Origin of the sequence: Blastopirellula marina (assembly GCF_002967715.1) — a bacterium.
Lineage (GTDB): Bacteria > Planctomycetota > Planctomycetia > Pirellulales > Pirellulaceae > Bremerella > Bremerella marina_B.
The window spans coordinates 1-230,686 of sequence record NZ_PUIA01000038.1; the positions used below are offsets into that span (position 1 = coordinate 1).

Annotated in this window: 182 protein-coding genes, 1 tRNA gene and 1 rRNA gene (1 of these 184 cut by a window edge); 86 read left to right on the forward strand and 98 right to left on the reverse strand. The window is 55.2% G+C overall.

The window, feature by feature from the left end:
- Positions 1–115, reverse strand: a 16S ribosomal RNA gene (locus C5Y96_RS13825); the annotation flags it as partial.
- A gap of 512 nt (positions 116–627) precedes the next feature.
- Here C5Y96_RS13825 and aroH point away from each other — a divergent pair.
- A complete protein-coding gene (aroH, locus tag C5Y96_RS13830; RefSeq protein ID WP_105354339.1) occupies positions 628–1,053 on the forward strand; it encodes a chorismate mutase in 426 nt (141 codons plus the stop codon).
- Positions 1,054–1,414: 361 nt separating this feature from the next.
- Positions 1,415–2,326 (forward strand): cysteine peptidase family C39 domain-containing protein, encoded by a 912-nt coding sequence (locus tag C5Y96_RS13835; protein WP_105354341.1) that lies wholly within the window; start codon positions 1,415–1,417, stop codon positions 2,324–2,326.
- Here C5Y96_RS13835 and C5Y96_RS13840 read toward each other — a convergent pair.
- Entirely contained in the window at positions 2,323–2,907 is a 585-nt protein-coding gene (locus tag C5Y96_RS13840) for a 5-formyltetrahydrofolate cyclo-ligase (RefSeq protein ID WP_105354343.1), read from the reverse strand. The genes C5Y96_RS13835 and C5Y96_RS13840 overlap by 4 nt on opposite strands.
- A gap of 830 nt (positions 2,908–3,737) precedes the next feature.
- On the opposite strand from C5Y96_RS13840, the gene C5Y96_RS13850 reads away from it, so the two are divergent.
- The gene (locus C5Y96_RS13850; protein ID WP_233198960.1) at positions 3,738–7,091 is read left to right on the forward strand and encodes a PVC-type heme-binding CxxCH protein; all 3,354 of its coding nucleotides are present in this window, start codon (positions 3,738–3,740) and stop codon (positions 7,089–7,091) included.
- Here C5Y96_RS13850 and C5Y96_RS13855 read toward each other — a convergent pair whose 3' ends face one another.
- The 4 genes from C5Y96_RS13855 to C5Y96_RS13870 all read right to left on the reverse strand — a co-directional run bounded on the left by C5Y96_RS13855 (position 7,092) and on the right by C5Y96_RS13870 (position 13,784).
- The gene (locus C5Y96_RS13855) at positions 7,092–8,066 is read right to left on the reverse strand and encodes an alpha/beta hydrolase family esterase (RefSeq protein ID WP_105354347.1); all 975 of its coding nucleotides are present in this window, start codon (positions 8,064–8,066) and stop codon (positions 7,092–7,094) included.
- A 74-nt stretch (positions 8,067–8,140) separates the two neighbouring features.
- Positions 8,141–8,917, reverse strand: coding sequence for an SDR family NAD(P)-dependent oxidoreductase (locus tag C5Y96_RS13860; RefSeq protein ID WP_105354850.1), 777 nt, complete (start codon positions 8,915–8,917; stop codon positions 8,141–8,143).
- Positions 8,918–9,147: 230 nt separating this feature from the next.
- Positions 9,148–12,429: an efflux RND transporter permease subunit gene (locus C5Y96_RS13865; RefSeq protein WP_105354349.1), complete on the reverse strand. Its 3,282-nt coding sequence runs from the start codon at positions 12,427–12,429 to the stop codon at positions 9,148–9,150.
- A 2-nt stretch (positions 12,430–12,431) separates the two neighbouring features.
- Positions 12,432–13,784 (reverse strand): efflux RND transporter periplasmic adaptor subunit, encoded by a 1,353-nt coding sequence (locus tag C5Y96_RS13870; RefSeq protein WP_105354352.1) that lies wholly within the window; start codon positions 13,782–13,784, stop codon positions 12,432–12,434.
- 125 nt (positions 13,785–13,909) lie between these two features.
- Between C5Y96_RS13870 and C5Y96_RS13875 the strand changes: the two genes are divergently transcribed.
- Positions 13,910–14,563, forward strand: coding sequence for a CerR family C-terminal domain-containing protein (locus tag C5Y96_RS13875; RefSeq protein WP_105354354.1), 654 nt, complete (start codon positions 13,910–13,912; stop codon positions 14,561–14,563).
- Positions 14,564–14,662: 99 nt separating this feature from the next.
- Positions 14,663–15,916 carry a PQQ-binding-like beta-propeller repeat protein gene (locus C5Y96_RS13880; RefSeq protein ID WP_233198961.1) on the forward strand — a complete coding sequence of 418 codons (1,254 nt, stop codon included), beginning with the start codon at positions 14,663–14,665 and terminating at the stop codon, positions 15,914–15,916.
- 6 nt (positions 15,917–15,922) lie between these two features.
- Here the strand turns inward: C5Y96_RS13880 and C5Y96_RS13885 are convergent, their stop codons facing one another.
- From C5Y96_RS13885 to C5Y96_RS13925, 9 genes are all read right to left on the reverse strand, one after another.
- Positions 15,923–16,351, reverse strand: coding sequence for a response regulator (locus C5Y96_RS13885; RefSeq protein WP_105354358.1), 429 nt, complete (start codon positions 16,349–16,351; stop codon positions 15,923–15,925).
- A 149-nt stretch (positions 16,352–16,500) separates the two neighbouring features.
- Entirely contained in the window at positions 16,501–17,418 is a 918-nt protein-coding gene (locus tag C5Y96_RS13890) for an NAD(P)-dependent oxidoreductase (protein ID WP_105354360.1), read from the reverse strand.
- Between the two features lie 148 nt (positions 17,419–17,566).
- Positions 17,567–18,412, reverse strand: a complete 846-nt coding sequence (locus C5Y96_RS13895; RefSeq protein WP_105354362.1) for a class I SAM-dependent methyltransferase — start codon at positions 18,410–18,412, stop codon at positions 17,567–17,569.
- Positions 18,413–18,543: 131 nt separating this feature from the next.
- Positions 18,544–19,113, reverse strand: coding sequence for a hypothetical protein (locus C5Y96_RS13900; protein WP_105354364.1), 570 nt, complete (start codon positions 19,111–19,113; stop codon positions 18,544–18,546).
- Between the two features lie 24 nt (positions 19,114–19,137).
- Positions 19,138–20,199 (reverse strand): flotillin-like protein FloA, encoded by a 1,062-nt coding sequence (gene floA / locus C5Y96_RS13905; protein WP_105354366.1) that lies wholly within the window; start codon positions 20,197–20,199, stop codon positions 19,138–19,140.
- A 70-nt stretch (positions 20,200–20,269) separates the two neighbouring features.
- Positions 20,270–20,851 (reverse strand): NfeD family protein, encoded by a 582-nt coding sequence (locus C5Y96_RS13910; protein WP_105354367.1) that lies wholly within the window; start codon positions 20,849–20,851, stop codon positions 20,270–20,272.
- A gap of 30 nt (positions 20,852–20,881) precedes the next feature.
- Positions 20,882–23,080 carry an NfeD family protein gene (locus C5Y96_RS13915; protein WP_105354369.1) on the reverse strand — a complete coding sequence of 733 codons (2,199 nt, stop codon included), beginning with the start codon at positions 23,078–23,080 and terminating at the stop codon, positions 20,882–20,884.
- 173 nt (positions 23,081–23,253) lie between these two features.
- Positions 23,254–24,300 carry a TIGR03009 domain-containing protein gene (locus tag C5Y96_RS13920; protein ID WP_105354372.1) on the reverse strand — a complete coding sequence of 349 codons (1,047 nt, stop codon included), beginning with the start codon at positions 24,298–24,300 and terminating at the stop codon, positions 23,254–23,256.
- Between the two features lie 96 nt (positions 24,301–24,396).
- The gene (locus C5Y96_RS13925) at positions 24,397–25,014 is read right to left on the reverse strand and encodes an HAD family hydrolase (protein WP_105354374.1); all 618 of its coding nucleotides are present in this window, start codon (positions 25,012–25,014) and stop codon (positions 24,397–24,399) included.
- 84 nt (positions 25,015–25,098) lie between these two features.
- Between C5Y96_RS13925 and C5Y96_RS13930 the strand changes: the two genes are divergently transcribed.
- On the forward strand, positions 25,099–26,115 hold the full coding sequence (locus tag C5Y96_RS13930; protein ID WP_233198962.1) for a 2-hydroxyacid dehydrogenase: 1,017 nt from the start codon (positions 25,099–25,101) through the stop codon (positions 26,113–26,115).
- A gap of 11 nt (positions 26,116–26,126) precedes the next feature.
- On the opposite strand, the gene C5Y96_RS13935 is transcribed toward C5Y96_RS13930, so the two are convergent.
- Positions 26,127–26,597 carry an EVE domain-containing protein gene (locus C5Y96_RS13935; RefSeq protein ID WP_105354376.1) on the reverse strand — a complete coding sequence of 157 codons (471 nt, stop codon included), beginning with the start codon at positions 26,595–26,597 and terminating at the stop codon, positions 26,127–26,129.
- A 232-nt stretch (positions 26,598–26,829) separates the two neighbouring features.
- Here C5Y96_RS13935 and C5Y96_RS13940 point away from each other — a divergent pair, with 232 nt between their 5' ends.
- Together C5Y96_RS13940 and C5Y96_RS13945 are read left to right on the forward strand one after the other, a co-directional pair.
- Positions 26,830–27,417: a hypothetical protein gene (locus tag C5Y96_RS13940; protein ID WP_105354378.1), complete on the forward strand. Its 588-nt coding sequence runs from the start codon at positions 26,830–26,832 to the stop codon at positions 27,415–27,417.
- A gap of 3 nt (positions 27,418–27,420) precedes the next feature.
- Positions 27,421–27,693 carry a hypothetical protein gene (locus tag C5Y96_RS13945; protein ID WP_158261231.1) on the forward strand — a complete coding sequence of 91 codons (273 nt, stop codon included), beginning with the start codon at positions 27,421–27,423 and terminating at the stop codon, positions 27,691–27,693.
- 48 nt (positions 27,694–27,741) lie between these two features.
- Here the strand turns inward: C5Y96_RS13945 and C5Y96_RS13950 are convergent, their stop codons facing one another.
- The 3 genes from C5Y96_RS13950 to C5Y96_RS13960 form a co-directional block, all read right to left on the reverse strand.
- Positions 27,742–28,437 carry a DUF1080 domain-containing protein gene (locus tag C5Y96_RS13950; protein ID WP_105354383.1) on the reverse strand — a complete coding sequence of 232 codons (696 nt, stop codon included), beginning with the start codon at positions 28,435–28,437 and terminating at the stop codon, positions 27,742–27,744.
- 80 nt (positions 28,438–28,517) lie between these two features.
- Positions 28,518–29,375 (reverse strand): branched-chain-amino-acid transaminase, encoded by an 858-nt coding sequence (gene ilvE / locus C5Y96_RS13955; protein ID WP_105354386.1) that lies wholly within the window; start codon positions 29,373–29,375, stop codon positions 28,518–28,520.
- A gap of 206 nt (positions 29,376–29,581) precedes the next feature.
- Complete coding sequence (locus C5Y96_RS13960; protein WP_105354388.1) at positions 29,582–30,217, reverse strand: adenylate kinase family protein; 636 nt, start codon at positions 30,215–30,217, stop codon at positions 29,582–29,584.
- A gap of 108 nt (positions 30,218–30,325) precedes the next feature.
- Here C5Y96_RS13960 and C5Y96_RS13965 point away from each other — a divergent pair, with 108 nt between their 5' ends.
- Complete coding sequence (locus C5Y96_RS13965) at positions 30,326–30,868, forward strand: hypothetical protein (protein WP_146115658.1); 543 nt, start codon at positions 30,326–30,328, stop codon at positions 30,866–30,868.
- Positions 30,869–31,010: 142 nt separating this feature from the next.
- Here the strand turns inward: C5Y96_RS13965 and C5Y96_RS13970 are convergent, their stop codons facing one another.
- Both C5Y96_RS13970 and C5Y96_RS13975 read right to left on the reverse strand, forming a co-directional pair.
- The gene (locus tag C5Y96_RS13970) at positions 31,011–31,874 is read right to left on the reverse strand and encodes a hypothetical protein (protein ID WP_105354393.1); all 864 of its coding nucleotides are present in this window, start codon (positions 31,872–31,874) and stop codon (positions 31,011–31,013) included.
- Between the two features lie 193 nt (positions 31,875–32,067).
- On the reverse strand, positions 32,068–33,168 hold the full coding sequence (locus C5Y96_RS13975; RefSeq protein ID WP_105354395.1) for an alpha/beta hydrolase family protein: 1,101 nt from the start codon (positions 33,166–33,168) through the stop codon (positions 32,068–32,070).
- A gap of 115 nt (positions 33,169–33,283) precedes the next feature.
- Between C5Y96_RS13975 and C5Y96_RS13980 the strand changes: the two genes are divergently transcribed.
- Positions 33,284–33,829 (forward strand): DUF3841 domain-containing protein, encoded by a 546-nt coding sequence (locus C5Y96_RS13980; protein ID WP_146115659.1) that lies wholly within the window; start codon positions 33,284–33,286, stop codon positions 33,827–33,829.
- 60 nt (positions 33,830–33,889) lie between these two features.
- On the opposite strand, the gene C5Y96_RS13985 is transcribed toward C5Y96_RS13980, so the two are convergent.
- The gene (locus tag C5Y96_RS13985; protein WP_105354399.1) at positions 33,890–35,233 is read right to left on the reverse strand and encodes a PhoH family protein; all 1,344 of its coding nucleotides are present in this window, start codon (positions 35,231–35,233) and stop codon (positions 33,890–33,892) included.
- Positions 35,234–35,728: 495 nt separating this feature from the next.
- On the opposite strand from C5Y96_RS13985, the gene C5Y96_RS13990 reads away from it, so the two are divergent.
- Positions 35,729–37,243 carry an FHIPEP family type III secretion protein gene (locus tag C5Y96_RS13990; RefSeq protein ID WP_105354401.1) on the forward strand — a complete coding sequence of 505 codons (1,515 nt, stop codon included), beginning with the start codon at positions 35,729–35,731 and terminating at the stop codon, positions 37,241–37,243.
- Between the two features lie 70 nt (positions 37,244–37,313).
- Here C5Y96_RS13990 and C5Y96_RS13995 read toward each other — a convergent pair whose 3' ends face one another.
- From C5Y96_RS13995 to C5Y96_RS14005, 3 genes are all read right to left on the reverse strand, one after another.
- Complete coding sequence (locus C5Y96_RS13995; RefSeq protein ID WP_105354403.1) at positions 37,314–37,859, reverse strand: FxsA family protein; 546 nt, start codon at positions 37,857–37,859, stop codon at positions 37,314–37,316.
- 24 nt (positions 37,860–37,883) lie between these two features.
- Positions 37,884–39,047, reverse strand: a complete 1,164-nt coding sequence (bioF, locus tag C5Y96_RS14000) for an 8-amino-7-oxononanoate synthase (protein WP_105354405.1) — start codon at positions 39,045–39,047, stop codon at positions 37,884–37,886.
- Positions 39,048–39,118: 71 nt separating this feature from the next.
- A complete protein-coding gene (locus C5Y96_RS14005) occupies positions 39,119–39,895 on the reverse strand; it encodes a hypothetical protein (protein ID WP_146115660.1) in 777 nt (258 codons plus the stop codon).
- Positions 39,896–40,066: 171 nt separating this feature from the next.
- On the opposite strand from C5Y96_RS14005, the gene C5Y96_RS14010 reads away from it, so the two are divergent.
- The 9 genes from C5Y96_RS14010 to C5Y96_RS14050 all read left to right on the forward strand — a co-directional run bounded on the left by C5Y96_RS14010 (position 40,067) and on the right by C5Y96_RS14050 (position 50,852).
- Positions 40,067–43,129, forward strand: coding sequence for a YCF48-related protein (locus C5Y96_RS14010; protein ID WP_105354409.1), 3,063 nt, complete (start codon positions 40,067–40,069; stop codon positions 43,127–43,129).
- 58 nt (positions 43,130–43,187) lie between these two features.
- Positions 43,188–44,156 carry a hypothetical protein gene (locus C5Y96_RS14015; RefSeq protein WP_105354412.1) on the forward strand — a complete coding sequence of 323 codons (969 nt, stop codon included), beginning with the start codon at positions 43,188–43,190 and terminating at the stop codon, positions 44,154–44,156.
- Positions 44,157–44,270: 114 nt separating this feature from the next.
- The gene (locus tag C5Y96_RS14020; protein ID WP_105354415.1) at positions 44,271–45,518 is read left to right on the forward strand and encodes an aminotransferase class V-fold PLP-dependent enzyme; all 1,248 of its coding nucleotides are present in this window, start codon (positions 44,271–44,273) and stop codon (positions 45,516–45,518) included.
- 101 nt (positions 45,519–45,619) lie between these two features.
- Positions 45,620–46,072 carry a twin-arginine translocation signal domain-containing protein gene (locus C5Y96_RS14025; protein ID WP_105354417.1) on the forward strand — a complete coding sequence of 151 codons (453 nt, stop codon included), beginning with the start codon at positions 45,620–45,622 and terminating at the stop codon, positions 46,070–46,072.
- 35 nt (positions 46,073–46,107) lie between these two features.
- On the forward strand, positions 46,108–47,019 hold the full coding sequence (locus tag C5Y96_RS14030; protein WP_105354420.1) for a DUF692 domain-containing protein: 912 nt from the start codon (positions 46,108–46,110) through the stop codon (positions 47,017–47,019).
- 4 nt (positions 47,020–47,023) lie between these two features.
- Positions 47,024–47,926 (forward strand): DNA-binding domain-containing protein, encoded by a 903-nt coding sequence (locus tag C5Y96_RS14035; RefSeq protein WP_105354423.1) that lies wholly within the window; start codon positions 47,024–47,026, stop codon positions 47,924–47,926.
- 255 nt (positions 47,927–48,181) lie between these two features.
- The gene (locus C5Y96_RS14040) at positions 48,182–49,381 is read left to right on the forward strand and encodes a DUF3419 family protein (protein WP_105354425.1); all 1,200 of its coding nucleotides are present in this window, start codon (positions 48,182–48,184) and stop codon (positions 49,379–49,381) included.
- Between the two features lie 33 nt (positions 49,382–49,414).
- The gene (locus C5Y96_RS14045; protein WP_105354428.1) at positions 49,415–50,149 is read left to right on the forward strand and encodes a class I SAM-dependent methyltransferase; all 735 of its coding nucleotides are present in this window, start codon (positions 49,415–49,417) and stop codon (positions 50,147–50,149) included.
- Positions 50,150–50,198: 49 nt separating this feature from the next.
- The gene (locus tag C5Y96_RS14050) at positions 50,199–50,852 is read left to right on the forward strand and encodes a hypothetical protein (protein ID WP_233198964.1); all 654 of its coding nucleotides are present in this window, start codon (positions 50,199–50,201) and stop codon (positions 50,850–50,852) included.
- On the opposite strand, the gene C5Y96_RS14055 is transcribed toward C5Y96_RS14050, so the two are convergent.
- The 6 genes from C5Y96_RS14055 to C5Y96_RS14080 form a co-directional block, all read right to left on the reverse strand.
- Entirely contained in the window at positions 50,849–52,474 is a 1,626-nt protein-coding gene (locus tag C5Y96_RS14055) for a phytoene desaturase family protein (RefSeq protein ID WP_105354431.1), read from the reverse strand. The two genes, C5Y96_RS14050 and C5Y96_RS14055, sit on opposite strands and share 4 nt — an antisense overlap.
- Before the next feature lie 141 nt (positions 52,475–52,615).
- Positions 52,616–54,721: a DUF1559 domain-containing protein gene (locus C5Y96_RS14060; protein WP_105354433.1), complete on the reverse strand. Its 2,106-nt coding sequence runs from the start codon at positions 54,719–54,721 to the stop codon at positions 52,616–52,618.
- Positions 54,722–54,938: 217 nt separating this feature from the next.
- Complete coding sequence (locus C5Y96_RS14065; protein WP_105354435.1) at positions 54,939–55,352, reverse strand: fluoride efflux transporter FluC; 414 nt, start codon at positions 55,350–55,352, stop codon at positions 54,939–54,941.
- A 39-nt stretch (positions 55,353–55,391) separates the two neighbouring features.
- Positions 55,392–55,943 carry a DinB family protein gene (locus tag C5Y96_RS14070; RefSeq protein ID WP_105354437.1) on the reverse strand — a complete coding sequence of 184 codons (552 nt, stop codon included), beginning with the start codon at positions 55,941–55,943 and terminating at the stop codon, positions 55,392–55,394.
- Between the two features lie 83 nt (positions 55,944–56,026).
- Positions 56,027–57,211 (reverse strand): phosphoglycerate kinase, encoded by a 1,185-nt coding sequence (locus C5Y96_RS14075; protein ID WP_105354439.1) that lies wholly within the window; start codon positions 57,209–57,211, stop codon positions 56,027–56,029.
- A gap of 104 nt (positions 57,212–57,315) precedes the next feature.
- Positions 57,316–59,517, reverse strand: a complete 2,202-nt coding sequence (locus C5Y96_RS14080; RefSeq protein WP_105354441.1) for a heavy metal translocating P-type ATPase — start codon at positions 59,515–59,517, stop codon at positions 57,316–57,318.
- A 184-nt stretch (positions 59,518–59,701) separates the two neighbouring features.
- On the opposite strand from C5Y96_RS14080, the gene C5Y96_RS14085 reads away from it, so the two are divergent.
- Entirely contained in the window at positions 59,702–60,637 is a 936-nt protein-coding gene (locus C5Y96_RS14085; RefSeq protein WP_105354443.1) for a ZIP family metal transporter, read from the forward strand.
- Between the two features lie 3 nt (positions 60,638–60,640).
- Here the strand turns inward: C5Y96_RS14085 and C5Y96_RS14090 are convergent, their stop codons facing one another.
- Positions 60,641–61,429: a hypothetical protein gene (locus tag C5Y96_RS14090; RefSeq protein ID WP_105354445.1), complete on the reverse strand. Its 789-nt coding sequence runs from the start codon at positions 61,427–61,429 to the stop codon at positions 60,641–60,643.
- 288 nt (positions 61,430–61,717) lie between these two features.
- Between C5Y96_RS14090 and C5Y96_RS14095 the strand changes: the two genes are divergently transcribed.
- Positions 61,718–62,347, forward strand: a complete 630-nt coding sequence (locus C5Y96_RS14095; protein WP_105354447.1) for a DUF1080 domain-containing protein — start codon at positions 61,718–61,720, stop codon at positions 62,345–62,347.
- A 148-nt stretch (positions 62,348–62,495) separates the two neighbouring features.
- Here the strand turns inward: C5Y96_RS14095 and C5Y96_RS14100 are convergent, their stop codons facing one another.
- The 6 genes from C5Y96_RS14100 to C5Y96_RS14125 all read right to left on the reverse strand — a co-directional run bounded on the left by C5Y96_RS14100 (position 62,496) and on the right by C5Y96_RS14125 (position 69,947).
- A complete protein-coding gene (locus C5Y96_RS14100; protein ID WP_105354449.1) occupies positions 62,496–63,065 on the reverse strand; it encodes a hypothetical protein in 570 nt (189 codons plus the stop codon).
- Between the two features lie 76 nt (positions 63,066–63,141).
- Complete coding sequence (locus C5Y96_RS14105; RefSeq protein WP_105354451.1) at positions 63,142–64,362, reverse strand: glycosyl transferase; 1,221 nt, start codon at positions 64,360–64,362, stop codon at positions 63,142–63,144.
- A gap of 67 nt (positions 64,363–64,429) precedes the next feature.
- Positions 64,430–66,160, reverse strand: coding sequence for an alpha-amylase family glycosyl hydrolase (locus C5Y96_RS14110; protein ID WP_105354453.1), 1,731 nt, complete (start codon positions 66,158–66,160; stop codon positions 64,430–64,432).
- A gap of 50 nt (positions 66,161–66,210) precedes the next feature.
- Positions 66,211–67,491, reverse strand: coding sequence for a glycosyltransferase family 4 protein (locus tag C5Y96_RS14115; protein ID WP_105354455.1), 1,281 nt, complete (start codon positions 67,489–67,491; stop codon positions 66,211–66,213).
- Positions 67,492–67,497: 6 nt separating this feature from the next.
- Entirely contained in the window at positions 67,498–68,274 is a 777-nt protein-coding gene (locus tag C5Y96_RS14120; protein ID WP_158261233.1) for an HAD family hydrolase, read from the reverse strand.
- Between the two features lie 101 nt (positions 68,275–68,375).
- On the reverse strand, positions 68,376–69,947 hold the full coding sequence (locus C5Y96_RS14125) for a hypothetical protein (RefSeq protein WP_105354460.1): 1,572 nt from the start codon (positions 69,945–69,947) through the stop codon (positions 68,376–68,378).
- Between the two features lie 141 nt (positions 69,948–70,088).
- On the opposite strand from C5Y96_RS14125, the gene C5Y96_RS14130 reads away from it, so the two are divergent.
- Complete coding sequence (locus C5Y96_RS14130) at positions 70,089–70,667, forward strand: sigma-70 family RNA polymerase sigma factor (protein ID WP_233198965.1); 579 nt, start codon at positions 70,089–70,091, stop codon at positions 70,665–70,667.
- 88 nt (positions 70,668–70,755) lie between these two features.
- A complete protein-coding gene (locus C5Y96_RS14135; protein WP_158261234.1) occupies positions 70,756–72,414 on the forward strand; it encodes a serine/threonine-protein kinase in 1,659 nt (552 codons plus the stop codon).
- 19 nt (positions 72,415–72,433) lie between these two features.
- Here the strand turns inward: C5Y96_RS14135 and C5Y96_RS14140 are convergent, their stop codons facing one another.
- On the reverse strand, positions 72,434–73,336 hold the full coding sequence (locus C5Y96_RS14140; RefSeq protein WP_146115661.1) for a hypothetical protein: 903 nt from the start codon (positions 73,334–73,336) through the stop codon (positions 72,434–72,436).
- 279 nt (positions 73,337–73,615) lie between these two features.
- Between C5Y96_RS14140 and C5Y96_RS14145 the strand changes: the two genes are divergently transcribed.
- Positions 73,616–74,047, forward strand: a complete 432-nt coding sequence (locus C5Y96_RS14145; protein ID WP_105354468.1) for a hypothetical protein — start codon at positions 73,616–73,618, stop codon at positions 74,045–74,047.
- Between the two features lie 215 nt (positions 74,048–74,262).
- On the opposite strand, the gene C5Y96_RS14150 is transcribed toward C5Y96_RS14145, so the two are convergent.
- From C5Y96_RS14150 to C5Y96_RS14165, 4 genes are all read right to left on the reverse strand, one after another.
- The gene (locus tag C5Y96_RS14150) at positions 74,263–76,032 is read right to left on the reverse strand and encodes a c-type cytochrome (protein ID WP_105354471.1); all 1,770 of its coding nucleotides are present in this window, start codon (positions 76,030–76,032) and stop codon (positions 74,263–74,265) included.
- 100 nt (positions 76,033–76,132) lie between these two features.
- Positions 76,133–78,730: a PVC-type heme-binding CxxCH protein gene (locus C5Y96_RS14155; RefSeq protein ID WP_199188705.1), complete on the reverse strand. Its 2,598-nt coding sequence runs from the start codon at positions 78,728–78,730 to the stop codon at positions 76,133–76,135.
- A 375-nt stretch (positions 78,731–79,105) separates the two neighbouring features.
- A complete protein-coding gene (locus C5Y96_RS14160; protein WP_158261235.1) occupies positions 79,106–81,343 on the reverse strand; it encodes an esterase/lipase family protein in 2,238 nt (745 codons plus the stop codon).
- 221 nt (positions 81,344–81,564) lie between these two features.
- Positions 81,565–81,999, reverse strand: a complete 435-nt coding sequence (locus C5Y96_RS14165; RefSeq protein WP_105354476.1) for a response regulator — start codon at positions 81,997–81,999, stop codon at positions 81,565–81,567.
- A gap of 148 nt (positions 82,000–82,147) precedes the next feature.
- Here C5Y96_RS14165 and C5Y96_RS14170 point away from each other — a divergent pair, with 148 nt between their 5' ends.
- Positions 82,148–82,360, forward strand: a complete 213-nt coding sequence (locus C5Y96_RS14170; protein WP_105354479.1) for a DUF2007 domain-containing protein — start codon at positions 82,148–82,150, stop codon at positions 82,358–82,360.
- A 5-nt stretch (positions 82,361–82,365) separates the two neighbouring features.
- Here the strand turns inward: C5Y96_RS14170 and folK are convergent, their stop codons facing one another.
- The gene (gene folK / locus C5Y96_RS14175; RefSeq protein ID WP_105354482.1) at positions 82,366–83,328 is read right to left on the reverse strand and encodes a 2-amino-4-hydroxy-6-hydroxymethyldihydropteridine diphosphokinase; all 963 of its coding nucleotides are present in this window, start codon (positions 83,326–83,328) and stop codon (positions 82,366–82,368) included.
- A gap of 692 nt (positions 83,329–84,020) precedes the next feature.
- The gene (locus C5Y96_RS14180) at positions 84,021–84,836 is read right to left on the reverse strand and encodes a carbon-nitrogen hydrolase family protein (RefSeq protein ID WP_105354484.1); all 816 of its coding nucleotides are present in this window, start codon (positions 84,834–84,836) and stop codon (positions 84,021–84,023) included.
- A 124-nt stretch (positions 84,837–84,960) separates the two neighbouring features.
- Here C5Y96_RS14180 and C5Y96_RS14185 point away from each other — a divergent pair, with 124 nt between their 5' ends.
- Together C5Y96_RS14185 and C5Y96_RS14190 are read left to right on the forward strand one after the other, a co-directional pair.
- Positions 84,961–85,800: a glycosyltransferase family 2 protein gene (locus C5Y96_RS14185; protein ID WP_105354487.1), complete on the forward strand. Its 840-nt coding sequence runs from the start codon at positions 84,961–84,963 to the stop codon at positions 85,798–85,800.
- A 31-nt stretch (positions 85,801–85,831) separates the two neighbouring features.
- Entirely contained in the window at positions 85,832–87,370 is a 1,539-nt protein-coding gene (locus tag C5Y96_RS14190; RefSeq protein ID WP_105354489.1) for a lipopolysaccharide biosynthesis protein, read from the forward strand.
- A gap of 246 nt (positions 87,371–87,616) precedes the next feature.
- Here C5Y96_RS14190 and C5Y96_RS14195 read toward each other — a convergent pair whose 3' ends face one another.
- The 7 genes from C5Y96_RS14195 to C5Y96_RS14225 all read right to left on the reverse strand — a co-directional run bounded on the left by C5Y96_RS14195 (position 87,617) and on the right by C5Y96_RS14225 (position 96,353).
- The gene (locus tag C5Y96_RS14195; protein ID WP_105354492.1) at positions 87,617–88,981 is read right to left on the reverse strand and encodes an SAM-dependent methyltransferase; all 1,365 of its coding nucleotides are present in this window, start codon (positions 88,979–88,981) and stop codon (positions 87,617–87,619) included.
- A complete protein-coding gene (locus C5Y96_RS14200) occupies positions 88,909–89,700 on the reverse strand; it encodes a DUF1365 domain-containing protein (RefSeq protein WP_105354494.1) in 792 nt (263 codons plus the stop codon). The genes C5Y96_RS14195 and C5Y96_RS14200 overlap by 73 nt, the downstream gene beginning before the upstream one ends.
- A complete protein-coding gene (locus C5Y96_RS14205; protein ID WP_105354496.1) occupies positions 89,622–90,962 on the reverse strand; it encodes an NAD(P)/FAD-dependent oxidoreductase in 1,341 nt (446 codons plus the stop codon). The genes C5Y96_RS14200 and C5Y96_RS14205 overlap by 79 nt, the downstream gene beginning before the upstream one ends.
- A gap of 10 nt (positions 90,963–90,972) precedes the next feature.
- Positions 90,973–91,800, reverse strand: coding sequence for a DUF1295 domain-containing protein (locus tag C5Y96_RS14210; RefSeq protein WP_105354498.1), 828 nt, complete (start codon positions 91,798–91,800; stop codon positions 90,973–90,975).
- Between the two features lie 64 nt (positions 91,801–91,864).
- Positions 91,865–93,643 (reverse strand): DUF885 domain-containing protein, encoded by a 1,779-nt coding sequence (locus C5Y96_RS14215; RefSeq protein ID WP_105354501.1) that lies wholly within the window; start codon positions 93,641–93,643, stop codon positions 91,865–91,867.
- A 100-nt stretch (positions 93,644–93,743) separates the two neighbouring features.
- Positions 93,744–95,048: a Glu/Leu/Phe/Val family dehydrogenase gene (locus C5Y96_RS14220; protein WP_105354504.1), complete on the reverse strand. Its 1,305-nt coding sequence runs from the start codon at positions 95,046–95,048 to the stop codon at positions 93,744–93,746.
- Positions 95,049–95,180: 132 nt separating this feature from the next.
- Complete coding sequence (locus C5Y96_RS14225; RefSeq protein ID WP_158261236.1) at positions 95,181–96,353, reverse strand: glycosyltransferase family 4 protein; 1,173 nt, start codon at positions 96,351–96,353, stop codon at positions 95,181–95,183.
- A gap of 225 nt (positions 96,354–96,578) precedes the next feature.
- On the opposite strand from C5Y96_RS14225, the gene C5Y96_RS14230 reads away from it, so the two are divergent.
- On the forward strand, positions 96,579–97,328 hold the full coding sequence (locus tag C5Y96_RS14230) for a hypothetical protein (protein ID WP_105354509.1): 750 nt from the start codon (positions 96,579–96,581) through the stop codon (positions 97,326–97,328).
- 5 nt (positions 97,329–97,333) lie between these two features.
- Positions 97,334–98,032, forward strand: coding sequence for a hypothetical protein (locus tag C5Y96_RS14235; RefSeq protein WP_105354511.1), 699 nt, complete (start codon positions 97,334–97,336; stop codon positions 98,030–98,032).
- A 12-nt stretch (positions 98,033–98,044) separates the two neighbouring features.
- Here the strand turns inward: C5Y96_RS14235 and rdgB are convergent, their stop codons facing one another.
- The 4 genes from rdgB to C5Y96_RS14255 form a co-directional block, all read right to left on the reverse strand.
- Positions 98,045–98,659 carry an RdgB/HAM1 family non-canonical purine NTP pyrophosphatase gene (gene rdgB, locus C5Y96_RS14240; RefSeq protein ID WP_105354513.1) on the reverse strand — a complete coding sequence of 205 codons (615 nt, stop codon included), beginning with the start codon at positions 98,657–98,659 and terminating at the stop codon, positions 98,045–98,047.
- 9 nt (positions 98,660–98,668) lie between these two features.
- Entirely contained in the window at positions 98,669–101,203 is a 2,535-nt protein-coding gene (locus C5Y96_RS14245; RefSeq protein WP_105354516.1) for a DUF3656 domain-containing protein, read from the reverse strand.
- Positions 101,204–101,313: 110 nt separating this feature from the next.
- Positions 101,314–101,832: a hypothetical protein gene (locus tag C5Y96_RS14250; RefSeq protein ID WP_146115662.1), complete on the reverse strand. Its 519-nt coding sequence runs from the start codon at positions 101,830–101,832 to the stop codon at positions 101,314–101,316.
- Positions 101,833–102,258: 426 nt separating this feature from the next.
- Positions 102,259–102,699, reverse strand: coding sequence for a hypothetical protein (locus C5Y96_RS14255; RefSeq protein WP_105354521.1), 441 nt, complete (start codon positions 102,697–102,699; stop codon positions 102,259–102,261).
- Positions 102,700–103,051: 352 nt separating this feature from the next.
- Here C5Y96_RS14255 and C5Y96_RS14260 point away from each other — a divergent pair, with 352 nt between their 5' ends.
- From C5Y96_RS14260 to C5Y96_RS14270, 3 genes are all read left to right on the forward strand, one after another.
- Positions 103,052–103,555: a DUF1579 family protein gene (locus tag C5Y96_RS14260; protein WP_105354524.1), complete on the forward strand. Its 504-nt coding sequence runs from the start codon at positions 103,052–103,054 to the stop codon at positions 103,553–103,555.
- Between the two features lie 176 nt (positions 103,556–103,731).
- Positions 103,732–104,628, forward strand: a complete 897-nt coding sequence (locus tag C5Y96_RS14265) for a DUF4261 domain-containing protein (RefSeq protein WP_105354527.1) — start codon at positions 103,732–103,734, stop codon at positions 104,626–104,628.
- Between the two features lie 122 nt (positions 104,629–104,750).
- On the forward strand, positions 104,751–105,299 hold the full coding sequence (locus tag C5Y96_RS14270) for a carboxymuconolactone decarboxylase family protein (protein ID WP_105354529.1): 549 nt from the start codon (positions 104,751–104,753) through the stop codon (positions 105,297–105,299).
- Positions 105,300–105,363: 64 nt separating this feature from the next.
- Here the strand turns inward: C5Y96_RS14270 and C5Y96_RS14275 are convergent, their stop codons facing one another.
- From C5Y96_RS14275 to C5Y96_RS14290, 4 genes are all read right to left on the reverse strand, one after another.
- Positions 105,364–107,406, reverse strand: coding sequence for a right-handed parallel beta-helix repeat-containing protein (locus tag C5Y96_RS14275; protein WP_105354532.1), 2,043 nt, complete (start codon positions 107,404–107,406; stop codon positions 105,364–105,366).
- A 133-nt stretch (positions 107,407–107,539) separates the two neighbouring features.
- On the reverse strand, positions 107,540–109,354 hold the full coding sequence (locus tag C5Y96_RS14280) for a serine/threonine-protein kinase (protein ID WP_105354535.1): 1,815 nt from the start codon (positions 109,352–109,354) through the stop codon (positions 107,540–107,542).
- A gap of 105 nt (positions 109,355–109,459) precedes the next feature.
- A complete protein-coding gene (locus C5Y96_RS14285; RefSeq protein WP_105354538.1) occupies positions 109,460–111,190 on the reverse strand; it encodes an FMN-binding protein in 1,731 nt (576 codons plus the stop codon).
- 9 nt (positions 111,191–111,199) lie between these two features.
- Positions 111,200–113,470, reverse strand: coding sequence for an FAD-dependent oxidoreductase (locus C5Y96_RS14290; protein ID WP_105354539.1), 2,271 nt, complete (start codon positions 113,468–113,470; stop codon positions 111,200–111,202).
- Positions 113,471–113,697: 227 nt separating this feature from the next.
- On the opposite strand from C5Y96_RS14290, the gene C5Y96_RS14295 reads away from it, so the two are divergent.
- The 8 genes from C5Y96_RS14295 to C5Y96_RS14330 all read left to right on the forward strand — a co-directional run bounded on the left by C5Y96_RS14295 (position 113,698) and on the right by C5Y96_RS14330 (position 127,683).
- Positions 113,698–114,180, forward strand: a complete 483-nt coding sequence (locus C5Y96_RS14295) for a MarR family winged helix-turn-helix transcriptional regulator (RefSeq protein WP_105354540.1) — start codon at positions 113,698–113,700, stop codon at positions 114,178–114,180.
- Positions 114,181–114,253: 73 nt separating this feature from the next.
- Positions 114,254–115,009 (forward strand): glucose 1-dehydrogenase, encoded by a 756-nt coding sequence (locus C5Y96_RS14300; RefSeq protein ID WP_105354542.1) that lies wholly within the window; start codon positions 114,254–114,256, stop codon positions 115,007–115,009.
- A 12-nt stretch (positions 115,010–115,021) separates the two neighbouring features.
- A complete protein-coding gene (locus C5Y96_RS14305) occupies positions 115,022–115,720 on the forward strand; it encodes a pirin family protein (protein WP_105354544.1) in 699 nt (232 codons plus the stop codon).
- Positions 115,721–115,769: 49 nt separating this feature from the next.
- The gene (locus C5Y96_RS14310) at positions 115,770–116,198 is read left to right on the forward strand and encodes a DoxX family protein (protein ID WP_105354546.1); all 429 of its coding nucleotides are present in this window, start codon (positions 115,770–115,772) and stop codon (positions 116,196–116,198) included.
- Between the two features lie 160 nt (positions 116,199–116,358).
- Positions 116,359–117,780, forward strand: a complete 1,422-nt coding sequence (locus tag C5Y96_RS14315; RefSeq protein ID WP_233198966.1) for a sulfatase-like hydrolase/transferase — start codon at positions 116,359–116,361, stop codon at positions 117,778–117,780.
- A 245-nt stretch (positions 117,781–118,025) separates the two neighbouring features.
- The gene (locus tag C5Y96_RS14320; RefSeq protein WP_233198967.1) at positions 118,026–119,903 is read left to right on the forward strand and encodes a redoxin domain-containing protein; all 1,878 of its coding nucleotides are present in this window, start codon (positions 118,026–118,028) and stop codon (positions 119,901–119,903) included.
- A gap of 240 nt (positions 119,904–120,143) precedes the next feature.
- Complete coding sequence (locus C5Y96_RS14325) at positions 120,144–123,995, forward strand: mechanosensitive ion channel domain-containing protein (protein ID WP_158261237.1); 3,852 nt, start codon at positions 120,144–120,146, stop codon at positions 123,993–123,995.
- Between the two features lie 184 nt (positions 123,996–124,179).
- The gene (locus C5Y96_RS14330; RefSeq protein ID WP_105354551.1) at positions 124,180–127,683 is read left to right on the forward strand and encodes a hypothetical protein; all 3,504 of its coding nucleotides are present in this window, start codon (positions 124,180–124,182) and stop codon (positions 127,681–127,683) included.
- A gap of 8 nt (positions 127,684–127,691) precedes the next feature.
- On the opposite strand, the gene C5Y96_RS14335 is transcribed toward C5Y96_RS14330, so the two are convergent.
- The 4 genes from C5Y96_RS14335 to C5Y96_RS14350 form a co-directional block, all read right to left on the reverse strand.
- Positions 127,692–128,012, reverse strand: a complete 321-nt coding sequence (locus C5Y96_RS14335) for a hypothetical protein (RefSeq protein ID WP_105354554.1) — start codon at positions 128,010–128,012, stop codon at positions 127,692–127,694.
- Between the two features lie 137 nt (positions 128,013–128,149).
- Positions 128,150–128,467, reverse strand: coding sequence for a divalent-cation tolerance protein CutA (gene cutA, locus C5Y96_RS27385; RefSeq protein ID WP_158261238.1), 318 nt, complete (start codon positions 128,465–128,467; stop codon positions 128,150–128,152).
- 121 nt (positions 128,468–128,588) lie between these two features.
- On the reverse strand, positions 128,589–130,136 hold the full coding sequence (locus C5Y96_RS14345; RefSeq protein ID WP_105354560.1) for a hypothetical protein: 1,548 nt from the start codon (positions 130,134–130,136) through the stop codon (positions 128,589–128,591).
- A 192-nt stretch (positions 130,137–130,328) separates the two neighbouring features.
- The gene (locus tag C5Y96_RS14350) at positions 130,329–131,255 is read right to left on the reverse strand and encodes a FliM/FliN family flagellar motor C-terminal domain-containing protein (protein WP_105354562.1); all 927 of its coding nucleotides are present in this window, start codon (positions 131,253–131,255) and stop codon (positions 130,329–130,331) included.
- 336 nt (positions 131,256–131,591) lie between these two features.
- On the opposite strand from C5Y96_RS14350, the gene C5Y96_RS14360 reads away from it, so the two are divergent.
- The 4 genes from C5Y96_RS14360 to C5Y96_RS14375 are packed head-to-tail and all read left to right on the forward strand — an operon-like array spanning position 131,592 to position 133,516.
- A complete protein-coding gene (locus C5Y96_RS14360) occupies positions 131,592–131,951 on the forward strand; it encodes an ArsR/SmtB family transcription factor (RefSeq protein ID WP_105354568.1) in 360 nt (119 codons plus the stop codon).
- Positions 131,952–131,959: 8 nt separating this feature from the next.
- Positions 131,960–132,643, forward strand: coding sequence for an MIP/aquaporin family protein (locus C5Y96_RS14365; RefSeq protein WP_233198968.1), 684 nt, complete (start codon positions 131,960–131,962; stop codon positions 132,641–132,643).
- Positions 132,640–133,050 carry an arsenate reductase ArsC gene (locus C5Y96_RS14370; protein ID WP_105354570.1) on the forward strand — a complete coding sequence of 137 codons (411 nt, stop codon included), beginning with the start codon at positions 132,640–132,642 and terminating at the stop codon, positions 133,048–133,050. The genes C5Y96_RS14365 and C5Y96_RS14370 overlap by 4 nt, the downstream gene beginning before the upstream one ends.
- Position 133,051: 1 nt before the next feature.
- Positions 133,052–133,516, forward strand: coding sequence for an ArsI/CadI family heavy metal resistance metalloenzyme (locus C5Y96_RS14375; RefSeq protein WP_105354572.1), 465 nt, complete (start codon positions 133,052–133,054; stop codon positions 133,514–133,516).
- A gap of 62 nt (positions 133,517–133,578) precedes the next feature.
- Here the strand turns inward: C5Y96_RS14375 and C5Y96_RS14380 are convergent, their stop codons facing one another.
- Positions 133,579–133,839, reverse strand: a complete 261-nt coding sequence (locus C5Y96_RS14380) for a GlsB/YeaQ/YmgE family stress response membrane protein (RefSeq protein ID WP_105354575.1) — start codon at positions 133,837–133,839, stop codon at positions 133,579–133,581.
- A gap of 74 nt (positions 133,840–133,913) precedes the next feature.
- The gene (locus C5Y96_RS14385) at positions 133,914–134,720 is read right to left on the reverse strand and encodes a glycosyltransferase (protein WP_199188707.1); all 807 of its coding nucleotides are present in this window, start codon (positions 134,718–134,720) and stop codon (positions 133,914–133,916) included.
- A gap of 498 nt (positions 134,721–135,218) precedes the next feature.
- Here C5Y96_RS14385 and C5Y96_RS14390 point away from each other — a divergent pair, with 498 nt between their 5' ends.
- The 10 genes from C5Y96_RS14390 to C5Y96_RS14435 all read left to right on the forward strand — a co-directional run bounded on the left by C5Y96_RS14390 (position 135,219) and on the right by C5Y96_RS14435 (position 144,014).
- Entirely contained in the window at positions 135,219–137,243 is a 2,025-nt protein-coding gene (locus tag C5Y96_RS14390; RefSeq protein ID WP_105354580.1) for an FAD-dependent oxidoreductase, read from the forward strand.
- Between the two features lie 14 nt (positions 137,244–137,257).
- Positions 137,258–138,058, forward strand: a complete 801-nt coding sequence (locus C5Y96_RS14395; protein WP_105354582.1) for an endonuclease/exonuclease/phosphatase family protein — start codon at positions 137,258–137,260, stop codon at positions 138,056–138,058.
- Between the two features lie 375 nt (positions 138,059–138,433).
- The gene (locus C5Y96_RS14400) at positions 138,434–139,414 is read left to right on the forward strand and encodes a DUF1559 domain-containing protein (protein WP_105354585.1); all 981 of its coding nucleotides are present in this window, start codon (positions 138,434–138,436) and stop codon (positions 139,412–139,414) included.
- Between the two features lie 103 nt (positions 139,415–139,517).
- Positions 139,518–139,985: a carboxypeptidase regulatory-like domain-containing protein gene (locus C5Y96_RS14405; protein ID WP_233198969.1), complete on the forward strand. Its 468-nt coding sequence runs from the start codon at positions 139,518–139,520 to the stop codon at positions 139,983–139,985.
- 247 nt (positions 139,986–140,232) lie between these two features.
- Positions 140,233–140,667: a secondary thiamine-phosphate synthase enzyme YjbQ gene (locus C5Y96_RS14410; protein WP_105354587.1), complete on the forward strand. Its 435-nt coding sequence runs from the start codon at positions 140,233–140,235 to the stop codon at positions 140,665–140,667.
- Between the two features lie 3 nt (positions 140,668–140,670).
- On the forward strand, positions 140,671–140,898 hold the full coding sequence (locus tag C5Y96_RS14415; RefSeq protein ID WP_105354590.1) for a hypothetical protein: 228 nt from the start codon (positions 140,671–140,673) through the stop codon (positions 140,896–140,898).
- Between the two features lie 139 nt (positions 140,899–141,037).
- Positions 141,038–141,274 (forward strand): YjbQ family protein, encoded by a 237-nt coding sequence (locus C5Y96_RS27815; protein ID WP_261341395.1) that lies wholly within the window; start codon positions 141,038–141,040, stop codon positions 141,272–141,274.
- Between the two features lie 4 nt (positions 141,275–141,278).
- Positions 141,279–141,698 carry a hypothetical protein gene (locus tag C5Y96_RS14425; protein WP_105354593.1) on the forward strand — a complete coding sequence of 140 codons (420 nt, stop codon included), beginning with the start codon at positions 141,279–141,281 and terminating at the stop codon, positions 141,696–141,698.
- 234 nt (positions 141,699–141,932) lie between these two features.
- Positions 141,933–143,150, forward strand: coding sequence for a hypothetical protein (locus C5Y96_RS14430; RefSeq protein WP_105354595.1), 1,218 nt, complete (start codon positions 141,933–141,935; stop codon positions 143,148–143,150).
- A 123-nt stretch (positions 143,151–143,273) separates the two neighbouring features.
- Positions 143,274–144,014: a hypothetical protein gene (locus tag C5Y96_RS14435; RefSeq protein WP_105354597.1), complete on the forward strand. Its 741-nt coding sequence runs from the start codon at positions 143,274–143,276 to the stop codon at positions 144,012–144,014.
- Here C5Y96_RS14435 and C5Y96_RS14440 read toward each other — a convergent pair.
- Positions 144,011–144,898, reverse strand: a complete 888-nt coding sequence (locus C5Y96_RS14440) for a hypothetical protein (RefSeq protein ID WP_105354599.1) — start codon at positions 144,896–144,898, stop codon at positions 144,011–144,013. The genes C5Y96_RS14435 and C5Y96_RS14440 overlap by 4 nt on opposite strands.
- Positions 144,899–145,046: 148 nt before the next feature.
- Between C5Y96_RS14440 and speA the strand changes: the two genes are divergently transcribed.
- Positions 145,047–146,951: a biosynthetic arginine decarboxylase gene (gene speA, locus C5Y96_RS14445; RefSeq protein ID WP_105354602.1), complete on the forward strand. Its 1,905-nt coding sequence runs from the start codon at positions 145,047–145,049 to the stop codon at positions 146,949–146,951.
- 10 nt (positions 146,952–146,961) lie between these two features.
- On the opposite strand, the gene C5Y96_RS14450 is transcribed toward speA, so the two are convergent.
- Positions 146,962–151,194: a c-type cytochrome gene (locus C5Y96_RS14450; RefSeq protein ID WP_146115664.1), complete on the reverse strand. Its 4,233-nt coding sequence runs from the start codon at positions 151,192–151,194 to the stop codon at positions 146,962–146,964.
- Between the two features lie 367 nt (positions 151,195–151,561).
- Between C5Y96_RS14450 and C5Y96_RS14455 the strand changes: the two genes are divergently transcribed.
- A complete protein-coding gene (locus C5Y96_RS14455) occupies positions 151,562–152,785 on the forward strand; it encodes an FAD-dependent oxidoreductase (RefSeq protein ID WP_105354607.1) in 1,224 nt (407 codons plus the stop codon).
- A gap of 6 nt (positions 152,786–152,791) precedes the next feature.
- Complete coding sequence (locus tag C5Y96_RS14460; RefSeq protein WP_105354609.1) at positions 152,792–153,568, forward strand: aldo/keto reductase; 777 nt, start codon at positions 152,792–152,794, stop codon at positions 153,566–153,568.
- On the opposite strand, the gene C5Y96_RS14465 is transcribed toward C5Y96_RS14460, so the two are convergent.
- From C5Y96_RS14465 to C5Y96_RS14475, 3 genes are all read right to left on the reverse strand, one after another.
- Positions 153,565–154,533 carry a formylglycine-generating enzyme family protein gene (locus C5Y96_RS14465; protein ID WP_105354611.1) on the reverse strand — a complete coding sequence of 323 codons (969 nt, stop codon included), beginning with the start codon at positions 154,531–154,533 and terminating at the stop codon, positions 153,565–153,567. The genes C5Y96_RS14460 and C5Y96_RS14465 overlap by 4 nt on opposite strands.
- Positions 154,534–154,566: 33 nt before the next feature.
- The gene (locus C5Y96_RS14470) at positions 154,567–155,400 is read right to left on the reverse strand and encodes a rhomboid family intramembrane serine protease (RefSeq protein WP_158261239.1); all 834 of its coding nucleotides are present in this window, start codon (positions 155,398–155,400) and stop codon (positions 154,567–154,569) included.
- A 280-nt stretch (positions 155,401–155,680) separates the two neighbouring features.
- Entirely contained in the window at positions 155,681–157,171 is a 1,491-nt protein-coding gene (locus C5Y96_RS14475; protein WP_105354616.1) for a hypothetical protein, read from the reverse strand.
- Between the two features lie 476 nt (positions 157,172–157,647).
- Between C5Y96_RS14475 and C5Y96_RS14480 the strand changes: the two genes are divergently transcribed.
- The 7 genes from C5Y96_RS14480 (at position 157,648) to C5Y96_RS14510 (ending at position 167,062) form a co-directional block, all read left to right on the forward strand.
- A complete protein-coding gene (locus tag C5Y96_RS14480; protein ID WP_105354618.1) occupies positions 157,648–158,157 on the forward strand; it encodes a MarR family transcriptional regulator in 510 nt (169 codons plus the stop codon).
- 14 nt (positions 158,158–158,171) lie between these two features.
- Entirely contained in the window at positions 158,172–160,955 is a 2,784-nt protein-coding gene (locus tag C5Y96_RS14485) for a TolC family protein (RefSeq protein ID WP_105354620.1), read from the forward strand.
- Between the two features lie 435 nt (positions 160,956–161,390).
- A complete protein-coding gene (locus C5Y96_RS14490; protein WP_105354623.1) occupies positions 161,391–163,202 on the forward strand; it encodes an efflux RND transporter periplasmic adaptor subunit in 1,812 nt (603 codons plus the stop codon).
- Entirely contained in the window at positions 163,199–163,942 is a 744-nt protein-coding gene (locus tag C5Y96_RS14495) for an ABC transporter ATP-binding protein (protein WP_105354627.1), read from the forward strand. Before C5Y96_RS14490 ends, C5Y96_RS14495 begins: the two co-directional genes overlap by 4 nt.
- A 19-nt stretch (positions 163,943–163,961) precedes the next feature.
- On the forward strand, positions 163,962–165,290 hold the full coding sequence (locus tag C5Y96_RS14500; RefSeq protein ID WP_105354629.1) for an ABC transporter permease: 1,329 nt from the start codon (positions 163,962–163,964) through the stop codon (positions 165,288–165,290).
- Between the two features lie 114 nt (positions 165,291–165,404).
- On the forward strand, positions 165,405–166,565 hold the full coding sequence (locus tag C5Y96_RS14505) for a DNA topoisomerase IV subunit A (RefSeq protein WP_105354632.1): 1,161 nt from the start codon (positions 165,405–165,407) through the stop codon (positions 166,563–166,565).
- 44 nt (positions 166,566–166,609) lie between these two features.
- Positions 166,610–167,062 (forward strand): acyl-CoA thioesterase, encoded by a 453-nt coding sequence (locus tag C5Y96_RS14510; RefSeq protein WP_105354634.1) that lies wholly within the window; start codon positions 166,610–166,612, stop codon positions 167,060–167,062.
- Here the strand turns inward: C5Y96_RS14510 and C5Y96_RS14515 are convergent.
- On the reverse strand, positions 167,059–170,037 hold the full coding sequence (locus C5Y96_RS14515; RefSeq protein ID WP_158261240.1) for a secretin N-terminal domain-containing protein: 2,979 nt from the start codon (positions 170,035–170,037) through the stop codon (positions 167,059–167,061). The two genes, C5Y96_RS14510 and C5Y96_RS14515, sit on opposite strands and share 4 nt — an antisense overlap.
- A 578-nt stretch (positions 170,038–170,615) precedes the next feature.
- Here C5Y96_RS14515 and C5Y96_RS14520 point away from each other — a divergent pair.
- Positions 170,616–172,052, forward strand: coding sequence for a zf-HC2 domain-containing protein (locus tag C5Y96_RS14520; RefSeq protein ID WP_105354639.1), 1,437 nt, complete (start codon positions 170,616–170,618; stop codon positions 172,050–172,052).
- Positions 172,053–172,413: 361 nt separating this feature from the next.
- Complete coding sequence (locus tag C5Y96_RS14525; protein ID WP_158261241.1) at positions 172,414–173,817, forward strand: RNA polymerase sigma factor RpoD/SigA; 1,404 nt, start codon at positions 172,414–172,416, stop codon at positions 173,815–173,817.
- Positions 173,818–173,823: 6 nt separating this feature from the next.
- Here C5Y96_RS14525 and C5Y96_RS14530 read toward each other — a convergent pair whose 3' ends face one another.
- Positions 173,824–174,885, reverse strand: a complete 1,062-nt coding sequence (locus tag C5Y96_RS14530) for an HD domain-containing protein (RefSeq protein ID WP_233198970.1) — start codon at positions 174,883–174,885, stop codon at positions 173,824–173,826.
- 704 nt (positions 174,886–175,589) lie between these two features.
- On the opposite strand from C5Y96_RS14530, the gene C5Y96_RS14535 reads away from it, so the two are divergent.
- The 4 genes from C5Y96_RS14535 to C5Y96_RS14550 all read left to right on the forward strand — a co-directional run bounded on the left by C5Y96_RS14535 (position 175,590) and on the right by C5Y96_RS14550 (position 179,803).
- A complete protein-coding gene (locus tag C5Y96_RS14535; RefSeq protein WP_105354646.1) occupies positions 175,590–176,456 on the forward strand; it encodes a fumarylacetoacetate hydrolase family protein in 867 nt (288 codons plus the stop codon).
- Between the two features lie 37 nt (positions 176,457–176,493).
- Positions 176,494–178,077, forward strand: coding sequence for an aldehyde dehydrogenase (NADP(+)) (locus C5Y96_RS14540; RefSeq protein ID WP_105354648.1), 1,584 nt, complete (start codon positions 176,494–176,496; stop codon positions 178,075–178,077).
- A 161-nt stretch (positions 178,078–178,238) separates the two neighbouring features.
- Entirely contained in the window at positions 178,239–179,252 is a 1,014-nt protein-coding gene (floA, locus tag C5Y96_RS14545) for a flotillin-like protein FloA (protein ID WP_105354651.1), read from the forward strand.
- 44 nt (positions 179,253–179,296) lie between these two features.
- A complete protein-coding gene (locus tag C5Y96_RS14550; protein WP_105354653.1) occupies positions 179,297–179,803 on the forward strand; it encodes a PH domain-containing protein in 507 nt (168 codons plus the stop codon).
- On the opposite strand, the gene C5Y96_RS14555 is transcribed toward C5Y96_RS14550, so the two are convergent.
- The 4 genes from C5Y96_RS14555 to csrA (C5Y96_RS14570) form a co-directional block, all read right to left on the reverse strand.
- Positions 179,785–180,393 (reverse strand): hypothetical protein, encoded by a 609-nt coding sequence (locus C5Y96_RS14555; RefSeq protein ID WP_105354655.1) that lies wholly within the window; start codon positions 180,391–180,393, stop codon positions 179,785–179,787. The two genes, C5Y96_RS14550 and C5Y96_RS14555, sit on opposite strands and share 19 nt — an antisense overlap.
- An 11-nt stretch (positions 180,394–180,404) precedes the next feature.
- Positions 180,405–181,451 carry a ferrochelatase gene (locus C5Y96_RS14560; RefSeq protein WP_105354657.1) on the reverse strand — a complete coding sequence of 349 codons (1,047 nt, stop codon included), beginning with the start codon at positions 181,449–181,451 and terminating at the stop codon, positions 180,405–180,407.
- Between the two features lie 164 nt (positions 181,452–181,615).
- Positions 181,616–181,688 (reverse strand) — tRNA-Glu (locus C5Y96_RS14565).
- 199 nt (positions 181,689–181,887) lie between these two features.
- Positions 181,888–182,100, reverse strand: a complete 213-nt coding sequence (gene csrA / locus C5Y96_RS14570) for a carbon storage regulator CsrA (protein ID WP_105354659.1) — start codon at positions 182,098–182,100, stop codon at positions 181,888–181,890.
- A gap of 513 nt (positions 182,101–182,613) precedes the next feature.
- On the opposite strand from csrA (C5Y96_RS14570), the gene C5Y96_RS14575 reads away from it, so the two are divergent.
- The 14 genes from C5Y96_RS14575 to C5Y96_RS14640 all read left to right on the forward strand — a co-directional run bounded on the left by C5Y96_RS14575 (position 182,614) and on the right by C5Y96_RS14640 (position 196,787).
- On the forward strand, positions 182,614–183,150 hold the full coding sequence (locus C5Y96_RS14575) for a NuoI/complex I 23 kDa subunit family protein (RefSeq protein ID WP_105354870.1): 537 nt from the start codon (positions 182,614–182,616) through the stop codon (positions 183,148–183,150).
- A gap of 89 nt (positions 183,151–183,239) precedes the next feature.
- Positions 183,240–183,869, forward strand: coding sequence for an NADH-quinone oxidoreductase subunit A (locus C5Y96_RS28145; RefSeq protein ID WP_105354661.1), 630 nt, complete (start codon positions 183,240–183,242; stop codon positions 183,867–183,869).
- A gap of 24 nt (positions 183,870–183,893) precedes the next feature.
- Positions 183,894–184,424 carry an NADH-quinone oxidoreductase subunit C gene (locus C5Y96_RS14585; protein WP_105354663.1) on the forward strand — a complete coding sequence of 177 codons (531 nt, stop codon included), beginning with the start codon at positions 183,894–183,896 and terminating at the stop codon, positions 184,422–184,424.
- An 18-nt stretch (positions 184,425–184,442) separates the two neighbouring features.
- Positions 184,443–185,648, forward strand: a complete 1,206-nt coding sequence (locus C5Y96_RS14590) for an NADH-quinone oxidoreductase subunit D (protein ID WP_105354665.1) — start codon at positions 184,443–184,445, stop codon at positions 185,646–185,648.
- Positions 185,649–185,805: 157 nt separating this feature from the next.
- Positions 185,806–186,399: a HupE/UreJ family protein gene (locus C5Y96_RS14595; protein ID WP_105354667.1), complete on the forward strand. Its 594-nt coding sequence runs from the start codon at positions 185,806–185,808 to the stop codon at positions 186,397–186,399.
- Between the two features lie 179 nt (positions 186,400–186,578).
- The gene (gene nuoH / locus C5Y96_RS14600) at positions 186,579–187,808 is read left to right on the forward strand and encodes an NADH-quinone oxidoreductase subunit NuoH (RefSeq protein WP_105354669.1); all 1,230 of its coding nucleotides are present in this window, start codon (positions 186,579–186,581) and stop codon (positions 187,806–187,808) included.
- Positions 187,805–188,527 carry an NADH-quinone oxidoreductase subunit J gene (locus C5Y96_RS14605; protein ID WP_199188709.1) on the forward strand — a complete coding sequence of 241 codons (723 nt, stop codon included), beginning with the start codon at positions 187,805–187,807 and terminating at the stop codon, positions 188,525–188,527. Before nuoH ends, C5Y96_RS14605 begins: the two co-directional genes overlap by 4 nt.
- The gene (gene nuoK / locus C5Y96_RS14610) at positions 188,524–188,859 is read left to right on the forward strand and encodes an NADH-quinone oxidoreductase subunit NuoK (protein WP_105354671.1); all 336 of its coding nucleotides are present in this window, start codon (positions 188,524–188,526) and stop codon (positions 188,857–188,859) included. Before C5Y96_RS14605 ends, nuoK begins: the two co-directional genes overlap by 4 nt.
- Positions 188,859–191,264, forward strand: coding sequence for an NADH-quinone oxidoreductase subunit L (gene nuoL, locus C5Y96_RS14615; protein ID WP_105354673.1), 2,406 nt, complete (start codon positions 188,859–188,861; stop codon positions 191,262–191,264). The genes nuoK and nuoL overlap by 1 nt, the downstream gene beginning before the upstream one ends.
- 32 nt (positions 191,265–191,296) lie before the next feature.
- Entirely contained in the window at positions 191,297–193,060 is a 1,764-nt protein-coding gene (locus tag C5Y96_RS14620) for a NuoM family protein (RefSeq protein WP_199188710.1), read from the forward strand.
- A 17-nt stretch (positions 193,061–193,077) separates the two neighbouring features.
- Positions 193,078–194,763, forward strand: coding sequence for an NADH-quinone oxidoreductase subunit N (locus C5Y96_RS14625; RefSeq protein ID WP_105354675.1), 1,686 nt, complete (start codon positions 193,078–193,080; stop codon positions 194,761–194,763).
- Positions 194,764–194,785: 22 nt separating this feature from the next.
- Entirely contained in the window at positions 194,786–195,226 is a 441-nt protein-coding gene (locus C5Y96_RS14630) for a hypothetical protein (protein ID WP_105354677.1), read from the forward strand.
- Positions 195,227–195,307: 81 nt separating this feature from the next.
- On the forward strand, positions 195,308–196,090 hold the full coding sequence (locus C5Y96_RS14635) for a TatD family hydrolase (protein WP_105354679.1): 783 nt from the start codon (positions 195,308–195,310) through the stop codon (positions 196,088–196,090).
- Between the two features lie 103 nt (positions 196,091–196,193).
- Positions 196,194–196,787, forward strand: a complete 594-nt coding sequence (locus C5Y96_RS14640) for a thioredoxin family protein (protein WP_105354681.1) — start codon at positions 196,194–196,196, stop codon at positions 196,785–196,787.
- A gap of 12 nt (positions 196,788–196,799) precedes the next feature.
- Here the strand turns inward: C5Y96_RS14640 and C5Y96_RS14645 are convergent, their stop codons facing one another.
- From C5Y96_RS14645 to C5Y96_RS14740, 20 genes are all read right to left on the reverse strand, one after another.
- Entirely contained in the window at positions 196,800–197,948 is a 1,149-nt protein-coding gene (locus C5Y96_RS14645) for a YbdK family carboxylate-amine ligase (protein ID WP_105354683.1), read from the reverse strand.
- Positions 197,949–197,958: 10 nt separating this feature from the next.
- The gene (locus C5Y96_RS14650) at positions 197,959–199,227 is read right to left on the reverse strand and encodes a M20 family metallopeptidase (protein ID WP_105354685.1); all 1,269 of its coding nucleotides are present in this window, start codon (positions 199,225–199,227) and stop codon (positions 197,959–197,961) included.
- A gap of 112 nt (positions 199,228–199,339) precedes the next feature.
- On the reverse strand, positions 199,340–200,203 hold the full coding sequence (locus C5Y96_RS14655) for an MqnA/MqnD/SBP family protein (RefSeq protein WP_233198971.1): 864 nt from the start codon (positions 200,201–200,203) through the stop codon (positions 199,340–199,342).
- A gap of 146 nt (positions 200,204–200,349) precedes the next feature.
- Positions 200,350–200,913, reverse strand: a complete 564-nt coding sequence (gene fliS, locus C5Y96_RS14660; RefSeq protein WP_105354689.1) for a flagellar export chaperone FliS — start codon at positions 200,911–200,913, stop codon at positions 200,350–200,352.
- 102 nt (positions 200,914–201,015) lie between these two features.
- Complete coding sequence (fliD, locus tag C5Y96_RS14665; RefSeq protein ID WP_105354691.1) at positions 201,016–204,783, reverse strand: flagellar filament capping protein FliD; 3,768 nt, start codon at positions 204,781–204,783, stop codon at positions 201,016–201,018.
- 202 nt (positions 204,784–204,985) lie between these two features.
- Positions 204,986–208,207, reverse strand: coding sequence for a flagellin (locus C5Y96_RS14670; protein ID WP_105354693.1), 3,222 nt, complete (start codon positions 208,205–208,207; stop codon positions 204,986–204,988).
- Between the two features lie 694 nt (positions 208,208–208,901).
- A complete protein-coding gene (csrA, locus tag C5Y96_RS14675; RefSeq protein ID WP_105354695.1) occupies positions 208,902–209,126 on the reverse strand; it encodes a carbon storage regulator CsrA in 225 nt (74 codons plus the stop codon).
- Positions 209,127–209,339: 213 nt separating this feature from the next.
- On the reverse strand, positions 209,340–209,780 hold the full coding sequence (gene fliW / locus C5Y96_RS14680; protein ID WP_158261242.1) for a flagellar assembly protein FliW: 441 nt from the start codon (positions 209,778–209,780) through the stop codon (positions 209,340–209,342).
- A 117-nt stretch (positions 209,781–209,897) separates the two neighbouring features.
- Positions 209,898–213,635, reverse strand: a complete 3,738-nt coding sequence (flgL, locus tag C5Y96_RS14685; protein WP_105354699.1) for a flagellar hook-associated protein FlgL — start codon at positions 213,633–213,635, stop codon at positions 209,898–209,900.
- A 69-nt stretch (positions 213,636–213,704) separates the two neighbouring features.
- Positions 213,705–215,405 (reverse strand): flagellar hook-associated protein FlgK, encoded by a 1,701-nt coding sequence (flgK, locus tag C5Y96_RS14690; protein WP_105354701.1) that lies wholly within the window; start codon positions 215,403–215,405, stop codon positions 213,705–213,707.
- A 38-nt stretch (positions 215,406–215,443) separates the two neighbouring features.
- Positions 215,444–215,956, reverse strand: coding sequence for a flagellar export chaperone FlgN (gene flgN, locus C5Y96_RS14695; protein WP_158261243.1), 513 nt, complete (start codon positions 215,954–215,956; stop codon positions 215,444–215,446).
- Positions 215,957–216,012: 56 nt separating this feature from the next.
- A complete protein-coding gene (locus tag C5Y96_RS14700; RefSeq protein WP_105354705.1) occupies positions 216,013–216,438 on the reverse strand; it encodes a rod-binding protein in 426 nt (141 codons plus the stop codon).
- Between the two features lie 20 nt (positions 216,439–216,458).
- Positions 216,459–217,583, reverse strand: coding sequence for a flagellar basal body P-ring protein FlgI (locus tag C5Y96_RS14705; protein ID WP_158261244.1), 1,125 nt, complete (start codon positions 217,581–217,583; stop codon positions 216,459–216,461).
- 46 nt (positions 217,584–217,629) lie between these two features.
- Complete coding sequence (locus tag C5Y96_RS14710) at positions 217,630–218,331, reverse strand: flagellar basal body L-ring protein FlgH (RefSeq protein WP_105354709.1); 702 nt, start codon at positions 218,329–218,331, stop codon at positions 217,630–217,632.
- Positions 218,328–219,221 (reverse strand): flagellar basal body P-ring formation chaperone FlgA, encoded by an 894-nt coding sequence (gene flgA / locus C5Y96_RS14715; protein ID WP_105354711.1) that lies wholly within the window; start codon positions 219,219–219,221, stop codon positions 218,328–218,330. Before flgA ends, C5Y96_RS14710 begins: the two co-directional genes overlap by 4 nt.
- Before the next feature lie 17 nt (positions 219,222–219,238).
- The gene (flgG, locus tag C5Y96_RS14720) at positions 219,239–220,039 is read right to left on the reverse strand and encodes a flagellar basal-body rod protein FlgG (RefSeq protein ID WP_105354713.1); all 801 of its coding nucleotides are present in this window, start codon (positions 220,037–220,039) and stop codon (positions 219,239–219,241) included.
- Between the two features lie 51 nt (positions 220,040–220,090).
- Entirely contained in the window at positions 220,091–220,858 is a 768-nt protein-coding gene (locus tag C5Y96_RS14725; protein WP_105354715.1) for a flagellar hook-basal body protein, read from the reverse strand.
- A gap of 238 nt (positions 220,859–221,096) precedes the next feature.
- Positions 221,097–222,035 carry a hydroxymethylbilane synthase gene (gene hemC / locus C5Y96_RS14730; RefSeq protein ID WP_105354717.1) on the reverse strand — a complete coding sequence of 313 codons (939 nt, stop codon included), beginning with the start codon at positions 222,033–222,035 and terminating at the stop codon, positions 221,097–221,099.
- A 273-nt stretch (positions 222,036–222,308) separates the two neighbouring features.
- Positions 222,309–223,268: a DUF502 domain-containing protein gene (locus C5Y96_RS14735; protein ID WP_105354719.1), complete on the reverse strand. Its 960-nt coding sequence runs from the start codon at positions 223,266–223,268 to the stop codon at positions 222,309–222,311.
- A gap of 204 nt (positions 223,269–223,472) precedes the next feature.
- A complete protein-coding gene (locus C5Y96_RS14740; protein WP_105354721.1) occupies positions 223,473–224,228 on the reverse strand; it encodes a ComF family protein in 756 nt (251 codons plus the stop codon).
- Between the two features lie 191 nt (positions 224,229–224,419).
- On the opposite strand from C5Y96_RS14740, the gene C5Y96_RS14745 reads away from it, so the two are divergent.
- Entirely contained in the window at positions 224,420–225,556 is a 1,137-nt protein-coding gene (locus tag C5Y96_RS14745) for an LptF/LptG family permease (protein WP_105354723.1), read from the forward strand.
- Positions 225,557–225,583: 27 nt separating this feature from the next.
- On the opposite strand, the gene C5Y96_RS14750 is transcribed toward C5Y96_RS14745, so the two are convergent.
- Positions 225,584–230,686, reverse strand: the 3' portion of a protein-coding gene (locus C5Y96_RS14750) for a tetratricopeptide repeat protein (RefSeq protein WP_105354725.1). The gene runs 3,135 nt beyond the window's last position; the window shows 5,103 of its 8,238 coding nt (coding positions 3,136–8,238); the start codon falls outside the window, past its right edge; the stop codon is at positions 225,584–225,586.

Consider the following 230,686-nt stretch of genomic DNA (forward strand, 5'->3'; position numbering starts at 1 on the left):
CTCTCCCTTTCGCCGCTGTCCCCTCGAAAGCAAGCTTTCTTGGTTCTCGCTCGACTTGCATGCCTAATCCATGCCGCCAACGTTCATTCTGAGCCAGGATCAAACCCTTCAATTAATATTTGCTTAAGCCCAGTGACCGAAGCCACCAAAGCATGTGAGCAAGTTAAAAATCTATGTGTTTGAACTAGCTACTAGTTTAAAAAGAAATTGAACTAGCTTGAGTCCAAATTTGTGATCGCCTCTTCAGGAATGCAAGCATTCTCAAAGAAGCACAACCACCATTGTTCTCAAACAGAGGTCACTACCAAATTGTCAAAGATCAAAAGCTTTCGCTTCTCCCTGTCGGCGTCAGTCGCTTCAGGTGAGACGGTATATCCTACTGCTTCTTGGTTTGGCGTCAAAGGGGCTGACGGGGTTTTTGTTTAGAAAAGATGAAATCAAGTTGTAAGATGCTGTGCTAAAACACATTACGGCGATGCAAATTCCTGTGGAACGTTCCCCTTTTCACTGCGGAAGGAGCTAGTGACCCTGTAAAGAGCGGCTCCGATCTAGTATTTTACGAGTGTCGGAGCACGTGTTTCGCTGAAGCGTAGAATTGATTGCCAGGTAAGTAAGGGCATAGGTGTCATGATGTGTCGTGGAGTTCGCGGGGCGACTACGGTTACTCACAACGATCGAGACGAGATCCTTGAAGCGACTCGACAGCTATTGGCCCTGATGATTCGACAGAATGGAATCGATCCGAAGGATGTAGCCAGCGCCATCTTTACGGTGACCAGCGATCTCGATGCTGAGTTTCCGGCTCTGGCGGCACGGCAGATTGGATGGATGGATGTTCCCCTGATCTGCACTCATGAAATTAGTGTTCCCGGCTCTTTACCATTATGTGTCCGGATTCTCTTGCACTGGAACACGGAAAAAGCTCAAGACGCAATCCATCATGTCTACGTGCGAGATGCCGTCCGACTGCGACCGGATTTGTGTCAGGTTCCCGAGATCGACTGGAAGGAACTTGAGCATTGGATTGAGAAGCAGATGGCAGGCATGAAGTAGGTTGTTGCTGTAACACCTTTTATGGAAAGGTGTTACAGCGATTCCGGGTCTCTGTTGCTAGTTTTGGATAGCTGCTGGATCCCGTGTTGCTTACGGCTCTCTCGATAACTCACACCCGCTCTGTTTGGGGTAAATGCTCGCTGTGCGGGCATTTTTTTTGGCTGACTCTCAATGCTTGGGGTGGAAAAAACCCTGTATTATCGCGGATAAACGCAGCAATTGTCTATGGTCTTCATGGGAAGTTAACGATACTATTGCTAACACCTCATCCTTAGTCGATTGACACGGCAGTTGCCCCACTGCCGGACATCCATATTTCACTCCAAAGTGGTGCAGGCAGGCACTAGGAAAGGAGGCTCGTATGCAGGATGTGATCGCGGGTTACTTCATTGTTGGTGTTATCAGCCTTGGCGGCTTCTTTGCCACAAGAGCCTGGACCAAGGGCTGGTCGGTATTCGCTCTGAATCAATTCGCGGTCGTTGTGGTTGCTGCCGTTGGGCTCTATACGGCATTCGTTTGGGAAAGTCTCTTCCTGACAGAGCTGTTGCCGTTCTCGAACTTGATCATTCTTAGTAACGCTTATCCATTGGCAGCGATGGTACTTGCAGCGATCGCATCCAACCGATTACGTGATCAGGGGTGGCGACGAGTCATTCCCATGAGCGGTCTGCTTGGAGCTGGTGTCTGGTCGTTGATCTATCCCTTAATGGGACAGGCACCAGAGTGTGATATGAACTGGGATTCCCAGGGTATTTGCTACCAGACGACGAACCAGACATGCACTGCAGCTTGTGCGGCCACGCTTCTGAACTACTACGACATTCCTACAACCGAAGAGGAGATGGCCGAGTTGTGTTTGACTCGGCAGGGAACGTCTTGGAAAGGGTTCTACCGAGGATTAAAGCTTAAAACGAAGGATACACACTACCGGGTGCGGATGGACTATCTCACCGCCGATGAACTGGCAGCCTCGCGCAGGCCGGTTGTACTGCGTGTTGGAAAGCAAGCCTGGTTTGGGGGTGGCAATGCCGCAGGTCTGCCAGACGGGTGGAAAGTGGGTGAGATTCACTCGGTTGTCTGTCTGGGGCAAATTCAAGGCTACTATGTCATTGCCGACCCTAACCCGGACATTGGCATCGAGTTCTGGAGCAAGGAAGAACTGCTAAAAGTCTGGGATGGCCATAGCGCTCGGCTTGAACGTGACTACGAAGGGCCACCGTTCAAAGACACGCGAAGTGGACTCGACAATATCCGAGTGCTTGCCAGGCGTTAAGTTTTCGCGGAGCAGCGAATCGATTGCGATTCGGTAATGAGATGGTCGACAGGCCGGTCGTGGGCATCGGCCGGGATCTCCGGGAAAATCTGGCAATCGAACGCCAGGCCAATCTTCAGGCAATCGCTTCGCAAGTTCGTCAGCAACCTATCGAAATAACCTTTGCCATAGCCGATCCGGTTGCCGTGCCGGTCGAACGCAACGCCAGGCACTACGATCGTATCTAGCATCTCGGGGGCAACGGTTTGCTCCGCTCGCAGCGTTGCGATTGGTTCCAGTATTCCAAATGCGCCCCGCTCAAGCTGCTGGGGATCGGTGAGTAGGAAGAGGCCCAGTTCCTGGTTTGTCAGGCAATAGGGAACCACGACCTGGTGGCCGTTGGCTAACACTTCTTCCAGGATGCGCGTCGTTTTGACTTCGTCGCGCACGCTCACATAGACTAGCCAGTAAGAGTCTTCTTGAATCGGGAATTCGGCAATAAGTCGGCTGCAAATGACTTCGCTTCGCCTTCCAGCATCACCTAGTTGCTGACGTCGTGCGATTGCCTGGCGGCGAATATCGTTCTTGTCTAGTGAGTTCATGTATGCCGTCAATTGTGTCAGCTAACCGAACAAGGCCATCGTCAGGGGTATGCCAGTGAACCAAGAATAGAGGCTTGCCACTGTTCGGGTAAGTGCGGACAGCAAGGACAAGATCGAAAGTCCAAACCCTATCCAACGAGCCTTGGAGCGTCGATGGGATAGCAGATAGACATTTGATATGACTGCGACAGCTGCGAGTAGCACACCAAGAATTGAGTAGTAGCAGGCAAGGTTCGCCAGCAAGGCGACGATAGAGCCGCCGATACTGGCGTAATCTACCGGAAGAGATTCGAAGAACCTTCTCATAGCCGGGACTGCCGCGAGTGGCGGAGTTGCAGTAGCCGCCGGTTCTGCTTCCACGCATTCTTCAGCAATGATTGCCGTAATGGGTTCGTCTTCTGCTTCATCCGGCGCGAGATAGATTGCAAGGACAGGAGCCCTGCGAATGGGCGGAACTTGCAGTAGAACCGTCTGACTGGAACTCGCCCCGTCAACTGCGGACGCTCTAACCGTTTCGCTGCGAATGAATGGCGTGCCACACTTCCAGCAGCGATTGACTGCCCCCATGAGCTCTTCACCGCAATTACTGCATATGACACTCATGGATGGGACCTAAGTTGAGGGGGGGTTCGAGTTAGGTGGTCGTGAACAGCATATAGATTCGCGCACAACGGCAATCTTGTGAAGTCACGTCAAACGGACTACTCTAAAAAGTTTACCGCGAATAGCCAAATATTCTCCTATTCATTGCCATCCTCCTGAAAAAAGCCGCAAATCGGCCTTTCCATCGTCAAGTGTTTTCAGGGGATCCCATTCGTATCGTGAGAAGCATGTTGAACTTGAAAAGCTTGAACATTCTGTCCTGTTCTTTGTTGGTCCTGGTATTGATTGGTATGGGCGGCTTGCCGCTGCTGGCCGAAGTACCGGAGCCAGAAGTTCCTCAACTCGCTCCGGCCTCAGATGAAGGTGAAAAGGCGATCTCTGGGTACAAAGTTCCTGAAGGGTTCACGATGAGCCTTTTTGCGGCCGAACCGATGACTGCGAATCCCGTGGCATTTTGTCTCGATGATTTCGGTCGCGTCTATGTGGCGGAAACCTATCGGCAGGGTCAGGGGGTCGAGGACAACCGGAATCACAACTATTGGCTGGTCGACGATCTCTCCGCGCAATCGGTGGCCGATCGTCGCGCCTACATTCTGAAGCATCATCCTGAAGCGGCTCAGAAATATACCCAGCACGACGATCGCATTCGCATGTTGGTGGATACTGACGGCGACGGCAAAGCAGACAATGACACGGTCTTTTCGGCCGGCTACAACGACGTGGTGGAAGGAACCGGGGCTGGTGTGTTGGCGCTCAACGGCAGTGTTTACTACACCAACATTCCGCATGTGTGGAAGCTGGAAGACGTTGATGGAGATGGTGTTGCAGACGAAAAGAAGTCCCTTAGTGAAGGGTACGGCGTTCGCTTTGCGTTTCGCGGTCACGACTTGCACGGCCTGACTTTGGGCCCCGACGGCAAGATCTATTTCAGTATTGGTGACCGTGGGTACAACATCGAAGTCAATGGAGCGAAGCTCAAAGATCCAGGCTCGGGTGCCGTGTTCCGCTGTAATCCTGATGGATCGAACCTGGAGGTCTTCTGCACGGGGCTACGCAATCCTCAGGAACTTGCATTCGATGATTTCGGCAACCTGTTTACTTGCGACAACAACTCGGACAGTGGTGACCAGGCCCGATGGATTTATCTGGTTAAGGATGGGCACACGGGCTGGAACATGGCTTACCAGTATCTCAGTGATCGCGGACCGTGGAACCGAGAGAAACTGTGGCATCCACACCACGAGGGACAAGCCGCTTATATCGTTCCGCCGATCGTCAACATTTCGGACGGACCGAGCGGGCTGGTCTATTACCCCGGTACCGGTTTTGGCAAGCAGTACGATGGCACGTTCTTTCTCTGTGACTTCCGTGGTGGTCCGGCGAATAGCGGTATCCGAACATTCCGCATGGAAGCCAAGGGTGCTGGTTATGGCCTGGTTGACTCCGCGGAGTTCCTCTGGAAATGTCTGGTGACCGACGTCGATTTCGGCCCTGATGGTGCCATGTATGTTAGCGACTGGGTCGATGGATGGACCGGGTTGAATAAGGGACGTATCTATCGCCTGACCAAAGACAATCCGGAAGACGCAAAGCTGATCGCCGAAGTGAAAGAGCTCTTGCCGAGTGACTTCACGGCCAAGTCGGATGACGAACTGAAGCAACTGCTGGGCCATGCCGATCGCCGCGTGCGGATGAAAGCACAGTTCGCACTAGCCGCTGGCGGCAAGCTTGATGTACTGAAGGCGGTCGCTGCTGATAGTGATCAATCGCAGTTTGCCCGTCTACATGCCATTTGGGGCATCGGACAAATTGCGGAAGGGGAAGCTAAGATCTCCGATCGCGTGAAATCGGTGGAACTGCTCTCGACGCAATTGGTGAAAGACAAAGACCCTGAAGTCCGGGCACAAGTTGGCCGAGTCCTGGGAGAGCTACGCGTGATCTATGGGCTTCCAGAATTACTGGAAGATGAGAACCCACGAGTTCAATACTTCGCCATGATCGGACTGGGCAATGCCGGACCGCATGGTGATCCGAATCAGGTAATCGATCGTGTCGCCGCGATTTTGGCTAAGAATGCGGATCAAGATCCAGTTTTGCGTCATGGCGGTATTATGGCGATGGCTGGCATGCGAAGTCTTCAGTCACTGGCTGATTTGGCCAATCATCCATCTCCCAGTGTTCGTATCGCAGCCGTGGTCGCTTTGCGGAGACTTGAGAGTCCGACCGTCGTGCGTTTCTTGACCGATGGGAATGAATTAGTCGTTCTGGAAGCGGTACGTGCGATTCACGATCTGCCGATGGAAGCCGCATTGCCACAGGCCGCTCGGTTGATTGATTCAGGCTGGAAGAACGATGCCCTGCTTCGCCGTGTGCTCAATGCGAACTTCCGCCTGGGTGACCAGGAGAACGCCGAAGCACTGGCTCGCTTCGCCGCTAGAAGTGACATGCCAGAGGCGATGCGATTGGAAGCGTTATCGATGCTGGAAGCCTGGGATAAGCCAGGTCAGCTAGATCGTGTGATCAACTTCTATCGCCCGCTGGAAGAACGGGACAATGCAGTTGCCAAAGAGGCTCTGGCCGGGGCTTTACCAAAACTATTGACCACTGACGAGGCGGTTCGCAACAAGGCGGCCAAGCTGGCTGCTTCATTCGGAATTAAAGAGGTTGCACCGGTGCTGATTGGTTTGGCCACCGATTCCAAGCAATCTGCCGAAACGAGAGCCGATGCGATCGCTGCGTTGGTCAGTGTCGATGCCGACAAGGCCATGCCGATTGTGCAAGAAGCCCTGAAGTCGGATCAGCCATTGGTCCGTGCCGTAGCACGCGATCAAGTGGCGAAGCTTACTCCGGATGCCGCGGCCAAGACGCTGGCGGAGGGAATTGCTTCGGATTCGACGATCGAACGTCAAAAGGCTTTGGCAACCTTGGGCAGCTTGAAGCCCGACGGTGCCGGGGAAATTGTTTCGGCCACGATGGATAGCCTGCTAGCCGGTAAGGTGCCTGAGGACACACGCCTGGATGTGATCGAAGCGGCAACTGCATTCAAAGACTCGGCAGAGGTTTCGTCGCTGCTCGAGAAGTACCGCTTGTCGCTGGATCCTGCTGATCCGCTGGCCGAATACCGTGTGGCACTTGCTGGTGGTGACTTCGAGCGAGGTCGCAAGATCTTCTTCGAGAAGACGGAAACGTCTTGCGTTCGCTGTCACCGTGCGATGGGAACCGGCGGCCGGGTTGGTCCGGAGTTGGATGCTTTGGGGCAGACGAAGACGCGTGAGTACCTCCTTGAAGCGGTCGTTCAGCCGAATGCCAAGATTGCCGAAGGTTTTGAGTCGATCCTGGTTCTGACGGTCGATGGTCAAACTTACTCAGGCGTTCTGAAAGAAGAAACGGACGAGGCCGTCAACCTGGTCGATGCCGACGGAAAGTTGATTACGATTCCTCAAGATGATATCGAGGGACGCAAGAGTGCCAAGAGTCCGATGCCTGAAGATATCTTCAAGCATCTGTCGAAGTCCGAACTGCGTGACCTGGTCGAGTTCCTGGCAAATCTCAAGAAGTCGGGGACAGCAGGTCACGAGTAATCATTTCGTACTGTTCTCGAAGAACTTCCACAGCTCGGCAGTGGCGTCGAGCTTGCTGGTGATGGGGCCAATCAAGCGAGGTGGTAGGTTGCGGCTGGCACCTGGCCATTGATGTCCGTGCCCTTTGAGATAAAGGACCGTTAGCTCAGGCCCTCGGTTTCGGGAAGGGTAGCGAACCTTTTTGATTTCTTCGTCATCCAAGATGGTCGTTGGATCCGTCTCGCAGTGAATCGCCTGGGCCCATTTCTTCATGAGATCGACAACTGGGGGTGTCGTACGCGTGCCCCAGGGAAGTGATGATTCTCCGCCATCCAGTGGTAGCACAGGATCTGCCGTTCCGAAGATGAAGAGTGTTGGTAGCGGTTTGGTTGGTTTCGGATCTTCCACGGCGACCATGCCGGCAACCGTACCGATGGCAGCGAGGCGATCGGCCATCTCGGCACCTAGGCGAAATGTCATGCCGCCCCCGTTGCTGTGCCCGGTGGCGAAGACGCGGCTCTTGTCGAAAGGAACCTTTTTCATAAGGTCGTCTAGCAGGGTGCTTATGAATGCCACGTCGTCGATCTTGGACCTCGGTGAGCCTTCGCGAAGTTGGCCGGAGTTCCATAGCTGTGGATTGGCTAGAAAGTTGCTCGGTAGCCGTGGCCTGGCCGGCAGGCCGTTGGGTGCGATGACGACAAAACCCTTTTCGTCGGCCAGTTTTGCCCAGTTGTCGTGATCTAAGATCGACTCGGCATCACCCCCTGCTCCATGCATGGCAATAACCAAAGGAGGAGGCATTTGGTCGTTGTACCCCTTGGGGATGTGAACCAACGCCGTCCGCGTGTATCCGTCGGACTCAAGAGCGATTTCGTACTGACCTGGTGTGGGTGGAGACGGAATCTCGGCTGCTTGGAAGTTATTGCCATTCCAGAGCAGCCAGCCAATCACTCCAACCAGGCAAAGCAGCACGAGCCAGCGGCGATTACGAAACATGGCAACCTCGCAGGGAAAACAGGTATTACGGTACCAAGTATTACCTGCGAAATGGTCTGTCGGTTTCGCGTGACTTATGTTTCCAGGATGACGCCACCATCGACTCGAATGGCGGCACCGTTGGTAGCACTGGAAAGGGGAGAGCAGTAATAGGCCGTCGTGTTAGCAACCTCTTCGACTTCGGCAAATCGTTGAATGAGCGAAGTCGGCCGGGCACTTTTGAAGAAGTCCTTCTCGAATTCTTCTTTCGATTGGTTCGCTTCCTGGGCCAGTTCTCCCACGAACTGAGAAACTCCTTCCGAGGCTGTCGGCCCCGGCAGGATCGCGTTCACGGTAACATGAGTGCCTTTGGTGAGTCGAGCGATCCCGTTGACCAGAGAGATGTTCGCCGCCTTGGTCATGCCGTAGTGAATCATCTCGGAGGGAATCTGGACACCACTTTCACTGGAGACAAACAGAACTCGTCCCCAATTTCGGGCGAGCATGCCAGGTAGAACGCCGCGTGTCAAGCGTACGCCTGACATCACGTTTACCTGGTAGAACCGCTCCCAATCCTCGTCGGGAATCTCAGTGAAGTCTTTGGGTTCAAAGATTCCAGCGTTGTTCACCAGAATGTCAATTTGCCCCGCCTTATCGAGCAGTTCGCTGCATCCCTGGGCCGTGGATACGTCAGCGGCAATGCCCCGTGCGCCGTGCCCGATTGACTGGGCCGCGGCCTGGGTGGATTCTTCGCTGCGTCCATTCACGATGACGTTCGCTCCTTCTTGGGCGAGTACTTGAGCAATTGCGTAGCCAATTCCTTTGGTTGAACCGGTAACCAGAGCATTCTTGTTCTTCAGTTGAAGATCCATGAGATCAGCTTTCTCGCAAGTGGTTTTCAGAATCATACAAAGTCAGAGCACGCTCTCGTTAAGCGGTTGGCTAAACCGTCTTAGATGCGTGGCTCGCATCACGGTTACAAGTCACTTGCCCGAAACTCAAAGCGTTTCCACGTAGTTTAACGCAACGATGTACTGCTCATCGAAGATAATACGATGGTGCAAGTTTCGGGCCGGACTGGCAATCTCCTGCAGGGCATCGGCTAGTGTGACGTACCGATCGAAGACTCTTCGAGTTTGCCAGGCGAAGTAAACGCATGAACTGGCTGAGGGGCAGCTTCGCTGTGATGGTTCTCTTCGCTGAGGATGGAACCAGGAGCGAAGAACTCGATAAAGCTGACCTTGATGGAGTAACCGACTGGAACCAGGAAGAGCACCAGGACGGTCGCGAAGATTTCCCCAAATGCAATACTCGTCGCCATTGGGATCAGAAGCTGTGCTTGAAGTGAAGTCTCCATCAACAGTGGTGAGAGCCCTCCCACAGTTGTGATCGTGGTTAGAAGCACAGGACGGAATCGTCGTGTGCCCGCTTCCAGCAGTGCCTGCTTTAGCGGCATGCCGGCGTGCACGCGTTGATTGATGAAGTCTACCAGCACGATCGAGTCGTTCACGACGATCCCGGTGAGAGCCACCAGGCCGAACATGCTGAAGAATGTAAGGGGTATGCCCATCATCGCATGCCCGGCAATCGCACCGATGGCTCCAAAAGGAATGATGGCCAAAATCAAAAGGGGCTGAAAGTACGATTTGAATTCAAAGGCTAGCAGCATAAACATGGCGACCAACGCGACAATAAAGCCATTGAACAGGCTGCCCATCGACTCCTGACGCTGTTCATTTTGTCCTTCCCAAGAGACACTGATGCCAGGATATTCTTTCAGAAGCTTCGGGATAAAATCTGCTTTGATGCCGGCAACGATCTCGACTTCGTTGCCGTGCTCGGGATCGACGTCTGCAGTGATTTTGATCGAACGCTTTTGCTTGACGCGATTAATCTCGGAGTAGCCACGGACGATGTCGACTTCCGCGAGTTCCGTGATGGGACGCTCGATGCCGTCGTTCAGGCGGATGCGAATGTCGTTGAACGACGCCAGGCGATGGCGATCTTCGTGCGGGTATCGCACCATGATTTTGACTTCATGGCGTCCTCGCTGCACGCGCATCACTTCCTGTCCGTAAAACGCGGCCCGGACGGTTTCGGCAAGGTCGGCGGTGCGTACGCCTAAAGCCTGAGCGTCTGGCTTGATACGGAAACGATATTCCCATTTGCCTGGGATCGAGTCATCGGCGATATCGATCAGGCCGGAGTAGGTTTCCATGTGGGCCTTGGTCTTTTCGATCGCTTCCTCCAGTTGATCCATATGATTGCCATCGGCCAGCAGGCGGAATTCAATCGGTGTCGCGCCAGGGCCCATCGCTTGCGAGGCAATCGTTAATGACTCGGCACCAGGTATTGGTCCCAATTCTTCTCGCCACGCCGCTACGATATCCATGCTGCTGATTTCACGCTGCTCGGTATCTTGCAGTTCGATCTCGACACTTCCGACATGGCTGCCGCTGGCCTCGCTGGCATTGGCCCCAGGAGGGCCACCATTGGAAACTTGCGAGCCGACCGTGCGAAATGATACCTGCCCCAGGCTCTCCCCTTCTGGAGAAAGCCGCTCGTTGATCGCCCAGAAGGCGTCTTCGATACGTTTAGTCCAATGCTGTGTGACACGCTCGGGCGTGCCGTCTGGGAACGTAACTTGCGCCTGGACCGTGTTGCCGTCGAGCTTCGGGAAAAACTCGATCGGTGTAATGCCGGAACGTACGATCGCAAAGGTAACCAGGATCGACGCCACGCCTGCCCCGCATACGATGATTCGGTTATGCAGAGCCCAGTACAGGCAGGGCTGATAAATGTTCTCGATGAACCATTCCAAAATCTTAGTGGTCGTATCGCTGGCCCAGTGAACGATCGGAAGCATCCACGCGAAGATAAAAAGCGCCCAGCCCAAGAACTTCATGAAGCCGTCGTTCTTGTGAGCCAGGTGGCATGGCAAGATCGTTAAGCACTCAAACAGCGAGGCAATCAAGATTGCGATAATCGCCATCGGCATCACGGCCATGAACTTGCCCATCACACCACTGACAAACAGCAACGGCATGAACGCCATGACCGTGGTGGCGGTCGAAGACGAAACAGAGCTCATCACTTCTGACGTGCCGTCAACAGCCGAATCCATAAGTGTCTTGCCCATGAGTCGATGGGAGTAAATGTTTTCTCCCACGACAATCGCGTCGTCCACGACAATACCCAAGGCCATCAGGAAGCCGAACATGGAGATCATGTTCATCGTTTCCCCTACGGCGAACAGATAGATGCCTGCGGCAAAGAGGGAGAACGGAATCCCCATGGAAACCCAGATAGCCAACTCGAGATCGAGGAACAGGATCAAAAGCACGAAGACGATAATCAAGCCATAGATCGCGTTCTCGATCAGCAAGTTCAATCGGCCGCGGACTTCGACCGACTGGTCGCTCCACGTCAGCATTTCGTAGCCGCTAGGCAGTTCTTTCTCGGCAACATACTTTTTGACTGCGTCGACCATCTTCAACAGGTCTTCGTCAGAGCTACGCGAGATGGTCAAGGCCATCGCTGGCTTGCCTTGGATATAAGCGCGAGAGGTCGTGTCGGCTAGTTCATCACGGACCGTTCCTAAATCGGAAATTTTCAGGACGGCACCATCCAGCTGGGTAATCACCGGAAGCTTGGCGATGGCGTCCCCAGTCGTGCGGCGATTGTTGCCCCGAAGTAAAACTTCCTGCGACTCGCCGCGAATGGTACCAGCTGGAAGTTCGCGGTTTTCTCGGCGGATGATCTCGGCCACGCTGTCCAGAGTCAGGCCATGCGATCGTAGAACCGATTCGTCGATCTCGACATCGATCTGGTATTCTCGGTTGTTGATGAAGTCGACTTGAGAGACACCGTCCAACTGAAGTAATTCATCGCGAACCCTTTCGGCGACCGCACGCAATTGCAGTTGGGCTTCTTCTGAGTCGAACTCAGGGCCAATCACACCTACACGAATGGCCGGACGCCGCGTGGTAACGCGGCGCACTTCGGCGTCTTCGGCTTCTTCCGGAAAGCTCGGAATACGATCGATCTCCGAGCGGACTTCGTCGAGGACGCGATCAGGGTTCAAGACCGAAGAATGCAATTCGATAACGACGCTGCCCACCCCTTCGGCGGCAACGGAAGTGACTTTCTTGATGCCATCAAGAGAACGCACCGCTTCTTCGATCTTCTGGCAAACCCCTTCTTCGACTTCCTGAGGCGCAGCTCCTGGGTAGGGGACCTGAACGAGGATGATGTCGAGGTCGAAATCGGGGAAGGTCTCGCGATGCATCCGAGAAAGGGACACGAAGCCAACCAGGATCGCGGCGACCATCAAGATATTCATGGCGGGCGTATTGGAAATCGCCCAGCGAACGAGTGATTTCATGGCTACTGAACCACCTCGACTTTCGCGCCATCGAACGGGGCCGACAGGGGCGAAACAACAACTTGTTCCCCAGGCTGTATCTTCCCTTCGCCGGCATACACCAACGCGTCGTCATCGCTGCTTACGGCAACCGAGATTTCTCGTCTTTGCAGCTTTCCGTCTTTGACCACCCACAGCCGATTGCCTGGGTAGACTGCTGGAACAGGAACCGAGACCAGCGGGCTTCGTGGATTAACGTGCACATCGACGTGAACGTACATCCCCACCATAAGTGTCGGGACCTCGGCTAACGTGTCGACATCGCCGTCGTCGGTCACTCGTTGAACGTGAAGTGGGTTCTCGACTTGAACGCGACACGGAATCATGCGGGTTTGTTGGTCGATCTGACCGCCATCGTAGCGGGTCAGCTTTCCGTCCCACAGATAGGTTTCATTGCCAATCCGATAACTCACGGTAACGGGCGTTTCCGGCAACTCGTAGGCCCCCCGCTTTTTTGCTTCGGTGGAGCCTGTCGATGACTCCCATAGCCACTTCATCTGATGGGCTTGCAGGCTGCATTTAATTTCGAGCTTCGAGGTGTCGCGGATCGAACAGATGACCGTCCCTTTTTGCAGATAGCTGTCTTGCTCGACATTGTCCTCGACAACTACTCCATCGATGGGCGAAGCGATTGTCGTACGACTGAGTTGCAATTGGGCCGCCGAGATTTCTGCTTTTGTGCGATCGCGTACGTTTTCCAGTCGCGTCTTGGTCGCTTTAAGCAGAGCGAATTGATCACGCTGAGATTGCAGGGTAGTTTTCGCCGTTAGCTCTGCTCGCAGGGCGTCATCCAGACTCGATTCGGTGGTGGCGTTGCGGCTAACGAGACTGCGGATTCGGTCGGTCGATCGTGTTTGAATTACGAGGTTCTCCGAAGCCAGTTCGATCTGTCCTTCGGCCGCGGCAATTTGAACATCCATCTCGGCGATGTTGTCTTCGGCCTGTTCCAGGTCCTCTTGCAGGCGTTCCAATTCCAAGTCATAGTCGCGACGGTCAATCAAAACGATCGGTTCCTTCGCAGAGACTGTCCGGCCGATGCGCAGCTTGTCCGATTTTTCGATGACCCGGCCAGCAACTTCCGCAGCCAGTTGAATTTCGCGATAGGGAACAACAACTCCGTCCACTTGGAAAGTAATTCCCGAGTCGTGTGGTTGAACCGTTTGAGTCTCGACGAGACGGATGTCCTCCGGCGGCGGCTGATCCGACTCTGTTTTCGCTTTCCCCAAGAAAATAACAGTCGCAATACCCCCTCCCACCAAACAGAGGGAGATGAGTGATTTCAGGACGAGTTTTAAAATGCCGGTAAACTTCGACATATTTCGTTCTCAAGTGCGAGGACGGAAGAGTTGCCAAATTGTTTAGCTACGTTAGTATTAAACACGTGTTTAATTCGATGGTATCGCCGCCTTCTTAAAAAAACAATCGTAACACCCGAAAATTCATGAGTTCGTCACCGCCGGATGCCAAACAGCGCCTGTTGGAAGCAGCCATTCAGGAATTTGCCCTGCATGGCTACGACCACGGTACGGTTCGCCGTATCTGCGGTAAGGCAGACGTGAACGTGAACGCCGTGAAGTATTACTTCGAGGATAAGAAGGGGTTGTACATCGAAGCGGTGAAGGAAGCGCACCGGGCCAGGCATCGATCGATGGCCCCCAGCGGCTTTATTCCCCCGGGGGATAGCCCCGAAATTGCCCCAGAAATCCGGCTGCAGGGGTTCATTCGCCAAATGGTCGCCATGGCCATGTCCGCCCAGGACCGCATTGATCACAAGCACTTGCTGATCTTTCGTGAAATGGCCGACCCTTCCGAGGCGACCCAGGACATCGTTCACGAATTTATTCGTCCTCACTTCGAGCGATTGAACGACATCTTGAAGCAACTTCTGCCTGAGGAAACGCCGGAAGGGGATCGCCATATGTTCGCTTTCAGCGTTGTGGGGCAGTGTATGCATTACAAAATGGCTGGACCGATCATCAATATGCTCGTCTCTCCGCAGGAACTTCAGGCCTTAACGGCCGATCGCGTGGCCGAGCACATCTATCAGGTTATTACCGCCGCGATCCAACAAAGAAAACAAGCAGATTCCGCTTGATTTTAAGCCGACGATGCTTCACGCTGCTGGCAGTTGCCTATCTCTTCTTCGCTCGGGAGTTCAAGCATGCGACGACTTGTCAGCGTTGGAATCCTCTTCATGATGTCCATTTCCGCCCTGGCCGATGATTGGCCGCAGTGGCGTGGCCCGAACCGCGACGGTGTTTGGCGTGAACGAGGTATCTTGCGGGAATTTCCCGAGGAAGGTCTACAGCCCGAGTGGACCGTGCCGATCGGGGCCGGCTATAGCGGACCTGTCGTTGCCGATGGTTATGTCTACGTAACCGATCGTATTGTCGAGCCAGAGCAGAAGGAACGTGTGCACTGTGTCGATCTGGCTAACGGTAAAAAGCTGTGGAGCTTCGAGTATCCGTGTCCCTATGCCAACATTGGGTATACGGCAGGACCGCGGGCCTGTCCCCTGGTCGACGACTCGAATCTTTACACCTTAGGCTCGATGGGACATCTGCACTGTCTGGATGCCATCACAGGGGACAAGATCTGGTCTCGCGATCTGCAAAAGGACTACAAGATTCGGATGCCAAACTGGGGTATCGCCGCGGCACCACTCATTTGGCGTGATCTGTTGATACTGCAAATTGGTGGGTCTGAAGGTGCCTGTGTTATTGCACTGGATAAAGAAAGCGGCGAAGAAGAGTGGCGGGCACTCAACGATCGTGCGTGCTATGCGTCCCCCATCATGATCGAGCAAGCAGGCCGCCCGACCGTGCTCGTTTGGACAGGCGATAGTGTCGCCGCGCTCGATCCGAAGGATGGGGACGTTCGTTGGCGATATCCTTGGGCCCCGAAGAACATGCCGATCGGTGTCGCGACGCCGGTTGTTCAGGGAGACCGCGTGTTTCTTACATCATTTTACGATGGGGCGTTAATGCTTCGGATTAAGCCTGACGAGTTTGGCTATGAAGTCCTTTGGCATCGCGTTGGCCGCTCGGAAAACGACACCGATGGGCTGCATTCCATCATCAGTACCCCTGTCTTTGAGGGAGACTACATCTACGGTGTGGATAGCTACGGCCAGTTTCGCTGCCTGGATGCTTCCAACGGCGATCGCGTGTGGGAAGATCAAACGGCCGTTCCAAAAGCACGCTGGAGCACGATCCACTTTGTGAAACATGGAGACCGATACTTCATGTTCAACGAGCGGGGGGAACTGATTATCGCTCGGCTGTCTCCCGACGGTTTCGAAGAAATCGATCGAACAAAGATCCTCAGTCCAACCCGCGATCAGCTCTCGCGCCGCGACGGTGTGTGCTGGTCGCATCCCGCCTTTGCCGAAAAGTGCGTGATTGCTCGCAGCGACGATCAGTTAGTTTGTATAAGTCTCGAGGACTAATTTCGGCTACCAGGATCGCGCGTCATTGACCGCTTGTTCCAGGATCGCAACGACCGTGTTCGGATCGTATGGCTTCCGGACATAGAAGCGAGCGCCACTGCGACGAATCTGGCGTACCGTATCTTCGCAGCCGTTGGCGCTGAGGATGATGATTGGAATCTGGCTGGTTTGCTCCGCATCGGTCAACTGAGAGCAAACCTCAAGGCCGTTGGAGTCAGGCAGATTTACATCCAGAAGAATCGCCATCGGGCGTTCTTTAAGGGCAAGCCGGACGCATTCGTTTCCTCGGTGTGTAATGATCGGGTCGAAGCCACGCTTCTTGACAAAGTGAGCTAGAGCATCACAGATATCTGGCTCGTCATCGCAAATGAGAACTTCACCACGGACTTCAAAGTCGGTGAGTTCTTCCATTTGGGGAATGGCATCCGCAATCATTATCTTGGCCCTTGTTTGCGTTTCGCCGGTGCGTACAGTCCATCGTGCACCTAAGCATTCCCTATAGCGAGACGTTGTCAAAACGCAACGGTTGCGAAAAGACAACGTTTTTCACAGGGGCCAGCCGCATAACCGTTAAAGTCGAAGGGTCAGCGGTTTTTCCAGTCGATGTCATTCAGCTGGCACAGTGCCAGTTCCAAAGCATGCGTGCCCAGTCGACCGTGTCCTTGAGCCTTGACGGCCAGGTAAAGCTGTTCGCCCAAGGCCAGGCCAGGAAGTGCGATTCCCATTTTGCGAGCTTCGGACAAAGCGATGCCCATGTCCTTGATGAAGTGTTCGACAAAGAAGCCAGGATCGAAGTTGTTGTCGATAATGCGCGGTCCCAGATTGGTAAGCGACCAACTGCCGGCCGCACCTGACCCGACACTTTTCAGAACGGTTTCCAAATCGAGACCTGCCTTGTAGCCGTAAAGCAGCGCTTCGCAGACACCGATCATGCCGGTTGCGATCAGCGTTTGATTTACCATCTTGGTGTGCTGCCCTGCCCCAGGCCCTCCTTGGCGGACGATTGTCTTGCCCATCGCTTCCCAGCAAGGATTCAAGGCCGTAACGACTTCCTCTTCTCCGCCGATCATGATCGAAAGCCGCGCCTCTTTCGCCCCAATGTCACCACCGGAGACGGGTGCATCAACGCTGTAAACGCCTTGGGCTTTGGTGGTCTCAGCGATCTCGACGGCCAGGGTCGGTTCGCTGGTCGTCATATCGACGATGATGTTGCCTGGCTTGCTGCCGGCGAGAACGCCTTCTTCGCCAAGAATCACACTCCGCACATCCGCCGGAAAGCCAACGATCGTGAAGACGACGTCACTCGCCTCGGCAACTTGCTTAGGGGTGTCGGCCCACTGGGCTCCCTTGTTGAGAAGACCAGCAGCTTTGTCCTTGGTGCGATTGTAAACCGTTGCCGAGAAGCCCTTGTCGATCAGATGCCCACACATACTGGTACCCATAACGCCGGTGCCGATCCAGCCGATCTTGGTTTTACCGGGAACAATCTCGATGCTTGGCATGATACAGGCCTTACCTAAGGAGGGATTGGGCGAACTCGTTCGCAGTGCGAGGTGATGCTGTGCAACGCGAATTGTAACACAGTATGCCCAATCACTTTAGACCCGGGGCTCGGCGTATCAAGAGACCGCCCGGACGCAATGCATGAGACTACTCAGGCTTCTGCAGAACAATAAACGCGTAACTGGTCAGCGCCGAGATGGGATACTTGCTCAGGAAACGTGCTTTGGTCTTTTCCAGCGAATCGATCCACGGAAGACGTTTCCGATAGTAGCTGTGACCGAAGAAACCATCGTATTTCAGGACCTGGTAACCAATCGATTCAAATCGTCGAACCATGCTCATCGATGGGCCGCGACTCCAGCTGTAGTACGCGCGGAACTTATCGTGTTGATGTTTGTCGCGAGGTTCCATGACTGCCAGGATCCGTTCGCTCACGAATTCCGGCATCAGCCAATTCACCAGAAACGGCAGAGCATACAATGTCGAGAAGCAGTGGGCGGTCACGCCACCTGGCTTGAGCATCGAGAAGATGTTCTCGTAGTACTGCTTGCCGTTCTGAACGTGTTCGTTCACCATTCGGCTGTAGATCAAATCGTACGCTCCGTGGACATTCTCAGGAATTCCTTCCTGGCAGGCGTCAAGCTGTAGCGTCTCGTAGGCCGGATCTGCTTTCGAGAGTTCTTCGGCACTGATATCGTTGGTTGTGTAGGTGAATGGTGCCTCGCGAACGTACTCGACCGGAAGGGTCGGATTGGCACCAGAGCCGATTTCCAAAATCGATGTCGGCCGATAAGTATCGATCAGCTCGCGAAGCCGATTTTCTGCACGTTTCCAGGCAGGGAATGCGTCGACGGTATGGAAAGCAATTGGACTGGATACCATGTCGGTGCCCGATCGATGACGTGAGATGGGATGGCCATTGGTGATCTTGCCGACAACAACTGCCGACAAAAGAGACTCGATCCAGATTAATTGGCCGATGATCAGGCTCAAGCGGCAAAATTTCTGATGCCGGTCAGCACTCGTCCGAAATCTAAAGAAGGCCGCATGATCGATACAGTCAGGACAACCGATCGCAGAAGATCGGTTCGGGCAGAGCAAATATGGGATCGTCTGACGCTACGTTACCGGCGTGGAATCTTCGGGCGGCTCATGATTTCGCCCAGAATGAAAGCGTTGCGTACCTGGCCGGGGTCGCGGAACATGGCAGCGATCGAAGCCCCGGCACCCGTCGGCGTATGAGAAGCATCGGAGTCGTAGTTGTAGTTCTCTGATTCTTCGTATTGATGTTCCTGGTGGACCATCACGTCGGTAGCATAAGGCTGACGCTCGGCCGGCTTATTGGCTTCTGGATGAGCGGCATCAATCTTCGATTCGAGATGATGATCTTTCAGCGTTTCGTGGGCCGATTCCGCTTGGACGAACTCTTCTTCATCGTGGTCCTCGACCGACTGAGCCGGCACCCGCGATGACGAGGTATTCCCGCCACTGCGACTTTGTTCCAGAAAGTCTTGGATTTCGCGTTCGAGGTCCGACTGAGGTTCTCGCCTGCGACGTTGTCCGCGATCGTCTTGCACGGCTTTCCCTCCTAACAATTGAAGCAAATAGGGACCGACCATAAAGACCACCACGATGCCGATACGGATCAGCAATTCAATGGCATCGACGTCGGCTAGTAGGTTCCAAAATCCCACGAATGATTTCCCAATTGGTGGGGCTTACTTATTCGATGTTGTACCGGTGCCGCTTGAAAGGGCAATCGACTTTCGCATGTCGGTATCGGCCTGAACGTTTCGTAGCGAGTAGTAATCCATGATGCTCAAGCGGCCATTACGAAACGCTTCCGAAATAGCTTTGGGAACTTCCGATTCTGCATCGACAACAGCCGATCGGGCATTCTCAATTTCAGCCAGGTTTTCCCGCTCTTCGGCCACGGCCATTGCCCGGCGACCTTCGGCACGTGCGCGGGCAACTTGCGTGTCGGCTTCGGCCTGGTCGGCTTGCAGTCGGGCACCAATGTTTTCACCCACGTCGATATCGGCGATATCGATCGAGACAATCTCGAACGCCGTATTGGCATCCAAGCGTCGTGACAGTACGGCCTTGGAGATCAGGTCGGGGTTTTCTAGCACGTCGGAGTGCAGTTCGGCGGAACCGATCGCACTGACGATGCCCTCCCCGACACGACCAATGATCGTTTCTTCGGTGGCACCACCAATCAGCCGCTGCAAGTTGGCTCGCACGGTTACTCGCGCTTTGACTTTCAACTGGATGCCGTTTTTGGCCATCGCATCCAGCGAAGTTCGTTTGGCATTGCGTGGCGGGCAGTCGATCACTTTCGGGTAAACACTCGTCTGGACGGCTTCCAGAACATCGCGTCCCGCCAGATCGATCGCCGTCGCTTCGCGAAAGGTCAATTGAATTGTCTTGGCTTTGTTGGCCGCAATCATTGCTTTGATGACCTGAGGCACATTGCCACCGGCCAGGTAGTGCGCTTCGAGCGCCTTGGTAGTGATCCCGGAAGAATCGCCTAGCCCTGCCTGAACGGCCATGATCTTGCTGCGAACGATCATCTTGGCGTTCACATTTCGGAACGACATGCCTAGCAGGTCGAAGATTGTGATGCCGGCCCCAGTCCAGATCGATTGAATCCAGAGGCGGAAGTAAAACGCGAAGATCCCGATAATGATCAACATCACCAGCCCGGCGGCCAGCATGCCGATGATCATCACGTTGGCCCACCAGTTGGCAAGCAGAGCTATTTCAACAATGTTTTGCATGGGATATTCTTCTACCGCGATGGCGTAGGTATTGATTCAGCCACCAGTTATGCCATTCTGACCGCGAAAGTCAAGCAAAGGGATCGTCTTCGAAGATTTCGTCGTTGCGAGTCGTCAGTGATTCTGTCGGCGATTCTTCGGCGGCCGGCTCGGGTGCGGCCTCGGTTTCATCGACTTTGGTTACCAGGACTCGATTCCCTTCGACTTCCACCACCTCGATCAAATCCCCTCGGTCGGCCGCTGGGCCCACGATAATCACATCCCAGCGATTACCGTCGATCTCGGCGACGCCACTGGGTAGCAGGTTGCTGCGAGCGATCCCGCGGCGACCGACCAGTTCGGTATGGCCGAAGCTTTCGTGCGAATCGACGTATTCGTCCGTGGCCGAATCGAGCAAGATCATACGCCCCATGGGGGTGTGGGGCCAGACGCGGATCGCGATGCCAATCATCACCGGAACGGTAACCACCGTCGCCGCAAGGAATGCCGTGCCCACCGCGATGTCACACTTCAGGTAAGCGTATACGACTGCCCCAATCAGCAGCACAGCGGCGATGAATCCCAAGACGCCTCCCGAAGGGATAAACATCTCAAGAACAATCAGCGCCAATCCTGAGAGAAGCAGAATTAAGGCGATGGTGATCGGTGACATAAACAATCCCTCGTAAGCCGAGCGAATGAACTACTGCGATGCCGAGCGAACGATGGCATAGTTGCCGCGCACTTGGACGACGACAACCTTGTCTCCTTTTTCAATCATATCACCATCGGAAGTGACACTCACGATCTCGTGTCCGATTTTCGCTTTGCCACTTGGCCTCAGTGGCGTGAGGGCCAGGCCCGTATTGCCAACCAGATGCGTCAGGTCGACGATCGTTTCTCGGCGGCGAATTTCTTCCATGGCTTCGTCATCGGGTGCATCGAGCATCGTTTGATTCAAGAACGGTGTCCTCGGCAGAACGTGCTTCGCAAAGAAAGCCGCGGCGATCATCCCGGAGAAGATGACCAGGATCGTTCCCAGCGAGTAAGGCACCTGGTCGAGTTCGTAGTCGGTCGATGGCCAGATGAACGTCTGCATGGCCAGAACGATCCCGGCAATGAACATCGCGCCACCACCCAGGCCGAAGATACCGAAGCCTGGCAGAACCAGAAGTTCCAGCAAGATAAAGAACAGCCCACCGATAATCAGCATCGCTTCCAGCCAACCGGCAGTGCCGTTGAGGAAGCGGCTCCAGAAGAAGAGCCCCAAGCACATCGCAGCCACGAAACCAGGAACACCGACGCCAGGTGCTTTGAACTCGCTGATCAACGCAATCACGCCAATAAACAGGCAGAACATGGCCAGACCAGGACTCGCCAGGATTTCGATGAACTGATGAGCCCAGTTCTGCTTGGGGATTTCAAGTTCGTCCGGCAAGCCATACCGCCGGGTCACATCCGATACGCTGGTTGCTTCGGAGTCGGCCACGCCCCAGTCGAGTGCTTTGGTGCCGGTTAATTGTAAAGGTATGCCTGCCTGGGTAACTTCCGGCCCTTGCTTCCACTGTTTTGCATCCTGGAGTTCGCGTGCTTCACGCTCGCTGAGGTACTTGGTGAGGGTTGTCCCAGGGCGTTCGTAGCGAAAGACCTTCAAGTCGGGGTCGTTCATCGCGCCCCAGATCGACCACGACCGGTTGGCCTCGATCGAAATCTTTGCCAGGTAGTTCTCCAGGTCCGCCCGGCCTTGCTCGGTGTACTGGTAAATACCCTCTCCGCCGAGACGGGCATTTGGGGAGACGGCAATTTCGTCGCAGGCCATCGCAATCAGCGAGGCATTAGAGGTTGCCTCTTCCGTGACCAAGGCCACCGTATGCACGGTATCAGGCAAGCCGAGCAGGAAGTTGACCATGTTCTCGCAAGCAACTGGATCACCCCCACGCGACTTGAGTTCGATTAGCATGAAGTTCACGCCACGCGTGACGGCATCTTGCATCGAAAGCGAAGTCCGCTGAACCATCCGGTTGGAGATCTCGCCGTCCATGACGAAGCGAGCCGCTTTCCAGTCGCGGTTGAGCCCCAAGTCTTGGGTGATCTGGTTTTCAGGGATCTCTAAGAGAGCTGCCAACTGGCGATAGTTTTCGCTCACGTGGCTGATCAACTGTAAGTCTTGCCGCAACTTGTTGGCGGTGAAAAGTGCCATCTGTCCGCGCGGCACGAGTTTCTCGGAAGTGGCGACCTGCCCATCGTTCTTGAGCTGGGCATACTCCTCGCCATTGACGAAGCGGCGATCGTTGACGCGATAGACTTCTAAGCTCGGGTCGAGCATGCCGAGTGCCAGTTGCGGCGGCAGCACGTTGCGGAAGCCGGCGATCTCTTCGTAAGCGTGACGCATTGTGTTGGAAATCGAGCCTTCGTCGATCCCGGCGTTGCCAAGCTCGGCGTCGGGGTGCATCACGATCTGTTCGCAGGCCAAGGGAATCAGGACCGCATGCCCTTCGATTGGGCCTTTCAGGTACGCGACCGTCTTCAGCCGGGTGGCCTCTTTGGAGGTGAGGAAGCGTGCAATCGCCAGGCTGCGTTCAAACTCGCTGCCGCGCGACTGGCCTTCGGGGCCCCCATCCAGTTCAAGGATCACGACCGGGCGTTCGTCCTTATCGGTCAATCGAGAGAGAAGCTTCTGAAGGCTTTGCTTGACATCCGTATCAACGGTACCGGTAATCGGCAACGCAACCTTCAGGCGAACACCAGCAAGCTTGGGGGCCGCTCCTGCGTTGGCCTGGTCCTCTTTCTCAGCGGCCAGTTCGTCCTGTTGAGACAGCACTGCCGAGGGGGAGACCATGACCAGAGCCAGGAGCAGAAAAGCTTCTGCCCACCAGATCCAGGTGCCGCGAGCTTTCAACATCCGGGGACCTATCTACGTAGGAAGTGGACACTAGAAATAGCGTTCCTATTTTTAAGACAACTGAATTATAGCGCGAGACGAAACAGGGCAAAAGAAAATCCACCTTTCCGATTCATGAAGGAATCGAGAAGGTGGATATTGTGCGAATTAAGGCGATTTGGGCGATATAGCTACTAGCGAGGCATCGCTTGATTGGGGCGAACGGCGTTGGCCGGCCCCTGCCCTGGTTGCTGAGCACCTGGCGTTTGCTGAACCACTCGCTGCCAGCCGGCAGGCAATTGCGGCTGATAGAACGAGCGTTTGAACATCGCTTGCAGGTTCGCCGTCAGACCACCGGCTTCGTACGTCTTGCGATCGGAAAACTGATAAACCGTTCGCGAGTAGTTGGGCATGTTCGGCGGCGTGGCATTGGGATTGTATTCCCGATCGAACACCGAGATGGCGAACGGCAGGAACTCTTCGCGGTCGATCAGGATATCGATGTAACGGTACTCAGAGGCATCCTGAGGTCGCTTTGGCCAGGCTTCCAGCCAATACTCGTTCGGGTTGTTCCCTTGGTAAGGAGAAACGCGAAGGTAGAAGCGATCCTTGATCTCGTCCTTTTTGGCACCAAACAAAAACGGCAGTGGGCCGTTGGTGATTGCCTGCCCTTGCTGTTCCGGCGGTAGCGGCCAGATCTTCAACTGCTTGGCAGCGACATCAAACTCGAAGATCGAAGCACCGTCGCACACCCAATGCTCAAGGACTTCGGCGGGGCGAAAGTCGTAAGTTGCCGGCTTGCCGGCTTCTTTGGGGGGCGTGTAATGCTGAATCGATTCGACTTTGAACAGCCCCTTGTCAGGCTGCTCGTACTTGATGATGCCTTTGCTGTAGGTCTTGTGGGTATCGGCAGGGCCGAAGACCGAATCGTATTCCCAACGCTCGAAGTTGGCTTCGTAGTGATTGACCTTCTTGCTGCGGAATTCCCAGAACTGCAGGATGTCGTCGATGTACTTCTGTTCCTGAGGAGTTACCTGGAACGGAGCTGGCATCTGACCCTGGCCTGCTTGGGCCTGACCGCCAACCATGCCGGGTTGAAGATTCTGCTGCGGATTGACCTGCTGCCCATTTTGAGCCAGTCCGAGAGGTTGGCCGGTGTTGCCTTGGGCCAGGACAAAGCTGTTGCTGCTGACGAGGCCAACCATGGCCATGCACGCCGCGAGGAAGATTCCATTCTTCATCGAGGATTTCCGCTTTTGAGGGGGACCAAACACGGCTGAGATGCCCCAGCCGATGGGGAAACGAGCCTGGATCGTATCACATTGCCTGCATGCGACCTAGATCGAATCTTCGCGCGGAGCTAGCAGATGATAAAGCTCGTCAAAATGGGTCGCAGAATGTGTGGCGTGCTCATTTCCCTCAACGGTTGCCGGATTCTTCCCTTCGGTGAAAAGGACGCTCGGGCAGCCGGCATTGAGGGCCGACTGAATGTCGAGCTCGTAGTCTCCCACCATCACGACCTCGTCGACGGTCATCTGCCAGCGGCGGCAAATCTCGAGAATCGCCCACGGATCAGGCTTGTGGGGCCCATCATCCCGGCAGATGACGATGTCGAAGTAGTGGCCGATGTTCAAAAATTTCAGCGTGCGCCGGGTGTTCTCGGTGCTGTTCCGCGTGACGATCGCCATTGGCCGGCCTTCCCTAGCCAACGCTTGTAGCAGCCGATCGGCACCGTCGATCAATGAGGCCCGCTTCGCCCCTTCGAGTTCGTGACGATGAAGAATCACTTCTTTGGCCGCGCGGTCGGCTTGGGAGAGTTCGGCTAACTGCTCTAAGATAGGAATGCCCGGCCGCAGCCCCATCTCGGCCCGCATCGCGGTAAAGTCGAGTCCCGAATCAACCAGGGTCCCGTCCATATCGAAGATGATGCCTTTGAGGTGGGAGAGTGCAGTCATGGTACGTTATTGTGCTCGGTATGGATGCTGGACTAAAAATCATGCCCCCTCACCCTAGCCCTCTCCCCGCAGGGGCGAGAGAACATGAATGAGAAAGGAACGCTTGTGGAAGTCGCCGTCTTTGGAACGAAATCATACGACCGTCAGTTTCTACTGGCCGCAGCCGACGGGACCGATATCGAGTGGACTTTCATCGAACCCCGGTTGACCGAGACCACGGCACCGCTGGCCTCCCCCTTCGAGGCCATTTGCTGCTTTGTCAACGACGAGATTTCCTCCGCCGTGCTGCAAAAGCTGTCCGAAGGGAGGACCAAGCTGATTGCCATGCGTTGTGCTGGGTACAACAACGTCGACCTGCCCGTAGCCCACGAACTGGGAATCCAGGTTGCCCGGGTGCCGGCTTACAGCCCCTATGCGGTGGCCGAGCATGCCGTCGGCTTAATCCTGACGCTCAACCGCAAATATCACAAGGCGTACAACCGCGTCCGTGAAGGGGATTTTTCGCTCTCTGGCCTCTTGGGCTTCGATTTGCATGGCAAAACGGTTGGCGTGATCGGTACCGGTAAGATCGGGCAGATCTTTGCCAGGATCATGCATGGGTTCGGGTGCGATCTGCTCGCCTTCGACGTGCACGAGGCCGAAGATTGCCGAAAATGGGGGGTGAAGTACAAGCCGCTCGATGAAGTTCTTGCGCAAAGCGACATTATCTCGCTGCACTGTCCTCTGCTGCCTGCGACCCGGCATTTGATCGGTGAAGCGGCGATCGGCAAGCTGAAACCAGGAGCCATGATCATCAACACCAGCCGCGGGGGCCTGATCAATACCATGGCCGCGATCAATGGTTTGAAATCAGGCCAAATCGGTTCGCTGGGGATCGACGTCTACGAGGAAGAAGCGGAACTGTTCTTCGAGGACAAGTCTCAGTCGGTCATTCAAGACGACGTATTTGCCCGGCTGGTGACCTTCCCGAATGTCCTCGTCACTGGGCATCAAGGCTTCTTCACGCAAAACGCATTAGAAGCCATCGCCCAGGTAACCGTTCAGAATCTGAACGAGTTCGCGGCTGGAGAAGAGCTGACGAATGAGGTCAAGGTTTCTTAATCTGGTTGGAATTAGAGCGTCACGCTCGCCAACTTCAGGATCGCCTCGAACTCTTTCTTCTTCACCGGCTGAACTGAGAGACGCGAGCCTTTTCGCATCAGTTCCATATCAGCCAATGCCTTCACGCCGGTAAGTTGGTCGCGGCCGAGTGGTTCGGGGAACTTCTTTTTCAGCTGGATATCGACCATGAACCAGCGTGGGTTCTCGATGGTGCTTTTCGGGTCGAAGTGGTGATCGTTCTTGTCCCACGAGGTGAAGTCGGGATAGCTTTCCTTAACGACCTCGGCCACACCCACGATCGATGGAGGGTTGGCGTTGGAGTGGTAGAAGAGAACCAGGTCTCCTTTTTTCATGTCGTCCCGCATGAAATTCCGAGCCTGGTAATTGCGAACGCCGGACCAGAAAGTCGTCTTCTTCTTTTCTTTCGCCAGGTCATCGATGGAGTACGATTCCGGCTCCGTTTTCATCAACCAGTAATTCATCGTTCGGTGCTATCACTTGGGGATTGGGCTGCCAGCGACGGCAATTTTCATGTTTCATCCAGAACCGTTAGAATAAACGACTCGGCCATCGTTTGTCATGGGGCGTAAGTCGAGGTTGACTTGTCGTCGCGAATCCGAGAAAACCTCGCACCCTACTTACTAGCGGATCCAACCAGAGCTGTCGGAATTGAGAAGCAGGACGCAAATAAGCGACGAAGTCTTAGCCATTCCCATGTTTATGGCAACGGTGGCTATTCTTGCGTTTTTTGCTCTCACGGTTCAAGAGTACATGACGCGGGAAGAGCATCTTTCGGTCTTCCGGCTTATGGCCTTTTTCTGGCTGACATTGGCCATGTATCCCATCTTCTGGACCGAATCGCTGTGGCATTTTGCGATCGATAGCCCTCGCAAGTGGGAAACTCTCTACGCGTGCGTTTTGCCGCCGCTACGTCTCGCCCGGCGAGATATGCAAGACGGCTCGCGAATGTGGCTGCCCATTTTGGGGTGGCGACAGATTGACGAAGACCTGCATGAAGAAGTTGAACGCGATCTTAGCGTGCCGATGATCATCGTCGCGGTGATGATTCTTCCTCTGCTGGCGATCGACTTCGTGTGGGCAGCACAACTGGAGCGTTCGCGGGCACTGCAAGCCATCGTCGAAACGGGCTACAGCATTACCTGGCTGGCCTTCACGATGGAATTCATCGTGATGTTCTCGATCGTCGACAAAAAGATGCTGTACTTAAAGACGCACTGGGTCGACCTGCTTATCATTTGTTTGCCGCTGGTCGCTTTTCTCCGGGCCTTCCGTGTGACGTAAATAGTGCGTCTACAACATGTAACCCGTGCGACGCGTGTATACCGCATGCGTGGTCTGGCCCTGCGTGTATGGCGAGGGCTGTTGGCGATGGACGTGATCAGTCGTCTGGCTCGCATGACGCCAGAGGCAAAGATTGAAACGCTGCAAAAGCTGATTCAGGAGAAGAAGCGCGAGATCGAAAACCTCGAAGAAGAGATCGCCGAACTCGAGCTGCAGATCAAGCCGCCCAAGCAAAGCGAGGCCGCCAAGAACCTCCGCGAAGGAGAGGCGGCCTAGTTGGTTTTCATGAACATAGGATGCGGCTTCGGGCAGCACCCGAGTTGCTTACTTCTTTTCTTTCAGCGGCGACTTGTCGAGTTCTTCCTCGCCGTCTAACTGACGCAGCCGTACGCTACGGTACCAGACCGGGTCGCCGTGGTCTTGCAGTTTTAGCTTCGCTCCGCGGGAATCGAGCTTGGCACCGCGTACTCTGAGCTTTTCTACTTGCTGCGCAAGATCGGGATTGGTGTAGTCGATGTCGACAACCTTCTCGCCGTTGAGCCAATGCTGGATGACGGTTCCCTGGCAAACGATTCGGCCGGTGTTCCATTGCCCCGGCTCTTTGGTTGCGTCGTGCGAAGGGGCGATGCAGTAGTAGAGGGACGCGGCACTCGTGTCAGGCGTCTTGCCGTCGCGATGTCGCTGGTTGTCGAGAATCTGGTACTCGTACTGGCCAGGCCGATAGTAAACGCCACTGTTGCTGCCTGGGGCGACTTTCCACTCGAAGCGTAGCTCGAAGTCGTCTGGGACAGGCTTCACATCATAGACGATATCCCCCCCTTTGCCTGTTCGCTCGATGATGCCGTCGTTGGCTTTCCAGTTGCCGTTATGCTTCCAGCCTTCGAGGCCAGTACCGTTGAAGAGAAGCTGGAAGCCTTGGGCCTTCTCGTCGGCCGTCAGTTGATTGGGTTCGTCGGCGCATAGTAGGGCCGTCGAGGCACACGAAAGGATCAGAGCGAGGCACAAGCTGAGTCGATGCATGGGTGGGACCTTCCAGGAGTGAGTTGAGAGTAGGCGTCACTTGGGACGACTCGCAATGCCTCACGAAGCTCCCAAATGCATTAGCTCATCGTATGTTCTACGAAAAGCGCTTTCAACTTACGAGTGATCGGGCCAGGCTTGCCATCGCCGATTTCACGGTCGTCGACCTTCACCACGCCAATCACTTCGGCGGCCGTTCCGGTCATGAAGCACTCGTCAGCCACGTAGACATCGTGGCGTGTCATCGTCTTCTCGAAGGTCGGAATACCAGCTTCACGAGCCAGTTCCAGCACCACGTCCCGGGTAACCCCTTCCAGAATACCGGCATCGGTTGGTGGCGTTAGCAGGTTGCCGTCGCGGACGATGAAGATATTGTCCGCCGTACACTCGGAAACTTCCCCCTTGTGATTCAGCATCAGGGCTTCCAGGCAACCGGCGTTGCTGGCTTCGATCTTGGCCATGATGTTGTTCAGGTAGTTCAGCGACTTGATCCGCGGCGACAGGGCTGCCGGATGATTGCGGATGGTCGAGGCCGTGATGATGGCCAGACCGTTGTCGTAGAACTCTTGAGGGTAGAGCTTGATCTTGTCGACGATGATGATTACCTGCGGATTCTCGGTGCGCTCGGGGCCGAGGCCCAAGGTGCCGGCACCTCGCGTGATCACCAGGCGAATGTACCCGTCGGTGAATTCGCTCTGCTTGACCGTCTCCAGGCAGGCTTCGGTCAGGTCTGCCGACGTCATCGGGATTTTCAGGCAAATGGCCTTTGCCGAGTCATAAAGACGGCGGATATGCTGTTCTAGGCGGAAGATCTTTCCGTTGTAAATTCGCAGGCCCTCAAACACCCCGTCCCCATACAGTAGGCCATGATCGAAAACGCTGACCATTGCTTCGTTGGGGGCGAAAAACTTCCCGTTGATATAGACTTTCGCAGACATGGGTATCTTACTGGGAGATTCGGTGTGAGGGGTGGAAACTCGCATTATACCCTAATCCTATGAACTTGCCCTAGAGCCCTCTTAGGGGCTCCCAGATGGGAGTTAGTAAACTTCATGCTCCCTGCCAGACAGTCGAATGAGGGCGAGGTTCAGGACCTGCTATGCGAATTGCGTGAAAGAGTTGTATCGGCCCGAGAGGGGGGGATCTAAATGATGTTGATAGATTTACGGATCTCGGCCTGAACGACGTCGACAGCTTGGGTTCCGTCAACCTCGACGACCAGTTCCTTACGGCGGAAGATCTCGAGCACGGGCTTGGTTTTCTCGTGGTATTCGGCCAAACGATTGGCCAGAACTTCTTCCGTATCGTCGGCCCGACGGATCAGCTTTCCGCCGCAGATATCGCACCGACCTTCGATTTTCGGGCGGTGATCGATCACGTTGAAGTCGACCCCGCAATCTTCACACAACCGGCGAGCGAGGACGCGTTTTTTGATCACCTCGTCCGGCACCACGATATGGACGACCGCGTCGATGTCGTAGCTTTCCAGGAAAAACGCGGCCTGATTGGCATTCCGCGGAAAGCCGTCGAGGATGAAGCCGAAGTTCCAGTCATGCTCTTGCAGTCGACGCTGGACGATTTCTTCAACGATTTCGTCATCGACCAGCTTACCGGCGTTTAGAATACGCTTGATCTTCGCCGCTAACTTGGTGTGGTTCTTGATGTTCCATCGCAAGATGTCCCCGACACCGATGTGGGTCAGATCCAGATGCTGTTCTAATAGTTTGGCCTGAGTTCCTTTACCGGAACCCTGTACGCCCATGAACACATACTTGTGCATGGCGACGTCCTTGCGAAATCAATCTAGTCGTGGGGTATTTTCTAAGACAAGTCGTCGATTGTAGTACTTAACCGGCCCCAGCGGAATTGGCAAACGCGGGAAATGTGGGTGGGGTTGGTTCTGTCGGCGGCAACGCCGTTGCTCCTGAAAGCAATCGGCGGTTCACCTGGTAACGCAGGACCAACGCTTAAATTTGCTGTCGCCATGGACCTACCCTCGAAAATTGGATTTGCCGGAAGCCTGCTGGTGATGATCAGTCTCGTCTTACCCAGCGTCAAGCATGGAAGTCCTATGCTGGGCTTGCAGTGTGCCGGCCTAGCCGCGGTAGTGGCGGTGACCCCTGGCCCCGAATATGATCCCGATCCTTCCGATGTGATCTATTGCCGTATCGCCTGGCTGGCCAATCTTTTTGCGATGGTTGTGATGGTCATTTCGCTTCTGGACGAGAAAACATTTCAAAGTGGAACGATCGGAGCATTCGTCGTACTGCTACTGTGCCTATTTTTCCTACTGATGAAAGATCATCCAGGCGTCTCTGAGCGATACGTCGGCTACTATCTGTGGCTGGCAGGTCTGCTACTGATGGGATGCAGTGGCGTGGTGAGGGTGATCGAAAACAAGCAAAGTATCTTCGGATCGGCAAACCAGTAGACTGGAACTACTTATCTGTGTTTTTAGCCCCGCAAACGCGGATTCTAATTCCTTCTTTGCACGCACCACGACGAGGACAACAAGGTGCCTTAGCGACACGATCAGCAGCGAGAGATAAAGTCGACGCACGATGCCAACACCGCTACTTATTCACGCCAATCATTTTGATTGCGTCTTCGGCCATCTTGTTCGACTTTTCGAGGAAGTCGGGCGCGAACTCTTTCGTCTTTCCCAGGTCGACTCGGATCGATTGGAGAAAGTTCAGGGCAATGTTTTCGTTCACACCGTGGGGAGTCAGGCTGACTGTGCCGGCACCGGCGTGAGTACGGAAGTCGCCGGCGTTTTGGAAACGTGTCACACCTACTTTAGCCGCCAGGTTGTGGGGGCGAAGTAGCGAGACGAGATCGTTCATGAACGCGTTCTCCTGACGCCCACCGCCACCGTTGGTATAGCGAAGTCCCAAGGGCCAGGCTGGCGATGGGGAGGCCAACGAGTAAACGCGAACATATTTCAGGGCTGCGGAACCGAAGACGCGTTCGATAATGAACAGGGCATTCGAAGTGATCAGATTCCCTTGGCTGTGGGCAACAATCAACGTGTTGCGGCCGTAGTTATTCGCGACTTCTTTAAACAGCGTAACGGTTGCCTGATTCCAGACGAATGAACCTTTGATTGTTTCGTCAACGATTTTCTGAACCTCGTCATCCCGAAGGGTCTTGCCAGGAACGAGCTTGCGGTTTCCAAATACCCGGGCACTGGCATTTTGCGTGTAGTCCAACAGGCACTGCCCAAGGTCCAAAATGGCCCCATTCGACTGGTTGTAAACACCTTGAACTGGGTGCTCGCAAAGAATGGAAAGCAGTGATGCCGTCAGGGCATGATCTTTGGCGCTGTTGCGAATCCCGTTGACATAATACAGCCGAGGCGTGTTGGCCGGAATGTTCAACAAATTGTACGTGTTGACATCTCCGTCCTTGCTGGGGACCGCAGGAATCGTAGGAGCCATCGCTAGCCTTCCTCGGAAGAAGTTAGATTTTGGAGATAAGAATGGGCGCTTAGCATGGTTAACGGGCAAGCCACGGCTGGGTTGCGAAGAATCAGCGAGAATTGATGAAATTAATTCAGGTTCCCCCTTCGTGTTGCTCGGGCTCGCACAGTCAGCCCTAGTATTGACCTGACGAAACCGGACGGCAGTTCTCTTACTGGCCGAAATGCTGCTTCAAAAATGCGAGCGTCTTGTTGTTCGACCAGGCATGCCCTCCTTCGAAGAAGTCGGCATCGACGTTCTCCGGCTGTCCGAGCACCTGGTACACCTTTTGAAGCCGAGCATATTCCTTCCGGGCACCATCGATCGGGAAGATTCGATCATCGATCCCGTTAATCAGCAGCACCGGCCGCGGAGCGTATAACGCGACGACATCGGCCATCTCCCCTTCCCGCATGATGCCAGGCAGTGTGTTGCAGATGCAGTGATGCATCGCGTAGATCGACGTGCGATACTCGGAGAAGGCCCCGGCGATCATCGCCAGCTTGACCCGCTCGTCCAGGATCGGCAGGTACATCGTCAGTGTTCCGCCTCCTGATAGCCCGCACGCACCGATCCGGGTTGCATCGACTTGGTCCTGTGTTTCCAGAAAGTCGATCACTCGCATCGCATCCCAGCAGCGAATTCCTTGCGGGGTCATCCCCATCAGGAAAGCGTTCATCGTCGTTTCGTGGCAGCTGCGCGGTGGATACTTGATGCCGAAGTCTTGCCGCCCAACCGTTTCGTTCCAGCCGCGTACGACGATCGCCGCAGTGATGTAGCCATGCTCGGCCATAAACACCGCGTAATCGAGAGCACTCTCGTCGGTCTTCTTCTTTTGTTCCGGCGTTTCGTTCAGGCGAATGTAGGGGGCGATGCCACTGTGCCCGTGCAGACAGACAATCGCCGGCGTCTTCCCTTGCAACTCATGCGGTACGAAGTAATAAACGGGAGCCCAATAGTTGCGCTCGGTCCGCACGTAGATCTTATGCCGCGTGAACTTCTCGAACTTCTCTTCTTCCGTCCACTTCACTTCCAGCGGAACAGCCTCCGGCATTTCACCCAGCAGGTCGACAACCGTTGCCTGCATCTTCTTGTGCCACGCTTCATGCTGCTGGGGCGTCGTGGCGCTGTACATCTGGGCCGGTGTTACTTGTTGGCCGAGAAGATTGAAGCTGTGGGTGACATTGTTATCTTGAGGGGCATCCTCAGCGAAGATGAGCCCTGGGAAAAGAAACAGCGTCAAATAAGCAGCAGCGAAGCGAATGATAGTCATCGGTAGGATCTCTGGCAGGAGGGAAGGCAGGGTAGCAGCTATAATAGCTTCTCAGCTTTGCGACGCGAAATAAAGTCGCCCGTTCAATTATCCTCACAATTGTGCAGCGAAGAACGTGCAACTCTGGTCGATACAAACCGATGAGATGGCGGAAAAGCTCTTTCGCGAAGGCCGCTTGATTGCTGACCCTCAGCTTGAATGTGAGGTTTTCGAACGATCGTACCGATGGATGGTCAGGCAGATGGCAAAGCGGAGTTTGCACTGCCAGTACCCGGTCTGGGCCTGGTATCGCCACTGCAACGGCAGGCCTCGTCCTGACCTTAGGGCGACCGGGCACCTCCCGCCTGGAACACACGGCGTTCTCTTGCAGCTAAACGTCGAATCCCATCGGGTACTTCTATCGCAGTTTGAGCTTTGGCACTGCGTGCTGAACAATTCGCATCTGTCGCGTTCGGAAGCAGACAACAAAAGAGTAGAACGGCGAGAGGAACGAGGTGAAGTCACACAGAAGGAGATCGAAGCGAGCTGGGAGAATATCTTCGATTTAAAATTTGGTGACTATCGGTATTGGGGGAAGCTTGAAGAGCGATACATTCAAGCCTGCTTGCCTTTGCTTGAGCTTTCGGATGTCGTGAAAACAACTCACTTCAAAGCTCGATAGAAAAAATGCCCACGCTTCTGACGTGGGCATTCGAGTGAACTTCGTGATTCAGTCACCGCATTAAAGCAGTTCGCTGGCAATATCAGCCAGTTCCGAGCGTTCGCCTTTCTCGAGCGAGATATGTGCGTACAGATCTTGCCCTTTCATGCGGTTGATCATGTACGACAATCCGTTCGACAGGCTATCCAGGTACGGATGGTCGATCTGGTTGATGTCACCGGTGAAGACGACCTTCGTTCCTTCGCCTGCCCGGGTGATGATGGTTTTCACCTCGTGCGGGGTCAGGTTCTGCGCTTCGTCGACAATCATATACATCCGCTGCAAGCTGCGTCCGCGGATGTAGGCCAGTGGCGTGATGACCAGCTTTTCCTGCTCCAGCATACGCGTAATACGCTGGGCCTCTTTATCGGTGTCGTTGAATTGATGCCGAATCACCGAGAGGTTATCGAACAGCGGCTGCATGTAGGGATCCATCTTGGCCGAGATGTCGCCAGGCAAGTAGCCGAGGTCTCGGTTGGATAGTGGAACCACCGGTCGAGCCAGCAAGATCTGACGATAGGCCGACGAGCAGGCCAGTGCCGAGGAAAGTGCGAGCAGCGTTTTACCGGTGCCTGCCTTGCCGGCCAGCGTGACCAACTTGATGTTGTCGTCCATTAAAGCCTTGATGGCAAAGACCTGTTCGGCGTTGCGAGGCTTGATGCCGTACGGGCTGTACTTTTCAATTCGCCGCAAGACTTGATCTTCGCGATTGAAGGTCGCCAGGACCGACTTCGAGCCGTTTCGCAGGACAAAGTTTTCGTTGGCGATCGGGTCGCTTACTTCCGGAAAGTCTTCCAGGTGAACGTTGCCAGAGTCTTGGTAGAAACGATCGATTTGTTCGGTCGTGATGTTTTCAAGGATGCGGCGTCCCGAGTAGAGACTATCAAAGCTCTCGATTTTGTCGTTGATGTAATCTTGGGCTTGAAGGCCGAGGCTCTTCGCTTTCATCCGCAAGTTCACGTCTTTGGTGATCAGAATCACGCGACGATCTTTGACGTAGCGTTGCAGATGAAGGGCCGTATTCAGAATGCGATTGTCAGGCGAGTCGTGAAGAAAAACTTGATGCAATCGAGCGTCAAGTTCGTTTGTGATGATGACTCGGAGGCGGCCTTGTTCTTCGCCGAGGTTGGCTCCTTCTTCCGAGAGAAGATCGCCGGTCATCTGGTCGATCTGGCGAAGAAATTCGCGGGCCTGGAAATTGATGTCCTCGTTACCCTTTTTGAATCTATCCAGTTCTTCGAGGACGGTGATGGGCAAGGCCACATCGTGTTCCTCAAAGTTTTGGAACGATCTTGCGTCGTGCAAGATAACATTGGTGTCGAGAACAAAAAGCTTCAACTGGGTCTGCACCAACTGACTAATCATGCGTTCTCCGTTTGCACGGGACCATGGGCACGCGAGAATGAAATGCCGAGTCGAAGGGCAACTGTGCGTCCCTTTTGGTCACAATCCATTGCTTAGCTGGATTGTGACCGAGGTACCATCCTGGGAAAAGCCCGCTTTTCCCATTTTCAGGAAAATAGGCGGATTGCAGGAAATGGCCACCTCTGAGTATTTCCGTGCTTCAAGCCATTATACCCCAGGGGACATATCCCTGTTTCTCAGGTTCGTACCGTTTTAGCATTTAGATGTTTTGCGCCAGTGACGTAACGTGTACTTGCGAGAAACTTTGCGGAACCTTCGCCAGAACTTTGCCTCTCGGGAAAGTCTACCCAGGTGGACAGCACAAAGATCGAAAAACTCCGTTCTTTGAGTTGCCGCCAATCAGGGGCAGTGCCTACAATCGTTCATAACATGGAAGCGGTTTCGCGGATGGTTGCGAGATCCAAGTCGTGCACCTTTTGAGACGAAAGGTTCTCAATGGATTATGCGTCGATTCTGGCTCGTTACATCGGCAGGGAAGTTTATGTATCGACATTTGGCCACGTTCGCTTACGTGGAGAATTGGCCGCAGTTTACGAAGACTGCGTCCGTCTAATTAATGCCTCGACTTCGCAAGAGTCTGAGGATGCTCCCTGGTCTAGTTCGGTGACAGACTTTGGTGACGATGGACCCCAAACGGATGGCTCGGAGGCCTTGGTCCATTTCCATCACATTGTCGCGATACGCTGTGCGGATGAAGAACTGCTAGACGTTCCGGTGCTGCCGGATTTTCATGCAGAAACGCCGGTATCAATCGTCGAGAGTGAGCCTGTACCCATCCCAGAGAGCACGGCCGAACCTTGGGAAGCGTTTCTCGAGGTCGACCGTTTGACCCTGGAATTAGGGCAAAAGCTGGTCAAGTTCGTTCACCCTGAGTCGACCGACATCATGCAGCGAACCTCAGCGATTCGCTGTCACCTGGCCGACTCGCTGGGGATCGTGATTCCCCGACTGCGCCTGCGTGATTCGCTCGATCTGGGGGATCAGGAATATCGGATCCTCATCGATCAAAACGAGGTCGCTCGCGGGCGACTGGGGCCAGGGCAGTACCTGGCACTCGACATGGGGACCTCCAGCGGAACGCTGCAAGGTGTTCGCGGGATAGACCCAACGTTCGGCGGCCCTGGTATTTGGATCACCTCGGATCAGCAGCAGGAAGCCGAACAGCTTGGTTATTTGGTTATCGATCCTTCGATGCTGGTGATCACGCATCTCCAGGAAACATTGCGCCGTCACGCCCACGAGATATTGACGCTGGGTGACGTGCGGGAACTGCTGGAACGTTTGCGCGATCGCTCGCCAGGCGAGTTCGACGAGATCCGTTCCAGCCCGATGACAGTGTCCATGTTGCACGCTGTTTTGCGGCGACTACTGGAAGAAGGGGAGTCAATCAAGAACTTCTCCCGCATTGTCGAGATCCTGGCCCTGCACGGACACCGCAGCCAAGAGGTCGAGGCGTTGGTAGCGATGGTTCGCGTACGACTCGGTCGACAGTTAGTACAGCGTTACATCGATTCCGATGGTAAGGTCCATGCGATCGGTCTCGACCGAGACCTGGAAGCCCCGCTGCTGCAGATGAGCGACGAGGATGCCGGTCGGCACGTGCGCGGTTGGCTGGAACGCCTGGTCGACGTGCTGCGTGAATCGTTTCAGCGGCTCGACGAGCAACAACGGCCGGTCGCGGTCATTGTTTCGTCCGACCTGCGGAACCGCCTGTGGCAGATCTTGTCTCCACATTTCCCGCAGATAACGGTCCTTAGCCTGGCTGAAATTCCGCGGGGGAATGACATCTACTGGCAGATGATCGTCTCGCCCGAAGAAGTCGGAGCATTGGAGGCAACCGTCAAACGCAATCCGCATCCGGCGGTGGCGAAGGACACCACCTATCGACCTGCCAAAACCAAGATGGCCGAGCATATGGCGGAAGAGTTACCGCCGCGACGGCCACGTTAACGCAACGAAAGTAACTCCGTAGGATGGCTGCCGACGATATGTCGGTGGCCATCTTTTGTTTCTTGAACGGCTAGTCTTCCAGAGCCTTGTGCTGCTTACTGTCTGGTACCACGTAGGAGTCAACGATTTCCGACTTGCCAGGTGAACTGGTGTAGGTGTGGGTTTCGCCGTCGACGGTGGTCGTGGCCTGGATATGGAACTTCGACTTGGCCCAATTGAGAAACCGCTTCTTCATCCACTCGCGGCAGGGAGGAATCAGCAGCAGGAAGCCTAGCCCGTCGGTTAAAAGGCCCGGCGTCATCAGCAAGGCACCTGCCGCGAAGATCATCGCCGCATCGGCCATCGCGCTGCCAGGCATCTGTCCCTTGGCCATCTGCGTTTGAATCTTCTGCCAGGTCGAAAATCCCTGGCTACGTGCCAACAGCGTCCCCAGGATGCCGGTAAACAGCACGATCCCCAGCGTGACGACTAACCCTTCGTACTGGGCCAGCCACAGCAGCAGGGTGAGTTCCACTAGCGGAACGGTGACAAAGAGAACAAGGAGTATGGCAAAAACTTGAATGGTTCTAATCCGTGTTGAAAGAGGGAGATCGCCTAGGGGAATGATAACACGCAGTTATTCGTCGCCAATCTCGGATGCTTAGAAACGAAGTTGCCCCATCGCTTCCACCAACGTGTCCAGGTGCTGCCGCGTATGCCCCGCAGAAAGACTGACCCGCAAGAGACACTCGCCGTCCGGCACCGAAGGGGGGCGAATTCCCGGGACCAGCATCCCTCGCTCGAAGAGCTTCGCCGAAAGGTCCATCGCCAGCGACTCCGTTCCTACGATCACGGGAATGATCTGACTGTGGCTATCCCCCAAGCTCCATCCTTGCCCGCGCAGAGCGTCCCGCAGAAACTCAGCACTGGCCATCAGTTTCTGGCGTCGTTCAGGCTCCTTCTGCACGATCTGCAGCGAGGCCAGCATGGCTGCCGCATTGGCCGCGGGGGCCGCCGTCGAAAAGACATACGGCCGCGAGCGATTCACCAGGTAATCGATCAATATCTGGCTCCCCACCACAAAGCCGCCGTGTCCACCCAGGGCCTTGCTGAACGTCCCGACACGCACCGGCACGCGGTCTTCGACACCGAACTGCTCGCACAGCCCATGTCCATGTTCGCCGAACACGCCGGTCGCATGCGCTTCGTCGACCATCAGCATTGCTTCGTACTTTTCGGCCAGGTCGACCAGTTCATTCAGCGGAGCGATCGTGCCGTCCATGCTGAATAGGGTATCGGTTACGATCAAACGCCGCCTGAACGTGCCGCACTGCTTCAGCAGGTTCTCCAGGTAGTTCACATCGCGATGGGGGTAAACGCGAACGGTCGCTTTGGAAAGCCGCGTACCGTCGATGATACTGGCATGGTTCTTTTCGTCGCTGAGAATGACGTCTCCGCGGTCGGTCAACGCGTCGATCGTACCGGCGTTGGCCGCAAACCCGCTTGAGAACGTTAGCGCTGCCTCGGTACCTTCGAACCGGGCCAACTCCACTTCGAGCCGGGCCTGCTCGCTTCCGCGCCCCGTGATCAGTGGGCTGGCACCACTGCCCCATCCTTCCGACGCAATCGCTGCCTGGGCCGCATCGCGCACGCGCGGATCGGCGGCCAGGTCGAGGTAATCGTTGCTGCCGAAGTTGATCAGCTGCTGCTCTTTCCAGGCAACCGTTGCGCCCTGTTGGGTCGAACGCACGTGGATCGCCCGCCGCCGCTCCATCGCATGGAGCAGATCAAGTTGTTCGGGAATCCAGGCCAAGGGGTCAAACATGAGGTTCTCGCGAAATAGGGGTCTACACTTATTATTTCGCAAGCAGGCCTAACGCTCAAACGGGCTTGACCCTACTTGAGCAGTTGCTTCTTCAGATAGTCGACCAGGTCGAGCTTGACGGTGCCGTTTTCCAGCTCTTTGGCGATCGCCTTGTTTGCCTCGCGGACGAGCTTTTCTTCCTTCTTGGCCAGCTTCTTGGCGAGCGTTCCTTCCAGTTGTTCGCCGATTTGCTCGGCCACTTCCCCATGCGCCTTGCCGATACGGTGAACGTAGAACCGCTCAAGTTCGATCTGCCCTCCGGTGACTGTGGGGGTTAGCTCGGCGGATGTCACCAGGCTCGACATGTCCCATTTGCTGTCAAGCTGCACATCCAGGTGAATCTTGACCGTCGCTTCGGTTACCACGCTCACGCCAAGAAGCCGCACGCCGCGGACCCACTGTTGGTACTCGGCTTCCCCTTGAAACTCGACCCGGGCATGAATCTGGCAGGTCGATCGCGTTGGGCCGACGCTCAGATTCTCGATCCAGATCCGCACATGCTGATTCGGGTCTTCGATATGTCCCAGGTAGCGGACCCAGTCTCCATGGTTCTTCGCTTCACGCACCCGTTCCAGCTTTAAGCTGTCCCACTTGCCACGGACTTTGAGGCGTTTGGTAAACTCGTGCGTGCTTCCCCAGTCTGATTCATCTTTGAACGACGTCGGTAGCGACCGGCGGACAGCATCTTCCAGAATGGGGGAAAGGATCTTCTCGAAGTCGGCCTGAGGTGCCGCTGCTAGCAGCGAGGGAACGAGTAAGCAGATGCCTGAAACAAGCAGCGGCAACGTTCTCCAATTTCGCGGTAACATGGGCCTCTCCCCAAGAAGGTGTGGACACTAAGACTGTTTATCGCAATTTTCTCGATTTGGTTCGCACGAATTCTCTAAAGTCGGACGAACCGGATTGGCACGGTTTTGCGAATTCTTCTAAGATTCCGTCCAAATTCTCGTACGCATCCCCTCTCTATCGTGGTTTCGCGAATGAACGGACTCATTCCAAACATCGGTCGACTTCTTGCCTGTGCTGTTTCGTGGGCCTGCTTGAACGTGCTAGCGTCGCCGGTCCAGGCCGAGGTGCCAGGGACCTGGTATTTGGATGCCCAACTGAATGACGTGAACTTTGTGGACGATCGTCATGGGGTTGCCGTTGGCGATCATGGGGCAATCTGGCATACCGATGACGGCGGAAGTGAGTGGAAGCAAATCCCCTCTGGCACCGATGCCCATCTGGCGAGTGTCTACTTCACCGACCCGCGACATGGTTGGGCGGTGGGCGGCTATCAACAGCCGTACAGCAGCCAAACGCGTGGTGTTGTGCTGACAACCAGCGATGGAGGGATGTCGTGGAATACGATGCCAGAGCAGTCCTTGCCGAAGCTGACCGGCGTGCGGTTTGAAGATACCCGCCATGGCTGGGCCGTCGGTCATGGCTCGCACATGTTTCCGACCGGGTTGTTTGAAACCAGCGACGGGGGCCGCAGTTGGCGAAGTTTGCCAGGTACTCAGAACACCCGTTTTCAAAAGTTTGCCGTGCTGCCTGGTGGTGAACTCCTTCTGGCAGGCGTTAGTGGGAATCTCTCGCTGGCCGATCGCGGCGGAATTCGCAAGCCGACGATCCTTGTCGACCCGCTACGAGACATGCAAGATGTTGTGGTTGCCGGTGCCAAAGACGCAACAGCAGTTGGGGAAGGGGGACTGATCCTTAATTCCAATAACGCTGGTGCGTCGTGGGAAGTCATTCTTCCCGGCCCGCTGCCGCAAACCAATCGCCAGGTCGACTTCTGCGCGGTCGAACGCTTAGGAAAGCATGTGTGGATTGCCGGCGATCCCGGTAGCTTTGTGCTGCATTCCAGTGATGGAGGGCAAACGTTCCAGACGCAAAAGCTTCCCACGACGGCCTCCATTCGGGCCATGTTCTTTCGCAGCGAAACAACCGGCTGGGCAGTCGGCTCTCTAGGTACCATCCTACACACCAAAGACGGCGGTCAAACGTGGACGGTCCAGCGACAAGGGGGCCAACGCCTGGCCCTGCTGGGCATCTTTCACGATGCCTCGGTCATCCCTTATGAGCTGGTGAGTCACCACGCCGGATCGCAAGGCTACTTTACTGGCATGGAAGTCATTAACCGTCCCATGCCACAAACGGGTAAAACTCGTCCGCCACTCGAAGATGCTCTGCTTCACAGTGGTGCGAACTTCGGTCACACGGCCTGGCAATTTCCGGCCTACGATGCACAGCTCAAGTTGACCGGTGATCAAATGGCCAAGACCTGGGATGCCGCCAACGACGGCCAGGGGCTTGCCGCTGCCGAAAACTACCTGGTGCAGCGCATTCGCCAATGGAAGCCCACCGTCGTTCTGACCGATTACGCCGATCCGACCGGCAAAGATCCCCTGGCCTACATGATCAATCAGTTGGTGCTACGAGCCGTCGAGAAAGCAGGCGACGCCGATAGCTTTCCCCAGCATCAGTCCGAGCTGGGGCTTGCTCCATGGACCGTGCCCCGGGTGTGCAGTGTCGTGCCAGAAGGTAAGAACGGTTCGATCACGCTGAATGCAACACAAATCTCGCCGCAACTGGCGATGTCCCTTTCCGAGCACGCTGGTGTTTCGCGTGGTATTGCTACAGGTCAGCTGGTTGAAAAGCCATCGACGTTGGAATTGAAAGTCTTGCGGTCGTCGGGGCTGATCGAAGGTCGCTTGAGCGATATTTTCACCAATCTTTCGGTGCCTGCCGGCAAAGGGGCACGACGACCGCCGCAGCAGATGTCGCTGGTCGACCTGGCTCAACTGCAGCGAGCGGCACAGAAACGCCGGAATATGTTCGAGATGATCAATCATGCCGTCAAAGATGAACAGCGCGGGGCGTTATTGCTAGGGCAAATGTTGAAGCTGTCGGAGGACTTGCCGCCGGCACGCAGCGTTGAAGTCCTTTCCCACCTGGCCGAGAAAGCTAACGAAAGCGGCAACCTTTCTCTTGCGGCGGATATGCATCATCAAATTGTCAGTACCTTTCCCACTCACGTCCTGGCCGAGCGTTCCGCCGCATGGCTTCTCGCTTACTACGCGAGCAGCGAGATTCAGTTCCTCAATCGAAATAGCGTGGAATTCGCGACTCCGACGGCTCCTCGGGAAATGCCAGAAGACGCAGAAGACGTGGAAGCAAGTGAAGTCGCTACTGTGTCGTTCGATAATCCCACCAACTACCGCCACCCGACCAAATCGCCGGAGCGTGCTGAGAAGCTGATTGCCGAACTGAATCAAAACATGCCGCAGGTCCTAGCCGACCCATCGCTGGCGTTCTTACTGGAACGATTACATGCCGAGCAAGGACATTCGCGGCAGGGAGAATCGTACATCCGTCGTCTGTTGAACCTGGGACAGGAAAATGCCTGGTGCCGCCGAGCCCAGTGGGAGTTGGTTCTCGGCCGCGGTAACAGCCGTGTCGATGCGCCGGTTGTGACCGCCAATTACGATGACTCTAAGCCCGTGCTCGACGGCCGCTTGAACGATCGCGTTTGGCAAACCGGCAAGCCGGTCGACTTCCAGGCCGGTACCCTTTCGCCGGAAGCAGGGGCCCCACCGGCTGCCATGATTGTCGGCTTTGACGAGGAATATCTCTATCTCGCGATTCGCTGTATGAAGTCGAAGAACTTCCGTTACGAAGCCCCCGGGCAACGCCCGCGCGAGCGTGACGCCGAACTGCAAACGAGCGATCGCGTGCACATCTATCTCGATCTCGATCGCGATTACGCCACGTCGTACTGTTTGTCGGTCGACTATCGCGGACGTACTGCCGATTCCCTCTCAGGCAACCTGGCCTGGAACCCCAACTGGTATGTTGCCGCCGATCAGGATGCAGCGACCTGGACCGTCGAGGCGGCCATTCCTTTCAAGGAACTATCGGGGCAGCTACTCAAGCCGGGCGATACCTGGGGGATGGCCGTCCAGCGGGTAATCGTCAGCGAAGGTACTGAGGCGTGGCCTTCCAGTGCCCTGTATGAAATGGGACCGAGCGAGTTCGGTCTCTTGCAATTTCAGTAAATCAGCTTAGAACGGTGCGAGTTGAAACAAGCGTAGTTCTCTCGCAAGTGGCACAAGCGTGGTATATCTGATCGGAATCGATGAAGCAGGTTACGGCCCCAATATCGGGCCGCTGGTCATCGGTGGTACCGTCTGGCAGCTCGATGAACGTCACGTCGATCTGGCGGAAGTCGAGTTGTACGACCTGCTGAAAGATGCCATCGCTCGCAAGCCCGGTCGCAAGCATCTGGCGATTGCTGACTCGAAAGTCGTCTACGGCAAACGCGATGATCTCTCGCTGTTGGAAGAAGCGGTTCTCTCCACCGGCGATTCCCTCAACCACGTCCACCCCATCTGGCATGGCTGCTGCGAGCCAGACCTGGGTGATGACACGCCGCAAGGCCTCGCCCCGTGGTATATCGGCTGGGAGCATACCAGCCCACTTCACGCCGCCAAGGAGACAATCGCCGAGCGAACCTCGCAGTTCACCACCGCTTGTGCGTCGTGCGGAGTTTCACTGGCCCAGGTACGAAGTGTCTTTCTGACCGAGAAAGCGTACAACGAGCGCCTCGACCGAATTGGCAACAAAAGCACCGTGCTCTCGCACGCATCGCTCGGGCTGGTACGGCGGCTACTCGAAGAGATCAAAGCCTCATCCCCCCAGGCTGTACGCATCGTTTGCGACAAGCACGGTGGGCGAGACTATTACGCCGGTCTCTTGCAGCACTTCTTTCCTGAGACTTGGTGGCAGATTCAGGAAGAGTCACGCGGCGTCAGTCGCTACACCGGCGAGGTCGGTCCCTTGGACGTATCCATCGAGTTTCGCTCCAAAGGGGAATGCTTCCTCCCCACGGCCCTGGCCTCGATCTATGCCAAGTTCCACCGCGAAGTCGCCATGCGGGCCATTAATGCTTACTGGGCCAAGCATGTGCCAGGAATTACCGAGACCGCAGGGTACCCGGTCGATGCGGCTCGTTTCGCCAGCGAGACTGAGGGCGCTCGCGCGCAGCAGAAGATACCGTGGGAAACTTTCTGGCGACTCAAGTAATGGAAGCGAACCGCTCGTTGTCGATCTGGGTCCAGGGGAATAAAATAACGAAAGTATGCGAAAAATAGACGGCGACCCAAACCGTTGCTTTCCCCCCAACAGAATCACAGGTTCATGGCCACTTTCGACGTGGAATCGCAATTGGATGTCGAGCGCATCCGGGCCGATTTCCCCATTCTGAATCAGGTTGACGAAGAACAGCATCCCCTTGTTTACCTCGACAATGGTGCCAGTAGCCAGCGTCCGGCCTCGGTGGTTAACTGCCTAAGTGATGTCTATACAAAGCATTACGCTAATGTGCACCGGGGGGCACACCGGCTCAGTGGCGAGTCGACCGATCTGTTTGAAGAGGCTCGTCGGGCCGTCCAGCGGTTTCTCGGGGCGGCGTCCGAGAACGAAGTCATCTTCACCAGCGGCACTACCATGGGCATCAACCTGGTGGCCCGCAGTTGGGGCGATGCCAACGTCACCGCAGGCGACGAGATTCTGCTGACCGAGATGGAACACCACTCGAATCTCGTCCCTTGGCAGCAGTTGGCTCAGCGAACCGGGGCCACGATCCGTGCGATTCCGGTCACCGACGATGGCCAGCTGGATCTCGATTCCTTGCCGGCGCTACTTACCGAACGAACCAAGATGGTGGCCTTCGCGGCCGTTTCGAACGTGCTGGGGACCATCAACCCGGTGGCTCAGATCACCGAGGCGGCCCATGCCGTGGGGGGCAAGGTGCTGATCGACGCAGCCCAGGCCGTGCCGCACGAAGCGATCGATGTGGGTACCTGGGATGCGGATTTCGTGGCATTCAGTGGCCATAAAATGCTGGGACCATCAGGCGTGGGTGTGCTGTACGGCAAGCAGTCGCTGTTGGAAGAGATGCCGCCGTTTTTAGGTGGAGGAAGCATGATCGATATCGTTGAAATCGATCGATTCACGCCTGCCATGTTGCCGGCCAAGTTTGAAGCCGGTACCCCTCCCATTGCCGACGCAATCGCCATGAAGCCGGCGATTGAATACCTGGAGCAGGTCGGCCTGGCTCGCATTCTGCAGCACGAGCAATCACTGGCCGCTTACGCGCACGAGTTGTTAGCCGATGTGCCGGGGCTGAAGATCTTGGGGCCCGATGTCAGTAAGAAGGCGGGCATCGTCAGCTTTGTGATCGATGGCCTGGCTGCCAGCGATATCGCGACATTTCTCGATGGACGCGGGATTGCCGTTCGCGAGGGGCATCATTGCACCCTGCCGCTGCATAAAAAGCTAGGCATCAGCGCGAGCGTGCGGGCCAGTTTTTATCTGTATAACACGCGCGAAGAGGTTGAAAAGCTGGCCGATGCAGTACGGACGACGGTCGAATTTTTCGGCTAAACCGTATCACAGGTCACCAGACGTTCGGCTGTAAATCCGCTAGACTGGTCGTTAGACACGATCATTACCGCGGTTTTTTTTTCGGACAGGATATCAGGCAAATGTCTCAGAAAGACTACACCCGACGCGACTTTCATAAGCTTTCGGCGGCTGCCCTCAGTGGCATGCTCGCGGCCGGTACCATCGGTTGTGGTGCGCAGCCCGATGCCCAGACGACCAGTGACACTCCAGCCGAAGGGGAAGGGACCTCGACCGTCGCCAAGCATGCTTGCCGCGGCTTGAACGAGTGCAAAGGTCAAGGGGCCAAAGGGACCAACGAGTGTGCTGGTGCTGGAGCGTGTGCGACCGTCGAATCTCACATTTGCGGCGGACACAATAAGTGCAAAGGGCAAGGGGGTTGCGGCCAGACGCCTGGCGCAAACGAGTGTGCCGGTAAAGGTGGTTGTCACGTGCCGATGACTGGTGGTATGTGGAAGAAGGCCCGCGAACTGTTTGAAGAGCGGATGAAAGAGAAGGGTGTCGAACTGAGCCCTGCTCCGGAACCGGCTGCCTAAGACCAAGATCGCCTGGCTTACTCTGGGAAGCGATAATGCCACAGCCACGGCTTGGCCATGAAAACTTGGGACTGGGGGTCGGACTTCGCGCCCCCCATTTCCCCTATATCTTAAAGCACTGGCCGGCAGTCGACTGGTTCGAGATCATCTCCGAGAACTACATCGACTCGCAAGGACGCCCTCGGTATGTCCTAGACCAGATTGCCGAACGCTACCAGGTGGTGATGCATGGCGTGTCCCTCTCGATCGGCAGCACCGATCCGCTCGACTTCGATTACCTGGCCAAGCTGAAGTCTCTGTCTCAATCGATCGGTGCCCGGTGGATCTCCGATCATGTTTGCTGGACCGGCGTTTCCGGAAAGAATACGCATGACCTACTGCCGATTCCCTACAACGAAGAGACTCTTCAGCACGTCGCCCAGCGCGTTCGCCAGGTGCAAGAGTTTCTCGAACGGCCCCTGATCCTGGAAGATCCCAGCAGCTACGTTACCTTCGCCGCGTCGACCATGACGGAGTGGGAATACCTCACCGCGTTAACCCAAGAGACAGGCTGCGGACTGCTGCTCGACGTGAATAACGTTTACGTGTCGGCTGTAAATCACGACTTTGATCCGGTCGAGTACATCGAGAACCTCCCGTGGGAGAGCATCGTCCAGTTTCACTTGGCGGGGCACACCAACATGGGCGATTACTGCATCGATACGCACGACGGCCACGTGATCGACCCGGTTTGGAAGCTATATCGCCTGGCCCACGAGCGAACCGGCGGTGTGTCGACTCTCTTGGAATGGGACGCCAATATCCCTGACTTCCCCACGCTTCATGCCGAAGTTCTCAAGGCGAAGAAGTTTATTCAGGGGGAAACGATCATCACTGATGAAACCGGCAATGATCGTCACACTACTCTGCCCCACCCCGCGCATCGTATTGAGCACGAAGTGAACTAGCGCGATGACCGACCGCAAACCAAGCGTGCCTGACTTACCGGTGCTGCAGAAGTGGATGCAGTCGGTGATTACCCATGTCGACGGCGTGGTCGCAGGGATTCATTCACCGGAGTCCCAACAGCACGTCGCCGTCGATGCGTCGCAGATCGAATCGGTCGTCACCCCCAGCGAGCGGCGAACAAGCGTGCAGCGATTAGAGGTGTACGCCCACGCGTACTATGCTCGGCTGATCGAGTGCTTGAAGTCAATTTACCCGCTGTTTGCCAAAACGGTCGGGGACGAACTATTCGATCAGTTCGCGGTCACCTATCTGCAGCAGTATCCGTCGCAGTCGTACACGCTGAACCGCCTGGGAGACCGGTTTCCTGAATTCCTGGAAGAGACGAGCCCGACCTACAGAACGGATCAGTGGAGTTTTGAGGATTTCCTGGTGGGTTTGGCAGTCGTTGAGCGTTCCATCGACTTGATCTTCGACGGGCCTGGCTTTGAGGGGCAAGAAGCCGTTTCTCCCGTCCAGATGGAAGGTATTTCTCCCGAGAGCTTCGCCGAGGCGACGTTCGAGGTTGTGCCTTGTCTACGGCTGCATGCCTTCCCTTTTCCCGTGAACGACTTCATCACGGCGGTGAAGCGGGACGCCCAGTCGCCCATTCCTGAGTTTGAACCCAGTTGGCTGGCACTCACGCGGAGGGATTTCATCGTCCGCCGCGTACCCCTTTCGCGACTGGAGTATCACATCCTTTACGGACTAGTTGAAGGAGCGACTGTCGCACAATCCATCGGTGGGGCACTGATAGAGGTTGAGCAGCCGGACAACCTTCAGGCAGATCTAGCAGCGGCTTTCGCAAAATTTGCCTCTGAGCAGTTCTTTCTGGCAATTGATGTCCAGTCGGAGCGAACAGCAGGATAGGCAAATTATTACCCTTTGCCTGGGATCTTCACCAACACATAAACGTTCCCCGTCCCGATCCCGAGAATGGGTAAATCTTATGTAAGAAGCGAGGAAATGGAGGGGGAATGGGGGGCACTGTGGCTTGTGATTGGCCCAAGAGCCCCTACAATCAGTGAGTTACCTTGGGGTTCTGATTCTAGAGCTCCATGTATTGGCAGGGTTACCCATCCGGTTTCCCCCATCCTTGCCTGATCTAGTTCTTTGAGGGCCGCAATGGCATTGGTTAGCTGGGTTCGAGGTCGTGTTTTTAACTTCGTTCACCGTAACAACTTAGTGTATAATACTTGCTGGGAAGACCCCCGCTTGGACCGGGTCGCCCTTGAGATTCAACCCCACCACAATGTGATGGTCATCACGTCGGCAGGTTGCAACGCGCTAGACTATGTGCTGGCCGGGGCAAATCATGTTTACGCGGTCGACATGAATCCACGGCAAAATGCCCTGTTGGATCTCAAAAAGTCAGCCATCCAGAACCTGGAGTATGAAGACTTCTTCTCCATGTTCGGCAAAGGCCAACTTCTCGACTTCAAGGAAACTTACAAGTCGAAACTGCGTGGTTCGCTGCCCGAATGGTCTCGCAGTTACTGGGATCGGAAGATCAAGTACTTCCGCCCTCGTAAGAAGCGAAGCTTCTACTTCCGCGGAACGTCTGGTGCGTTCGCCAAGGTGGTGAACATGTACGTCGAGAACGTCCTGCGGATGCGACCGCTGGTTCTCGATCTGCTGGATGCCAAGAGCTTGGAAGAGCAGAAAGAGATCTTCGAGATCATCGATCGCAAGCTGTGGACAGGCCCACTCAAGTTTGCCATGAGCCGCGACACCACCTGGAGCCTGGTGGGCGTGCCGCGTGCTCAGCGCGAACACTTGGAGAAGCAATACTCCAATGGTATCGTCGACTTCGTGCAAGACAACATGCGAGCCGTCTTCGCCGAACTGCCTATCCAGGACAACTACTTCTGGCGCGTGTACGTGACCGGCCAATACACCGAAGCCTGCTGTCCAGAGTACCTCAAGCCGGAGAACTTCCAGAAGTTGAAGGACGGCCTGGTACACAAGGTCAGCACCCATACCGATTCAGTGCAGCATTTCCTCGAAAAGCACGAGGGGCACCCGATTCATCGCCTGGTGCTGCTGGATCACCAGGACTGGCTGACTGACAAGCTTTACTTCGCCCTGGTCAACGAATGGCAGGCCATTGCTAATCGGATGGAAGGGGAAACCGATGCCCGCATCATCTGGCGAACTGGCGGTTTGAACACCGACTTCATCGATGAAGTCGAGATCACCCACAAAGGCCAGAAGATTCAGGTCGGCGAACTGTTGACCTACAACCAGCCACTAGCCGACGAGCTTCACGTCAAAGATCGCGTGCACACCTACGGGGCGTTCCGCATCGCGGACATCGCTGCCTAAGTTTGAGTCCACGCTAATCTTGAGGAGCATCGGATGAGTCTGGCTTCAGATCTGAAAGTCTTGTATCACTTGGCCGTGAAGCCGGTGAAGGGAGACAACCACGCAGAGCGTTTAGACAGCTTCTATAGCGGTCAGGCCGGCGCGTACGATGACTTCCGCAAACGCCTGCTCAAAGGGCGGGAAGAAATGTACCGCTCGATCGAGCCCCAGCAGGATGCCGTGTGGGTCGACATGGGGGGCGGAACCGGATCGAATCTTGAATTCATTTCCGATCGCATCGGCACGCTGAAACATGCCTACGTGGTCGACCTGGCTTCGTCGCTGCTCAAGGTGTGCGACGACCGCATCAAGGAGCGTGGCTGGAACAACGTGAAGACCGTTGAGGCCGACGCCACTACCTGGACGCCGGACGAAGGTTACGCGGACGTCGTGACGTTTTCTTACTCACTGACGATGATTCCCGATTGGTTCGCAGCTATCGATAACGCGCTGCGAATCTTGAAGCCCGGCGGAACGATCGGCGTGGTCGATTTTTACGTCTCGCGTAAGTTCCCCGACGAGTCCCTCAAGCGTCATCCGTGGTTCACGCGTAGTTTCTGGCCAGTGTGGTTCGCGTCGGACAATGTCTTTCCGTCGCGCGATCATGTCCCCTATTTGAGGCGACACTTCGAAACCACCAAGCTGGAAGAGAACCGGGCCAAGGTTCCCTACTTGCTGTGGTTCAAGACACCCTATTACATCTTCACTGGCACCAAGCGTGAAGCGTAGGTCGGCACGATAGCCAAATGGAACTTCCACAAACGAAATAGGCAAGCCCATGGCGAAATCGGTTCTCTCACCATCCTTCCTGTTTCAGTATTCGGTCCCACTGAATTACCGCGAGAAGATCTGGCAGCAAAAGCCGCTGGAATACTCGGAAGAGTACCGGGTGCGCGGGTTCGGAGAGCTCGACAGCCGCAAGCAGTTTGCCGATGTTCGTGGTGGCTGGAACGAACGTGGTGTTTCTTTCTCCGTACTGGTCACGGGTAAACGGCAACCGGTATGGTGTCGAGAAAGTCGCGTCGACGAGAGTGACGGATTTCAGTTGTGGATCGATACCAGGGCCACGCACAACGTGCACCGCGCGACCCGGTTTTGTCATCGCTTCGCTTTTCTGCCCATTGGTGCCGGCCCCAGCTACCGCGATCCCGTTGGCGATCAGCTACTGATCAACCGTGCGAGAGAGAACGCCAACCCGGTCCGCCCTGGCGACTTGCGCGTTCGAGGAACGTTAACCAAAGATGGCTACTTGCTCGAGTGCTGCGTGCCGGCGACCAGCCTGACCGGGTACGATCCCAGCGAGTACGACAAGCTCGGATTCTTCTACGCCGTGATGGACCGCGAACTAGGCTGGCAGACGCAAAGCGTCAACACGCAGTTCCCCATCGACGAAGACCCGAGCATCTGGACAACCCTCGAGCTGGTTCGTTAGTAGTCTCGCAAGATCTCGACAGCGGCATTCTTGCCGCACGCCCCCATCACACCACCGCCAGGGTGGCTGGCGGCTCCGCACAGGTACAGTCCTTTTACCGGAGTGCGATGATCAGCCCAGCCTGGGATCGGTCGCATGGCGAAGAGCTGATTGAAGTTCATCGCCCCTTGCATGATGTTGCCTCCAGTCAGCCCGTATACTCGTTCGAGATCGAGCGGCGAGAGGACCTGGCGATGGATGACGGCCCCTGGCACGTTCGGAGCATACTGGCCAATCTTGGCGATGCAGCGATCGGCAAACGATTCCTTGATGTCGTCCCAGTTTGCGTCCCGCAGCTTGTAAGGGGCGTACTGTACAAAGATCGACAGAATGTGTTGCCCTTCCGGGGCGATCGTTTTGTCGACCGAGGTGGGCATCGTCATTTCGAGAATAGGTTCTTCGCTCGCGCGGCCATACTTGGCGTCGTCGTACGCGCGTTCGATGTAGTCCATCGTGGGCGAGATGTGCATCGTGCCGCGATGAATCGGGCTCAGGCCTGATTCGGGGTACGCCGTGAACTGTGGCGGTTCAGCCAGGGCGAGGTTGATCTTTGCCGAAGCGGAAGCGTAATCGATGTTCGAGATAGCCCGCAGGAAATCGGCCGGCAGTTGATCTGGCGAAAGGAACTTGCGGAACGTCAGGTTGGCGTCCACGCTCGAAGCCACTACTTTGGCTTCGTAGTTTGTTCCATCTTCGAGTTCGACCCCTTGCGTCTTTCCTTCGCTGGTGTGGATCTTGGCGACCGGTGCTTCACGAACGATCGTTACCCCCAGTTCTTCGCAGGTCTTGGCTAGTGAAGCGGCAATGCCCCCCATACCTCCTTCGACGAAACCCCATACGCCCCGCTTGCCGCCGGCTTCGCCCATCACGTGATGCAGTAGCACGTAGGCGGTACCTGGTGCCGAGATTGACGCGAACGCGCCGATGATCGCATCGGTAGCCAGAGTGGCTCGTAGAGGTTCACTCTCAAACCAGCGCTCGAGGATTGGCCGGGCCGCGCCGGAAAGGAGCTCGATCGCTTCGGGGATCTCTCCGCCAAGTTTGCCAAACGTCTGGTAGAAGTTCCACAGACGTGATGTGTCGCGAATCTTTTTGGTCAGCGAGACGTTGCGCCATTCTTTGGGCATCGGCAGCGGGTCAGGAGCGGTCTTCATCAGGATCGGTTCGACGACCGCGGCAATGCGCTCGAGCAGTTCGTTGTACTTCGGATACTGTTCGGCGTCGTGCTGGCTGAACTTGGCGATTTCCTTCGTGTTGCTGGCGACATCGTGCCCCAGCAGCAGGTAGCGTCCATCGTCGGTAGGGGTGAACGAGGCAGGATCGCGTGGCAGGATCTTCAGGCCGTTCTGCTTCAGCTTCAGATCACGAATTATCTCCGGCAGAAGCAAGCTGACCACGTAAGAGGCGGTCGAGACCTTGAAGCCAGGCCATAGTTCTTCGCTGGTCGAGCACCCTCCCAGCACGTGCCGACGTTCGAGCACCGCGACTTTTTTGCCGGACTTAGCCAGATACGCGGCGGTAATCAAGCCGTTGTGTCCCGCGCCGATTACAACGCAATCAAAGTGCCCGCCACCGGATGCCATACCTTAACCAATCCTTGCTGAGGGAAGTCTGCGACTGAGGGATATCAATCTAGACTTCGCCACAAGCAGGCGGAAAAGTTTACCGGGGCATCAGCAATCGAATCGATCGGTATAACCCTGATAAGCGAGTCAGGCCTGGGATTACCTGAGATCGGGAATATCGGTGATGCCGGTGAGCCGCGTAAACTCTTGCAGACGTTGCTGCGACGTGACCTTCTCGATCGAGTCGGTCATGTTTGCGTTGGCCAGTTTAAACCACTGAGCCGCGCGGCCGAGAAACTTATTGCGTTCGGCACCAGGTGGACTGCTGATACCAATTTCCCACCACCCTTCAGCAATCTTGAATTGGACACGAGGATCAATCGGTGCGGTCAATTCCGTCTCGGCCAGGTACTCGAACCGATCGTCGTTGCTTCGCAGCAGGAACGGGAATCCCTTTTCCCAGTCGTTGCGATGAACGCACCAGAACTTGCCAACCATTAAGTTACCTGCCTCGTCGAGCGAAGGAACTTCGAGCGAGAGGAAACGGGCCTGAATGGCATCGTAGTCCTTACGCGAGGCCTTGATGCGTTCTTTCAGTTGATCCAGTTCGGCAATGACTTTCTGATCGTTTTGGCTGGCGGCAAAGCGAGTGCCAATCTGAATCAGTTCGTTCATCGCCTCGTAGTTGTTCTCTTGTTCGGCACGTTCCAGAACGGACTTAGCCACCTCGCGAAACTCGGGAAGCTCGTGCGCTGGAATCTTTTGCAGGTTCTCTGCCCCGAAGCGTACGGTGTACAAATCGGAACTGAAGCTGTCGACTTGGAACGTCTCTTGCAGCTTATCGAACGCGTCTTTCAACAGCACGGGGTTCTTGGCCAGGATGGCGAAGCGATAGGCGATCTGCAGAGCTGCACATTGTTTGGCCGGATCGTTCTTCAAATATTCCGCATGCTGAAGGAGCTTCGTGGCGATCTCTTCCTTCTTCTTGTCCTGGTCAGCCGCACGAGCTTCGTTCTGGAATAGGCGTCGCAATTCAAGCGTCGCGCTGTCGATTTCAACGCGCGAGGGAAGCGGCAACTTGTTAGGGTCGAGATCGTTTCGCGATAAGGCAGCACCAGGCTCGGTGGAAGTCATCGAGGTTTCGACCGGGCTATTCGTGCCGTTGGTGGTGCCAAGCTTCTGAGGAGTGCTTGTGGCAATTTCACCCAGGCTGATCGGGTTACTGACGATGAATAGTCGGTTGAGGTGATCGTTGCTGATCACGGGGAATTCGTGAACGACACCATCCCCAGTAATCGCTAAGAAGCGGCTGTCCGGCCAGCCTGTGATGGCCATAGCGGGGTCTAGCGGATCGAACGCCAGATCATCGGGCTTGGTCCAAACCACGCGATGGGCCGGATCGGCGACTTCCACCACCACGACTGAATTGTGCAGGCCTCGCGGACTGAGCGAGCTTACTGGGTTCGCTCGGCGATCATTCGCAGCACACGTGGGGCCAGTCATGAACACGAAGTTCGTGCGATCGTCCGGTGTTTCCGGCGTCATGAACGCGTATGGCTTTTCGCCTGACAGCTTGATGTTGTGCGGGCTATCCCACGGTTCATCCAGTTTGAACTTGTTGTACAGATCGGTGTAACCGAGATACGGAAGCAAGTGGACTCGCCAGCTTAGCAATTGTCGTCCACTTTTGTCGGTAGGGGAAGCGGCGGGGATTGTTTGGTTATCCGCAATCTGCTGGGCCAGAGCCTGGCCGAGAATGTGCAGAACGGCTTTTGATCGCGCTTTGGTATGGGCTCGATCACCTTGGACCGGCTGAAGCTTGAAACCTTCGAGGATCGCAAATCGATCGCGGGCACCGGGGATCTGTGTCGTCGAAGTCTCGGTTGGTGTGACCGACGCAACCTCGGTTGTGGCCGCCGGGGTTACCGGGGCCATCGGTTCTGCCGCAGGCTCTGGTTGGGGAGTTGGATCTGGCGTTGGTTTCTCGACTGGTTTCGTTTCAGCAGCCGGAGCAGGAGCGGCGGGCTTGGTTTCCGCAGGCTTCTTTGCGGCAGGTGGCGTTGGCTTGGGTTCTTCCGCAGCAGGCTTCTTGGCAGGGGCCTCCGCTGGTTTTTCTTCGTCGTTACCCGAATTTCGCTTGAAATCGAATCGGGCCAGCTTGCTCGACGGGGAATCTCCCCCGCAACCGCCGCAGCCGGTCATCCCCAAACAGACAAACGCTACAAAAACCCACGAAGCCAGTTGCTTCGAATTTGCCCAAATCATAGAGCCAAAAGTCATCGCGAACCGTAGGAGTCAGGTTGATCGGTCCAGCGGACCATCAACGGGTTTCTAGAACCATCCGCTCCTTTAATCGCGGATGGGACAATGCATCAGGCGTGTATTGTAGACGACTTCCCCGGCTGCCAATTGTGGCGAAAATGCAATTAGCGCATTCTTCATCTGCTCGCAACAAACCCATCGCAAATGGGCTTGTCGCCGGTCAATTTCCGGTCCACAACCTTCCCAGTTGCAGCCCCAGCACGATCGCACCGACCCCCAGGGTAACGTTCAGCAGGACGTTCGCCGCTGCCAGGTAGAACTTTCCGTACGGTGCATCCTGATACAGCAGCACCGTCTCGAAACCAAAGGTCGAAAACGTCGTGAACGATCCGAGCAAGCCCGAGAGGAGCACCGTACGCCAGAAAGCCGGAAGGATTTCGTGGTGGTGCCCCAGGTATCCCAGGAAGCCGAATACTAAACACCCCAGCACGTTCACCGCTAACGTGCCGATCGGGAAACGCACCGAGTCGAATTCAGGCGAATAGCCTTGAAGGAACGAGCCCACGTAGACGCGCCCCAACGCACCCAATGCTCCGAAAAGTGCGATGGTCAGGATGAGGATAACTTTGGTCATGCGTCTTTCCCTAACAGCGTTCTGCGATACGACTTCAGCTTACGTGACAGCCTCGCTACGGGCCAGGGTAATCAGCATCGAAGGGGGCAAGTCGGTCAGCCCACTGTGACGCAGCATGTTGATGGCCTGGGCGGTGGTGTAATGGGCATGCGTCGCCACGTGCAGAAGGACATCCATAGCCTGGCTACCGATGCGTTGCCCCTGGTAGCTACTGGAACTTTTGCGATAGATGGTTTGCGTCAGGTCCTCTGGCGTCAGCGAGTTGAGATATGCACTCCAGCGCTGATCGAGTTTCTGCCAACGCTCGATCAGCATCGTTCGTGACGTTGCGGCTCCCTCTCCTTCCTGATTGCCAGGCAGCTTTCCGGCGACATCGCCCGGGGCAATCGCATCGTCTGTTCCTTGCAGCGCCGCCAGCCAAACGAATTCGGCGGCATACATGTGGCAAATCGTTTTCCAAAGGGTCTCTTGCCCAATTTCGTGGGGCTGATGCAACTGCTCTTCGCTAAGATGGCCGCAGGCTTCCAGCAGGTGATGGGTGGCCCAGACGCGATGCTGGTGCAGACGCAAGATCGGAGTGACGGCATTCATGGGGGATGTTCCTGTCGATGAAAAAAGCGGCCCTGGAAACCAGGACCGCTTTAAGATATTCGATCGTTGCGAATCGTTCGACGTTATTTGTCGTCGAGAATATCAACGGCCTTGAAGGCCTGGCCTTCCAGCATCGACAAGCTGGCACCGCCGCCGGTCGAAACGTGGGTGACTTTGTCGTCCAGGCCGAACTGGCCGATCGCAGCGGCACTGTCACCACCACCGATGATGCTGATCGCATCCGACTCCGCAATGGCTTCGGCGACGGCCTTGGTACCGGCGTCGAACGGAGGCATTTCGAACACGCCCATCGGACCATTCCAGACAACCGTTTGGGCGTCCTTCACCAGGTCGGCGTAGAGCTTGGCCGTTTCTGGACCGACGTCGAGACCTTCGTATTCGTCCGGAATCTCGCCTGCCTTGACAACCAGCTTGTTGCAGTCGCCACTGAAGTCATCGCCGCAATGGGTGTCGACCGGCAGAACCAGCTTGTCGCCGCCAGCTGCGATCAATTCTTTGGCCAGTTCAACCTTGTCCTTTTCGACCAGGCTCTTGCCAACCTTGCCACCCTGGGCCAGCGAGAATGTGTAAGCCATGGCCCCACCGATGAGCACTTTATCGCAGATGCCCAGCAGGTTCTTGATGACCATGATCTTGTCGGAAACCTTGGCACCACCCAGGATCGCGACGAACGGACGCTTGGGGTTGCCGATGGCGTCGGACAGGTAGGTGATTTCCTTTTCAACCAGGAAACCAACAACCTTCGGCTTGCCGTCCATCGCTTCCGGCACGGCAACCATCGAGGCATCGGTGCGGTGGCAGGTACCAAACGCGTCGTTGCAGTAGATGTCGGCAAACGCGGCGAGCTTGCCAGCGAACGCGGCGTCACCTTTCTTTTCGCCCTTTTCAAAGCGAAGGTTTTCCAGCACCACGACACCACCATCGGTCAGGGCAGCAACCTTGGCGGCCGCATCGTCACCCACCGTATCCGAGGCGAAAGCAACTTCTTTGCCCAGCAATTCACCCAGGCGAACCGCGGCAGGCTTCAGGCTGTAAGCCGAGTTGTCTTCGCCTGGCTCAGGACGGCCCAGGTGGCTCATCAGGATCAACTGACCGCCACGATCGACAACCGATTTGATCGAAGGAAGGGCCATTTCGATGCGACGATCGTCCGTGATCTTGTCACCGTCCAGCGGGACGTTAAAGTCAACCCGCATTAGGACTTTCTTGCCACTAACGTCTACGTCGGCGATCGATAGCTTTGCCATGGGGGATTCAAGCTCCGAGTAAGGATCTTCAAATTTGTGCGTTGAAACCGCCAATGTAACGCTTCAGTGGGCCTTGCAAAAGGTGCCGCCCCAGGGGCAGGCGTTTACGACGTTTTCGTCCGCAGTAACCGCAGGCTATTGGCAATCACTGCCAGCGAAACGCCTGTGTCGGCCAGAATGGCCAGCCATAGGTTGGAAAAGCCGACCATCGTCAGAACGATAAAGATCACCTTGATCGCCAGGGCCGCAAAGATATTCTGCCGGATCAGGCGCAATGTTTTTCGGCCATGAGCAATCAGCCACGGCAGCTTCTCGATCTCGTCCGACATCAGCGCGACGTCGGCCGTTTCGATCGCCGTATCACTTCCCATCGCACCCATGGCAATCCCCACGTCTGCCGCGGCCAGCGCGGGACCGTCGTTGATGCCGTCGCCAACCATGGCCACCAGTTTGTGGTCGTGCCGCAGACGCGTGACCGCTTCGATCTTGTCTTCTGGCAACTGCTCGGCCTTCCAGGCATCGACTCCAACTTCCTCGGCAACTTGCTGAACCACGTTTGTTCGGTCGCCAGAAATGAGTTCGACCTGCGCGACCCCCAGGCGGTGCAGCGACGCGACCGCATGAGCTGCCGTTTCTCGTAGCTGATCTTGCAAGTGCAAGGTTGCCAGAATCTGATTCCCTTGTCCCAGGACCACCGCATTGACGCCCGTATTGGCAACGGCGGCTTCAATACCGGCGACGTCCGCGCCTTGTTCGGTCGCGAGACGTGTGCTGCCGAGCCAGAACGTTTGCCCGTCGGTTTGCCCAGAGATGCCGCGTCCGGGAATTTCTTCGACCTGGGCAAACTCCGCCGGGATTCCCTGGTGTTGTTCGACGTAATTCAGAATCGCTTTGGCGATGGGATGCGTGCTGTGGTTCTGCACCCCAGCGGCCAGGGCCAAGGCTCGTTCTTCGGTGATATCTCCCAAGCACTGTACGCTTATCACCGATGGCATCCCGGTGGTCAGCGTCCCGGTCTTGTCGAGCACAACCGCTTTGACTTTGGCGATCGTTTCCAGCGAAAGGCCTCCTTTGACCAGCACCCCATTGCGTGCGGCCGCCGTCAAAGCGGACACAATGCTGACCGGTGTCGAGATCACCAGCGCACACGGGCACGCGATAACCAGCAGGACGAGCCCGTTGTAGAACCAGGTCGTCGCCGATTCGACTGACCAGCCAATGATCGTCGGAGGAATCACCATCACGGCCACCGCCAGCAGCATCATCGTGGGAGTGTACCAGCGGGCAAACTGATCGACCCACTGTTCGCTTGGGGCGCGGCGCTGGTAGGCCTGATCGATCAGCCGCACGATCCGGTTCAAAAGCGTGGATCCGGAGGTCCCTTCCACACGGAACTCGATGCTTCCGCTGCCGTTGATGGTGCCTGCGTAAACGGGATCGCCAGGTTCTTTTTCAACCGGGACCGACTCACCGGTGATCGGCGCTTGATCGATCGCGGAAACCCCTTGAACGACGGTACCATCCAAGGGAATACGTTCGCCGGGACGCACAAGGCAGATGTTACCGTTCTCGATTTCATCGGTCGCGACTTCTTCGATCCCCTCTTCTGTTTTCACTCGCGCGACGTCTGGGGCCAGCGACATGAGCGATTGGATCGAACGCCGGGCCTTGGCGACACTGCGCTGTTCGAGGACTTCCGACAACGTGAACAGGAACGTCACCATCGCCGCTTCGAAGAAGTCCCCCAGGACAATTGCACCGATAACCGCGACTGTCATCAGCAAATTCATATCGGCGGAAAACCGCAGGACCGATTTCAAAGCTTTGGGGGCGATCCAGCGAAGGCCCAGGGAAATTGAAATCAGGTATAGCAGGATCGACAGGACTGAGATCGAATGCACCCCGTCCCCATGCCCGAAGAGTGCCGCGAGCCCGCCGGACTCCCAGGCCTGAATCACCACCGCCACCAACAGAAACGCACCACTGCGAACCAAGGCCCGCTCGCGTTTGTAGTTATGCCGTACCGGCTCTTCTGCCGCCGTCGCCTGGGGCGTCTCGATCACTTCCTGAGCTGTCATGCCCAGCGAACGGACCGCTTCCAACAACCGTTTGACGTTCCAGTGTTCGGCGTCGTACTGTACGTCCATCCGCCCCCGCATGACGTCGAAGTCGAGCTTCTCTATCCCTGGCTTCTCGGCTAGGCCGTCCTTGAGAATTCGTACTTCTTCCGCGCAGTCGAGTTCGGCAACCTGAAGGATGACCGACGAGAACCGGGCAGATGAGTCGTCCTGAGCTTGGTGTGTCATCCGGATCTACTTGGGTGATAGGGCTTTAGGAAAACGGATGTACCCGAATGGTAGCGTTGAAAAGCCCGCGGTCAAAGCCCTTGTAACCACTTGGCATCTAAGCAGTTGGCGTCTAAGCTGAAACGTTTCCCCCGAACGTGTGAATGCGTACCGGGGACAACCCTTTGTTGTGGAACCCAAATCCATGCTGTTGCTGGCGATCTATTGCCTACTGATCATCGCTGCCTCCCTGCTGGGAGGGTGGCTGCCAGTGGTCATCCGCCTGACGCATACCCGCATGCAGATGATGATGAGCGCCGTCGGTGGTCTGATGCTGGGGGTGGGTATTCTGCACATGCTGCCGCACGGGATAGCCGAGTGCAACTCGCTCGACTGGGCGATGGGCAGTTTGCTGGTGGGCTTGATAACGACCTTCTTCCTGATGCGGCTATTTCACTTTCACGAACATGCCCCCATCGAAAACGAATACCCCGGCACGACCGCTGGCGATCATAAGCACGGCGGCCACTTGCATTGTGATCATGAACATGATCATCCTGGACACGCGCATGGGCACAATCATTCGCATAATGCCCCTGACTCGAAGATGCGCTGGCTGGGGGTCTTCATGGGCCTATCGCTGCATACTCTGTTAGATGGCATCGCGTTGGCCGCTGGCGTTTCAGCGGCCGCCCATCACAATTCGGCTTTCATGGGGCTCTTGGGGCTGGGTGTCTTTCTGGGGATCTTCCTGCACAAGCCGCTCGACGCGTTGTCGATCACTTTCATCATGCGTCAAAGCAAGTGGCCGGTGAGCGTCATCAATATCGTCAATCTGGGATACGCGTTGATGTGCCCTCTGGGCGTGCTGGTATTCTTCGCTGGCTACAACGGATTCGATGCCGACAAGCAGTTCATGGTAGGCCTGGCCCTCTGTTTTTCGGCAGGTGTCTTCCTGTGTATCTCGCTGGCCGACATCTTGCCGGAAGTACAGTTCCACTCGCACGACAAGGTTAAGCTCTCGCTGGTCATGCTGCTGGGGGTTGCGGTGGCCTACCTGATCGGTTTCGCCGAGCCAGGGGGTCTGCACGACCACAGTAAACCGCCGCAAGACCAATCCGCGGAAGTCACCGAACCGTAGCAGCTATGGCGTGCGTGGAATCCGGGCATCGGCTCCGTGGCGTGTTCTTGGTTTGGGGGAAACCGGCACGTTAATGAACCAGTTCAGCAAAAGCCCCAAAACGAAGCCCACGATCAGCATCGTGAAAAACGGAACTGGGGCGTTGGCCGTCTCCCACCCATGCTGTAGCGACGACCCAAAGATGGTTGCCAGGGTGACCATCGGGAAGAAGAACGCGGCCAGAATGTTCAAGCGATGTGCCGAGACCGCCATGCGGTGGCTGCTGGCCGCTTGTTGTTCGGTGCGTTGGGCGATCAAAAAGTCGAGTTCGTTCTTCGCTTCGTTGTACAGCAGTTCGGCCGAGCGTTCCAAGTCGTAGCTGCGATCGCGGAAGTTAATCATCGTTCGGTCGTTGCCTGATAGCTCGCGGGCCGACTGTAGCGTGCTGTGCAAGTTTCGCGTTGCCCTGAGCAGCGGACCGAGTTCGCTGATCACGCGAAAGTACTCTTCGCTCGACTGGGCATCGTTCTCCGCTTTCTCGAGCTTGGCGATCGCGGCGTTGTACTCTTCCAGATGCTTGATCATCGACGACGGTCCCTGACCCAGATCGCTGCTTTGTAGCGTCCCGGCCGGGTTGCGCCAAAAGTAACGTCCGCCACGAACACGTTCGCCATGGCGTGGTGGCCGATGCGTGACAATTAACAAGTGTCCATCTGCTTGCATGACACGCTGGCGACCCGGTCCGTCTCCCAATCGCTGGTGAAAGATCTGGGGTACTTCCCAACTCATCGGCAATGGTGATGCGGTGCTCATCGGACAGATGCTCTCCAGGTTGGATCGAAATGCAAAAGCGCATGGGGCTATATGCAAATGGCGCTTCGCTATAGATCTCAAAAAATAGCGAAAATTCGTCCCGAATCCATAAAAACTTCGCCTGAATCGTGCGGAATCTTGCCACGGTCGATCGTTTCAACCAAAATCAACTGCATAATTTTCGTGTCCCGCCGACGTAGTGCTATTCTCTACGATCTGTCGGTCCCCCCCACAGACACGAATCCATCCCCGAACAAGAAGACATTCGTACTTCGAAAAGGAAAACTCATGTTGAAGCGTTTGGCCGCAGGTGCCCTGGTTTGTTTGATGTTGTCCGCTGTCGCTACCGCCGCCGAAGGCGAGTGGAAGTCGCTGATGGACGGCAAGTCGTTCGAAGGTTGGAAGATCAGCGAAAACCCTGATTCGTGGAAGATCGAAGACGGTGCGTTCGTCGCCAAGGGTGATCGCAGCCACCTCTTCTATGTCGGCGAAGACAAGCCGTTCAAGAACTTCGAATTCAAAGCTAAGGTCAAGACCAACGAGAACAGCAACGGTGGCATCTACTTCCACACCAAGTTCCAAGACACCGGCTGGCCAAAGTATGGCTTCGAAGCCCAGGTGAACAACACCCACAAGGATCCGAAGAAGACCGGTGGTATCTACTCGGTCAAAGACGTCATGAACAACTCGCCAGCCAAAGACGGCGAATGGTTCGACTATTACATCAAGGTTGATGGCAAGCACATCGTGACCAAGATCAACGGTAAGGTCGCTGCCGACTACACCGAACCAGACGACGCCCAACCAGGCAAAGATTTCACTCGCGTCCTGGACAAGGGTACCTTCGCCCTGCAAGCCCACGATCCAGGCAGCACCGTCTGGTTCAAGGACATCCAGGTTCGTCGTCTGGACGACTAGTTTTCATACATAAGAACAAAACGAGAACGGCCGCGACACAATCGCGGCCGTTTTTGTTTCTTGGTGTTTTGATGGTAGAGGCGTAGGCTCTATTGGAACAGCCACGGGCTAGATGCCATGCCAACTTGGACGAACGTGAGGCACCCAGTTACTTCATCTCCGGCGACGTGTACACACAGGCGAAGTCGATGCCACGAAACGCATAGAAGGCGTCGCGCAGCGTGTCCGTAACGAACACGCCTGAGACCGAGCCCCCTTGTTGACCTGCTGGGCTAGATTCCGGTTGCGGGATAAGAAAGCAGGGAGGAAGATTCTCTGGCGAATCAAAATCGTACTTGCGAACCTCAATGATGTTGTCTCCGGGCGAACGTTGCCGATAGACTGCCTGGGCGCCCAAGGTGACGACGCTCGTTGGATGAAACAGGTACATCGCCCCCAGCGGTTCGACTTGTACTGGCAGCCACTCGGCATGGTCACCACAGATCGGATCGAGCTTTGATTTCGCCTTCTCAGAAAAGAGCAACTCCATCGGAGTCGGTAGTACGTCGCAGACCGCGCCTTCTCCTTCAACCGAAAAGATCAAGTCGGACGGCCACTGACTGAGAACCGACCCTACACATGATTGCGGCGTGTGCATCAGAGTCCGGCCTGCGTTGACAAGCTGACCGTAGTAGTCGGAACGAGCGTTATACTCGGGATGGATACGAAAGACCTTCATGACGGATCTCTTGGCGGGGTTGCGAACCTGGCGGAGAAGAGTCCGTCATGCTATCGCGAGCCAGCAAGACTCGCTACTACGTAAACTCCGCCGAGTCCGCTTCCACCGATCTCCGTAGCGTATGCGGGAAGTCAGGGATCGCGCTGCGAACGCGTGTCCAGGTCGGCATCTCGTGAGCCATTACCGGATTCTCGAAGAACTCTTGTCCGCACTGCGTGATCATGCGGGCAAAGCCTTCGACGGAATGCTCTTCGATATGGCGATCGAACTCCAGGCCGTTGATCACCGCGTCGGCATGGTACTGACGAATGGCATCCTGGGCATCACGCAGGTAGGCCGATTCCAGCGTGTTGAACATCCCCATGCTGAAGACAATGCCGCGGCTCGATAGCGTGCGGTAGATGCTGTGCAAGATGTCGGCGGTCATCTTCATTAGGCCGCGGTTGGCATCGTCCAGCGAGATCGGCTGATGCTTGTGTTCGTACGGGTGTCCCAGGTCGATCTGACAAATACGCTTGGGAGCCGTGTTGCGAAAGACCTCCGCCAGCGTTCCCACTTCCAGGCCCCAATCGCTCGGGATGCGATTGGCACGCACCAGCGTCGATGTCACGGCGAACTCGCCAGAAAGCGGATAGCGGAAGCTATTCAAGAAGATCAGGAAGTCATCGTTCCCCAGCACGCGAATCAGCGAACGCAACAGGGGTGTCACCAGCAAGCGAACCACTCGCCCGTGCATGCGATCGGTGACACGGGCATAGTACGCTTTGCAAAAGTCGAAGTCGAAACCGCGGTGGGCCATTGGCAAGCATAGCCGCATCAGCATGTCGCGGTGGTAGTTCACGATGTCGCAGTCGTGCAGCGCCATTGCTTTGATTTCAGGATCGGCCAGTAGATAACCAAACGCCGTCCAAACGGCGCGTCCCTTTCCGGGGACCGAAACGTTAAAGCCTGCGTCGGTCAGTTGTTGAAACGACGCCTGGCCGCGCGGACCATCGTTCCAGAGTACGCGGCACATGTTACCGAGCTTGGAAGTGAGTCGGCGACACTCGCGGTAGTCCTCGACATCAGGTGCGCGGTTCAGCACCACGACGACTGTCTTAAGGAATTTTGTTCCTTCCAGTTGATCCATAATGGTCGAGAACGCCGGGGCACGCATGTCGCTGGCAGTCACCGGTAGGATCAGCCCCATCGGATATTCGCTAGTAGCATCTTCGAGCGTGCGTTCCAACTGTTCGGAACCAAGCGTTCCGAAATCGTGTAGCGTTGATATGGGGCCAAGTTGAATGAAGTCGGACAAGTTCGTGTCTCCTTGCCGGGGACGATTGACGGGGGAGAGGGACCGCTACGATCTCGCTGCAAGATAGCTACTCGTCAGGCTCGGTGAGCCACACGATTTGATAGGGATCGAGCGTGATACCGTGTGACTCGACCACGTATTGATCGCTGATCAGATCGTAGGTCAACGGCTGTAATTTGGGATTGCTCAATGGCAGACCTTGCAATTTATCGGTCAGGTTTGCCAGAACGAGAATCGTTTGCGAGCGATCGGGCGACGTTCGCTTGAATCCAAAGATCGCTTTATTCCCGGTGTGAAAAACTTCGCTCGGCCCGTCGGGATGAAATGCCGACTGCTCGATGCGTTTGGCGATCAGGTTCTGATAGCCATGGAAGATGCGGTTCTGCAGCGTCTCGTGCTGGCTGATCTGGTTTTCGAGTTCCAGTCGCTCGTACTTGCGGCGATTGATCCGCCGGGGAATGCCGCTTTCTTCGACGCCGCCTAAGTGATTCTGGGTACCGACCAGGCTGTGGAAGTAAATGCCGGGGATTCCCTTCATGGCCAGCATGATGGCCTGCGATGCCAGGAACCGCACGGCATGATGCTCGGGGCCGAAGCCCTCCGGCTCACCCAGAGCATCGACATAGGTAATGTTCAATTCGTACGGCTTCTGCGAACCGTCCGGCATCGTTCGCATACCGACCAGGCCTCCGCGAGCCTGGGTGGCGTGTACCAGCTTGTCGAGTCGCTCCTGCGATACCAGCCCTTCCAGCGGTCGCACGCCGATGCCATCGTGCGAGGCGGTGAAGTTGAAGTAGGTGGTGCCGGTGGGGATATCGTACAGCGACTCCATCCACTGGCTGAGGGTCGATGCGTCTTCGTTCAAGTACGCATCCAGCAGCAGCGGCGGCAGGCTGAACTGATAGACCATGTGCGCTTCGTCGGCCAGGCCAAAGTAGCTGATGTTCTCGGCATGCGGCACATTCGTTTCGGTCAGCAGCAGCACGTGCGGGGCGACCATCTCGGTAACGGTTCGCCACAACTTGACCGCCTCGTGGGTTTCGTTCAGGTGCAAACAACTGGTGCCGATCGTCTTCCACAGAAACGCGATCGCATCCAGACGAACCACCCGAGCCCCATTCTGCACATAAAACAGCAGCACGTCGGTCATCGCCAGCAAGACTTCCGGACTGCCGTAATTCAGGTCGACCTGATCGGCACTGAACGTCGTCCAGACATGCTTCTTACCAGTCGAGGACTCGTAGGGCGACAACAGCGGCAGTGCCCGCGGCCGGACGACCTGACTGAGGTCGGTACTCGGGTCGACATCGATGAAGTACTCATCGTACGGCTTCTCGCCTTGGAGATACTTCTGGAACCACTGGCACTTCTGCGAGCAGTGATTGGCGACCATGTCGAAGGCCAGGTTGAACTCTTCGGCTAGCGAGTGCAGGTCGTCCCAAGTTCCGGAGTTGGGATCGACCTGGTAGTAGTCGACCACCGAGAAACCGTCGTCCGATGTGTATGGGAAGAACGGCAGCAGGTGAACCGTATTGAGCAGGTGCTGATAGCCATGATGGACCAGAAAGTCCTTGAGGATGGCTAGTGGTTTCTTGTCGGGGCCGTAGATCTGGTCGGCGTAGGTGATCAGGACGATGTCGGTTTCGTCCCAGCCGGTTCGCTTGGGCTCGGGGATCTTCGTGGAATACGACTCGATCAACTCAACCAGACGCGGCAGAACATCGGTAGCAGCGGCCTCGCCATACATGCGGGTCAGGTGCTGCTGAAGCGTTTCGTGTTGTTCTGTCGTGCCGATCATGGAACCTCCCTATCCGACGGTCGCGTCTCGGGCAACGAGCGCGACACGTCCTATAAATCATCCATCCCGGTGAAGTTGGTCACCAGGGCTCGCAGTTTGCGTTTAAGTACCGAGTAACTGAAAAAGCGTTTGCCGAGTTCGAAGTTGTGTTCGACCACTTCCTGGCGATACGCTTCGTCTTCCATCAGGTTGCGTACTTGGGTGACGACGTCCTTGGTCAGATACCCATCCATCGTCACCACCTTAAAGCCCTTGGGCTCGATGTCGGTAACAAAGATCGAGTAACGATTCACCAGGACTGGCTTTTTGAAGTAAAACGCTTCGATCAGTGCGTTACCAAATCCTTCGTACAGGCTCGGGTAACTGATGAAGTCGGCTGCGGCGTAACAATCGCCCAGCGTATAGATCTTGCGTCCTTCGCGGTCGGTGCCCCGCACTTCTCCGACACGATCGGCCACGAAACGCAGATCGACGTTTTGACGCTCGGCCATCTCTTGCAGGGCATTCATATATTCATCCCCTTCGTCGCCAGACTCGTGCGTGACCACCAGCTTGTACTTGGGGTTATTAAGCGCATTGACTAGCGAGATCGCGTGCTCGATCCCCTTACGCGGCACCACGCGGGTTGGCTGCAGGATCACGAAGTCATCGTCGGAAAGGCCGATGTCTTCCTTAAAGCTAAGTGGGTAGTCGTCGTTGACCGGTGGGTCTTCGAAGTCGAGCACGTTGGGAACAAGAATCGACGATTGACCTTTGCGGTGCGAAAGGTCTGCCTGGCCTGGCAGGTTGATCGTCACGTGTTGAATCGACGGCAGCGTCGGCGGGAAGGCCATGCTGAGGATGTCGTTGATGCCGTTGACCGAAAAGCGATCGCGTTCCCAGTAAAAGTCGTGATGATGCGCGATCGTGGGGAAACCCGTCTCGGCGATGAACATGGTGATGGCCACGCCCAGAGGAACGTTCATCGGAATGCAGAGCGCATTTTGCACGATCATCACCTCGATGTTGAAGCGACGAGTGAATTCGTACAACGTGTGTTTGAGATACTCGGCCAACGCGAATATCCGCCGCGTAACTTCCGGATCACGAGTCGTCGTGCCGAAGATACGCCGATTAATCCATTGTATGTCGGGATGACCAAAATAAGCATGGGGAACCAGGCTGGTAATATCGGGATCGGTATCCATTTTCCCGCCGTACCAGTAACTGACATGCTTGTAATCCCAAAGGACCTTGGCCCATTTGGCCGCCTCTAACGAGACACCATCGGTCCCAGCGAAGCGTGTTCCTACGAAACCGATGTTGTGCCCTGCGGTATCAGATACGTTCATGTTGGATTATCTCGGAAGGCAAGCCAAAATGTCGGAAAGTCTAGTGAGCGTCACGTCAGGGTGTATTGGCAACATTCGAGCATCGTCCTTCCGTAGTCGAAGACTACGACGATCTCCAGCGAACAGTGCAGTTTTCATGCCAATCTGCGATGCCGGTTGGATGTCGTTTAGCATGTCGTTGCCAACATAGAGAGTATGCCGCGCCTCGATCTGTTGGTCGGCTAAACTTTTCGCAGCGGCCACATAAAGATCAGTCCCTGGCTTGGCGACGCGATGCTCGTACGAGAAAAAACAGTTCTCCGGCTTGAAACCATTTTCCTCAAGCGTTGAATCCAGGAACGTTTCCACGATTTTTGGCGTGAAGTACTGGGCATTACTGATGATTCCCAATGTGTAGTCCTGCTGTTGCAGCGCGCCGATCACCTCGCGCAAGCCGGGCATCGGCCACACCGGATTCACACGCGTCTCGAACTCCAATGCGAACAGTTTCATATCGAAATCGCACGGCAATTCGATCTGCCCGCAACGCAGGGGAGCATCAAAAACTTTTTCCCAAATTTCTTCGATCACGACCTCGGGATAAGAAGTGCCTCTTTTAGTGGCAATTTTGTGATCATCCTGAATCACCTCGTAAAATCGCGCAATCATCTCCTCGGCAGGCACTTTGCTTTGGATGCCGCTTGCCTCCCAGGCCGCTTCCAGGGCATCCCCCTTGGTCATCTCCATTGCGGTCCCCACATCACCGCTGCCGCTCACCAGCAGGGTGCCGTAGATATCGAACAAAACAGCGCGGATCTCAGGTAGCGTCTTCAGTTCTGCAGGCTGGTCGGTCGCGATAGGCTCAAGCAGTTGACTGTTGCGGCTTAAGATTTCCGAAAAAGAATTCATGCATCTTCCAGGCGAACAGGATGAAAGCGAGACAGTTCCACAAATTGTCGTAAGATCCGATGGGCTCCTGCAAACGATGAGACTGGTCCCGGCTGTTGCCTGGCCAGTAGCTCGTAACGTTCTAGCAGCCGCTCTCCCGTTCCTTTAAGTCCGAATCGTGTCAGGACAATTTGGGCGTTGATTTGAATTGTGGAATCGAAGTTGGCGTTCTCTTGCATCAGTGGCCGCATGACCTGGGCGTTCTCTTCTACAATCGCCTCAGCCAGCGCTTTGCTTGCGGCGACCGAGCGCACGACTTCCTGTTGGGCCTGAACAGTCAATAGCGCGAAGTCGATCCATTCGTCACTCAGACGTTCATCGAGTTGCTTCTGAAGATCGCCCGCTTCCATCGTATCCTGCCCGAAGTCGCGAAGTACCTGAGTGAATAACTCAGTCATTCGCTGACGATACGCATCCTCGCAGAAGACTTCTCGCCCCGTGATCGGACAGCGTTTGGGAATGTAGAGACTCGCCGCCAGGCTATCCAGCCGCAGGCCTGCTTCTTTGAAGTCGGCCGAAATCTCCGGCAGATCACGGCCGATCAGCAGCTTGCCTGCCAGCCACGCTTCGAGGAACACGAGCCCAAACCCTTCAGCCACGCTCGTATTGATGATCGCATCGGCTGCCGCCAGATTCTCGGGAAACGAAAGCCCACCATCGCCACCCACATCAAACTTGCAGGGAAGATGCAACTCTGCTGCCAATGATTGCCATGCGGTGTATGGCGCAAGTTCAACCGGATTCACTGGGGCTAGCGTGATGCCGAAGGTCGTCGGCTTGGGGGCCAACGCCGACCAAAGGACCAATTCTCCCACGTTCTTGCGGCGAATGCCACGAACCGGATACAGCACGTACGGTTCGCCCGGTTTCACTTCGAGTTTCTCCTCGAGCGTGTGCCGCGCATCGGCTCGGTGTGGTAGCGAAGGAAACGGCTGTACCGGGTTAGGTAGCCAGTGCAGCTTTTCGCAGGCGAAACCAGCCTTTTCCAGAATCCCGCGGTCGCGCGAGTTCAGCACGGCGTAATGAACGTGAGGGGCCTGAAAGTAAACCTCGGCCATGCCGGTTCCACTTTCGCCGTAATACTCGACCTGACGGCGATAGTTATCCGGCCGAAAGTCTTCGGCGAAATCGTGCAGCTGCAATAGCATCCGGTAGCCACCCTCGGCCAACCGGGTCAATGCATTGGGCCATGCGACATTCTTGCCCAGAGTGTGATTGTGTACGTGTAAAAGCGTCTCCGCAGGCAATAGCCCCAACTGCTGAAGCTTTTCAGAAGTTGCCCGGTAGGGGGCTTCTTCCCCGACAGCAGTGACCGTGTCGTAGTCGATACTGGGAAGTGCGACGAGCTCGATTCCTTCCAGTGCCGGCTCCATCGCGTCAGGCCAGCCGGTTGCTCGTCCTCCGTACAAGATGACGATTCGATCGAAGATCTCTTTGCCCCCAGCTTCGTGCAGCGCTCGCAGGTGATTGAGGATCACCTGGGTCACGCCGCCGCGATTGAGGTGATGGTGCACGATTACCAGGTTCATCGAGATCCTTCCAGGTTTCCAGCCAGCCAACAAAACTCTTGCGGTGCATTCTCCCCTGCCCCGTCGACTGTTAAGCTAGACATGGAAGCAATGAGAATCAAGTCGACCCCCCTGCCCTCTGTACGGAGGAATCTTATCTTCATGAGCGATGACGTCGAAAGTTTGCTGGCATCACTTTCTAGCGGCAAACGCGATGCGGCCGATAAACTGCTGCCGATTCTCTACCAGGAATTGAAGGGAATCGCCAATCAGCACATGCGCAACGAACGCGCCGATCACACGCTGCAGGCCACGGCCTTGGTGCATGAAGCGTTCTTGAAACTCGTTGATCAGAATCGTGTCGAGTGGAAAGGAAAAGCGCACTTCTGTGCCGTCGCTTCGAATATCATGCGGCGCATCCTTGTCGATCATGCCCGCACCAAGAACGCGGCTAAGCGGGGCAAAGGAGCCCAGCGGATCACCCTGGAAGAAGGTCTCGTTGCCGGAGACCCCCAGAACAACGTCGACCTGGTTGAGCTCGACGAACTGCTTACCGAACTGGCCGAGCTGAACCCACGCCACGCCAAGATCATCGAGATGCGCTACTTCGCCGGAATGACCGTCGAAGAAACCGCTGCAGCCCTGGACGTTTCCGTATCGACCGTCAAAGGAGATTGGCGCATGGCCAAAGCCTGGCTCACTGCCCGGTTGGATGACGGATCCCAAACAGACAATTCCTAGCCGTTGGGCCCACGTGTCGCGGGGCGGATACTTGGTGCCCGCTTCAAGACCCGCGCTCGCCCAGGGCCCGACATTCCAACAACATCCCATGACACCGGACGATTACCAGCGACTGTGCAAGGCTTTCGAGAAGGCAATTCAATTGCCGCTCGACCAGCGCGATACATGGCTGTCGGAAGCCTTCGCCGATCGTGCCGACCTGGGCGAAGAAGTCCGCCGCATGCTGGCCAACGACGAGAACTCGGCGCTGGACAATTCTCCTCTGCACGAACACCTGGCCGTTGATAATCTCACCCCGGCCACTGTCGACCTCGATCCCGAGAAAACGGTCCATAGCTCGCGAAGAGCTGACCGAGTCGAATCGGTCCCAGGCTACGAACTGATCGACGAGTTGGGCCGTGGCGGCATGGGGGTCGTCTTCAAGGCGCGGCAGTTGTCGCCGGATCGCGTCGTGGCGGTGAAGATGATCCTTTCCGGCCAGTTCGCCTCGGCTCAGGAGATCCAACGCTTTCGCGCCGAAGCGGAAGCCGCTGCGAATCTATCGCACGCCGGGATCGTCCCCATCTACGAAGTAGGGCACCATCAAGGGCGGCACTTCTTCTCGATGGGGTACGTCGAAGGACGCAGCCTGGCCGATGTGATTCGCCAAGGGGGACTCACGCCTGAGCAGATCGCCGAACTGGTTCTCGAGATCGCCCAGGCCATGGCCCACGCGCACTCGATGGGGATCGTGCATCGCGACTTGAAGCCGTCGAACATCTTGATCGATGCCGATGGCCATCCGCGCGTCACCGACTTCGGCCTGGCCAAGCGGATGGATGGCAATTCCGAGATGACTTACTCCGGGCAGATCCTTGGTTCCCCGGGCTACATGGCCCCCGAGCAGGCCGCCGGTAAAAACCATCAAATCGATCAGGCCACCGACATTTATGGCCTCGGTGCGATCCTGTACGCCCTGCTGACCGGCAAGCCGCCATTCGCCGCGACCAACATTCTGGAAGCGATCGATCAGATATGCACGGTGAATCCGGTCTCGCCGCGCAAGCTTAACTGGAGCGTTCCGCGTCCGCTGGAAACGATTTGTCTGAAGTGCATGCACAAGACCCCTGCGGCGCGGTATCGCAGCATGAAGGAGCTTGCTGCCGACCTGCAGTCGTACCTGCAGCACGAGCCGATCCGGGCCAAGCCGCTGGGCATGGGCGAGCGGATCATCTACTGGGCGCGGCGCAAGCCTGGCCTAGCCAGTACGCTGGCGTGCGTGCTGCTGTTCTTCATCTATCACGTGATTAGTTCGTACATCCTGCACGAACCGGTCTCGGCCCGCCCCTGGTTTCGCGTGGCGTCGGTGTTGTTCGCGATCGCCTTTTCGGTGGCGGCCTGGTTCTTTCAGCGAATGTACGAAAAGCCCAGCACGCGCAACGCAGCCATCTATGCCTGGATGACGTGGAACTTTGTGCTGCTCACCGGGCTGTTGTTCCTGGTGCATGGCGCTGCGAGTCCGTTGAGTTTGATCTACCTGCTGCTGGTCGCGGCCAGCGCCACCCTCTACGAGAAAGGGCTGGTCGGCTACACGATGACCTTGGCCGCCGCTGGCTACCTGACCCATGTGATTGTCGGAGCAACCCTTCGCCCAGTCGGCTACGTCGATTTCTTCGACGCCACGGTGATGATGATGTCGATCCTCATCCTGGGCATGATCCAATACTTCGTCGTCCGTCGCATCCGCCGCACTATGGATGAGGAGTAACGAAGTTCTTGTGCCGTGCCTAGCGAATCGGTCGCCCGTTAATCAACACATTGTTACGATCGCGTTCGTCAATCTCTCGTGCGCCTGGTAACGCACCTAAATCGGCCTGTTGAAATTTGTTAGGGTTCACGGCCTTGAGCGACTCAAACTCGGTTAAGGTCCAAGTGTAAGTCGCGCTTTGGGCTGCGTACGTGTTCGTCACTGATTCCAGCATTGTCCCCGCATTGGGCCATTGCTTCCACGTGGCGTTGATTTCGTGAACCAGCTTGTCTTTGTAATATATCTTGTTGGAAATAGGGCGATTGCCGATGCGGGAATTTAATTGAATCTCACACCGCGCATTCTTATTGGGGTGCCATGTACCGTGAAGGATACCGTTGTTGTCTTTGGTGAAGGTCATCGAATCGACACCTTCGCGGGTAGGATTGAAGGGAAGTTTCAAGAGCATCTGCGGGTGATACCACACGGTGAAGTGTGTTTCATGCAACATCTCAGTGTCAAACTCGTGCCGTCGGATTCGCGTTTCGCAGCCGATCGGTTTGAAGCGGTCGCTGAAGGAGGTGACATACAGAGAGCCATTTTCCAGCAACAACGTGCGGACATCTTCGAAGCGAGCATAGGGAAAGGTCGACCGTTCGAAGTCGCAGAGGCTGTTATTGCGGAGCGTATCCCCCACAACCCAAGATTCAAAAGTTGTGAACATCTGCTTATCGGCAAGCCCATCCTTGCCGGTAATTTCAAACCGCCCCTTCAGCCGAGATTGCCAGAGGGTGTCTTCATCGGTTTTGAATGAGGCCTTCGCTACTGCCAGAATCTCGGCCGTGTCGAGTTTCTTTTCCGCTACGGCACCGCGGTGGGTAGCGATAAGGCAGACCAGCGATAAGAACAAAACTGCCGACTGTTGGAAATGTTTCTGATGCACGATTTCCTGCCTGAAGGTGACGAGGTTGCATGGATCCGGCTCGAGTGCATTATGCCAGGGAATTACACGATCGACAACGAAAATGAACCAGGCCGCGCCCAGCGAAATAGTTTCCAAAAAAATTGGCCCCATGAACTGTACATGAGTGCATGCATTTGGTGTAAGCAGTACTCGCCGGGGAGTCTTCCCTAGGACGACACATTGTCGTGGCCTACCAGTCGCTTCTCAGTCCCTTCGGAGCTTGCGTAGTATTCGTCCTTCGGCTTATCGAGCATCACCATGTCCTCCACCAGCACACCACAACATGATCCGCTGATCATCGTGCGAACGGAGAAGCATTTTCTGTGCTTGGCGTGTGGAACGCTCGCGGAAATCCCGGTCGAGGTCGTCGTGCAACTGAGCTACGCGGCTTTGCCAATGCGTCAGGAAGAGATGGCCAACGAATCAACCAAAACGCAAACGGCTGTCTCGCATTCAGCCGCGTCTACGAAAGCAGCGACGGTCACCCATACGCGTTCCTCTTCCGGCACCACGCACCAACGCCTCGCCAGCCTCAGTCGCTCGCCACAGCCTCAGCGCAAAACGTTTGTCGGGAGACAGGTCGATTCCATCATCCGGCAAGTCGCTAGACCACGCGTTCTCGTGGGTAACCTTCCACCTGATGATCATCGACCGACAAGGGAGCGAGATCGCCTCAAGAAGCCTGTCTAAGAAACAAAGCGTGCTCTGCCAACAGCAATGCGTGTAGTGCGAAACAGACGCACGCCCAGGCAGATTTGGGCGTGGCCCCCGAGAGCCATTTGCCCAGTGCGAGCCAAGCTCAAGAACGCGGCCCGCCTGATTAACAAAACTTGTCCCCTCTCCCCTGCAGACGGTGGAGAGAGGACCGGACGTGGGAAGCTTTGGCTAAACAGAGTGCTAGCCGACTAGCTGCCACCGACAACGGTGTACTGAGCGGTCGAACCACTAGGCTTGGTGACCACCACGCGGAAGGTATCGCCGGTGAACTTGCGGCGGTCCAGGCGGAAGGTGATCTTGTGTCGCCCTGGCAGGACGGTCGCGCTGATCGGTTCGTTGCCGGGGAACTCGTCGTCGATGATCCACACCGTGACTCCTTCCTTCTGGTTCAGCTCGACACCTATGTCACCCCCATCGACCACTTCAATCTCGGCTTGCAGAAAGAGCACGGGACTTTCGATCTCGCTCAGGTCGGACAGTGGCAGGTCGCCGTTGACCTTGCCATAAACGGGCAGCCACGCGTCGGCATCGAGGCCGAGGATCTGCGATTCGAATTCACCGGTCGAAGGTTTCGCTTCCCCTTGCAGCGCTTCGGGCACTTCCTTCAGCACGCGCCACCGCTGCACGGTTGGCACGCTGCGAATCCCGTAAGGACCTGGCTTGCCGAGCTCGCCGACGTAGGCCACCAGGTCAAGGAACTCCTCTTCGGTCAGGAAGTTGGCCAGGCCTTTGGGCATGAGCGAGCCCCCTTCCTTTTCCAGGTCGATGTCGTCGGCGGGGATGATGATCTCGTGGCCGTTGGCATCTTTCAGGATCGTGCGGTCGTCGTTTTCGTCGGCGACAATGCCTTGGTGCATCTTGCCGTCGAAGTCGACAATCGTCTTCATGATGTACGCTTCCTTGACGGCCATCTCGGGGAAGAGGATCGAGTTGATCACGTAGTCGACCGGGCTCGTCGCACCGACAGGGCTCAGGTCGGGACCGATCTGCCCGCCAGCACCACTGATGGCGTGACACTTCAAGCAGCTCAGTTCCTTGCGGCGGAAGATCACTTCCCCGCGTGCCGGATCTCCCTTTTTCAGAACCTGGGCGACAAGCGATTGCAGTTGCTCTTCGGTCAGCGGATCAGGGTTGTTGTCGATGCCAGCGGCAGCGCTGAGCACGTTCACCAGCGAAGCATCGGAGCGCCCGACCGAGTACATCTGACGCAGGCACATCTTGGCCACGTCGCCGTCGAGCTTCTTGCCGTTGAGCGCGGCGGCCAGGGCATCGGGGCCTTTGGTATCGGCCAGGAAAGCATCGATCATCGCGGCCGGATCGGTCGACGTATCAGCGCCCGTCAGGACCTTCGCCGCGGCCTCGGCGGCCTTTTGGATGTCGATATTGGTCAGCGCCGAAACGCCCAGGTAGCGGATCGAAAGGGGCTGATCGTCACTGGTCAGCTTGGCCACGGTCTCGGCCGTTTTGCCGCTGCCGGTGGCAATCAACGAATCGATCGCCAAGCGGCGAAGTTTCAATGGTTGTTCGTTATCGAGAGCCAACCCGGCGAGCGTATCGGCTGTGGCTTCCACTTTCCATAAACCGGCCAGTTGGATGCCCAAGGTCTTCAAGGCCGGGTCGTTGCTGGCAATCAAGGCGCTGATCGCCGAGAGATCGCCGGTGGGAACTAGGTTACGGCTTTCGCTGGCTTTCTTCAAAGCTTGCAGCGATTCCAGCTTCAGCGCCGGGCTGAAGCCGTCGCTCTTGGTGGCTTCCTGAAAGAGGATTCCCAGGTTCTCGGCATTGCCTCGTTCGGCAATCATGCCGATGACCGTTCCGAGGCGGGACTCTGGCAGCTTGCCGCTTTGCAGCAAGCGAACCATGGCATCGGTCGCACCCTGGGCACGCGCGGTTTGCGGAGTCGCCAGCAGCACGCAGGCCAGCAGCATACAACCAACGAGGGTAAAGCGATTGAGCATCGTAATCAGTTCCGGAATTTAGGCAGGCGGAGTATCAAAAAAAGAGTCATCCCCAAGTCGAGGATGACTCTTCCTTAGTCATCTATTGTAATCCAAAGATTTAGCCTTGCTTGGCACGCTTTTCGAGCGTTGCCAACGTTTCCTTCAGCGTGTATTCCAGGTAGTAGTCCTGGTCGTGAAGAAGGGATTGCAAAGCGATCTCCTGGGCACGTTCCACATCCTTGCCATCGAAGAAGCTCAGCGCTCGGATGGCTTCCAGACGGACGCGTGGGTTTTCGTCGTTGACCTGTGTTTCCAGCAGGTCGAGCGAGCCAGGCACGCGATCGCGCCAGTAGCACAGCACGCGGGTCGCTGCCGCACGAGCACGGAAGTCGCTATCGGTTAGCATTCGCTTGAGCAGGTCGGCATCGACCAGGTCCAGGTTCTGCTTCACCCACAGGGCTTCCAAGAGGTGATGGTTGTACATCGGATCGTTCTTGTCGAGACCTGCCATCCACGTTTCGATCGCGGCCGAAACTTCGGTACCGTCGTGGTTGCGAAGTTCGCGGCGAACGCGGTAACGCGTGCGGTACTCAGGCTCTTTCAATAGATCCAACAGCTCGGCAATCGAGGCACCGTCGATCTTCGGAGCTTTCACCAGGTCGTTACCGGTGTAGCGAATACGCCAGATACGGCCGTGGTGCTTGTCACGCTTGGGGTCACGTAGCGAGTGCTGCATGTGGCCAACCAGCGGGTTGTACCAGTCGACAATGTACAGCGCCCCATCCGGACCAAACTGAATATCAACCGGGCGGAAGCTGGTGTCCTTCGAGACCAGCAGCGGGTCGACGGGGTCGGCATGGAAACCGCTACCTTCGTCTTTGACCTTGTACTGCAGAATCCCTTGGAAACCGATACAGTTGTTCAACAGGTAGTTGCCTTGGGCCGACTCGGGGAAGTTGCGGCTGGAAACGATTTCGCAGCCAGCGGTAGGACGCCACTGCTTGGTGAGGAACTGCTTCATCGAGCCGTGCTTCTGTGGGTACACCACGTCGCCGCTGAAAGCCGCGCCGAAGTAGTTCGCACCACCGGAAGCATCCGCTACGTAGTTTTGTCCCCAGTCGTCAAACGTGTGACCCCATGGGTTGGCAAAGCCGTACGAGACGAAGATGTCGAGCTTGTCGGTCTTCGGTTCGAAGCGGAAGATGCCAGCGTTGGCAACACGCTCAGGACCGTAAGGCGTTTCGACCTGCGAGTGATGGAACGTTCCTTCCTGGAAGTACAATGCACCGCCAGGTCCCCAGGTGAACGCACTGATCGAGTGGTGCGAGTCAGCCGAGTCGAAGCCGTGCAGAATCAGGGTTCGTTCGTCGGCCTTATCGTCGCCGTCAGTATCCTTCAGGAACATCAGGTTCGGCTGTTGAGCGACATATGCCCCACCATCACCAATTTCGATACCGGTTGGCACGTGCAGGCCATCGGCGAAGACGGTCTGCTTGTCGGCCTTGCCGTCGCCGTCCGAGTCTTCCAGGATCAGCACTTTGTCGTCTGGTGGTGTGCCTGGCAGGTACATCGGGTAGCTTTCCATGGTGGTCACCCACAGGCGTCCCTTGGCGTCGAAGGCCAATTGAACGGGGTTTTCCAGGTCCGGAAATTCGACTTCCGAAGCGAACAGGTTGATCTCGTAACCTTCGGGGAGCGAGAAAGTCTTCGCTTCCGCTTCGGGGTTGAAGATATCGACCGGGCGATTCACGTTTGTTTCGATCGCGGTGAAGTCGCCGGTGTTGCTGTCGTCAATCAGTTCGGGAACGCTTTCGCCGTTGGCGACCTTCCAGATGCGTTGATCGCGATTTTCGATCATTTTACGCAGCTTGGCGAATTCCGCCGGGAAGTTGACCACACCAAAGGGATTCTTACGGCCACCATAAATGTAGAAGCCGTTGACCGCGCGGTGATCGTAGAAGAACTGCAGGTCCTTCTCTTTCACTTCGGGGTACAGCTTGGCCAGGTCGGTCTTGTACTTTGGAGCGGCACCGAACAGGCCTTCGTCCAGAACCTTACCGAAGACCTGGTACCCCTCGTCGTTCAGGTGAATGCCGTTGATGGTCAGGTCGCTTTCACCAGCCATTGGTTCGAGCATCGGAGCGAAGACGTCGACGTAAACCACGTCATGCTTGTCGGCCAGCTTGTGCATGGCCTCGGCGTACATGGCGATGTTTTCGTTGTTCTTTTCGCCGGTGGGCAAGAATCGCGAGTGCAGGTCTTCGTGCGGAATCGGCGAGACAAGTACCAGCGTCGGCGACTTGCCGTCGTACTTGCTGTTCTTGGTGTCGGTGATGAACTTCTCCAGGTCCTGTTCGAACTTGGCGAGTCCCTTTTCACCGGCGAACGATTCGTTGAAGCCAAAGAAAGCCATGATCACATCAGGCTTGTGATCTTCCAGACGCGTGCCGTGATCGTAGAAGTCTTTGCTGCGGGGACGCAGGGTCAGTTCGTCGGCCGACCAGCCCAGGTCGCGTACGACCAGGTTCAACTCGGGGAAGCGGGCCTGAAGGCGTGTCTCGAAGTGCGGGAAGTATTGCATCCGCTCGGCAAGCGTGTTGCCGATGTAGACAATCTTATCCCCCTTCTTCAGTTCAAGTTGCGCGGCATCGGCCGAAGCGATCAGCGAAACGCACAGACCCAGCAGCAAGGCTGCCATACTCATTGGTCGAATCATGGTGTTCCTGTGTTCGAAAAGTTATCGAGGCAAACGTGTGATGGGCGTGGGGTTAGTGCGTCTCCCCATGGCAAACGGGATCGAGCACACTTCCAGCGAAGCGAGGTAGGATGTTCGAGATTCCCTTAAGCCCCTTGAGGGGCAAGCAGTGGCTAAACGAACCTACGAATTATAAACGGTAGCGCCGCCGGGTTGAAAGCTTCGGCGGCAATTTCCGCTTGGGTCGTTTCCGACAAATTGGGATGAATCAGACAAGAGTGTAAAAATAATCAACGTTAACTCTAAAATTCTACAAGCTAGGGGAAAGGGGGATAGAGGGTTTCCATAGGCTTGATTTTAAGAATGAATTTCAGAAATCTCTAGTTATTCCGCATGCTAACGAATCGTGCCATTTTGACTGGCAAAAGCAGGTCGAGTGCCATGCACGCGCAGGATCCGCAGCACTTCGCAAACGGTGCCTGCGTTGCGGTTAAGGTGGGTGTGTAGCGAGTTGACCATGATCTCGGTTTGTACGCCAGGGAGCCGAGCACTGGATACCGGCACCACGCTGTCGCTTTGGCCATCGTGAGGGGACCACCAGCCGCTGCCCAGGATGGTGTGCGTGGGAATATCGGGCTGGATCGGCAAGCGATAGATGCCGGTCAGCAGCAGGCTCTTCGGGCTAATCAGGTCCAGGCTGATCGGTACGCGGTGACGGAATTCCTTGCGAAACGCGGCCGGATTGTCTTCGATCAACTGCTTATGGGCATCCTTCAAGCAAGGATCTTCGTGGACGAACGTCGATGAAACGTGCCCTGTCTTGGCCGACAGGTGCGTCGTCCCTTGGTGCGGTGTGCCGATGAAAATAACACGACCAACATTGGGCGAATGAGTGAAGTAAAACTGATCTCGCAAATAATGCTGCATCTGCGGAGGTGCATCGAGCGAGCTCAGCGGTTGAAAGGCGACGTGTTCCCACAATGTGTTGCCGCTATCGGTCACTTGCAACTTGGCGATCAGGCCCCCCATGCTATGACCGACGAGCACGATGTTGCGAAGATCTCGATCGAACCCGCTCGGGTCCATTTCGGTGATAATTTGATTGAGTTGATCCCTTAGCACGGCGGCCGATTCCATGAATGGAGCGCCGGTAGGATAGTGAAATGCCCACGCTTCGTAGCGCGCTGCCAGGTCGGGGTTGCTATCGATCTCGTTGGCGATGCCTGCCCACGTGTAGGGAGCGGAAAGCAGGCCGTGCACGAAGATGACCGGGATCTTTCCTTTGCGATGCGGTTCGAGAATGAACAGCCCTTGGTTGGTCATGTCCTTGTAAGGATGCATGGCCTTCAGCTTCGAATCGCCACGTGTTTCGCTGAGCAGATATGCGTAAGGAGCCGTTGTATCTTTGGCCAGCGGAACCTGGCGGCAATTGAATTCCACATCGCCGGAGGTGCGTGGGTCGTACAGTTCAAGCTTGGCAACGACCTGCTCGACATGCGTGCCGCTGGGGATCGCGGCTTCAACGGTCGCGTCGTACAGATTCATTTCCGCTTCGGGCCGCAAGATACCCGTGACGGCGAACGGGACTTCCTCTGGGTACCACTTATCGGCAGGCTTGCGCTCGCGGATGCAAACCATCGGAACGCCCAGCCCTGGCGAGCGATGCTTGGTGAGTAAGAATTTTGATTGATAATCACCGACGATATGCCAGCGATCGAAATCGTCGGCGGTTCGCTGGAAGTTGACGTACTCGAACTGCACGATCTTGTAGCCGCCGTTGACGGGCAGCTTGATGCCGCACTGCTTGTCGATGTAGCCAGACTTATCAGCGATGAACATCAAGCGGGCGATCGACGAATGATAAACCTGCCAGGCGCGCTCGGTCCCTTTGGTGGTTTTGGGTTGCGGGGGGACGGTTTGCATGTAGCGATAGGCGGCGATGGCCGCATCGAGATACATGTTCATCGCCGACTCGTCGAGTTGCTTATCAGCATCGACGGCCATCGCGTAGTACGACTCGGCCTGACGCAGTTGAATGTCAGCCGATTCCGTTTCGGGGATCGCTTGTTCGACGAAGCCTGGCATCCCCTGTATGCCTTGCAGTTCCGGCATGTACAGCACTTCCCCTTCCCCAAGTTCGCTTTGAAAGAACTCGGGGCCGAGGTTCATGGGCTCGTTAATGATCTTCGTGCCGATTCCTTCGGGAGCAATCGCGCGGGCACGGGGCGTTTCAATGCGTTCTCCACCGTGGTTCAAAAGATTGGGCATATTCGACGATCGATGCAGTGGACGACCGACGACCGCTTCCCCCAGGTTGGTCGAAACTTCTTCGTAGGCTTCAGGGGCTTCGATATCTTCTTCGAAGGCGCATAGCTGAACAAATTGGTTCGCGACCTTGGGGGCTAGTTCCACCAATTCAGGCGACGAGAGATCAGGCGAGTCGATCGCGGTGACGTCGCACGGGTGCCACCAGATGCCGAACGGATATTGCGACTTGGGGTTGGCTTCCGGACAAGGGGCTACCATTTGAGGATCGCGCCAGCGACCCTTGCGGGAGAGCGCGCAGCCGGATGCGAACTGAATCAATAAGATCGCAGCGCAAAGAGCGGCAAATGTCGGCTTCCAGCGGACCACGAGATTCGCTTCCTGCATCGTTGGGTGGGGGAGTGCGCCATGGCATGTCATCCATCACAACATGCGCATGAAGCGAAATCCATTTCGAAATTTCGCCATGCAACGTTACCCCATCGAAAAGGTCCACGCAGCCAAATGTCCTTGCGCAAGCAAGAAATATCGCCATCACCTTTTCAGGTGATAGCGATTGATTCGGTTTTAGTGGCCTAAAGCCCTGCGAACTAAACCCCGGCCGAGGCGATTGGCTTGGGAAACAGGGCCGACTGCCAGCGAGCGGCACGTTCGATGTGCTGCTGAACGATGTTGCACAGCTCGGCTCGTTGGATCGGTTTGAGCAGGAAGTCGGACGCACCGTTCTCGACGGCCTGGGTCACATGCATCCAGCTCGACTGGCCGGTCAGGAACACCACCTGGGTCCAGGCATTTCGCTGTTTGGCGAAGACCAGCATATCTTGGCCGTCGATACCAGGCATCTCGATATCGCTGATCAGCAGGTCGCAGCAGTTGCTACCGATCCAGTTTTGGGCTTCCTGGGCGTTGGTGAAGTCGACCAGTTCCAGTTCGCTTCCGAAAGCTCCGCGAAGGATGGTTTTCACCAGACGAACGATTCCTGCGTCGTCGTCAAGAATCACGGTTTTCAGTTTTCGCTTGGCCATGGTTGAAGGTCCTGTTGCCCCGGAGAATCACAAAGAATGGTTTGGGTATTCCTACAAAGACTAGGTTACAATTGCACAAGTAGCGCGTCCCTTATGTGGGAGCCCGCAGCCATTGAGTTTGACTTCGGAGAGTGGGAGTACCGGTTTTATGGAAGATATGGATTTTGTGGCCGTTCGTACGTGCCAGAGTCACGAGGAAGCAACGATCATTCAGAACGCGCTTCAGGAAGAAGGAATTCCGTGCACGCTGGATAACGACCACCAAGGCGGATTAACCGGCGTGCTGGCGATCCGCATCATGGTGCCCAGCGACAAGAAAGAGCAAGCGGATCAATTTCTGAGTGAACATCACTCGGACTAGATCGACTAGCCCTGCATGGCTTGGATAGCCGCGGTCAATTCGGTAACGGCTGACGCGACGTCGTTACCTTCCAGCCAAAGACGCGGCGCATGAACACGACGACGAACGGCCTCAGCCAACCTGGCTTGCAGGCCGTTTCTTTCTTCTGGGGTCCACCAACCTGCTTCAACGGGCCCGTAGGTTTCTTCCGGGCGATTCCAATAGACAGTCAGACGAGCTGGTGGTGTCGCCAGTAACGTGTTGGCCGTCGTCCCACCCAGCACCTCGGCAATACCAAACCACCAGGGAACAACGCCAGCGGTGCAGCCAGGGGGGAGGCTACGATGCGTGGCCTGCTGACTGGTCAATTCGGTTAGCGAGGTAACCAAATCATTTTTCGATCGCGAGTACAAAAGCAATTCGTTTGCGAACGAATATTTGGGATCGCTTAGTTCCATCTCCACCGCCGCAAGCAGTTGGCTGACCGCCGGGCCTGGCAGCGCGGCGATCTCGATGATTGGCGGCGCGGTGCAGAGGTGCTGCCACAGCTCGCCGATGGTCGTATCAAGTTCGGGGTGCAGCATCTCGCCAGCGACTTCTGCAGCAGGCTGCATGACGAAACGGCGGAAGCTCATGCGAGGATGAGGAATGGTAAGCTGCGGGGTTTTGATCGTTTGCCGGTCATAGAGAAGTAAGTCAAGATCGAGCTTGCGAGCGCCCCACCGCTGAATGCGAACGCGGCCATGGCTTTGCTCGACTTCGATCAGTTTCTGGTGAACTTCGTCCGGCGAGAGGGAAGTGGCAAACTTCGCAGCCGAATTGAGATAATCAGGCTGTCCGCTGGGGCCACCAACCGGCTTGGTGACAAGCAGCTCACTACGAGCTTCCAAGGTGAAATCGGGATCGGAAGCGATCTGGTCGACGGCCTGGGTGAGGGTTTCGCCGAGATCTCCGAGGTTCGCGCCCAAGGCAATCAAAATGGTGGGCACAAGTTCGTTGCTCTACGAGCGAGTAGGTGATAAGTCAAGGGAAGTAGCAGGTATGCCGTGTTGATCGGGACGCCAAAAAGCATGAAGGGATCTCCATAAACAGGCTCGAAAGCCTGTCGCACGTCGTTCCGTTCAGTCGTCGCCCTTCAAACTTCTTAGCGGAGAGTGTTGCCAACCTATGTTTGACAATTCCCTTTGCCGGAAAGCAATATCTCTCGCACGCACTCATATCCCTCTTTCGCTCCCGATGTTGGCTTGCACACTTGCCAACTAAGTTGAGCCGCACACTGCACTTTCCTGGCGCGCAGAAATCCCTGGGGATATCTTTGTTCGCGAGCCGGGAACCTGTGGTCAGAGCGACCAGTTTGCAGTAAGTGACACAGTCTTTGGAGGAGGAGAGAGGTGTTCAAGACGTAGTTAACGTCCTTCGGTTCCAATCAACATAGGGACTAATTTTGCGAAGCGAAGCAGAGTTGTCAAGCAACCATCGTAATCTTTTTTTCACATTGTGATTTTGAGTTGAAAATCACGAGGGAAAACCGTTTGTCAATGGGCGGAAAACTTTATGCGTAAAAAACGCACGGCATTAAAGTGTGTATAAAGTAGTGGGCATGTGCTAATCTAATAGTAAAGAGTTGTTGTGAAGTGTCTCTGTGGTTGACAAGGGGCGGAAGATGGAGTTTGCATTCGTGTCACGCCATCCGGCGATGCGAAAGTGCCGGTAATTCGGCCCGAATCTTGCGCTGGGTAGCGAGATCGATTTCGGCGTAAATGATGCCTGGCTGATGATGTTTGCCCCGCGCGAGCACCTTGCCCCACGGATCGATGATCAAAGAATTTCCGTGGCACTGGACCGAGTCGCCGTAGATGCCGCACTGATTCGCGGCGATGACATAAATTTGATTTTCAATCGCTCGCGCGCGCGACAAAACCTCCCAGTGTGCCTGGCCTGTCTTGTCGGTGAACGCAGCGGGCAGCACACAGATTTGCATTCCATCTTCGGTCAGTCGGCGAAAGATCTCGGGGAACCGCAGATCGTAGCATATGGCTTGGCCGATATGTCCCAGAGGTGTCGCCGCAACCGATAGTTGGCTGCCGGCTCGCACGTAGTCCGACTCGGCGACCTTCACCTCCGGCAAGTTGATATCGAAGCAGTGGATCTTGTCGTAGGTGGACAAAACTTGACCATGCGGACCGAACAGTATGCTGCGGTTAACGACCTTGGTCGGATCGTCACTGGCGGCGATCGCAACGCTGCCGGCACAGAGGACTAGTTGATGCTTAATGGCTAGAGTACGCATCGTTTGCAGCACTTTGCCGTCCATCGTTTCGGCGTTTGCTCGCAGCTCTGATAGATTTCCCAGGTAGGGAAACAGCTCGGGGAGGACTACCAACTGGGCCCCCGCCTGGGCAGCTTCGTCGATCATCGATTCCGCTTGTGCCAGATTGACCGATTTTTCCGCTCCCGAGTCCATTTGTAGGGCGGCAACAACGTAGGGAGCGATCATGGCTGCGGGTCTCCAAGGTTCGTTTTTTCTTAGATGTGCTCTATACTTGTAAGCGGACTTGGTTGGTCAATGTGGCCCCTTCCGGGTTCGGGTCTTTTTTCTTTCCCGGAATTGCCGAAGCCAAATGAGTATTCATTCCGAAAACGATCAGGACGTTTTGTCGCACCTGGAGCATGCCTTATTGGGAATCTCTACGGACGAATCCCGCCGCGTGGAATGGCTGCACCAGCTATTGGGTGAAGCGGCCTGTTACCGGCTGGCGATTTACGACATCCCCCGCGACTTCCTGCTTTCGGTCGTGGTGCCCATCTTCAACGAAGTCAACTCGCTGCAACAGGTTATTGCAGCAGTTCGCCAATGCGGTTTCAAGTGCGAAATCATTTTGGTCGACGACGGCAGTACCGACGGCACGCGTGAGTTGCTGGAGACGCTGCGCGATCAGATCGATTTGAAGATCATTTTGCACGAAAAGAATCAAGGCAAGGGAGCCGCCCTGGCCACCGGTTTCAAGGAAGCCACCGGGGATGCGGTCATCATCCAGGATGCCGATCTGGAATACACCCCTAAAGACTACCGCGTCCTATTGCAGCCGATCATTTGCGAAGGGGTCGACGCCGTTTACGGCAGCCGCTTCATCACCGGGCAGCGTAACGTCCCCCGCGTGCGGCATTACCTGGCCAACAAAATCGTGACGATGTGGTCGAACTTGTTCTCGAATCTGCTTCTCACCGATATGGAAACCTGCTACAAGGTGTTCCGTCGCGAGGTGATTCAAGAGATCGCCCCCACCCTGCGAGAGAAGCGGTTTGGTGTCGAGCCGGAAATCACCGCCAAGCTGGCCCGCCGCAAAGGACTGCGAATTCGCGAAGTACCGATCCGCTATTACCCTCGCACGTTTGAAGAGGGGAAGAAGATTGGATGGAAAGATGGCATCCGGGCATTGTGGTGTGCTATCCGATACTAACTGACACCACCTACCGGTTCTCCTGCTATCTATGAATGATGCCCCCACGCCCCCGAATGCGGCATCGCCTGTCGATCGTGATTTGATCCGCAGGACGCAGCGGGCAACGCGGTTGACCATGATCGGTCAAATCGCCGGGCAGATTATCTCGCTGGTGGTTATTGCCGAACTGTATCGCCTGGTCTCACCAGCCGAGTTCGGCATCTTGGGGATGTTCATGCCTATCATGTTGCTGATTCGCGCGTTCGGATCACTGGGGATGGATATCGCGACGGTACAAAAGAAAGGGCTAACGGACGAAGAAGCGTCGACCCTGTTCTGGTACCAACTGATTACCGGGGTCGTTCTGACCGTCATCCTGAGCGGACTGTCACCCCTTTTAGCGATGTGGTTTCAAGTCGAACGATTGACGCTGGTCGGGATCACGTTGTCGGGGACGGCATTGCTTTACAACAGCTACTCGCAGCATAAGTCGCTGGCCGAGAAGAAACTGAACTTTGGTTGGTTGACCATCGTGCGGGTTCTTTCGCTCATTATCAGCGGTATCGCGGCGATTGTCGCGGCGTACTGTGGCTGGGGCATCTGGGCCCTGGTGCTGCAGCAGTACAGCGAACTGATCGTGCTGAATATCGGTTTCTGGGCGATCGAACCATGGCGGCCTGGCAAGTGTGCCCCCCTTTCCGAGATGAAGCAGCTGCTCAACTTCAGTGGGTACTACACCCTCAGCGGGCTGTTCTTCGCGGTGGGGCAAAACCTGGACAAGATCATCCTGGGGGTCGTCTTCGGTGTCAGTGCCGAAGGGCATCAATGGATTGGCTACTATACCCAAGCCTATAACCAGATGATTCGGCCGGTGTACCTGCTGACGTCGCCGGTGACCTCGGCCATGTTGCCGGCATTGTCTCAGGCAAAGGGAAATCGCGAATCGTTCAGCGCGCTGACGGCTTCGTTTTACCGGATGGTCGGCATCATGCTGGCACCCTGTTCGATCGGGATGCTGATCGTGGGAGACGAGTTGATGCCGGTGCTGGGAGGAGACGACTGGATTCAGGCCGGCGATATCCTTTCGATAATGGGCTTGATGATTGTTGCCCAGAGCTGGATCAACATTTCCGGCAGTTTGATGAGCGCTGCCGGTCGGGCCGATCTGCTGGCCGTGGGCGCGTTTGCCAACCTGGTCGTTTTATCAGCGGCTTGTGCTTTGACCTATTTCTTCGCTGGCAGCCAGGATCCCGAGTTGTTCACGATCGACCTAGCAGGCATGGTGATGCTGGGGACGGTGATCATTTGTGGTCCGTACCTGGCGTTCTGTTTCTGGTGTACAGGAGTCGATGTTCGCAAGACCTTCAGCCAGCTGTCGCCGGCACTGGCGGCTTCAATCCTGATGGGGGCGGTGGTCTACCTGGCGGGCCTGATGGATTACTACCTGCCGGAGGTGGTGACCCTGGCCGAAGAAATCATCGTCGGCGTGCTCGTCTATTGCGTCTTTGCCCGCAACGAGGTCCGCTGGCTCTGGCGACAACTCCGCGGCATCAAACCGGAAGAAGATATCCACACGGTCGTGGATTAGTAACTCTGTTCCCTTGCTTTCTCCTGTCCCCTCGTCCTTATGAAGAGAGGGTTAAGGTGAAGGGAATCACGCCGGTTATGAAGTGTATGCGCGTTGAGTGTTCTCATCGACAAGAGCTCAAGAGACGTAGGATGGTTACCGTCGTCTTCGGCGGATAGCCCTCTTTCGAGTGGACTCCAAGATGGCTATCGCCTCGGAAGGCGTAGCCAACCTACGACGATGTGCGTGAGGTATGCTTGGCTACGCCTATATCTTGCCGAGGATCGCGTCGCCGCGGAACTTTGGTTTGGCCATGACCAGTTGGCTGACGCCGATCTGACGTTCATGGAAGCCTGCCTCACAGTAGGCCAGGTAATACTCCCACATGCGAAGGAAGTAGTCGTCCATGCCCAGTGCGCGAATGCGAGGCAGGTGTTCCATGAAGTTCTCGCGCCAGGCGGCGAGCGTTCGTGCGTAGTGACTGCCGAAGTCTTCCGCATGCACGATCCGTAGATCGGTCTTTCGGGCAATCGAGCGGGCCATCAGCTGGTACGAAGGTAGGAAGCCGCCGGGGAAGATATACCGCTGAATGAAGTCGATGCCGCGCGAGTAGCTTTCGACTCGTTCGTCGGGAATGGTGATCACCTGCAAAGCCATCGTGCCGTGGGGCTTGAGGAGCGAGCCGCATTTCTCGAAGTAGGTGTCGAGGTAATCTCGCCCGACAGCTTCGATCATTTCGATACTGACGACATGGTCGTACGTGCCGGTGAGGTCGCGATAGTCTCGTTTGAGCAGCGTCACCTGGTCTTGTAGGCCAGCCTCTTCAATGCGGCGGCAAGCGTAGTTGAACTGCTGCTGCGAGATGGTGGTGGTTGTCACGTGGCAACCATAGTTCCGGGCAGCATACTCGGCAAAGCCGCCCCAACCGGTGCCAATCTCCAGAACGCGGCTGCCTGGCTGAAGGTCGAGCTTTTGGCAGATGCGATCGAGCTTGGCGATGGATGCTTGCTGGAGGGTTGCGTCTTCTCGCTCGTAGATCCCAGAGGAATACATCATGGTGGGATCGAGCATGAGTTGAAAGAATTCGTTGCTCAGGTCGTAATGGGCGGCGATATTCTTGCGGCTTCCTACCTTCGAGTTTCGCGTACGCCATTGCTGCAAGTTTCTCCACGGGGCAAGCCAGAACGACGTTTTACGCTCGATCCCTTTCAGCGAATCGAGATTGCGAGCCATGATCCGCAAAAGAGCGGTCAAGTCGTTGCAGACCCACTTCCCTTGCAGGTAGGCTTCCGCCGCAGCGAGTGTTCCCCCGAGCATCATGTGCCGGTAAACGCGGAGGTCGTCGATGCGAACGACCGCCCGGAGTTCGACATCGTGGGTGGGGCCGAACTGTACCTGGCCCAGTGGGTCGATGATGAGGATGTGGCCTGCTTCAATCTGCGAGAGCGTACGATGCAGGATCTTGCGGCATTGTCGAGCGACATAGCAGTGCAGACCGGAGGAAATCTGAGGCAGTGCCTTTCGCAGCCGTAGCGAGGGATGATCGATCGCGAGTTCCGCTAGGCCGGTTCGGTCGCTTGAACAGGCACGTGGGCTGTAGGCCGACTCTGCGGATGAGGATATATGGGACATCGTTTCCACCAAAGTTTCCAAGCTTCGTAGTAGATCGCGGCAACGACTTTCAAGCTCATTGCAGGCAGATGCCATAGGAACCGTTGAAGGGTGGCTTGGGCTAACGGCTTTTTTTCTAAAGACATTCCGGCGTGAAAAACTGGGCTGCCACATTCGTAGTTTTCGAGACCCACGATCAACTGATCCCCCACTGAGTGAAACGACCAGCGGTAGGTATGATTCATCGGCATGAACGGCGAGACGTGCATCTGTTTAGGGTGCTCGTAGATCCAGGCCTGATCGGTTTCACTCCACACCGGCTGCAGCACGTAGACCTGCTGCTCGCCCCAGGGGATATTGTTGACTTCGGCCAGAATGACTGCGGGGAAGTCGTCTTCCTCGTTGTCATAGACGAAGAAGATGTTCAGCGGGCTGAAGTAGTACCCGAAGTAGCGTAGCTGAGTCAGCAGGTGAATCGGTCCCCGAGGACACTGCCCAAGCTCCTCGGAGACGATCCACCGTACTCGTTGTTCCAGTGACCCTTTCTGTGTACGCAGGTGAACATCGCGCGGGAACGAAATGGCCGCGCGGCGATGGTCCGACAAGACGTTGCCAGGGCCAACCACCTGGTCGAGTTCGGCCAAGTCGAAGCAGGCCATCGTCAGGCGGTAGTTAAACTGATGTTTGACGGGGCCATAACGTGCGTGGGAGACCGTTCCTTCGTACAGGCAACTGTGCATGCGTCCAAGTTCTTTCCAAAGTAAGCGGCAACGGCCAAGGCGCTCTTCACCCCATCCTCGTGAAATCCATAACCACACCAGGCACCGCAGAAGTACGTCTGTTGCTCACCTTGTATCTGCGGCAGACGCTTCTGGGCACTGTACGAGTGGCGATTGAACGCGGGGTGATCGTAGGGGATCCGCTGGAGAATCTTGCTGGGATCGATGCGATCGGTGATGTTCAAGCTCAAGAGGATCGGTGTGGGGGAAGCAACGTTTTGCAGGCGTGAAAGGTCGTATGTCACGCTGGCCGTCGTCTGATGACCTTCCGGCAAAAGGTAATTCCAACTGGCCCATGCGTGACGGTGCTGGGGCATCAGCCGCGTGTCGGTGTGCAGGACGGCCTCGTTGGGCTGATAGGGGAAGTGACCGAGGATCTCTTGCTCGATCTCAGTTGGATCCGCGAGCATCTTCAGCGTTTGATCGGCATGGGTGGCAAAGACCACCTGGTCGAACGTTTCAGCCTGGTCGTCTTTGGTAATGACGGTAATGCCGGAGGCGTCCCGCAGCACGCGTTTTACGGGCGAGTTAAGCCGGACGCGATCTCCCAGGGGCTGAATCAGTTTCCGCACGTACTGCTTCGACCCGCCGACGATCGTCTTCCACTGGGGCCGCCTGGTAACCTGCATCAGGCCGTGGTTATCGCAGAAGCCGAGGAAGAACTGAGCCGGGAAGTCGAGGATCTGCTGCGGCTCGGCCGACCAGATGGCAGCGGCCATCGGCAGGAGGTACTTTTCGCGAAACATCGTGCCGACGCAACAGCGATCGAGAAACTGCCCGACCGTTTCTCTGTCGGCGATCGTTTCCCCGCGGACCGCTTCGGTGCCCAAGCGATTGAACCGCAGAATGTCTCGCAGCATCGTCCAGTAGCGGATCGAGGTGATGTTCCTCCAACTGGGGAATAACCCGCGAAGGCTGCTCCCTTGGTATTCCAGGCCGGACTGCTCGCAGCGGACGCTGAAGCTCATGTCACTGTCTTGAGCTTCGACGTCCAGCATATCGAGCAAGCGGCAGAAGTTGGGATAGGTTTGGTCATTGAAGACCATGAACCCGGTATCGACGTCGTACGAGACGCTATCGATGGTGCAAGTGACCGTGTTGCTATGCCCGCCGGGGTAACTGGCCGCTTCGAAGAGGGTGACGTCGTGATCGCTATGCAGCATGCGAGCCACCAGGTTGCCGCTGATCCCACCACCAATTACCGCGATCCGTTGACGATTCATGAGACGCTTTCTAGGAGGTAGGCCAGTGGGAATGAGGCGAGACGCTGGCCGCTTCCTCTTTCGGTGCCGGAGGCCAGGGGAAGAAACTGCTTGTACGGCGAATGTAGTCGGAGTACTCGGGGCGGCGGTTGGGAATGCGTTTCTCGAGATGGGCAACCCCAGAGAACCAAGCCAGGCAGAAGGTCATCAACGCGGGGCCAACGATCGTCCACCAGGCCGACGCATCGAATGAGATGGCCAGCACGTAGTAGCCACACCAGACGAGGAAGTCGCCGAAGTAGTTCGGGTGCCGCGTGTAATGCCACAGCCCTTGATCGAGTACCTTGCCGTGGCTCTGGGGATCGCTCTTGAAGCGAGCGAGTTGATAGTCGCCGATGCTTTCAAAACTGAACCCTATCAGCCAAAGCAGTAGGCCGACTGGCGTAAGGGGCGAAAAACTAGCATCGAGGGTGGGTATCACTTGCAGCGGCAGAGAGACGATCCACATGATGACCCCTTGCAGTCCGAAGATCACCACCAGGCTGAAAAGGGCGAAGTTACGGCCAGGCTTCTGCCGCATCTCGGTGTATCGAGAGTCTTCGCCATGGCCGAGGTTTCGCCAAGCGAGATAACCGGCCAAGCGGCATCCCCAGATGGTCACCAGGATGGTTGTCACCCAGGCAGTCGTTGTCGGAGCGGCCGCGAACAGAAGGGAAACCCACGAGATGACCACAAAGCCGAAGCCCCAGAAGAGGTCGACAATGCTGGCGTCTTTCAACCACAGGCTGACCAGCCACAGGGATAGCATGCACCCTGCGACGACGCCGGCGTTGATCAGAAGTAGGTAAGCAAGGTCCATGAAATTGCTGCGGAGTAGGGGTTAGCAACGCGCTAAATTCCATAACCGCAGCAATTTTCAGGGGTTAACTCGCTTTGGCCGTTTTTTGCTCGGCGATCCAACGATCGATCAGTCGCTCGAGAACCGGCAAGGGAATCGCCCCGTTGTCGAGGACGGCGTTGTGGAACTTACGCAGGTCGAAATCATCCCCCAGTTCCTGCTCGGCCTTGGCTCTGAGCTGTTTGATCTGTAGTTCGCCGATCTTGTAGGCCAAGGCCTGGCCAGGCCAGACGATGTAGCGGTCAATCTCGACGGCGACTTCCAGGTCGCTTTTGCCGCTGTTTTCCTTGAAGAACTTGATGGCCTGAGCGCGGCTCCAACCCATGTTATGCATGCCGGTGTCGACCACCAGGCGACAGGCTCGCCACATCTCGAAAGTCAGTTGGCCGAACTTGTCGTACGGTGTCTGGTAGAAGCCCATCTCTTCGCCGAGCGATTCAGCGTACAGGGCCCATCCTTCGACGAACGCGGTGTAGTGCCCTTGGCGGCGGAAGCGGGGGAGATCGGTCAGCTCTTGGGCACGGGCAATTTGCAAGTGATGCCCAGGGCAGGCTTCATGCAGTGTGAGCGCTTCCATTTCGTACTTCGGACGGCTATCGAGCGCGAAGGTGTTGGCCATGAAGAATCCGGCTCGAGCGGCTTCCACTGAACCAGGGTAGTAGCGGGCCGAGGTCTGGTTGGGGGCTTCGTAGTCGGGGAAGGCCCGCACCCCGTAAGGAAGTCGTGGCAGTTCGACAAACAGCTTCGGCAGTTCGGCATCGACGCGCTTGGCGATATCGCGATACCCGATCAGCAGGTCGTCAGCTTCGGTGTAATAGAACTGGGGATCGGTCTTGAGGAAGTGGATGAACTCTTCAAAGCTCCCATCGAAGCCAGACTCGCGGATCACTTTTTCCATCTCGCCGCGAATTCGCTTCACCTCGCTCATGCCGATCTCGTGGATCTCTTGCGGGGTGAGATCGGTCGTGGTGGAGTAGCGACATCGGTAGGCGTAGTAGTCGCGGCCGTCCGGCAGAGCGGCGGCACCGATGATCTCGGCACCCTTGGGCAGGTATTCATCCTCGATGAACGTCTTCAGTTTGAGCATCGCGGGAAAGACACGATTGGCAATGGCCGCTTTACCGAGTTTGGATAGCCGATCTTGTTCGTCAGCAGAGATCGAATCGGGGAAATCCTGGAACGGCTTGAACAGTGGGCTGTCGGTGGCGTCGGCAAGGACCTGGCCACTGATTTGTTTGGGGATACTACCCAGTGGACCAGGCGGCTGGACCCAGCGTGTTTCGATCCCCTTGCGCAGCAGGGCCGTGTTCTGCTCGAGATACTGAGGATAGCTGTTGAGCCGCGCGAGGTAGTTCTCGTAGTCCTTCACCGTGTTGAACGGCATCTGCTCGGCCGTGAATGCCAGGTCGAATTGCGGGCCGCCCAACTGGTCGATCGCCAGAAGTTCGCTGGGGTACTTCTGCCCTTCGATCTCTCGACGGACGTTGTAATCAAACAGTTCGTAGGAAAGCAGGTCCTGGCCGGTTAGTTGGCTGGAGTCGATCTGCCGGAGCTTTTCGAGCAACTCGTGCGGGTGCTTGTCGCGTTCTTCAAGGGCTGCGAGGGACAGATCGGTCCACTTGTCGTTGCCGCGAGGATCGCCGACCGAGGTGCCTAGCGTGGGGAAGTTATCGAGCCGCCACTGCCAGTCGTCGGCAAACAGCTGATACAGCTGAGCCGCGGCTGAGCTGTCCTGGGCGAACAAAGAATTAGGCAGCGCGGCTAGGGTAACCAACGCAACGGCGACCAAGCGAAGCAGGGACATGGATATCCTTCCGGACGTTCATGGGCGAAAAAGGCAAAGCTGTGTTGCCTCCTATTCTGAACGACGAACGATTTTCCGCCAACCTCTTAGATGTACAATTTTACGAATCGTTATCGGAGAAATACTGGACCGTCCCCAGCGAAGCGATCGCGGCACCGATGCGCGACAAAGCAACCGCATAGGCGGCCGTGCGCATGTCGATCTTCTTTTCGACCATCCAGTCGTACACGTGGTTGAATTCCCGGGCCATCATCGTGTGTAGCTTTTGTTGCACCTCGTCCAGGTTCCAGTAGTAGCCTTGTTGATTCTGAACCCATTCGAAGTAGCTGACGGTGACACCGCCTGCATTGGCCAGGATATCGGGGACCACCAGCTTACCCTTTTCGTTGAGGATCTCGTCCGCTTCACCGGTGATAGGGCCGTTGGCCACTTCGACAATGACCGGGGCTTTGATCTTATTGGCGTTCGAGGCGGTGATCACGTTCTCTAGGGCGGCGGGAACGAGAATGTCGACATCCAGCTCCAGCAGTTCTTCGTTGGTGATCGCTTTGGACTGGATCGCTTCGCAAACCGAACCGGTGCAGTAGACGGCTTGCAGGCGTCGTGATTCGTTCTTGACCTGTATCAAGCTGGGGATATCGAATCCTTCTGGCTTGTAGCATCCACCGGATGAATCGCTGACGCCCACAACCTGGTAGCCGTCCGAGTGCAATAGCCGAGCAATATGTTGCCCGGCATTACCGAAACCTTGTACGGCAACGCGTATCGTTTTGGGCTCCCAGTCCCGTTTCTTTTCGAGCTCTTTGATGCAGTAGTAAGCGCCGCGGCCGGTAGCCTCTTCACGTCCCTGGCTACCACCCAGGGGAATTGGTTTGCCGGTAATCACGCCGGGCGTATGGCGGCGATGGATCTTCGAATACTCATCCATCATCCAGCCCATGATCATGGCGTTGGTGTACATGTCAGGGGCGGGGATGTCGGTCTCGGGGCCGATGAAGTCGGCGATCTGTTCGATGAAGCCGCGCGAGAGCCGCTCGAGTTCCATCCGCGAAAGCTCTTTCGGGTTCACGCAGATGCCCCCTTTCGCGCCCCCGTAAGGGATGTTCATCACGGCACACTTGAAGGTCATCCAGAAGGCGAGCGCTTTCACTTCCGAGATATCGACATTGGGCGAGTAGCGCAGGCCCCCTTTGGTTGGTCCGCGGGTGTCGTCGTGGCGAACGCGATAGCCGGTGAAGACTTTCAGCGAGCCGTTGTCCATCCTCACCGGTACCGAAACTTGTAGGATCTGCTTGGGGTGTTTCAAGCGTTCGAGGGCTTCGGCGTCGATGTCGGCATACTGAAACGCTTTATCTAGACGGGCGATCGCACCGGAGAATAGATCGGTACTGACTGGGGCATTCATGGCAAACCTACCTTGCTGGAGCTACAGATGAGGTGAGTTTCCGCGTCGATGCGGATGGGGTAGCAATCGAGTGCGGCTCCATTCTTATCATTGTTTCCCCGCCAGAGCCGAGAAGCAATACGAGAGAAGCGTCTAGCGATGATAGACCATCGGTGGTACGCCGGCGGTCGGCAGCGTAGCGGTTGTGCGTTTGGGGAGCGAGACCGGCTTGGAAACGTCGCGGCGAAGAACACGCCGGGCGACTTCGGTGTAGATCTCTTCGTGACGAATCACGTTGCGGTGGTTGTCGAACATATCGAGGAAGCGTGCCCTGCCGGCCATGCCCATTTGCTCGGCCAGGTCGTCGTTTTCCAGGACCGTGGCCACCGCCGCAGACAACGCCGTGGCATTGTTGCTGGGGACCAGGTAGCCTGTCTCGCCGTCGACAACGCTTTCGATCAGCCCGCCCACGCGGGTAGCGACCACCGGTTTGAACGCGGCCATCGCTTCGGGAGGGGTCAGGCCGAATGCTTCCTGCGTAGGACAAGCGACCAGAAGATCGATGGCCCGCATCATATTGGGGATATCGTATTGAAAGTCGACGAAGCGAAATTCGTTATGCAACCCCTGTCGATCGATACGGCGAGACACACGTTTCATGTAGTGAGGACAGCGGTTGCCGATGACGGCGACCTTGGCACGGGGGACACGCCGCAGGATCTCAGGCAGGGCCTTAAGCAGCAGCAGATGATTCTTGCGGGGGCAAACGTCGCCGACGATGCCGATCAGCTTGTCGGATTCTGTGAAACCATTCTCGCGACGCCATCGGTCGCGAAGTTGCTGGGAGTTTCTCGGGATCGGAGCGTGATCGATCAGGGCACGAATCGTTTCGATATTGTGCGGCCGGACGCGATTCCAGTTGATTTCGATACTGCGGGTATGATCGGAATTCGCGATCACAAAGTCCTTCATCATCCAATAGGCATGCAGCTTGTTGTGGTGGGCGGTGGCTACCACAGGGACTTCGGTGAACATCTTCAGCATCATGCCAAAGATTTGTCCGCTGGTGTTGTGGGTGTGGACGATGTCGATGTGTTCGTGCTCGATCCAGCGGGCCATCGCTTTTAGATCGTGAAAGGGCCAGCGTTTCAGATCGGAGCAGCGGAACTTGACGCCTGTGCCTGGCAATTGACTTTGGATCCAGGAGTTATTTCGACCAACCAGAGTGACATCGTGCCCGCGTCTCGCGAGTCCTTCGGCTAAACGCAGACATTGAATAATGGCTCCGTTAACGCCGAATCCGGAGATAAGTTGCACGATCTTCATGGGAGGCCGCATAGTTCCTGGGTGTCTCGTCAAGCCGACCTGGCGGGTTAGCGCACAGATCGGATCGCGTTCTTAACCAAATTGGCCAAACGAGACAAGACGAACCCAAGTGGTGGGGGCTGGCCCACGAGGCTGCCATTGGATGGTTCTCCCTAGCCTTGCCGGTTGTGATAAAGTATGACAAATGCATTCTGAGACTCGACTTGACAGCAGTGATAGCATCTGATGGCGCACTATACCGGAAATGGCGGAACCGACGGCGGAAACATGGTGATGTTTTGGCCGGGTAATCTGCCAGAAGAAGCGGACACGATGCTCGAGAACGATCCGTACTCGTTCGCGGAAACGATGCGCGAAGAGGGGAAGGTCATCTGGTTCATGTGCGACGGCGAAGGGGACTTCGCGGTGACCGTTTACGTGGACGAAGAACCCCCAGCCGATCTGCGTAGCTTTCTGGAAGAGGAAGAGCACTACCCAGACGTCTTCGTGAAGGGAGATACCTACTTTGGTGGGCTCGAGTACATGTTCCGCGAGGACGACTCGCTGCTGAAAGAATTTCCGCGGATGTGCGGGAATCTTGAGATTCCTGATGGTGTTTACCAAGGAAACGTCTATCGCACGAATATCCCTCCGGCGTTCAGCCGTACCTGGCTGATGCAACGGATGGGGACAAGCCGTTACCGGGTGTTGCACTGGCAACAACTGTTAAGCAAAGCGGCTTTATTGGGGGTGGTAGGCGTGTTGTTCGCTTTCTTCTTCCTGGTCTGGTACATCTGGCTGGCCGCGGTGGGGGCAGTGGTGCTGACCTTCGCGGCGGCCGTGCTGCTGGCCCGGTCCGAGTCGTGTCGCGAAGCGATCGTGGCGATCGACGAGTTTACCACACAATTTCCTGAGTATGTCGTACTGCTCACGTCGCAGCCGCCGGAAGCGGAGCACGAACCTGAGAACGAAGAACTGGCGATGCCGGTTGGATAAGACCCTTGAAGCTGAAATGCCCTAACTGTGATATCTATCTGTCGACTCGGCAGATGAACGTCGACAACGACCTGGCGATCTGCCACGAGTGCAACGAGGCGTTCAAGATCTCGCGTCTGCTCGACCCGCAGCCAGAGCCGCAGGTTTATGAGAACGCCGGCTGGCTGAGCGAAGCAAGCGATTCGTTCGATATCAACAAGCCGCCTCGGGGTGTTTCCTACGAGAACAACGGCATGGGATGGCGGATTTCATCAACGACTCGCAACGGGATCGCTTTCATCATGGTTCCCTTTATCTGCGTTTGGTCGGGATTTAGTCTCGGTGGAATCTATGGATCGCAAATCGCCGAGGGGAAGTTCGATCCGATCCGATCCCTGTTTGGAATTCCATTCGTCTTGGGTACGCTGCTATTCGGTTCGATGGCCCTCATGAGCGTGTTTGGCCGGATCGTGATCAAGTCTAGCGAGATGGACCACGATGCTGGCAGTGTCTTCATGGGTGTGGGGCCGATCGGCTGGACCCGGCGCTTTCGCTGGTCGGAAATTCGGCGAATCGACGAGACGGTTGGAAGTGGCAAGAATCAGTCGACGCGAATCACCCTCTTTCGCGACAGCAGCGATATCAATTTCGGCGAGATGTTTTCGGAAGAGCGTCGGCGATATGTCATCCACGCGTTGCGGCAGTTGGTGGTTAGTGCGAGATAGGGTGCGGTGCACCTAAGCATTCGGCCAGGCTTCAATGAGGGCTCGCACCGCGCGGCCGCGATGCCCCACTTCGGCCGTTCGCTGTTCATCCAGTTCGGCCAGCGTTTGGTGGCCGTCTTCCACGAGAAAGACCGAGTCGTAGCCGAAGCCATACTCGCCGATTGGCTCGTGCCCGATCTGGCCGCGGCACTCCCCTCCCCTTTCCAGGACGACACTGCCATCAGGAGCCGCGACACACAGATGGCAGACGAAGCGGGCCGTTCGCTGATAGTCGGGTATGCCTTGCATGTGTTCGATCAGCAAGGCTAGGTTCATTGCCATGGTTGCGTCGTCGCCAGCATACCGGGCCGATCGCACGCCGGGGGCACCACCCAGTGCGTCAACTTCCAGGCCGGTGTCGTCGGCGATCACCCACCGCCGCAACTGAAACGCGTAACCGCTGGCCTTCTTGCGGGCATTTTCCAGCAACGTGTCCCCATCTTCCACGACCGGCTGGAGCAACGCATCTTGCGGAAGGGGATAAACGGGCAGCCCAAGAGGTTGAAGCAGATTGGTCAGCTCGCGAACCTTGAAGGGGTTCGATGTGGCGACGATCAGTTCGTGGCACCCACTCAAGCGGCTAGGCATGGTACTCGACTAGATAATGGCCAACGGGTCGCGATCGTGTTCCAGCGTGCCACGCGTCACGCCGACTCGGTTCAACGCTTTCAATTGCTGCCAGACTTCTTCACCGCCAATGTTTCCGCGGAGCAAATCGCGGTAAAGCGAAATGATCCGGGCAATCTCGCCCGGCGGATCATCACGAAGCAGTTCGATGCGGAAGTTGCGGACGCCCAACTCCAGCATCGGCTGAACGATCTCGGCACCACTTTGAGGTGTTTTGTTGAACAGCGTGTTGCGGCATCCGACGTCGGCGACCAGCGGGTGCTCGGCCCCGACGCGATCGCGCAGCTTGACGTCGTGCTCGTCGCACGGACGGCCGCAGTTGGTCTTGTTCGTGCCAGGCGAAAGGACGCTGCAGAAGACGCAGTGTTCCATGTGGAACATCGGCATGTGCTGGTGAATGACCAGTTCCAGGTGCTGCGTCGCACAGTGCTGGGCCATCACCAGCAGTTGGTCACGGTTGAGGTCATACGACGGCGTAACCCGCGTCGCCCCATGCTTGCGAAGCCAATCGACTGTCAGCTCGTTGGCCGCGTTGAACGAGAAGTCCGCGATGCAGGTAGCACCGAGTTCGGTGAAGTACTTCAGCCCGGACAGGTTACGCACCACGTAGCCATCAGCCCCGTGCTTGGAGAGCGCCTTGAAGATTCCCATCTCGCCTGGCTTCTGAATGCGTGGCGTGACCAGAAAGATCTTCGCCCCGGCATCGTGAGCCAAAGGAACGGCTTCTTTGTATTGGCGAATGTCCTGGAAGTCGGCGTAGACGGTCTCGACCCCTTGGCTGATCGCAGCTTCTAGCTGATGCATCGAGCGGGTCAGCACGATCAGCTTCGGTTCGCCTGGTTCGGTGGTCGCTGTTTCGACTTCGCTCTGCATTTGCGAGAGCACCAGGTCATGCTGGATCGTTCGCCGGAAACGGGCCATTTGCTGACGGGCTTCGTCGAGCTGGGTGATCATTTCCTTGCGAAGCTTGCCCAGTACGCTCAGCGGAACCATCGGCGTTCCGGCGATCTTGGCAGAGAGGGACTCGAGGCTATAGCCACTGCCCCCGAGACGCGAGAACTGTTCTTGGAGGACGGATTCACTCAAAGCGTGCTTACGTGCTTCCTCGAGTGGGGCTTCCGTTTCCAGTTCGATTTGCCCCAACGACTCGCTAGAGACGAATACGCGGAGCGGCTGCCCGACTCGCGCGGTGGCGTTGATCGTCAGCGGGATGTCGCGGCCGTGAAGCTCTCCGCTGTAGGTCTTGCGAAGTTCTCGCGTGAGGGCCGGGTCGTCACTCTTCCAGACCTTCAGGCCTGGAGTGATATATTGAAAGTCGACCGAGCCACGAGGGAAGTCGATTTCGACCTCGCCGCTGGTCGCTTCTCCGGTGACGCGGCGTCCGCGTTGGCTAACGGTGAAGACGCGTCCCCCCTGCTCTTTCCCGGCGGCACGATCTCCTTCGAAGACGATGCCATCGCCAGCCTTCAAACGCCCGTGCAGTTCGAGCTTGACCCGCTTGCGGCGATCATCGACTGCCACGACCTCGGCCACCAGGACACCTCGCTTGGAACTGCTGGTCGCCGGGACGAGCATCTTGTGATCGCAGCCATGCAGCCAGCCAGGAGAGAAGCCACGCGAGAAGGAGAGTTCCATCTCTTCAACTTGCCGCGGGGTGAAGGTCACCGGCTTACCAGCCAAAGCGGCGTCGATCGCCTGGCGGTAATGACGCGTAATGTTGGCCACGTACTCAGGCGTTTTCAGGCGCCCTTCGATCTTGAACGAAACGACCCCGGCGGCCAGCAGTTCCGGCACCAACGCAAACGCGGCCAGGTCTTGCGGGCTCAAGAGATACTTCTGAGCACCCAGGTCGATATCGGCTCCGTCGCAAACTAATTCGTACGGCAAGCGACAGGCCTGGGCACACTGGCCCCGGTTGGCGCTGCGGCCGCCAAGCGATTCGCTGGTCAGGCACTGCCCACTATAGGCGACGCACAGGGCCCCATGCACGAACGCTTCCAGCGGCATGGTCGTTTTGTCGTGGATCTTGGAGATCTCGTTTACCGAAAGCTCGCGGGCGAGCACGACGCGTTCGATGCCGGTTTCTTCGATCTCGGCAATGCACTCGGCGCTAGTCAGGGTCATTTGCGTCGAGGCGTGGATCGGCAACTCGGGGGCGGTACGGCGGATGAGCCCGACCAGGCCCAGGTCTTGCACCAGTACGGCATCGGTGCCGGCCTCGGCGATGCGGCGGATGATGGGCTCGATAGTGGCCAGTTCGTCGCTGAAGGTCAGCGTGTTGACAGTCGTATAACCACGAACCCCATGCCAGTGCAGCATTTCCATCAAGCGTGGCAGGTCGTCGAGCGAGAAGTTCTTGGCTCGGGCGCGGGCATTGAAGCCCGTTTCGAGACCAAAATAGATCGCGTCGGCACCATTGGCGATGGCCGCACGCGCACAGTCCCAGTCGCCAGCAGGGGCCAGAAGTTCCGGCCGAGTAACGGTCGATGCCTGAGGATCGTTCATCAAAATTCGCGCTGGTGCCCAGTGGAAAACAAAATATCAAGGGGAATCGGTTGATTTTACTGGGACGTGCCCGCGACGGATAGGGACGAAATGACGTGGTTTTTGTCAAATCATCCTTCATCGACCATACCCATCCAGTCAGAGACATCCAATGCCAGCGATCGAACGTCTGGGTCATCGGCATAGGTGGGCGTCCAGCAAGGGTCTACCTGAGACCTAAGCAACTCCGCATCAACACCTGACCAGATGCTGACGATCTCACTAGGAAGCATTCCCATCTCCAGCACCGCTTCCACAAGGCCGAGAACGTCCTCTGAGACGTGAAGGTGAAACACGAGAACAGCTTCAGCCCAGACTGCGAGCGTTTCACGCTCCTTCTTTGGCCACGAGACCCCTTGTGGCGGGGCGTTCCGCCTTGAGCGGAGTACGCCGCAGAGTTTGTACTTAAATAGTCCTGCCAGGCCAGGGTCGGACAGGTCGATATCCTCTGAGACTATCTCAAGCAGGCGAGGCAAGAAGTGCTTTACCTCGCTTTCGCTGCCCCAAGACTCCCAGCCATACGCGAAGAACTCCATGCCTCGGAGAGTTCGTTTGGGGATGTCACGAAGCGGGTAATCGCGGATGTCCACTAGTTCGACGTTACTTGGGCCGAAGTCGAAGCAGCGAGATGGCTGAGACTGGGAATCTGATAGTTCGCAAACGTCGCGTACAAGTCATTGATCGCGGTGGTCAGGGCCCTGCTGTGTTCGTCTGATGCCTTCATAGTCAACCTGTATGTCCCGCGGTCTGGTTGGTCGCGAGGTGTGATTGCCCATTGTCACAATGCCCGACTTCGCGACTCCGGGCAATGCTTGGCTTTCCACCGTTGTGGGCATCAGTAGCGGCGGCAGTCAAGCGATGGGACAACGAAACAAGGACCTGCCGTCGCTTGGTTTGTAGTCTGGATGCGGTTTGCGTGTCATCCTGGCACGATTGGTCATCCAACAAAAAAGGCCTACCGCGGAGACCTCGGTGGCCATGATGAGCAATTGGGGCGGGGTGTTGTTGGCGGCGGGCTAGTCGCCGACGCCGATGTCTTCTTCGAGCGCCTTTTGAACGACCGCGTTTTCGTGGTGCTCGTGGTTCAAAAAGCGGGTCGTGAAGTCACGGAATCGGACATGGAATGTGGCCAGGGTCTCCGTGGGGCTATGGTGCAAATCGTCGAGCATCGCGTCGATGTCACTTAACAACAAGCGATGTTCCAGTCGCAGTTGCTCGCATTCCGACGAGTACCGCGGAGCAATGCAGATGGTCTCTTGGAGATAGCCGCCGCGTTCTTCATCGGCGAACTGGTCATGCATCATGTCGCGTAGTTCGGAAAGTCCCAAAACCAGGGGCTCGGGTGAATCCCCTTCGGCAGTAATTCGATCGGCTTCTTCCAGAAGATCGTGCAGCAATGCGTGCTCGGTGAGAAGTTTCGTTACTGCGGCATCCGTCAATCGTTGCAGGTCGGGCATGGCATCCTCCTTAGCGGTGAGAGGAAATGATAAGCTGGCACCCCTTCGTTCAAAAATTTGCGAATCCTGCAATCCGGTTGTGTCCGTTCAATTGTCGTTTTATGCGGGATTCTGTGAGTCGTCAATCAATTCTTTTCGCGGAATGTGCAAAAAAGAAATGGTCGAATGCCTACGGTGCAGCTAGTGAATGAAGCGGGGCAAAATACATAAAGGAATCTACATTGCCATATGCATTGCAGCTGAGAAATAGATTGGAGAAAGAGCGTGAATAGGGGGGCCTTGCGGCACTAAAATAGGCTGCAGTGTGGTCAGCGATACGTTCACTTGGGGGGCCTATCAGGGAGTTTGTTTCATGCGACTTGCTAGCAGGTTGATGGGGATCGTTTTCTTGGCGGGGCTCGTGTCGGTTGCGGTCGCTCAGGAAGCATCGCAAGCGGAATTCGACAGTTTGGAGTCTGCGGCCCTGGAAGAGGCCCAACAAAAGCTTGGTGCTTCGGCTAAACCGCATCCGTATATGAATGCCTTGGTTGGCACTTGTAAGACAGCCCACGTCGAATTGGATAAGGATGGGAAGGAAGTCTCGGTTGTCGAAGGGACGGCGGAGTTCAAGTCGATTCAACAGGGGCATTGGGTGACACAGTCCTATCAGCGATTGTCCAAAGATCGAACGATCGAATCATTTAGTGTTCTGGGGTACGACGGCGAAAAGCAGAAGTTTGTCGGTCTATGGATTGATAAGAAGACACCATTTTCGATGCCTTTCGAGGGGCAGCTTGACGACAAAACGGGCATCTTGAAAGAGATAGGAACCCAGCAATCGCTGTACGGCCCCATCCTGTTTATTATGGTAGCCTAGCCCTCGGAGAACGGTTTTACCTACACGGGATCGTACATAAGAGACGAAACAGAAACCAAGATCTGCCAAATAAAGTACGTGAAGCAGTAAGTATTGGGGGCCTCGGCGAAGTATACTTAAGTGCACCCAGGCTTATAGATGCACCTCATGGCTGGAAAGAAGCACAAGGAGAATTCGTGCTCGAAGACAACGCTGATTCGCGCGACTACCGTGTCCGATTGTTCTACAAAGCGAAACCAAACGTTCCTAAAGGGGCGATCCTGGACAAGATGCAAACGCGAGCGGAAGGCTTTGCACCGCGCGATGGGAAGCGAGATTCCGATCGTCTGGACTTTCGTCACCCCAAGCATGTCACCAATATCGGTGGCAAGTCGGTTGGGGCGACGTGGAGTATTCGAGCCGAAGAGATTGAATACCCCGGCGACCTGACCCCTTTCCTGCCGGCCCTGGAGCAGTCGTGGTTGTGGGACGATGCCGAAGAAACTGTAGGTGACTGCGAGCATCAACTGGTAGTCATCGATCAGACCGCGTCGAACATGCGTCCGATCGAACGGCTACAGATGATGCAGTTTCTGGTGGCCAGTGTGATTGAAGCCGTTCCTTGTGATGCGATCTACTGGGAAGCTACCGAGCAGTTTCTCGATCCCCAGAAGTTCCTCTCGGGACTGGACGATGTACCGGCCAAACCGTGGAAGGCACCCGGCGCGTTCAACGTGCGCGTCTCGCGGGTGATCGGCTATGGCGAACGCCGCGATGATGAATCGCGTGACATGATCGTCGATAGCTTGGGACTGGGGGTCTTGGGGTGGCCTGACTTTCAATGTCACTTCCGTGGATTGGATTGGCGCGAGATTCAGCAGATCGTCTACGAGAAGGCCTTGGAAGTCTTCGAAAATGGTCCCAAGCTGCAGGACGGCCAGGCCTTCCCTGGTATCACTTCTTCTCAAGTGTGGAAGTGTCGTTTCGAGGAAGCACTGCTCGGTCCGCCACGTAAGGTAATCGACATTGATCCAGGCATTCCTTACTGTGCCGGCCTGCGATATGCCATCACCGCAGGCGTTTACGTGAAGTAGATTACGCCTGGGGCGAATTCTCAAGAATCGGGTTTTTCGCGTGTAACTCTTCGTATCGAGTCGGTATCGAAGGGGTCAGTTACGCTGAAGTACTGACAACTACACACAAGGAGAAACCCGTCATGCCTCGACTGCAACCGATTTCATTGGAACAAGCCGAAGGTAAGCAGCGCGAGCTTCTAGACGCTGCAAAGAAGAAGCTCGGCAAGCACATCAATATCATCGCGACGATGGCGAACTCGCCGTCGGTGTTGGAAGCCTACCTCGGCTTTTCCGGAGCGATGGGGCATTCGCAGCTTTCGGCCAAGGCCCGCGAAGCTGTGGCGATGCGAGTTGGTGAAAAGAACCAATGCCAGTACTGTGTCTCGGCTCACACGGCCATCGGCAAGATGGTTGGTTATACCGAAGAAGAGACCGTGAAGGTCCGCCAAGGAGAAGCTGCCGACGCGAAGGAACAAGCGGTACTCGATCTGACCGACGCGATTGCCCAGACCAAGGGCTTCATCAGCGACGATCAGTTCAACGCCGCGAAAGCAGCGGGACTTAGTGATGAAGAAATTACCGAAGTGGTTGGCCTGGTGGCCTTGAACTTCTTCACCAATTTCTTCAACCACGTTGCCGGGACGGAAGTCGATTTCCCGGAAGTCGAACTATTCGCTGAAGCGGTTTAAGATCGCCTCTTCTGCGGAAACAATGCGGCCAGTGCAGTGCACCGCTGGCCCTGTTGGTTTCCTTCTATTCCGGTCGAACAGGCAGATACTGAAAGCTGTTTGCTTTGTCGATCCACTGCTTCTGGCCATAGACGCCGACGTCGTCTGTTCTGAATGCGCGAAAACCAAGCTTGGTCGCAGGTGAGTCTGCCGCAAGGGTGAAGTTGAACTTCTCGGCATCGGCAAAATTGGGGTCCGCAATGATCGACCCGGTTTCGTGCCCCAGCGATTGCCACTCTTTGAGCGATTTGCCTTCAAAGGTGACCGGCCTGCCAGAGGCATCGAAGTAACAGTTGTTGGAACTGTCGTGCTTGATCTTGCTCCACTGGCCGTGCAGTAGTTCCCCTTGATCGTAATAGACGATGTTCCGCTCAAGGACGAACGACCGATGTGGTTCGACGCGTGTTGCTTGCAATTGATAGAGCTGAGCGAATGCCAGGATGTTGTTGCGAACGATGTTGTCTTGGCCGTAGTGCTGATGAAACCCGCCGGTCTTGGTACGGTAGACGAGGTTGTCCTCGAAGAGGATTCCGCTGCTCCCTTCGTCGGTGTACATCCCCCAGCCGCCATAGCTGTAGGCATGAATGTCGTGGAAGATGTTGCCACGGACGACCGTACCTTCCGAAGGACCAAGCGTGTAGATGCCTCCCATATCGCTCAGCACGCCGTAGCCCAGATGATGGACATGGTTCTTGGCAATGGTGTTTCGCTTTGCGAAGCTTTCGTCGTAGCCCCACCGCCAGCCGACCGAGATGCCGGTGTAGAAGTAGTCGGCGATCTCGTTATGGGTAACGCGATTATCAGGACTATGGCCAATCCACAGACCGACGGCACACGGGAAAATTCGTCCGCCGCGATTGAGGATATTGTTATCGATGGTGATGTGATCGGTCTGTTGTTTTGGATCGCGGCGCATGCTAGTTTCGCCGATTCGTACGCCGCCGGCACCACAATCGTGAACCCAGGTTCGCGTGAGCGTGCAGTGCTGGCATCCCTGGCGAAACCAGATGCCGTAGATGCCGACGTGGCCGATCTCGCAGTCGGCGATGGTGACATGCCGGGCACCATCGAGCAAAACGGCGGCCTCAATGGGAGAAGCGGCCTGGCTGGGCTCGAAGCCACCTTTAGGCGTCGTCCAGCGTGCGTGCAAGAAACGCAGACCGCGCAGTTCAACGTGCTGAACTAACTGATCCGCGTCAGGTTTACCGCGCACGATCAGCAGCTTCTCAAGCCGCGGCACAATCATCTGCATTTGCGATGGATCTTCTCCTGCTCGTGGGAAGTAGCGAATGACACCGTCGGTGCCCGCATGCCACTCGCCAGGTGTATCGAGGGCCGCGGCGAAGTTTTCGAGGCGGATCTGGGTTTTCTCGTCGAGGGGATTCCACCCCTTCATCTTTCGCCCGAAGGTCACCATCGCGTGCTGCTCTGACTGAAGCTGATCGAGATGCCGCCGCGTGTTGTCCCATTTGTGAAAGGCCAACAGCTGAACCTGAGGCAGTTCTTCGGGCATGATATTGGCAAGTGTGGCCGCGTAATCTTGGCCCGTTAGATGAAGCGTTTGCTTGGTGGGTCCTTTCGCAGGAGCGTCTTCCGTTACGCTGGTCAGGGTGTACAGCCCCTCGTCTGGTTCGCGGGCCAGCGTGGTTGGCTGCTCGCCGGCGATCAGTTGTTCGGGAAGAGGTGTGCGAAGCTCGGTGGGGAGAGTGGCCAGCCAGAACTTGCCCTCCTGCTTCCAGCCAGAAACGACGCTTCCTCCGGAGAAGATCGGGGTGGCCCCTTCCATCGCTCGGTAGAGGATGGGGCGCTCTTGCGTGCCGCTATCTTCCGGCGTCAGCTCAAAGGGAGATGCCAGGAGATACGTCCCATCGGCAACCCAAACGGTGTGGGCTTCATCCTGAGCATGATTGCGAATGGCATCGCGAGCCCTGGCAAGTGTCGCGAATGGAGCGGTCTGGGTGCCGGCAGCTTCATCGCTGCCGCCAGGGGCGATATACCAATCGGCGGCTGTGGCAGGCACAACAAGAAACAGGAGCAGCCAGAGCGGCGCAAAGCGATGCAGCTTCATGGGACCAGTCCGTAGTTGGGCAGGAATCGTCAAGGCGGGAAGTTGGAGGGATATTCCCTATGATAGAACAACATCGCCGAAAGACCAAACCCCGGGCAGCACGACTAGGGGTAAGGTCTGGATATGAGAGTTCCTATCGGGAGGTTACCTGTTCGAGTCGCAGTTTGGCCTCGTCGAGCATGTTAGAGCCCCACGGCTTGTCTTGAAGCAGTTGGATCACACCTCGATAAATGCGCTCGGCTTGGACAGGATCGTCCGAAGAAATTCGCTGGGCATAGTCGAGTCGCTCGCGAATGGAAATCGTTTGCTGCTTGCTCTGGCTGGCAATGGCCGTATTGAGTTGCTTGAAACGTCGTTCTGCCAGAACCAGGCAGCGGGCAACATCCCCTTGCTGGGCATCGGATGGGCCGTAGGTCATGATCAATGCATGCAATTTGTCGCGCGCGGCGACAGGGTCGTACTCGTTCGTTTTCATCGCATCCAGGTAGATCTGTTCAACCGGGTGCATGCCCTGGTTGATTCTCCCCATCGAGGCGGCCAGGCGATAACGATTCTCTTGTCGGCGAAGATTTAATTCTTCTTTGAGTTGGGCGACATATTCCGAGCGGGGATCTTCCGGAAAGCGTTCCAGGAAGTCGTCCATCTGTTCGGTGACTTCGGCCAGGTTCCCGTCGTTTGCGCTCAATTCGATCGAGCGATAAACCTGATCCGCGTCGGGTTTTTGCGGGGCAATGAACATCACGGTCACGACCACGCCCAGTGCGATCAACAGGCCGCCGATCTGAAGGTAGTTAATCCACGCACTGCTCTTTTCGCGACGCGATTCTTCCTCGGACGTTCGCTGGCGCTGCTCGGCAACGGTGGTGAAGCGGGTTTGAGGGGCATCCTTTTTGCCTCGCTGCGTCACGATCGTTGCGGGGGCCTCAGTGGCTCCGTCGTGGCTCGGCGACTTGCGGTCTCGCCCGCTTTCTTCCTCAGAAAGCTGCATCGTGGGGGCCTCGGCAAGCTTTCGTGCTTGCGGATCGAGCGTGGGAGCCTCCTCCTCGGCTTCTTTCAATTCGTACTCGTCCCCGGGAGCGGATGGCGCTTTGGTCGAATGGTCGGCCAGGTGCAAGTCAAAGTCGGTCTCTTCGGGAAGTTCCAGCAAGGCTTCCAGTCGACGGCAAAGGGCCCGTGCCGTCGGGACTCGGTTCTCCGGATTCTTGTCCAGTAGCTGCGTGATCAATTGACTCAAGTCATTTGGCAGCGCCTCGACCAGGCGATCGATCGGAATCGGTTCGTTGTAGCGAAGCTTGTCGAGGATCTCGGTCACCGAGTTGCCGCGAAAAGGTGGCTGTCGCGCGAGCATCGCATACATGAGTGCTCCCAGGCTGTAGAGATCGGCCTTGGGAGTGACCCCTTCGCCAAAGGCCTGTTCGGGGGCCATGTAGTCGGCGGTACCGACGATACCGCCGGCCATCGTAACGCCAGTGGCACCGAAGAGACGGGCGATCCCGAAGTCGAGGATCTTCACTTTGTCGTCGCGGGTAATCAACACGTTGGCCGGCTTGATGTCGCGATGGACGATCCCCATGTCGTGGGCCTGACGCAGGCCAGACGCGATGGCCAAGGCATACCGGACGACGGTTCGCCAGCTTTTGATGGGCGTTTTGACGATCACCTCGGCCAGGCTACGGCCATCGACCAGTTCCATCGCATAGAACAACTCGCCATCTTCTTCACCAAAACCAAACAGGCGAACGATGTTGGGATGTTTCAACTGTAACAGCGTTTCGATCTCGCGTTGAAACCGTTCACGCAAGCCTTCGTTATGGGAAAGATGGCTGGGCAGGACTTTGATCGCGGCCTTGTCGCCGGTTCGTTCGTCGATACCACGATAAACTGTCCCCATGCCACCACTGCCAATCGTGGCTTCCAGGCGATAGGGGCCCATCTTTTTCTGGTCCATAACAGTGCTGCTCGCGGTTCGAGAAGTTTAGCTGAGAAAAGGAAGTGCCAGGGGACGTGTGTTTTATTATAGAAGCATACCCCGCGAACTTCGACGACGGCGGCACTATAGCCAGAAACAAATCACGGCCAAGCCCAGGAGGAGTGTAGCGATACTGTCGCGAACGCTCCACTGGTCGCTCGAGGCATTCCAGCGGACGTGAGAAATTACCGCTCCGGTCGGGCAGGCATACCGGCAGAAGCCCATCGGCACGAAGGCCGAGAAAATAAGCCCTCCGATGGCGATCGATAATGAAGCCCAACCCGAAATCGTGGGGACGTACGCATCAAAGGGTTCTAATGCGGCCAGGTTACCATCGATGACCGAGAAAGCGATGAGAATGCAAACCGCCAACAGCACCGCCGGCACCGCGGATAGGACCAGACGTAGCTTTTTGGGAATCTTCCAGTTCCATTTCGAGAAACGCAGAATCATCATCTGGGCGGCTCCATGCGGGCACAGGTGATTGCAGTAGACCTGCTTCTTACTGAACAAGGGAACCGCGAAAGCCGCGATCGCCACGGCGACCAGGCCAACGCACTTCTGCCAGGGAACCGGATGACTGGCCCAGCCGACAAAGAGAGCCATCGAAAGAATGTCCCCGGCGAAGAAGCCAAGATAAACTATCACGATGAATCCAAAACCGAACTGCACCCACTTCTTGCCGCGCAGATTGGTAAATGCGACGGCCAGGGCCGCGACAATGACCAGCAGCGTCACGGCATCTCGCCAGGTGAAAAGGATCGGCGCGTTTGCCAGTGGAGGCTTTTGGGTGGCCTGCATCTCTCGCTGATAGGCCGCCGCGGCGATCCCAATGGCCTGGGTTGCCGACTGGCTGGTCATGGTGGCCCCTGAAACCCCTTCAATTTCGGCTGCTTTCATGTCGAGCTTGGCGAGCTGATCGAGATCGTAACCGGCCAGGTATTCGGGAAAGGACCAGTCTTCGCGAACGTATCGCACGTAGGGGTCGTTGTCGTAACTTTCCCGCAGCGCGGCCGCTTTCAGCTTGCCTTCCATGTCCATCACCACCAACACGTCGGACGGCCCTTGATAGCCAACGTGCTGATCGGTCTGAGGACTGGTTCGCCAGGCGGTAGCGATTGACCTACCGTCGGCATCCACGACATGGAACCAGCCACGTGGCGAACGTTGGGAGATCAACTGTTTCGCCTCTGGCACGATCTCGGCGACTTCTTCGAGTGTGATCTCCTTCGGAAAACGATAGTTGGGTGGGTCGCTGCCGAGTGTCTTTGTTACCGACTCAATAATGGCCAGGCTCGTTAGCGTGGCTCCCGAGACGGCATCGAGTTTCGTCTTGCCTCCCAGATCTTCCGGTGATTTTTCGGCAAACTGTTTCAGAAACCAGGTTGCTTTCAGCACGGCGGCCAGGTGTTCCGGCGTATCTTTGCTGGAAAGGACTTGGACTCCGCGGATTTTGTTGTCGGCATCGACGATGACCAGCGAATTGGTGGGGCCTGAGAAGCCGATGATATTACTGGCGGTGGGCAGCGTGGTCACGGCCCAGCCGATGCGTTTGCCAGCGGCATCTTGAATGTAGGCCCCTTCGCGATCGGCCGCCGCTACCAGTAAGGTGGCAGCGGGGAGCAGTGCCTGAACGTCTTCCAGCGAGATCTCGGCCGGGTCGAGCGCGGCCTGGCTTTCGCGTTGGCTATGAAAGCGGATCAGCATCGCAATCGCTGCGATCAGCGCGAACCGGTATCCATGCAGAAGCAAACGCAGGCCGAAGGACCTGCGTTTCTTGGTTGGTACGTTGGCTGGGCTGATTTCTTCCGCCATGAAGGTGCGTTACTTCCCAGCGACGGGAATCAACTGAATCGCATCAGCGTGGATGTTTCCATCGCCGCGGGATTCAACTTCAACGTACGACTCTTCGCCTGGTTTGATGGTGAAGATGCCCAGCGAGTAGAAGCCACCGTCGATTGGCGGTTCTTCCTTCATGTTGATCACGGTCGTTTCCCGCGAGGTATCGATTGCCACGACGACGTTGGCCTTGGCCGTGCGATTTTCGTGCGGCAGGTAAGCGTAGCGAATCTCGTAGTTACCCGCCTTTTCGACTTTGATGGGGAAACGAATCTTGGCACCCTTTTCACCGGCGTAGAGATACCCGTGATTTACGTATCCCTTCAGGCCGGTTCCTTCAGTCCACTTGCCGGTCTTCTCAGCGTCGCGATCGTCGATGACGATACCGGCCAGCTTGGTGGGGTTGATACCCGAAGGGGGACCGTAAGGGGAAGTCGGCAGAAGGTTCGCTGGCATTTCAATCTCGGCATCAACGGTCTCTCGGCGAGCCTGACCAGGCAGGTTGAGCAGCGTGTCCATTTCGTCCCAGTGCTCTTCGTACACCTGGCGTGGCGAGCAGTCGTAGATCTTGCAGAGTGAGGCGGCCTTGCCGACAACTTCACCCATCATGCCGCAGGTCTTCATCACGCGAACGGTACCCAACGCTTCGTGGGTGACGCTGATGCAGCGTCCGGCCATGAACAGGTTCGGAACATTCTTCGAGTAGAAGCAGCGGTAAGGAACGGGGTAGCCATACGATCGATCGACACGCTGATCGTGCACGGCAATCGAAATGAACGGGTTGTCGGGGAACTTGTCGGCGAACTCCTTCTTGGGGTAATGCAGGTCGATCGACCAGGTGCTCGGCACGCAGCCATCTTTGAAGTCGCGTTTGGCCACAATGTCTTCTTCGGTCAGAATCACGTCGCCGATCAAGCGGCGTGACTCGCGAGGACCACCGACATAGGCCAGCCAGGTCAGTTCAGCGTTCTTGTGCTTGGAAGCCCCGTCACGATTCTTCATCGCGTTGAACGCCCCGTAAACGGCTCGCAGGTTCCAGTCGCGGATCGCTTCGGCACCTTGGATTGGGTCTTTATCGAAACCACTTTCCCAGAACCACTGGCCGTGATGGTCGCGTGGGTAAGGGAAGTCTTTCATCGTCAGGTCGAGCGCCCACGGCGTTTCGGGGAAGGTCGTTTCCTGGTCGGTTTCATCCCAACGCCACATGTTGCTCATGCCCATGCGACCTTTGTCGGTCTGGTCGTACAGGGCACCTGCCAACGCACCGATCGTGCCATGACCGGTACCATCGCAGAACAGAGCGCCTTCAAACTTGCGAACCTGGCTGGTGCGGGTATCGAACGCCGTGATCGAGGCGATCTTGCCGTCCTTCATTTCCAGGTCGTTAGCGTGGTGATTTAGGAAAAGATCGATGTTCGACTCGGCACGAACGATTTCTTCTTTCTTTTCGTCGCCGAATTCCTCGTAGGTACCAGGGGACTTCTTCGCTTTGTCGGCGAACTCTTCGACGATCTCACCGATGCGTGGGTATTTACCACGACGAATGTTACCCATCGCCCAGACGCGGACTTCGCTACTTCCGTTACCGCCAAGCACCGGGCGGTCTTGAATCAATGCTACTTTGCATCCCATGCGGGCCGCACTGATCGCGGCACCCATGCCGGAATAGCCACCCCCGATCACGACCAGGTCGTAAGGGCCTTCGGTCTTAATGTCTTCGGTAATGCCGAGCTGATCTTTACGCCACTTGGCCAGTTGGCTGCCACTGGAAGGTGGAGCGGCATTGGCGTTGGTGGTGAAGAAGATCGCGTCGCAGCGACCATCAAAGCCGGTCAGGTCCTTGATGCTCAGCGTGACGTCTTTCTTGTCGATGTTGACAACGCCGCCATCTTGCCAGAACCACTCGGCGCTCTCGGTGCCGAAGGTTTTGTCGAGCGGCTTACCATCGATCGCCACTTGAAACTTGCCAGGTGCGCCCTTGGCATTCCATTGAGCTACCCAATCTTTCGTGCGAACGAAGACATGGTAACTGCCGGTTTCCGGAAAGGTGACTTCCGTCTTAGCTTCCGCGACCGGCTTGCCAAGGCCATGGGCCAGCAAGTAGGGAGAGCCCATCTCGTTGATGAACTGGGTATCCAACTGCCAGCCGCCATGGTCGGCAAAGCTTTCCGCTTCGACCAGCAGATCGGCAGCCATCAACGAGGAAGACCAGCAACAGAGCAGGGCCGTCAGTGCGGCCGAGAAAATGCTTTTCATGCAAGAATCTATATTGGAAAAGGAATGGGGGCAGGGATGGTGGGTGTAGAAAGAAACTCTACAGACTTTTTAGTTTAACACATTACCCCCGGGGGTATGCAAATAGACCGCAGGATGATGTATCGTGCTGGGAATACCTCTGCGTGGGGGAAGTGGAGGAGGAAATTCAGGGATTCATCTTGCCAGGCAGATGGTTTACATGTAAAGTAAGTGAGACGGAGAAAGAAATGACCCCACGTGGACTAAAAGACGAACTCAAGAAACGCGATCCTTTCGATTCCAAGGAACAAGAAGCGATCCTCAACATTTTGAGGACTAGCGACCTGTTTCATAATCGTCTGGGGCGTTTATTGCGGGAGTATGGTCTGACAGGCTCGCAGTACAATGTCCTGCGAATTCTGCGTGGGGAAGGTAAACCGTTGCCTTCGTTGGAGATCGCAGGCCGACTGATTCAGGTCGTTCCTGCGATCACTGGTCTTATCGATCGATTAGAAAAGCAGGATCTGGTGAGCCGCGTCCGCTGTGAAAAAGATCGTCGCGTCGTGTACGTGGCCATCACGGATAAGGCTCTCGAGATTCTGGCCCAGATCGATCAGCCTCTGATGGAGATGCACAAGCAACTGATCGGCCATCTAAATCAGCAGGAACTTCAACAGCTGATCGAATTGTTGGAAAAGTCACGTGAAGCTGTAACCCGCGAGCCTGAGTAAGCATCTCTTTTTTTGTTAAATAGTTTACATGTAAATAGTTCACCTGGTGTTTTGTTTTTGAGGAGTTGGACCAATGAGTTTTCAAGACAAGGTCGTACTGATTACTGGCGGAACCTCTGGCATTGGTGAGGCCGCGGCCGTTCTGTTTGCGGGGCAAGGAGCGAAGGTCGTCGTCGCTGGGCGTCGCGAGCAATTGGGTACCGCCGTTGTCGATCGAATCAAATCAGCAGGAGGGGAAGCGGTTTTCGTGAAGGCGGATGTCAGCAGCGAGGAAGACGTGAAAAGCCTGGTCGATCAGACCGTCGAGAAGTATGGCCGTATCGACATCGCGTTCAACAACGCCGGCGTCGAAGCCGTGGGCATGGTGACTGACTTCTCGGTCGACGACTACCGCAAGGTGTTCGACATCAACGTGCTGGGTGTGTTTCTCAGCATGAAGTACGAGATCCAGCACATGCTGCAGCAAGGTGGGGGCGTGATCGTCAACACGTCCAGCATTGTCGGGCACGTGGCCATGCCGGGGGCCAGCATTTACATCGCCTCGAAACATGCCGTCGAAGGGATTACTAAAACGGCTGCGTTGGAATATGCCCAGCAAGGGATTCGTATTAACGCCGTGGCACCTGGGGCGACAGCGACCGACATGATCGATCGCTTTGCCGGAAAAGAAGGGGCTGAAAGCCGCCAGGCCTTGGCCGCACAACATCCTATGAATCGATTGGCAACGTCCGAAGAGATTGCCGCGGCGGTGGCGTATCTCGCTTCGGATGGGGCTGCATTTACCAACGGCGTGAGCCTTCCGGTCGATGGCGGTTACCTCGCCAAGTAAAGGAACTTGGTCATGATCAAAGTCCGAAAGGCAGCCGAGCGCGGTTACGCCCATCATGGTTGGCTCGAAGCGTATCACACGTTTTCGTTCGCAGGATACGTCGACCGCGATCACGTGCACTTTCGTTCGCTTCGCGTGATGAATGAAGACCGCGTGGCCCCCGGGCAAGGCTTCGGGACCCACCCGCATAACGACATGGAAATTGTCACGTACGTGCTGGAAGGTGCCTTGGAGCACAAGGACTCGATGGGCAACGGCGAGGTGCTGCGGCCAGGCGAATTCCAACGCATGACCGCCGGCACCGGCATCACGCATAGCGAATTCAACCCGTCGGCGGACGAGCCGGTTCACCTGTATCAGATCTGGCTATTCCCCGACCGAAAAGGGCATACGCCCAGTTACGAACAGAAGCGATTTCCCGACGATCAGTTGAGTAATCGGCTGCGGGTCGTCGCTTCACCGGATGCGGAAGATAGTTCGCTGCTGATTCATCAGGACGCGAAGATCTTCCTTAGCAAGCTTGAGGCCGGCGCGGCTGTCGAGCATCCTTTGGCCGAGTCGCGATATGCCTGGCTACAGGTACTGCGTGGCTCGGTGACGCTGAACGGTCAGCCACTTGCCACCAGCGATGGTGCGGCCGTCAGTGACGAGCGGATCTTGAAAATCGAAGCCGATGAAGACGCCGAGATCATGTTGTTCGATCTCGCCTGATCCCATCGTCTTTTCCAGAAGTGTCAAATCCAATACGAAAGTCAGCAATATGAATCCAATAGTACAAGGTCTTCTTACCGTGGTTGGACGGTTGTTTATCGTCACCATCTTTCTGATGAGTGCGCTGGGCAACAAGATCCCGCAGTTTAGTGGGGTGGCTCAGTACATGGCCTCGGAAGGGGTTCCGGCTCCCCAGGTGATGTTGGCCGGAGCGATCGTGTTTTTGATTGTCGGTGGGCTATCGATCCTGCTGGGTTTTTATGCCCGCGTGGGGGCCGTTTTGCTGTTTACGTTTTTGGTCCTGGCGACCTACTTCTTCCATGATTTCTGGACCATGGAAGGGGAAGCCGTGCAGGGGCAGATGATTCACTTCATGAAGAACTTGTCGATGATGGGAACTATGTTGTTCATCATGGCCGTCGGTTCGGGGCCGTGGAGTTTGGATAAGTTACTGGCCAAAGAGCAAGCTGCCGCCTAGCAACTCCCTCGCTCCCTTGTGGTGGTACTTACTCTTTCACAGGCACGTTCTCGTTCGCGGGAACGTGCTTCTTTATGCGCGTGGTAGGTCGACGGACAATGGATTATGCTAGGGCTATTCTCCTGTCCACTGCCACCGTTATTCCCGCGGAGTACTCCTCGTGATCCGAATCCTTTCCCTGTTTCCGCTTGTTGCATTCGCGATGGTTTCCCTCGCTCAGGCCGATGATGCTAAGAATCCGAATATCTTGTTTCTTTTTTCGGATGACCAAAGCTACGAAACGCCTGGCTATGTTGGAATGACACAGGCCAAGACACCCAGTCTCGACAAGTTGGCCCAGCGGTCCATGTCGTTCTCGCATGCTTACAACCAAGGCTCGTGGAGTGGCGCGGTGTGTGTGGCAAGTCGAACGATGCTCAATTCGGGGCGATTCGTATGGCATGCCAACGATATCTACAAGACTTCTGAGAATGAACGGGCAGCCGGTCGGTTCTGGTCTGAGTATATGAAGAAGGCCGGCTATCGAACGTACATGACCGGCAAGTGGCATGTGCCAGCCAACGCGGCCAAGGCCTTCGACGTTACGGGGCACGTTCGCGGAGGAATGCCGCAGCAAACGCCGCAAGGTTACAACCGCCCGAAGAGTGCCGACGATACCCAGTGGCAGCCATGGGACACAAAGTTTGGCGGCTTCTGGGAAGGTGGCAAGCATTGGAGCGAAGTGGTCGGAGACGAGGCCGTAGGCTTCCTGGAAGAAGCAGCAAAGGACGATAAGCCGTTCTTTATGTACATCGCATTCAACGCGCCGCACGATCCGCGACAGTCCCCTAAAGAGTTTGTCGAGATGTACCCGGCCCATGAAGTAGAAGTGCCAGAAGACTTTCTGCCCGAGTACCCCGAGTGCAAACAGATTGGCTGCCCACCTAGTTTGCGTGACGAGAACCTGGCCCCCTTCCCTCGCACTAAGTATGCCGTTCAGGTCCATCGGCAAGAGTACTTTGCCATCATCACGCACATGGACCAGCAAATTGGTCGCATTCTTGAGGCGCTAGAAAAGTCAGGCAAAGCGGATGAAACGTTCGTCTTCTTCACGTCCGACCATGGACTGGCATGTGGTCATCATGGGCTGATGGGGAAGCAGAACTCGTACGATCACAGCATTCGTGTGCCGCTTTTGGTTTCCGGCCCAGGCATTAAGCCCGGCAAGCATGAAGCCGCCGTCTACCTGCAAGATGTCATGCCCACGACCTTGGAACTGGCACAGGTCGAAAAGCCAGAGCACGTCGAGTTCACCAGCTTGTTGCCGCTGATTCATGGCGAGAAGACGGAATCGTACGATGCGATCTACAACTGCTATCTCGATCTGCAGCGGTCGATCACGCAGGATGGCTTCAAGCTGATGGTCTATCCCAAGGCCAATCGCGTGAAGCTGTTCGACCTGACCAACGATCCCACGGAAGTGAAGGACCTTTCGACCGACCCTGCCCAGGCCGAGCGAAAGCAGCAACTATTTGCGACCTTGCAAAAGTGGCAAGCGAAGGTCGGCGATAAGCTTAAGCTGAACGCGCAGCTCGTGAAGTAATTGCCGTGCCCTAAGGATTTTTGCCCGGCGATTATCGAAATGACAGCCGGTGTTCTAAATTCGCCTGAGAAATATTCCGTACGAAAATGTGCCTCCGGGAGAAACCTTTCGGGGGGCTCCAGGGTATGTCTGATAGAGGAATCGGACTAGCTTGATCGATCGCTGCTGGTAATAGGAGCGGCATCGCGTACGATTTCCGATAACGGTTAGCGACGTTCCGCGATTCAATTATGGAGTAGGCAATCGTGAAATGGTGTTCCAGCATCTTGTCGGCAGTCATCCTGCTTGTGGGGGTCAGTGGTTGGCTTCTGGCGGAAGAAGTGGCGTCTGTCCCTGAAGTTTCTTCGTCGATCAACGTGACCCGGCAAGACCATCAAGGGAACGTGCATCAGATTGCCGCCCACTCGCGGAAAGCGGTGCGAGTGTTTGTCTTCATGACCGGCGAGTGCCCCGTTTCGCGGACCTACTTTCCCGTTTTGAATGATCTATACCAGGCTTGGGGCGCGAACCAGAAAGATGTCCAGTTGCTGGGTGTCTGGGCCGACGTGACGCAAACACCTCAGGATGTGGCTGGCATGGTCAAGGAGTTCGCGATTGAGTTTCCGGTGCTACTCGACCGGGACGCGAGCCTTGGCAAAGCCTTGAAACCAACCACGGTTCCGGAAGTCTTCGTGCTGGATCATCACGGCGAGATTGCGTACCGGGGACGCATCGATGACCGGTTTCTACAATTAGGTTCTCGAAAGCCGGCGGCAACCGAAGACAGCTTGAAGCAGGCCGTCGAGAAGGTGGCTGCGGGGATGCCCATTTTAGAGCCGGTGACCAAGCCGGTGGGTTGCTACTACGAACTTCCGCCGATCCCAAGTCCCACGGAGGCGACCCTCACGTTCAATCGCGACATCGCGCCGATCTTGAACGCCAACTGCGTGGTATGCCATCGCGAAGGCGAGGTCGGACCGTTCACGCTGACCAGTTATATGGATGCCGCTAAGCGAGCCCGACAAATTGCCCAGGTGGTTGATACGAAGCTGATGCCACCGTGGAAAGCGGCTCAGGTGCACGGCGAGTTCGAAGGCCAGCGGACGCTGACCGATCGCGAGATTGAAACCTTAAAAGCGTGGGCCGTGTCGGATCGCGCCGAAGGAGATGCTGCCGATCTGCCTCCACTGCCGACCTTCGCGTCGGATTGGGTCTTGGGCGAGCCAGACCTGGTGCTGGAGATGGAAGAAGACTTTGAAGTGCCGGCCGGCGGAGCAGACATCTTCCGCAACTTCGTCATTCCGTATGAGATTCCAGAAGACAAGTTAGTGGCGACCGTTCAGTTCAAGCCAGGCGATGCCAGCGTCGTACACCACTCGCTTCTTTATCTGGACAACTCTGGGAAAGCCCGTGCCAAAGACAAGGCCGCAGCTGGTCCAGGCTATTCGACCTTTGGCGGTCCAGGGTTTGTTCCGTCGGGATCGATTGGGGGTTGGTCGCCAGGCAAAACGCCCCGTCCGCTGCCGGATGGTTTGGGACGAAAGATGCAGAAGGGTGCTGACCTGGTGATGCAGATTCACTATCACCCCAGCGGCAAAGCGACCAAGGATCGCTCGAAGGTCGGCATCTACTTTGTTGAAAAGCCCAAGAACGAAGCGTTCGCGATTTGGACGTCGTCGCTCGATCTCGATATTCCGCCAGGGGAAGAGGAGTACAAAGCCACTGCGTCTTACAAGCTGCCGGCGGAAGTCACGCTGCTCAGCTGCATTCCCCATATGCATCTATTGGGGCAGCAGATGACTGCCACGGCTTATCTGCCGGATGGGACGTCCCAGGTTTTGATCGATGTCCCACAGTGGGATTTCAACTGGCAGGATGAATACATGCTAGCAGACCCCCTGCGGCTTCCTGCTGGGACCAGGATTGAAGTGATTGCCAGCTACGACAACTCGGAGAACAATCCGACCAACCCGAGTTCGCCTCCGCAGCGTGTTACCTTTGGCGAAGAAACTACCGACGAAATGCTGTACTGCTTCTTCCTGGTGGCCGCGAAGGATCAAAGCACGATTCCCTTAGTGGTGGGGGATGTCTTCACACAAGAGGTGCTGCGGCGTTCGGCCCATCGCCTGAAAATGGGGCGTTAAGAAGCCCCAACGGCGCACCGTTCGCGCTGCTAGCATGCAGGGCGAACGATCTTTTTCAAACGCCAAGGGGAAAGCGAGTTGATCTCGATTGACCCTCTGCGGGGCAAACTCTATCGTACACGCCCCGCAGGTTCTACCCATGGATGGATGACGCGCCTGAACCGCGGTGCGATACGGAATAGTTGCTCGAAACGGTCGATCGTCGGATGGCCGTGTCTTGGGGCGGATTGGAAAGAAAACATGTTGCAAACGCAACGCTCATGGATGAGCGTCTTCCTGGCTGGCTGGGTACTGTTAGTCGGTTGGGAAACGTGCTTAGCTCAGCAACCAGGCGGACCAGGCTATGGCCCGATCCCGATCACCGTCGACGGTAACGACACCCCTTCAGGAGGTTACCAGGGCCCCGTTCCCATACAGTTCGATGCCCAACCGCCGCAGCGGATGGCTCAGCAGCCATCGCAGTTCACTCAGCCTGCCCCGCAATACGCCCCGTCGCAAACGCAACCTGCTCCAACACAGTTTCAACCTTCCTTCGGCCCCAATACTCAGCCGGTAGGCAGCGCGTTTGGTGCTCCGCAGCAACAACAGCCGATGCCCCAACAGCCCCCAGGCAGTGCTGCGCCTGCGCCGAGTGGTTTGACCCTCCCAGAGGAAGAGCTTTCACTGGAACGGGTTGAGATGCTTCGTCGTGAAGTGGAAGAAGCGACCAACCTGGACGAAGCGAAAAAGAAGCGTGCCATCGAGCTGTACAACAGCGCAGCAGCCAAGGTCAAAGAAGCCCATGACTTCGCCGCCAAAGCAAAGACCATGGCAGCCGACGCGCAGCCGGAAGCAATTCAGCAGCGGATTGATGTGATCAAACGTAGCCTGGAAGAGATCAAGAAGCTGAAGCCGGAGTCGTTCGTCGACGTTCCCCTTCCGGAACTTGAGCAGCGTCAGGCCAAACAGGAACTCGACAACACGAGCATCCAGAAAGAACGTTTCGCGGCCGAAGGTGAGCCCAAACGCCGTGTCGATCGACGAAAGCAGATCCGCGAGTGGATGGTCGAGGTTCCCAAAGAGTTTGCTAAGGTCAAACAAGCCGGTGAAAGCATTCCCCAGGACGAGCATCCTTTGCTTGCACAGGCCATCAAGACGGACGTTATGGCCCGGCGGATCTCGCTCTATCGTCAGTACGTAGCTGCGGAAGCAGAACTGGCCAAGTACGACACGGAAGAGGCGGTCGACTTGGTCCGTTTTGAACGCGATCTGGCAACCCAACGCCTGGCATTCGCCGACCAGACGATGAAGGCCATTGCGGATCAGGTACAAAAGAAGCGTGCCCAAGCGGCCCAGGAAGCCGTTCGCCAGGCACGCGAACAGTTGATCATGGTTCAGCCTGTATTGCGATCGTACGCCGAACGCAATCAAGAGTTGGCCGAAACGTCTCAGGTAATCGCTAAGAATTTGGCCGAAGCGGAGAAAGATGCCAACGAAGCCGACGCCAAACTTAGGAAGTTGCGAAAACAGTTTAACGAAACGAAAGAGAAGGTCGAGAAGCTAGGTCTGACCAGCTCGATCGGTGCGTTACTCCGCAAACAACGCACCGATTTGATCGAGAAGTCTCCTTGGCGGACAGGCATGCCTGATCGCCAAGAATTGATTGACGAAGCTCAATTCAAGCAGTTTGAGTATGACGACGAGGAGGAAGCTCTCGCTAATCCCGAACTCCTGGTCCAAGGCATCATGGACGAGTCCCAACTGCAAGTCGAATCGGAACGCGAGCAACTCGAATTGGCGGCCCGCGAACTGTTCGAGCGGAAACGGGAATTCCTCGGCCTGCTGATCAAAAACAATAGAAAGTACCTGAACACGCTAATCGACTTGAAGACAAAAGAGCAGCAAACCGCCAGCGAGATCGCTGCATACCAAAGCTACATCGACAAACGGGTGTTGTGGATCCGTAGTGGCAACATTCTCGCCACGGAACTGCAAGTCGACGAATCGGACAAGGCGATTTTATCGCCGGCCAATTGGATTGATGTCTCACGTGTTCTTTGGTCGGACGTGCAGCGCAATCTGTTGATTTGGATTGTCGTGGTATCACTGTTTGTGGCCCTGGTAATCAAACGCGGCCGACTGAAGAGCGAAGTGCGATCCCTGGGAGAATTGGCCCAAAAGCCAGGCTTCTTCGCCTTCTGGCCGACGATGCATGCCATCTTTTACTCGGTGGTCTTGTCAGCAGTGAATCCGGCGTTCGTGGCCTTTGTGGCTTGGCGATTGATGTCGTCTGGCACCGACCAGACATTTTCGATCGCAGTAGGCAATGGACTGTACTGGACCGCGGTCATGTGGTTCCCGTTGGAACTGCTGAGAAATGTCTGCCGTGGTAACGGATTGGGGGAAGCTCACTTCAAGTGGCCTGATTCTTCGTTGCGATTGCTTGGCAAAAGCATGACGTGGTTGATTCCCACCCTCTTGCCGTTGACGTTTATCACTTCGACCTTCTACGCCAGCGATCCAACGCATGGGCATGACGCGATCGAGCGTATTTGCTTTATCGTTCAGGCAGCATTTCTGGCAGCGTTTCTCGCACGAATTCTGCACCCGACCGGCGTGTTTCAAGAGTACCTCGCTTACAACCAAGGAGGCTGGCTCGATCGTCTGAAGTACGTTTGGTATTGGGGATCGGTGAACGCACCGTTGGTGTTGGCCGGCCTCGCATTCTGGGGGTACTACTACACGGCTCAGGTCCTCTCGTGGCGATTGTTTGCGACGCTATGCTGCGTGCTGGGGCTGATGATGGTCCGATCCACCTTGATGCGTTGGATCATGCTGGCTCGTCGCAAAATGAGCATCGCTCAGGCCCGCGAACGTGCCGCGGCTGCGGCCGCCCAAACCGGCGACTCGGCAGCGGCTTCGCTCTCGAATTCGATCCTGGCTGAACAAGCCAAGGAAGAACTGTCGGCTTACAGTGCCCAGACACAACGTCTTCTCGCGACCGGCATGTTTACCATTTCGCTGGTCGGTTTCTGGTTGATCTGGGGCCAAGTATTGCCGGCCCTGCGAATGCTCGACCAGTATGGCTACGACATCGCGGCCCCCCAGGAAGTTGCCCAGGCCGAAATGCCAACCACACCAGGCATGCCCCCGGCAACTGCGGACAAGGATGCGAAAGAGGGGACGGCTAAAGAAGAGGCCCCTAGCGTTTCCGAGGAACTGGCTGGTGAAAAAGTGGCTACCAAGAAGATTACGATCCTGACGATCGCCTTCGCCGGCCTTATCTTGGTTTTGACGCTGGTGTTTGCTCGTGACATACCCGGCTTGATGGAGATGACCATCTTGCAGCGGTTACCGCTAGAACCATCGATTCGCTATGCGATCACATCGTTGACCAGCTATGCGATCGTGATGGTGGGTGTAATTTGGGCGTTTGGTTGTGTTGGATTGCAGTGGTCACAGATTCAGTGGCTGGCGACGGCGTTGACCTTCGGCCTGGCGTTTGGCTTGCAGGAAATGTTCGCCAATTTCGTGGCCGGGATCATCATCCTGTTCGAGCGGCCGATTCGTGTCGGTGATATTGTCACGATACATGACGTGACAGGGGTCGTCTCGCGAATTCGCATTCGTGCGACCTCGATCACGAACTGGGATCGCAAGGAATACGTGGTTCCAAACAAAGAATTCATTACCGGTCGTCTGCTCAACTGGACACTATCCGATACGGTTAATCGTGTGGTCATTAATGTTGGTGTCGCTTATGGCACCGACACAGAAGCCGCACGTAAGATTCTGCTGGAGATTGCCGAGAAGAATCAGTACCTGCTGAAGGATCCTTGTCCCAACGCGACCTTCGAGGGTTTTGGAGACAGCACGCTTAACTTGGTTCTGCGAGCATATCTGCCTAACCTGGAGAACCGATTGTTGGTGATCACGGAACTTCACACGCAGATCGACAAAGCGTTCCGCGATGCGAAGATCGAAATTGCGTTTCCGCAACGCGATCTGCATATCCGCACCGCCCCCGGTGTGGCGGCTGCCTTGGGTGTGCCGGAAGAGAAGGAACACCTACCCATCGCGGAGAAGAAGGAAGAGAAACGTGGGGCAGCCTAGCCCAGGGCGATCGATTGACAAGCAGACTAGCCATGGCCCAGGACTTCGATTCTGGGCCATTGTTTTTCTTGGGTACCGGGCCAACGGAGATGCTAGCTCGTAAGTCGATCTGGCTTGATTTTCCGCAATGCGATACAACCCGCCTGAAAGTATGCGCTGAGCGTAATGAATTAAGGTCAAAGCGATGAAAAAAGATCGAACGGATTCGACAGATACCTCTGGCAGTTTTAGCAAGTGGCGATCGTTGGTGGTCGTAACGGGGCTGATCTTCCTGGTGGTGATGCTGCCGTCGATCGCGGCACAAACGCCCCTTTTGTCGTGGGGAATCGCCCAGGCAACAGCCGATCTCAATGGCAAAGTCACCGTCGACTCGGCCTCGCTGGGCTGGTTCTCGCCCATTGTTCTTAACGGCGTTGAAGTAGTCGATGCCGAGGGAGCACCCGTTGCGGAAATCCCCACGATCCGTGTCAGTCAATCGCTACTGGGCCTGATTGGCAACGCAGCCAATCTCGGGACGATCGAAATCAATCAGCCGGTGTTGCATGTGACGGTATCCGAAGGGATCAGCAACCTGGAACAGTTACTGCCGGTCGCCGAGTCACCCTCGAAAGAGGAGGAAGCGTCCACGTCCTCTCCACGAACGTTTCGGTTGGTTGTTCGCCAAGGAACTGTGCATCTGGCTGACGGGAATTCTTCGCGAACCTGGACGCTGGAGGACCTGGCCGCTGATGTTGACTTACGTGATGCGACAATTCCGGCACCATGTACCTTCTCGGCGAGTCTCCGCGACCGCGAACAGTTAGGTGTCGTGCAGGGAAAAGGAACTCTGCCAACGGCTTCCGGCGAAGCTAAGTTTTCGGTCGTGACCAAGGGAATTCCGCTTGGGGTTGCGGAACTGATTGGCGCTCGGATCGGGCAGCCAGTCTTAGCCCAGGGTGAACTCAACGGGCAAATGGATCTTGTCTCATCGCAGATAGGGCCATCCGTTCTATGCAATTTAGAAGCCCGGGGTATTCAAATGCGCTGGCTCAACTCGGATCGTGGAGCCGGATGGAGCGATGGGACCCTGCGTGTTACTGGCGAACTGGGGCTGGCCGGAAGTCACGCGCAAGCGAACCAATTCACACTGACGACCGATTGGGGGCAAGTCCTTATTAATGGGCGAATCCCAACGAGCCTTACAGCCACATCGTCTCCCAACGCTTCGGCGGGACAGGCGTTGGGGGATCAGCCTTGGGAAATGCGCGGCACGGTCGATATTGCCCGGTTGGCCAATGCCTTTCCGGAATTGCTGCAGATACGCGACGGGGTCCAACTTCAGGAAGGACGTGTCACGCTGAATCTGGCGAACCATATCGAGATGGGATATTCGTCGTTGCGAGCAGGAGCGGTCGTCTCCAATATCGTGGCGATTGTGAATGGGCGGCACGCCGATTGGCAGCAGCCGCTGGAACTATCTGCGGCTATCTCGATGCCTGGCGATCAGTTGCAGCTTGATGCGATTTCTTGTCGTTCGTCGTTCTTGACTGCAGATGGAAAAACCAACGGTCCCCAGACGGATGTCCGTTTCTCTATCGACGGCAATCGACTGGCCTCGGACCTTTCGAGATTTGTTGATTTGCAAGGGAACCAAGTCGCAGGCACCCTCGAAGGATCGCTGCAGATCCAAAATATGGGAGGAGGTCGCGTCGGACTTGCTGCCGCAGCTAATGGGAATGATGTGAAGTGGATGCAAGGCTCGCAGATGTTATTCGCCGAGCCAAGACTGCAGACACAGATCCAATCGACCATCGTTTTGCAAAACGCTGCGCTTCAGCAGATCGAATCGCTTAACGCCTCGTTCCAGGCTGGCACTTCATCGTTGACGGCTCAGACATCGGTGCCCGTCATCCTGAGTGCGGAAACGGTGTGGCCGTTGAAACTGCAACTTCAGGGGGCTGTCGATCCGATCTGGATGCAACTTCGTGGTTTGCTAGGCATGAGTGACTTTCAGCTTGGTGGCAATGGCATGGTGTTGGCCAAGCTGGCCCTGGGAACCAACCAGTGGCTGATCGAAGGAGTGAATGTCGACCTGAACGACTTTGCTTTGGTTGGCCCCGCGACACAGGTCCACGAGAAAAAACTTCGAGTGGAAGGTAGTGCTTTACTAGATTGGGCCGCGCAGCACTTCTCGAGTCAGCAGTTCACTGTGGTCGGTACGACAATATCGGCTCGCGGTACCGATATCCATATGCCACTCAAAAGTGGCGAGACGGCGTCGGGGCAACTTGCTTATCGCGTGGATTTGAGTCGCGGTATGCATTGGGTTGTGCCGCCGCAGTGGCTAGGGCAAAACCGGGTGGCCGGAGAAATGTCAGGCACCATGACACTCTCTAGCGATAGTAATGGTGTCGTCATTCAGAACAACGGACAGATCGCGAACTGGGAACTGTTGGTTCCGGGAGCGAGTTCGAATGGAGCAGGTCAGCCGCAGATGCAGCCAGCTTCTGCCAGCAGTCAGACCCTTTCGTGGCGCGAAGCCAATTTGGCGTACATGCAATCGTTGAGCTTGAATCACAGCGAAGATACGTTGGCCTTGCACGAATGTCAGCTGAACTGCTCGGCGATCAAGCTTTCAGCCAAGGGGGGCGTTAGCCAGTTGTCATCGGTCGGCAACGTCGCGATTCAAGGCCAGGCCGACTACGACTGGGGCAAGATATCGCCGCTGGTGGCTGCGATCGTTGGTCCACAAGTTCAAATTCAAGGAAAACGTACATCTCGTTTTCAATGGATGGGGCCCTTGTGGGGCAGTGCGAACTCCAGTGGCAACTCGTTGACGATCTCGCCTGCCTGGGAGGCCGCTGGTGACGTGTCGTGGCAGCAGGCTAACCTCTTTGGGATTCCGGCTGGCGAGTCGACGTTGAATGCTCAATTGCGGCAAGGTGTATTGCAACTGACGGCAAACAGCCCCGAACTGAGTGGCGGCAAGCTGACGGTCAACACGCAATTGCTACTTAACGCGCAGCCGATGCAGTGGCAAATTCCTCCGGGACGAGTCATCGAAAACGTGGCGATAACTCCAGAGATGTGCCGATCGTGGCTGCATTACGTTGCCCCGGTTGTCGCGGATGCCACTCGCGTGGAAGGCCGCTTTTCGTTAGACGTTGAAAGGGGACTGATGCCTGTCGCGGATCCGATTCAAGGCGAATCCAACGGTGTGCTACACATCCAAGGGGCCGAAGTTCGTTCGGGTCCGCTGGCCCAAGGATACGTAATGTTGGCACGCAACGTGGAAGCCCTCGTCAAAGCAAAACCGGCCTCGGCGATCGACCAAGGTTCCGCTTCACTTCTCACGCTACCACCACAGCAAGTTCGCTACCGAGTGGTTAAGGGACGCGTTTATCACGAGAACTTGATCGTCCAGTCTGGGGATGTTCGCGTGATCACTTCGGGTTGGGTCGATGCCAACCAACAGATGCAAATGATGGCCGCTATTCCCATTCAAGACAGTTGGATCGAAAAAGCTCCCTGGCTGGCTTCCATGCGTGGTACGGCGCTGAACGTGCCGATCTCCGGCTCGATGCAGCAGCCGAAAATCGATAGCCAGGTGATCGAGCAGATGACACGGGGTATGATTGATAATGCTGCCCGCGGGGCGCTCCAGGAAGGCATCAATCGCGGGCTGAACGAATTGTTCCGGCCGCGTTAATTGAGCAATTAGCAGTGGCCATCATGGCAAGAGGCAAATCGACGAAACTCTCCTTCGTCGATAAAGATCGCCTCGTCGGCCAGTTGAAAAACGAGATCTGTACCCGGCCAACCCATCGCGCTTAAAAGCGTATCGAAAGCTTCTTCCGAGCAGTTCCCTTTGATTTCGGCGGAATGCAAGCGACCGTTGCGGTCGTATAACACACCGTCGAGCTGCCAGGTGTCATCGCTGTCGCTTTCCTGGACCCAGACAAAAGAGCCATCAGGCTCGAACAGCATGCGCGGGAGATTGTTGAGTCGCGACTGCGCGGTCTCGAACGAGCAACCCATGGGCTCTCCCAATCCTACGGGAGGTATCGCTAAGGTTTGAAGTCGGAGTCCTCGCGCTTTTACAAGCGGACCCAACTGCATCGACCTGGGGCGGGCGTGCACCGAAATGTGAAACCGATACATCGAATTGTTACTAGTTAGGTTACTGATTGCGCCACCCACTCCAAATACTCGCTCGAACCGTCCACAATCGGAATCGCGATAATCTCTGGAACGTCGTAAGTATGGTGTTGACGAATCAGTTCGGCCAATGAGGGAAATGCTTGGCTCGTCGTTTTGATCGAGACCAAAAACTCTTCCTCTTTTTGGATGGTGCCTTGCCACTTATAGACGGAGATCATGGGACCAACGATCTGTACACACGCCCCCTGGGCATGCTGAATAATGGTCTCGGCAAGCTTCTCAGCATTGGCAGAGCTACTGATCGTTGTTTGAACCACGATTGCCTGCGACATGCTGTCAAACACCTCCAAAATCAGGAAGAATCTCCAACGTGCTGCCCCTTTCGATAGTCTACTTGATTGATTGGGGATGCGGACACGTGATCTCGTGTGGGTTTCCGCAAAGGACGTTGGGTCACCGTTGAGGACGGATCGATTCTGTAGATTTGCGCAGCGGACCCCCAAGGGGTTCATAAACCGGAGAGGGGGGCGCGGGTATTGTGTGGCCACCCAAAGGAGATGATATACCGGGTGATCGCAGGGGTGGAGTGAACACTGGAGTCGATTTGGGAGCCATGACGTTTTGTGCGCCGTCCACGCGAATTCGTCGAATGGGCGATGGGGCAGTTCCCAGGATCCCGCTCCAAACTTCGTATGGAGCTCCCTGTCGCTCGTCGTCACGATAGAAGGTCAGGTAGGTCATCTTTTCCGAAGGAAGGAATTCCCGCCAATCTCCTGCCGAGCATGTCGGCGTATAGACACGACGCCAAGTGCCACAATTGAAGTAGAGTTGGCTTAGCATGTATCCATCGGCGAAACTCGCGTCCAAAGGAACGGTTTCGTCACAGTGGGTATGGCCGAACACGATATGTTTCGCACGACGATTGCGGAACTCGCATTCCTCCATCGCCTTTTTGGACAGCGATTTACTTTGCCCCTGCTTGCGAAGCCAGGCCATGACCCGCTGTCCCCAGGTTTCTTCATCCTGGTATCGGAATTTCATGAGCGTGCCCAGTTCTTCCAGGTCTCGTACACCGAAAGAGTTATCGCGATCCAATTGGTAAACCAGCGGCATCATCTGAGATATCACGCGATCCCAGCAATTCTTCAGTTCATATTGCAGGGACGTGACCGGGCACGAGATCTTCATCATCTGGTTCAAGCACACCGGGGCCATGACCAGAGGACGAACGTGGTCCAGTTCCTGAAGACCCAACTGGCAAGAGGCCGGCAGTTGCTCTCCGAAACCATGTTGAATTTCAAAGCGAAACCGCATGAGTCCTTCAATGAGAAGGATGTCCGACAAACTTGCGCGGTCGCGATGCCCAGCATAGCTGAGGTTGTCGAACACGTCACCATGCCGGGCAAACATGCGATGTTGTCGAAACGCAGCCAGTAAATGGGTATCCTCGGCAGGCTCATGCGCGAAGGGGCGTTCTGGTGAGTTATTGAGTCCGAATGCGTCCACGATCGCCCCGCGAACCTGGTTCATGGCCGGATCATTCAAGTGCAACGGCCAGTCTGCATTGCCCACCATGTAGTGAATACGAACCGGAACAGGTTGCAAGTCATCGTCGAAAGTCGGTTTGCCATCGGGGGACATGCCAGGGACACGCACGGTTTGTCGTGTGCTGATCCCTTTGAAGATGGCCGTCGTTTCGAGGTTTCGCGACAGGATACCTGAGACGATTGCACTGACGCGTTGGCTGAATTCGCTTGACCGCTGCGCGCTCCAAGGCTTCGGTCCGTCGATGAGCCACCGCGACGAACGCATGATATCCAACACGTCCCCGAGCAAAACAAGATCGATATGGGGAATAGGGCGGTACTGGCCATCACTCCGCCAAGACGCACGTACGGCGAGATCTTGAAGTCGTTCCGTGAAGATCCGAAAGGCCCCGGAATCCAAGGTCTCGCAACTTGTGTCGTCAGTAAGATGGAGATCGCTGAGTACGACTAACATGCTGATTCCCCGCGGAAAATGTAATCAGTGACGACGCGTCATTCCGCGTAAACGACGCATCGGAGATCCTTGAAGTGAATCGGTTGCGCCGAACGCGTAGCGTTAGCTTTATCACGAGAAGCCGTACAGACTGCGCGGTGAATTGGCTGAAGAGTCAGCAATATCCGGGTATAGCTATCGTTGATACCGATGCTAGCGAACGCGTTTGCGTGCCTTGAGTGCGATGTAACGCTCTTCCGGCATGGTGATACTGGTAACGCGGACGCCGAACTTGTCGCCGATCTTCACGGCTTCCCCTTCGGCGATCTTTTGACGCCCGATCTCGACATCGAGCGTATCTTCGCACGACTTGTCGAATTGAATGATCGTTCCCACGCCCACGTTAATGATGTCGTTTACCTTCATCTTCTTGGCCGCCAGGATCACTCGAATCGGCACTTCGATTTGCAACAAGCTGCGACCGAAACTGGGCAACTCGTTGTAGCTGCCAATACGTGGCCGTGCAGCCTGGGCCTGAGGGCTGTGTTGCGGGGCACTGGGTGCTGCTGCCGTGGCCGGCTTGGCAGGTGTAGGTGCTGTTTCCTGTGGTGATGCATCTGGGGAGGAGGTCGCCGCTTGAAAGACACCGCCAGGGCTGGTCAAAGGCCAGACCATCAGTGCCTCGTGCGGCTTCCCATTGATTTCCAGTTGCAGGGATAGCTTAGCAGGGCTATCGCCTGGTTTGCCGTTTTCGCAGGCCGCCGCCAGGTTGTCGACGGCTTGAACCTGGAACTCCATCGCCATGAACTCTTCTGGTAAGAGAGTCATGCCGAGTTCCTGCCCCAATGTTGCCAACTTGCTTTCGCCGGTTGGATCCGGGGATGCATACCAATCCGGTAGTACTCCGCTGGGCTGGGAAATAAGCACTAAAGCGGCTTCAGATTCAACATTCAAGACAATCGCCAGCCCGGCTACTTTCCAGTCGGCTAGATCCGTATCGACCGACAGCGGGCTTCCTTCACCCAGGGTGAGCTGGATCTTTTGATCAAATGCTCGCGAAAACGCGTCCGAGGCTTCCACTGCGGTTGCTTCGCAGGCGGAGATGACTTCGGAAAGGGCTTCGATATTGAATGCAGTCATAATTCTGAATCGGTTGCCGCGCGCACGGATAGATTGTCGTTCTTCCTCCTGATAGGGATCGACAGTCCTAGCCGTTAAACTTGATATATTCGCTCCAAGTTCTCAAATGGTGCTAGCACTCGTCGACTGAGATGCGGTGCTGTTGTTTTCAAAGAATCTGCCAGGCAATTCTCCGTTTAACGCACGCTTGTACTTCATTTTCCGCATTATTGCCGTGCAAGCATGGCATCACTTATTCCGTTTGCTAAAAAGCAAGTTCTTTAATATTGATTTTGGAAGCCATCCTGACTCCCGTATTGTCACTTCGATCGAATATGGCTATATTGCCATTAAGCCATGAATAAAGCAGAAGCAACACAACCTGTCACGAAAACACTTGCGCAGTACGAAGCACGTGCCAAAGTAGCCAAGGCAATGGCTCACCCGAGCCGGTTGTTCATGTTGGATCTGCTTGGCCAGCGTGAAATGTGTGTCCAAGAGTTAACGCAAAGTATTGGTTGCGATCAGTCGACCGTTTCCAAGCACCTGGCAGTGCTTAAGGAAGTGGGGCTGATTGAGTCTCGTCGAGAAGGGACTTCGAACTTTTACTCGCTTACGTGTGGCTGCCTGGATGGCTTCTTTCAATGTCTGGAAACGGTCGTCCAGTCGGATGTCGAGAAGAGAACCTCTGCATGCGATGGGGGCTGCCAACTGTGAGACGATACGTGGCTGAGGTCATTGGAACGTTTGCCCTCATTTTCGCCGGGACCGGGGCGGTCGTGGTGAATGACATGACCCAGGAATCGATCACGCACGTTGGTATAGCGTTGACTTGGGGGATGATCGTCATGGCATTGATTTACGCACTGGGGGATATCTCAGGTGCGCATCTCAATCCGGCAGTAACGATCGGTTTTTGGACGGCTCGCCAATTCGATGGCAAGCAAGTCGTTCCTTATATCGTTGCTCAACTGATTGGGGCCATCACGGCCAGTGTTACGCTGCGCGTGCTTTTCCTTGAACACGATACGTTAGGGGCGACGATACCGGCGGGGCCTTGGTGGCAATCGTTTGTGCTGGAAGTGATCCTCACGTTTCTGCTGATGTTCATTGTCCTGAACGTTGCTACCGGAGCCAAGGAAAAAGGAATCATGGCAGGTGCCGCGATCGGGGCAACGGTTGGACTGGAAGCGATGTTCGCCGGGCCAATTTGCGGTGCCTCGATGAATCCAGCTCGATCGATCGCTCCGGCTTTGGTCAGCGGTCACCTGGAACATCTGTGGATCTATATCGTGGCAACGACGGCAGGCGCGATCCTGGCTGTGTTCGCCTATCAGTTCGTTCATTCGGAAACAAGCTCCGGGGCAGATGCTGCATCGGAACATCATACGGTGGAGGAAGGATCATGAAACGTGTTTTGATCTTATGCACGGGCAACTCGTGCCGATCACAAATGGCCGAAGCGCTTTGGGCCGAACTGGGCAAGGGTGAGTGGGACGCCTACTCTGCCGGCTCGAAACCTTCCGGCTATGTCCATCCGCTGGCGATTGAAGCGATGAAAGAATTGGGCGTCGACATTGGTGGATACGAAAGCAAGTCGGCCAACGACTTCCAGCATCAGCCATTTGATTTGGTCGTTACCGTTTGTGATAACGCCCGAGAAGATTGTCCGATCTACCCTGAGGCCAAGGAGACACTGCATTGGCCGTTTGATGATCCGGCCGATGCCCAGGGTACAGATGAGGAAAAGATGCCGACTTTTCGGCGTGTACGTGATGAGATCAAGGCCAAGATTGGTCAGTATTTAGGAGTCTAACATGGAATCCGCAGTTGATTTTCCCGGCAGTTTTCGCATTCATGTCGCATTGAATGTCTCGAATCTGGAGGCATCGCAGAAGTTCTACGAAATGCTTCTGGGAACAGCCCCCAGCAAAGTGCGTCCCCGGTACGCGAAATTCGAACCAACCGATCCCTCGGTGAACCTTTCGTTGAACGAGATTGACGAGCCGTTTCAAGTCGAGCAAGGTTCTGCTCACTTTGGCATTCAGGTTAAATCGATTGCCGAAGTACATGCCGCGGCCGAGCGGTTTCAAGCGGCGGGGTACAAGGTAATGCACGAAGAAGCGACGACCTGTTGCTATGCCGTGCAGGATAAGGTTTGGGTCGCCGACCCAGATGGACACAAGTGGGAAGTCTTCGTGGTCATGAATGCTGACGCGAAGGACGAACTGTATGAACAGTCAGGCTGCTGCAGTCCCAACTTGTCGCAGATTCAATTGTAAGCATTGAAATCAAGACAGCCTGATGAACTCCATCAGGCTGTTGGCTTTTCTTGGGTCAGCTGCTATTTAGCTTTCCCGCTGATTAAAACGCGGTAGATAGCCAGAACGACCATCGATCCCAGGATTGCGACACCAAAGCTATATAGGTTGAAGCCGGTGACGGTGCCGTATCCCAGTTGGGTCATGATGAAACCACCCACGATGGCTCCAATGACACCAATGATGATGGTGACAATGCAGCCTCCCGGGTCGTCTCCGGGAAAGAGAAACTTAGCCAAAGCCCCGGCAATCAGGCCGAACACGATCCAGGAAATAATGCCCATGGTTGTTGCTCCCTTTGCAATAGGCGTGGTTCAATTCACTTACCCGTAATGCATAAAGCGTGCCAACATTGGGCCTAGGGGCCTGCCTGGTTGGAGGAAGGAAGATGCTTGCTGAAGGTCATTTGTCCAAACAGCCATAGCACGAATTTGCTTGGCATCCACATCAAGGCCCGCTCGGCCAGCAGACGCATGTGATCGGCTGCGACCATCTGACCACGAAAGTGGGCCTCTTTCATGCGAATGGTTTCCCCGAGTTGTTTTTTGAGCTTGGTGCTCTTCATACCTTCGGGGTGAACGCGATAGCGAACCAGCGGTTCGGGGTAGTTCTCAAACTTCGCACCTGCTTTGGCCAGGCGGCACCAAAGATCATAGTCTTCCACATAAAAGTCTTTGTGGTATCCACCTAACTTCATGACCGCTTCGCGCCGGAACATCACAACAGGCTGTGCGATGGGGCAATATCGGCGGAGTGCTCGGACAATATCCTCATGCTTGCGAGGGTAGTCGCGATAGCCGAGATGAGTGCCGTTATCGTCGATGATGTTTAACGTGCTTCCTAGAACGACCAGGTCTGGGTCGTTGTCAAAGCACTGGACCTGAGTCGCAACGCGATGCGGTTCCCAAATATCGTCCGCATCCCCCCGCGCGATCAGATCCGCCGTAGCCAGGCCTAGTCCTTTGTTGAGTTGATCAGGCAAACTGGTTCGCTGCTCGTTACGGATATGGGTGAGCCGGTCATCTTTTAAGTGGCCTACCATCTCACGACCGTCACGTTCTGAGGGATCTTCAATCAAGATGATCTGTAGATTCTGATAGGTCTGCGCGAGAATGCTTTCGACTACTTCAGGAAAGTGCTTGGGGTGAGGATTCCAGACGCCCATGACAACAGAAACCAAGGGCTGCTGGGGCGAAGAACAAGGGTGCTCTGACATAATGGCCTGGGTTACCGAGCATAATGAAGAATCGACCTATTCCCTGAGTATAAATTCGCCCAACTCTCTCGAAACGTCCTAGATGGTTAGCGTTTCATGAAGTTCTCTGTCGCTGACCACTGGGAGTCATTCGGCACGGTAAGCCCTGCTGGGAATTCGTATTAGTGGGGATTTCGATCAGGCAAATCAGGCAAGATATCGCCATGTCGTCGATATCGGGACCGCATCGCGAGTGTCTTTAGCCCAGTTAACGGGTATGTAACTCGCCTTAGTTGTTTTGATTCACCTTGGGTCGCATTGGCAGATAAGGCAACGCAAGTCGGGAGACAAGGCGGATTGATCCACCTTATCTTTGGGCTACCATAATAGAACCTCAAAAACCCCTGCCTTTTTGGAGTTCTCCCTGTGATTCGATGTCTTGCCGCGTTTGCTATTGCGTTGTCTACCATGGCAACTTCGCTAGTCGCTGCCCCTCAAGATTACGACGTTGTCATTTATGGGGGAACCTCGGCTGCCATTACCGCTGCCGTGCAAGCCAAGAAAATGGGAAAGACGGTCGTTATCGTTTCGCCAGACAAGCATCTCGGTGGTCTCTCCAGCGGCGGCTTGGGATGGACAGACAGTGGCGACAAAAACGCTATCGGCGGGCTATCGCTCGACTTCTACGAGCGTGTCAAAAAGCACTACGACCAAGATAGTGCTTGGCGTCAGCAAAAGCCTGAACAGTACAGTCGCTATCGCGCGAATGACAACGCGATGTGGGTTTTCGAACCCCACGTAGCCGAAAAGGTGTTCGAGCAACTGGTCGACGAGTACAAGATACCTGTCGTCCGCGATCAGTGGCTCGATCGTAAGAATGGTGTAAAGAAGGTCGACGGCAAGATCGTCAGCATTACGACCCTCGATGGGAATACCTACACCGGAAAGATTTTCCTCGATACGACTTACGAAGGAGACCTGATGGCTGCGGCCGGCGTTTCGTATCACGTCGGTCGTGAGTCGAACGATGTTTATGGTGAAACGATCAATGGGGTGCAAGCTACCCGGGCTCATAGCCATCAATTCGAATACCCAACCGATCCGTATGTGGTAGAAGGGGATCCGAGTAGCGGGCTGTTGCCACGCATTTCTACTGCGAAGCCAGGACCCGATGGAAGTGGCGACGACAAGATTCAGGCCTACTGTTTCCGCATGTGTTTGACCACGGCGGCTGACAACCAGGTCAAGTTCCCCAAGCCAGAAGGTTACGATCCAAAGCAATACGCTTTACTGGCTCGTTACCTCAAGGGTGGCTGGAAGGGTGTCTTCAACAAGTTCGATCCGGCTCCTAACTTCAAGACCGATACAAACAACCATGGGGCGTTCTCGACCGACAATATTGGGATGAACTACGACTATCCGGAAGCCTCGTACGAGCGTCGCAAGGAAATCATTCAAGAGCACGAAACGTATCAGAAGGGCTGGCTCTACTTTATTGCCAACGATCCTTCTATCCCCCAGGATATTCAGGATCGGATGAACAAGTGGGGCTTGGCCAAGGATGAATTCGTCGACAACGGCAACTGGCCGCATCAGATCTACGTCCGCGAAGCTCGACGAATGGTTGGCCCGGTTGTGATGTGCGAGCCGATGCTGCGAGCCCAGGTACCCACGCCCAAGAGTATTGGGATGGGTTCCTATAACATGGACTCGCATAACGTTCAGCGGTATGTCACGGATAAGGGACATGTCCGCAACGAAGGGGATATCCAGATCAGCCCAGGCGGCCCTTACCCGATCAGCTATGACAGTGTGACGCCGAAGAAAGAGGAATGCACGAACCTGTTGGTACCGGTCTGCGTTTCTTCATCGCACATTGCCTACGGTTCGATCCGGATGGAGCCTGTCTTCATGATCCTCGGGCAATCGGCTGCCACCGCGGCTTGTATGGCCATCGACCAGAAGATCGCTGTCCAGGATATTGAATATGCTGAACTGAGCGATCGACTGTTGAAGGATGGACAGGTTCTGCAAATGGAACGTAAGCCTTCCTATCCCAAGCAGGTGATTGATCCAAAGAAGCTGGAAGGTGTTGTGGTCGACGACACGCAGGCCAAGAAGACGGGCGAGTGGCCCGTCAGCAGCTCGGTTTCGGGATATGTTGGAACCGGCTATGTCCACGATGATAACAAAGGGCAAGGCAAAAAGTCGATTGCCTTTGAGGTTTCGAAACTGGAAGCTGGCAAGTATGACGTCCGCATTGCCTATTCCAGCAATCCGAATCGGGCCTCGAACGTGCCGGTAACGGTCACCTCGCAAGGGAAGCAGGTCTACTCGGGGACGATCAATCAGAAGAAGACACCTAGTGTCGACAAGGTCTTTGTCTCGCTGGGCAAGTTCGATCTGAGTGGTGAGACGGTGATCACGCTCACCAATGAAGGCGTCAACGGCTACGTCGTTGCTGATGCGGTAGTGCTTGTACCTGTTCCCTAGATGTGAAACGTTCGATGCCTGCTTTGCAAACCTATCTTCTTATACTGCTGACGCTTGGTGTTGCGTCAGCGGCGATCGCGGAAGAGCCAACACGGATCCGGGTTGTCAGCTACAACATTCACCACGGTGAAGGAACTGACGGAAAGCTCGACCTCTCGCGCATCGCGCAAGTCTTAAGCGATGCCCAGCCTGATATTATTGTTCTGCAGGAAGTCGACCAAAACACCCAGCGGACGGGCAACATCGATCAGGCAGCCGAGCTCGCCAAACTGCTAAAGATGAACTATGTCTTTGGAGGGAACATTGATCTCCAAGGGGGGCATTACGGCAACGCCGTTTTGACCCGGTATGCTTCCATCTCTGCCAGAAATCATCGTCTTCCGTCGCTGGCAGGCGGCGAACAACGCGGGGTCATGGAGGCCGATATCACGCTACCGGGGCTCAAGCAACCGCTGAAAGTCCTGGCCACTCATTTCGACTATCGGCCTGACGACCAGGAGCGTATTGCTTCGAGCGAGACGATTGCTCAATTGATTCAAGACTGGGGCGAGCGCCCTGCCCTGTTGGCCGGCGACTTGAATGCGGTGCCAGAGAGTAAAACGCTTGCGCTGCTGGAACAAAAGTGGACACGATCCAATCGAGAGATTCTTCCTACGATTCCCAGTGGAAAACCGACTCGGCAAATCGATTACATCCTGCTTCGTCCCCAGCAGGGGTGGAAGGTCGTCGAGTGCCGTGTGCTCGACGCGCCTGTTGCTTCGGACCATCTCGGCATTCTCGCCGTTATTGAGTGGAGCGGTACTTCTGCGAATTAGCGTCCACTCGCCTCAAGGGATTTACTTGAACGTGGCACCAACACGAATGAAACGACTCTAAACAGGTCTTTTCTTGGTCTTAGTGTTGCGGCTGCCCGCATCAGCAAAAATTAACAGTGTCACCGGATTTATTTCTAATCTCTGTATTGCGCAGAAGACTCTCTCTTATGCAACAAAGTTGACCCCCAAAGGGCGAGGGCAAAAAGCGGCCATTATTTAGATTCGGTGAATTGTCCACGGCCTGCGGAAAAAGCGATTGTGGATTCATCTCGTTCCATTTCTATTACCGTCATCGCAATCGGAACGGTAGCGATCACTAAGAGGTTTAGTGGAATCGTTGAATTATAACGCTTTAATTAATTAAGAGTGAGGCAGATGAGTTATCCAATCACACGTCGAGCGGAAGCCGGGCGAAATGGTTTTACTCTGGTGGAACTATTGGTGGTGATCGCGATCATCGGGGTTTTAATTGCTCTGCTTTTGCCGGCCGTGCAACAAGCCCGCGAAGCGGCCCGCAGAATGCAGTGCCAGAACAACCTGAAGCAAATCGGACTGGCGCTTCACAACTATCACGACACATTTCTGAGTCTGTCCGCCGCCAACCAAGGGATGCCTAATTCGGCTGGTACGAACTACAGCGGGCACGGCTGGACGTGGCACTCAAACATTTTGCCGTTCCTCGAACAAAAGACGTTGTATGATGCAATCCAGGGGTCAGATGGGTTTGGCAACGAATCGGGCAGCACAACCTCTGGAAAGGCACTGATTGCTCTGGAGACCGACGTGATGGCATTCTGGTGCCCCTCGCAGCCAGACGTCCGCAATGGTGCACAGAAGTATGCGGTCGCAGACCAGCCATCCAATTACAACGGCAACATGGGTACCCGAATCGGAAATGGCAACGATGATTGTATCTGCACAGGCGTAGCCGATCTCAACGACATGAAAACAGATCCTTGGGGCTGCATGAATGGCAACGGGATCTTCTACGTCGACAGCCGGACTCGGTTTGCTGACGTGCGTGACGGTCTCTCCAACACGATCTTCGTGAGTGAGGTTCCCGACACGGGCGGTGATACCATCGGCCAATTTAGCAGCGGCTGCGACCGACATGCTATGTTCTCGGGTGGTGCTGACGGCAATCCACCTAACGAGATGACGGAATACTTGATCGCCGCTGAAAGCAACGATCCGATCAATGGCGGCTCGGAAGAAGCGGCCGGTAGCTGGCATGCCGGTGGGGCTCAGTTCCTCATGGGTGACGGAAGCGTCCGTTTCCTTTCGGAAAACATGGACATGCCGACCTACCAGGGGCTTAGCACCCGTGCCGAAGGTGAAGTCCTGGGCGATTTCTAATCCCCGGAATTCATTGCAAACAGGCCGCGTCGCCAATTATGCGGCGGCACGGCCACCAAGCTGAAGATTTCATCCCATTCAAGCCATACTACGGAGTTGTACAGTGAAGTCGAAACAAGCTGGTCACCTGGTGCTGGCCTTGACGGTAATGCTGCTATGTCTGACAGGCTGTGGTGGATCTAGCGATCAGCCAGACTTGGGTCAGGTGCACGGAACCATCACGTTCGACGGGAAGCCGCTGAGCGGTGTTGTCGTCGTCTTTCAACCTGATAGCGGCCGTCCGGCCCGCGGTCGCACCGATGCTGAAGGGAAGTACGAACTGACCTACATTCGCCAGACGCGCGGAGCTAAGGTCGGCCACAATCGTGTGGAAGTCGCACCGAGCGAAGAGGAAGATGACTCTGCCGACGCTGAAGCAGATACGGAAACTGTCAGCAACAAGCGACCTGGCAAGTTCAAATCCGGTAAGCCGAAAATTCCTGCTCGCTACAACATCAAGAGTGAGTTGGAAGCCGACGTCCAACCAGGCAACAACACTTTTGACTTTGAACTTACTAGTTCTAGCAAGTAAGCATTGTCAACTCGATTGAGCGAAAAGGCTTGCCACACTAGCAAGCCTTTTTTCATGCGCTGGGTCGATCGGCTACAATCACTTGAAAGTACCAGTCGCCGTTTGCTTGGGCGTTAGCCGCCGTTCTACGGGACGCTTGGCCCCTTGGCTGGTACACAACCCCGCCGAGGCTCCGAGCCTATGACAGGTGCGTCCTTTGGCTGCGTCTTCCTGGTTCGCCCGTTACAATGAGCAACCGGAGGTAGTAATGAAAACACTGACAAAAGAACTTTGGATGGATGTGCCCAAGCGTCGGGCGATCATTTCGATTCATAACGAGGTCGAGCAACTGGTTGCCGAGAGCGGCATAACCGATGGGTTGATACTCGTAAACGCAATGCACATCACGGCCAGCGTCTTCATCAACGACAACGAAAGCGGCCTGCACCAGGACTACGACCGTTGGCTGGAAGAACTTGTCCCCTTCAATCCCGGCACCGACCCGGCTAGCGGCGGCTACCTGCACAACCGCACCGGCGAAGACAACGCCGATGCCCACCATAAACGGCAAATCATGGGGCGCGAGGTGGTGGTGGCTATCACCAAAGGCAAGCTGCACCTGGGACCGTGGGAGCACATCTTCTACTACGAGTTTGATGGGCGACGGCGGAAGCGGATCTTGGTCAAGATTATTGGGGAGTGAGCGATGCCTGGCGGAAAACCTGGCGACCATCCGTTGACGGACCTTCTTGTGCATGGCATACGTGCATTTCCGCCTGACATGGAGGAGATGATTCGTCGGTTGCACAATGCGAACCGGAAGGCCTTTGATGAGCCTGAAGCATTGCAGTTGCTCTGCCAATGGGAGAATGGTGAGAATTTGGATGAAGGACGAAAGTGGCTTCGCCGTCGGCTTGGCATCCAAGATACCTAGCATTTTTCTCTCCTTGTCGTTCCCGAAACCATGAAAGGCAGTGTGTTAAACAATGTGTTTCGGGAACGCGATGCACATCACGGCGAGCGTCTTCATCAACGACAACGAAAGCGGCCTTCACCAGGACTAGGACCGCTGGCTGGAAGAGCTCGTCCCCTTCAACCCTGGCACCGATCCGGCTAGCGGCGGCTGCCTGCACAACCGCACCGGCGAAGACAATGCCGACGCTCACCATAAGCGGCAAGTCATGGGGCGTGAGGTGGTGGTGGCGATTACCAAAGGCAAGCTGCACCTGGGACCGTGGGAGCATATCTTTTACTACGAGTTTGATGGGCGACGGCGGAAGCGGGTGTTATTGAAGGTGATCGGAGAGTGATGCGATGTTCGAAGTCGTCCATACGCTGACTGATTGGTATGACGGGCCGAGACGAGGCATTGCGGATTTTCAAGGAATCTCGAATGTCTTCGAGTCTGAGTGGAGCGATGGTAATGACTTGGATGTAGACACATTTCTGTTAATGGCAATCGACTCGACGACATTCTCATTGGCTCTTGAAGACTGGGCGATTTGGCGCAGGTGGGAGACGGCATTTCATCAAGGCACAGCGACCGGTGAAACGCACCCTGCTTTGCCCGAAGATCGAGAAAGGCATGAGGAGTTAGAGCGATTGCTTGAGCGACGCCTGCAAATTGATCCTGCGATTGCAATTCGCCAGAAAGCAGAGTTTCGGGTGAGGAACGACCCGGAATGGAGTGGTGTGGGATGGCGGCCACTCGAAGTAAGGTGGCAAGATGCATGACATCTGACCCTGCCCATCTCTGCGCCGGGTATTGGCTCGGATGCAAATATATGGCGGAAATTGCTCTTCGATGGACTGGTATTATCAGGTTGGGTTCGGGAAAAGAAATTAGTCCCGTTTGCGTAAACTTTTCGCGTTCACTCTTAGTACCACTTATAAACGCGCCATGCGTCGCACCAATGTGCGACCCTGGACTTTTCTGCTCGATAGGCTCTCATCCTAGGAACGCCCACCATGTTCATGCGTATTTCTTTGACGCTGACCGTTCTTGCCACGCTGGCAGTCCAGGCACATGCCGAAACGACTTCCACCGATGTCGAAGGATTTCTGATTGAAGGGAAGTTGGCCGACGGCAAAGCTGCGATGCAGGCCCGCGTTGCCGAGGCACCGAAAGACTCCGAAGCGCAGTATGCCGTGGGGATCTTTTCGGTGCTGATCGCGGCGGAGAATTTGTCGCAGAACTTGTATCGCTATGGGCTGCGGCCAGATGCCCCGCGGGCTCCTTTTGTGCGAATGCCGGTGCCGAAGAATCCTGATCCAGAAGAGCTGACGTATGAGAAGTGGCGAGCCGTTCTGCAACAGTTCATCGATGATCTGGCAATCGCTGAAGCTGAACTTGCCAAGGTCGACGATCCGGAGGTCAAGCTGAAACTGCCGGTCGGGATGGTACGCATGGACCTCAACGGCGACGGCAAAGCAGAAGATGGCGAAACTTTCTGGAAGGTCTTCACCGCGGTTGCCTGGAGGGCTGCCAAGCTGGATGAAGATGAGCAGCGATTTGAAATTGGCTTCGATAAGGCCGACGTTCATTGGATGATTGGTTATACCCACCTACTTCGAGCGATGGCGGAAGCGTACCTGGCCTCCGATACGAGCGAATTCTTTGCCAACACGGCGTCCATTTTCTTCGAGGGAGTGGAGTCACCTTTGGCGGAGTTGCACACCGATCGGCAGAACAATTTTATGGATCAGATTGCCGACGCCGTGCTAACGGTCCATCTCATGAAGTTCGAACTGGTTGAACCCGAGCGTATGGAAGTAGCTCGGCAGCATCTGCTGACGATGATCTCGCAAAGCAGGTTGGTCTGGCAGTATTGCACTCAGGAAACGGATAATGATCGCGAATGGATTCCCAATGCCAAGCAAACGAGCCTGACGCCACTGACGGTGAACGAGGCTCGGGTCGCAGGTTGGGCGGCGTTTCTGAACGAGGCCGAGGAGGTTCTAGAGGGGAAGAAGTTGCTTCCCCACTGGCGAGTCAACGATGGACGCGGAATCAACTTGCGCCGCGTATTTACCGAGCCGACTAATTTCGATTTGATCGGCTGGGTACATGGCGTGTCGGCGCTACCTTACCTGGAAGAAGGGGACAAGGTTTCGATGGATACGGCCAGGACCCTTTCGCGTACGTTCGAGGGACGGTTCCTGGTGTTTGCCGTTTGGTTCCAGTGACGGATGCTTACGCAAGAGGCTCTTGTGTAAGCTTCAGGCATTCACACGGGAAAGCGAACCACAATGCGAATTCGCTTGTCCGGATAGGGAGCTATTATTGAGGCTTTCAGGGATACGTCTTCGATGCTCCGCACGTTTGTCGCACTATTCGATTTTGATTATCCCAATGGTGGGCGTACGCACTTTACGAAGTTGGCATCGAAGCTCGGAGAGCGTTTTGACGCTTTGCCACAAATAGTTGACAAGCCCCTCTTTTCCTACGGGAAAAACGGTAGAACTCAACTCGAACAGCTTCGTATGCTCGATGTATCACGGCCTGCGATTGTCTATCTGTCGAGTATCTCGATGCATTCCTCCCTTCTCACTATTGGAGATTTTGACGCGTCCGATTTGGTTTTACCGCTCTGTTATGATTCCGTCGAGTCGTTTATCAAGAGCCCGGTCGTACGTGGCTTCCGTGTTCCTGATAACCTGGCAGCAAAAACGACATTGGATGATACGGCGGTCATGATCAGCGATCTTGCTCGATTTCGAGATGACGAAGATCAGCTACCGGACGATGGCATCTTTCGTGTTCTCGACCATTACGACGATGTCTATGTCTGTAAAGTGCTAGATTTTGATCGTTACTTCCAGCACGCGGCGATTTTTGGGGACCAGCCGTTCTTTTTGCCTGCGGATGTGAACGTTGATTTTCGCGAGTGTATCCGGCAGTTGAATAAATACTCGCTAAGGGAGTACTTGCTCAAGCGATCGATTTCATTCGCAACACTGGGGGACGATCACCAAGATGACGAGTTTGCCGTTTCGTATGCCATGGACTGTTGGCAGCTCAGCGGCAGCGAATTGATGTTTGTTCGTTAGTCGACCATTCGGTCTAATGCCATCAGCGCAACCCGCCATGGTGCCTGGCGGGTTTCTTGGGTTTGCCACCACTGCTGGACGATTTCGGCGAGTGTCTCGTGCCCGATGTGGGTTACCTGCCAAAGCTTCATGGAATCGGCCAGGGTTACCGTCCCAGGCCTGACCAGTTCTACTTCTTCTGCCGCGTACAAGATGCCAGGCAAGGTGGCTAGCCGCGCGATGAGACCGATGCGGTCGGGATCGATTTCTTCGCTGTACTTGGGGAGGTCCAGATTCAGTTGCGAGAGCAACCAGCCCAGTCGGGCTACTTCAGGAAGTTGGGGATGCGGGTCGTAGAGCATCCCCTCCAGGCGAACACTGTTATAGGCCAGGTGTGCCGTGCCGCGGCCTCCACTGATCGGAAGTACCAAGATCACGTCGGCTGTTTCCGGCAAGAACTCTTCTGGCAAAACCCGTTGAAGAAAGTAGAGCAGGCCGGGGCCGCGTGCTTCCCAGGCCTCGCGTAGGGGACGACGGCGAAGAATAAGTTCTTCCGCGGCTTTGGGAACCGCTAGCGAGTACGTATTGGCAAGGTCGGATAGAGCACCGCCAATGGAGGTCGCAAAGCTCGACTCACTCGCTTCCAGTCCGTGGGTCTTGCGAAGGACCGCTTTGGCCAGTTCGACCTTCCCATCGAGCTGCGCCGATAGGGGTAAAGCGTGTCTCCAGAATAGTTTGGGCGCAATTTGAGCCGTTTGAAGCTCGCTGACCAGACGTTTCGCGGCCGGGGCTACGGCGTTCACCAGCTCTTCAGAAACCCCTAAGGGAGGATTGCCCGCGAGAATCTGGGCGGCATGCAAGCAACTTGTCCAAGTATTTTCTTGCCAGCGAAGTTCCAGATTCATCCTTAGGTTCCTTCCGTTGGGGTGGGTTCATGTTCTAAAATCATCTCTTTCGCCGCAGCCGATTGCAACCGACAGGGAGAAACGTTTGTCCCGTGGTAGTCGGCTGGCGTCCCAAAATCGTTCTGCACGCCCCAGGAGAGTGGAACTTATGCTGAAAGAGAATGGCAACCGGTGGACCGCCGCCGATTCTACCGATCTGTACGAAGTTGACCGGTGGGGAAAGAGCTATTTCAGCGTCAGTGAAGAAGGGCACCTACTGGTCCATCCCTCGAAGTCTGCGGATAAAGCGATCGATCTGAAGACCGTGGTCGATCGGCTCGAGGCCCGCGGGATCGATCTGCCGATCTTGCTGCGTTTCAGCGAGATTCTGCAAAACCGCCTGGGGGAGATCAACAACGCCTTCGCAACAGCCATCTCGGAATACGATTACCAAAACAAGTACTCGTGCATCTACCCGATCAAGGTGAATCAGCAGCGACACGTGGTCGAAGAAGTGTTGGACTACGGCCGCCCTTTTGGTTTCGGTTTAGAAGCAGGCAGCAAGCCAGAGCTTTTGGCTGTGATTGCGATGACGGACGAAAATACACCGATCATCTGTAACGGATTCAAAGACGAAGAATACATCGAGATCGCCATGTACGGCCAGAAACTTGGCCGCACGATCATCCCTGTGGTCGAGAAGTACACCGAGCTGGCACTCATTCTTAAGACCGCCAAAGAAATTGGCGTGCGACCCAAGATCGGCTTTCGTGTGAAACTGGCATCGCGAGGGAAAGGGCGTTGGTCGGCCAGCGGTGGCTACCACAGCAAGTTCGGCCTGACCGTGACGGAAGTTCTGCGGGCCTTGGACGAACTCAAATCGCACGGCATGGAAGACTGCTTCAACCTGTTGCACTACCACCAGGGGAGCCAGGTCAGTAACATTCGCTACGTGAAAACTGCGCTGATCGAAGCAGCCCGAATCTATGTCGATCTGGTCAAGCGTGGTGCCGGTTTGAAGTACTTGGACGTTGGTGGCGGTCTGGGCGTCGATTATGACGGTTCGCAAACCGACTTCCATTCCAGCATGAATTACACACTGGACGAATACGCTCGCGACGTGGTCTCGCACGTTCAGTCGATCTGCAACGAAGCCGAGGTTCCTCATCCGCATTTATTGTCGGAAAGTGGCCGCGCCGTTGTCGCTTTCCATAGCGTGCTGGTCTTCGGTACGTTAGGCGTGGCCGAACAAGGGCTGGGTGAGCTGAAGCAGGAGTTCGATGAAGACACTCCAACACCACTGCGTGACCTGAAAGAGGCGTATGCTTCGGTTGGTCCGCGTACCGTATTGGAGAGCTTTCACGATGCTCAAATGGCGCTGGACATGGCCTTGTCGATGTTCGGCAACGGCAACCTGACCTTAGAGCAGCGCAGCGAAGCGGAAACGTTGTACTGGAATCTTTGCTTCAAGATTCGCGGACTCATCAGCGAGCTCGATCACGTGCCGGAAGAGTTTGAAGGCCTCGATCGGATGCTCTGCGATACCTACTTCTGTAATTTCTCGTTGTTTCAGTCGCTACCAGATAACTGGGCCATCAACCAGTTGTTCCCTATCATGCCGATCCATCGGCTGAATGAAGAGCCACAACGGCACGCCGTGATTGGTGATATTACCTGCGACAGCGATGGCAAGATTGATCAGTTCATCGATCGCCGCCACGTGAAGCGAACGCTGCAACTGCACCGCTACGACGGCAATCCGTATTACATGGGTGCCTTCCTGGTCGGGGCGTATCAGGAAGTGCTGGGAGACCTGCACAACTTGTTTGGCGACACGAACGCGGTCCACGTCGAAATCGACGACCAAGGCGAACCTTCTTTCACGCACATCATCAAGGGGGATACGGTGCAAGAAGTGCTGCATTACATGCAGTTCAACGAAGAAGAGTTGACTCGGCAGATGCAGCGCAGCGTGGAACAGTCGATCAAGCGTGGGGCCATCGAGGCCAAGGAAGCAGGTATGATCATGAAGTTCTATGAATCAGGCCTGCGAGGTTACACCTACTTGGAATAAATCCTCGCCACTACGGAGCTTTCAGCTTGCGTAGCGTGTAGTGGGCTTCCTTGGGCCACAGCTTTCCTTGATCGCCGGCGATCTCGTCGTCCAGGAAGATCTCGTAGACGAAACCTTCGCGGAGGGGAGCTTCCAGCGTGATGGTCGCTTCCAACCGGTCTGGAGAGACGTCGATTTTTTCGACGCTTTCCAACCGACGCTGTTGATCGTCGCCCCCGTAGGCCGGGGTCGAAACGCGTGTGTAGGATGCCACGGTGTAGTTGCTAGGCAAGCCGCCATGTGTGGCATCGATCTGGTCAGTAAAGCGAACCTTAAAGCCGGTTGGCGTCGCCGTTACCTCGTCGATTCCCAGCGGTAGATGAACCGACTTGGGACGCATCCGGGTGAACGAACCGATGTTGTTTCCACCACCCCATCCGGCGTCGCGAATGTTGCCGATGTACAGATCGCCATCTGGGGCAACCGCGCAGCTGATCGGGCCGAGAAGTCCTTTTTCGACATCTTGCGGTGGATCGATGGTCATGGGGTAGATGGCCCCTTGCATGACACCGTCGACCTCTTCCAGGCTCATACGCACTAAGCGACGAGTATCGTATTCGCACCCCACTAAGTCCCCTTCCCAAGGTCCATACAGGTCATAACCCAATCGCTCGCGTTCCGTTTTAGGGGTTTCGAGGAAGCAAATGCCATTCACGCTGCGTGTCCACGGATGCGGTATCGCGATCGACGGAGGTGTTTCTGGCGGATTGAATCCAGGCGTGCGATCAATCGCATTGATGAAGCCATATCGCAGCCCCGGCACGACGTGATTCAATTCGTTGAACGGATTGAAATTCCCCTGGTTGTCGGTCACGTACAGTTCCCCTCGACTGTTGCGGGCAATGCCCATCGGGAATCTGTGACCGGCGGTGAGTTCTTCCAGGCGAAACGTTTGTTTTGCGGGATCGAGCGTGTCGGGAATCAGCTTAAGCACCGTTCCACGCAAAGCGGCAGCTTCGGGAGTACGCTTGTCTTGTTGGCAAGGAACGGCCAGGTAGTAGTTGCCTTCTTCATCCTGAGGCAAGCCGACAACCCAGTCATGGTAGTCTTCGGTGTGTCCCCAGCCATGGGCCAGGTTGGTCACCTTCTCGACGACTCCATCACCATCCTCGTCCCAGAGACGAAGCAGGGCATATTTGTTGACGACATCGATGTATTTGTCGTACGCCTTGATGCCGTAAGGAGCCGCGTACTCGTCGCCAAATTGTGTGTAGGTGTCTTCCAGGCCATCGCCATCGCTATCGACCAGCTTCCACAATCGCCCTTTGAGGGAGCCAGCGATCAGGCTTCCGTTGGGCTGCCAGTCCATGGCGATAGGCATCATCTCGGTCGTAATGGGGAGACGCGTAGCAGACCATCCTGGCACGATGTCGAGCTCGACGGCGTTCGACTTACGAACCGGAATTGGCGGCTGCTGGGCAAGTGTTTCGCCTGGCAGCTCGAGCCGTACGGTCATGTCGATCGTATGATTTTCGCCTGGCCGGAGCCAAACGGTTGCGTCATCGCCGTAGGTGATGTTGGGTTGATTTTTGATGTGGAAAGAAATGTTTCCAGCTTCGTATCGCTGCGTCGGTTGGTCACCCGTGGATGTTCGATCGCGAAGCAGTTCCCCAGCAAGCGTTTTCTGGGGAAGGTGCAGGACGATGCTGGCCCCATCGGGAACATTCTGGAACTGCATCGTGCGGTGGAAGCCATTGATCGGTTTGCCATCTTCCGACCACAGGGGTTGCCACGTTTCCACGACATCAATGTCGTAATATTCTCCCCCCTGCACGAAATACAGCGTGTGGGACCAGATCAATTTGTCCCCTTCGTAGCGAATGTCACGAAATCGCGTGATGAACTGGCCGTCACGTGCTGGTTCCGGTGGAGTGCCATTATTGTCGATCAGCAGGCGAATCTCGGGTTGTTGGCTGGCATCTCTCAGCAGGCCTCGAGCGCCGATCTCCCAGTGCCAGGTCTTTCCTTCGCTACGCTGGCGAGCCACATCGCCGACCCACCACTGCAGCAGCTTGCCACTTTCCAGGTCGTATAGCACGTTGTTGCGGTTGGGCAGGCCGACGAGGAAGGGTTTGATCAGGACATCCTTGTCGGTCAGTTTGATGACATCGGTCAGCACTACTGGGCGCGAGGTCTCCGTTCGTGTTCCGTTGAAGCGAACAATGCGGACGGGATCGGGTTTGGGGGGAGTGAAGTCTGGCGTATTGAGCACCTTCCAGACGGCGGCCAGTTGGGTGTCGACGTTGTTGTCGAGAACGCCTTGGACAGGCAGCTTCACGCTGGGCATTTCCATGCGTGGGACGATTCGAGCTGGATCGTGTACCCAGCGGTAGAACCAGGGCTCGCGGATTCGCTTGCCTAGCATCGACAGGTCAGGCCCCTTTGCGTTGAGCGGAGCCTTGGGGGGGATCATCGTGCCGACCTGGTGGCAGCTAGTGCAGCCGAAACCATCAGTAGTTACCAGACGCGATCCCGCGACGGTCGCGGCAAGGCCATCCAGTTCAGGTATTTCAAGCGAGGCGGGTGCCTTTTCAGGGATGCGATCCTGCGTGACGAAGTAATTGACCAGTGCCTGCTGTTCTTCAGGTGAGAGCTGGAACTTCGGCATCCGCACTTTTAGCCAAGGGCGATGGCTCCATTCGCTACGACGAATAGCCGCCAGCAACGCATCGTCATGTAGCTTATCGCCGACACTGTTGAGCGAAGGAGGAACCATCGCTGGTAGCTGCGACACCAAATCGGAGTGGGCATCGGCAACTTGCTTTGCCGTTTCTCCCAAGCCAGGCTTCGTGCCTCGGGGGTGACAGGCAAAGCAGTTGTTTTTCGTCAGGACCCAGGCCGCGTCTGGCGTATCAGACTTCTCGTGCTTGGCCCGAGACACTTCGCGAATATAGGTTGTGATTGCATCCTGATCTTCCTGGGCCAAGCGATACCCTGGCTGCCCCTTCTGAGGATTTGGCTGATCCATGCATCCGGCCTGCCACAAGTTGCCAGGTGTTAACGCGGTTTGCAGAGGCTGGGTGGACTTCGGGGCATCGCCAGGAAGCGCGTGGCAAGTGTTGCAGCGATTGGCAGCGATGATCTCGCGGCCCCGCTTCATAAGCAGTTCGTTGAACTTGCGTACGGGCGTCTTTGCGATCGACTTGTCTTCGGTGAGTGTCGCCAGGTAGGCCGTGATGTCGTCTCGTTCTTTATCATTTAGGTCGTAGACAGGCATTCGGTGATCGGCGTTCAGTTTGGCTGGATCCTTGAGCCAAGTCGCAAAGAACTCTTTGGGACGTTTCGCGGCAACATTTGTCAGGTCTGGGCCACCCATCACGTCCGCACGGCCAAGTTCTCCTATCTGGTGGCAAGCAGTGCATCCCAGGCTAAGTACCAGGTTCTGGCCGCTGGCGGCTGATCCCTTTACCGGCAGATCTTTCGTCTTCTCTCGCCGTTTGGATTCTGACAGAAGGTATTCGGTGACGGCTTTGACATCGTCGTCAGAAAGATCGAAGTGGGGCATCCTGCGTAAGGTGTCTTTTTCCTGCCCATTATCTTTCAGCCACGATTGCAGCCAGCTTTCTGAAATGTTGCCATCCAACTGCGCCAGGGATGGGGCTTTCTCCGCAGGCGGCTGCTGTTGAATGTCATGGCATGATGTGCAGCGGTAACCAGCGATCAGTTCTCGTCCATGGTTAAAGGGCTGTTCGATTGTCTTGTCGATATCGTGGAAGAAGTACTCGGCGGAGATGGGTTCCAGAGGGAAATCGGGGCCAGCCCAGAACAGACGAAATTCTGCGTTGGGCTGTGTCTTGGCGAAATCGATTTGAATTGGATGCCAGTCGAACTTCATTGGTAGCGGCTTGCCGGTTACCCACTGGGGTGTCTGCGTGTTGGCTTCCAGGACGACTTCTCCTTCGAGCTTTACGCGGACCTTGCCGCAGACAAAGGCATAAAGGGTGTAGTTGCCCGAGGTTCGGCTCAGCAGAAGCCCATCCCACCGTGCACTGAACTTGCCATCGCTGACACGGACGTCTGGGGAACTACGCTGCCAATTGAACGAGATCGTGGGATCGATGCGGACGCAGTGCGAGCCGTCGCTGCCTTGGATGGTAGTGATCAGGCCCGAGCGAAAGTCATCTTCGAACTGAGCTAGCAGTGGGCTGGCGAGGCCGGCAGTGAGGAGGGCGGCCATCGTGAACGCTAAAGGAAGGTATCGCACGGGCTGAATCCTGGCGAGGTATTGGGCAGGCTGATTGACATTGTCGCCCGATTGCTGGGCGAAAATGCCGATTAGTCCCTAGATATAACGTGGAATCATCGACGAATCAATGATGTTTGGGGAATGAAGTCGCTTGGTTCGGGGAACTGGAGCGACCGCAGGCAAACTAATCCCTCTAAACTAACCCACCGCGTGGCGGAAGTCGAATCCTAAGTTAAGCAAGGCCAATGGCTTGAGCTGGTAGAGAGTAATCGATTTCGAAGCAATTTCCAGTCAATGTCGGGCCAGCACTGATCTTGCCCCAATCCAGGTAAAACTCCTACACTGCCGATGCCAAGGATTCGGTTCGAATAGGGGAATAGGGAAGATGGAAAAAGTTCACGTTAACGCATTGATCATCGGTGGTGGAGCCACAGGGCTTTGGCTGCTGGATCGGCTGCGTCGCGAGGGTCGCTCGGCACTGCTGGTCGAGTCGAAGTCGCTAGGAACGGGACAAACCATTGCCGCCCAAGGGATCCTGCACAGTGGCTTGAAGTATTCTCTTCAAGGCCTGCTAACCGCTTCGGCGCGTGAAGCGAGAGAAATGCCTGCGATCTGGCGAAAGTGCCTGGAAGGCGGTTCGCTCCCCAATCTGGCACAGACCCAGGTTCGCTCACAGTCGTTTTATCTTTGGGGGACGAATTCCGCGTCGTCCAAACTCGGCATGTGGGGAGCACGTCTTGGACTTCAGGTAACTCCCCAGGCCGTTAGTCCACACAACGCCCCTGCCCTGCTCAAAGGATGCTCGGGTTCGATATTTAGTGTCGCCGAGCAGGTTATCTCGTGCGAGTCATTGCTGGCAGACCTGGCAACGACCAATCAACACCACATCGTTCAAGTGGCTGAAGACCAGGGGACAGAAATTCGCCTGGGCTCGGATGGCAGCGTTCAATCGGTTGTTCTGAATTCACCAGAAGGACAGCAGGTGGAAGTCATCGCGGACTGGAATGTTTTCGCGGCTGGTAAGGGGAATGCTGGCCTACGTGAGGCAGCCGGCCTGGATCCGCGTAAGCAGCAGTCACGACCACTTCATATGGTGATGGTCCGCGGCGGACTATCAGAGTTTTACGGACACTGTGTCGATGGTGCGACAACTCGCGTCTCGATCACTTCCGCCAAGCGAAGCGATGGAGAAACGGTTTGGCAGGTTGGTGGTAAGATTGCCGAAGACGGCATCAGCATGGATCGTGAGGGTTTGATCTCTCGTGCGCAAGCGGAATTGCTGGATACCATGCCGGGGATCTCGCTGGATAACGCGTTATGGTCGACCTATCGCGTAGATCGCGCGGAAGGTGTCACGATGACCGGCGGACGCCCCGATTCGTTCCGTATGGAGAAGGAAGGAAACACTCTGACGGCCTGGCCCACGAAGCTGGTGCTGGTTCCGCAGTTGATCCAAAGCCTGACGAGCACTGTCTGTTCGACCGCCGCTTGTGGAAGTGAAGAACTGGAAAAGCTGAACTCCTGGCCGCGCCCACAGGTCGCAACGGCCCCCTGGGATCAACAACAGCGCTGGACCTCCCTGAAACTATCGGAATCGGCTGCGGCTTAGCTCAAAATGCTTAAACGACCTCTCGGAAAGACTGGCTTGCAGCTTGGCCCTATTGGGTTTGGGGCCTTCAAGATTGGCCGCAACGCGAAGATCAAATACCCGCGTCCTTACGATCTGCCCAGCGACGATGAGGTCGCCAGTCTTTTAGATGGGCTGATCGATCTGGGGATAAATCATTTCGACACCGCTCCGGCGTACGGCATCAGCGAACAGCGACTCGGCAATTGGTTCCGCCAGCGTGATGTGCCGGCGGTTGTTTCGACCAAGGTCGGCGAGTCATTCGAGAACGGTGATTCGAGATACGTCTTCGATGAGGAGTCCGTACGAGCCAGTGTGGCCAACAGTTTGCGGCTCTTACGCCGCGAAGTGCTCGACATGGTACTGATTCATACGCCTCACGATGACGTGAAGATCCTGAAGGAGACGCCCGTCGTTGAAACACTTCAGTCGCTAAAGGATGCTGGAGATATCCGAGCAATTGGACTCTCAGGCAAGACGCCCGCAGCCGCAGCAATGGCATTCGACTGGGCCGATCTGCTGATGGTCGAGTTTAACGCGGAAGATTCGTCGCATGCTGCGGTCATCGAGGAGGCCGCTCGTCGTGAGATTGGCGTTCTAGTGAAGAAAGGGCTCGCCTCGGGGCATCTCCCAGCGGACCAGGCAATACCCTTTGTGTTGAATCAATCGGGCGTAACCAGCCTGGTGGTTGGTGGTTTGAACCTGAAGCATATGGCCGATAATCTACGGATTGCTGAGGCCGCATTGTCACAAGAGTCGCTCTAACGCGATGGATCGCTGTTGCTGACGCAGCGGAAGCCGGTGAAATTTGTGCTCGTTTCAGGCGTGAGCTTTCCGCGATACCAGACCGTCGCTTCGCTGACGCCTGTCTGGTCGGTGCTTAGCCAACTGCCTCCGCGTGTGACACGCATCTCCCCTCGGTTTGCCCCGACAGGATCGACTTCGCCTACCAGCGTATAGCTGTCTTCGGCGTAGTAGCTGGAAGTCCATTCGGCAACATTGCCAGCAAGATCGAAGATGCCATCCTCGGTTGCGGGAAAGGAGGCGACGGGAGCAACGCCGTGATACTCGTCCAGTGCTTGATCACGAAGAGGGAATTCGCCCTGCCAGAGATTTGCGAGCTGATGGACTTCTCTATCCGGTTCAAGCGACCAAGGGAAGTCGCCACTTAGCGATTGCCCACGAGCGGCAGCTTCCCACTGAAACTCGGTGGGTAAGCTTTTGCCTGCCCACTTGGCATAGGCATTCGCGTCGTACCACGAAACATGGACTACCGGAAAGGTTTCTTTACCCAGAATAGACGAGTTTGGCCCGTCGGGATGTTGCCAGTCTGCTCCGTCTTGGCGAACGAAATGACGAGACGTCTTGTCGAAGCACAGGCTATAGCCTTTTCGCTGGGCGTCGGTTTGAAAGCCGGTTGCCTGAACGAACTGGGCGAACATCGCGTTGGTTACTTCGGTGGGATCGATGCGAAATGACTTTAGCTTGAGCTTTCGTGCTGGACGCGTATCGCGTGGCCCCGTGTCGCTGCCAATCATATAGGTCCCACCAGGGAGCAAGATCGGGTCAGACGAGGTCGAGGCGACAGCTTCGACATCGGGAGAAATCGATAGCGATGGTGGCGTTGAGACGCTCTGCCGTCCATACGTGAAATAAAGACCGACGCCTGACGCGAGGCAGACCAGTCCCAACGTTAAGAGTGTTTTCGAGTTTCCGGGCCCAGCAGACATCCGTGTACCTTGGGACGAGTTGGGAAAGGAGTGTTAGCTAAGTTTTTGCCGCATCCTACGGCTGTATGCTTCGAGTTTCTTTCGCTCGGCCTCGTTAAGCGACTCCATTCCGGATTGATTTACCTTTTCCAGAATGCGTTCGGCTTCTTCATCAGAATCGTTGTAAGGATCGTATTCTTCTTCCTCGGTATGAATACGCAGCTTGGTACGCGATCGCAATGACCATTTGGGGAGCGCTAACTTGCTGGGGATAAATTTCCCCAGGTGAACGCCACTGAAGAAATATGCCAGGCCGAAACCAATGCCAGCGAGATGTGCTGAGTAGGCGACACTTTCGTTTTGCCCGAAAATGTTGGATAGCAGGATCAAAACACCGACCGCCCACGCAGGCACGGGAATCAGGAAGCCAAGGTAGACCGTCATCTTCGGATACAAACAGATGAACAGGGCCATGATTGTGGAGATTCCCCCAGAAGCACCCACCATGCCCAGAGATTCCCCGTTCGCCATCATGGGAATCTCGCCACCCCAAGCGGCCAAGGTCGCCAGGTTCCAGACGATTCCGCAAAGGACAATACTTGTCAGGTAGATCTTCAGGAATTCGGCTTTTCCGTAGCGTACTTCCACGAACCGGCCGAACATCCAAAGGACGAACATGTTCCCCAGAATATGCCAGATCGACTTCGTATCATGGAGGAAGCCGTAGGTCAGGTACTGATACCAGAGATACGGTTTAAAAATGGTATCAACATGAGCCCCGAAGTATTGCCCCAGGTTCAATTGAAGCGCCCAATCGACGATGAAGATGCCCACGTTAATGTAGAGCAGCAGCATCGTGGCGGACTGGCCCCCAAGCGAGAAGGACATTTGTCCGTCGTTTTCGCGATAGTATTCCCGATCGTAGAGGCCCATTTCCTAACCAACACAGAGATTCAAGGTAGCGCACAGCGATGGCCATGCATCCATTCAAACTATCTTAGGTGCGCCAAAGAGAAAAGTGCAGTGCGGCTTCTCGTGGATGGATTTAACCAGAAGCCGCAAAGTCCTGCAGAATGATAGCTTAGCGCGATTTCCAAGCACGCGCGAAATGCGCCTACAGCGTGACCGTAGGACACGACAGCCGCAGGATGGTGGAAAGCTGGCGAATTTAGAATGCCAGCGTCAGCGAATCAGGATCAGCCTTGTCCAGTTCTTCCTGTCCCAGCTTTCGCAAAACGGCATCACTGGCCCGTTGCAGTTCTTCAACCAGAGTCTGGTTGGTGCGGTAAAGCTGGCTGTTGATTTTCAAGGTTTCGGTCAGGAAGGTGAGTAGCTTTTGCTTGTACTCAGCGATCTGTTCCTGCTCGTAGACAACCTTTGTCTTATCATCCTGAAGCTTCGTCTTTTCCTGCTCGCGGTAAGCGATAATGTCTTTGGCGATACCGTCAGCTTCGGTCAACATCTTAATGTCTTCGGTCAGTGTATAAGCCATGTCACGCATGTCTTCGACTTGCGAGTTGTAGGCATGGAACTGGAAGGCGAAGTCATTAAGAGGGCGAATGTAGACTTGCTCGTCCACTGTAATGATCCCCTGGTCGACTAGGGCCTTACCAGGATTACGTGAGGTCGACAGGATAACCTGATCTCCCTTGCTGAACTTGGTCGGTTGACCTTGCTTCAGAAAGGAAGCAGCGGCCAGGCCGGTTTGTGGTTCGAATTCCTGGGTAATGTTGGCGGTGTCGGTCTGGGCATCGACCTGAATTTCGTGATCTTGTTGGAAAGTGACTTTGCTCATCACAGCGATCTCTGGATCGTCGGTGCTGGCCGGTTCGCCATTTCGCTGGATGCTGGCAAGCACTTCGTCCTGCATCGGCTGAGGCAGTCCCATGCGGGAGCACGCACCACGGATCAACGTGGCCAATTCGGCATCATCCATATTGTCGAAGACTTCGTTGTCGTCGACGGGCATTTTGTCGTACAGCATCCACTGGTTAGGCAGGTTCAGCGTTTGCTGCTGAGCCCGGTCTAGCTTTGTCGTCGATTCGACCGTCATGTTTTGATCTTGGATCGTGCGGACGACGAATTCACCGATGAAGTAGGCAGGAACGGTCACCGTTGGATCGGTCGGGTGACTCATCTGGCCGAATGCATAAACAATGTCGTCTGGGGCCAAAGACCGTTGCGTAGAAACAGGTGCCGGAGCTGCGCCGCCAGCAGGGTTATTGGTTGCCGGTACTTGGACAGGAGCGAGCGTCAGGCCAACTTGGTTGTTGTTGACCGCGCCACGCGTCACGTTCCGCCATAGACGGCCACGGTCGTACATGACCCGCTTAAGTTCCGCCTTCGCACCAAGCAGGCTATCGGTGGCATTGTCGACTGTTTCCAGGCGACCCGTTTGTGGATTAACGGTTTGACCAGTTTCGAGTAGTTCTACTTGAGATACAGCGAGACTCAGTTCCTTTTCTCTTTGTTCGGCAAGTTTCTTCCAGCTTGACTCGGTGCGCAGCACGGCAGCGGCCAACACTAAGTAGGCAAAGGCAGCTCCGAAGGTCAGGAACAGGCCCAACACATGCAGAACATTCCAGTTAGCCGCGTTCAGGTATGAGAAAATACCGAACAGCAGAACGAGCACGGCAATGACAATGTAAAAAACGGTCATGTGGGCTTAGGTTCTGGGAGTTGACGATCGTAACAGGGACAGAAAAGGGAAGGGATGGATCTGTTATACGTGCGGGCAAACGGTTCATTGGACCGTTAGTCCTTGCCTGTCCGCGCAAATCCATCCGTGTATTGTACTTCAGACCCTGGACTTTTCACGGAAATTGCCATGTCATTCCAGAGAAAAGACTCTGAGATCATAAATTGGGAAGATTGGGCAGTCAAATGACTTCATTTGAGGGGGTTTTACTGTAACTCTAGTAGTATTATTAAGTTAGGTTCGTTTGGTAATGTTTGGCAGCCGTCACAGGCCGCAAAATCGTTCAAGTCCGAACGATTTTCGGTCGAAACCATATCGATAGCGGAACGTTCTTCCCCGGGATGGTTCGCTACCGAATGTTTTTTTGCGTCTGTGGCTGAGCGGATTTTAACGATTCGCAAGTATGGACGTCCCCGCTGAACTCAGGGAATTTTCCCATGGCAAACTCGGAGCGAACATCGTCACATGTGGCGGTGGAATTGATTCGCATGGCCATCGAGATGGCCTCGTGCGAGAAAACGATGCGGGCTGCGATCGCGGAAGTGGTCTCACCGTTTTCACTATCTGAGAATGCCTTTTTTGTTTTGGTGTTGTGCCAACAGAACTTGGATCGGCCTTTGTCGCAGTCCAGGTTGGCCAAGACCGTGGGACTTTCTCCGGCTCAGTTGAGCAATCTGGTCGAACAGCTTCGACAAGAGGGGTGGATTGAAGCGAGTCGCGATGATCGTGATCGTCGGCGTCAGTATTGGACGCTGACCGACGAGGGTAATCGGCGACTTGAAGAGATTCTTCCTCGCTTTCACGAAGCATGGCAGTTCGATCAGCTTCCCGTCGATCCGCGAACACTGCTGGAAGGATTTCGGCAACTGGTCGCTCTGCTAGGTGATTCATTGAATACCCGAGCGTTGGCATCGTCGGTTTCCCCTGTCAAATCCCACGCCGCATAGGGAGATGGGCCAGCATGCGATTCAATTCTTTCCGAAATCAAACAAATCTTCCGCCAGCGCCAGTGCCATCGTGCTGGGTCGCTTTGGCTTTGCTGATGAGTGCTCTCTTTGTGGTGGGCTGTCATTCGCCTGGGTTTTATCGAGTTCAGGCCGACGACGATGCATACCACCTGGTGGCCGAGAAAAATAACGATCCGCGGTGGCACCTCAGTCGGACCTCGATTGATCCCAATCCGCAGTCTCGCATGTTCGATCCGTTCAGCCCGGATTGCCCTCCTATGCCGTTGGATGATCCGGCGGCCAATCAGTTCATGCATGTGGTCGATAACAAGCCGGCTTACTGGGGCTGGGAACGCGAAGGCGTAACCGACGAAGTCGCTAACCCCAACTGGATGGCCTATCTTCCGTTGAATGAAGAGGGAGAGCTGGTTCTGAACGTCGATCGGGCCGTGGAACTGGCACGATTGAATTCCCCTACGTATCAACGAGAACTGGAAGATTTGTACTTGTCCGCACTCGATGTCAGCTTCGAGCGATTCCGGTTTGATGCCCAGTTCTTTGGGGGCTACGAAGTCTTCTATACCGCGGATGGACCAGTTCGGGGTGGTGGCGGTTCGTCGAGTGTTCTGGACACAAGTACCCGTAACATTCAGATGGAAAAGTTGTTTGCGACCGGTGGCCAGTTGGTAGTTGGTTTCGCGAACAGCATGATGTGGGAGTTCTCTGGTCCGAATACCGACTCGGTCAATAGCCTGATCGACTTCTCGCTGGTGCAGCCGCTACTGCGGGGTGGTGGTCGCAAGGTCGTGCTCGAAAACCTTACCCAGCAGGAACGTAACCTGCTTGCGGCCGTTCGTGACATGGAACGATTTAACCAGTCTTTTTATCTCGATATTGTCGCCGGCCGTGGGTTGACTGCGGGACCGCGCCCAGGTGGTGGCTTCCCTTCCACTGGACCAAGCGGGTCCTTTGGTGTCGGCGGATATTACGGTTTGCTGCAACGGCAACAGACGATCCGCAACCAGGAAAGCAATATCTCATCGCTACGAAGCAGCCTGGCTCAGCTCGAAGCGTTGTTCGAGGCTGGCCGTATCGACTCGTTCCAGGTGGAGCTCACCCGACAGTCGCTGTTCCAGACGCAAAGCTCGTTGCTGTCGAACAAGACACAACTGGCCAATTCGTTGGATCAGTTCAAAATCGATATGGGGCTTCCACCAGAACTCAATATCGAACTGGAGCGAGATCGTTTCTTTGATCAGTTCAACTTGATTGATCCAGCATTCACTCCGGTGACCAATAAGCTGAATGACATTCAGATCACCGTGGGCAATTCCATTTTGGAAGTCTTGCCGGACCCGGAAGAGATCGATCCGAACCTGCCACTCGAGCCAGAACTGGTATGGGATGCCGAAGTCGAGGCACGACTCAAGGCCGTACAAACTTTGACCCAGCAATTGAAGGTGATCTTGCAGTTGGTTCAGGAGGACTTCTTCCCACTGGTCGAACAAGACGTTTCGCGTTTGGAAGAGGCTATGCCGAGCCGTATCGAAGATCTGAAAGAGATTACCGAAAAGCTGGCTGGATATAGCGAGAACGTCCAGGACGAAACGGTATCGGGTGGCGTGCTCAGTACGCGCCGGCTTGAAGAACTGCCTCCCCAACTTCGTACAGTGCTAGACGACTTGAAGATCCGGTTTGCCCAGCACAGGACAGTTCTGGATGGAATAAATGCGGAAGTGGGGCAGCTGATTGAAAGCGGTCCCACTATGCAGCCTAAGCAGTTATACGGCCAGGCAAAACAAACCGTATTTGATCCGGTGCCGGATGAAATTACGACACTCATCTCTGATGTATTGGGGTTATCGCTAGTTCAAGCTCGCGCACGAGCGGAAACTGTCTCGCTTGTTCCAGTCGATATTTCGTCAGATACGGCACTCGATGTGGCACGGGCATACCGCTTGGACTGGATGAATGCCCAGGCCGCCTACGTTGACTCATGGCGAAATATTCAGGTCGTTGCAAACGATTTGATGAGCGACCTGGACATCGTATTCACCGGCGAACTGGGCAACATCGGAGACAACCCGGTTAAGTTCAATAGCGACAATGGCCGGCTCCGAGCAGGACTTGAATGGGATGCACCACTGACGCGATTGGTGGAGCGGAACAACTATCGGGAAGCTCAAATCCAGTATCAACGAACTCGCCGTGCCTATTACCAATACCGCGACTTTATCAGCCAGGGGCTTCGCGATACGATTCGAACGCTCGACTTGAATCGGATCAACTTCGAGCTGCGACGAGCTGCCGTTCAGGTCGCCATCTCTCAGGTCGAACGGACGCAGTTGCGACTGCAAGAACCAGCCAAGCCTAACCAGAACAATCAGCAATTCGACTCGAGTACGGCTCGTGACTTGTTGAATGCGTTGGACAGTCTTCTCTCAGCACAGAACGATTTTCTTTCTGTGGGTGTGAACTACGAAGTTCTCCGCCGTGGACTGGATGTCGATATGGGAACGATTCAGCTCGACGAACGGGGTGTCTGGATCGATCCAGGTCCGATCGAAGGATCGTACTGGGAAGAGAAATTGAAAGAGATGCAGTTTGATCACGAGATCCCAGAACTGTCGGAAGAGTCCGATCTCTCGTCGGGCGTCCCGGAAGAGATCGAATCGTCTGGGGGCCTGCAACTGGAAGTCGATGGGGCCCAACCGATTGAACTTCCACCGCCGAGTGGAGCGGCACTCAAGCCAACAAAAGTGGAAGCCGTCGATCCTCGACTCGAGCCCCCCAAATAGATTGCTATGGTAGTGATTGGCCCAGGGTTTTTGCCTACATTGCCTAGCCTTCCCGGGGCTATGTTTTTGCTCAGAATAGCGTAAATTGCTGTCACGGCAGGGTTTACTTAACTGCCTGATAGCCGTTTTAACAATCTTTCTCGATTTGGGAGAATCTTCGGCGACTTGGCGGGGTTTCATCTGGGTGAAGTACTTCGGGAGTCGATCTATACCCAATAAGCGGTAATTCGCTGCAATATTTTTCGGTAACTACCTTCTGAACAATGGGTTAGGAGAAGTGGATATTGAAAATTGCGGCGGTTTTTGAGGTTATCCTCGGCTTATTGTTTGGTAGACTTATGTAGTGCCTTGCTGGCACGCTCCCTTCCTTCTTCAGATTCATGCACGGAAATCCATGGTTAGGTCTGTGCATCCTACCTTCGTTGAGAAACTTCCATGGCTAGCTTTCCATCTAGTTTGCTACGTTCGCTAAGAACCCCTGCTCTGCGACCGCGACATAGTCGATCTGCGAGGAGGGGATATTTCGCCAAGGCAGCCATCGTTTGTCTCGTCATTGCGGGAGCTGCCGGAGTCTACTTCTACTCCGCCGGAAAGAAGGGACCGATCGCCGAAGATGAAATGTTTCATCAGGTGGCGTTAGGCGACTTCGTTCACGATGTGGTCGAAAAGGGGGAAGTCGAAAGTGCCCGGAATGTCGACGTGATGTCGGTCGTGCGAGGTTACCAGGGCCTCAACAACTTCGAGATCCTGTGGGTGATCGAAGAAGGCAAGATGGTCGAACCGGGCGATGTGCTGGTTCGCCTTGATTCCTCTGGTTTGGAGGAAGAGGCTAAGCTGCAGCGACTCGACTTGAGCGGCTCGGTTGCTGGCCTTTCCAAGGCCATGAACGAACTCGAAGCAGCCCAGATTGCCATGACGGAATACGTCGATGGGTTGTTCGTCCAGGAGAAGAAGGAACTTGAAGCCGAAATCAAGTTTGCCGAAGAAACCCTCCGCCGGGCCGAGGAATATTACGCCTACAGCTCTCGTCTGGCAGCGAAGGGGTTTGTGACTTCGCTTCAGTTGGAAGGGGATAAGTTCGCCGTTGATAAGGCGAAGATCGAACTCGACAACGCAAAGCTCAAACTGAATGTTCTGGTCGAGCAAACCAAACAAAAGAAGATCAAAGAACTTGAAAGTGCCATCGGAGTTGCCAAGGCAGACTTAGAGTCGGCCAAAGAACGAAACTCTATTGAGCAGAAGCGTCTCGATTTCTTCTTGGAACAGATCAAGAACTGTACTATCACTGCTCCTGCTTCTGGGCAGGTGGTCTACGCGAATGAACGCGGTAACCGCGAAGCGTCGGAGTTTATCGTGGAACCGGGAACGTCCGTCCGCGAACGTCAGACGATTATTCGTCTGCCTGACTACAGTGCGATGCAAGTCCACGTGTTGATTAACGAGTCACGCGTCGCGATGGTCGACCCTGGCATGAAAGCGACCATCACGCTTGACGCGTTTGATGGATTGAAACTGGACGGCACCGTGACGAAGGTCAACGAGTATCCAGAACCGATCAGCCGATTTGGTGCTCAGATCAAGCGTTATGCCGCCGTGGTGACCATCGATGGAACTCCGCGTCAAATCAAACCAGGTTTGACTGCCAACGTTGCGATTCACGTCGACAGTAAAGAAGACGTATTAATGGTGCCGGTTCAGTCTGTCTTGCCCTATGGTGATGAATATTACTGCATGATTCGCAAGAGTGCTGAAGAGGTCGAGCCACGGAAAGTCGATCTCGGACCGAGCAATAATCGATTCGTTATTTTGAACGGTGGAATCGAGGCAGGGGAGTTCGTTTCGATGAGTCCTCGCCGTTACCTAGATTCGGTCGATATGCCAGAGTTGCCGCCTGAACAGTCCAAGCCGAAGCAAAGAGACAGTGGCGATCGAAAGGGACCACCAGGAAAAGGTCCTGGGAAACCTCCACGAGAGCAGAGTCCCGGGGAAGCGAGTCAATCCGGCGAAGATACTCAGTTGGTTGACCGTGTGCTGAAGAACTTCGACAAGAACAACGATGGCGTGCTCTCTGCCGATGAACTAGCTGCCAGCGGCGGAGAAAAGTACACCAGTGCCGATCAAGATGGAGACGGTCAGGTACAACGCCACGAATTGATTGCCGCTGCCAACGCCGAAAAAACTCTTGCGGAAGATCCCGTTAGAATTGCCGAAGATCAGTCGCCCCAGGCAGTGGGAGGCGCTCAGTGAATTACGCCACGCGCGTAGTTGACCTCAAGAAGATCTACCACCTCAAAGGCGAAACTGTTCACGCACTGCGAGGAATCAACTTCGATGTTCCTGAGGGTGACTATGTATCCATCATGGGAACATCCGGTAGTGGTAAAAGTACCCTGCTGAATATGCTGGGGTGTCTCGATCGCCCCACGACAGGTCAAGTCGTGCTGGGTGGAAACGATACGAGTAAGCTGACCGACGATCAACTCTCGCAGTTGCGAGCGTCGCGGATTGGTTTCGTTTTTCAGTCGTACAACCTCATCCAGCAGTTGACGGTGCTCGAGAACATTGAAGTTCCGTTGTTCTACCGCGGTAACGTTTCATCGGCTGATCACAAACGTGCGCGAGAATTAGCCCGTATGGTTGGCCTGGGAGATCGCCTGGGGCATCGCCCGACTCAGCTTTCCGGCGGTCAGCAGCAGCGTGTTGCCGTGGCTCGCAGCTTGATCAACAATCCTGACTATATCCTGGCCGACGAACCGACAGGGAACCTTGATTCAAAGACGACTGAAGAGATCTTGCAATTGTTCGAGACCCTCAACGATCAAGGACGCACGATTATTCTCGTGACGCACGAAGATGACGTTTCGCATCACGCTAAGCGTTCGATTCGCTTGATGGACGGTCTGATTCAAGAAGATCACGCTGTCGAGAATCGTCGATCGGCAAATGCCCACGGCACGATGGATACTTCAGCACTGAACTTAGCGTAACGTACAGGAACCTGGTCCCATGCTTGGGCTGCGAATCTGGAAACTTGGAATCAAAAGCTTGCTACTGCACCCGATGCGGTCGCTGCTGACGATTCTTGGTATTTTCATCGGCGTGGCGAGCGTGATCTGGCTGTTGGCTATCAGCGAAGGGATTAGTGCGAAGGCTCAGCAGCAAATCGAAAAGCTGGGGGCCGAGAACATCATCGTCCGCACGGTGAAACCACCCTCGGAAGCCATCGCCGAACAGCGTGGTCCTCTGACTTACGGTTTGAAACGAGACGACTGGAAATTGTTGGAAGAAACGCTGCACTCGGTTGAGACGGCGACGCCCATTCGTGAGATCCGACGCCAATTCCGCCATGGTCCGAACTCGGTTAATGGGCGGCTGGTTGGCTGCACGCCTGCGTATGCACGCTTGAATCACTTGGAAGTTCAACCACGCCGTGGGCACTTTCTCACGGAAGTTGAAGTTCTGGATAAGTCCAACGTTTGTGTGTTAGCGGCGGAAGTCGCTGACTCGCTGTTCGGATTTGAGAAGCCTGTGGGGAAGACAATTCATGTCGACGATGACATTTATACCGTCATCGGGGTTTTAAAGCCCAAGGCCGCGACGGCAGCCGTCGGTGGTAGTTTGTCTGGCCAACAATACGACAAGGATGTTTATATCCCGATCAGCACCCTTTGGCAGCGTATTGGCGACCATGTCGTGATGATTGAAGGGGGGACCTTCTCTAGCGAGATCGTCGAGCTAAACCAGGTTACGTTAAAGATTACGGAGTCCGAACAGGTCATGAATACGGCAGACCTGGTTCGCGAGAGCTTGCAGAATCACAACACGCTACGCGATATCTCGGTGGTCGTGCCGCTCGAACTTTTAGAACAGGCTCGGCAGACAAAGTTCATGTTTATGGTCTTCATGGGTCTGATTGCGGCGATCTCGCTGTTGGTGGGTGGTATCGGCATTATGAATATCATGCTGGCCACCGTGACCGAACGAACCCGCGAGATCGGCATTCGCCGGGCCTTGGGGGCCAAGCGGGGCGATATCATCCGTCAGTTTCTGGTAGAGACGATTGTTCTTTCTGTCGTGGGGGGCCTCACAGGCGTTTTAGGTGGGCTGCTCTGTATCCCAGCCGTCGAACTGGCTCGCTTCCTGGCGAATACTTACGATCCGGCACTGGTAGCTCAATTGCCTGATTCTATTCGGGATGTAAGCCCCCAGATCGTGCCGATTTCGATCCCTCTGGCATTCGGGATCTCGGTGCTTGTGGGGGTGATTTTCGGCCTCTACCCAGCCAGCCGGGCAGCAGATCTAGACCCGATCGAAGCACTCCGAGCCGCTAATTGATCCGAGTTGGGAAGCCCATTCTCGGATCGGCCAAAGTGCGTTATCCTGTTACATTCTTCGCGATACGGATATTTTCTCTAAGCTTTGTAACTTTATACGATCAGGCGGCAGCGGATGGCCAAGAAGAAAGCCCCCAAGAAGGCAGCACCCAAGACGGATAGCAAGGCGAAGGTTGATTTATCGAAGAAAGACGTCCATACGCTCAAACAGTTGGTTGGCCTGGCCGACAGTGTGGTCGCTGCCGCAGGTCGCGTTCGCGATCCAAAGATGGACATCCCTACGCGTAGCCTATCGAACGTTCGCTACAACAAGTCACAGCGCATCATCGAGATGGGCAAGAATACGACGGGGCGGCAACTGTTCAATTTGAACCAGGCCAAAAGCTACATGCAGACGATGCTCGTCGGTAGTGGCTGCAAGAAGCTGATCGACGAGGGGAAGTCGACCAGCATCCGAGGTCTCTACTACTTGCTGAAGCACACCATCGCAGGCACCAAGGAAGAAACGTTCGCCGATCAGGCCGAGAGCGATCCGATCATCGAAGACGTGGAAGTGCTGCTGAACGTCCTCCGCGAGGAACTGCACTTGTATGCTCAAAAGAAGGGGGACATGGTTGGCAATATTGTTCTCCGCGATAAGGGAGACGAGATCGACTGCTCGCGTATGGGGAGCGGTGGATATGGAATTCCTTCGATCGTCGAGCCGGAAACGATTGAGTTCGTGAAGTGCAGTGCAGATTTCGTCCTACATGTCGAAAAAGGTACCGTTTGGCAGCGGTTCAATGAGGACAAGTTCTGGAAGACACACAATTGCATCCTGACCCACGGTGGCGGACAACCGTCGAGGGGTGTGCGGCGACTTCTATCGCGTTTGAATACCGAACTCAATCTGCCCATTTACTGCGTGCTCGATAACGACCCGTGGGGGTATTACATTTACAGTGTGATCAAGCAAGGCTCGATCAACCTGGCCTACGAATCAAAGCGTATGGCAGTGCCTGATGCCAAGTTCATCGGGCTTCGTTCGATCGACTACGAACGCTGCAATCTTTCTCCCAGCGTTCAGATCGCCCTGAATGATTCTGATAGAAAACGCGCCAAGCAGATTGCCAGTTACCCCTGGTTCGAGCAAAAGAAGTCTTGGCAAAAAGAGATTCAAAAGATGCTCGAGAATGGCTTCAAGTTGGAAGTCGAAGCATTGATTAGCCAAGGGGTCAGCTATGTGACCGAGGAATATGTCCCGGCACGCTTAGCGGAACGTTCCTGGTTAGACTAAACATTCGATCGAACGAAAAGTTCATCGAAACCATCGGAGAAGGCATGATCGACCGAAGCGAACTCCCGCCAGAGTTGGCAGATTTTCCCGCCGTGGCACAGGTACCTGTGCAGTGGGGAGACATGGACTCGTTTCAGCATGTGAACAATACGGTTTACATACGCTGGTTCGAGACTTCTCGTGTTCGCTACCTGGAGGTGTCAGGCCTGAATCCGGTCATGGCAGCAACAGGGTGCGGGCCAATCCTTGCTTCCGTGAACTGCAATTACCGAAAGCAACTTCGGTATCCTGATACCGTGCTGATTGGTGCCCGGATGGTCAAGCTGGGTGGGACGAGCATGAAAGTCGAGCATCTCGTCTACAGCACCGAGCAAGGACAAATCGTCGCCGATGGCGAATCTGGCGTCGTCTATTTCGATTACGCGAATCAGCGACCGATCGTCATTCCCGAAGACGTGCGAAAGCTGATCGGCCAAACCGAAGGCCGCGAGCTTTAATTGTTGGCGTCGAAGCCTACAGGTTGGCCGCGATTCTGCTGCCCGTTTCTTGGTCCCCTTGGCCCGTTCTGATTGGGCTGGGGACCGCCTGGCTGTCCGTTCTGATTTTGCATCTGCTGTTGCTGTTGTTGAAGCAACTGAGGATCCGTCTTTTCTAGCAGGCGATTGAGTAGCTCGCGGAACTGATCTCCGCCAACGCCTGTTTTCAGGTTCACGACACGCACGGTGGAAACCTGCTTGGCGGATTCATCAATTCGCTTCACCATGTCCATCACCAGTGTCATCAGGCTCTCCCCTTCGGTCGAGATCAGCAAGGTGTTGGAGATGTCGTCGACGCCAATCGATAGCTTGCCGCGAAAGGCGGATCCACTGCGCGAGACGTAGTCGCTGGCGGAACGCTCGTCATTGCGTTCACGGTCACCCCCTTGTTGTTGCGGGGGCGCTTGCAGCGATTTGTCATTGGACGAAAGCAGATCGCGAAAAACTTCTTTAACCGATTCGGCGATCGCGGTAGCTCGCGAATAGCGAACGGCGTACGTCGCATTGAGTCGTTTGGATTGTTCGGCAACAGGTTCCGGCTTGTCGTAGAGTTCAATCAATTCACGGATGGTTGCCAACTGTTCGGCACTTGCATTTTGCACGAGGATCGTGTTGGTATCGATATCGGCAAGGAATTTAATGGGAGCCCTTTGCGACAGGCGTCGAGGATCTTCCTTTTCCTCTTGTTGGTTAAAGTCCCAGAACCATGGCGAGCGGGCGTTGGTGTCCTTCTCCTCTTCTTCCTCGAAGAAGTCTTCCAGGTTCCACGACACGTACAGGGCCGGGGCATGTTTTAGCGTGAAGACTTCGTAATCTTTGGCAGGGGGAGTGATCTCCAAAAGGATGTCTTCCAGCAGGTCCAAGACGGCAGGGTTTTCTGACGACAAGGTCATTCGACCGTTCTCGTCGATTTGAATCACCACCGGCTGGTCGCCGCCTGGCTTCTTCTCTTCGTTCTTGGTCGCGGCTTGTGGGAAGTACTTCTGCTTGAGTTCTTCTTGCGAGAGTCCTTCTAGAAGGTCGTCGTCAGCAGTGTCGGCCTCTTGCGAATCGGCATCTTCTTGTTGTGTGGCGACAGCCAGATGAACTGGAACTGTCATGCCATGCTGGTGCATTACCGCGCTATCCGTTTCTGGTTTCTCTTGCTCGGTTTCTTTGGGCTTCGAGGGTTCTGGTTCTGGTTTGGGTTCTGGCACCTTCTTGGGTTCGGCAACTTCGATTTTCAAAGGAGCCGACGAAAGCTGTGGCCAGACCTCTTTCAGCTTCTTGATCAAATCCTGGGCCGACTGGCTGGAACCCAGGTCGAGCGTTCGCAAACGGCCTCGCTGCGAATCACCTCCGGATGGGATCTCACCGAGTTGTACGAGCAGGTTTTCGACTGCTTCGAGCTCGACCTCATTCGCCCACAGTAGCAGACGATTATTAACCACGTCGGCATCGACGCGGAACTTGTCCTTGCTCTTGGTGTCCTCTTGCTGGCGACCATAGCCGTAGAACGAATAATATCCGCGGCGTGAACTGCTGTCTTCTTCTTCTTCCTCGCTTCCCATCATGAACTGGATCGACCCGGCCACGTAGTCAGCCTGAAGTCGACGAAGACGGATTACCTTGAACTGTCGACCGGTCCCGTCCAGCTTGCTAATCAGCGCCTCGATGGTGATTTGGTCGGCTGGGGTTGCGTAAGCGATCAACGCTTTGTTCTTGTCATCGGCAACTAATTGCGTCGTGGGATCGAGGTTACCGGCCTGCAGCAGCATGGCCTGTAGTGCTTTCGGATCTAACTGGGCAAGCCGAAACACCTTGACCCGCTGAAAGTTGGCACCAATGGTTGCGCCCGGTTGCGGCGGGACATCGAACATCTTGACCGCTTCGGCAATGACCACGATCTTGTCCGGCGGAGCATGAGCGATGATGCTGTTCTGCCGCGAGTTGATGACCAGGTGAATGTCGTCCGGTGTGTTCGATCGCCGGCGAGCGCCGCTACTTCCACCTGGTTGTTGACGCTGCTGCTGCATCTGTTGCATCATTTGCTGCTGCATTTGTTGCATCTGCTGCATCATTTGCGGATTCATGGCCGACATGCCCCCGCCTCCTGACTTGCTGACACCAAGTAGCGATTCCAGTTGAGCCATGACATCTTCGGCTCGCGTATAGCGTAGGAAGAACTCGTGGACCTTGGAGGACCGAACCTCGGACGACTGTTCTTCCTGCAGCACATGCTGAATCTCGCGCAGGTTCGAGACAACATCCAAAACTTCCAAACGGTTTGAAGTTGCGAGAGCTGACATCGAGCCGTGCTTGCTCAGCATAGGCTTCAATTCTTCCACGGCATCTTCGGCCATCAACCAGCTGAGCGGGAAGGAGACTTTCACGAACTCGTGCGCGTCGCGATGACGCAGATCTTCCGAATGGACTCGGGGAACACGCCCCGGATTCAGGCCTTCGAGCTTGGCGACAACGAACCCTTCTTGTTGCTGCAAGATGGTATAGCCGCGCGTCATCAGGCGTTCATTTAGAAGATCGCGGACTTCATCGACCGAATAAGCTCGTTGGGTGGTCAGGTTGAGATAGTCGCCAGGGAGCTCTTGCCAATCGAGACTAGTGTTTGAGATATCGGCCAGCCAGTCTAAGACATCGGGCCAGGCTTGGCCTCGAAAGTTGAAGCGAACCATTCCACGCTCATCAGGACGAACTTTTAGCTCTTCTGGATCGGAAGGTTGTTCAGGCTCGTCTTTACGTTGGATGGGGCCCTTTGAGCCTCCCATTGGATTTTCACCGGGCTTTGCTTCTGCCTTATTGTCGTCTGGTTTTCCCTCTTCCTTTTTCGGCTCTGGCTGTCCTGGCTCGGGCTTCGGTTGTTCGCCTCCAGGGGAAGGACGTGGACCGCGCATACGCGGACCACCTTCGGGACGAACTTGGATTGCACCGGACTGCATCTGTGGAACCGCATCTTCCTGCCCCCGGGATATACCTGGAAGACAAGTCAGGGCGATAACAACGAAGCATAGTCCTACGCATCGAAATGCAGAGGATAGCCGAAAAATCATGGGGCTTCTGGTTGGGATGAGTCGCTGAACAGTCAGCCGATGGGTAGTGATCAAGACGGGTTCATTATCTTTGGTCATTCGATTGGGTTCAAACGAATTGCCAGGAAATTCCCCTAAATTGGTGTGGTATCAAATTCCCCGGAGATCCGTCATGACATAAGACGAACGAAAAAGTGCTTTGGTTTCTTGGTTTGGTTCTTGTGTGATGTGCTGAAGACTCTACGTTAGAGGCAAGCTGGGAAGAAGGCACAGTTTTCGCGATGTCAGTGCTGTCTTCGCTATCCCTCAAAATGCCGGAAGTTTTGAACTGGAATTGGGGAACTTTCGTCGCTACAAGGCCATCTACGTATTCAGGCAACGACACTTTTGTTGTCGCAATATTGTTTCATATGCCCTAAGTCTCTGTGTGATAATGGGTTATGTGGAATTTGGTTTAGTAGAGTCGGGCGTGTAGGTGCCTTAGAACCATGGATTTGCAACTCAATGACGAACTTCTTTCGGCTTTCCTGGATGGGGAAGTTTCAGAAGAAGAGCGTTTGCAAATTGAGGCTCAGCTGGCTAACTCCCCTGAGTGGCGTCGTCGGTATCACCAGTTGGTTGAAACCGTTAACGTAGTTCGCACGTTGCCGGAAGTCGCTATGCCGCGAGATTTCTCTCTCAGTATCATGGCGCAAATCGCGCAGCGGCAGCAGGAACAGGGTCAAGCCCCGGTTGCTTCCGAGGTTACCCTGGCTACTTCGCCTGACCGGTCGGTTGTGAACCGTCGTCGTCAGAAGGAGTCGTCATACTCGTCGGCTTGGATTGCCATCGCGGCTTGTCTATTGATTGCCGCAGGCTTAGGGATTGCCTATCAGGCCGGAATGTTTGGTTCTGGTAATGATCCGATGATCGCCCAGAACGACCCTGTCCTCCCCCCTGATGTGAAGCCGAACGGGAATCCTGCGACCCCAGATGTCAAGCAAGCCGCTGGCAATTCGTCTGAAGTGCCGAAGCATTCCCCCTTCCCCACGGTCGACGAACTCGCCAACAGCCAGGGTGATCCTCCCATGGAAATCACTCCCATGGAAGATACGACGAAGGAGCGAAATCCGATTGGGATTCGGGTGAATGTGCGTACTAAGCCAGGAGAAATGCCCAAGCCCGATACAACGATGAAGCGTCCTGGTTCTCTGGCTCGTAGCGTGTTCAACCTCGACCCACAGGAAGATCCAGGTTTAGATCGTGTTGAATTGACGAGTTTCAAACAGGATGACGTGGCTGAAGAGATTTCTGCCTGGGCAGATCTCGATAAGGATGGTCAGGTTTCCGATACCGAAGCCCAACAGTCATGGTTTCGCTTCATGCAGACCGAAGGGGCCGTTCCTGCCCTGAGCGAAGAAGCATTGATTGCGATCGACCAGGATATGAATCAAAAGATTTCGATTGCCGAATTTCACATGTCCGTCGCAGCAGTTCGTTGGAATGGGAGCGAGGGACTTCGCAAGGCCTGGTATCGCTTGGATGCCAATGGAGACGGTGTCTGGTCGCGAGAAGACTTTTCATCCAACGCTCGCTTTGCGGCGATGGGCGCTCCTTCGCTATCGCAGCAACTCGTGCAGTGGCACGCACTTTTGGATCGCTCTCGCGACGGCAAGGTGTCGCGTCTCGAGTTCGCTCTTTCGGCAGACCACATCCAGCTGGTGTTAAAGGGTTGGGAGCAGAAGATTCTTAATCCTCAGTCGTACGATCTAACCAAAACGTTGTTGGGTGAATTCGATCGAGACGGAAACGGGCAGCTGGCAGGTCGAGAATTGATGCGACTAAAAGAGAAGCATGAATCGCTTGCTCCGCGTCTGGAAAATGTGGGACGTGAAGGCCTCTCGGCTTACGAGCTCTATTTGGTTGTCGAAGCAGAAAACCTCTAGGACTTCCTAGAGTTGCTTCTAAGTTTCTTTTTTCGATCAGTTACGGAAAACCGATCTCAGGTCGCGATCTGGGTATTTCGGGGGGTGAAAATCCTTTCTTTGCGAGACTGACTGCGTAGAATGACGTTGTCGTGGCAGTGGCAGCCAAGGCCAGCTTGCCTGTCATGACATTACGGAAAGCCGCGTTGGATAATGATGTTCGTCGGACGAATATCCAGGCAGCCTATCCAACCGAAGGGGAGAAACGTCGAAGATGAATGAGGGAAGCGGCAGCATCGTGGGAAGTCAGGAAGAATCCGCGATTGCCGATTCCATTTCTAGTGCTGATTCGTTTGCTGCGCGTCGGTCGAAAACTCCACGAGTGTCTGACACTTTGTCCGAAGATAAAGCGAAGCAACCCCAAATTTCCGACTCTGAATCGCTACGTACCTATCTCGTTGAGATGGGGAAGATTGCTCGGTTGACTCCTCAGCAAGAGCAAGCCCTGACCCAGCGTGTCGCCCAATCGCGTCGAAGCTACCTACGCCGCTTATTCGGGTGTGGAATTGTCACACAGATGGTGTGTGATCTTCTGGTGGAAGTTTCTGAAGGGAGTCGCCGTCTGGATCGCACTTTGGAAGTCACCATCAGTGGGCCAGGGCAAAAGGCGAAGTTGCAAAGCCAGGTACGGGAAGTCATTGAGCAACTTGCCGAATCCTCGCATCGCAATCGCTACGATATTTCTGTCGCCATGCGGACGGAAGAGGAAACGCCTCAACGGCGTGAGCGTGCCATTGAACGCCTCATGCGTCGCCGTCATGCCACGGCATGTTTTCTTGAGTCGTTCGGGCTGCGAGAGAAATTTCTTCCGGAATGGCATCGCAAGATTGAGCAGTTGCTAGAGTCGCTTGAGCTTCCGCCTGACGGTGTTCCGGGACCGATGTTCGATATGCCTGTGTCACCAGAAGCACTCGAGATATTTGAGCTATACCAAGAAACGCCAGGGACGCTTGCATTCCAGTGGCCAAAGATCCGTGAAGCTCATGAAACGTACTGCCAGGCTAAAAAGGAGCTCGTTGCTGCGAACTTGCGGCTGGTAGTATCCATTGCCAAGAGCTATCGAAATCGCGGACTGAGCTTCCTGGATTTGATTCAGGAAGGAAATGTCGGACTGATTCGAGCGGTTGAGAAATTCGACGAATCACTTGGATTTAAGTTTGCCACGTATGGTACCTGGTGGATTCGCCAGGCAATTCTCAAGGCAATCGCCGAACAGGCCAAGCTGATCCGCGTTCCGGCGAGAATGCAGGAGAGAATTCAAAACGTTCAGTCTTCCAAGGCTCAGTTCCGACTAGAAGAGAATCGCGACCCAACGATTGAAGAGACGGCTAGTCTTGCCAAAGTTTCCGAACGCGATGTACTGCAGGTCGACGTCCTGGTGCGTGGCCCGATGTCGCTGGATGTCAAACCATACGATGACGACGAGTTTGCCGATATGCTTCCAGCGCGAGATGAGGTTTCGGGTTTCTCGGAAGCTAGTCGTGAGACGGTGCAAAGTCTACTGGCCAGTGTCTTTAGTATTCTGACTCCTCGGGAACAAGAGATCCTCTGCCGGCGTTATGGCATTTCGGACGGTCGAGCGCAGACACTCGAGGAGGTAAGTCAGGCCTTCTCGTTGACCCGCGAACGAATTCGGCAAATCGAAATAGCGGCCCTGCGTAAGCTCCGTAAGTCGAGTGCCTGCGCAGGGCTGAAGGATTGGATTGACGAGCCGGTTACTTTCTAAGACGGGTCACCATGCGTCGCATTCGTAGGAAAGTTGACGCAGATAGTCGATCGCTTCTTCCAGTTCCGATGTTTCGACGCCAACTTTTCTCCCTTCACGGTCGCAACGGGCAAGCAGGATGAGTTCTTCGTAATCCTCCGACTCCTTCAGGCGACGTTTCGCTCTCGCTCCGATCGTCCCGTCGACGACCAGGGACGCTTCCATGTGATGGGCAATAAGCCAGTGCGTTCGTTGGGTAATCTCGTCTCCTAAGGCTTCCAGGCCGGCCTGAACGTGGTCGTGGGGATCAATCCCCTTCCCCACGTCATGTAGCAGAGCGGCAAGCAGGAATTCCTCGTCGTATGGCAAATGGTCTCTAGCAAGATCGAACACTTGAAGGCTGTGATACAGTGCGTCCCCTTCCGGGTGCCATTTAGGGCTCTGCTTGACGTTTTCTAGGGGCAATAATAGAGCTTCATATTGAAGAAAACGATCGACTTGGTTTTCGACGGCCGCGAGCCCTTCGGCATATTCGATTTCGTCGTAAGTCTCGGCCAAAAACTGTTCGAACTCGGCGATGCTCATCCGTTCTTGTGGCTTGCCGGTGATTGAACTTTTGGAAACGATCGATGCCTCTTTCGTGGCTCGCACCGTGAGTTCTAAGGGGTATTCTTCTCGAATGTGAATATGCGTGTAGATACCTTCGGCACCTGGTTTGTTGACGTGCTTCCGTTGTACATCGTAGCGGATTCCCTCTGCTTCCAGGGTCGCGGTTACCGCGGACATGCTGTCGGTGAAAACATGCAGGTCGATGTCTGAGCCTTTGCGGACATGCCCTGTGAGGACACTGCCAACGATCTTAGGGCGAAACCGCTGCAGGACCTTCATCATGCGTAAGGCTTCCAGACGCATCGTCAGCAGGTGATCGAGGCGGTTATCTCCCTCGAACATTCGTGCCATTGATTGGACCTCGTCGCGAATTTCCGCGTTCGTGGGAAGGTCGGCTTCTTTGACCCAGCCACGTTGGACGCGGCGGGCCGCTTTCATCTTGGCGTGGTAATACTCAGATTCCTGACGGTCGTACAGCATGCGCGCAGCCTGATGGGCAATCTGGCGTCGCAATTTCGACGGTTGTGTCATAGAGATAGTCAGCTTGGCTGGCTGACGAGTCGACGGGTTTTGATGGTTAGAGTGTTCTGGTCGACATCAGAACGGTTAGAAGCATTATACACAAACCAAGCTAAAAGGTTCGCGAAGAAAACGCGGAGACAATTCCCAAGGTAGGCTACGTCGCACCGCGCCGATCCGGCAACCAGGTGCCCTCTCCCGACAACCAAATCACCGGCCGGCAACGGTGCGCACGTCAGCCGCAAGATAGCTCCTCGCGACAGCAAAGGCGGCAAGGTCCTTGTTGGGGTTATCTCAAGGAGTTCGCAAAACTGGAACTTTGGCCGTATTAGCCATGGGTGCAGATAACAAGAAAGGAGACTGTGGCCATTGAGTCGCGGACATAACCGTCAAAGCAAACTGCATGCCGCGTACCATAAACCCTTAGGTGGTCACACTTTGGCCACCTGTCGTAGGCACTGACTGTAGCGAGAGTTAGCGACGCTGCATGGCCGGTCCCGGGCTTGGAAGCCCCCAATTCTTCATAACCAATGCTACGGATGCGCGCCCGCTGTGCCTAATTCCGGGGCAGCGATTGGGGGCGTCCGGTCATCTACATTAGCTATCGCCCCAAAGGTAGAATGCGGCGAAAGATATTCTCTCCATTCATCGAAAGATTAATACCTATGCGCCTTGCAAAGTTTATCGGAACACACGGGACTCCAGCGGTTGGCATGGTGCGTGACAGTGAAGTGGTTCAGTTTGCCCCCCAGGATGTCACCAGCCTCTTCGAAATACTCGATGCGGATGATCCTGTGCAAAAGGTCGAGTCCTTACTTGCCAATGCGCAAGAAACGGTTCCCCTGGACCAAGTCGTTCTGCTGCCCCCGATCGACCAACAGGAGGTGTGGGCTGCTGGCGTGACTTACAAACGTAGTCAAACGGCACGAATGGAAGAGTCGGAAGCTGCCGCCGATTGCTACGATCGGGTGTACGCTTCGGCTCGCCCTGAGCTTTTCTTTAAGGCGACCCCTGGTCGAGTTACCGGAGCGGGGCAGACTTTGCGAATTCGTAAGGATTCCAAGTGGAATGTCCCCGAGCCTGAATTCGCGTTAGCCTTGAATTCTCGCGGGCAAATCGTCGGTGTTACGATTGGCAACGACATGAGCAGTCGCGACATTGAAGGAGAGAACCCCCTTTATCTTCCGCAAGCAAAAGTTTATGACCAGTGTTGCGGATTAGGACCTTGGGTTGTTCTGTCCTCCGAGTATTGGAAGGAGCATTCAGAACTTTCCCAAGTCAAAGTGCAGTTGAGTATCGTCCGGGCCGGCAACGAGGTCTTCCAGGGGGATACCAGCCTTGATCAGTTGGCCCGATCGTTGGAAGGTTTGGTTGAGTATCTCTTCCGAGATCAGCACTTTCCACGCGGAGCATTCTTGTTGACGGGGACGGGGATCGTGCCTGACAACGATTTCACTCTTCTTCCGCAAGACATTGTGAGTATACAGATTTCAGGAATTGGCACCCTGACCAGCGAGATTGTGCAGGGGTGACATAGACCGTAACGCATCGGGAAAGGTGATTGGATTCATGGCGGCAGAACAGGTTCTCATTGGTGGAAAGTGGCGAGACGCTGAGTACAACGAAACGTTTCAGGCCGAGAACCCCGCAACCAAACAGGCACTCCCTCAGCAGTACCCGATCAGCACCTGGAATGACGTCGACGAGGCGCTAACTGCCGCGGCAACCGCATTCCAGGAGATGCGTGGCATGGCGGTCGAAAAGCTGGAGCTGTTTCTGAATCGGTTCGCGGAGCTACTCGATCAAAGCAAGCAAGCGATCTGTGAACTGGCCAATGTGGAAAGCGGCTTGCCGGTCTCGCCCCGTTTGCTAGACGTCGAAATGCCGCGAACGATCAATCAGCTTCGCCTCGCCGCTGCAGCAGCCGTTGATGGGTCTTGGCGAGCGGCGACGATTGATACGGCGGCTGGAATCCGCTCTTACTTTGCCGGTATCGGTCCTGTTGCCGTCTTTGGCCCCAATAACTTCCCGTTGGCATTCAGTGGGGCCTCAGGGGGTGATTTCGCCGCTGCGATTGCCGCTGGGAACCCTGTCATTGTGAAGGCCAACCCGGCTCAGCCTGGGACGACTCGCGAACTGGTGAAAATCGCGCATCAAGCCGCCGATGAATCGGGGCTTCCACCGGCCGCAGTGCAGTTGATTTATCATATGGCCAACGAAGATGGCCTGAAGTTCGTGGCCGATCCTCGTCTCGGAGCCATTGGGTTTACCGGCAGCAAGACGGCCGGTCTGAAACTGAAGGAAGCCGCCGACAAGGTCGGCAAACCGATTTATCTGGAAATGTCGAGCGTGAATCCGGTCGTGATTCTGCCAGGTGCCCTGGCAGAACGAGGCGACGCATTGGTCGGCGAGTTTCAAACGAGTTGCTTGATGGCTGCTGGGCAGTTTTGCACCAACCCAGGGCTTGTGATTCTGTTGGACGATGACCAATCGGCCAAGTTTATCGAAGCAGTCAAAGGGGGATTTGCAAAGGCCCCCAGTGGAACGCTTCTGACCAAGGGGGTGGAAGCGGGGCTCACTCAGAACCTAAAAGTTCTGATCGACGCTGGTGCGGATGTCGAAGCCAGTGGCAGTGGCGATGGCTCTTCGCAGGGATATACCTGCCCGAACACGTTGCTTTCGACAACCGCCGAGAAGTTTTTGGCCGACGCCGAAGTATTTCAAACCGAGGCCTTTGGCAACTGCTCGTTGATTGTGAAGGCCAAGAACCTAGCGGAAATCTGCCTGGTGATCGACTCGCTCGAAGGAAACCTGACCGGGACGATCTACTCGGACACTGCCGGCGGCGATGACCCTGCCTACGATCAGGTCGCCCATCATTTGCGGCCAAAGGTCGGTCGTTTGATCAACGATAAGATGCCAACCGGCGTTGCTGTGAGTACCGCGATGAATCATGGTGGCCCGTTTCCGGCGACAGGGCATCCTGTCTTTACCGCGGTGGGGATTCCGGCGTCGATCCATCGATTTGCTATGCTGCAGTGTTTTGACAACGTTCGTCCTAATCGCCTGCCGCGAGAGCTTCGGGACGAGAACCCAACCGGCAAGACTTGGCGATTGGTGAACGGGGCATGGACTCAAGACAGCATCGGCTAGATCGGGCGATGATCATAGGGCCTGCGGAACGGCTGCTCACGAAATCCAGCAGTCGCCTGGGGGATTGCTGGAGTCGTGCAGCGGGATCCGTTATGATTGCCAGCAGTTAATTCGATGATGCTCCATCCCTTGTGCAACGTCTGCAAGTGAGAACACCACCCATGAATGACGCATTGATGCTCTTTGCCCAAGCCGACGAAGCTGCCGGCGGAACCATGTGGTACGTCTACGCTCTGGCGACATTCATGCTGATCGTTTTCGGCATTGTGATTCTCATCGTGCTGCTGAACTACGGCCAGCTTTGGTTTCAAGCGTATATGTCGAGTGCCGATGTCTCGCTGTGGAGCCTGGTTGGGATGAGTCTTCGCCAGGTGAATAGCCGGCTGATCGTCAAAGCGAAAATTATGGCGAAGCAGTCGGGCCTCGATATCGATCGCCGTAGCGGAATCAGTACGAAGCGGCTGGAAGCCCATTATCTGGCCGGCGGCAACGTGATGAATGTGATCCATGCCATCATCGCCGCACAGCGCGCTGGGATTGACCTCGATTTCGATCGAGCTGCCGCAATCGACCTCGCCGGTCGAGACGTGGTCGACGCCGTGAAGACCAGCGTGCTACCCAAGGTGATCGAATGCCCCGACCCGCGTCGTAGCGGCAAGAGCACCCTTAGTGCGATCGCCAAGAATGGTGTCGAACTTCGCGTGCGTGCCAAGGTAACTGTACGAACTTCGCTCGAACAGCTGATTGGTGGTGCGACGGAAGAAACCGTGATCGCCCGTGTGGGCGAGAGTATCATTTCTGCGATTGGTTCTTCAGAGCATCACACCCACGTGCTGGAGAACCCCGACGTGATTACCCGGGCAGTGCTTGCCCGTGGTCTCGACGCGCATACTGCGTACGAGATTGTTTCGATCGACATTGCGGATATCGATGTTGGCGAGAACGTGGGGGCTCGTCTGCAAAACGATCAGGCCGAAGCGGATACGCGCGTGGCCCGTGCTAAAGCCGAGCAGCGTCGTGCTGAGGCGATCGCCTCCGAACAGGAAAACAAGGCGAAGGTTGCCATGAATCGTGCCAAGCTCGTGTTTGCTGAAGCCGAGGTTCCCAAGGCTATGGCCGAAGCCTTCCGCAGCGGCAAGATGCATACCCAGGCCGAAAACGGTCAGGCAGGCTGAAATTAGAAAGTTGTTTGGCCCACCATCAGGTGGGGACCACATTTATGAAACAAGCCATCGCTGGGCTTTCACTCAGTTCTCAACAAGAGTCGACGGCATTGATTGTCTGGCCGTCTGTATCGGCGACAAAGATCGGGCAGTTTCTCGGTAGGCTGTATACGAACAAAACTGGCGTTTCTTTTTTCAGCGTGGGCAATCTGTTTGTGTTGCTGTCGATTCCCGTCGCCATTCCTCTTTACCTCTGGAATGTCTTACCGGTAGTGGGAACGCGATATCGGATCACCAACCGTCACGTAAATGTCGAGCGGGGCGTGCAGGGGGTTATGGAGCGACAGATCGCGCTCGATGCGTTTGATCAGATCGAAGTTCGTCAGCAGCCTGGTCAGGCTTGGTTTCGATCTGCCGATCTCGTTTTCTTTCAGGGGGAAGAAGAAGTCTTCTGGCTGCCTGGGGTCCCCTACCCCGAAGGCTTTCGCACGGCGTGCCAGAAAGCATCGATGACCTATCGCGGGTTCAAAGAGATCCACGCCCGTCAGGCTAGTGACGTTTGAACGGAATCCAGGTGCGTTTCAATCAGTCGCACTAATCTTTCGAGCATACGTGAGCCTCGGCGTATTGCGTTCTCGGCGTTGGCGTCGTTCATGTCGATCAGGGGAACATGGACGAACAGGCTACGGTTGGATAGTCCGCGTTGCCGGTAGGTTTCCGTTGACCAGTAATAGGTTGCATTGCAAAGGTAGGTGCCTGCGTGAAAGCTCACGGAAGTAGGCAGACCTTGCTTACGCATCACTTGGCACCACGAGTCGAGTGGGAGTTGACTGGTAAATGCAGTCGGGCCTGTCGTGCTGAGTGGTGAAGTGGGTGTGATGGGGTCAGATTTTAGATTGAGTGCCACCATCTCAAGCTGATACTCTTCGATTCGTGGTGACTGCCCCAGGTGTAGGGCAAAGTCGAACGGCTCTGCATGCAGTTCGTCCAGCCGCGGCTCCGTAAGGGCATAATTAACCGGCAGTATGTCGGTCGTAACAGCAACTCGCTCGGAGCCTGGATTGTCTTCGGCCCAATGGGTAAGGATCTGCATCGATGCATTGGTCGGGTACTGCAAGAAAGGTTCGAAAGCAGTGATCAGAATCCGATGCATGATTACGTGGCTTACTCCGTTGGTGGACCAGGGGCAGGTCGACGCGGTTCGTATTTGCAGCAGTCGACCGGGCAGACATCGTGGGACGGGTCAAAGTTGCCGATCGCTTCCCGTTCGGTAATCATACCAAGGCGTTCCTCGATCAGCTTGCGGATCATGCTCACAAACGTTGGATGGGTTCCGGCAGTCTTGGCCCGGGCCATCGTGATACCAACTTTCTGAGATAGTTTGGCGGCCTCGTCATCCAGGTCGTAGATAACTTCCATGTGATCTGAGACAAAGCCAACCGGCACAATCACGACCTGGCGTGCTGAATTTTGATCGGCGATTTCTTGAATGACATCACATACGTCCGGTTCGAGCCATGGTTGTTGCGGAGGGCCGCTCCGGCTTTGGTAAACAAGCGACCAATCCTCAATTCCCACGGCTTCCGAGATCAAGCGAGAGCTTTCAGTTAGCTGTTTCTCGTAGGCGCAAGTGGCGGCCATCGCGTTTGGGATGCTGTGTGCGGTGAACAGCACTTTCCGCTGGTCGGAACCCTCTTCGGGCAGTTCGCCGATAGCGTCGCGAACGCGATCGGCCATCGTTTCGATAAAGTCGGGGTGATTGTAGAACGTCCGTATTTTGTCGAGCGACATCTCCTCGGCCAAGTTCAGTTCATGCAAGGCTCGTTGAATGTCTTCACGGTACTGACGACAGCCCGAGTAGGAGCTGAAAATGGAGGTCACAAAGACCAGTACCTTGCGGTGGCCGTCGTCGTACATCTGCTGAATGGTATCAGGTAGCAATGGATACCAGTTGCGATTTCCCCAGTAGATGGGAAGGGGGATGTTGTGCGAAGTAAGTTCCGAGTTCAGTGCCTCGATTAACGCTCGGTTCTGGTCGTTGATCGGGCTCTTGCCGCCAAAGTGATAGTAGTGTTCGGCGACCTCTAGCATCCGTTCTCGTGGAACGTTGCGACCGCGAAGAACATTTTCCAGAAAGGGAATCACGTCGTCCGGTTTCTCGGGGCCGCCGAAAGAAAGGACGAGCAAAGCATCGTAGGGTGGCTTGATCATATGGCTTGGCTGGTTGCGTGCATGGTGTTGGACTAAAGAAAGCCTACCCGCAATCGCATTAAGTGTTCAACTCGCTGATGGATGTGGTGCAAGTGATGACGACGTACGAGGGGCAGTACATCCACAAAAAAAGCCTTCCGTCGTAAAGACGAAAGGCTTTGAAGTGACCCCTACGGGACTCGAACCCGTGTTACCGGCGTGAAAGGCCGGTGTCCTAGACCACTAGACGAAGGGGCCGTTTGTTGAAGGGCTTAAATATACCCAATGACTGACAGTGTGAGAAGGGGGTATGCCGTGCGGAAGTGAAAAACCTTTTCACGGCTAACCGAAGTAGTTCGAAACAAGCAACCGCAGCAGAATACGGTAAGAATTCGCGGACTCAGTGGACGCTTGTTGTTTCAATGAGAAAGACGATCGAGATCAATAATCGATGCGATTATTCCGATTCCAGGTTGGCCGACGCATCCGTGGCCGACTGTCCGCTCTCATTGCGTTTGATCGCATCGTATACCTCGCGGCGGTGTACAGGTACTTCCTTTGGGGCTTCGACCCCAAGGCGAACCTTATCACCACGAATTTCAACAACGACAATGGTGATGTCGTTATTGATGACAATGCTTTCGTTTTTCTTCCTCGATAATACCAGCATTTTATGCTCTCCACGCAACCGCCAAGGGGGAATACTCTTTCATGATTTTGGCGGCACTGCCTTGTCGAATGCTTGAACCTTCTTGGTGCCTTCGTTAGACTTGAGCAGAAATCAGAAGGTTCGAGTCAAATCGACCTAATACAGCGACATCCTCGAAAATCTCCCCAACGCAACAAGAACAGCCTGTTGTGCGCGAGGAAACTCTCACTTCACTCTACGCGCTAATTTAGCCGCGTCAAGCAAGCAAATCTCGGACTTTAGTGAATTCTGGAGTCAGTCGCGAGGAATGTGCCGAAAAAACGGGAGTATTTGCCTTGGTTGCCAGGGTTGTCTAAGGTCCCTGGTATTTAAACAGACTGCCCCGCTAATTGGCCACTTGGTTTCACTTTCTCAGAAGGGGGAGAATCGTTAATATGAGGGCACTCGCCGTTAACGCAAGGCTATTCCCTGTAAGGGAAAGCGACACCTCCTTCGAGTTGGCAGATGCCAGCCGAATTCGTGCAAAGGGAAGGCATGCTTAGTTGGTGGAAAAATCTGATTCGCGCGATCACAACGGTTGTACAGGGTCTTGGGGTGACGCTTCGGGTTTGGAAATCGACGTACGATCCAGCTCGAAAAACATTTACCGAGCACTTCGAGTATCCCGAGCTACCTGCGCAAGTGGCTCCCCGCTACCGGGGGTTTCATCGCTTTGATGTCACCACCTGTATTGGTTGCGACCAGTGTGCCAAGGCTTGTCCGGTCGACTGCATCTACATCGGCAAAGAACGTGTCGAGAACGGCAAGGGTTTTAGGCTAACGCACTTCACCATTGATTACACCAAGTGCATGTTCTGTGCTTTGTGTGTTGAACCGTGTCCGGTCGATTGCATTTTCATGGGAGGCACACTCGACTTGAGTTCCTACAGCCGCGATGGTGCCTTGGTGGACTACTCTCGTTTGCCGATTGATGTTGCCTGGGGGCGAGCCACCTTGAATCCAACCGCTGTGGCGGAATCTAAAGCAGTCCTGCGCCCTGTCCACGGCGGTCCTGCCGAGCAAACCGGCTAGTTGCAATACCGTCGTGTGGTCCCTTAAATGAGGTCATGCGAACGGTGCCTGGGCCGCTTCATTAACATGCTTCAAAAGTCACTTCATCAATGAGTTTATCCACCACGATTGTCGCGTACCTGATCCTGTTCACTGTGGCAGGCTTCGGTTTCGTGTTGGTGAATCTCTTGCTGGGAAGCATTCTCCGGCCGAAGAATCCGCACGAAGAAAAGCTCGAGATCTATGAGTGTGGCGAGCCGACGATCGGTTCGAGCTTTGTTCAGTTTGATCTGCGATTCTACGTGGTTGCTCTGTTGTTCATCATCTTCGATGTCGAAGTCGCGTTTTTCTTTCCCTGGGCGGTCGTCTTTGGGAAGTCAACTCAGCTCGCCAAACCGGAAACACCTGCGATTGTCGAAATGGAAGATGGCACCCGTGTGATTGGTCCGGGATACGCAGGCCTGATGACGGAGCTTGGTTTGCCGGTCGGTGAAGAGGAGCTTCTAGCATCAAAGGACGTTGCCGCCAGCAACGCCCAGGCCCGTTCGGCTGCTGCAAAACTAGTTTGGACGTGCGTAGCGGACATCATGGTCTTTTTTGCGGTTCTGATGGTCGGTTTCGCGTACGTTTGGAAGCGAGGGGATCTCGACTGGGTGCGCTCGATGTCCGGGCATGCGCGCACACGTACTAAATCAAAATCAAGCTGGCAGGAATCGACTCAGGTGGCCTCAACTCCTTAGTTGCTTAGCAAGGTAAACCCAAGCATGATTGACGAGCCCTTCGTAGAGAAACTCAAGCAACGTTTCGGCGATAAGGTCGTAGGTGCGAATCTCGAGAACGTCGATCCCTGGATCGAAGTGTCGCCAACTGGTTTAGTGGAAGTGTGTCGTTATCTCAAGGAAGAGTCTTCGATCGCGTTTGACTACCTGAATTCGATTTGCGTTGTCGACTACTGCGAGACCGATCCCAAGAAAGCCGCCAAGGCAAAGTGGCAGCCACACTTAGAGGTCGTTTATCACGTTTCCAGTATTCGTCATAAAACGACTGGCACCATGAAGGTAATGCTATCGCGTTGGAAGGATGCAATCGAAGGACAAATTCCTGAATTGCCGTCGGTTACCAGTGTCTGGAAAACGGCTGATTGGCACGAACGTGAGGTATACGATCTATCCGGCGTTCTGTTTATTGGGCACGAGAATTTGAGACGGATTTTGTGCCCTGAAGACTGGGTAGGGCACCCGCTTCGCAAGGATTATGTCATGCCGCTCGAGTATCACGGAATCCGTGGACGCTAGTTCGTGAAAGCCCTTTGAATGTCCAACGCGAATCAATCCGAAATCATTGAACTCGATGTTCGCACCGACGAGATGTTGGTGAATATGGGGCCGCAGCATCCCAGCACGCATGGTGTGTTACGGCTTGTCTTGCGCACCGATGGCGAGGTTGTCTCGGAGGCGGTACCCCATATCGGATACCTGCATCGCTGCGCGGAAAAAATCGGCGAGAACCTCACGCCGCGGCAGTTCATTCCTTACACCGACCGGATGGATTATCTGGCCGGTATGAACATGAACCTTGGCTGGTCATTGGCTGTGGAAAAGCTGCTTGACTACGACCTGCCAGAAAAAGTGCGACATACCCGCGTGATGATTGCGGAATTGAATCGCATCGCCAGTCACCTGGTGGGAATGGGAACCTACGGGCTCGATTTGGGGACCTTCAGCCCATTTCTGTACGCGTTCCGCGAGCGAGAGAAGATTCTCGATCTGTTGGAATGGGTCTGCGGTGCGCGGCTAACCTATAGCTATATCACCCCAGGGGGCGTGACGGCCGATTTGCCTTTCGACTGGATCGATAAGTGCAGCCATTTTCTGGATCAGTTCGAGCCTCAGATTCCGGACTATCACACGCTTTTGACAACGAACGCCATTTTCATCAAACGGACCACGGGCATTGGGGTTATGTCGGCCGACATGGCGATTGCCTATGGCTGTTCAGGGCCGGTGCTGCGCGGGTCTGGCGTCGATCATGATCTTCGCCGAGATGGCGAGCCTCGCTACCGGGCAATGTACGAGGGATACGATTTCGAGGTGATCGTCGAAAGAGACGGTAGCTACCCGACGGATCAGGTTTATCCCTCCGTGCCGGATGAGGCTGTGCTGGGCGATTGTTGGCACCGGTTCTACGTGCGGATGTTAGAAGTGATTCAGGCGATCAAATTGATCCGCCAGGGGATGGATTTTTATCGGAAGTCGAGCGGCGACTGGGGAACGCCCATCAAGCTGGCAACCAAGCTGCCGCCTGGCGAGGCCTATCTTGAGACGGAGTGCCCTCGTGGGCAGATGGGATTCTATGTCGTATCCGATGGGGGCGACTCGATTCCTCGCCGGGTCAGGGCTCGCAGTAGCTGTTTCAGTAATCTTTCGGTTGTCGAAGAACTCTGCCGTGGTGGCTTGATCGCCGACATTCCAGCGATCGTTGGTTCGCTGGATATTGTGATGGGGGAAATCGATCGTTGATCGTACTGTGGTGGTAAAAGGTGTTTGGAGCCTTGCTGGGGCCTGCGTGGTTTACTCGTTGGCGATGTATTCAAGGTGCATCTCCCCTTTGGTTTTACGGTAAAAATGTTAGCCACCTGGCCGACGAGTTGACCCGCTTGGGATCGGAACAACAGTGATGAATTTTCGGAAAGCTTTGTTGGCAGGATGTTGGGTTGTGGTCATTTCATCAACCGCCTTTGCTCATCCGCAGCATGGTCTTTCAGGCAGTAGCTTGGGAGCAGGCTTCTCACACCCATGGTTTGGTTTAGATCATCTTCTGGCGATGATCGCTGTTGGGCTTTTAAGTGTGCAGATAGGTGGGAAAGCGATTTGGATACTTCCGGCAACGTTCCTGGGCATGATGGTCGTTGGTGGCACTATTGGCATGAATGGAGTGCAGGTTCAATTTGTTGAGTATGGGATCGCACTTTCGGTGGTTGCTCTCGGTGTTGCTTTGGCCTTGGGGATGGCATATCCAATTGTCTCTGCCGCCATCTTTCTCGGAGTATTTGGTTTGATGCACGGCCATGCTCACGGAATCGAGATGCCTGCAATGGCCGATGCTGTGTGGTATGCGTCTGGGGTTGTTGGTGCTACCGCACTACTCCATTTGGTCGGGATTGCTGTTGGATTGAGCGTGAAGAATAGTCGGCGTTGGGCACCTTCACTTCGTCTGTCTGGAGTGGCAATCTCGCTGGTTGGAGTCTGTTTGCTTTTGGGTGTGCTGTAGTGGCAATTGATCCTGATGCGAGTTGCCGAGAAAACAAACACCAGGTGAACTAATTCCCGGCGAGAAAGCCGGAGTTTGACGACTGAGTAGTTTTCGCCGGGTGCCTGGGTCGGTATCATGAGGGTCCGGGAAAAGGCTGTGTTTTGCCCGGTATTTTTACGCACAAGGAAAGCGCGCACGTGGGAGAGTTCTTCGCAGGTTGGTTTCCTGCAGGATGGGAATTCCTGGGGTACACGGTCGCCGCGCTGATTCAAGCCTTCTTGCTGGTCAATGTGATCGCTCTGGGTGCGTTTGTGTTCATCTGGGCCGAACGGAAGGTCTCTGGCCGTATTCAAGATCGCCTGGGGCCAACTCGCACTGGTGGGGCATTTGGGTGGCTTCAATCGCTGGCCGACGGGATTAAGCTTCTTTCAAAAGAAGACTTGATGCCCAAGGATGCTGATCCCATCCTGTTCAAATTGGCACCCTATGTGGCGTTCGCCGCCAGCTTCTCCGCGTTCATGGCCCTCCCCTTCGCTTCAGGGTGGGTGGCTTTGCATTTGAACATCGGTCTGTTCTTTCTGATCGCCGTCTTGGGATTGGAAGTCTTCGGCGTGATCTTGGCAGGGTACTCGTCAGGGTCGAAGTGGTCGCTGTTCGGTGCAATGCGGCAAGCGGCCCAGGTTGTCAGCTATGAAGTGCCGTTGGGTCTCTGCGTGATCGTTCCCCTGATGATCTGCGGAACGATGGACCTGGTTGCTATTGGCGATCAGCAGCGAGGTTTGTTCACCAATTGGCTGATCTTCCACGATCCCTTCATCTTTGTCGTGTTCTGGATTTACTTTACGTGTGCGGTTGCTAGTGTGAATCGAGCTCCATTCGACCTGGCAGAAGCCGAAAGTGAGCTGGTGGCCGGCTTTCTCACCGAGTACTCTGGCATGCGTTGGAGCCTGTTCTTCATGGCCGAATACGGCTCGATGATTTTGGTCTCGGCCTTGGCGGCGATCCTATTCTTTGGCGGCTGGAATGGCCCGATCCCCATTTTCAGCGCTCTGATGGATTGGTACCCCGACTACCTTGGCAATTGCTGGTGGTTCAGTTCAATCGCTAATCTGTTTGGCGTGCTTTGCTTGCTGGTCAAGGCATCGATTGGTGTGATCGCGATGATGTGGGTGCGTTGGACGTTTCCGCGTTTGCGTGTTGACCAGGTGATTACCATGTGCCTGAAGTACTGTGTTCCGATCGCCGCCGTATGCCTATTGGGGGTAATGTTCTGGACGGCGCTGGACGTTCCCTTCTTCAACGATTTACTGCCAGCTCAGGAACGCTCTTTGGTACGCGAGGGTTGGTATAAGACCGGCGAGAAGCAAGCCGATGCGCTGCTTGAATCGCTGTCGTCGTCAGCAGACGAGGAAGGAGAAGTCGAGTGACTCCACTTCTCGCGGCCACTAGCGAAGTAGCGATCAACTGGCACACGGTGTTGTTTTATGTCATCGCCTCGTGTGCCTGTGGTTTTGCCGTCGTCGTGGCCATGACGAACAACATCGTGCGGATGGCGTTTGCCTTGATTGTCTGTCTGGCGGCAACCAGCGGCTTGCTGTTTCTTGCCGGAGCCTATTTCGTTGGTGCGATGCAACTGATGATCTATGTCGGTGGAACGGTCGTGCTGTTGATCTTCGGCGTGATGCTCACGGCGCAAAAGGCGTTCATTACCATGCGAACCCCTGCTGGCGACTGGATATTGGGGCTATTGGTGGGCGGTGCCTTGCTGGCCATTTTGGTGCAGCTTGTATTTCTCATTCCACAGTGGCAAAGCTCGGACTATCAGTCTGTCGTCGATGCGCAGTTGCTGGCTTTCGCGGAAGAACTCAATAGTCAACAGGCACGCGGGGAAGAGATTACCGCGGCGCAGCGACGCAAATTAGAGCTTATGGCGGCCAAAGCCAGTGAAGGAATGCCGCAGCGGACAGGCGAGATTGGCCTGGCGCTCGTAGGTGTGAGAGCGGATAAGATTGAAAGCGAAGAAACGGGCTTAGCAGGCTACTTGCTTCCCTTTGAGATTGTTTCGGTTCACTTGCTGGTAGTGCTGGTCGGGGCCGCATTCCTGGCCCGGGCTAAACGGCATCATCACGGAGGCGATCACCAGTGAGCTTTTTGACCGAACCCATCGGATTGTCTCACTTCCTGGCGGTCGGAGCATTTCTGTTCGTGACCGGCGTGCTGTGCATGGCAACGAAGCGAAATGCCTTGGGTATATTGATGGGCATCGAGTTGGTCCTTAATGGAGCGATCGTCAACTTCGTGGGATTTGCGAGTCCTTACTTCCGCGACGAGACCTTGGGTCTCGATGGGCATCTGATAGCGATATTCGTCATCGTTTTGGCAGCAGCGGAAGCAGCAGTTGCCCTGGCGATAGCCCTGAACTTTTACAATAACCATGCGACTATAGACGTCGATCGCGCGGATGAACTAAAAGGTTAATGGAAGTTTTCCTGCCGTATCTTCCGAGTTTGCTGGCGACCGCGGTGATACTGCCGTTGGTGTCGTTCTGCGTGATCTTAGTGGTCGGCAAGTGGCTAGGTGATCGAGGAAAGCCAGCGGGATGGATCGCGACGAGTGCTATTCTGGCCTCGACGCTTCTGTCGTTCTTCTCGGCGGGCATTTGGTTCGCCGTCCATCATACGCCTGCTCCGCACGTGATGGATGACGCTCACCATGCGGTTGAACATTATGCCCCGCCGGTGATTGTCGGCAATGGCTACACGTTGGCAAGCTTCGCTGGGGCCGAGGTTAGCATCAATTACTATATTGATGCACTAACGATCCTCATGTTTTGTATGGTGACTTTTATTGCCACCTGCATTCATTTCTATGCCACCGGATACATGCACGAAGAATTGCATGGCGTGGTGGATAACGAGGCACTGCTTGCCAATGGTGAATCGCTGCGTCGGCCAGGCCGGTATGCACGATTCTTCCAGGCCTTTTCCCTGTTCTGTTTCAGCATGCTGGGACTGGTGATTTCAGGGAACTTCCTGATGACGTTTGTCTTTTGGGAGTTGGTTGGGCTCTGTTCCTGGTTACTGATCGGTTTCTATGTCGAACGCCTATCGGCGTCGACCGCTGCCAACAAGGCCTTTATCGTCAATCGCGTCGGCGACTTTGGCATGTTGATCGGACTGATGGCTTTGTGGGCCAGTTTAGGTACACTCGATTTCGGTGACATGCCGAGTGCAGGTAACGGCGTGTTTGCTCAGATGCGGAGCGAAGAGAATCACTACGCATTGAAGACGCCTGACGGCATGGTTCGTCTGGCCGCTGCGGATCGAATCGACGAATTGGCCCTCGCTTCCGCCGAACCACTAAGTCAGGAACAGCTTAACGCGAAAGTCGATGCTTCGATTGAGGTCTGGCGCGACGGGAAGGCCGAGGGAGACACAACGAAGTACGGCTACACACTGTTGATGATCGCCGGCCTGGGAATTTTCTGCGGATGTGTCGGCAAGAGTGCCCAGTTACCGCTGCACGTCTGGTTGCCCGATGCCATGGAAGGCCCAACGCCTGTGTCGGCCCTGGTGCACTCAGCCACGATGGTTGCCGCTGGCGTGTTCCTGGTGGCGAGGTCGTATCCAATCTTCTTGCCGGAAGTGCTGTTGGTGATTGCCTGCGTCGGCTGCATCACCTTGTTCTTAGGGGCAACGATCGCTCTCGTCTCTACGGATATTAAACGTGTCTTGGCCTATTCGACGGTTAGCCAGCTGGGGTACATGATGTTGGCTCTTGGTGTCGGCGGATGGGCGGCAGGGGTGATGCATTTGATCACGCATGCCTGTTTCAAGAGCTTGTTGTTTTTGTGCTCTGGATCGGTGATCCATGCGGTGCATACCAACGAAATGCCCCACATGGGCGGGCTCATTCGCAAGATGCCATGGACCGGGTACACGATGCTCGTTGGCTGCCTGGCGATCTCGGGGATTGGTCTTCCATCGATCTTCGGACAGCCGATCGGGCTGAGCGGTTATTACTCGAAAGACGCCATCCTGGAGCAAGTGTTTTCGTTCCGTCATTTCAATCCGGTTTGGGGATCCGTGTTCTTCGCGGTTGCTTGCGGCGGTGCCTGTTTGACTGCGTTCTATATGTTCCGCATGTGGTACCTGACGTTCCTTGGCGAGCCACGTTCTAGCCACAAGCACGAGCATGCCCACGAATCGCCCAGGACGATGGTTGTACCGTTGGTCTTGCTGGCGATTTTGGCAGTAGTTGTCGCTTGGCCGATCTACGATTGGGTGGGACTACCTACCCTTGCTCGAACAATCGAGCAGGCACGGCCAGCAGGTATTTGGCAAGATATGGCCGGTAGCCATTGGCATGTTACGCTGCCGGAAGAGTCGAAGGGGCACACTGCCGCAGTCAAAGGGCCGGTCGGGCTGTTGGCATTTGGGGCAGCGATTAGCGGTATCTTGTTGGCATCGGTGTTCTATTTGTGGAAGACATTGGACCCGGCCGATGTGCGACGTTCGTTCGATCCGCTGTATCGTGTCCTAATGAATAAGTGGTACTTCGACGAAATCTATCAGGCCGTTTTTGTAAGCGGGACACTTGCCGTGGCGACATGCGTTGCATGGTTTGATCGGTGCGTAATCGATCGACTTGTCGATGGTGCGGCTTGGATGGTAGTTGGTTTGGCAAGGCTTTCCGACTTTTGGATTGATCGTCGCGGAGTCGATGGTTTCGTGAACTGGTTTTCACGGCGGACTTATCGATTGGGCAGCAGCTTACGGACAGTGCAGACGGGAAGTTTGCGGCAGTATGTAATGCTCATCGTTATCAGCACCGTGACGTTGTTTCTGATTCTAAGTTATTGGACTTATTCGCTGGCTCGGTAGCGGCTAGAGCTTTTTGCCCTTGAGGCACTTGTATGGATAACCTGGCAAACTTCATCGTGACATCGTTGATCTTCACGCCTGTGGTGGGTGCGATTGTCTTATTGTTTTTCCCTTCGGAAAACAAATCGCTGCTGCGCTGGTTCACGTTGTTGGTCACACTGCTTGTATTGCTGCCGACACTGTGGATTGCCCTTCCTTGGAGCGAAGCCCTTAGCTTTGAAATTGGGGATGCTGGTCTTCAGCATGTCGTTCAGGCGTCATGGATTCCGTCGTTCGACATTCAGTTCTTTCTCGGTATCGATGGGATCAGCTTTCCCTTGCTGTTGCTGACGGCGTTGATTTCCTGTCTGGCGATGGGGGCCAGTTGGACGATCGACAAGTACGTGAAAAGCTACTGCATGCTTTACCTGTTGCTGTTGGCTGGCATGATGGGCGTGTTTTTGTCGCTCGACTTCTTTCTGTTTTATATTTTCTGGGAAGTCATGCTGCTGCCGATGTACTTCCTGATTGGTGTTTGGGGCGGACCACGTAAGGAATACGCCGCGATCAAGTTCTTCTTGTACACACTGGTGGGTAGTGTGCTGATGCTGATCGCCGTGTTGATGCTTTATTTTAACAGCGATCTACGGCAGCTTTCGGTACAGCAACTTGCAACCGCTCATATTGCTACTTGGGATGAAGCTGGCCAATTACTTTCCGCAGAGGAATACAAGGCAAAGATCGATGCTAGCGAATATCCGTTGCATACGTTCAATATTCTGGCTTTGCAGCAACTCGGTCAGCATACGGACGTTTTCGATCAGGCATTGCTGTTCGGCAAGTCAGTCCAGTGGTGGGCATTCGTCCTGCTATTCATCGGTTTTATCATCAAGGTACCCAGTGTGCCGCTTCATACCTGGTTGCCGGATGCCCACGTGGAAGCTCCCACACCAATCTCGATGATCCTGGCCGGGGTGCTGCTGAAGATGGGTGGTTATGGCATCGTGCGAATCTGTTACCCGATCTGTCCTGATGCCGGGTACGACCTGGTTTGGGTAGTGAGTTCGATCGGTGTGATCAGCATGGTTTATGGGGCATTCGCGGCGTTGGCTCAGACCGATTTCAAACGAATGGTCGCCTATAGCTCGGTAAGTCACATGGGCTACGTCGTTTTGGGACTGGGTGTCTGGAGTGCGACAGCCGGAACGGTGTTCGATCCGGTCTCATGGAGCATGGGTGTCAAAGGTGCACTGTTTCAGATGATCGGTCACGGGATTAGCTCGGCTGGTATGTTCTTCATGGTTGGTGTTATTTACGACCGAGTACATCACCGCGATTTAAATCAGTTCGGCGGTCTGTACGGCAAGATGCCTGTCTACACCGCGATGGCGATGCTCTTATTCTTCGCAGGCCTGGGGTTACCGGGTCTCTGCGGCTTTATTGGCGAAGTCTTCGTTGTTCTTTCGGTTTGGAAACTAAGTGCTACGCTTGCTGCAATCGCGGCGGCGGTGGTTATTTTGACGGCGGCATATATCTTGTGGGCAATCCAACGCGTGTATCTTGGTCCTGAGTATCGAGGTCCACACCCGGAAGAACTGACCGAGATAAATCTCCGGGAAATGGCCATTGCCCTGCCCCTTTGTGTGCTGGCCGTTGTTCTCGGTGTCTTTCCGGCAACGATGTTCCGATACATGGACGCCACAGTCGATCAGCAGGTAACCGACCTGGTCGATTGGACCGAAGATGTGAAGCTTCCCCGGCTTCGAGCGGAACGAGAGGCAGCCGCGGAAAAAGATGTTGCTGCGAATGCACCCTAAGTTGACCCAATACCTACATGTTTGTCACCCTCGTAAATCACCTGACCTCCGATACCTTTGCCAGTCTCCCTGGGTTTGGGGCAGAGTTGGTATTGTGCGCGACGATTGTGGTGATTCTGTTGGCACGCATGTTTGCCTTCTCTGAACGCATTGACTCAACTTGGTTCGCCCTGGTGGGAACATTGATATCGCTTGGTGTTTTGTCGCCACTGGCCCCTTGGGATATCTCGCAAAGTCCGGCCCGCATGGTTGCCATTGGTGATTTGCCACGTGTCGAGATCTTTACCGGAATGCTCGTTTACGATGGCTTCTCTGTCGTGATAAAGGCCTTGCTGCTCACCTTTCTATTGCTGTTTTTCGTGCTCGTAAAGCTAACCAAAGCACACGGCAAGCCAGATAGCCCTGATTTCACGACATTAGTGCTGGGCTCAGCTTTGGGCATGTGTTTGATGGTATCGGCAAATCATATGCTGATGGTCTTTTTGGCGATCGAGATGGCATCGGTTCCGTCATATGCCATGGTTGCGATCCATCGTCACGATCGAAAGGGTTCAGAAGCAGCGCTCAAGTATGCCGTGTACGGGGCAGGCACCGCCGGGGTGATGCTTTACGGAATAAGTCTCCTGTGCGGGATGCTGAATTCAGCCCACGTGCCGACGATGGCTCAGCACCTCGCGGAAATGGCAGCCGAGGGTATATCCCCTGCCGAGAGTGTGATCTTGGTGATGGCTATGCTGATGATCCTGGTGGGCGTGGCATTCAAGCTATCTGCCGTTCCGTTTCATCAATGGTGTCCGGACGTCTTTGAAGGAGCGACCGCCGAGGTGGGGGCGTTTCTCTCCGTGGCATCCAAGGCCGCAGCCTTGGCACTGCTGGTACGCATGGCGGTAGGGCTCACTTGTTTAGAAAGTGCCCCGCTCGGTTTAGTGGAATGGGAAAGGGGAAATGCGAATACGATTGCCGTCGAGACTGAAGCGGTCGGACCGGCGTTAGGTTCCATCCGAAACGTCGTAGCCTGGCTGATTGCCGTGATGGCGGCCGTGACGTGTACGTTCGGGAACCTTGCAGCCTTTGCTCAAACAAATATCAAGCGACTCTTGGCCTACTCTACGATTGCCCACGCAGGCTACATGATGATGGCCGTGCCGGCAGTACTTGCGCTGGTTTCGATCGATCCTGTTGCGGCCGGTCAGTGTGTCGGCTACTTGGGGCTTTATATTGCGGTCTATCTGGTGATGAACCTCGGGGCATTTGCCGTCGTGGCCATGGTGCGTGATGTTACGCGAAGTGAAGAAATCCAGGACTATGCTGGGATGATTCATCGCAACAAATCGTTCACCATTTGCCTGGCCGTTATGTTGATTAGTCTCGTTGGGCTTCCTCCGCTGGCTGGCTTTATTGGCAAGTTTGCGGTCTTCGCGGGACTGGCTCGCGGATATCTGGCAAGCGGTGAAAACTATCTGATCGCGTTGCTAGTAATTGGTTGTGTGAACACTGCGATAAGCTTGTTCTACTATCTTCGAATTGTGAAAGTAATGACGATCGATTCCGTCGACGCAGATACGGCCCCAATGCGGAGTTCGCCTGGTATCTTGCAGGCCGGCTACTTGTGGTGCTTGACCGTACCAGTATTAGTGCTGATTATCGGTTGGGATTTTCTGAACGTTTGGATTCAACAAGCCGTTCGCGGTTTGGTCTCGTGATGTTTTAGGTGAACTTCTGCCAATGTTGCCTGCCAGACAATTTGAATTGCTTAACCGAATCGCCGCATTGCATCATCGTTCGCTGCCGACCTATTTGACATATGCTCGGCCTTGGGTCAGTTCCGGCAGCGAATCAAAGGCAGTGATCATCGACGACATCGCGGCCGATCATCACGACTTGGTTCAGCGGACTCTGCGAGTGCTTGAAGCGGATGATCGACCTGTTGCTTTGGGCGACTTTCCGATGGAATATACGGATCTAAATGACTTGTCTCTCGACTTCATATTGCAAGAGCTTACTCACTACGAACGCCGCCTGCTAAAGACGTTGGAAGAGATTGCCTCGTGGATGGATCGAGAGCAGTCGTCGTATTTCCTGGTCAATATGGCGATCGGTATGGCCATGGGGCATCTTGAGAACCTGGCAGAAACGAAGGGTGGTTCTCCGGCAGTGAAAGCGTAACGGCCGTTTCGCAATAGCCGTGACCGCGTTACCATGAACCGTTTCTGATTCGCTGGTCTGAGGCCCTAGAAGAGCATTATCGTGGAATGGTTTGATACGCATGCCCATCTGTTTGATGAAGGGCTACTACCGCAAATCGAGGATGTCCTAGGCCGAGCTCAAGAGGCGGGCGTCGGCACGATCGTGGCGATCGGTACCACGCTGGAAGATAGCCGGACTTGTGTTGAGCTGGCCGAGCGATTTCCGCAGGTCTACGCTTCGGTCGGGATTCATCCCAATCACAGTGCGGAAGCGAACGAGGGGGACCTCGATCAGATTGAACAATTGATTCCTCATCCTAAAGTGGTTGCGATCGGCGAAACTGGCCTCGACCGATACTGGGATTTCGCCCCGATTGAACTTCAAAAGGAATACTTGCAGTGGCATGTTGAAAAATCGCGGGCATACAACAAGCCGCTCGTGATTCACATGCGTGAGTGCGAAGAGGATATCATTGAGTGGTTAGAGGTCTCGAAAGCCGACGGGCCTTTGTCAGGTATCTTGCATTCCTATACCGGAAACGCACAGTTGGCCGAACTAGGTGTCGCGTGCGGAATGCATATTAGTTTTGCAGGCATGTTGACGTTCAAGCGAAACCAGGAACTGCGCGACGTCGCGAAAACGATTCCGGCCGACCGATTGCTCGTGGAGACGGACTGCCCTTATTTGAGTCCCGAGCCATGCCGCAAACAGCGGCCTAACGAGCCGGCACTTGTGGTTCACACGGGAAGATGCCTGGCTAACGAGCTTGGTGTTGATCCGTCAGAGTTGGCACGCATCACAACGGCCAATGCACGGAAACTGTTTGGCATAGCGGAATCTTAATGCCACGGTTGCCGTGTCCCGCAGTTGAGAGTGTCTGCCGCTGCGTTAGAATACGAGAACGACTCAAGACTTTCCGCATCCATTACCCTAGGACAATCATCCGATGGTTAAGACCGCCAGTACAATGCTTCCGCTGGGAACGCCAGCTCCTGATTTTTCTTTGTTGAACGTCGATTCGAAGACGGTCTCGCTGGCTGACTTTGCCGATGCCAAGGCGTTGGTCGTTATCTTCATGTGTAACCACTGTCCTTTTGTGAAGCATCTGGCAGATGCCTTGGCCGATTTCGGTCGCGAGTGCCAGGCCAAGGGAGTGGCGGTCGTGGGGATCAGTTCCAACGACGTTGCCAACTATCCGGACGATTCCCCCGAACAGATGGTCCACGAGGCCGAGAATCGTGGTTACACGTTTCCCTACCTGTACGACGAAGATCAGAGCGTAGCCAGGGCGTACAAAGCTGCTTGCACGCCCGATTTTTATGTCTTCGATGGCGACAAGAAGCTTGCTTATCGTGGTCAGTTCGATGCCAGCCGTCCGGGTAACGACATCGCTGTGACCGGCGATGACCTTCGCAAGGCGGTCGATGCGATCGTCGCTGGAAATGCTGTGCCTGAGCCGCAGATGCCCAGCATTGGTTGCAACATCAAGTGGATTTCCGGCAAGGAACCAGAATACTTTAACCCTGCCGGTACCGCCTAATTGGCGAACGGGTCAAACGGTTGATTCCTCGGAGCCAGCGGCCTTGGATAGTCTTGAACCATCCGTCAGGATGCGGACCATCTCGGCCGCTGATCCTGTTTCTTGTAACAGCTTTCGCTGCTGGGATGCCCAGCTTGGGCGATTGGCAATAGCGTTACAGTATTCAAGCTGCTCGGCACATTGAAGTCGTTTGGCCAGCGGAGTGAGGTTGGTCACCAGGCGTTTGGTCATCTCTGGCACCGTTTCGACATCGAATGTGAACGAATTGACCAGTCGAGCCGAAGTACCGAAGCGAGCCGCACGCCATTTGTTTTGACGGACCATCATCGGGTGGCAATCGTGCTGATAGGCACCTTCGTCGATCTCGCGCGAAAGATAGACGATCAGGCACTGTGTCATCGCCGTCAAGGCGAGAACGTCGTCCAGGCTGCCAGGCATGTCGCAGATACGAACTTCGACTGTTCCGAAATTATGGTGAGGGCGAACGTCCCACCAGATTTCGCGAATCGTATTAATGAAGCCAGTGTCGACCATGTGATTGACGATCCAGACGTACTCGCTCCAGTTCCGCATAAGCGTCGGAATTCCAGCGGTCGGCAGCCCTTCCATAATCTTGCTGCGATGAGACGAGAGGCCGGTATCGCGTCCTTCCCAGTATGGGCTTGAGCTGGAGAGGGACAACAGCAGTGGCAGATACTGCATGATGCGATCGCACAGCATGACTGCTTTGTCTCCTGACTCAACCCCCACATGCACGTGCAAACCTTGGGTGACCAAACGGCGGGCCATCTCCTGCAGAAGCTCCAGAAGGTCTAGGTAGCGCTGATTGGGCGTGACGACCTGATCTTTCCAGAGCGAAAAGGGATGGGTGGCCGCCCACCAAAGCTTTAGGCCGAGTTTGTCCAAGACCGTCTCGATGCGTTTTATCTTGTCAGTTAGGTCCTGCTCTGCTTCGCCGACGGTGTGGCAAATCCCTGTATTGATCTCCAGGCAGCACTGCATCAGTTCGGGCTTGTATTGCCCTTTTTCCTCGTCGGGTAGCTGATCGAGGATGGTCTGAACCGCAGACGACAACTGCATCGTTTGGTTGTCGACCAGACCTAATTCCAACTCAACACCGAGGGTTGGGTAATTATTGGCGCGAAACTCGATTTTCGACATATGGGGCGTCCTAGTCTGAAGTCGAATCGGGGTGAGGCGTCGTCCGAGACTGCAATAGTTGAGTATTGAAGCGTGAGCCAGGCTCGAAGCAGGCAATCAGGCTACGAGCCAGCAGGTTGGCTCCTAGGGGCAAAACACGTTCGTCGATATCGAAACACGTGCTATGCAGCAGTGGCCAATTGCTCGCCCCAGGTGCGGCACAACCGAGTCGAATCATAGCCCCCGGTACATGGTCCAGATAGAACGCGAAGTCCTCACCTCCCATGCTGGCTCGCGGAACTTCGTAAATCGCCGGCATGCCCAATAGCTCGGCGCAGTTTTCTTTAAGCAAGTCGATCACATTGCCATCGTTTCGGACTGCGGGAGTACCCAGGTCGAAGCTGACCGAGATTTCCGTTCGAGTGGCCATCGCGATACCTTCAGCGATGCGATGGATGTGGCGAATCGTCTCGGAGCGTGTCTGAGCTTGCAGTGTCCGCATGGTACCTTGCAGTTCGACCGTTTCCGGAATCACGTTGGCGCTGGTTCCGCCATGGATCTGTCCAAAACTGACCACCACCGCTTCATGTGTCTGCGTAACGCGGGGGAGAGCCAGGTAAAGCGTATTGATAAGCTGTGCGGCGGCGGCAATGGGATCGTTCGCTTCGTAGGGACGTGCTCCATGGCCGCTTGAACCATGGATTGTGATGCGGATCTCTTCACAATTCGCCGTCAACTCTCCCTTGCGAAACCCGACTTTACCAAAGGGAAGGCTTGGCTCCATGTGCGTGGCCAAAATGGCGGAGACATCTTCCAGGGCTCCAGCCTTAATCATCGCCTTGGCACCTACACAAGTTTCCTCGGCAGGCTGAAAGATGAAACGAGCACGGATCGGCCAAGGCAGTTCATCCTTTTTGGCCAATGCTTGAATCGCTTGAGCCGCACCCAACACGAGCGTGGTGTGAGCATCGTGACCACAGGCATGCATCACGCCGTCGACCTGGCTGCAGTAATCAACCTTTTTGCAGTCATGGATCCGAAGGGCATCGATATCGCCGCGCAAGGCAATCACGGTCGACTCTTCGTTTTCAAAGGTGTCGAGGTCCGCGATCACGCCGCGACCGTCTGGTCCCATGCGTACTGATAGGCCCAAATCACCTAGAATTTGGTAGAGAGAAAGGCTGGTCTGAAATTCTTCACCAGACACTTCTGGAAAGCGATGCAGGTTGCGGCGGAATTGAACGAGGTGATCGGTGTTCTGGTCGATCTCCGCACTCAGTCGCGATTGCCAGGCTGTCATGCTGCGGGGCTTTCCTAACAAGTCAGTGAATCTCGGTACTCCAATAATACCATGCAATTGGAGTACCGATCACCATCAATTTGGAAAGGATTTCCGCGCTGACCTTGCTCGATTAGCCGTCTACGAATTCCGGCGTGATCAACTCAGGAATAGCACCGAGTTCGTAGCCTTCCTTCAAGAATCGAGTGACCGATTCACGACCGCGATCACCGAAGTCGATCGTCCAGTCGTTGACGTACATCCCGACGAATTTGTCGGCGAGTTGATTGTCGAGTCCACGACCGAACTGCAAAGCGTAGTCGAGTGCCGGCTGGCGATTCTCCAGGCCGTAGACAATGCTCTCTTTCAGCAGGCGGGTAACTTCGCGGATCGTTTCGTCCCCCAGGTCCTTGCGTATGCCGTTGGCACCTAAAGGAAGTGGAAGTCCGTCGGTGCGATCGTGCCACCAGACACCCAGATCGACGATCAACTGCAAGTCTTGACGCTGGTAGGTGAGCTGCCCTTCGTGAATGATCAGACCCGCATCAACCTGCTTGCCTTGGTACTCACCAGACGCGGTGACTTCGATGATTTCGTCGAAAGGAACGACGACGTGTTCGAATTCCTGGCCGAGGTACATCCGCAATGCAAGGAAGGCCGACGTAAGCGTGCCGGGGACGGCGATCGTCTTGGTCTTCAGTTCATCTTGCGTGTATTTCTGCTTGGCGATGACCATGGGACCGTAGTTGTCCCCCATGCTGGCACCGCACGAACAAATGGCGTATTTGTCATGCAAGTGAGCGTAGGCATGAATGCTGATCGCAGTAAGCTCCAACTCGCCCGAGAAGGCACGGCGATTGAGCGTTTCGATGTCGACCAACTCGTGCTCAAACCGATAGTTGCCGGTATCGATCTTGTCGCAGGCCAAAGCGTAGAACATGAAGGCATCGTCCGGGTCAGGACTGTGTCCTACTCGGATCAGTTTTTTCTCAGCCAAGATACTAGGTCCCTGGTTGGGGTGAAGCAGTGAAAATCAAACCATCCATTGTTGCGTGGATTGGTGTTTTCCATCAACCAGGGAACCGGTGCGATTCTGGCGGGATAACACGCCTTTTTGGGCGTAAGTTGAGCTTACCGACGCGATTAGGCATCAAATGATATGCCACCACCGGAGTTGGGGTAATAGTCCAAATGTCCTTCATACCCATACGAGCTAGGTGGACGCTGCTGGAAGTCCTGGGAATTCACGCTTTCGCCTGCGGTTCCCATCATTTCTTCTGCGTCTGAGGAGGTGATCTCCCGCTGGCTGTCACTTGGGCGTTCGGGGGCCTCTGGCATCTGTCGACAGAGTTCTTCCCAGGTTTCGCGCTCTTCGTTCAGTACATTCAGAACACCATCAAGACGGTTGTATTCGTCTTTGGCGTGCAGGTCGGTCAGTTCCTGAAACAGAAAAAAGTAGATCCCTGCCACATTCTGCATCAATTCGCTGCCGTCGTTCTTGATGCTACAAAGGATCTGAGCGACGATTTCCCGGCAACGCATCAGGCGTTCCCAGGCTTCTTCCTTCTCTTGCTGCTCGCTCAGTTGCTGAGCCTGGTATGCAAAGCGGATTGCTCCGTTGATCATCATCAACTGCAGCTTTTGTGGAGTCGCCGTAAGAACTTCGGTCTCCAGGTAATTTTCCGTCGAGTCGCTAGCAAAGCTCATGGATACCAACTTGGGTCAGTCGAGGATCGAAGAGTCGGGTCTATCGGTAATATCGACCAGCATGCCCGCTGTCTTGCGGAGAAACATTTCCCAATACGGTAATTACCCAGTTGAACCGTCCGGATTAATGTACTGAATCTGACTTAGTGCGGTCTGATTGTTCTGTAATTTGCCGATGGTCAGTTCGAGATTGTAGAACTCTTTGAGTAGGCTTTCTGTCTTGCGTTCCAGTCGCTCAGTCATTGCTTTGATACGATCCGTATTGAGATCGGCACGAGCTTGAAGTGTTTGGGCTCTACTGACCAGCAGCGAGTTGTTTCTGCCGGCGAACTGTTCTGTGAGGTTAAATACTTTATGGGCGAAGCCAGTTGTTTCTCGGGTAAAGAAGGTTTCTACCGCTTTAGGATCTTCTTCAAATGCCGCTTTCAGCTTCGTCGAGTTAAAGCTTAGTTTGCCGGTATCATTGAACTCGAAGCCAAGCTGTTCGAGCGATTGAAACTTGCCGTTGCCAGCCAGACGTGATGTGATCAGGCTGCCGAGTTCGGTATCGATTCGCAGAGCTTCATTCGATCCAAAGAGCACGCCGGTCGAGTTATCTGATTCGTTGAAGAACGTATTCGCGTCGAGCTTATCTCGCAAGGCGTTGTACTGATCGACAAACTCCTGGGCGGCCTTTACAAGCGGTTCATCCGAAACCTGGATGTTCACATTGATGGCCGAATCGGAGGCTCCGTTGACCGTTAGTGAGACTCCCTCTAGCACTTCGCTAAACTTGTTTGTGCTGGACGAAGTCAGGATGCCTGCGGCAGCATTGCTGGTGGATCCGAACAGTAGTAAAGCGTCCTGGGCTTCGACAATCTCATCAAATCGGAATTGCGACTGGCTCGAGTCGATCACGACTCGCCCTTTACTGCCGGAAATCGTGCTCGTCAGCGACAAGCGTACCGGGTTTGTGCCTGAGCCTGTGTTGAGCGAACTGGCCGACAGCCCGATGTTGGCATCATTGATCTTATCGATAAGATCCTGCAACGTTTCCCCGGCTTCGATGTCGATGGTCGTGACTTCAGAGCCTTCAATGACAGTACGGGTAATACCGTCGACTTCTTTCTCGACGCCGGTGCCAAGCAGGCCGAGACTTGCCGCGGTATTAATAGAGCTGCCTTCGGTGACAGTTAACTTGCCCGATCCCGAGCTCTTATCGATCAGGACGATTCCGTCACCGCGGTCGTTAATCCGAGCTTCGACATCCAGTTCGAGTTGCGAGTTGATCGTGTCGATCAAGTCACCGACTGTCTCGAACGATTCGTCGGTTAGATCGAATAGCCGAGTGTTGCCGGCACTGTTCTTGATAAGAAACTTGCCACGCTCGATACCTTGACCACCCTTGAGATCATCGAGCTTAGTATTCTCATTGACAAATTGACGCCCAAGGTTACCAGAGTTTACGGTCAGGCTCGTCGAGTCGTGCGTGATATTGAGCAGATCCGCACTGTTGGTTCCATCGGCATTAGCGATGATGAAGTTGCTGCTGAAGGAACCACTGGCATCAATGAGCGAGATGCCTGTGCCAGATGCGTTTACCTTGGCGCTAATGGCCAAGCCAGAAGCATTGATCAGTTCGATAACATCTTCGACGGTTTCAGCCGACGACAAGTCCACATCTGCCGAACTGCCACTGCGATCTGTGAGCGAAATGGTACCTAGCGTGCCCAGGCCTTGCCCACCATTGAGCGACGTTAGCAGTGTTGTTTTCAGTCCTGCTTGAAGCCTGCGACTGGTAAGCGTGCCACCGGACGCTGTGCCGGTTAGCCCCAGATCCTCGGCGGCGGAACTGTTGTTGATACTGCTGACCGTAAAAGTCCCACCATTGTAGGCCGTTAGGTCGATAAACTCGATGCTGTCGCCGTCGTCACTGATTTGGGCGCGTAGCTTGGTCGGATCGATTTTATTGATGGTGTCGATCAATTCGCCGAGGGTTTGGGGCTCCGATGCTTCGCTGGCTTCCCCTTTGTCCGTGGTCGCTTCAATGGAAGCATCAATGATTCGGTCGCCTGTCGCACTGGTTGGCTTGGAGGCGGTGAAAACCGCTTTAAAAGACGTATTGCCATTGAGTGCATTTATGACATCGTTGGCGGTCGTCTCGCCTTCTGCGATACGTACGGTGATTGTCTTTGCTTCGGCATCAAGCTCGACGACTTCATTTCCCTTCGTGACCGAACCATCGGCTACGTACGAGATTTGGTAGCCATCGGAGTTGGCTCCTTTCACCTTGGCCTTGAAGTTGACTTGGCCGTTGGAGGCATCATCCGGCGTGGTTGCCGAAGATTGCAAAGCGCCCCCAGAGGTGACTGCGGTATCCGTAACATCGACCAGGCCGCTCCCGTCACTGCCAGACCCGTCTGAAGCGGTGAACAGGGCACTCGCGGTTGGATCGTTGTTGATGGCATCGATGACATTCGTCCCTGTGGAATTGCCGGCATCGATCCGAATTGTGAGTGTCTTGTTGTTCGGGTCAGAGTCGTCGTAGGTAACCGTTTCAGCCCCGGCAGTAACGCCAGCGTCATCGACGAAGATGATCGTTACGTCATCGAATGCTCCGCCAGTTCCGGTAGCCGTCAAGGCTATCGCCGCATTCGGATCGACCGATGTGGTTGTCGCGGCGGCGGTGCCAGTGGTGGCCGCAGTGGTGACTGAATCTTTGTTGGGATCGATAATCCCGTTGCCAAGTCCGTTGTTGACGGTTTCAGCGGTAAAGTACTGGCTGGCCGTTGGGTCGTTCTCGAGCGCCAAAATGATATCGGCGGCCGTTGTTTTGCCGGCGTCGATCTGAAACGTCAGAGTCTTCGCGTTGCCGTCGAAGACAACCGTTTCGTTCCCTCGAGTGACCGAGCCATTGTCTTGGAAAATAATTTGAACGCCGTCGTATGCACTGCCGTTCTGGACGGATGCAAAGCTAAGCCGGGCATCCCCAGATTTGGTCGTGGCTGTGGCGAAATCCTCAGGAGCGGCTGAATTGCCGAGATCAATTTCCAGTGAGGAGCCGTCACGTAATGACACGGCAAGATCTGCTGCGCCGCGGTTAACACTGATTCCATTGCCATCATTGAGTGACGATAACAGCGTATTGGCATGCAAGCTCAGTAGATCGGCACCAGTTGCGGAATTCGATGCCGTGTTGATTCCATCCAGACCCAGGTCGGCAGCGGTACTGCTACTTCCAACGGACTGAACAATGAGATTCGAGGCTATCGAACCAGAGTTGTCCGTCAGCTTGATTCGATCGCCATCAACCGTCGCGGTAACCTGAATGTCGTCATTGTTATTGATCGCATCCAGGACGTCGTCGATCGTCTGAGCGTAACTCAAGTCGACGGCGGCACTACTTCCGCTGCGGTCTGTGATGCGAATCTTCCCACGCTGTACCCCTTGGCCGCCATTGAGTTGATCGAGAGAGATTCCGTCATCGAGCTTCGGACCGTGACTGATCTGGATCTTTCCGGCCGTTAACGGCTGAGTGAGGGAAGATACGCCCGAGCTGAGCAGTTGCTGTGATTGCGCCGTGCGAATGGGAGTAAACTGATAGTTACCCGCTTTGGGCGATCCGGTTACGGTGGCCGAGAGAAATGTCGTGTTGCTACTGGTAGCCTTGGAAGTATTGAAAAGGGAGGCCTTCTCGAACTTCTTGGCGGTGAACTGAAAGCTCAGAACACTGGCTGTAAGCTCCGCAATTGCTTTTGCTTCGCTGTTGATGGCCTCGGTGCGGGTGACCAGCAAATCTCGAGGCTGGGCTTCGAGCGCAATCAGCTGCTTGACCGTTTCCGTAATCGGAATGCCGGTGATGAGACCAGTATTGGCTTGAATGCCTGCCATTAGCTTCGTGTCGCGTGGGTGAGCCGTCGCTCACGCAATAGTTCCGCAGAAATCTAGCTCGCGCTATTCTTCTTTATCGACTATATGCGACCACATGCTGGAGGAATTTTCCGATTAGGTAATTTTGATCGATAGGGCTTTCAACGAAAAACGCCCGACCAAATGGCCGGGCGTTTTCCTGATATGAGAACTAAGTTGCTTCTTAACGGAGCAGACTCAGAACGTTTTGTGGGTTCTGGTTGGCGATACCCAACACCGAGGTACCCGACTGGACCAGAATCTGCGACCGGGTCAGCTTAGCCGATTCAGCAGCGAAGTCTGCATCACGGATCGAGCTTTCAGCTTCGGTCAGGTTGGCCAGCGTGTCGTTCAAGGTGTAGATGTTCGATTCCAGAGTCGTTTTCTGGAATGCACCCAAGCGACCGCGAAGCTGGGTAACAACCGTAATCGTTTCGTCAACGATCTTGGCAGCACCACCGACGTCGGAGGTCAGGCTCTTTGAGCCACCGGAACGCAACTCGAACAGACGGCCGCTGACACCACCCAGGGTTGCCGTGCTGACGCTCTGGATACCAAGGCGAGCCTGCTGGTTGCTGACCACGTCTGGACCCAGTTGGAACAAGGCACCACCACCCGAGATCTTGAAGCTCAACTTCGAGCTGTCACCAACCGAAGCACTCAACGAGAAGCTCAGGTCGAGCGACGAGGTGTTGATCGAGGCCTTCAGACCGTCACCCACGGCTTGGATACCGTTGATGCGGACGTCGACGTCGGTACCTTCCGAACGGTCGGCAGCAGCACCGGTCCCGTTGGTCAGGTGGAACGTTCCGCTTAGAGCTTTCACGCTCACGAAGCTGTCCGAACCATAACGAGTTGCCTGGAACGTCAGACCGGTGTTTTCCAGGTCCGAGTTGCCTTGCAGGGCAGCACCTTGGACGCTTCCACCGTCAACAACACCACCTTCGAGCTTACCCGTGTCGTCGGTCGTGACAACACCGGCACCAGTACCACCGGCAGATGCCGAGAACAAGGCTGCGATGTCAGCATCGTAGTTGCCGTCGGCCGAGTCGAAGATGTCTTCGATGTCGGCGGCGGTCGTAACGCCTTCTTCGATGTAGAAGGTCAGCGTCTTCGAGGCTGCGTCGTATTCAGCACGCTCATCGGTACCGGCAGTCACCGAACCGTCTGCAACGAACTGAATCGTGACGTCGTCGTAATCTGCGCCGCTGTTGATAGCGGTGAACGTCAGCTGAGCATTTTCACCGTTAACAGCGAAAGTAGTGCCCGTTGCCTGAGCATCTTCCAGATCGGTGCCGCTCGTTGAGAAGGAGATGTCTTCCGACGTGACGGCCAACACACCCGAGCCATCGCTGCCACCAGCGTTGGTGACGCTGATTCCGCGAGCGGACAGGTAGGCAGCAGCATCGGCGGCTTCGGTCGAGTCACTGATGAATTGGCTAGGGTCATCGAAGAACGCGATCAGGTCGTCCGCGGTCGTCGTGATGATACCGTTTTCATCGGTGGCCAGATTGATGATCAGTGTGCCTTCCGATTCAACGCCACCTGCCGTATCAACTGAAGCTGGATAGTTGGCGATTGTGATAACGCCAGAACCATCGCTGGAACCAAAGTTATCGGCACCGAAGTAGTCGCTGACGTAGGTGTCGTTGTTGATCGCGTCAACAGCGTCCTGGGCAGTCGAGGTAGCATCGTTGATATAGATCTTCAGGGTCTTGTTTTCTTTGTCGAGAATGACGTATTCATCGCCATTACCGGCTAGGTCGGTGTCGTCGACAAACGAAATCGTGTAGTCGTCGTAATCACTGCCTTTAAGCTTGGCCGAGACAGTAAACGTTGCATTTGCATCGTCACTCTGCAGCGTGGCTGACGAAAGTCCTTCAACACGAGGATCGGTCGTCGTATCGATGCTGAGTTCCGTGCCTGGATTCGAGACGAACCGAATGTTCGGATTCGATTGCGGAGCCAGGAACTGTAACGCATTGTTCTGTTCAGCAACACCGTGGTAAGCGACGTCCGTGAATTCAGAGACGATACCGTAGCCGTTGTTGCCAGCTTCCAGAGAAGCGGTGACCTTGTCGTTGCCGGCAGCAGCGTTGATCGCTGCAACAACGTCGTTGGCTGTGGCAATGACGTCGCCACCGTCAACACCACCGGCGAACGTACCAGCAGCACCGGCCGAAGCAACAGCACCAGCACCCGTACCACCGGTTGTTTCGACCAGAGCGGCCGTGAACAACTCAGCAACTTGATCATTGACGGCAGTGTTGTTGATAGCGGTAACCAACTGAGCGGCGGTCGAGGTAGCTGCCTTGTGGATGGTCAGCGTACCGGCGTCGGCGTCAAAGTCGACCGTTTCAGCACCAGCGGCACCGTCATTGGCGAAGACGACGGAAACACCATTGAAGTCAGCACCCTTGATATTGGCTGTGATGGTGAAGTCGTTGTCTGTACCAGCATCGTCGACGGTAACGGTCGCAGCTTCGTAATCACGAACACCGAGCGAAACTTCGATCTGTGCAGGATCTTCACCAACTGGAGCGGTGTAGGTTGCGCTGGTCGTGCTTGTGGTGCCCTTTGTGTACTTAATGCGAACGTCACCAGGATCGAAACCGGCTTCGTTAGCGGTGATCAGGACGTCGTTGTTCTCGCCGTAGCTCGAAGCGACCAGCGTGCCCTTGGTGGCAGCCGTTTCGACGATGGCTTCCACGCCGGTGGCGTCCGAAACCAGGTTGACGGCCGAAGCGACCTCTTCGATGGTCGAACCCTTGGCGAAGTTGAATGCTTCAGTACCGTTGCCGCCGCCGATTTGCAGCACGAGATCTTCAGCGATGGCACCGAAGTTGTAGTTCAATTGACCGCGGGTCGCTTGCTTGACGACGTTGACCGAGACGCCGATTTCGCTGAACGAGCCGAAGTTGGCCTGGTCGACGCGGAGGCCTTCGATCGACTTCGTATCCACACCGTTGGTGATGAAGTCGAGGTTGCCGTCCAGCAGTCGCTTGCCTTGGAACGAAGTGATTTGTGCGATACGGTCGATGGCTTCCAGCGACGAGTCGATCTGCAGCTGATTCGCAGCGATCTGCTCTTCGCTCAATGCACCCGTATTAGCGGCTTCCGAAGTCAAGCCACGGATGTCATTGAGAAGCTGGCTAACCTGACCAAGTGCGCTGTCGGCCGTAGCGATCAGCTGATTGGCACGTTCACTGTTCGTGATGGCCTTTTCGACGCTGATGATATCGCTGCGGAGACCTTCGCTGGCGATCAAACCAGCCGGATCGTCTTTACCACGGTTGATCCGGAGACCGGTACTCAAACGACCCAGTGCGGTTTGCAAGTCGTTGTTAGAACGCGATAACGTGTTCTGAGCGATGAGTGAGCTGACGTTAGTATTGATTCGGGTCATTGTGAGACACCCCTCCTAGTTGAGGACTACGTTTGGTTCCAACCGAGACGGGGAGTCGTGACTCAGCTGGTGAAGCTGCAAAACGCAGCCCCGAAATATTGGGAACGAACGATTGTCAATCTCGAGTTTTGGCCACGGTTTCTTTCTACGAACGTCGTAGCCAGTTTGGGCCTGCCCCCGTTTAACGCCCCTTATCCGAGCTAGCTACGTGGTCGGCGCAGCTTCCGCGAGGATTCTGAAACGTCTAAATGGGAAGATCGTCACACTTTGACACTAGCTTGAGATAAAGACATTCTTTTTCGTTGACGTCTGACTCGACCGAAGTTGTTTCCCTGCTTCATTCCGCATCGTTAGACCAGGCGTTACGACCGCACCACCCAATGGTTGAATTGCGTAAGGGAAACGATTGGCATTTAGCCAATCACCGGTACGAAAGTGCCCTGTTTTGCGAATCATTAGCAGAGACCAGAGGGGTGACCGATCGATAGGAATACCTATGGAACGGCAACGCCCTATGCAGGGAATTTTTTCCCTGGAAATCCGCTGGGAGAGGAATCTAGATCGGTGCCTGTCTGCGGCTTGCCGAAGATTCATACAGCGCAACGAGGGTTTCGCTGTGCGGAGTTGCGCAAAGGGAGAAAGACTTGGAGGTCGTCTGGCTGATGGATAGACGACCTCCGTCTCAAGACCGCAATTATTTGCGGCCCTTCTTCATCATAGCGGTGTCTTCAGGCTGCATGCCGGAGGCCTGCATGTTTTCTCGCTTGATTGCCTCGTAGACCTCCTGGCGATGCACAGGAATGTCTTGCGGGGCAGCGATGCCCAGGCGAACTTTATCCCCACGAATATCCACAATCGTGATGACAATATTGTCGCCGATCATGATGCTTTCGTCACGGTGCCTCGAGAGTACCAGCATCTCTGGCTCCTTCCTACTTTTATTTCAATCAGGGTATTGGGCATTTGGTGCTTGTAAGATTCCGTCCAGCCCCGAATGACTGCGTGCTTGCAGTCGCTCGCCAGCAATGATAGCAGTGCATTGCTATGACTCGACGTGTTGAGTATCGGACACCTAGAGAGACGGATTCACTTTTCAATCCGTGGATACTATTCTGACGGCAAGTCCGGATGTTCAAGCGCTGCGACGCAAAGGGATTGTTTCAGTCGCAATGACGTGCCGCAGTGGTTGTTCATCGGTGGTGATCACCTGACGGCCTACCTGGAGCGAGAGATTTACCAGCAGAGGAGCCCGGAGATTGACGGTAACTAGTCCGTCTTCGCGACTTACGACGACCAGCACAAAGGTCTCCATGCCGGCGTCGATTTGCAGCGAACTGGCTTGTTCCGGGCTGATTCGCACCTTGTAGGAAGGAATGTATCGCCGAGGGCTAACGACTGCGAACGCGAGTCCTGGATCTTCCAAAGACTGCAGCCAGCCGACCGAATCGTTGGAATCATCCGCCAGAATGGCCCATTTCGTATGACCGTCGAAACCGATCATGCCGTTTGGGAAGGTGATGATTTCATCTTGGCGAATATCGAGCTGGCCGAAGCGAGTGGTTTTAAATTCCATAGCCCCTGGCGTCCTTACGCAATCATGTCGGCAAATTAGTTGTGGACGCGAAGATAACGCCCTATTCTCTCTATCGACCGAATGGCCGGAGGAATCCATAGAATCGTCAAAGTCGGACTAGATAAAATCCAATAAGGTTAATTGGAATAGCTGCCCCGTCATTTGCAGCGAGGCCTGGAATGAGGCCTGTTTGGCTGTCATTTCCGAAATGGCCTGGACGATATCGACGTCAATTTCCAACGATAGGTTCGTTTTTAGTTCGAGGATCTCATCTTCACCACGAGCTTTGAGCACGTCGACGTGCTGATCTCGTGCTCCGAGCTCACCACGGGTGAAGCTGAGCCGGTCAATATCTTCTGCCAGCAGGCCGGCAATGCGCGAGACCTCCTGAACGTTTTTGGAAGCGATGGCATCCTTGAGTCGCAATAGCGAGTTGAAGATCCCCTTGGTTTCCTGTGGATTGACGTTGCGACCTTGAAGCACCTCCGGACTACCGCCTGCCGTCGTTCCGACGGTTCCTGTCGCGTTGATAATTCCATTGCCAGAGTTAGTCAGGTCACTGGCGAAGTTCAACTTCGCATCGAAATCCCCTTGCTGGTCAATCGCGGCAATTACTTGGTTGGCCGTCGTCACGCCTGCTTCGATTTGAACGGTGAGCGTTTTGGTTGCCGAATTAAAGACGGCGCTGGGGACTCCACCTGATAAAGAGTCTTCAAAGACAATTCGCACGTCGTTCATCCGCGTGCCCGGGTATTTCGCAACCAGGGAGAACGCGGTGTTCAGGTTATTTGGTGAAGAAAAGGAGATCTCGGCCGTCGCTGCCGCTGAATCCGCAACCGGTGTTCCACCGTTAGTCGTCGCGAGGACACCAGTTTGCGAAACCAGGCCGGTTCCTGCGTTGGTGGCGTCTTCGGTTGCGTAAAGCTCCGCTGCAAATGTACCTTCCGCTTGAATTGCGGCAATAACGGTATTTGCCGAGGTCAATGTCGGGTCGACATCGATCGTTAGTTTCTGCGTAGCGGGATCGAATGAGACAAGGGCCTCGTTACCACTGGCGGCACTGTTGACGATCTCGATTTGAATGTTGTTGTAGCTGGTGCCGGGATTTTGAGCCGTCAGCTTAAATGCGTTGTTGACGTTATCTGGTTCGGCGAATTTGACAATCGCCGTGGCCGGCGAAGCATCGGGCGAATCCGAAACGGTTGCTTCCGTTTGACCGGGGGGAATCAGGCCAAGGTCGACGCCTGCGTGACTAAGCACCCCTTGGGATACGGTGAGGCGACCAAAGCCAGGCGGGTTATCGTCGATCAATTCGATGCCATTACCGAATTCCGACAATCGCGCCACGACTGCATTGGGACCATCCAAGTTATTGGGATGGTTGTTGATCAGGTTTAGCACATCCCCGATGGTCTTGGCCGTTGAAAGCTCGATATTGAGTTCGACACCGTCGTTACGAGTAATCGTCAAATCCGTTCCATCGGTGCCGGCGACACCGCGACCGAAGTTCAGTTCCGAGAGTCGTGTTTCCGTGGTGAAGCTTCGCAGGCCTAACTGGGTAGCCGTTTGGCCCCCATTTTCCCCGATGGAAAAGTCTCCGCCGCTGACGGTTGAGCGAACGTTGATGCCGTTGCCGTTTGAATTGATCTCAGCAACAAGTCCAGCGTCACTTCTATTGAAGACGTTAAGTAGATCTTCAACCGTTTCCACTTCACTAAAGTCGAGCGTCGTGATAACAGAGCCATTCTGGATCTGGATGCCAGAATCGCGGTCGAATGTTGTGCCCGATCCGCCGGACGTTTCGCCAATGACGGATGTGCTAACCGTACCGCTCGCTGTTAAAAACTCGGCCGTGGTATCTTTGGGATCGATGCTGGCAGTGAAGTCCGCGGAGAACGTGACGCTGTTGTTCAGTGCTCGGATGAGATCGTCTGCGGTCGTCGTTCCCGAGGCAACCTGGACGAAATAGGTATCGATGTCACCCCCGGTATTGCCAGTGTTGCCGATCGTGCCGGCACTGGCCACATTGACTGAAGCAGCCAGATTGAACGATTCGCCGTTTCCATTATCGCTGGTGACCGAGAACGTACCTTCGGCGGCAATTGCATTGATGATCGATTGAACGGTTGTTTCGTTATCGTCATCAATCTGAATGGTCAAACGGCGGGTGGTGCCATCGTCCGAATAGCTCGCGATGGCGGCGTCTCCCAGGTTACTGGACGCGTCGATCACGATTTCGACATTATTGAATAGGTCACCTGCTTGGTTGGCGATCAGGGTCAGGTCGTTGCTGCCACCCACCAACGGTAGCGAGGCTCTGGCTTTCACCGCTTGGCTGGTGACCAGAGCGGTGGACGTGTGCCCATCGTTCGTCGCGGCTACGGCACCGGCCGGGTTGAACCCTTCACCAGTATTCGCTTTGCCGACGGCGAACCGTCCGTCAACGGCAAATGCGTTTATTAATGTCTGGAGACTTGTCTCGTCGCTGTCGTCGACCTGGACCGTAATGGTCGGGACACCATCAACCAGCGTTGTCGGCCCAATGACGGCCGTGTCGCCGATGTCGCTGGAGGCATCTATGATGATCTGCACACCATCTAGACTTCCATCGGTAGAATTCGCGGTGAGCAGTAAGTCGTTGTCAGCTCCGTCGAGGTTCAACGTCGCCTGGGGACGCAGTAGGTCGGAACCCTTAGTAACGATTTCATTACCCCGGGTGATACCGGTACCTGCTTTCAGTAGGTTATCGTCGACTAGCTGAATTTTCGTGCCATTGAGCGATTCGCCGTTGGAGTTGGCCTTAATGAGGATGTCGTTGTTCGCTCCTGGGTATTCGATGATTGCATTCGACTTGGTTCCCAGCAGATTTGCGACCTTCGTGGTCAAGGTAACCCGCGGGTTCAAGTCGGCCCCAACGATTGGGTTGGTAAGATTGCCATCGGTCTTGAGAATCCCCAGTTGAGCTGCGACACGGCTGCCACCTAGTTCGCGGATGGTGAGGTTGCCGCCACCTGCATCGTCGATGTCGACGATCAGACCGGTGTCGCTGATGCGTGCCGTTACCTTGCGGCCGGCTGGTGGGTTCGCCTCGATCAGGCGAACGACGTCATTGAGCGTATTGGCTCGGCTAATATCGATGGTGACAGGCGGAGAGATACCATCGGAAATCTGGAAACTCCCCTTTTGGATCCCCTTCCCTCCCCGCAGATCAGCAAGCTTTGTTGAACCACTCACGATGGGATTCAGATCCCCAATCCCTTTGACCTGCTCGCTGATCGCACCAAATGCATCGTGTCCATTGACGGTTGTATCGAAAAGCAAATCGATATCAGCAAAGCTTTGCAGGCCGGTCGTATTGCCCAGGTACTGAATCAGACCGTTATCAAGCGTCTGAAACGGCTTGGTCGTCGTATTCGAGCCTGCGAACAGATAGCGTCCACGAAACTGCTGATTGGCCAGGTCCATCATCTGTTGAATGGCTCGCTCAACTTGCTCTCCTGCAGCGGCGAGTTCGGTATCGGAGAAGGTTGTATCCGCAAGCCGAACGGCCAGCCCTTTTACATCGTTCAGTGTCGTTTGGACGTTGGCCAGTGCTACGTCGGTGGCTGAGAGGTAGGACTGACTGGTAATCAGGTTCGTTTGGATCTGCGTTTTTTGTTCCAACAGCGACTGCAGCGTCACGCCACGGATAGCGGCTGGCGCGTCATCACTCAGAGAAAGCACGCGACGTCCGGTACTTAGCTGCGTTTGCAATCGCAGCAAGTCAAGCTGGTCCGCTGACATTTGATTGGTGAGACGCTGCGACAGTAGGTAGTCGCTCGTTCGACCTGTGGGAACCGGGATAATACGTGTCATGAATATGTTTCCGTCGCCGTGAGGCTGAGCCGTTGCTCATTTGTAAGGACTCTCAGGCTGGGCCCCTCCTTACAGGTTGACCATAATCTCTAATAGTTCGTCGAGCGTCGCGATCATTCGAGATGATGCTTGGAACTGACGTTGAAAGGTGATCATACGCACCGCTTCTTCGTCTAAGTTGACGCCGCTGACGCCGAGCTTTTGTCCTTCGAGCGTATCTTTGAATACGCGAAAGCCTTCAGTTATTCCCTTCGTGACCGCAGCCGTTTGAGCAACTCCCCCAACCAGGTCTTTATAAAATGCGGAAACGGTTGTCCCGCTGAACGAGTCCAACGCTCGATCGGAGAACGATGCGAGATCCAACGCGTTATCCGTATCTTTACCGATGCCCGATCGACTGGCCGCAAACTTAGAGGGGTCACCGCTTACCAATTCGTTTACGCCAAGATCCGTGGCAGACGAACCGGTAAAGAACGTGCCAACTCCCAGGGATGCCAGCACGCCGCTCGTATCGTCGGCGAAAGCAAACTCGATGTTGGGCTGATCAGCACTGATCTGAAGCTGCCCTTCCAGGCTGATCGATGCCGAGAGTCCATCGATATCGTCCAGTGCCGCCCGCAGGTCTTCGAGCGAGGTGTCGTCGTTGGTGCCGTTGAGCTGCACGAAGATGTCGTGTGTTTCCGTAACGCCAGTTTGGCGATTGAGCAGTTTGACTTGGAACGAGCCATTCTCTGGCGTAAACGGAAGTCCCACCTGGTCGAGGGCATCATTCCATTGGTCGGCACTGACAAAGTGTTCCGCTTCGATCGATTCGTAGCCAGTGAGTCCTTGGCCGCTGCTGAAGACCTTATTGAACTCAAATGCAAACGACTTGGCGAAGTTGTTGAGCTGGCCGAGAAAGTCGCCAAGAATATGATCCCGCGAATTGACCAGCCCTGCCAGTTTGCCGGTATCGGTCTGCAAGGGGGACTCGAAGTCTACGATCTTGATGTCGACAAAGTTGGCACCGTCGCGAGGTTCTTCGTCGGCGTAGACTTGCCGGGCAATGCCGTCGGTTACCAGGTATTCACCCCCTGCGAAAACCGATACCGAACCGTTCTTTTGTTCGACTGCTCGAATACCGATCAACTCGGAAAGCTCGGTGAGCTTGCGTTGGCGTTGATCGCGAAGTCCCACGGCGTCACTCTGCGTGACCCCGCCTTCCATGACGGTAATCTTTTCGTTGAGGTCAGCGATATCGGTCAGCAGGCCATTGATGGTTCCGGCCGCATCACGGATTCGATCGTTCGTGTCGAGCTGAACCTGGCGGACACGTTGATACATCCGAGAGATATCGTCTGCTAGCGTCTGACCGCGAAGAATGGTCAGGTTGCGAACGCCCAAATCTTCCGGCTGGTTGAGGATGTCGTTGATCGAACCGAAGAAGTTGTTGAGAGATGTGCTGAGGTCGGTATCGCTTAATTCGCCGATCAGGGCATCTAGCTGGGTGAACGTATTCTCCTCGGCTTCGCCTTTCGCTAGATCGCTTCGCGAGCCGCGTAGCCGCTCTTCCAGGAAGTGGTCGACCTGCTGGACGATCGCCTCGACCTGCACACCAAGTCCCAGCCGCAGGTTGCCGACGGCCTGCGTGGGCGCAGGCGTATAGATCACACGCTGGCGAAGGTAGTCCGGCGTGTTGACGTTGGCGATGTTGTTGCCCGTTACCTGCAGACCAACCTGGGCTGCTTGCAGGGCATTGTTCGCTTGTTGTAGAGAGCTAAATAGAGACATCCTTGTTTACCTCGTAAGGCGAGCCACGCTAGCACGACCTATGCATCCTGATCTACCAAGGTTCCACCCTGATTCGAGGCATTCTCCGCTTCATATGTCGGTTTAAGTTTCCCACCGGTCGCAATGATTTGTAGCAATTGAGAAAGATGTAACACGGTTTGTTGGGCTAGCACGAAATTCGTCAGTGTTTCATTTTGAATATGACGCATCGTATCTTTCGCGGTGTGCGCCTTTGTCGCAAGTTCGCCAGATTGATCTTCATCTAGCGCTCTCGCTAGCGAGTGCATGCTATCGGATGGCAATCCCTTCCCGCGCGCGTCGGCCAGAAGCATTTGTCGAGAGTCACGCAGTTGATCAAGTCGATCAAGCAGTGCCTGTTCGCTGACCATGGTCTGCTCCATGGCTTCCAGGTCGTTGGCAACCATCTGCTCGCGTTTGCGATGCAAAACGTTCAGCAAGTCGGCCTGAACGTCAGAAAGTTCCTGCAGAAAGAGCGCCGTCTCGTTTTCGAGATTCAGTGGCGTTGACAGGTGTTCTGCTGTGGAAGGCATTGGCGAAGTCATATCGATCAAAACCACTTACTTAAGAGTGGGAAACACATTCTGGACTAAATGGAGACATCCAACTGCGACAAAGCCGCCGAGTTGGTGGCACTATCTTGCGATTTGTTCTGCTGCTGCAGTGAGCCCAACTGCTGGATCGCCTGCTGGGCTTCGTCTTCGCTGACAAACGAGGAAAGCTCGGAAGCTTCCTGTCGGTTGCCCATGTTGGCGGTAAAAAGCTCGAACATCGGCTGCGAAATCTGTTCAGCACTGGCGTCGGAAATCTTTTCGACCAGAAGCTGATCCAACTGCGACTGAAAGACTTCCTCGGCTCGGCCGCCGTGAAAGTAGGCTGGTTTGCCGACCGATTCTCGCATGCTCTTGAGCATTTGCCCGAACATCGACTCACCGACGAACTGGTCGAACTTCTCGCGTAGCTGGCCTTGTGGGGCCGCTGTACCGGATGTCGAAGTGAGTGTGTTGACGTTCATGACAATGCTTGTTTCGTTTACTAGTTGACGTAAATCAGTTCGCCGTAGACTTTGCCTTGGTGATGCAATGCTTCGACGATGTCGATGATGTCGGTCGCGGGAACCTTCAAGGTGGTCAGGGCGTCTTCCAGGTCTTTCAGGCGTGTCGCATATTGCTTTTGCGTGTCAACCGTTACAAACTTCGATGCTTCTGGATTGGCCGTTTCAACCTTAATACCGTTGTGGTTGATCACGACAGGACCGATCTCGACGTCGCTGCCAATCACGATCAGACCTTGATTTCGGTTGATCACTACCTTGTTGTTCATCAGGCTGTCGACGATTGGCGTCTCCATCAAGATAGAGACGAAGAAGACCGGCTCTTCCTTGTATTGAGGAGGAATCGTGATCTCGATGGTCTTCTGGTCGATGGCCTTGGCGATCTGGCCGCTGGTGCCGCGGTTGATATTCTGTTCCAGGTTATTCACCCCGAAGACGATTTCCTGAGCCATTCGCCAATCTTTGTGTCCTTCGTTGATGACCAGGAAGATCTTGCCATCCTGGGTTACGAAAGGGTTGCGAATCGTCTGTTCAATACGGCAGCCCTTCATGACGTAGCCGCGTGTCGGAATGTCTTTCTTCGCCAGCTCAACCGGTCCGCTGGCCAAAGCCCAGACGGTTTTGTCATGGGGGTTAGGACCTTGCAGGGTCGAGATCGCCAGCGTGCCGCCGGCCAGGCTCTTGGCTCCCAGCGAGCTGACTTCGCAGTCGATGAAATCCCCTTCCTCAGCACCTTCGGCAGGGATATTAGCCCGAACGAGAACCAAGGCCATGTTCTTGATGTTCTTGAGTTCCTCAGGTAGGTACTCGCCGCCTGGGCCGCTTCCGGAATTGTTGCCCATATGCTTGAGCATCAACGACAACGCGCGATGCGTCGGAGTCAGGTCCGAATCGCCCGTTCCCTTCAAGCCGACCACCAGGCCGATCCCTTGCAGGTAATTGCCTTCTTGTCCTTTTACACGGACAAAGTCAGAAAGAGGACGATTGATCTGAAATCGCTGCGAATCAATCGAGCTGTACTGCGTAGGCGATACCTGAGCTTCCACCGAGGTTCCGAGAAGAACCAGCAGTGCGAAGATAATCAGGGATGCGAGTTGTCGAGTCATTTGAGTATTCATGATTTGGTTGTGTGTGGGTTCGCCAGGATATCGTTTAGAACCAGTGGACTTTGTCCCACAGTGTCAAAAGCCAGCCACGACGGTAAGCGTCGCGAACTGAGCCGTGGTCTTCCTTCGTGATTGTCAGATCAGCCAGGTGCTCGCTTAGCACGGTGTTGTTCGGATTGATGTCTTCGGTTCGGGCAACGCCACGCAGGTGATAAACCCAGATCTCGTCGTTAACGGTGATCGTCTTGCGGGCTTCCAGCTTCAGTGTGCCATTGGGCAGAATCTCTTGGACTTCAGCAGCGATGGTGAACTTGAGTCCCTCAGATGTTTCCATTTCGGCTTCCGACTTCAATCGCTGGTTGAGCGTACCAGCGATTCGTGGGTCTCCATCGGCTTGGACAGCCGGCTTGATCGAGTTAATGCCATCCAAGCGAATCCAGTCAGTTAGGATTGCTGCATACTGGCCACTTTTCTTGCGGTCGATTTCGCCATCGGAAAAAGCCTGAGCTCGTTCATCGACACGGATATGAATCAAGTCGTGAATCTGTACCTGGCGTGGTGGCGGCAGTTCGCGATACATCCAGCCCAAATCTTTCGTCGTGCCGTCGTAGGGCATGCCTTGGGCAATCTGGCCCTCAGGCATGTTGCGTTGTCCCAGGCTCGAAATGGGGCCACTTTGCTGAGCAAGCAGGGTGCTGCTCATGAATGCCAATTGCAGCAAAACTAAGGCGACGGTAGCAGATTTCATCGTTTGATCTCCGGTTGCGGCAGCGGCATCAATGGTTTCGAGGTGGGAACCTTCACGTGGCCTCCCAGAACAATGGCTTCCCCTGGACCGGTGACTTGGGCTTGAAAGCGTTCGACCTGGCGAGCGCGGCCGAAATGTGTGGGTTCGATCGGCTGAACTTCGACTAGCTCCCTGATGCCGGCGTCGTTCAGGGCTAGCATTTCGCGTCGCACGATGACGTTGCCTGCGTGGGCATAAACCGTGACGACGTCGTTACGACGAACGATAATCGGTTCGCGAATGTCTTCCGACGAAACGGGACGATCGGCGGCGATTGTGCGAGTGGCTTCCTTGCCGACCACGTTATGCATTGCGGAAGGGTACGAGTCGTCACGACGAATCACGGTCAGCTCTCGCATTTCAACGTCGCTGGCCTGAATGACTTCACCACGACGAACGTTACGTACGACGTGGGCGACGGTCATGATCTCTTGGGGCGGATCAACCTTGCCACCGAAAGTGCGATGCGGAACTCGCTTCGCCGATACGGCAGCGTGTTCGATGGTATCTTCGACTGAAGCCGCTTCCATGCGAACACGGTTCGAGCCGGTGACAGCGACTTGTTCGCTGGAAACTCCCCGAGCAGCCAGGATCGAGCGGATGTCGTTGATTGTCAGGTAGGTTGAATGATCGGTGCCAGGAGCGGGCATCAGTTCCATCTCGGTCAGTTCACCGCGAAGTTCGCGATCCTGAACTTCGATTGCCGCCACGTCGCCCAGGCGAACCAGCGGACCACCAACGACGGCCGAAGTTTTCAGCACAACCTGATCGGCCTGAGCCATTGCCGTAGCGGAAACAGCCAGAAGCACCAGGATGCTGAAGAGGGAACGAATTTCAGTCGCAATCGTCATGGCTCTAAAATTGGATCCTATCGACGCAGGTTCGAGATAAGTTGCAAGATTTGATCGCCGGCTTGAATCGTTTGCGAGTTCAATTCAAAGGATCGCTGTGTGGTGATTAGATCAATCAACTCTTGAACTGGTTCAACGTTCGAGGCTTCCAGCATCCCTTTGCGAATCTGTCCCAGGCCGTTGGTTTGAGGGTTGCCGGTAATCGGAGCACTGGATGAACCTGTTTCGGCGTATAGGTTCTCACCCAGTTTCAGTAGGCCTTCGGGGTTGATGAATGTGGCCAACTGAATCTGGCCGACTTCGTTTAACGTGCTGGAGCCTGGCTGCTGAACGGAAACGATTCCATCGGGGCTGACTTCAACAGCGGTGGCATCTTGCGGAATGACGATGGCAGGCTGAATCGGACGACCGATGCCTGCCGATCCGGTAACCACCTGGCCGTTGGCATTGACCGAGAAATTTCCGGCTCGGGAGTAGTAGACTTCGCCACTAGGATCGAGCACCTGAAAGAAGCCTTCGCCTTCGATCAGCATGTCGAGCGGTCGGTCGGTGGTGGTGAATGCGCCTTGCTTGAAGTCGGTTTGAACGCTGGACACTCGAACACCGAGACCAACTTCCGTTCCGGTTGGTGTAAGGTTGCCGCTCGAGTCCGGGTTACCAGGCAGAACTTCGTGATCATAGAAAAGATCTTCGAAGTTTGCTCGATCTTTCTTAAACCCGGTGGTGTTCACGTTGGCCAGGTTATTGGCGATCACGTCGAGCTTTGTTTGCATCGACTGCATGCCGGTGGCTGCGGTGTAAAGGGTTTGGACGCTCATGGCTTACTTCCTTGTTCGCCTTCAGTTCGCGTGTGTTTTACGAGGGGGATATTAGCTTTGTCGCAGGACTCGGCCGAGCAAATTGCCCAACGCTTCGTCTTGCGATTTGATCATGTTGATGTTGGATTCGTAGGCACGGGTGGTTTCGATCATGGCCATCATTTCCGTAATTGGATTGGCGGCGGATCGTTCCAGCATGCCAGGAGCGGCACTTCGTTCTTCTTCCGGGACCTGCTCGACAGGGCCAAGCGAGCGAAAGAGGTTCTTGCCGAACTTCACGAGGTCAGCATTCGATTCGGGTTTGGCGATTGCCAGTGGAATGACTTCACCACCGATGACCACGTCGCCGCGTTCGTTGTAAAAGGCTCCGCGATGGACAGCCTTGGCTTCGGGGTCGACTTGAACCGGATCGCCGTCGCTGGACAGGACCGAGTAGCCTTCCTGCGTTGTCAGACGTCCGTCTGGAGTAAACAGGAAATTGCCGCCGCGGGTCAGCATGACCTGATCGCCATGCTGGACTTGGAAATAACCTTCGCCACGGATGGCGATGTCGTCACGGTTGCCGGTCGGAGTGATCGGGCCTGGCTTGAAGTTGGTTTGGGTATCTCGAACCATCACACCACCACCGATGTTGTTGATGCTGCCGGAGCCCGGCGAATCGAGATATTGGTTGATGGCTTCCGAATCGCGAGCTTCGAGGATCGCGAATTCGTTCTTGAAGCCTGGCGTGTCGACGTTGGCCAAGTTATTCGCAATCACTTCCATGCGACGCGATTGAGCTTGGGCTCCTTCTGCCGAAATATACAGGCCGTAAACCATGGTGAATCTTTGGACTGAAACATGCCCCCCCGGACACGCTTTTTCCTAAGGCAATGTGCGTGCCAAAGATTCATCGCCAACGTAAGAAAGTTTTCTGATTGTTCTAAGTCGCTTAGAGATCGATAGATAGTTGCCTGATAGCATCGCCCGCCAGCATGGCGGAAAGAATTTCCGAAGGCCCGGCAACCGGAAAAAGCTGCCGGGCATGGTCGGCAAAGATTGCGGAAGGCGGCAAATGCTAACCGCGTCCGCCGGAGGTTCTCGCGTAGCTGATGATACGCTGAGCACCTTGAATGATCAGCTGCGAAGCGACCTGGCGTCCGATTTCCGCGGCTTTGGTGGGTGGTCCGCAGGCATAGGCCGAGATCTTCTGAACTCCATCACCACTGATAACGACGCCATCAAGGTGGAGCAAGTCGCGTTCGAGTTCTAGCCGAGCCCAAGCACCCACCGGGGCCAGGCAGCCACCACGAAGCTCCGCTAGCAGCACGCGTTCGGCTTGAACACAGTGATAGCTGTCTGGATGATGCAGAACGCCAACGGCTGCTTTGGCACGATGATCGGAATCACGAACTTCGATCCCGAGTGCCCCTTGCCCAACGGCCGGCAGCATGACGCGCTTGTCGATCACATGAATGATTCGGTCGGCCATTTCCAAGCGGCGAAGCCCTGCTTCGGCCAAGACGATGGCTTCGTATTCACCTTCGTCCATCTTTCGAAGACGTGTCTCGACGTTACCGCGAATATCGCGAATATCGAGATCTGGCCGGGCATGCAGCAGTTGGGCACGACGACGTACGCTACCAGTGCCGACAATCGCACCTTGAGGAAGCGTGTCGACATGGAACCCACCTCGCGAGACCAACACGTCACCACAAGCTTCGCGCGTAGGAACGGCTGCCAGTGCAAGACCAGGAGTCGGATCGGTGGGAAGATCCTTCAGGCTATGCACGGCGATATCGACTCGGTTCTCTAAAAGAGCCGCTTGGATCTCTTTAGTAAACAGTCCTTGGCCACCGATCTCACCAAGCGGTCCGGAGGTGACGTCACCCTTGGTCGAGACATGAACGACTTCGACGGGCTGGCCGCTTCGTTTAAGTTCTTCGGCAACCCAATGGGCTTGCCACAGAGCTAGAGGACTGCTGCGCGTACCGATGCGGAGAGGCTCACCATTCATACGTGCTTTTTCGTTCCATGAATCGAAGGCGGGATGAGATGGAGGTCGTCAGACCCAGTTGCAGGATTGGGCTGAGGCCGACGTCTTGGTGTGATTTCAGACTTTTTGCTACCAGACCAATAGGTCAGATCACGTTCAATAAGTGATTAGGCTGGCTAAAGAACTGAACGATTTATTAGCATACAAAACAAATGAGCATTAGGGGAGTTGGGGTAATCGGCAATCGCGGATATTCGCGAAAACTGATAATTCGATGTATCAAAATTGGCCGTTCTAGCCACTTTCCTGCTGTGATTCGCTGCTCGAATCAGAATCTTGCTTTTGTTTCAAGCGAGCTTGAATCTGCCCGGCAACAGGGGATACCTGGGTTTGTTGGTGTGGTGGAACCACCACCCCGCAACTTACGATGAATTGAAATGCTTGATCGAGAGTGATATTCAGCTCGATCGTTTCGCTCTTCTTGGCATTAATGGTAAAACCCGTAGCTGGCATTGGTGAGGTCGGAATAAGGATCGTGACGACCGGCTCGCCAGCTTTATCTTTGATATCGAGCATGCTTTCGCTGGTAACAAAGCCAAGCGACCACATCCCCTTCCGTGGATATTCGACGGCAACCACGCGGGTGAACTGAATTTCTTGTTCGTTTAGCAAAAAGTCAGTGACCTGCTTCACAGAACCGTAAACGTTTCGAATGATTGGCAAACGCTGTACGACGTGCCGCTCGTAGGCGTTCCACACCATGCGGCCTAGTCCCCCTGCCAGAAATTTTCCGGTGAAATAAAGGGCAAGCAAACACACGGCTAGCAGCGAAGGAATCGTTAGTTCCCGTTTCAACCAGCGATGTTGAACATACTGCTCATACACGCCATACCCAGATGCCGGCATCGGTTGGTCGTGGAGGTGCTCGTAAACGAAGTTGTAGATCTTCTCGGGTACCCACTGACCATTGGCTGTCTTGCGATAGATCTCAGAGTCGTATTCGGCCCGCGTCGCTTCAGGAGCCGCATTGGGAAGTTCGCGATGAACATCCTGAATGACCCAGGCAATCGTCGAACGGGCCGTCGTTTCAATGGGGACAAGAATGTAGTTTTGGATCGTCGCGAAGATCCAAATGAAGATAACGATCGTCAGCAACGGTGGTGCCGCGATCGCCAGGCCGCGCAAAACAGCCCTGCGAAACACGTAAAAGCCGCTTACGGTTTTCGGATCGGTCTTGGTCACTTCATTGGCCATGGGGGAAATACCTTGTCAGCTCTTAAATAAGCAAGACAGTTTTCAGGACCGGGTAAGGCCATCCTTGGTTGGGGCAATTTCTGTACGTTCGAATACGCTGGTCGTCACGGCGCGCGGATGCCCTTCCTCTTGCTTCGATCCTTTCTACGCGACGAAAATAGTCAATCCGGTTGCATTTTCATGAAAATTGCCGGCATTGTCCGCTTAAACGTTAAGGTACTGGGGAGTGGAACGAGCGGCGACGGCAACGCGGATTTCCGCCGCCCCGGCTTTGCGAAGAACGCGGGCTAGCTCAACCAAGGTAGCTCCCGTCGTCATAATGTCGTCTACCAGTACAATCGGACGATCCAGTGGAACCAAACCCCGCATATTAAACGCGTTGCGTACGTTCTTTTTTCGGGCGGTGATAGGCAACTCGCTTTGCTTGGCCAAAGGACGCCGGCACACGACGAGCTTGCGGTAGGGCCAACCTGTCTTGCGGGCAAAAGAAGAGGCGATAATCGCGGCCGTATCGGTACCACGTCGAATTCGCCTGGTCCAGTGCATGGGAACTGGGACAATCCAGGGCTGAATGTCCGCATCCCGCTCCAGACTACTGGTGAGAAGTTGCCCTAAATCCCAGGCCGCGGAAGTGCCACGATTGCTCTTCGCAAACAGCACGGCTTCTTGCAGTAGCCCATCGTAGTTTCCGATCGAGGTTACTTCTTCAAAGGGAAGCTTGAGATGATGGCAGGCCGGACAGTCTTCTGAGGGAAGAGCGTTCCCGTGTGATAGCACGGCCGAGCAGCGAACACACTTTTTGGCCTCGGATCTTTCCTGTTCGCACTTCGGACAGAGGACTTTGGGGTTCCGATACGCAACGACTTCATTCAAGCAAAGGCAGCAGCAACCAGGCAGCAAGAGACCTGCCACAGACCGTCCGACATGACGAATCGTGCTTGAGATGGAATTCTGAGACATGGAATCCGAGCTCTCAGCGTCATGAAATAAGGATGGGGAATTATGTGATGCCAGCTGATTTTATCAGCTCTGCGAAGGGGGCCGTCAAACGAATCGAGACATTTCGTCTTTGGAGATTGGTCCAAAATCGGTATAAATCCCGTCCAATCGTACTTCGCCAGTGCTAGCAAACCGGCCGAAAGGCCCACCTTATGTTGCTGATCGACCGATACCTGCTGATACAGTTCCTCAAGTCGTTTCTGATATTCTTTATCAGTTTTACGGGGCTGTTCATCGTTATCGACTCGTTCAACAACCTCGACGAGTTCCTCAAATACGGTGACCAAACGGGAAGTACGTTTGGTGTTCTGTGGGATTACTACAGCCCGCGGGTATTCACCTTCTTTGGCATGACCAGCGGGATCCTGACTCTCATTTCAGCCATGTTTACGGTGACGTGGATTCAGCGTCACAACGAAATGACGGCTTTGATGGCCGCAGGCATCTCTCAGGCTCGTATTGTCCGCCCGGTGATCATCGCGGTGATTGTCATCGCTATTTTGGGCGTTTTGAATCGCGAACTACTGATTCCTCAGTATATGGATCGCTTGACTCGTAATGCCCAGGACTGGCTTGGCGAATCGAAGAAGACCTTTCAGCCCAAGTTCGATAACCATACCGGTGTCCTTTTGAATGGTGCCGCGACGGTTGCCAGCGATTCTCGGATTGAGTCTCCCAATTTTCGGCTGGACCAAAGCTACGAGGGGATCGGCAATCAGATCAATGGCGAGAATGCTTATTATCTGGCCGCCACCCCGGAGCATCCTAGTGGCTTTCTGATTGACAACCTGACCAAGCCTGCATCGACTGAAGGGGTTGCGTCGGTTGACTTCGAGGGAACGCCACTGGTGCTCATGCCGGCCGATCACGACTGGCTCAAGCCCAATCAATGCTTCCTGGCCACGGAGCTTACCTTTGAGCAGCTTACCGCCAGCAGCCAATGGCGTGACTATGCGTCTACCTACGATTTAATTGCCACACTCAGCAATCGCAGCCTCGATGTCGGAGCTGACGTCCGTACCGAGATTCACAGCCGAATCGTGCAGCCGTTTCTCGACATCACGCTGCTCTTTCTGGGCTTGCCTATTGTGCTGCGAAAAGAGAATCGCAACATTTTCATCGCTATCGGCTATTGCCTGCTGCTGGTGATGTGTTTCTATGCGGTCACACTTGCCTGCAAGGCGATGGGATCAACTTCCTGGATTCGTCCCACTTCCCTGGCAGCATTCATTCCGTTGATCATTTTCGTGCCGATTGCAACGGCCATGGCGGCACCACTACGCGACTAGGCGGAGCAGTGCCACCTGCTGTGCCATTTAGAACTTGAAGTTCTTGATGCCTCCCTTGACGTCGTTGCGATAGAACCGATCCAGGTTGCGGCGTTGCTCTTGCTGAATGACGCCATTGCCCGATTGAATCCCTTCGAGCAATTCCTGTTTGGCATCCATCTGAGGCATGGGGACCTGCTCGCCTTGTTGTACGCCCTGCTCGACTTGCCAGGTGCTACGACGATTCAGTTCCTCTTGTGTGAGGGCCAGGTCGGTCGTCCCGCGGAAGAACGCATACTCTCCCTTTTCGGCCTGAGCGATCACCGTGCTGCGGCCTCGAATGCCATCGCCGATGAAGATCCCCCGTAGATCGGTATCGCCGGAAACGAAATCGGAGTTGTTCGTGCCGATCACCTTGACGTGTACGTCGTCGACGTAGGTGTCCTTTAGCTTGTTTTTAACCGTAACGCGAACACGTCCCGACACTTGATCTTCGTTGACGTCCAGCTTTAAAGGACTGATCAGTACCAGCCCGCTGGCGTGCAGGTTGTCTGCCCGGGCAACGATCAGGTACGCACCTTCTTCTTTCAATGGAAGCGGCACGTCCTTCTCCTTATCCTGGTAGTCTTTACCATCCCCCAACGCGATGGTCGTTTCGTGTAGCGGCTGAATACCGGCCAGGTTGATCGTGGTGATCTTCTGCAAATTGCGTTGCAATAGGCCAAACTTCATCAGGTCGATGCGATAGACCTTGATTTCGCAGTCTTTCACGTTGCGATAATCGAGGGTGAGGTGAACCTTTTCATCCGGTAGGAAGCTGGTTACTTCTTCCAGCGAAATTGCTTGCCGCGTGAAGTAATTGATTGCCTGAGCCGCATCGACGAAGCGATCTTTCACTTCCGTGTAGTTGGCAATCGCCTTGGCGGCCTGATTCAGCGAATGATGAATCTGCCCCATGATGTAGATGGCTCTCCAGCGATTCTGGGCGGCAACGCTGTTGGAGTTCTGCTGCGATGCTGGCACGCTCTGGGCGACCTTGTCCGACATCTCTAATGCCTGTTCCGGTTGGCTCAGGGCGAAGTGGCAGAACGCCGTCAGATACCAGTAACTGCTCAAGTAATCACTCTTGGGATATCGATCCGTAAACTTCTTGCATAGCTTGATCGTTTGATCGTACTGCTCGAGTTCCGTCATGCCTGATGCCAACGCAAATGCGGCTTCATCCGCGGAAGGATCTTCGGGATGCGTAGTCAGGAACTGCTCGAGCATCTGCAGCGATTTCTTCAGGAAGTGAACCTTGGTCAGTTTCAGGTTCTTGGCTTCACGCGATGCCGCGGCTTGGGCCGCATTGCCATACACGTCGGTTGCCAACGCATACTCGGCAATCGCTGTGTACGATTCCTGAGGCGAGTTCTTAAGCAGGTCTTCCATCACCTTGATGCTGCGGATGACTTCTCCTTGATCGACCAGGAAGCCGGCCACCTGGCTTTCGACCATGAAGTTAGCTTCGACAGTCGCTCGGAAGACGAGGTAGCTTCGTTCGTATTCACCCAATTCATTATAGGCGTCGCCAACTTTCAGTAGCTTGGCGAAAGGGATTTGTTCGTCCGGGAACTTCTCGATCAGCAGTTCGAAGAATTTAACCGCTTCCGCCGAGTGGTTGGCTTGAAGGTGGATGTCGAACAGCATTTTGGTCGTCTCGCGGAATGGATTATTATCGAGCGACCAGTTGCTGAATAACTCTGTCAAATGACCTTCGGCACCGGCGAAATCTCCCTTCTCGAACTTGCGACGTCCCAGTTCAAACAGTTCCTGGGGCGTAAGTCGATACTTGTCGCTACTTTCCTCACCGTTGGCGAGAACCTTCAGCGACTTCGACTCTCCCACGGCCAGGCTTTCCGGGCGGTAGACGTCCTGGGCCAGTGTGGGGCCGGTGTAGAAGTTGCCAGGCTGAATGCCGACCAGTTCGTAGTTGAGGTGACGCGATCCACGGCTTGGGCCGAGGTAAAACAAGATGTAGCCTGGGTGGATCTCATAGCGTTCAAAGCTTCCGCTGATTGAACTCGGATCGACTGTTGCCCCGGCCGGAATAGGCTCGGTGACGACCAGGTACTCCATCTGTTGTTCTTCTTCGTCATTTCGTACGTTGCTGCGATAAATGCTCACGTGGACCTGGCCACGTTCGCCGGATGGCAGTTCGGTCAAATCATTTCGGAACGATTGATAGCTTCCACTGACCACTCCGAAACCGCGAGGAATCTCTTCGCCATCAAAGCGTAGTGGTGCTGGGTCGTAATAACGACGCACATACCAGCGAGACGTATTCGACTTCAGCTTGTCTAGCGGCACATCGGCCGACAGTTCACAGCGGTACGTGAACTCACCACGCCCGGTTAACTGGAAGCGAACAGTCTCTTGCTTGTCTCGCTTCAGAAAATCGGCAGGAATCTCGACCGATTGGGTGAGACTCTTCGCATCGATCTTCAGGGTCTTCACTGCCTGGTCATTGACCAGGATCGCTAGTTGATACTCGTCGGCGGCCAAGGTCTGACCCGATGTCCAACCACAAACGGCCATCATCGCAGGTCCCGTCGCTTTGTCGGGTAGCCAGCGATGACCATTGCGTAAGTGGAGAACTTCCTGGGCAACCTTTGTCATCTCTGGCGACTTTGGCTGGGTTGCCAGAACGCACAAAGCATATAAGGCCTTGGACTCGACGTCCGAACTGTTCCAACCGGCGATTCCCTGCTGACCAATCTTGGTTTTGACCAGGTCGGTCAACTCGCGAGCCGTATCGTTGCGGTTCATCTCTGCAAAGGTAAGCGCCAAGTATGCACAACCGGAAGCGGTCAACGACGGGCGATTGCGATGTAATTGATTGGCTAGTGAGAAGTCGCCAGCGTCCGCAATCGTCAACGCATGTAGCAGGGTCGCCTTGCTGTCGTAGTCGCCCACCGGTAGTTTCGGAATCTCGTTCTTCAGGGCATAGACCGACTTCTGGATGAGATCGGTGTCAATGCGATGGCCAGCCTTGCGGGCAGCGGCCAATGCCCAAAGGGCCCGAGCCGTCGAGTAACGGTTCGTGGCCGATTGAGAACCGCTCCAGCTAAAACCGCCGTTGTCGTTTTGCATGACGATTAATGAAGCAATTGCCGCATCGACTTTGGATTTAACTGAATCGAGCGAAGGTCCGCCTTGGTCGGGGCTTTGCTTCAGTAAGTTCTCCAGAGCGATGCCGGCGAGGATATCGCTTGTCAGGGTGTCGATTGGTGTCGCAGCGATGGTTCCACAGCGATAAAGCGGCACGACCGGAGGATCCAGCACGCTAATCAGATCAGACCGCACGTTGGGGCCGATCACGATATGGAGCATCGGGTTTTCCCACGGCATGCCTTCGGGGTACTTAACAACGGCAGTCATGTCACTTGAGGCCTGACCGGCTGCCGAGCGGACAATGCGATAGCTACGCAAGCGAATGGGCACCGATTGACGCTGCACATCGGCCATGTCGCCAGAGCGGACTTCCAGACGAAATTCGGCCACGGCCGGATCAGCACTCTTCACCGAAGCCGGATCGATCTCAAGTGGTATGAGGAGATCGTATTCAGTTTCCTCCTTGAATTCGATCGTTTTCTTTTGCGTAACTTTCTTCTCGCCAATGCTGATTTCCAGAGCTAGTTCGACCTTGGCTGGTTTACCATTGGTCTTGAAGACACGCACCGGAATCTTGATCGAATCGCCACTTTGCAGTGCCATTGGCAAGGTCAGATCAGCAAACAGCGGCTTGGCGACGGTCAGTTCCGCTTCCGTTTCGCCGGCCAAGGTTTCGACGGTAATTCCCTTGGATAGCATTTTCCAGGTCGTCGAATTGGGGGGCAGTGTAATCTCGACACTCGCCAGCCCTTTCTCATTGGTAACGAGGTTGGGAGCCCAGAATGCCGTTTCCTGAGGCGGTAGGCCTGGCAGCAAGAGGTCTCCATTTTTGGCGGCTTCGTCGACCAAAGCGAATAGAAAATCAGGGTTCGCGACTCCGCCATCCGCTACCTGAATGGCTCGATTCGAATAGCGTCCTTGGGCATCGAGAACCTGCACGCCGAGATTGGCATTCCCCTGAGAATCAAAATACCAACTACGTTCCTGGAATGTCGACATGTCGTCCCAGCGAACGTCTTTGGCTCCCCAGCCAAGCTGTTGCTCGCCGAGTTGGAAGTCGTACAGCTCTCGCTGACCAGCAACGACCTTCTTGCCTGCTAGTAGCTCTTTCTCGGTGATGGAGGCACGTGCACGTAGTCGTTGCGACTGCGGTTGGGCTGCCGCTTGTAGTTCGGACATAGGCGGGGGGGCATTCGGCTGGGCGTACCCAGGTCGTCCCATCATACCGCCAAATCCACCGCCGCCACCAAATCCGCCCCCGTAGCCACCCATGCCTGAGGTGTTGGCATTCGAACCGTAATCATCGGCATTGGCATCGGATGGGGCTGCACCGAAGGGGTCGTTCGCTACACCGTCAAAGTCACGGCTGTTTGCTCGACTGAAGTCACTTAGTTCGAGACGAATTTCCTCGGCCGCTTCCAGACGTTCTTCTTCGGCCAATAGCTGTTCGTCGATCTCTTCCGTTGTCGGCTGATAATGGAAGTCGATGCTGGAGGTTGCCCGCATCGCGAAGACACGGGGATTGCCTTGCCAGAAGTCGCTTGGCTTGGTCCAGTTCGGCGGGAACTGGTCTAACAGGCTCTTCTCCACCAGGGCCAGGCTCACTTCGGCCGGAAGCGGATTTCCCAACGCATCGGTCGTCTTGAGCTCAGCTTTCACCGTGTCGCCTGGTTGGGCATTCTTCGGCAACTTCAGCTCGATCCGCAGGTCTCGTTCAACCTCAAAGACGCTGTCTGCCGTATGGAAACGAATCGGGGACTCGGTATCTTCCAGCTTGACGTTCTTCTTCACGTCGGTCATCGCCGCGATTGCCAGCTGAAAGTTGGGGGCTAAGAACGTATCGACATCAAACTTCAACGCATTCTTGCCTGATTTGAGTTCCACCAGGCGATAGTCGAGGATCTTCGAACCCTCAAACGTCACCAAAGCCATCGTCGGTTCCCCACGCCAGTGTACGTCAACCGAAGCCTTTTCGCCTGACTTGAGCAGGTGCCGGTC

Bases quoted from the DNA above. Each gene is read 5' to 3' on its own strand.
- aroH (WP_105354339.1), top strand. From the start codon at position 628: ATGATGTGTCGTGGAGTTCGCGGGGCGACTACGGTTACTCACAACGAT.
- C5Y96_RS13835 (WP_105354341.1), top strand. From the start codon at position 1,415: ATGCAGGATGTGATCGCGGGTTACTTCATTGTTGGTGTTATCAGCCTT.
- C5Y96_RS13840 (WP_105354343.1), bottom strand. From the start codon at position 2,907: ATGAACTCACTAGACAAGAACGATATTCGCCGCCAGGCAATCGCACGA.
- C5Y96_RS13850 (WP_233198960.1), top strand. From the start codon at position 3,738: ATGTTGAACTTGAAAAGCTTGAACATTCTGTCCTGTTCTTTGTTGGTC.
- C5Y96_RS13855 (WP_105354347.1), bottom strand. From the start codon at position 8,066: ATGTTTCGTAATCGCCGCTGGCTCGTGCTGCTTTGCCTGGTTGGAGTG.
- C5Y96_RS13860 (WP_105354850.1), bottom strand. From the start codon at position 8,917: ATGGATCTTCAACTGAAGAACAAGAATGCTCTGGTTACCGGTTCAACC.
- C5Y96_RS13865 (WP_105354349.1), bottom strand. From the start codon at position 12,429: ATGAAATCACTCGTTCGCTGGGCGATTTCCAATACGCCCGCCATGAAT.
- C5Y96_RS13870 (WP_105354352.1), bottom strand. From the start codon at position 13,784: ATGTCGAAGTTTACCGGCATTTTAAAACTCGTCCTGAAATCACTCATC.
- C5Y96_RS13875 (WP_105354354.1), top strand. From the start codon at position 13,910: ATGAGTTCGTCACCGCCGGATGCCAAACAGCGCCTGTTGGAAGCAGCC.
- C5Y96_RS13880 (WP_233198961.1), top strand. From the start codon at position 14,663: ATGATGTCCATTTCCGCCCTGGCCGATGATTGGCCGCAGTGGCGTGGC.
- C5Y96_RS13885 (WP_105354358.1), bottom strand. From the start codon at position 16,351: ATGATTGCGGATGCCATTCCCCAAATGGAAGAACTCACCGACTTTGAA.
- C5Y96_RS13890 (WP_105354360.1), bottom strand. From the start codon at position 17,418: ATGCCAAGCATCGAGATTGTTCCCGGTAAAACCAAGATCGGCTGGATC.
- floA (WP_105354366.1), bottom strand. From the start codon at position 20,199: ATGCAAAACATTGTTGAAATAGCTCTGCTTGCCAACTGGTGGGCCAAC.
- C5Y96_RS13910 (WP_105354367.1), bottom strand. From the start codon at position 20,851: ATGTCACCGATCACCATCGCCTTAATTCTGCTTCTCTCAGGATTGGCG.
- C5Y96_RS13915 (WP_105354369.1), bottom strand. From the start codon at position 23,080: ATGTTGAAAGCTCGCGGCACCTGGATCTGGTGGGCAGAAGCTTTTCTG.
- C5Y96_RS13920 (WP_105354372.1), bottom strand. From the start codon at position 24,300: ATGAAGAATGGAATCTTCCTCGCGGCGTGCATGGCCATGGTTGGCCTC.
- C5Y96_RS13925 (WP_105354374.1), bottom strand. From the start codon at position 25,014: ATGACTGCACTCTCCCACCTCAAAGGCATCATCTTCGATATGGACGGG.
- C5Y96_RS13930 (WP_233198962.1), top strand. From the start codon at position 25,099: ATGAATGAGAAAGGAACGCTTGTGGAAGTCGCCGTCTTTGGAACGAAA.
- C5Y96_RS13935 (WP_105354376.1), bottom strand. From the start codon at position 26,597: ATGAATTACTGGTTGATGAAAACGGAGCCGGAATCGTACTCCATCGAT.
- C5Y96_RS13940 (WP_105354378.1), top strand. From the start codon at position 26,830: ATGTTTATGGCAACGGTGGCTATTCTTGCGTTTTTTGCTCTCACGGTT.
- C5Y96_RS13950 (WP_105354383.1), bottom strand. From the start codon at position 28,437: ATGCATCGACTCAGCTTGTGCCTCGCTCTGATCCTTTCGTGTGCCTCG.
- ilvE (WP_105354386.1), bottom strand. From the start codon at position 29,375: ATGTCTGCGAAAGTCTATATCAACGGGAAGTTTTTCGCCCCCAACGAA.
- C5Y96_RS13960 (WP_105354388.1), bottom strand. From the start codon at position 30,217: ATGCACAAGTATGTGTTCATGGGCGTACAGGGTTCCGGTAAAGGAACT.
- C5Y96_RS13970 (WP_105354393.1), bottom strand. From the start codon at position 31,874: ATGGCTCCTACGATTCCTGCGGTCCCCAGCAAGGACGGAGATGTCAAC.
- C5Y96_RS13975 (WP_105354395.1), bottom strand. From the start codon at position 33,168: ATGACTATCATTCGCTTCGCTGCTGCTTATTTGACGCTGTTTCTTTTC.
- C5Y96_RS13985 (WP_105354399.1), bottom strand. From the start codon at position 35,233: ATGATTAGTCAGTTGGTGCAGACCCAGTTGAAGCTTTTTGTTCTCGAC.
- C5Y96_RS13990 (WP_105354401.1), top strand. From the start codon at position 35,729: ATGGATTATGCGTCGATTCTGGCTCGTTACATCGGCAGGGAAGTTTAT.
- bioF (WP_105354405.1), bottom strand. From the start codon at position 39,047: ATGTTTGACCCCTTGGCCTGGATTCCCGAACAACTTGATCTGCTCCAT.
- C5Y96_RS14005 (WP_146115660.1), bottom strand. From the start codon at position 39,895: ATGTTACCGCGAAATTGGAGAACGTTGCCGCTGCTTGTTTCAGGCATC.
- C5Y96_RS14010 (WP_105354409.1), top strand. From the start codon at position 40,067: ATGAACGGACTCATTCCAAACATCGGTCGACTTCTTGCCTGTGCTGTT.
- C5Y96_RS14020 (WP_105354415.1), top strand. From the start codon at position 44,271: ATGGCCACTTTCGACGTGGAATCGCAATTGGATGTCGAGCGCATCCGG.
- C5Y96_RS14025 (WP_105354417.1), top strand. From the start codon at position 45,620: ATGTCTCAGAAAGACTACACCCGACGCGACTTTCATAAGCTTTCGGCG.
- C5Y96_RS14030 (WP_105354420.1), top strand. From the start codon at position 46,108: ATGCCACAGCCACGGCTTGGCCATGAAAACTTGGGACTGGGGGTCGGA.
- C5Y96_RS14035 (WP_105354423.1), top strand. From the start codon at position 47,024: ATGACCGACCGCAAACCAAGCGTGCCTGACTTACCGGTGCTGCAGAAG.
- C5Y96_RS14040 (WP_105354425.1), top strand. From the start codon at position 48,182: ATGGCATTGGTTAGCTGGGTTCGAGGTCGTGTTTTTAACTTCGTTCAC.
- C5Y96_RS14045 (WP_105354428.1), top strand. From the start codon at position 49,415: ATGAGTCTGGCTTCAGATCTGAAAGTCTTGTATCACTTGGCCGTGAAG.
- C5Y96_RS14050 (WP_233198964.1), top strand. From the start codon at position 50,199: ATGGCGAAATCGGTTCTCTCACCATCCTTCCTGTTTCAGTATTCGGTC.
- C5Y96_RS14055 (WP_105354431.1), bottom strand. From the start codon at position 52,474: ATGGCATCCGGTGGCGGGCACTTTGATTGCGTTGTAATCGGCGCGGGA.
- C5Y96_RS14060 (WP_105354433.1), bottom strand. From the start codon at position 54,721: ATGATTTGGGCAAATTCGAAGCAACTGGCTTCGTGGGTTTTTGTAGCG.
- C5Y96_RS14065 (WP_105354435.1), bottom strand. From the start codon at position 55,352: ATGACCAAAGTTATCCTCATCCTGACCATCGCACTTTTCGGAGCATTG.
- C5Y96_RS14070 (WP_105354437.1), bottom strand. From the start codon at position 55,943: ATGAATGCCGTCACTCCGATCTTGCGTCTGCACCAGCATCGCGTCTGG.
- C5Y96_RS14075 (WP_105354439.1), bottom strand. From the start codon at position 57,211: ATGGCAAAGCTATCGATCGCCGACGTAGACGTTAGTGGCAAGAAAGTC.
- C5Y96_RS14080 (WP_105354441.1), bottom strand. From the start codon at position 59,517: ATGACACACCAAGCTCAGGACGACTCATCTGCCCGGTTCTCGTCGGTC.
- C5Y96_RS14085 (WP_105354443.1), top strand. From the start codon at position 59,702: ATGCTGTTGCTGGCGATCTATTGCCTACTGATCATCGCTGCCTCCCTG.
- C5Y96_RS14090 (WP_105354445.1), bottom strand. From the start codon at position 61,429: ATGAGCACCGCATCACCATTGCCGATGAGTTGGGAAGTACCCCAGATC.
- C5Y96_RS14095 (WP_105354447.1), top strand. From the start codon at position 61,718: ATGTTGAAGCGTTTGGCCGCAGGTGCCCTGGTTTGTTTGATGTTGTCC.
- C5Y96_RS14100 (WP_105354449.1), bottom strand. From the start codon at position 63,065: ATGAAGGTCTTTCGTATCCATCCCGAGTATAACGCTCGTTCCGACTAC.
- C5Y96_RS14110 (WP_105354453.1), bottom strand. From the start codon at position 66,160: ATGATCGGCACGACAGAACAACACGAAACGCTTCAGCAGCACCTGACC.
- C5Y96_RS14115 (WP_105354455.1), bottom strand. From the start codon at position 67,491: ATGAACGTATCTGATACCGCAGGGCACAACATCGGTTTCGTAGGAACA.
- C5Y96_RS14125 (WP_105354460.1), bottom strand. From the start codon at position 69,947: ATGAACCTGGTAATCGTGCACCATCACCTCAATCGCGGCGGCGTGACC.
- C5Y96_RS14130 (WP_233198965.1), top strand. From the start codon at position 70,089: ATGAGCGATGACGTCGAAAGTTTGCTGGCATCACTTTCTAGCGGCAAA.
- C5Y96_RS14135 (WP_158261234.1), top strand. From the start codon at position 70,756: ATGACACCGGACGATTACCAGCGACTGTGCAAGGCTTTCGAGAAGGCA.
- C5Y96_RS14145 (WP_105354468.1), top strand. From the start codon at position 73,616: ATGTCCTCCACCAGCACACCACAACATGATCCGCTGATCATCGTGCGA.
- C5Y96_RS14150 (WP_105354471.1), bottom strand. From the start codon at position 76,032: ATGCTCAATCGCTTTACCCTCGTTGGTTGTATGCTGCTGGCCTGCGTG.
- C5Y96_RS14155 (WP_199188705.1), bottom strand. From the start codon at position 78,730: ATGATTCGACCAATGAGTATGGCAGCCTTGCTGCTGGGTCTGTGCGTT.
- C5Y96_RS14165 (WP_105354476.1), bottom strand. From the start codon at position 81,999: ATGGCCAAGCGAAAACTGAAAACCGTGATTCTTGACGACGACGCAGGA.
- C5Y96_RS14170 (WP_105354479.1), top strand. From the start codon at position 82,148: ATGGAAGATATGGATTTTGTGGCCGTTCGTACGTGCCAGAGTCACGAG.
- C5Y96_RS14180 (WP_105354484.1), bottom strand. From the start codon at position 84,836: ATGATCGCTCCCTACGTTGTTGCCGCCCTACAAATGGACTCGGGAGCG.
- C5Y96_RS14185 (WP_105354487.1), top strand. From the start codon at position 84,961: ATGAGTATTCATTCCGAAAACGATCAGGACGTTTTGTCGCACCTGGAG.
- C5Y96_RS14190 (WP_105354489.1), top strand. From the start codon at position 85,832: ATGAATGATGCCCCCACGCCCCCGAATGCGGCATCGCCTGTCGATCGT.
- C5Y96_RS14195 (WP_105354492.1), bottom strand. From the start codon at position 88,981: ATGTCCCATATATCCTCATCCGCAGAGTCGGCCTACAGCCCACGTGCC.
- C5Y96_RS14200 (WP_105354494.1), bottom strand. From the start codon at position 89,700: ATGCACAGTTGCCTGTACGAAGGAACGGTCTCCCACGCACGTTATGGC.
- C5Y96_RS14205 (WP_105354496.1), bottom strand. From the start codon at position 90,962: ATGAATCGTCAACGGATCGCGGTAATTGGTGGTGGGATCAGCGGCAAC.
- C5Y96_RS14210 (WP_105354498.1), bottom strand. From the start codon at position 91,800: ATGGACCTTGCTTACCTACTTCTGATCAACGCCGGCGTCGTCGCAGGG.
- C5Y96_RS14215 (WP_105354501.1), bottom strand. From the start codon at position 93,643: ATGTCCCTGCTTCGCTTGGTCGCCGTTGCGTTGGTTACCCTAGCCGCG.
- C5Y96_RS14220 (WP_105354504.1), bottom strand. From the start codon at position 95,048: ATGAATGCCCCAGTCAGTACCGATCTATTCTCCGGTGCGATCGCCCGT.
- C5Y96_RS14225 (WP_158261236.1), bottom strand. From the start codon at position 96,353: ATGAAGATCGTGCAACTTATCTCCGGATTCGGCGTTAACGGAGCCATT.
- C5Y96_RS14230 (WP_105354509.1), top strand. From the start codon at position 96,579: ATGGCGCACTATACCGGAAATGGCGGAACCGACGGCGGAAACATGGTG.
- rdgB (WP_105354513.1), bottom strand. From the start codon at position 98,659: ATGCCTAGCCGCTTGAGTGGGTGCCACGAACTGATCGTCGCCACATCG.
- C5Y96_RS14245 (WP_105354516.1), bottom strand. From the start codon at position 101,203: ATGAACGATCCTCAGGCATCGACCGTTACTCGGCCGGAACTTCTGGCC.
- C5Y96_RS14255 (WP_105354521.1), bottom strand. From the start codon at position 102,699: ATGCCCGACCTGCAACGATTGACGGATGCCGCAGTAACGAAACTTCTC.
- C5Y96_RS14260 (WP_105354524.1), top strand. From the start codon at position 103,052: ATGCGACTTGCTAGCAGGTTGATGGGGATCGTTTTCTTGGCGGGGCTC.
- C5Y96_RS14270 (WP_105354529.1), top strand. From the start codon at position 104,751: ATGCCTCGACTGCAACCGATTTCATTGGAACAAGCCGAAGGTAAGCAG.
- C5Y96_RS14275 (WP_105354532.1), bottom strand. From the start codon at position 107,406: ATGAAGCTGCATCGCTTTGCGCCGCTCTGGCTGCTCCTGTTTCTTGTT.
- C5Y96_RS14280 (WP_105354535.1), bottom strand. From the start codon at position 109,354: ATGGACCAGAAAAAGATGGGCCCCTATCGCCTGGAAGCCACGATTGGC.
- C5Y96_RS14285 (WP_105354538.1), bottom strand. From the start codon at position 111,190: ATGGCGGAAGAAATCAGCCCAGCCAACGTACCAACCAAGAAACGCAGG.
- C5Y96_RS14290 (WP_105354539.1), bottom strand. From the start codon at position 113,470: ATGAAAAGCATTTTCTCGGCCGCACTGACGGCCCTGCTCTGTTGCTGG.
- C5Y96_RS14295 (WP_105354540.1), top strand. From the start codon at position 113,698: ATGACCCCACGTGGACTAAAAGACGAACTCAAGAAACGCGATCCTTTC.
- C5Y96_RS14300 (WP_105354542.1), top strand. From the start codon at position 114,254: ATGAGTTTTCAAGACAAGGTCGTACTGATTACTGGCGGAACCTCTGGC.
- C5Y96_RS14305 (WP_105354544.1), top strand. From the start codon at position 115,022: ATGATCAAAGTCCGAAAGGCAGCCGAGCGCGGTTACGCCCATCATGGT.
- C5Y96_RS14310 (WP_105354546.1), top strand. From the start codon at position 115,770: ATGAATCCAATAGTACAAGGTCTTCTTACCGTGGTTGGACGGTTGTTT.
- C5Y96_RS14325 (WP_158261237.1), top strand. From the start codon at position 120,144: ATGTTGCAAACGCAACGCTCATGGATGAGCGTCTTCCTGGCTGGCTGG.
- C5Y96_RS14330 (WP_105354551.1), top strand. From the start codon at position 124,180: ATGAAAAAAGATCGAACGGATTCGACAGATACCTCTGGCAGTTTTAGC.
- C5Y96_RS14335 (WP_105354554.1), bottom strand. From the start codon at position 128,012: ATGGGTTGCTCGTTCGAGACCGCGCAGTCGCGACTCAACAATCTCCCG.
- cutA (WP_158261238.1), bottom strand. From the start codon at position 128,467: ATGTCGCAGGCAATCGTGGTTCAAACAACGATCAGTAGCTCTGCCAAT.
- C5Y96_RS14345 (WP_105354560.1), bottom strand. From the start codon at position 130,136: ATGTTAGTCGTACTCAGCGATCTCCATCTTACTGACGACACAAGTTGC.
- C5Y96_RS14350 (WP_105354562.1), bottom strand. From the start codon at position 131,255: ATGACTGCATTCAATATCGAAGCCCTTTCCGAAGTCATCTCCGCCTGC.
- C5Y96_RS14360 (WP_105354568.1), top strand. From the start codon at position 131,592: ATGAATAAAGCAGAAGCAACACAACCTGTCACGAAAACACTTGCGCAG.
- C5Y96_RS14370 (WP_105354570.1), top strand. From the start codon at position 132,640: ATGAAACGTGTTTTGATCTTATGCACGGGCAACTCGTGCCGATCACAA.
- C5Y96_RS14375 (WP_105354572.1), top strand. From the start codon at position 133,052: ATGGAATCCGCAGTTGATTTTCCCGGCAGTTTTCGCATTCATGTCGCA.
- C5Y96_RS14380 (WP_105354575.1), bottom strand. From the start codon at position 133,839: ATGGGCATTATTTCCTGGATCGTGTTCGGCCTGATTGCCGGGGCTTTG.
- C5Y96_RS14385 (WP_199188707.1), bottom strand. From the start codon at position 134,720: ATGGGCGTCTGGAATCCTCACCCCAAGCACTTTCCTGAAGTAGTCGAA.
- C5Y96_RS14390 (WP_105354580.1), top strand. From the start codon at position 135,219: ATGGCAACTTCGCTAGTCGCTGCCCCTCAAGATTACGACGTTGTCATT.
- C5Y96_RS14395 (WP_105354582.1), top strand. From the start codon at position 137,258: ATGCCTGCTTTGCAAACCTATCTTCTTATACTGCTGACGCTTGGTGTT.
- C5Y96_RS14400 (WP_105354585.1), top strand. From the start codon at position 138,434: ATGAGTTATCCAATCACACGTCGAGCGGAAGCCGGGCGAAATGGTTTT.
- C5Y96_RS14410 (WP_105354587.1), top strand. From the start codon at position 140,233: ATGAAAACACTGACAAAAGAACTTTGGATGGATGTGCCCAAGCGTCGG.
- C5Y96_RS14415 (WP_105354590.1), top strand. From the start codon at position 140,671: ATGCCTGGCGGAAAACCTGGCGACCATCCGTTGACGGACCTTCTTGTG.
- C5Y96_RS14425 (WP_105354593.1), top strand. From the start codon at position 141,279: ATGTTCGAAGTCGTCCATACGCTGACTGATTGGTATGACGGGCCGAGA.
- C5Y96_RS14430 (WP_105354595.1), top strand. From the start codon at position 141,933: ATGTTCATGCGTATTTCTTTGACGCTGACCGTTCTTGCCACGCTGGCA.
- C5Y96_RS14435 (WP_105354597.1), top strand. From the start codon at position 143,274: ATGCTCCGCACGTTTGTCGCACTATTCGATTTTGATTATCCCAATGGT.
- C5Y96_RS14440 (WP_105354599.1), bottom strand. From the start codon at position 144,898: ATGAATCTGGAACTTCGCTGGCAAGAAAATACTTGGACAAGTTGCTTG.
- speA (WP_105354602.1), top strand. From the start codon at position 145,047: ATGCTGAAAGAGAATGGCAACCGGTGGACCGCCGCCGATTCTACCGAT.
- C5Y96_RS14455 (WP_105354607.1), top strand. From the start codon at position 151,562: ATGGAAAAAGTTCACGTTAACGCATTGATCATCGGTGGTGGAGCCACA.
- C5Y96_RS14460 (WP_105354609.1), top strand. From the start codon at position 152,792: ATGCTTAAACGACCTCTCGGAAAGACTGGCTTGCAGCTTGGCCCTATT.
- C5Y96_RS14465 (WP_105354611.1), bottom strand. From the start codon at position 154,533: ATGTCTGCTGGGCCCGGAAACTCGAAAACACTCTTAACGTTGGGACTG.
- C5Y96_RS14470 (WP_158261239.1), bottom strand. From the start codon at position 155,400: ATGTCCTTCTCGCTTGGGGGCCAGTCCGCCACGATGCTGCTGCTCTAC.
- C5Y96_RS14475 (WP_105354616.1), bottom strand. From the start codon at position 157,171: ATGACCGTTTTTTACATTGTCATTGCCGTGCTCGTTCTGCTGTTCGGT.
- C5Y96_RS14480 (WP_105354618.1), top strand. From the start codon at position 157,648: ATGGCAAACTCGGAGCGAACATCGTCACATGTGGCGGTGGAATTGATT.
- C5Y96_RS14485 (WP_105354620.1), top strand. From the start codon at position 158,172: ATGCGATTCAATTCTTTCCGAAATCAAACAAATCTTCCGCCAGCGCCA.
- C5Y96_RS14490 (WP_105354623.1), top strand. From the start codon at position 161,391: ATGGCTAGCTTTCCATCTAGTTTGCTACGTTCGCTAAGAACCCCTGCT.
- C5Y96_RS14500 (WP_105354629.1), top strand. From the start codon at position 163,962: ATGCTTGGGCTGCGAATCTGGAAACTTGGAATCAAAAGCTTGCTACTG.
- C5Y96_RS14505 (WP_105354632.1), top strand. From the start codon at position 165,405: ATGGCCAAGAAGAAAGCCCCCAAGAAGGCAGCACCCAAGACGGATAGC.
- C5Y96_RS14510 (WP_105354634.1), top strand. From the start codon at position 166,610: ATGATCGACCGAAGCGAACTCCCGCCAGAGTTGGCAGATTTTCCCGCC.
- C5Y96_RS14515 (WP_158261240.1), bottom strand. From the start codon at position 170,037: ATGCAGTCCGGTGCAATCCAAGTTCGTCCCGAAGGTGGTCCGCGTATG.
- C5Y96_RS14520 (WP_105354639.1), top strand. From the start codon at position 170,616: ATGGATTTGCAACTCAATGACGAACTTCTTTCGGCTTTCCTGGATGGG.
- C5Y96_RS14530 (WP_233198970.1), bottom strand. From the start codon at position 174,885: ATGCTGTACGACCGTCAGGAATCTGAGTATTACCACGCCAAGATGAAA.
- C5Y96_RS14535 (WP_105354646.1), top strand. From the start codon at position 175,590: ATGCGCCTTGCAAAGTTTATCGGAACACACGGGACTCCAGCGGTTGGC.
- C5Y96_RS14540 (WP_105354648.1), top strand. From the start codon at position 176,494: ATGGCGGCAGAACAGGTTCTCATTGGTGGAAAGTGGCGAGACGCTGAG.
- floA (WP_105354651.1), top strand. From the start codon at position 178,239: ATGAATGACGCATTGATGCTCTTTGCCCAAGCCGACGAAGCTGCCGGC.
- C5Y96_RS14550 (WP_105354653.1), top strand. From the start codon at position 179,297: ATGAAACAAGCCATCGCTGGGCTTTCACTCAGTTCTCAACAAGAGTCG.
- C5Y96_RS14555 (WP_105354655.1), bottom strand. From the start codon at position 180,393: ATGCATCGGATTCTGATCACTGCTTTCGAACCTTTCTTGCAGTACCCG.
- C5Y96_RS14560 (WP_105354657.1), bottom strand. From the start codon at position 181,451: ATGATCAAGCCACCCTACGATGCTTTGCTCGTCCTTTCTTTCGGCGGC.
- csrA (WP_105354659.1), bottom strand. From the start codon at position 182,100: ATGCTGGTATTATCGAGGAAGAAAAACGAAAGCATTGTCATCAATAAC.
- C5Y96_RS14575 (WP_105354870.1), top strand. From the start codon at position 182,614: ATGCTTAGTTGGTGGAAAAATCTGATTCGCGCGATCACAACGGTTGTA.
- C5Y96_RS28145 (WP_105354661.1), top strand. From the start codon at position 183,240: ATGAGTTTATCCACCACGATTGTCGCGTACCTGATCCTGTTCACTGTG.
- C5Y96_RS14585 (WP_105354663.1), top strand. From the start codon at position 183,894: ATGATTGACGAGCCCTTCGTAGAGAAACTCAAGCAACGTTTCGGCGAT.
- C5Y96_RS14590 (WP_105354665.1), top strand. From the start codon at position 184,443: ATGTCCAACGCGAATCAATCCGAAATCATTGAACTCGATGTTCGCACC.
- C5Y96_RS14595 (WP_105354667.1), top strand. From the start codon at position 185,806: ATGAATTTTCGGAAAGCTTTGTTGGCAGGATGTTGGGTTGTGGTCATT.
- nuoL (WP_105354673.1), top strand. From the start codon at position 188,859: ATGGAAGTTTTCCTGCCGTATCTTCCGAGTTTGCTGGCGACCGCGGTG.
- C5Y96_RS14620 (WP_199188710.1), top strand. From the start codon at position 191,297: ATGGATAACCTGGCAAACTTCATCGTGACATCGTTGATCTTCACGCCT.
- C5Y96_RS14625 (WP_105354675.1), top strand. From the start codon at position 193,078: ATGTTTGTCACCCTCGTAAATCACCTGACCTCCGATACCTTTGCCAGT.
- C5Y96_RS14630 (WP_105354677.1), top strand. From the start codon at position 194,786: ATGTTGCCTGCCAGACAATTTGAATTGCTTAACCGAATCGCCGCATTG.
- C5Y96_RS14640 (WP_105354681.1), top strand. From the start codon at position 196,194: ATGGTTAAGACCGCCAGTACAATGCTTCCGCTGGGAACGCCAGCTCCT.
- C5Y96_RS14645 (WP_105354683.1), bottom strand. From the start codon at position 197,948: ATGTCGAAAATCGAGTTTCGCGCCAATAATTACCCAACCCTCGGTGTT.
- C5Y96_RS14650 (WP_105354685.1), bottom strand. From the start codon at position 199,227: ATGACAGCCTGGCAATCGCGACTGAGTGCGGAGATCGACCAGAACACC.
- fliS (WP_105354689.1), bottom strand. From the start codon at position 200,913: ATGAGCTTTGCTAGCGACTCGACGGAAAATTACCTGGAGACCGAAGTT.
- fliD (WP_105354691.1), bottom strand. From the start codon at position 204,783: ATGGCAGGCATTCAAGCCAATACTGGTCTCATCACCGGCATTCCGATT.
- C5Y96_RS14670 (WP_105354693.1), bottom strand. From the start codon at position 208,207: ATGACCCGAATCAATACTAACGTCAGCTCACTCATCGCTCAGAACACG.
- csrA (WP_105354695.1), bottom strand. From the start codon at position 209,126: ATGCTGGTACTCTCGAGGCACCGTGACGAAAGCATCATGATCGGCGAC.
- fliW (WP_158261242.1), bottom strand. From the start codon at position 209,780: ATGGAATTTAAAACCACTCGCTTCGGCCAGCTCGATATTCGCCAAGAT.
- flgL (WP_105354699.1), bottom strand. From the start codon at position 213,635: ATGACACGTATTATCCCGGTTCCCACAGGTCGAACGAGCGACTACCTA.
- flgK (WP_105354701.1), bottom strand. From the start codon at position 215,405: ATGTCTCTATTTAGCTCTCTACAACAAGCGAACAATGCCCTGCAAGCA.
- flgN (WP_158261243.1), bottom strand. From the start codon at position 215,956: ATGCCTTCCACAGCAGAACACCTGTCAACGCCACTGAATCTCGAAAAC.
- C5Y96_RS14700 (WP_105354705.1), bottom strand. From the start codon at position 216,438: ATGAACGTCAACACACTCACTTCGACATCCGGTACAGCGGCCCCACAA.
- C5Y96_RS14705 (WP_158261244.1), bottom strand. From the start codon at position 217,583: ATGACTCGACAACTCGCATCCCTGATTATCTTCGCACTGCTGGTTCTT.
- C5Y96_RS14710 (WP_105354709.1), bottom strand. From the start codon at position 218,331: ATGAAATCTGCTACCGTCGCCTTAGTTTTGCTGCAATTGGCATTCATG.
- flgA (WP_105354711.1), bottom strand. From the start codon at position 219,221: ATGACGATTGCGACTGAAATTCGTTCCCTCTTCAGCATCCTGGTGCTT.
- flgG (WP_105354713.1), bottom strand. From the start codon at position 220,039: ATGAGCGTCCAAACCCTTTACACCGCAGCCACCGGCATGCAGTCGATG.
- C5Y96_RS14725 (WP_105354715.1), bottom strand. From the start codon at position 220,858: ATGGTTTACGGCCTGTATATTTCGGCAGAAGGAGCCCAAGCTCAATCG.
- hemC (WP_105354717.1), bottom strand. From the start codon at position 222,035: ATGAATGGTGAGCCTCTCCGCATCGGTACGCGCAGCAGTCCTCTAGCT.
- C5Y96_RS14735 (WP_105354719.1), bottom strand. From the start codon at position 223,268: ATGGCCAATGAAGTGACCAAGACCGATCCGAAAACCGTAAGCGGCTTT.
- C5Y96_RS14740 (WP_105354721.1), bottom strand. From the start codon at position 224,228: ATGTCTCAGAATTCCATCTCAAGCACGATTCGTCATGTCGGACGGTCT.
- C5Y96_RS14745 (WP_105354723.1), top strand. From the start codon at position 224,420: ATGTTGCTGATCGACCGATACCTGCTGATACAGTTCCTCAAGTCGTTT.